Source organism: Mesorhizobium sp. WSM3868 (assembly GCF_002294785.1).
Taxonomy (GTDB): Bacteria; Pseudomonadota; Alphaproteobacteria; order Rhizobiales; family Rhizobiaceae; genus Mesorhizobium.
Genome location: NZ_NSGB01000001.1, coordinates 1 through 230,686 on the forward strand (window position 1 = coordinate 1; position 230,686 = coordinate 230,686).

The window sequence follows — 230,686 nt, forward strand, 5'->3', positions numbered from 1 at the left end:
CCGAATCAGAACCCTCGGAACGCAATGAATCAACGCCAAACCGCGTTGAGAATCCTGAATGTAGATTGGACCTAGTTAACTTCCCTGACGAAGAGAACTCCGGTCGCGCCAGCTGGCGCGGCCGGACAAAGCCAAATCTCCGGTAGTGCCCAGGGAGCGACCGGCCAGCAAAGGAAGCCGACCATCCATGTTGCGATTCCTGCTCATGCGCATAGCGTCGGCGCTTCCCGTGCTCGCCATCTTGAGCCTGGTCACCTTCGCCATCATCCAGGCGCCGCCGGGCGACTATGCCGACTATATCAAATCGCAGCTCATCAACCAGGGCGGCGCCTCCTATGCCGAGGCGGATGCACAGGCCCAGGCCTACCGGAAAGAACACGGCCTCGATAAGCCGCTGCCCGTTCAGTATCTCAACTGGATCGGCGGCATCGTCACGCGCGGCGATTTCGGCTACAGCCTCTACTACAACAGGCCGGTGGCGGACGTGGTCGGCGAGCGCCTGCCGCGCACGCTGCTCCTGGCGCTGGTCTGCCACCTGCTCGCCTCGGTGCTGGGCATAAGCTTCGGCATTTGGGCGGCGACCCGCCAGTATTCCTGGATCGACTCGACGCTCTCGGCCATCTCCTTCCTCGGCATGACGGTGCCGCGCTTCCTGATGGCGCTGATCATCGTCTACCTGCTGGTCTTCCAGTTCAACGTGTCGGAGATCGGCAGCTTCTTCTCGCCGCGATATGGCGGCGCGCCATGGTCGTGGGCAAAATTCCTCGACCTGGTCAAGCATGTCTGGCCGGTGGTGGCAATCGCGACCTTCGGCGGGCTCGCCTACAATATGCGCGTCATGCGCGGCAACCTGCTCGACACGCTCAACGCGCAATATGTCGAGACGGCCAAAGCCAAGGGCCTGACCGGCGGCGCCGTGGTGATGCGCCATGCCGTGCCCAACGCGCTGCATCCATTGGTCATGTATCAAGGCGTGGTGCTGCCCTACATGCTGACCGGCGAGATCGAGACGGCGATCATCTTCGCGCTGCCGACCGTCGGGCCGGCGATCGTGGGCTCGATGGCGGTGGGCGACGTCTATGTGACGGCAACCTTCATGATGGTTCTGTCGGCGACGCTGATCGTCGGCAACATCATCGCCGACATGCTGCTGGTCCTGCTCGACCCCCGCGTGCGCCAGTTCGGGGAGCACTAGATGCTGGCCCGCGATCCCTCACCCCCGCCACCCGCCGAAGGAGCCGCGATTCCGGCCGCGCATGGCAACGAGAGCTACATCGCGCTTGTCTGGCGCCGGCTGAAGCGCTCCTGGACCGGCATGGCCGGGCTATGCCTGGTCGTGCTGCTGCTTCTCATGACCCTGTTCGCGGAATTCCTCGCGCCTCTTGACCCGAAAGCGACCGATATCGCCTTCGCGCCGCCGCAGGTGGCTAGCTTTCACGACAAGGACGGCAACTTCGTCGCGCGGCCAAGAATTTACGCGCTGGCCGAATCGACCGACCTCGACCCGGTGACCTTCCAGCCGATCGTCGGCCCCGATTACGATCATCCACGACTGCTCGGCTTCTTCGTCGAGGGCGCGCCCTACAAACTCTTCGGCCTCATCCCGGCGAACCGGCATTTCTTCGGCTCGATGGACGGCCAGCCGGTGCATTTCCTCGGCACCGACAAGTTCGGCCGTGATGTGCTTTCGCGCGCCATCCATGGTTCGCGCGTCTCGCTGATGATCGCGCTGACGGTGGTCTTCATAATCACCGTGATCGGAACCAGTGTCGGCATGGTGTCCGGCTATTTCGGCGGCCGGTTCGATGTCTGGATGCAGCGCTTCGTCGAACTGGTGCTCGCCTTCCCGCAACTGCCGCTTTACCTGGCGCTGACGACGCTGATCCCGGTCACCGCGCCGACCAATGTCTTTCTCGCCTTCGTCATCATCGTCATGTCGGCGCTTGGCTGGGCGCAGATGTCGCGCGAAGTACGCGGCAAGACGCTGGCGCTGGCGCGCATCGACTATGTGCGCGCCGCCATGGCGGTGGGCGCCACCGATCGGCGCATCATCATCCAGCACATCTTTCCCAATGTGATGAGCCACGTGATCGTCGCCGTGACGCTGGCGATCCCAACGGTGGTGCTTCTGGAATCCTTCCTCGGCTTCCTCGGCTTCGCGGTGAAGCCGCCGCTGATCTCCTGGGGACTGATGCTGCAGGACACCGCGACCTATTCGGTCATCGGCACCTATCCCTGGATCCTGTCGCCGGTCGGCTTCGTGCTGGTCACCGTCTTTGCCTTCAACGCGCTGGGCGACGGCCTGCGCGATGCCGTCGATCCCTATTGAGGTGGCAGAAATGACGACGATCGCGCTTGCCCAATCCTTCGCACCCGCCGTCCGGCTCGACCATGACGGACGCCACGACCAGCCGGTCATCGACGCCCGCAACATCGAAGTCGCGTTCAAGGTCGAGCACGGCATCGTCGAGGCGGTTAAGGACGTATCGTTCCAGCTCTATCGCGGCGAGACGATCGCGATCGTCGGCGAATCCGGCTCCGGCAAATCGGTGACGGCGCGCACCGTCATGGGGCTTTTGTCGCGGCGGGCAACGGTATCGCCGAGGTCAAGCGTCGACTATCTCGGACAGAACATCCTGAAATTCGCCGAGAGCGCCCGGCGCAAGCTGCGCGGCAATCGCATCTCGATGATCTTCCAGGAGCCGATGAGCTCGCTCAACCCGATCTATTCGGTCGGCAGCCAGATCGTCGAAGCGATCAGGGTGCACCGCAAGGTGAGCCGCAAAGAGGCCTGGGCGCGAGCGCTCGAGCTTTTGCGGCATGTCCAGATTCCCGAACCCGAAGCACGCCTCAAGCAGTATCCGCACCAGCTCTCCGGCGGCCAGCGGCAGCGCGTCATGATCGCCATGGCTTTGGCCAACGAGCCCGATGTACTGATCGCCGACGAGCCGACCACCGCGCTCGACGTCACCGTCCAGGCGCAGATCCTCAACCTGATCCGCAATCTGCAGAAAGAAATGCGGATGGCGGTGGTTCTGATCACGCACGATCTCACCGTCGTGCGCAAGTTCTCCGACTATGTCTATGTCATGCAGCATGGCGAGATGCGCGAGCATAACGTCACCGAGCGGCTCTTCGCCGATCCGCAGCATCCCTACACAAAGCGGCTGCTCGCATCCGAACCACACGGCCGGCCGAAGCCGCTGCCCGATAAGTCCAGCACGATCCTCGAGGCGAACGGCGTGCGCGTCTGCTTCACGCTGCGACACGGCACGTTCCTTAAGCCGGACTGGCGCGAGCTGGTTGCGGTCGACGATCTCGACCTCAAACTTTGCCGTCACGAGACGCTGGGCCTGGTCGGCCAATCCGGTTCCGGCAAGACCACTTTCGGCCAGGCGCTGCTTCGGCTGCTCGACGCGAGGCGCGGCGAGATCCGCTTCGATGGCCAGCCGATCCAGGATCTCACGCGCGCCGAGATGCGGCCGCTGCGCTCGCGCATGCAGATCGTCTTCCAGGATCCGTTCTCCTCGCTCAACCCGCGCATGACGATCGGCCAGATCATCGAGGAAGGGCTGGTCGTCAACAGGATCGGGGCCACACGGCGCGAGCGGATCGAGCGGGTGCGTGAGGCGCTGGTCAGCGCCGGCATGCCCGGCGATATCCTGTCACGGTTTCCGCACGAATTTTCGGGCGGCCAGCGGCAGCGCATCGCGATCGCGCGGGCCATCGCGCTGGAGCCGGAATTCATCCTGCTCGACGAGCCGACATCGGCGCTCGATCTTTCCGTCCAGGCGCAAATCATCGACCTGCTGCGCAAGCTGCAGGACGAGCGCGGCTTGAGCTATCTCTTCATCTCACACGACCTAAAGGTGGTGCGGGCGCTCTGCCACCGCGTGATCGTCATGCAGCACGGCAAGATCGTCGAACAGGGGCCCGTAGACGAGGTCCTCACCAGTCCCAAGACCGCCTACACCGAACGGCTCGTCCGGGCCGCCTTCGATGTGGCGTGACCATATTCCGGAGGCTCACAGTGGCAAGAAATCCCAGGATCACCTTCATCGGCGCCGGCTCGACGGTGTTCATGAAGAACATTGTCGGCGACGTGCTGCAGCGCCCGGCGCTGTCGGGCGCGACGATCGCTTTGATGGACATCAACCCGCAGCGGCTGGAAGAGAGCGCGGTCGTCGTCAACAAGCTGATCGCGACCCTCGGCGTGAAGGCGAGGGCCGAGACCTATTCCGACCAACGCCAGGCGCTGTCCGGTGCCGATTTCGTCGTCGTCGCCTTCCAGATCGGCGGTTACGAGCCCTGCACCGTCACCGACTTCGAGGTGCCGAAGAAATATGGCCTGCGCCAGACGATCGCCGACACGCTCGGCGTCGGCGGCATCATGCGGGGCCTGAGGACGGTGCCGCATCTGTGGAGGATCTGCGAGGACATGCTCGCCGTCTGCCCCGACGCGATCATGCTGCAATATGTCAACCCAATGGCGATCAACACCTGGGCGATCGCCGCGAAATTCCCCGAGATCAAGCAGGTTGGGCTCTGCCATTCGGTGCAGGGCACGGCGATGGAGCTGGCGCACGACCTCGACCTTCCCTATGAGGAGATCCGCTACCGCGCAGCTGGCATCAACCACATGGCCTTTTACCTCAAGTTCGAGCATCGCCAGCCGGACGGCTCCTATCGCGACCTCTATCCCGACCTTGTCCGTGCCTATCGCGAGGGCCGCGCGCCGAAGCCCGGCTGGAACCCGCGCTGCCCCAACAAGGTGCGCTACGAGATGCTGACCCGGCTCGGCTATTTCGTCACCGAAAGCTCGGAGCATTTCGCCGAATACACGCCCTATTTCATCAAGGAAGGCCGCCCCGACCTGATCGAGAAATACGGCATCCCGCTTGACGAATATCCGAAGCGGTGCATCGAGCAGATCGAGCGCTGGAAGGGCCAGGCGGAGGCCTACCGCTCGGCCGACCGGATCGAGGTCGAGCAATCAAAGGAATATGCCTCCTCGATCATGAACTCGGTTTGGAGCGGCGAGCCGTCGGTCGTCTACGGCAATGTCCGCAACAATGGCTGCATCACCTCGCTGCCTTTCGATTGCGCGGCGGAAGTGCCGTGCCTGGTCGACGCGTCGGGCATCCAGCCCACTTACATTGGCGACCTGCCGCCGCAGCTGACGGCCCTGATCCGTACCAACATCAATGTCCAGGAGCTGACGGTGCGGGCGCTGATGAGCGAGAGCCGCGAGCACATCTACCACGCGGCGATGATGGACCCGCACACGGCGGCCGAGCTCGATCTCGATCAGATCTGGTCGCTGGTCGACGACCTGCTTGCAGCGCATGGCGACTGGTTGCCGGCCTGGGCGCGACCGGGCAAAAGCAAGGCTGCCTGATTAGAGCAATTTCAGAAAAAGTGTGAAGCGGTTTTCGTCGGAAACTGCGTCAAAACAAATAGACGGGAGATTTCGCCGTTTCCGTGAAACGGTGAGATGTCCTATTTGCCGGTCTGCTCGCGGTCGACGGCGCGCCAGCCGATGTCGTGGCGGCAGAAACCCTGCGGCCAGTCGATACGGTCGATCGCCGCGTAGGCCTTTTTTTGTGCCTCCCCGACGGTGGTGCCGGTTGCCGTGACGTTGAGCACGCGGCCGCCATTGGCGACGAGCGCGCCGCCGTTGATGGCGGTGCCGGCATGGAAGATTTCGGCGCCGTCGCTGGCGGCCTCGTCGAGACCGCGGATCACCGAGCCCTTTTCCGGCGTGCCGGGATAACCCCTCGCCGCCATCACCACGGTCAGTGCCGCGTCGTCGCTCCAGCGGGCAGACATATGCGCGAGCTGGCCGTCGACAGCAGCGTTGAGCAGGACGAGCAGGTCGTCCTTCAGCCGCATCATCAGCACCTGGCATTCGGGATCGCCGAAGCGGGTGTTGTACTCGATCAGCTTGGGGCCTTGGTCGGTGATCATCAAACCGGCGAAGAGGATGCCGGCGAAAGGCGCGCCGAGATTGGCCATGCCGCGCATCGTCGGCTCGATGATCTCGCGCATGGTGCGCTCGGTCATGTCGGGCGTCATCACCGGCGCCGGCGAATAGGCGCCCATGCCGCCGGTGTTCGGACCGGTATCGCCGTCGCCGACGCGCTTATGGTCCTGCGCGGTGCCGAAGCGCAGCGCGGTGGCGCCGTCGCATAGGCAGAAGAAGCTCGCCTCCTCGCCGGTCAGATATTCCTCGACGACCACCTCGGCGCCGGCGGAGCCAAAAGCGCCGTCGAAACAGGCGTCGAGCGCGGCAAGCGCCTCCTCCAGCGTCATGGCGATGGTGACGCCCTTGCCGGCGGCAAGCCCGTCAGCCTTGATGACGATCGGCGCGCCCGTCTTTTCGACATAGGCCTTGGCCGCGGCGAGATCGCCGAAGCGGCCATAGGCGGCGGTCGGGATGTTGAACTTGGCGCAAAGATCCTTGGTGAAGCCCTTCGAGCCTTCGAGCCGCGCCGCCGCCCTGGAGGGGCCGAAGACGCGGATGCCCCAGGCCCGCAAATCATCGGCAATGCCGGCCACCAGCGGCCCTTCCGGACCGACCACAACGAGGTCGATCTTCTTCTCCTGGCAGAAGGCGGCCACAGTGGAGTGGTCGGCGATGTCCAGCTTGACCAGTTCGGCGAAACGGCCGATGCCTGGATTGCCGGGCGAAGCATAGAGCTTCGTCAGCAGCGGCGACGCGGCGATCTTCCAGGCAAGCGCATGTTCGCGGCCGCCGGAGCCGAGAAGAAGAACGTTCATGGCCACCTCTTGCTGATCGTCTCCCCGAACCCGCTATTGGTCCAAGGGCGACGGGTCAAGGCGTCTTGGCGTTTCGGGGGGAGATTGCACACGGGAAGATTGCCCACATCAAGACGCAATGAAGCAATTGCCGGTGGGGAACCGATCTCGCCCGGCCCAATCCGAAGTCGACTCAGCTCCGGAAAACGATGGGGAACCAGTCCTCGCGCAACTTCTGGCCGGGCTTGATGTGCTTCCCATGCAGCGCATTGTTCTCGCCCACGACGCGCGCCTGCGCCTATCGAAGGCGGCACTCGCCTTCATCGAGACAGCGAAAGCATGGTTCGCCAGTCACGATGTTTTCACTGCCTGAGCGACAACGCGGCTGCTTGACGGCGCCCATCGCTGCTGCCACTCCAGCACGATGGAAACCATCCAGTCGAAAGCAGCCCAGGGCCGCGTCGCGGACGCGCCGAGCGGCCATTGGGTTTACCGGGTGCTGCCGCGCTGGCTGTGGCCCTATGCGCAGCTTGCGCGCTGGGACCGGCCGATCGGCTGGCAGCTGCTCTTGTGGCCCTGCTGGTGGTCGGCGGCTCTTGCGGCCAGCGCCTATCCGCGGCCGACGGATCCGCTGCTGACGCTGTTGCCCGCGCCCTGGTACCTGTTCCTGTTTTTCATCGGCGCCGTCGCCATGCGTGGCGCCGGCTGCACCTACAACGACATCGTCGACGAAGACATCGACAACCAGGTCGAGCGCACCCGCTCGCGGCCGCTGCCGGCCGGCAAGGTGAAGCGCCGCCAGGCCTGGGCGTTTCTGATCATCCAGGCGCTGGTCGGGCTCGCAGTGCTTTTGCAGTTCAACAGCTTCGCCATTCCGCTCGGCATCGCCTCGCTGGCGATTGTCGCGATCTACCCGTTCATGAAGCGCATCACCAACTGGCCGCAATTGGTGCTCGGGCTCGCCTTCTCCTGGGGCGCGCTGATGGGCTGGGCGGTCGAGTTCGGCGATCTCGATGGCCCCGCCATCATGCTTTATATCGGCTCGATCCTGTGGGTGATCGGCTACGACACGATCTACGCGCATCAGGACAAGGAAGACGACGCCATCGTCGGCGTGCGCTCCACGGCACGGCTTTTCGGCGACAACACCAAGACCTGGCTCACCGGGCTCTATGGCGGCACGCTCGCCTGCTTCGCCATCGCCTTTGCCTCGGCTCAAGTGCCGATGCCGGCGCTGGCCGGGCTGATCGCCGCCGGCGCGCATATGGCGCGCCAGATCATCCGGCTCGACATCAACGATCCCGATCAGTGCCTGAAGCTGTTCAAGTCGAACAACCAGGTCGGCTGGCTGATCTTTCTGGGGCTGATCGGCGGGGCGTTTTGGGTGGTGCTGAAGCCGCTGGTGTAGCGCCTCTCCTTCTCCCTTTGTCGTGGGAGAAGGTGGCTCGGCGCGCAGGGCCGAGACGGTTGACGGTGTTCCAGCGGAGTGAGAGCTCGGCGTTTCCTGGAAAACCCCTCATCCATCGCCTTCGGCGACACCTTCTCCCACAGGGGGGAAGGGAAGGATCGCGGCTATTCGCGCGCGATAATCTCCTCACCGCCGACGACGAGACGCAGGCCGAGATTGCCGGTCCTGCGGCGGGCGAGGAAGCGCGGGCGGCGCATGTTGGAGACACGGCCCTTGCGGCGGTCCTGCGGCGGCAGGGCCTTGATGGCGGCGCCGAGCGATTCCTCCAGCGTGCGGGCGACGCCGTCGGCCTCGATCAGAAGCATCGGCAGGCGATAGGCGTCGGCCCAGGCGCGCCAATCGGCGGCGACGTCGTCGAGATCGTCGGCGACCAAAAGCGGCACCGACAGCATCGGATCATTGTGCAGAAGTTCCAAAGTCACGGTGACATTGCCGTCCGGATCCTCCATGGCGCGGGCGGCGACACCACGGAAGGCATTGGCGGGCAGCGCGATGATCGCCGGCACGCCGCTCATCTCCAGCGTGCGGCGAATGACGGCGCCGCGCTGATCGATGGTGAAGGTTACATCGCCATAGTCGTCGCGCGTGGCATAGCTTACCATCTGCGGCAGGCGAAACGGGTCGAGACGCATGTTGCGCCCCGCCCAGACTGGCTTCAGTCCAGTGTTCATCGAATGCCTTCCTGTTTCTCCTGAGGGCCGTTTTCCGGTTCTCTCCGGGCCGGTTTTTCCGGCCTCGTTATGCGGGAAACATTAGCGCTCGCTTCTTACCGCCGCGCTTAAGAAAGTCAGTTAAATTTTGCTGATCGGAGCCGATGGTTATCGGAATGCGACCAGCCACAAGATGTTGGAAGAATTAGATAACCTTACCGGGATTCATGATGCCGGCCGGGTCGAAGGCCGCCTTCACCCGGCGCATCAGATCGATCGCCATTGGCGGCGCCGTGGCGATCAGCTCGTCGCGCTTCAATTGGCCGATGCCGTGCTCGGCCGAGATCGAGCCGTGGAAAGAGCGCACGACATCGTGCACGGCTTTGTTCATCGGGTGGTAGAGCTCAAGGAACGGCTCGTCCTGCCAATCCAGCGGGCGAGAGATGTTGTAGTGAAGATTGCCGTCGCCCATGTGGCCGAAGCAGACGACCCGGGCGCCGGGACAGACAGTCTGGACCACGCCTGCCGCCTTTTCGATGAACTCCGGGATCGAGGCGATCGGCACCGAGATGTCGTGCTTGATCGAGGCGCCCTCCGGCTTCTGGCATTCGGGCAGCGTCTCGCGGAAATTCCAGAAGGCGTCGCCCTGGGCAAGACTTGCCGACACCACCGCATCGCCGACGATGCCCTGCTCGAGGCCGGCCGAAAGAATCTCCTCGATCAGCGCCTTGCCATCTTCTTCCGAGCGACCTGAAGAGACCTGCATCAGGGCATACCACGGCCAGTCATCCGCCAGCGGTCGGGTGATCCCTTGCCCATGCTTAAGCGTGAAGTCGTAAGGCCGTTTGGCGATCAGCTCGAAAGCCGTGAGCGAAGCACCGGCGCGATCCATCGCCAAGCTGAACAGCGAGAGCGCTGCCTGGGGCGACGACAGGCCGGCGAAGGCAACCTCCCTGCCCTTCGGCTTCGGAAAGAGCTTCAGCACCGCGGCGGTGATGACGCCGAGGGTGCCCTCGGCGCCGACGAAGAGGTTTTTCAGATCGTAGCCGGTGTTGTCCTTCTTCAGCTTGCGCAGATCGTCGAACACTTCGCCGGTCGGCAGCACCACTTCGACGCCGAGGCAAAGCTCGCGCGCATTGCCATAGGCAAGCACGCCGGTGCCCCCGGCATTGGAAGAGAGATTGCCGCCGATCTGGCAGGAGCCTTGGGCTGCAAGCGACAGCGGGAACAGCCGGTCGGCAGCGTCGGCCGCTTCCTGGAGGGTTTGCAGGATGACGCCGGCCTCGGCGGTGATGGTGTTCGACAGGACATCGATTTCGCGGATGCGGTTCAGCCGCGACAGCGAGAGCACGATGTCGCGGCCGGACTTGTCCGGCACTTGGGCGCCGACCAGCCCGGTGTTGCCGCTCTGCGGCACGACCGGCGTGCCGGTCTCGGTCGCGAGCCGCATGATGCGGCTCACTTCCTCGACGCTGCCCGGCCTCAGCGCCAGCGGTGTCCGGCCATGCCAGAGGCCGCGCCGCTCGGTGACGTAGGGCGCGATGTCAGCCTGATCGCGCAGCGCGTATCTGTCGCCGACAATGGCAGCGAAGCGGTCGATGAGGGCAGGATCGAGGTCGAAGGGCTGGTCGTTCATGCGCCCAAGCCTAGAGCAATTCCAGGAAAAGTGTGAAGCGGTTTTCCGTCCGGAATTCCGTCAAAACAAAGAGATAGGCTCAGTCGATCTTGTCACGCGGGGCGGCGGCGCGCGCGAGCCGGTCGTTGATCGCCTCGCCCAAGCCGTCGGCCGGGATCGGCTCGACGGCGATCGTGGCCGCGCCGCTGCGGTCGAGCGCCTGCATATAGGCGAAAAGATTGGCGGCGGCCTCCCGCAGATCGCCCGCCTCGGAAAGATTGCGCAGCGCCACGGCATCCCGCCAGCCTTCAGCGCGAGCGCGGCCGAAGGCGAGCAGCGCCTCGCCGCTGGCGAGCTTGCCGACATTGAGCCGCATCGATGCGCCCGGCGCGTAATGCGAGGCGAGCATGCCGGGCGCCTGGATTCCGGCAGCGCCGCGGATCACCTCAACGTCGGCGACCGCTTCAATGTCCCGGGCAGCAATGCCGCCGGGTCGTAGCAGACGCAGCTTGCCGTCTTCGATCTTGACGATCGTCGATTCCAGGCCGACGGGCGTCGCGCCGCCGTCGACCACCAGCTTGATCTTCTCGCCGAGATCAGCCGCCACGGCCTCGGCCGTCGTGGCGCTGATCCTGCCGGAGGAATTGGCGCTGGGCGCCGCGAGCGGCCGGCCCAATCTCGCGATCAGCTCGCCGCCGAAGCCTCTCGGCATGCGCAGCGCGATCGTGTCAAGCCCGGCTGTGACGAGCGGATGGATGCCGTTTTCCGCGCGCTGCGGCAACACCAGCGTCAGCGGACCGGGCCAGAAAGCTTCCGCCAGCTTTGTTGACAATAGATCGAATGTAGCAATGCGGTTTGCCATGGCGAGGTCGGCGACATGGGCGATCAGCGGGTTGAAGCGCGGGCGACCCTTGACCTCGAAAATACGCGCCACGGCAGCCCCCTTCGTGGCGTCACCTGCCAGTCCGTAAACGGTCTCGGTCGGGATGGCGACAACATCGCCGCCTTCGAGCAGCGCCAGCGCCCTTTCCATCGCCTCGCCGACGCCAAGTATCTCAGCCAAATTCACCACCGATCCTGAACATGCCGGTCCCGTAATACGGCATGGCAGCAGGGGCAAGGGCGCGCATTGGCGATTTATCAATCCCTAAAATGTTAAGTTTCCGCGCAAGCCGACATCAATTCGCCGACGCTAGGGTGCGGATTTCCGGTTGGTGGGCGGAGAGTTGTCGTGATGCGTATGTCTTGCTTTGATGCAATTGCGGACGGAAAGCTGTTACGTCCCTTTCCTGGAATTGCTCTAGGAGCGGTCGGTATCGGTCTTCTGGCGACGAGCGGCTTGGCACAGGCTTCGTCCATCGTCGTGCTCGGCGCGGCGACCTCGACGCCATCCATTGTCAGGCTGGCCGCGATCGAGCCCGGCAAGGCTACACCGTCAGTTGTGGCGCTCGGCGAGCCGCTGCCAGCCGTCACCGATGAGAAAGTGGCCGCGATCCCGGAGAAATCCGGACAGAGGCAAGCACAGGCGCCGACGATCATTCGCGGCGGCATCGTCGGCGGCGCTTCGGCGGCGCCCGCGGCGACTGCCCCGGCCAAGGAGGCCGCGACACCGGCAAACGGCACCGCGCCCGCCGGCACGCCTCCCAACGGCACGGCTGCGGCCACGCCCCCCAACGGCACGGCTCAGGCTGCCGCCAACGGCGATACCAAAGCTTCCGAGAACAACCCCGCTACGACGGCAACGGCGTCTGACGGCGAGACCCAACCGGAAGTCCAACCGGAAGCTGCCCCGACGCCGCCGCGCTTCAGCAAGGCGATGTAGGCGCGACGGCCTCCCGCGCCTTACGGAGCATTCAGCTTCCGACCGGCATTCTGGCTGTCAGCCGACGATTTTTGAAAAATCGGCGACCTGGTCGGTGGCGGCGCGGATGCGGGCAAGCAGGGCCAGGCGGTTGGCGCGCACGGCCTGATCCTCATCATTCACGAGAACCCCTTCAAAGAATGAATCAACCGGTTCACGCAAGACGCTAAGCGTCAGCATGGCGGCGGAAAAATCTTCGTTTTGAATCGCTTGGCCGGCTGCCTTCTCGGCCTGATTCACCGCGGCCGACAGCTTCTTTTCCGCATCTTCGCGGAACAGCGCCGGCTCAACTATCTCGGCGACCCGTGTTTTCTTCTTCTCCTCGGCAGCCAGGATGTTGGCGGCGCGCTTGGTACCGGCGAGGAGGTTCTTGCCATCCTCCGTGTCGAGGAACTTGCCCAGCGCCTCGACGCGGCGAACGATCTGCAGAAGGTCGTCGGACTGCGGCGTGATGACGGCGTCGATCAGATCGTATCGTGCACCGCTTTCGCGGAGATATACCTTGAGGCGGTCATGGAAGAAGCCGAGGAGATCCGAAATTTGTGCGACATCGCCGGCGAAGCTCGCAAAGGCCTTGGCGAAGACCGATGTCAGTCCGAGGCGAATGCGGTTCTCGATCAGGATCCGGACCACGCCGAGTGCAGCTCTTCTGAGCGCGAACGGATCCTTGCTGCCTGTCGGCTTTTCATCAATCGCCCAGAAGCCGGTCAGCGTATCGAGCTTGTCGGCCAGCGCGACAGCAACCGACACCGGGTCGGTCGGCACCCGGTCGGACGGGCCTTGCGGCTTGTAGTGCTCCTCGGCGGCCGCGGCCACCGACGGATGCTCACCCTGGAGCAGCGCATATTTGCGGCCCATGGCGCCCTGCAATTCCGGGAACTCGCCTACCACCTCGGTCTGCAGGTCGGCCTTGGCGAGCACCGCGGCGCGGGCGACGAGCGCGGTAATCTCCCCCCTCGAGGGGGAGATGTCGCCAGAGGCGACAGAGGGGGTCGTCTCGCGTGGAGTGCCAACCTCTTCCCTCTTCGAAAGGCCAGAATGCGTCGCACCAGCCGAAGCAACCCCCTCTGCCCTGCCGGCCATCTCCCCCTCAAGGGGGGAGATCGACTTCGCCACCGTCGGCGCCAATTCTTCGGCCAAGCGCTTGATGCGCTCGACCCGGGCGCCCTGCGTGCCAAGCTTGGCATGGAAGGTCACATTGAGATGGTCAAGGCGCGCCATGCGCTGGTCGAGCGGCTTCTTTAGATCCAGCTCGAACTTCGCCGCCGACTCTTGCAGCGTGCCGAGGTCGGGCAGATCGCCCTGGTCGGTCTTCCAGAAATAGAGCGCGTCTGAGAGACGCGCCCGCACCACCTTGCCATTGCCGTAGGCGATCTCTTTGCCGCCGTCCTTCGCCTCGATATTGGCAACCAGGATGAAGCGGTTCGACAGATCTTCGCCCGCGCCCTGCGGCCGGGTGACGAAGCATTTCTGATTGGCGCGAATGGTTAGGCGAATGACCTCGGCCGGGATGGTGAGAAAATCCTGCTCGAACTCGCCCATCAGCACGACCGGCCACTCGACCAGGCCGGAGACCTCTTCCAGCAGGCCCTCGTCCTCGACGAGATCGAGGCCGTTGGCGAAGGCGACATTGCGGGCATCGGCCAGGATGATCTCCTTGCGCCGGTCGGCATCAAGCACGACCTTGGCCGCTTCGAGCTTCGCCACATAGTCGTCGAAGCGGCGCACGGTGATCGGGCCCGGTGCATGGAAGCGGTGGCCGTAGGTGACGTTGCCGGAGCGGATGCCGTCGATCTCGAAATCGACCACCACCGGCTCCTCGGTCTCCGGGCCGAAGGTGCAGACGATCGATTGCAGCGGCCGCACCCAGCGCAGCGAGCCGGGCTTGGCCGAGGCCGCGCCCCAGCGCATCGATTTCGGCCAGGGAAAGTTCTTGATGATGCCCGGCACCAGCTCGGCGATGATCTCTTCCGCCGCCCTGCCCGGCTTGGAGATGTGGGCGACGTAGAAGTCGCCCTTCTTGGGATCCGAATGGACATGCGCCTCGGCGATCGATGAAAGGCCGGCCTTGCGCAGAAAACCCTGCACCGCCTGCTCGGGCGCCGTGGTCGAGGGGCCCTTGATCTCCTCGAGAATGTCCTTAGAGCGCGCCGTCAGCCCGCGCACGTCCAGCGCCAGGCGTCGCGGCGTCCAGTATTCGCGCGCCGCCTCATAGGTCAGGCCCGCCTCGACCAAGCCGTCGGTCAGCATCTTGCGAAGATCGCCAGCCGCCTTGCGCTGCATGCGCGCGGGGATTTCTTCCGAGCGGAGTTCTAGGAGTAGGTCAGGCATAGGGTCAGCTCATGCTGGCGAAGGGTCCGGCGCGGCATAGCAACTCGGCTCGCGCCTGTCACCCTGCCTGCCGGTCGGCAGTTCGAGCTATTTCAGGAAATTTTCAGTTCTTTGTCGGGACGACACGAGCCCACCCGTCATAAGAACAGACACCCCATGAACCAAACACAGTGCTGAAGCGACCAACGCTCAGACGGAGAACTATTGGCTGAACGACCATGAAGACGGCATCGAGAATCCTGCAGGTCCTGGCACTGAGCGCCTGCTTCGCCGCCCAGATGCATGGCACATTCTCGATGCCGGGCGTGCGACAGGCACTGCGCACGATCGATGCCGCGACAGTCCAGATCACGTTGCCGATGGCAGCCGCCGCCGAGATCGCCAGCGTGACTTTGGGCTAAGTCGCCAGGCCGCCCGCGCGCGTCTGCAGGAACGCCTCTCCGCAAGCCTTGGCAAGGTTGCGCACGCGCAGAATGTAGCTCTGGCGCTCGGTCACGGAAATCACGCCGCGGGCGTCAAGCAGATTGAAGACGTGGCTGGCCTTGATGCACTGGTCATAGGCGGGGAAAACCAGACGGTGCATCGACGAATTGTCGTTCGACGCCGGCGCGCCGGCGGCGAGCAGCGCCTTGCACTCGGCTTCGGCGTCCTCGAAATGCCGAAGCAGCATCGCCGTGTTGGCGAATTCGAAGTTGTGGCGCGAATATTCCTGCTCGGCCTGCAGGAACACGTCGCCATAGGTGACCTTCTCAGGCCCCTCGCGGCCGTTGAAATTCAAGTCATAGACATTGTCGACGCCCTGCACATACATGGCGAGGCGCTCGAGCCCATAGGTGAGCTCGCCCGCCACCGGCGCGCATTCGATGCCGCAGACCTGCTGGAAATAGGTGAACTGCGACACTTCCATGCCGTCGCACCAGCACTCCCAGCCGAGGCCCCAGGCACCCAGCGTCGGGCTTTCCCAATCGTCCTCGACGAAGCGGATGTCATGCAGCAGCGGATCGACGCCGATGGCTTCCAGCGATCCGAGATAGAGCTCCTGCAGGTTCGGCGGGTTCGGCTTCAGGATCACCTGATATTGATAGTAATGCTGCAGCCGGTTCGGGTTCTCGCCGTAGCGGCCGTCCTTCGGCCGGCGCGACGGCTGCACGTAAGCCGCGTTCCAGCGCAACGGGCCGAGCGCGCGCAAAGTGGTGGCGGGGTGGAAGGTGCCGGCGCCGACTTCCATGTCGTAGGGCTGCAGGATGACGCAGCCGTAAGCTGCCCAGTAGTTGTGCAAGGTCAGGATCAGCCCCTGGAAGGAGCGGCTGGGATGCATGTGGGCAGGGATCTCGACGGTCACGGCGGCCTCGGAAAGCGCTGGGAGTGGGCTTTCCCTAGTTGCCGGGCCGGCAAGCGTCAAGGCACGGCGCCGCATTGAGGAGAGGTTGAACGCTTTGCCGGCGGCTGGCCCATTGAAGGCCGCTCACGCGGGCCGTTTGCTTCGGTGAGCCGCAACGACAAAGGTTCCCGCCATGCCTGGTCAACTCACTGTCCGCCCCGTCACCCAGCAGGACTACGAGCAGTGGCTGCCGCTCTGGGACGGCTACAACGAATTCTACGGCCGCTCGGGCGAGACCGCGCTTGCCGGCGAGATCACCCAGATGACCTGGTCGCGCTTCTTCGACGCTTACGAGCCGGTGCATGCTCTGGTGGCCGAGCGCGACGGCAAGCTTCTCGGCCTCGTCCATTATCTCTACCACCGCTCGACCACGGCGATCGCGCCGAACTGCTATCTGCAGGATCTCTTCACCTCACAAGCCGCGCGCGGCCAAGGCGTCGGCCGGGCGCTGATCGAAGGCGTTTACGAGCGCGCCAAAGCCGCGGGCTCGGGTCGCGTCTACTGGCTGACGCATGAGACCAACCACACCGCCATGCAGCTCTATGACAGGATCGGCGAGCGCTCGGGGTTCGTCGTCTACCGCAAGATGTTTTGAAAACGTTGCGGGGCCCAAAAGGGCCCCGCCAAACTGCAGAATTGTGCGCCTCAGCCCTTCGGCGCCGCGGGCGGGACCGGTTTCACCTTCGGCGTTTCCTGCGCCGTGTTGGACTCGATCGGCGGCAGGCCCTTCAGCAGCTTCTGCTGCAAGGTGGCGAGCACATCCGGGTCCGGCTTCAGGTCGCGTGCCTGGGTCCACTGGAAGGTCGCTTCCAGCTTGCGGCCGACGCGCCAATAGGCGTCGCCCAGATGGTCGTTGAGAACCGGATCCTCGGGCTTCAGCGATACGGCGCGCTCCATTTCGCGCACGGCGTCGTCGAAGCGGCCGAGGCGGTAATAGGCCCAGCCAAGCGAGTCGACGATGTAGCCGTCGCTTGGCCTGAGATCCACGGCCTTCTGGATCATCGCCAGGCCTTCCTTGAGGTTCATGTTCATGTCGACCCAGGAATAGCCGAGATAGTTCAGAACCTGCGGCTGGTCGGGCTGCAGCTCCAGAGCCTTGCGGAAATTGGGCTCGGCCTTCGGCCATTCCTTCAGCCGCTCATAGGCGATGCCGCGCTGGTAGAAGATGTTCCAGTTGGCGGCGGTCGGCGTCTTCAGCTGTTCGACCGCCTTGTCGTAGAGATTGGCAGCCGAACGGTAGTCCTCCTTCGAGGAGTAGACGCCGCCAAGCGCCAGGTAGCCGCGCATGTCGGTCGGATGCGCATCGACATAGCCCTTGAGATGCGCGATGGCTTCGTCGTGACGGTCGATGTCGGCAAGGTTCAGGCCAAGCTGCAGCTCAGAAAGCTCCTTCAATGGCGAGGAGGCCGGAATACGCCGATAGAGCGCGATCGCGCCTTCGCCGTCCTTCAGCTGCTCGGCGACGGCGGCGAGCTGCACGAGGGCGGCGTCGCTGTCCGGCTTCAGCGCCAGCGCATATTGCAGATAGAGCCTCACGAAAGGCTCGCCGCCGCCACGGTTGAGCGCGGTGGCGAGGTCGAGCAGGATTTCCGAGGCCCCGTCGGCCGGGGTAGCGACCAGGGGCTCGATCTTGTCGCCCTTGCTGATCCTGTCGCGCAGCGTGGTGATTTCGAGCTTGCCAGGCGCGAAGGCTTCGGCCTGGTTCAGCACCGCCATCGCCTTTGTCTTGTCGCCCTTGCGGGCGAGGAACGAGGCATAGGCCTGGGCATTGCGCATCCACGTCTCGGGCGCGGAGCCGCCGGCGGCGGTATCGGCCAGGGTGGCGGCGTAGATCTCATCGGCCTTGGGGGAAAGGCCGGCGGCGTCGGCGATGAGGGCGCGATGGAAGGACTTGAACAGGCCGAACCAGTCCGGACCCTTGAGCTTGTCGATCGAAGCCATCGCCTCCGAGGCATCGCCCGCGCCTTCCTTGGCCCAACCGTCCATGATGCCGGAGAGCAGCCGGTCGAGATCGGATTCGAGCGACAGCTTCAGCCAGTACTGAGCCTTGGCGTAGTCCTTCTTGTGGAAGGAATCGATGGCAAGCGCCAGACGTGAGAAGCGCTCGACATCGGGAACTTCCTTGAGCTTGTCGGCATAGACCAGCGATTCCTCGAAGCGGCCCTGGGCGACCAGCGCCAGCATGAGGCTCTGCTGCAGCTCGGTGTCATTGGGGGCAAAGGCCAGCGCCTGCTTGTAATAGGCGATGGCATTGTCGAGATCGTTGTCGCTTTCGGCAATATGGGCGGCAAGATAGGCGCCCGAAAAGGACGTGATCTGGACCGGTTGGGAGTTTTCCTTGGCATGGGCAGGCAGCACCGACAGCGCCACACCCGTTAAAAATGCCAGCCTCGTCAGCCAGCGCGCACGTCCTTGCCGCATTGTATCCCTTTCAGCCAGACGCGATCCCCCCTTGGCGGACCGCCCACAGAGTCGATGTTTTCCCGACAAAGCATGGCCTTTTTGGGGTCAGGCTTCAATCCGCAGCGAATCACAATGCAATCATCGGGCTTAAAAAATACGGCGTGCATCCAAAAAGTCCGGCGCGGGAAGCCGCAGACAGCGCCGCCTAAAGACGCGTATTTTGGAATCCGCTGAGGGCAACCGCGCTGCACAGGTCGGACCATTCGCAGCCCGAGCACGCCTGACGCGTCAGGCCGGCGGAAAACGCCTTGCGCATCGGCGCCAGGCTGGAGGCATCCAACACGAGCCGGTCGCCGGCCCGGACGGGCCGGCCGAGGAGAGCGCCGACGTCGCGCGCCGCGAGCCCGTCGCGCTCGGCGGCGCCTTCGCCCAGGCAGTGCGGCTCGGGCTCGACCAGCATCGGGGTGCAGATGTCGTCCGGCCCGGACACGATCAGGACCGCCTCGCCGTCGCCCAGCCGCTTCACCACCTTGTCGTAATTGGCGGTGAAAGCGGGCGAGTAGCCTTTGCCGACATAGGTCAGCAGGCAGAGCAGATGATGGGCGCGCAGCCTGACGGTCATTGCGTCTTTGACGAGCGGTCGCGCGGTTCGGCCCGATAGGTGGAAAAGAGCTTCAGCGTTGCGGCGCCCAGCGCCGACTTCAGGAGGCCGCCGACAATGAAGGGCAGGAAGCCGAAGGTGATGGCCTTCTCGGCGCCGATCATGGCGGCAAGCCAGGCCGTGCCGAGAACCAGGCACAGAAGATTGCCGATGAGCATGGCGGCGAAGGCAAGCATCACCCGATTGCCGTTCCAGCCGCGCTCGGCCAGCCAGCCGACGATCGCACCGACGATCGGGAAGGAGAAGAGATAGCCGCCGGTCGGGCCCATAAAATGCTGCACGCCGGCCGCACCGCCGGCCAGAACCGGGAAGCCGGCGGCACCCTCGACAAGCCAGGCCGTGATGGTCAGCGCGCCGAAGCGCCAGCCATAGAGCGCACCGACCAGCGTCACCGCGAAGGTCTGCATGGTCACCGGAACCGGCACCATCGGCACCTCGATGTAGGACGACAGCGCCAGGAACAGCGAGCCGAGGACGACGGCGCCGAACTGCCAGGCAACGGAGCGGCTGTGCAGTTGGAGCGGGCTGAAGGAAGACTGGCGGGTCGAAACGGCGATGTTTGTCACGGTGAGGTGGTCCCTGGTTGAGTTGAAATTATAGATAATTCCTGCAATCGATCTATTATCGAATCCATATTTTTGCGGAGATGGCAAGCGCTGCCTTGCGGAGGCAGATCGCAGGAGCAATGAGGCTCAGCCATTCACCGGGCATTGGGGCACCCAAACCGACATTTGACTGCCATTGAGCGCAGAAAGGCAGCTGTGTCTGGGTTCTCGCGTTAGCCGACAATGGCGAAGGCGTCGCGAGTCCTGCCGGAAGCGGTCTTGACCGGTTTTTGGCCGATCCATTGCACATGCCGGCCGAGCGTGGCGGCGGCCGATTCCGTGTTGCCTTGCCTCAGCGCGCTCAGGATCGCCCGGTGATCCTGATCGGTGCGGGTCTCCCATTCGGAGCGCCAGGCGGCGAACAGGAAACGCGCGCTTGCGGCATGCAGGTCGTCGATGGTGGAAAGCAGGCGCGGCATGTTGCAGGGCGTCAAGATCAAGCGGTGGAAGGTGCGATTGGCCTCCTCCCAGGAGCGGACATCGCGGGATTTGTCGCCCGCCTTGGTCGCCTCCTCGGCGCGGTCGAGGATCGCCGGCGTCAGATGCGGCGCGGCGTGGCGCAGCGCCAGCACTTCGAGCGCCGCGCGCATCTCGGCCACTTCCCTGACCTCGCCGAGGTCGAAAGCGGCCACACGCACGCCGCGGCGCGGCTCGCTGATCGCCAGACCTTGCGCCTCGAGGCGGCGGAAGGCCTCGCGCACCGGCACGTGGCTGGTGCCGAATTCCTCGGCGACATGGTCCTGGCGCAGCCGCGATCCGGGCTCGATAACGCCCGAAATGATGCGGTCCGCCAGTTCCTTGCTGATGCGGACGGCGATCGTGTCCTCTGTGGTGGCCATGTTTTATAGATAATTTGCTGAGCTGCCGTTTGTCGAGACGGCCAGAGCGGAATCACATGCGCCCGCCCGGCGGACGCCAGGCGATGCCAAGGAGAACCGACAGGCGCTCAGTTGACGCGGCTGATGCAGAAATCGATGACGTCGATCAGCGCCGATTTCTGCGGCGTCGCCTCCAGCGGCGCGAGCGCGTCGCGGGCGATCTCGCCGAAGTGACGGGCGCGACCGATCGTATCGGCGATGGCGCCATGGCGGGTCATCAGACCGATCGCCTTTTCGAGCCCGGCATCGTCGGCGGCATTTTCCTCGATGGCGCGCTTCCAGAAGGTGCGCTCGGCCTTGGTGCCCCGCCGATAGGCGAGGATCACCGGCAGCGTCACCTTGCCCTCGCGGAAATCGTCGCCGACATTCTTGCCGAGGTCCTTGCTGGAGCCGCCATAGTCCAGCGCGTCGTCTATGAGCTGGAAGGCAAGGCCGAGATTCATGCCATAGGAGCGCAGAGCCGCCCGGTCGGTGCGGGAAGCGAGCGCGATCACCGGACCGACCTCGGCGGCGGCCGAGAACAGGGCGGCGGTCTTGGCCTTGATGACGGCGAAGTGCTCGTCCTCGGTGGTCTCCAGATTCTTGGCAGCCGCAAGCTGCATCACCTCGCCCTCGGCGATGATGGAGGCGGCGCTCGACAGGATGTCGAGAGCCTCCAGCGAGCCGACTTCGACCATCATGCGAAAAGCCTGGCCGAGCAGGAAGTCGCCGACCAGCACGCTCGCCTGGTTGCCCCAGATCATGCGCGCCGTCTTCTTGCCGCGGCGAAGCGCGCTCTCGTCGACGACGTCATCGTGGAGCAGCGTCGCGGTGTGCATGAATTCGACTGCGGTGGCGAGCTTGACGTGCCCCTCGCCCGCATAGCCGAACATCTGGGCGGCGGCGAGCGTCAGCATCGGCCGCAGCCGCTTGCCGCCGGACGAGATCAGGTGGTTGGCGACCTCCGGGATCATCTCGACGTCGGAGCCGGCCTTCGACAGGATCAGCTCGTTGACCCGTCCCATGTCGGCTGCCGTCAGGTCGATGAGATCCTGGATGGAAGCAGGTTCCCGCTTGCCTTCGATATTCAGAACGACACCCACCACGATCACTCCCGTCTCATTGACGCGCCCGACAACACCCTGGTCCCGGTGGGACTCTAGGTCGGCACAACCGCGCACGGCAAGAGGCGAATTGGCGCGGTTTGGCTGGCGCTGGGCGGCCCCGGCGTTTACATGAGCGCCGCAACCTGCGATTTTCATTCCATGATCGAGCTTGTCCGCACCAACGACGCCGTCCTCATCTCCTTCGTCGAATCGCTCATGCGCGACGCCGGCATCGCCTGCTTCGTCGCCGACCAGAACATGAGCGTGCTCGACGGATCGATCGGCATCCTGCCCAGGCGCGTCATGGTCGATGCCGAGAAAGCCGATGCCGCACGGCGCATCCTGAAGGATGCCGGCATCGAGAACGAGATCCGCCGGCAATAATGGCAGCATCAACCGCCCTCGCCCCGGACACGCCGGCCCACACGGTCGACGCCTTCCATCGCGGGCGCTTCTGGCTGGTGCAGCCGCGACAAGGCCACCGTGCCGGCATGGACGCCATGATGCTGGCGGCTGCCGTCCCATCCGGCTTTTCCGGCCGGCTCGCCGATTTCGGCGCGGGCGCCGGTGCGGCGACGCTCGCTGTGCTGTCGCGCTGCCCTTTGGCACACGCGGTTCTGGTCGAGCGTTCCGCGGAGATGGCGGCCTTTGCCGCGGCCACGCTTGCCCACCCCGGGAACGCGCATCTCGGCGACCGCGCCTCGGTGCTTAAGGCCGACGTCACGCTTGCGGGACGGGCACGGCACGGAGCCGGACTTGCCGACAATTCGTTCGACTTCGTCGTCATGAACCCGCCCTTCAACGCGGCGCAAGACCGCGCCACGCCGGACGCGCTGCGCAGAGAAGCGCATGTCACGGAGGACGGCCTGTTCGAGCGCTGGATCAGAAGTGCGGCCGCGGTCGTCAAGCCGCGCGGCGGACTGGCCGCGATTGCGCGGCCGGAGCAGCTTGTCGCCATCCTGGATGCGATGGAAGGCCGCTTCGGCGATGCCGAGATGCTCTGCGTGCACCCGCGCCCAGACGCGGCGGCGATCCGCATCGTCGTCAGGGCGGTGCTCGGCGCGCGCGGAAAACTGTCGATCCGGCCTCCGCTCACCTTGCACGGCGCATCCGGCAACGAGCCGACGGAGCGGACCGAAATGATCAACAACGGGCTGGCGTCGCTGTTCGGCGATTGATCAGAGGCCGGCGATGCGGCATTGCCGTTGCGCGGCGAATTCCTACATGCCCGGGAGCAAGGATGAGGTCTGACCTTGCTCTAGCATCTCTTGTGGAGACAAGCTTTCGTGAAACGCTTCTTCAACCGCCTGCTGCCGAAATCCTGGCGCTCGACAGTCGTCACCATTCCGGTCATCCGGCTGCATGGCACGATCATGCCCGGCGGCGGCCAGTTCCGGCCAAGCCTGTCGCTCGCCTCGACGGCCGGGCTCATCGAGAAGGCGTTCGGCTTCGACGCGCCGGCGGTTGCGATTTCGATCAACTCGCCGGGCGGCTCGCCGGTGCAGTCGCGGCTGATCTTCAAGCGCATCCGCGACCTGGCGGCAGAGAAGGACAGACGAGTGCTCGTCTTCGTCGAGGATGTGGCGGCCTCCGGCGGCTACATGATCGCAATCGCCGGTGACGAGATATTCGCCGACCCTTCCTCGATCGTCGGCTCGATCGGCGTCGTCTCCGCCTCCTTCGGCTTCCCGGAGCTGATGAAGAAGATCGGCATCGAGCGGCGCGTCCACACCGCGGGCCAGAACAAGGCCGTACTCGACCCCTTCAAGCCGGAAAAGAGGGAAGACGTCGAGCGGCTGAAAGCCTTGCAGCTCGAAGTGCACGAGACCTTCATCGATCTCGTCAAGGAACGGCGCGGCACCAAGCTCAAGGACGACCCGGATCTGTTCACCGGACTGTTCTGGACCGCCAAAAAGGGTCTCGAGCTCGGCCTCGTCGATGCGCTGGGCGACATGCGCAGCGTGCTCAAGACCCGTTTCGGCGAAAAGACGCAGCTCAGGCTGATCACCGCGCCGCGCGGGCTTTTCGGCCGTTTCGGCTTGTTCGGATCGCGTTTTTCGGCGCCGGACATCGCCGCGGCCGCGGCCAGCGGCGTCATCGATGCGGCGGAAGAGCGCGCGCTGTGGGCGCGCTTCGGGCTTTGAAAAAGCCATGATTGCGTCTAGCATGGCCGCTTGACCGACCCATCCGGCCGGCCTTGCCGCGAGAACGCGGGAGGAGTTGTGAGATGCCGCAGATCATTTTCTTCGTTGTCGTCGGCGCCGCCGCCTATTTCGGTTATCGCGCTTTCGTACGCGAGGCCGAGCGCGTGACGGCCAAGATCCGGCGCACCGAGAAGCAGGCGGCCAACGGCACGATGGGAACGCTGGTCAAGGATCCGAAGACCGGCGAGTACCGTCTGGCTAAGGACTGAACACCATCTCGCCAGCAGCCGACATTCTGGAGGCCGAGGCCAAGTCCCGGACATGGCTTGCGCCTGCCAAGATCAACCTCGCGCTGCACGTCACCGGACGGCGCGCCGACGGTTATCACCTACTCGACAGCCTTGCCGTGTTCACGCGCTTTGGCGACCGGCTCGAGATCGAGCTGGCCCAAGACGATGCGTTTTCGGTGTCTGGCCCCTTCGCCGCCGGCGTGCCAATCGATGGCGACAATCTGGTACTCAAAGCGCGCGACGCGTTGCGGCGGGAAGCCGGCGCGCAACAGACGCCACCAGTCGCCATCCGGCTGGAGAAGAACCTGCCGGTCGCTTCCGGCGTCGGCGGCGGCTCGAGCGACGCGGCGGCGGCGCTCAACGGCCTTTCGCGCCTCTGGAAGCTCGACATCGGGGAGGCGGGGCTGGCGCGGATCGGGCTGACGCTCGGCGCCGATCTGCCGATGTGCCTCAAGGCAAGGCCGCTCATTGCGCGCGGCATTGGCGATGAAGTGTCGCCGCTGACGGAGTTTCCGGCGCTGGCGCTCATCCTGGTCAACCCGGGCGTGGCCGTTTCGACACCCGAAGTGTTCAAAGCGCTTTCCAAACCTGACAATGAGGCATTGCCGCCGCTGCCCGGCCGCCTCGATTTTCACGGCATGCGCAATTGGCTCGACACGACGCGGAACGATCTCGAACCTGCCGCTCGCGCCATCCAACCGGCGATCGGAGATGCGCTCAAGGCGCTGAAAAAAGCGGGAGCCGCCTTTGCCCGCATGTCGGGCTCCGGCGCTACCTGCTTCGGCCTGTTCGAGACCGGCAATGTCGCCAAGCGCGCGGCGATCGACATCCGCCGCCGCCATCCGGGCTGGTTCGTGGCCGCGACGCGCAGCATGGAGACCGACTGATGACCAACGAAAGCCGCCCCTTCATCCCGGTGCGCATCGCGGTGCTGACCGTTTCCGACACGCGCAGCCTAGCCGAGGACAAATCGGGGCAGATATTGGCCGACCGCATCGCAGAGGCTGGCCATGTATTGGCTACTCGCGACATCGTGACCGACGACCGCGAGAAGATCAGCGAAAAAGTGCTCGCCTGGTCGAAGGATGAAACGGTGGACGTCGTCATCACCACGGGCGGCACCGGCTTCACGGGGCGAGACGTCACGCCGGACGCGCTGGAGCCGATTTTCGAAAAGCGCATGGACGGCTTTTCGGAAGTCTTCCACCGGATTTCCTATGACAAGATCGGCACATCGACGATCCAGAGCCGGGCGACCGGCGGCGTCGTCAACGCCACCTTTATCTTCGTGCTGCCGGGCTCGCCCGGCGCGTGCAAGGATGCTTGGGACGGCATCATCAAGGCGCAGCTCGATTACCGGCACATGCCCTGCAACTTCGTCGAGATCATGCCGCGGCTGGACGAGCACCTCAGGCGCGGCGGCAAGCTGGAGTAGCGGCCCCGTCCGGCTCAGCGGATGACCGGCTCGCCGTGGAAGCGGCGGCGCGACGGCCGCGAGACGCCGAAGCCGATTTCCATCATCAGCCGCGGCGTATGCGTCGGCACCGTTCCCATATGGAAGCCGAACGGATCCTCGACGAAGCCGAGGCCCGCCTCGCCCGTCAGCGTCACAGGGCTTTCCGGACCGTAGACGTCCAGCACGTCTTCCGCGGGGTGGCCGACCAGAAGCGTGAGCTGGTGCTTGAGCGCGCGGCGCCTGTGGCTGCCGCGGACATAGACATGCGGGCCGGTGCCGGCGTCGACCGGCACCAGATAGAAGAAGAATTTCAGCATCCGCCAATCGTCGAGATCGAAATGGTATTTGCCGAGCGAGGCGAGATTCTTGTCGGCATCCGAGGCCTTGCCGGTCGGAAAGCTCCACCACACGCGCGTCGTGATCAGTTTCGCCTGGCCGCCGAGATAGTGCTGCGCGACCTCGAGGAGCAGCGGATCCCGCTGGATGGCAAGCGCCGCCGGGCAATCGAGAATGCGTTCGAAATAATGCCCGCTGAGCAGCGAGCGGCCGAAACGCTTCTCCGCCTCGGCATGGTCGCCCGGCATGAATTCGAGACGGCGGTCGAAATTGCCGAAACAGGGCGTGCGCTGCGCAAAAACGGCGATCTCCTCATGGATCGCCGACGGCAGCGTCAACCCCGAAAACAGTCCATCGGAGCGAAGCGCCGCGACCACCGCCTCGCGATCGACGCCGGCAAACATCGTCTCTCCCGCATTGTCGAGCGGGCGGACGCGTCTGGCGCCTAGCCAGTGCATGCGGCGCCCCGGCATGGTGCGCGCCAGCACGAACATCGGCAGCCAGGCCGGATTTTCGCGGAGATCTTTCAGATAGGTCGGGATGCGCACGGCGATGCGCCTGAACAGGCTGCCATTACGAGCGATCGCCTCCAGGCTGGCCGCGCCTGAATTGTCTGGAGTACCAAGGTTCATCGGGTTCCTCGTATGCATGGCGTCCGACGAAGCGCCAGCCGTCTGCCGCTTCATCGTCACCCAATCCCGATTGTCCCGCTTCAAGCAGATGCTAATCCACTGCAGGTTTTTGTGCAATGCACAATAGAATGGGCCGGCAAAGTTCGCGGCCTTTTCTCTCTTTTCGCCTTCTGGAGAGAAGGAGGGCATGCGCTCACTTCGGCGGCGCCACCCAGATTTCGGCATTCAGCCTTCTGGTGGCGAGGCCGCGCGCCAGGGCTTCGGCGCTGCGGGCGCTTTTCGCCAGCACCGTGGCCTGGCGCTTGCTGATGACAAGCCCTTCCTCCAGAGCCCGGTGGCCCGAAAAAACCCGGACCAGAAACGGCATGCGATTGCCGCGGGCGCGTGAAAAACGCGCCGGCATCGTCTGCCTCGCCGCGTGAGCGACGACGTCGTCGATCCAGCCTTCGGCGAGCCGGGCGCCGGGTTCCAGAAGCAGCAGCCAGTCGCCCTTGGCCTGGCCGATGCCCGTTGCGATGCCGCCGGCCACGAGGTGGCAGCCGGCATGCTCGGCGACGCGATGCGTCTGGTCGGTCGAGCCGGTGTCGCAGACGATGACGTCGCGCACCACGCCCTCGACCGCGCCGCCGATCAACGAGGCCAGCGTGCGGGCAAGGCCTTCTTCGTCGTTCCTGGTTTCGATGAGGACGCTGAGCATTTTAGCCGAATAGCGGAAAGCGCGGCGCTGCGCCAGTTGCGCTTTCTGAACGAGAAAGTTCTTGCTTTGTTCTCATTGGTAAAATAGGAATAGTTTCATGAACAGAGCGATTCGACAGCCTGCCGACAGTCCCTGGGAGAGGGCGAAAATGGAACAGATCGTGCGCGCCGACATTGCCGCTTTCGGAGCAGGCAGAGCCGAGATGGCAAATGCAATGATAGAACAGAGCGGCATGCGCGTGCGGCCGGACCGCAATCGCGGACGCTCCGCGGGCATCAATCCGTCCGGCCGCTTCGAGCCGGTCAGCCGGCATGTGTTCGACGATGGCTGGAACTCGCTGGAGGAACTGCCGCCGTTCAAGACGGAGGTGCAGGTCGAGAAGCCGCGCACCATCATCACGCGCAACGAGTCGCCGGACATTTCCTTCGATCGTTCGATCAATCCCTATCGCGGCTGCGAGCATGGCTGCGTCTACTGCTTTGCCAGGCCGACGCATTCCTTCATGGGCCTGTCGCCGGGGCTCGATTTCGAATCCAAGCTCTTCGCCAAGCCCGATGCGGCGCGTATGCTGGACAGGGAATTGTCGAAGCCCGGCTACCAGCCGCGCACCATCGCCATCGGCACCAACACCGATCCCTACCAGCCGATCGAAAAGCAATACCGGATCATGCGCGAGATCCTGGAGGTGCTGGAGGCGCGTGGCCATCCGGTCGGCATCGTCACCAAGTCGGCACTGGTGACGCGCGATATCGACATCCTGTCGCGCATGGCCGAACGCGGCCTCGCCAAGGTGGCGCTGTCGGTGACGACGCTCGACCGCATGCTGGCGAGAACCATGGAGCCGCGCGCCTCGACGCCGACAAAGCGGCTGGAAGCGATAAGGCAGCTTTCGGATGCCGGCGTCCCCGCCTCGGTGATGGTGGCGCCGATCATTCCCGGCCTCACCGATCCGGAGATGGAGCGCATCCTCGATTCGGCGCGCGCCGCCGGCGCCAGGGAGGCAGGCTATGTCGTGCTGCGTCTGCCGCTCGAGGTGGCGCCGATCTTCAAGGATTGGCTCTTGCGCCATTATCCGGATCGCTACCGGCATGTGATGTCGCTGATCCGCTCGATGCGCGACGGCAAGGACTACGATTCGGAATGGGGCAAGCGCATGAAGGGCGCCGGACCCTATGCCTGGCAGATCGGCCGGCGCTTCGAGATCGCCGCCAAGCGGCTCGGCCTCAATGCCGAGCGGCGGCAGCTTCGGACCGACCAATTCGTCGCAGGCTCCGGCGTCGGCGAGCAGTTGATGCTGCTGTGAAGACGATGCCGCCGCGAAGGCCGGCGCTAAGGCAACTCCGGAGGCAGACTTTTGCGCCCGGATTGCGATCCGCTAACCCTCTGTTTTGATGTAACTTCGTACGGAAGGCCCGCTACGCACTCTTCCTGGAATTGCTCAAGAATCCCGTCCGGCCCAGTCCCCGGCCGTGAGACGGTGCCCTCCCGGTCCGACGCCCCATCCGACCCGGAGGGACTTGCGGAGAATCGGAGCCGATGCGAACCTCGCCGCACCATGGCTCGCGCGCGTTCCGATTCTCCGCTTCTCTTCGAAATGGTCGAGAAGCCCGACTTCTCGATTGAAACGAAAGCGATGGCCGAGGGGCTGTGGCCGGTAGCGGGGATGGACGAGGCGGGCCGCGGGCCGCTTGCCGGTCCGGTGGTGGCCGCGGCCGTGGTGCTCAACCCGGCCAACATTCCCGAAGGGCTCGACGATTCCAAGCGCCTCACCCATCTGCAGCGCGAGGCGCTGTTCCTCAAAATCCTGGGCTCGGCGCTCAGCGTCTCGATGGCCTCGATCAGCGCCGAAGGCATCGACAACAGCAACATTCTGAAAGCCAGCCTGGAAGCGATGCGCCGCGCCGCCGCTGGCCTGTCGCTGCCGCCCAAACTGGCGCTGGCGGACGGTCGCGACGTGCCGCCAGGGCTCACCTGCGAGGGCCGCGCGCTGATCAAGGGCGACCAGCGCTCGCAGTCTATCGCCGCCGCCTCGATCATCGCCAAGGTGATGCGCGACCGCATGATGTGCGGCTGCGGCGGCCATCATGAGCATTACGGCTTCGAAATGCATATGGGCTACGCGACGGTCCGCCACCGGACCGCGATCGAGGCGCATGGCCCGGTGGCGCGACTGCACAGGGCGTCGTTCGCGCCGTTCCGGTTGGGCGGCGTCGAGGTGGCGGAAGCGGAAGAGAGCTTCGAGGGAATAGATTAATCTCCTCCTTGAGGGGGAAATGGCCGGCAGGCGGAGGGGGTCGTCGCGCGTGAAGCACCGACGCCCTCTTTTAGTCGCACAAGGGTCGAGCTCTACGCGCAACGACCCCCTCTGTCGCCTTCGGCGACATCTCCCCCTCAAGAGGGGAGATTATTCGCGCCCAAAACAAAAAAGCCGCCGGGTTGCCCAGGCGGCTTCATGTCAGCAACGGCAGAGCCGCTCAGTTCAGCTTGGCCTTCACGTCCTGCAGCGCCGACTTGAACAAATCGGCGCCGGCCTTGGCGTCGACCTTGGCGGCGAGCAGCGCACGGGCGGCCTCGACGGCGATGTCGACGGCGCTGGCACGCACCTCGCCGATCGCTTCGCGTTCGGCCTGGCTGATCTTCTGCTCGGCAAGCGCCGTGCGCCGGGCGACGTAGTCCTCGGTCTTCTTATGCGCCTCGGAAGCAAGGAGCTCGGCCTCGCGCTTGGCGGCGGCGACGATGTCGGCGGCCTCCTTCTCGGCTTCCTTGCGCTTCTGCTGGTATTGGCCGAGCAGCTGCTGGGCCTCTTCGCGCAGGCGGCGCGCTTCCTCGAGTTCGCTGCTGATCTTGGCCGCGCGGGAATCGAGCGACTTTGCGAGCATGCCCGGCACCTTCAGATAGATGACGGCGCCGAGGAAGATGATCAGGGCAATGGTGGCCCAGAGCGTGGCAAGTGATGTGGCGTCCATGATGGCCTCCTCACCGGGTCGCGGATTTGACCGCGGCCGAAATCTCGGCCTTGTCGGTCTTGCCGCCGACCAGCGCCTCGACGATGGCCGACGTGGTGTCCTCGGCTATCGTGCCGACTTCCTTCATCGCCTTGGCCTTGATCGAGGCGATGCTCGCCTCGGCTTCGCCGAGCTTCTTCTCGAGTTCCGCCTCGAGCTTCTTGCGCGTGCTTTCGGCTTCGCTCTTGGCGGCGTCGCTCGCCTGCTGGCCGATCTTGTTGGCGTTGGCCTTAGCTTCCGCCAATTCCTGCTCATAGGCGGCAACGGCAGCGTCCGCCTCGCCCTTCAGCCTGGCGGCGTGGTCGAGATCCTGGGTGATGCGATCGTTGCGGACATCGATGATACCGCCGATGCGCGGCATCACAACCCGCTTCAGGAACAAATAGAAGAGCCCGAAGGTGATGACGAGCCACAGGATCTGCGACGGGAAGGTCTCGGCATTGAACGGCGGGAACGTGCCATGCTCCTCGGCAGGCACGGCGGTGCCCGCATGCGTATCGCCCTCGGCCGTGGCCGGCGCGGATTCTTGCGCAAAGGCAGATGTCACGAACATCTCATTCCCCTGTCCATACGGCGGGGCCGCACCATGCGGCCCCTTTCGTCAGCGCGTGGTTCTTACCTGAAGACCAGCAGCAGCGCGATGAGGAGCGAGAAGATGCCCAGCGCTTCGGTCACGGCGAAGCCGAAGATCAGGCGGCCGAACTGGCCGTCAGCGGCCGACGGGTTGCGGAGCGCACCCGAGAGATAGCTGCCGAAGATGTTGCCGAGGCCGATGCCGGCGCCGCCCATGCCGATGCAGGCGATACCAGCGCCGATAGCAGCTGCTGCAGTTGCGTCCATTTCAAAACTCCTGTGGTTTTCGTAATCGTTGCGGTTGGTACGTTGGGTATGCTGGCGCCGGGGCGCCGGTGAAAATCGATCAGTGGCTCGGGTGCAGAGCGTCGTTCAAATACATGCAGGTCAGCACCGCGAAGACGTAGGCCTGCAGGAAGGCGACCAGCAGTTCCAGCGCCGTCAGGGCAACCGCCATGGCGAGCGGCAGGACCGAGCCGGCTATGCCGACCGCACCCAGCGCGCTGAGGCTGACGACGAAGCCCGAAAACACTTTCAGCGTGATGTGGCCGGCCAGCATGTTGGCGAAAAGACGAACCGAGAGGCTGACGGGACGCGAGACAAAGGAAATGACTTCGATCGCCACCACCAGCGGCATCAGATAGCCAGGCACGCCATGCGGCACGAACAGCTTGAGGAAGCCGAGGCCGTGCTTGGCGAAGCCGTAGACGATGACGGTGCCAATGACCAGGATCGCCAGCGTGAAGGTGACGATGATGTGGCTGGTGACGGTGAAGAAATAGGGGAACAGGCCGATCAGGTTGGCGACCAGCACGAACATGAACAGCGAGAACACCAGCGGGAAGAATTGCATGCCCTGCTTGCCCGCCGCATCGCGCAGCATGTTGCCGACAAACTCATAGGCCATTTCCGAGACCGACTGCAGGCGGCCAGGAATGAGGGCGCGGCTGGCGGTGCTCATGTAGAGGAAAGCGGAAGCGACGGCGATCGTCACGACCATGAACAAAGCGGAGTTGGTGAAAGAAATGTCGTAGCCGCCGATATGAAGCGGGATGATCGGATGGATCTGGAACTGGTGGATCGGATCGACCTGGTCAGCAGCAGCCACTTTAAATCCCCGTCAAAGCCACAACCGGCTTCTTAAGTTTCTTTCGCGCCTTGCGGCGCCTTACTTCAGTCCTTCGGTTCGGGCGGCTTGCCGCCCTGGCCGAATTCCGATGCAAGTCCCGACGAACGCAGGACATTGAGTATACCGGCGCCAAAACCCAGCAGCAGGCCGACGATCAGACCCCAGGGCGCGATTCCCGCCAAGCGGTCGATGATCCAGCCCAGGCCGACACCAACCACCACTCCGGCGATGAACTCGCTGGACAGTTTCAGGGCCTGACCGTAACCGGTCGCAGCTTTCGCTTCGTCTTTCCCCTCGAGCCGGTCCGTGCGTCTTGATGCAAGCGATGCTTCAAGCTCGCGCCGGCGGCGCTCAAGTTCGTCGTCGCGGATGGTGGCTTCTGGCTGCCTGCCGCGGCCGGTTTCTCCGGTTCCGTCTGGCCCGTTTTTGTCGGCCATCGCAACCCCCCTGCCCGGGCAGACGATCACCGTCCGTCCGCTTCTAAAGTCGCCGGCAACATAGTTAGCGGGTCCGCGCCCGTCAAGCCACGGGCCGAACTTCAAAGCGATGTATTTTCCCGTTTCAAATCAACGACTTATCCGGGTGCGACATCGTGCCCGTCACGCCTGTGCGAGGACTCGGCGCGAATCCGGGAGGCAAGCCGCTCCGATCGATGCGCGCAGCAAGCGAGAAAGAGCGTCGCCGCAGGGTGCCGATCAAGCGGCTCAGTTCGAGCCGCCTAAACGGCTCAGCTCCAGCCGCCGCCATAGGTGCGATAGAAGATATGCAGGCCGATCCTGGTCATGCGCTGCATGGCGCGCGCCCAGCCCGGATGGACGTAGTTGGCGTAGTAATGCGTCGAGGATCCGACCTCGGGGATGAAGATCTTGCCGGCGGTCACCGCCATGGCGACATCCTGGGCGGTCTTGTACGCGACCGCGTCGTTGATGCGCTTCTTCCTGCCGTCGCAGGCGAAGGAGAACTGGCAGCGGTTGAACCAGTTGTCGTTCTGGTAGACGACACCGCAGATCGTCTTCGGATAGGCAGGGTTGCGGACGCGGTTTAGGATCACCTGCGCCACCGCGGCCTGGCCGCGCACCGGTTCGCTGCGCGCCTCAAAATAGATGCCCTTGGCGAGGCATTCCTGTTCCGGCTTGGAGAAGACGGCCGCCGGCAGCGGATTCTGCATCCAGGCGTGATCCCCCTTGCCCATTGGCGGAATGAAGCGGCCGTCATTCGGATCGTCCTGCAGCAGAGCCTCAAAGGGCGAGGCCTTGGCATAGTCCGGCGCCGACTGGGCATAGGCGGTGGCGAGGATGTCCGGCTTGTCGTTGTTGACGAGAGCGATGAGAGCCGCCGGCAGATCCGGATCGGGCTTCTTGTCCTCGCGGATGTGGAAGGCCTGGGCGATCTGGATTTCCTTGCCCTTGATGCCGGGCTTAGCGAAAGTCAGCTTCAGGCCACTGTCCATCGCCGGACGGAGCAGCGAGGAGGTGCGCTCGAAGATGGAGCCGGCGCTGAAATTCTTCGGCGGCGCAACCGGCGACACCTGGACGAGGCGGCCCTTCTTGTCGGCGCGCACGACGCGGTCCTCATCGGGCGTAGCGCCGGCGACATTGCCCTTGCCGCGGAGCGCCACCGTGCCAACGCCAGGCAGGTCCACGCCGGAGCCGGAGATCGAGCCCGTGGCGGCCGAATCGACGAACGGCATCTCGGCGGCGTGCACCGAGCCGGCGACGGATTTTTCGACATAGGCATTCCAGCGATGGCTGGGCGACTCCAGCCCGGACACGAGGCTTGCCATATCCTGGTAAGCGACGACGGACGGAAAGCCGACCCAGAAGCCGAGCCCCAGAACCAAAGGAGGAAGGAAGGAACGTTTATTCGCAACGGCGGCGGCGACGAGCCGCGTAAGAACGCGTCGATGCACGGAACTCTCCAGAAACGCTACTGACCCCGGAGAGCCAAAATGAAGCATTAACCTTGATGGGGGGTTAACGGCACCGATCGTGTTTTTTTCATGTTGCAGATAAGCCGGCCTCCGCCAGCTGTGGAAAGCCGGCGAAAACGTCAGGCCGTGCGCAGAAAAATCGGCCATGCGATCGCCGCGCAGATCGCGGCCGCCAGCCACACGCCCGGCCATGCGAAGAGAAGCAGAAGCCAGGGAATGGCGATCGGCACCAGGCAGAAGCCGACAAAGACCAGAGTGTTGGCGAGGCTGAGCGCGGTGCCGACATGGCCGGCACCGGCAAGTGTCGCAAGCTCGGTATAGGCAACGCCATGCCAGGCCGATACGCAGATGCCGGCTACGATCACCATAAGGGGCAGGAGCAACAGCAGCGACGGCTGCCTGGCTGCAGCGATGGCCAGAACCCATAGCACCAGGAAGGCCAGCGCGCTCAGCGCGCTGCAGAACCTCAGGAACGGCCTTCGGTTGCGGTGGCGGTCGGTGAAGCGACCGCTCCAGACGCGCATCGCCATGGCGCCCGTCTGCACGGCGGCGAGGGTGGCGCTGGTTACCCATGTGCCCATGCCGGCAAAGTCGTGCAGGAAGACGGAGGCAAAGGTGAGCACCGCCACCTGCGGGAAGCAGAGCAGGCCGATAGCTGCCGAGATGCGCCAGACCTCGATGTTGCGCAGCGGCGCCGGGCCGCTCGTGACGGCGGCGGCATGCGCGTCGCCTTGCGTCGGCGGCTCGTGCAGCCAGCGCCAGGCAAAGAAAGCCGAGAGCGCGGAGAGAGCCGCCAGCAGGCCGAAGACGGCGGCGAAGCCGAAGCCCAAGGCTAGCCACGGCATGACGAGCGCGCCGAGCCCGCCGCCAAGCGGCACCGCCGTCTGCCTGATGCTCATGGCGAAGCCGCGCTCGCCTTCGCCGAACCAGCCCATGATGGCGCGGCCGCTGGAGCCGTTGACGCTGCCGCCGAGCAGGCCGGCAACGAGCAGGCTGGCCGAAAGCAGCACGACACTGGGAGCGGCTATTTTCGTAGGCACGACGAGGATTGCCATGGCAAAAAGCCACATGGCGGTCGCGCCGAGCCCGGTCAGCAGCACGCGGCGGTCGCCCCAGCGGTCGGTAAGCACGCCCCAGGGCAGTTCGCTGAGCGCCACGCCGAGGCCGAGCAGACCGAGCGCAGCGCCGAGCGAGGCATTGTCGAGATGGTAACCCTGGCGCATCACCACAGCCGTCGCCGGGATGCCGGAGAAGGTAGCGGAGAAGCCGGCATTGGCGGCGACGCCGATGCCGAGCACTTTCCATCGATGGGTGGGCCCGAAGGCGCGGCCAGCCGAAGCGGCGGCGCCTGCCGCGGGCCGCCGGCAATCGTTGCGAGTTACGATGGCGGACATGATCTCGTATTCCCTCTGCGCCGGTCCATCGGTCTTGACCGGTCGGATGTAGCGCCATAGCTTCATCCAGAAAATCAGCAAGTTTTTGATCGATTATCCTGAAAATAAGGACGATCTCATGCGACGTGTCACATTCGACCTCGACGTGCTCAGAACCTTCGTCACCGGCATGGAGCTTGGCAGTTTCGCCAAGGCGGCCGAGCGGCTCGGCCGCTCGACCTCTGCCGTCAGCGCGCAGCTGAAGAAGCTGGAAGAACAGGCGGCGACGTCGATGTTCCGCAAGGCGGGGCGCGGCCTGGCGCTTACCGAAGCTGGTGAAACGATGCTCGGCTATGCGCGGCGTCTCATCGAGCTCAATGACGAGGCGGCCTCAGCTATCCGCGACGTCGAGCTGGAAGGCTGGGTGCGGCTCGGCCTGCAGGAGGACTTCGGCGAGGCCGTGCTGCCGGAGGTGCTCGGCCGGTTTGCCCGTGCGCATCCCAAGGTCCGGATCGAAGCGCGGATCGGACGCAGCCATGAGCTCGCCGAGCGCGTCGTCTCAGGCAGCCTCGACATCGCGCTGGCCTGGCACGACGGCACGATCCTGCCCTACAGCCGGCATGTCGCCGAGGTGCAGGCGCGCTGGATCGGCCCGGCGAAACCGATGCAAGCCGGCCACAATGGTGAAGCGCTGCCGCTGGTGTTGTTCGAGGCGCCGTGCCTGCTGCGCACCGTGGCGACCGAGACGCTCGACCGCGCCGGCCTCACCTGGCGCATGGCGTTCTCGAGTCCCAGCCTCGGCGGCATCTGGGCGGCGGTCGCGGCGGGTCTCGGGCTGACGATCCGCACCGATATCGGCCTGCCGGCCACTGTCAGGGCGATCGCGCCGGGCGTGCTCGGCCTGCCGCCCCTGCCGATGATGGCGCTGCATCTGCACCAGAAGGATGCCGAGCTCGATCCGGTGGCGGCACGGCTGGCAGAGATATTGCTGGAGGCGGCGCTGGATACGCTGCCGGAGGGAGCGCGAATCGGTAAGGGGTTGCGAGCGGTCGCGTAGGTTCCAAGCCATTCTTCATCCTCGAGCGGAGCAAGGAGCGAAGCGACACGGCACAGACCCGTGGATGACGACGGGAGGGGGCGCTGCCCACCCTTTCCCACAAAGGGCTCAGCGCTTCTTCGCCCGACCCGCGAAAGGATTCTCCGACGTGCGCAACGCCATGCGGATCGGCACGCCGGGCATGTCGAAAGCCTCGCGCAGGCTGTTCGACAGGTAGCGGACATAGGATTGCGGCATCGCGTCCGGGCGCGAGCAGGAGACGACGAAACCCGGCGGCCGGGTTTTTGCCTGCGTGACATATTTGATCTTCAGCCGGCGGCCGGCGACGGCGGGCGGCGGATGATGCGCCAGAATGCCTTCCAGCCAGCGGTTGAGCTTGCCGGTCGAGACGCGGCTGTTCCAGACCTTGTGCGTCTTGATGACGGCGTCCATCAGCCGATCGAGGCCGCGCCCGGTCTCGGCAGAGACCGTCACCGCCTGAATGCCGCGCACTTGGGGAAGCAACCGCGCGGTCTTTTCGCGCAGCTCGGCCAGAAGCTCCTGCGGGTTGTCGATCAGGTCCCATTTGTTGAAGGCGATCACCGGCGCGCGCCCCTCGCGAATGATCAGGTCGGCGATTTGCAGGTCCTGCTTCTCGAAGGGGATGGTGGCGTCGAGCACGATGATGACGATCTCGGCGAAGCGGATGGCGCGCAGGCCGTCCTGCACCGAAAGCTTCTCGAGCTTTTCCTGGACTTTGGACTTGCGCCGCATGCCGGCGGTGTCGAACAGCTTTATCCGGCGGCCGCGCCAGTCCCAGTCGACCGAGATGGAATCGCGGGTGATGCCGGCCTCGGGTCCGGTCAGCAGCCGCTCCTCGCCGATCAGCGCATTGATCAGCGTCGACTTGCCGGCATTGGGGCGGCCGACCACGGCTATGCGCAGCGGCTTGGTCTCGTCATAGGCCGGCTCGGCGTCGGGGTCGGCGATATCCTCGCCGATAAGCACCTCGCTCACGGCGATCTCATCGCCCGGCTGTTGCGCGTCGCCGAAGGCGCGTTCCTCGCCGAGTGCCGCGATCACCGCATCGCGCAGATCGGGCATGCCTTGGCCATGCTCGGCCGAGACGGGGATCGGCTCGCCGAGGCCGAGCTCCCAGGCTTCCAGCATGCCGCCTTGCGCGCCTCGCGCTTCCGCCTTGTTGGCCACCAGCACCACCGGCTTGCCGGATTTGCGGACCACGTCGGCGAAGGTGCGGTCGTCGGGCATCAGGCCCGACTTGGCATCGACAGTGAAGAAGATCAGGTCGGCCTCGCGGATGGCGATCTCGGTCTGCTGGCGCATGCGGCCGGGCAGCGTCGAGGCCGCCGCATCCTCGAAGCCGGCGGTGTCGATGACGTCGAAGTGAAGATCGTAAAGCTTGGCGGCATGGACGCGACGATCGCGCGTCACGCCCGGCGTGTCATCGACAAGCGCCAGCTTCTTTCCCACCAGCCGATTGAAAAGAGTCGATTTGCCGACGTTAGGCCGGCCGATGATGGCGACTTTGAACGTCATCCGGGGTCACGAAGCGTTGCCCGACCCGCGGATCAGCTCGGACATCAACTGCGCCCGCTGGCGCGCATTGCGCGGGGCGCCGTCATCCGAAGCGATCTGGTCGAACAGTTTCAGCGCATCCGCCGACTTGCCTTCCTTCCAGGCGGCAAGGCCGAGCGCCTCGCGCGCCGAGCTGCGCAGCGGATTGGTGTCGGCGGTGAGCGCCTCGACACGGCTGGAGACATCGGCAAACGAGCCGTGGTCGACCAGCAGCAGCGCCGCTCTCAGCCTCGCCATGTCGCGGATGCCTGCGGGAATGGCGCTGTCGGCCGCGACCGCATCGAAATCCTTGACGGCGGCGTCGACGTCTCCCTTGTCGGCCTTGACGGTCGCCGCCCGCATGCGGGCGAGCAGCGGATAGGCGCCATAGCCATCCTTTTCCAGCTGATCGAGAGCGGCGATCGCCTCGTCGTTCTTGCCGTCATTGGCGAGCTTGAGCGCCTGCGAGAAGGCATCGCCCGACCGGTTGGCGCGGGTCTCGTCCCAGTAGCGGTAGCCGACGAAGGCGGCAGTCGCCACCACGATCAGGATCGCGGCACCGAGCAGGGCCGGACCAAAGCGGTCCCACAGCGCCTGCGCCTGCTCGCGACGAATCTCTTCGTTGACTTCGCGGATAAAACTGTCGTCCGACATCAATCAAAAACCATTGCGGCCCCGGAACGGAGCGCTTCTTGAGCCCCGCGTTTTAGCGAAATTTCGTCGGCATGGAAGGGGGATCGCCGGAAAATCGGCGGAGGCTCCCAGTGCCCCACAGGCCTTGCCGGAACGCATCGATGCTACATTTGGGCGATAGACGGCTTTCCTACAGCCCCAAGGTTGCCCAAAAGGTTGCCAGTGCCACGTTCGTTCCGCGTCCTTGCGTTCAGCCTCGCCTGGCTTGGCTCCGTTGGCACGGCGCTTGCCGATCCGCCGAAACCGATGGCGGCGAAACCAAAGCAGATCGTGCTTATCTCCTTCGACAGCGCACGCGAGATCTCGCAATGGGAGCGCAGCCGCGCGCTGGCAAAGCGCACCGGCGCGCATTTCACGTATTTTCTGTCCTGCGTCTTCCTGCTCTCGCCGAAAACGCGCGCCGAGTACGTCGCGCCCGGCAAGGGTGCCGGCAAATCGAATATCGGCTTCGCCGCCTCGGAGCAGGATGTCGCGGACCGGCTGCAACAGATCCGGCTCGCGGCCGCCGAAGGTCACGACATCGGCAGTCATGCCTGCGGACATTTCGACGGCAAGGGCTGGAGCAAGGCCGACTGGCTGGCCGAGTTCTCGGCGTTCGGCCGCGTCCTCGAAAACGCCTATGCGATCAACGGCATTTCGCCCGAGCCCTCTGGCTGGCGTGAATTCGCCCGCCATGCCGTGATCGGTTTTCGCGCGCCGTACCTCTCGACCGGCAAGGCGCTTTACGAAGCGCTGCCCGAGGCGGGCTTCCAATATGACGCAAGCGGTGTCTCGAACGGCCCTGCCCTGCCGCGCGCAAAGAACGGCACCACCCGCTTTGCATTGCCGCAGATTCCGGAAGGGCCGAAGTCGAAGCCGGTGGTAGCGATGGACTACAACCTCTATGTCCGCCATTCGGGCGGCTTCGAGAAGCCGTCGATGGCGGGCGAGTTCGCCGACCGCGCCTATCGGGCGTTCCGCGCAGCCTTCGATGCGCAATACAACGGCAAACGACTTCCGCTGGAGCTCGGCTTCCACTTCACGCAGATGAATGCCGGCGCCTACTGGAACGCGCTGGAGCGCTTTGCCGGGGAAGTCTGCGTCATGGAGCAGGTCGAATGCATCAGCTTCCGCGACTATATCGAGCGGCAGCGCGGCGGCCTGAGACAGGCGGCGGTAGGCGGCTGAGCCGCCCACCATCCGATCCAGTTCAGGCCGGATCCTCCGCGCTCTGCCGCGCGAGATAACGCTGGTCGATGTCCGGCAGCGGCTCGCCTTCCAGCGTCGCCTCGAAGGCGCGCAGGCGCTTGTGCACCGACTGCAGCTCGACGATGGTCGACCAGGAATTCAACAGGAACTGCAGCGAATTCGTCACCTTGCCGAAGGCGTTCGAAATCTGGTTCAGCGCACCGAAGGTGATCTTGTGCGCAACCAGCGAGGGCCCGAGGATCAGCAGCGAGAAGATGTTGTCGGCCTGCAGATAGGTGTACCGAACGACGTTGAAATAGATGTAGTGGAAATAGAGCCTGAAGTAGTTGCGGCGCACATTGTCGAACAGTTCCGTCGTCGTCGCCGGCTGCGCCCGGTCGGGATGGTCTTCGCCGTAGACGAGTTCCTTGCGATAGGCGGCCTCGACGCGCTGGTTGCGGAACTGGAGGCCCGGCAGCTTGATGCCGGCGAGCATCACCGAGGCCGTGCCGAATATGCACCATCCCAGCGCGGCAACGACCAGGGGCTGCGGCACCGCGCCCAGGATCGGCAACTCGGTGATGTGCGCTTGCAGCTGGATCATCACCGGCAGGAAGGCGATGAGGGTCATGATCGACTGGACGAAGCTCGAGCCCAGGTCCTCCATGATCTGCGAGAAGCGCATCGTATCTTCCTGGATGCGCTGCGAAGCGCCCTCGATGTGGCGCAGCCGGCCCCAGTTCGCCATGAAGTAGTCGTTCATCGCCGTGCGCCAGCGGAAGATCCAGTGGCTGACGATAAAGGCGTTGACCACCTGCACGTTCATGCCGACCAGCGCCAGCCAGGAGAAGTCGGCCAACCCCCTGTAGAACTCGATGTCAGTCGATGGCGTCGTTCCCGACATCAGCCCCTGGACATAATCGAAGAAAGGTCCGTACCAGTTGTTGACGGCGACGCTGACCTGCACGTTGAAATAGATGAAGAAGAGAATGACGGCGGTCATCAGGATCGACCAGTTCTGCCACGGATGCGGAGCATACCAGCTCCAGAACGCGTAGAAGATCGCCACACAGGCCACGAAGTACATGTAGAACCACAAGAACGGCTTCGACCATAGAACCGCGATGCCGATGATGGGCGGCGCACCCGCAGCCGCCGGCGGCATGCCGAGGATGGCGCCCAGCTGTTCGCCGCCGAAGAACCAGAACAGGATCGCCGCAAGGCTCCAGAGGGCGGCCGAGGTGAAGAAAAGCTTCGGCTGCGGGAAGAAGGATACGAACACTGTGGCGGGTTTCCTCGGTCTGACCGCAAATCAGCGGCGTTGCTGTTCGGCGGGCATAAGGTCACACATTACTGGGAAAGAAAATGCCCGGCCCGGCGCCCGGCACCGAACAAGACCACAAATCATGGCGATTTTGGTGCGGCCGACCAGGCAACGACGCCGGAGACCAGCAGAGCGGCAGCCGCCATTGTCGAGGCGAGCACATAATTGCCCGAGGCCTGGGCGAGCAAGCCGGCGGCAATCGGACCGATGATCTGGCCGAGGCCGAAGGCGGCGGTCATCACCGCGAAGATGCGGCGCGGCGCCTGCGGCGCAAGCTGCCTTGCCGCCTGCAGGCCGAACGCGGTGATGGCGATGAACGTGCCGCCGAGCAATATGGCAGCCAGAAGCGGCCCGCTGAAACCTTTGACGACGACGCTGGCGATGACACCGACCACTTCGACCAGGCAGCTCACGGCATAGGCCGTATAAAGCCCGATCCTGCCGGCGAGCTTTTGCCAAAACCAGGTCGAGGGGAAGCCGGCAAGACCGGCGATCATCCAGACCGAGGCCTCGAAGACACGTCCGCCGCCGTCCTGGCGAACGATGGCGACCAGAAAAGTGGCCGTCACCACATAGCCCAAGCCGAACAGCCCATAGGCAAGGATTATCTTCGTCAGCGATCTATCCTTCGGCAACGCCGGTTCAGGCCCATCGACGCCATTGGCGGGCGTGGCGGAGCCCGCGAGGATCGCGACGAGGAGCAGGCCGACAGCGGAAATTGCTCCCGACCATAGCCAGCCCGCGGGCCAGCCGGCATGGGCCGTGACGAGGATGGCCAGCAGCGCCGAGGACGCCGCAATGCCCAGGCCGACACCGCCGAAATGCAGCGCTTGCAGATCGCCGCGGCCTGCCTTTGCAAGATGGCTGAAGACGATCGACGACATGAAAACCATGACGAAGGCGCTGGCCAGGCCGGCGAGAAAACGAATGGCGAGGAAAGCGGCCATCGTCTCGTTCAGTCCCATCAGAGCTGCGAGCACGGCGCTCGCGGCAAGGCTTGCGAACATCAGCAGACGCTCGCGGCCATGCGCCCAGCCGCCGGCTGCGGCAAGCGCGCCAATGAGATAGCCTAGATAGTTGGCGGAAGCGATCCAGCCGGCGTCTGCCGGCGTCAGGTGCAACTCTTCCATCATGCCGGGCAGGATCGGCGTGTAGACGAAGCGGCCGATGCCCATGGCGACGGCGAGAGCCGTCATGCCGGCGAGGGCAAGGCGCAAGGGAGATGGCGAAGCGGCTTTCATTGCAGCGCAGCATAAATGTGTGCACGTGCGAAACAATGCGATTGCGTTGGGCCAGGCCGGCTTGGCCCGCCTTCAGCGGCAAGCCGTCTCGTACACCGTGCGGCCGGCCGTGAGCCGGAACGGCATATCGCCGAGCTCGCGCTCCGACATGGCGTCCAGCACCGGATGCGACAGAGGATCGACCGTCCAGCGGGCGATCTCGCCGTCCTCCTGCCAAGCCTGTCTTGGCTCAGCGCCGGAAAGCCCCTTCAGCAAAGAGAAAATCTTCATCGACCTGCCTCCAAAGCCCGGTTTGCCTCGCTAGAATCCGCTTTTCTTTGGCACGTTTCAATTGAGATTTGGAACCAGCCAGTTTAGAAAAACTGGATGACGATCCTGAACCGTGTCCACCTCAATGGCTTGCGTGCCGTCGAAACCGTTGTCCGCGTTGGATCGCTTGCCGCGGCGGCTGCCGAACTCAATGTCTCAGTCAGCGCCGTCAGCCAGCAGATCAAGCGCACAGAAAAACAGCTGGGGCAGGCGCTGTTCGAGCGGACGTCCGGCGGACTCGTGCCGACGGAATTCGGGGTCGTTTTCACGGCCCGGCTGAGCGCCGGCTTCCGCGAGCTTGCGCAAGCGGTGGCGTTGGCCGGCGAGGCAACGGAATGCACCCTGGTTGTGTCGGTGGCGCCCGCCTTCGCCTCGAAATGGCTGTTGCCCAGGCTGTCGCGGCATTTTGCCCGCCATCCCAACGTGCTCTTGCGCATAGACGCTTCAGGCAGGCTCGCCGATCTCGACCATTCCGATATCGACATTGCGATTCGGATGGGCGACGGCGCTTGGCCGGGAGTAAACGCGGAACTGCTTTTGGCGCAGGAAGTGTTTCCGGTCTGCGTACCAGCGATCGCGGCCAAGCTGAACTCGATCGAGGACCTGGCGCGGACCTGCGCCATCACCGACGAGCGGGCAATGATCAGCTGGGATAGCTGGTTCAAGGCGGCCGGCGTCGAGCCGGTCACTTTCCAAAAAGGCGCGCGCTTCACCGATCCGATGCTCTGCCTGGAATCTGCAATCGCCGGCCATGGCGTGATGCTCGCCTGGCAATTGCTGACCGCCGATGCGCTGGCCGATGGCCGGCTGGTCGCCCCCTTCGGGGTGCGAGCTGAAAGCGGGCTCGGCTACTGGATGGTGACCTCGGCCACCAAAAGCGAAAGCCGAAAGGTGCGCGACTTCAAGGCTTGGGTCCGCGAGGAGATCGAAGCGACCATGGCGCAGATCCGGGCGCTCGACAGCGCCGCCTGAGCTCGTTTGAGCATGATCTTGTCCGAACACCGCCATGCACTTTTCGCGATCATGCCTGGAGGCCCAGTTGATCGCGGTGGAAAGGCCAGGCGCAGCGGTCTATGTAAGGACCAGACCCCAAAAACATGGCAGGCAGGATCATGACCACACATTCGCGCGGCGTCTCGGCAACCATCGACCCGGTGAAGCTCGACAGGCTGGCCGAAGTCGCCGTCAAGGTCGGGCTGCAGCTGCAGCCGGGACAGGACCTGGTGCTGACGTCCTCGATCGCGGCGCTGCCGCTGACCCGGCGCATCGTCGAGCATGCCTATAAGGCCGGCGCCGGGCTGGTGACGCCGATCTTCAACGACGACGAGATCACGCTGGCGCGTTTCCGCTATGGCGCCGACGCCGGCTTCGACCGCGCCGCCGGCTGGCTTTACGAAGGCATGGCGAAAGCCTTCGCCAACAATGCGGCGCGGCTTGCGGTGCGCGGCGAGGATCCGTCTCTGCTGTCGGCGCAGGACCCGGCCAAGGTGGCGCGCGCCAACAAGGCGAATTCGATGGCGTACCAGCCGGCGCTCGAAAAAATCACCGGTTTCGACATAAACTGGAACATCGTGGCATATCCGGATGTTGCCTGGGCTCGCCAAGTGTTCCCGGGCGAGCCCGACGATGTTGCGGTGGTGAGGCTCGCCGACGCGATCTTCTCGGCCTCGCGCGTCGATGTCGAGGATCCGATCGGCAACTGGAAGGCGCACAACGCGGCCTTGGCCGAGCGCACGAAATGGCTGAACGAGCACAATTTTTACGCACTGCATTTCACCGGACCGGGCACCGACCTCACCGTCGGCCTGGCGGAAGGTCATGAATGGATGGGCGGCGCTTCGACGGCGAAGAACGGCATCACCTGCAATCCGAACATCCCGACCGAGGAAGTCTTCACCACGCCGCATGCGAGACGCGTCGAAGGCCATGTCTCCTCGACCAAGCCGCTCTCCTACCAGGGCACGCTGATCGACGAGATCTCGGTGCGCTTCGAGGGCGGTCGGATCGTCGAGGCCAAGGCCTCGAAGGGCGAGGACGTTCTGAAAAAGGTGCTGGACACCGACGAGGGCGCGCGCCGGCTCGGCGAAGTGGCGCTGGTGCCGCATTCCTCGCCGATCTCGAAGAGCGGCCTGCTGTTCTTCAACACGCTGTTCGACGAGAACGCCGCCTGCCACATCGCGCTCGGACAGTGCTATTCGAAGTGCTTCGTCAACGGCGCCTCACTCAGCCAGGACGAGATTGCCGAGCGCGGCGGCAACAAGAGTTTCATCCACATCGACTGGATGATCGGCTCGGACAAGATCGACATCGACGGCGTCGGCAAGGACGGCAGCCGCGTGCCGGTGATGCGCAAGGGCGAGTGGGCCTGAGAGACCGACGCGGAGACAGCCTTGGACGTGGCGGTAAAGCGCGTCTACGAAGCGCCGGAGAGGAGCGATGGCCAGCGTGTGCTGGTAGACCGCGTCTGGCCGCGCGGCGTCTCCAAGAAGGACGCCGCGCTGGACCTTTGGCTGAAGAAGATCGCGCCGAGCACCGAACTGCGCAAATGGTTCGGGCATGATCTCGAACGATGGCCGGAGTTCCAGAAGCGGTACTGCGCCGAGCTGGACGGCAACGAGGAGGCTGTGGCGCAGCTGCGAGAACTGCTGCGCCACGGCAAGGTGACGCTGCTCTTCGGCGCGCATGACGAGGCGCATAACAATGCGGTGGCGTTGATGGGGTATTTGCGGAGGGAGTAACCTCTCTCTCGTCGTCATCCTCGGGCTTGACCCGAGGATCCATGCCGTGACTGTCACCGAAGGACGCAACGGAGCAGAACTCTTAACCGCACAACGCTCTAGCGTCGCGGCATGGATCCTAGGGTCTGCGCGCGCCGCTTCGCTCCTTGCTCCGCCTAGGATGACGAGGGGACAGTGTGCCGCGCCTGCCGAATCCTACTTCACCGCCTCTTCATAAACATCCGGCTTGAAGCCAACCAGGATGCGGCCACCCACCTCCAGCACGGGGCGCTTGATCATGGTCGGCTTGGCCAGCATCAGCGCCTTGGCCTTCTTCTCGTCGAGCGCTTCCTTGTCCTTCTCCGGCAGTTCGCGAAAAGTCGTGCTGCCCTTGTTGAGCAGTCTTTCCCAGCCGACCTTATCGACCCAGCCATCCAGCCTTTCCGCCTCGATCCCTTCGGCGCGATAGTCATGGAAGCGGTAGGGAAGGTCGCGGCTCTCCAGCCAGACGCGCGCCTTCTTGATCGTGTCGCATGTGGTGATGCCGTACATGGTGATCGTCAATTCGGACCTCGGGCGAATGGATTGCGAATCTGGCCGAATCCTAGGCTTGCCCTGCCCGCTTTGCCAGCGTGACTACGTGAAGACGATTTGGCGCTCTCCATGGCGGCCGGAATATCATCTTGGCCGCCATGTCTGATTTTCAGATCCTGCAACGAAGATTCGGAATGCCAGACGCCGATCGGCTTCAATAGTAGAAGCGCTCTTCGCTGATCTTGCCGTTCTTGACCGTATAGAGGCCAACCTCATCCATTTTGACGCGTTCGCCGGTAGATTTGGGCGTCACGTCAAAGGTGAAGCGCAAGGCGAACTGGTCGCCATTGACGTAGGGGCCCTCGATCGAGCCGCCGTGAACCTCATGGTTCGCTTCCCACCATTCGCCCTTCTGCTTTACGGCGTCCCTGCCGCTGCAAACGGCCATGGGCCCTTCCATCGCCTCGTAGCTGACGATGTTGTCGGCATTGTATTTCGCGGCAGCGCCGCGGTTGTCGCCCTGCTTGAGGAGTTCGGTGAAATGCTTGGCGACTTCGGCAGTGGTCATGATTTCCTCCCGGTTTGGACAGACCCAGATAGGGAGCTCCCTCGTGACCTGCCATCGCCGAAGCGTCGGTAGCTGACAAATCGTGTCAGGATCGAATGCCGGTCTGCTAATAACACCCGCGCTCGATCGCCAGCCGGCGCACCAGCGCCAGCACGGTGTCGATGGCCGGCGTCGGCTGACCGGTGAGGCGGCCAAGCTCCTGCACTGCCGTGACCAGCGCGTCGACCTCCATCGGGCGGCCGCGTTCGAGGTCCTGCAACATCGAGGTCTTGTGCTCGCCGACATCGCCGGCGCCCTTGATGCGCCGGTCGACGGGGATCAGGAAGCGCACGCCGAGGCGCTCGCCAATCGCCTGCGCCTCCAGCATCATGGCGCGGGCGACGGCCCGCGTGCCTTCATCGGCGACGATCGCCGCGAGCGTGCTGCTGGTCAGCGCCGAGATCGGGTTGAACGAAAGATTGCCCCAAAGCTTCACCCAGATTTCCGAACGTATGTCCTCGCGAACCGGCGCCTGCAGCCCGGCGTTGACCATCTCGCGCGCCAGCACACTCACCCGCTCGCTCTTTTCGCCCGAAGGCTCGCCGAGCGAAAAGCGCGTGCCCTCGACATGGCGGATCCGCCCGGGCGCATCGACCTCGACGGCCGGATAGACGACGGAGCCGATGACGCGCCCAGGCCCGATGGTCTCCCAGATCCTTCCGCCGGAATCGACCGCATCAAGCCGCGTGCCTTCGAGCGCGCCGCCGGCCTTGTAGAAGTACCACCAAGGCACGCCGTTCTGCATGGTGACGACGGCTGTCCCCTCGCCCAGCAGCGGTGCAATCTCGCCCAGCGCCGGCGCCAGAGAATGCGCTTTCAGCGCCACCACCACGTAGTCCTGAACGCCGAGCTCTTCGGCCGTGGCCGCTGCCCTCACCCGCGCGATCGTCTCCTTGCCGTCCTCGATCAGGCGTAGGCCGTCGGCCTGGATCGCTTCGAGATGCCCGCCGCGCGCGACGATCGACAGATTCACGCGGCCGGCAATCGCCAGCTTGGCGGCGAGATAGCCGCCGATGGCGCCGGCGCCGAAGACTGTAATGCGCATCAGCTCAAACCGAGTTTTGCCGCGAGGCCTATGCGCTGCAATTTGCCGGTGGCACCCTTCGGGATCTCGTCCAGGATCACCACCTTGCGCGGCACCTTGAAATCGGCGAGCCGAGTCGCGGCAAAGCCGCGAATGTCGGCCTCGCTGGCGCTCTGGCCTTCCCGCAGCACGACAGCGGCAGCCACTTCCTCGCCGAGCTTGTCATGCGGCATGGCGAAGGTGACGACCTGCGCCACCGCCGGATGATCCATCAGCACGCCATCGACCTCGAGCGGAGAGATCTTTTCGCCGCCGCGATTGATGATCTCCTTCAGCCGGCCGGTAACGCGCAGATAATTGTCCTCGTCCAGCACGCCCTGGTCGCCGGTGTGGAACCAGCCATGCGCGAAGGCGCTGGCGTTGGCGTCCGGATTCTTCTCGTAGCCGGCGGTGACGTTCGGGCCGCGAATGACGATCTCGCCGATCTCGCCGGGCTCGAGCAGCCTTCCATCCGGCGCCATGACGGCCACTTCCGGTCCGGCCGAGGCTCCGACGCTGCCCGGCTTGCGCAGTCCGGGTGGCAGCCGGTTGGACGCCATCTGGTGCGCCGCCTCGGTCATGCCGTAGGCCTCGATCACCGGGCAGCCGAAAGTCGCCTCCAGCTCTGCCATGACCTGCGCCGGGAGTGAGGCCGACGACGAGCGGATGAAACGCAGCTTCGCTTCGGCCAGTTGCTCGGGATTGCGCGCGGCGCGCGGCAGGATCGCCTGGTGCATTGTCGGCACCGCGGTATACCAGGTTGGCTTCGCTTCGGAGAGCCATTGGAAAAAGCGCAGCGCGTTGAAGCCCGGCGTGCAGAAGACGCTGGCGCCGGCGGCGAGCGAGGACAGCACCGCCGCGATCAGCCCGTGGATGTGAAACAGCGGCATGATGTTGAGGCAGCGGTCGGCCGAAGTCAGGCCCAGCGTGGCGCCGATATGCGCGGCCGAGGCGGCGAGGTTGGCGTGGCTGAGCGGCACCAGCTTCGGCCGCGATGTAGTGCCGGAGGTATGCAGAAGGAGAGCGGTGTCGCTGTCTTCGGCCAAGCCGGAGGCAACCGGCGGCCCGACCGGGCCGCCCTCGATGGTGAAGATGCCGGCCGGCGCGCCTTCAGGCACCGCCAGCCGCAGCACCGCAATGCCGAGGCGTTCGGCAACTTCGACCGAGGGTCCTTGCTCGTCCTTGCCGACAAGGATCGCCTTGACGCCGATGTCGCTGAGATAGAAATCGAGCTCGTCGGCCCGGTAGGCTGGATTGAGCGGCGCGGTGGACGCGGCGGCGGCGACCGCGATGAAGGCCGTTGCCATCTCCGGGCCGTTCGGCAGCACGATGGCAACGCGGTCGCCACGGCCGATGCCGAGCGTGTTGAGCCGGGTCACGGTCTCTTGGATCAGACGGCGCAGCCCCCCATGCGAGAGGACTGTCCGGTCGGGCGCGGCGATGGCTGGCGCGTCTTCGGCGCCGGGCGCGAGGCGATGAGCAAGATCAAAGGGATTTTCGCTTGTTGTCATGGTTCCAGACTATGTTTCGAACGATCGGCCTATGTCCAGCAAAGGGCTGCTCAATATCCGAGCGCCAAGCCGTCCTTGCGCGGATCGGAGGCGCCGGTCAGCGTGCCTTTTTCCCAATCGATGAGCACCGCCTGCCCGCCGCCGAGCGGATGGTCTGGCTCGACAACACGATGGCCGCGGCGGCGCAGGCCTTCGATCGTATCGGGACGCACGCTTCGCTCGGCTTCCACGACGTCGTGATTGTAAAAGACGCGCGGCGCATCCAAGGCCTGCTGCGGATCCATGCCGAAGTCGATCATGTTGGTCAAAAGATGGACATGGCCGAAGGGCTGATAGCCGCCGCCCATGACGCCGAAGGGCATCACGGCACGGCCGTCCCTCACCATCATGCCCGGCATGATCGTGTGCATCGGCCGCTTGCCCGGCGCTATTGCGTTCGGATGCTTCGGATCGAGCCGGAACGAAGTGCCGCGGTTCTGCAGCACGACGCCGGTCTTCGGACCGACGACGCCGCTGCCGAAGGAATAATAGGTCGAGTTGATGAAGCTCACCGCATTCCGGTCGCGGTCGACGACGGTGATGTAGACCGTGTCGCTGCCCGGCAAATCGACGCGCGGCAAATGCGTCATGGCGCGTTCCCGGTCGATCTCGGCGCGCAGCCGGTCGGCATAGGCGATGGAGAGGAGTTCCTTCACCGGCACCGCAACGTGATCCTGATCCGCGAGCAGGTTGTCGCGGTCGCGATAGGCCAGCCGGCCGGCCTCGATCTCCAGATGCAGGCGCTCTGCGCCATTCGGTTCAAGCGCGCCGAGATCGAAGCCTGAGAGCACGTTCAGCATCAATAGCGCGGTCAGGCCCTGATTGTTCGGCGGCATCTGGTGGATGTCATGACCGCGATAGGAGGTGCTGACCGGCGTCTTGTAGTCGCCCTTCGTCGCGGCGAAATCGTCCAGCGTATGAAGGCCGCCGAGTTGGCGAAGCCGACCGACAATGTCTTCCGCAACAGCGCCTTGGTAGAAACCGGCGCGGCCGCGCTTAGCGATGATGCGCAGCGTTTGCGCCAGTTCCGGCTGGCGATGCACATCACCGGGCTTTGGCGGCTTGCCGCCCGGGAGGAAAATGCGCGCCGCCACTTCGTCGGCCGACAGGTCGGTTTCCGGATCCTCCCAGTCAAAGGCGACGCGGTCGTGCACGACATAGCCGTTTTCGGCATAGCGGATCGCTGGCGCCAGCGCGTCGGCGATGCCCTTGCGGCCATGGTCCTGCAGCAGCCTGCACCAGGCATCGACGGCGCCAGGGACGGTGACGGCGTGAGGACCCTGCTTCGGAAGCTCGCTGAAGCCGTTCTCCAGATACCAGTCGACGGTTGCTGCCTTGGGCGCACGGCCCGAGCCGTTGAAGGCGATCACATTGCCCTCGCCTTTCGGGCAATAGAGCACGAAGCAGTCGCCGCCGATACCGGTCGACTGCGGCTCGACCACGGCTTGCACGGCCGCGGCGCAGACGGCGGCGTCCATCGCATTGCCGCCGGACCGCAACATGTCGATGGCGGCAAGTGTGGCGAGCGGATGCGAGGTCGCGGCCATGGCTTCGGTGGCGCGGACCGGCGAGCGGCCTGGAAACTGGAAATCACGCATTCTGTTCGAGGTATCCCTGTATTCTCAACGTCCGCGGCCGAAAAGCTGGGCGGCGGACAACAAGACGATCGATAGCACGATCAGGCAAGTCGAAATGGCGGCAATCGTCGGATCGATCTGGTCGCGCAATGCATTGAACATGCGGCGCGTCAGCGTCGTGGTCTCACCGCCCGAGATGAAGAGCGACACCACCACCTCGTCGAAGGAGGTGATGAAGGCAAAGAGCGCGCCCGAGACGATCGAGAAGCGCAACTGCGGCATGGTCACCTGGAAGAAGGCCGCGAAGCGGCCGGCGCCAAGGCTGCGCGCCACCATCTCCTGGTTCATATCGTAAGAGCGCAGCCCCGACAGGACGGTGAGCACGACCAGCGGCAAAGCCTGGACGGTGTGGGCGATGACGAGGCCGGTCAGCGTGTTGTTGAGGCCGATGCGGGCATAGAGGAAGAAAGTGCCGATGCCGATCAGGATGACCGGAATGATCAGCGACGCGGTGAGCAGCGCATTGATGGCGCCGGTCAGCCTGAGCGTGCCGGCGTTGATGGCATAGGCAGCTGCGGTGCCGAGCGGCGTCGCCACGATCGCGGTCATCACCGCCACCTTCACCGAGACAATGGTTGCGTCGCGCCATTCGACGGAACCGAAATAGCTCTCATACCAGCGCAGCGACCATTGCTCGGGCGGGAACTGCAGCAGCGTCGAGCCGGAGAAGGACATGATGACGATAATCACCGAGGGCGCGATCAAAAACAGCATGACGAGGCCGCCGAGCAGATAGAGCCAGAGGCGTTGCCAATGCGTTATAGGCAGGCTGCTTTCCGCGCTCATCGCTGGCTCCAAACGCCGGTGGCGCGCGCGCCGAGCAGCCACTGGAACAAGCCGAGCAGCGCCAGCGTGACGGCAAGCAGCACGACGCCGAGCGCAGCACCCGCGCCCCAGTTCGAGTAGAGGCTGGTCGCCTGCTCCATGCGCATCGCCCACATGATGACCTTGCCGCCGCCCATCAGCGCCGGCGTGACGAAAAAGCCGAGGCAAAGCACGAAGACGATGACCACGCCAGAGGCGAGGCCCGGCAGCGATAGCGGGAAAAAGATCTGCCGGAAGGTGGCGGCGGGGCTGGCGCCGAGATTCATGCCGGCGCGCAGGCAGTCGACATCGATGGTCTTCATCGAAGCATAGAGCGGCAGCACCAGGAAGGGCAGCATGATGTGGGTCATGCCGATGACGACGCCGGCGAAATTGTTGGCGAGCGGCAGCGGCTGGCCGATCACGCCGAGATCGATCAGCCAATTGTTGATCAGCCCCTTGCGCTGCAAAATGACCAGCCAGGCATAGGTGCGCACCAGCACCGAGGTCCAGAACGGCAGGATGACGAAGATCAGGCAGATCGAGGCGGCGCGACGCGGCAGCTGTGACAGCATATAGGCCAGCGGGTAGCCGAACAGCACGCAGGCGCCGGTGACAACAAAGGCAACCTTGAAGGTGGTCGCGAAGGTCTTGATGTAGGACGCCTGCTCGAAGAAGCGCGCGTAATTGGCGAGGCTGAGCTGGCCGCTCTCGTCGAACAGCGACAGCCAGAACAGCCAGCCGATCGGCACAATAATGACGGCAAAGACTAAGAACAGCCCGGGCGACAGCAGTGCCAGCAGTCCCAGCGCCTGGCGCCTGGCATCCGAGCGCAACGCCCTGGCGTTGAGTTCCCCGTCCTGCCGGACGGCGTGACCAAGACTGGCGGACCCGATGCTCATTGATCCGTCACCAGCACGACGTCCTGGGCATCGATGCCGAGCGTGATCGGCTCGCCCGGCGCCGGCAGCTTCGCCAGCACGTCGCTGCGACAATAGTCGCGCAGCGTCACCTGGCGGCCGTCGCGAAGCGTCGCGTAGCAGATGAAGCTGTCGCCCTGATAGATGACATCGCCGACCGTTGCCGGCAGCGCGTTGACGGGACGTGCCTGATCCGCGTCGGCGAGCCGCAATTTCTCCGGCCGCACCACCATCAAGTGCCGACCGGCGGACGGCGCCGGGTCATTCATGCGCAGCTTCCGATCCTCATACCAGACGCTGCCGTTGCGGCATTCGACCGGGATGAAATTGGATTCGCCGATGAAGCCGGCGACGAACTTCGTCTTAGGCCGGGCGTAGAGCACCTCGGGCTGGTCGATCTGCTCGATGCGCCCGGCATTCATGACCGCAATGCGATCGGACATGGTGATCGCCTCGCGCTGGTCATGCGTGACGTAGACCGTCGTCATGCCGAGCCGCCGATGCAGGTTGCGCAGTTCGATCTGCATGTGCTCGCGTAAGCCTTTGTCGAGCGCCGACAGCGGCTCGTCCATCAGCACGATGCGCGGCTCGAAGACGATGGCACGGGCCAAAGCCACGCGCTGGCGCTGGCCGCCGGAAAGCTGGTCGACGCGGCGCTCGCCGAGACCTTTCAGCTGCACCAGGTCCAGCGCCCGCTCGACACGCTCGGCCGTTTCCGCCGCCGATACGCGCCGCTGCTTCAGCGGAAAGGCGATGTTGTGGAAGACGTTCATGTGGGGAAATAGCGCATAGTTCTGGAACACCATGCCGATGTTGCGCTTGTGTGGCGGCATGGTGATGATCTCCTCGCCGCCGACCTTGATCGAGCCGGCATTGGCTCGCACAAATCCGGCCAGGATCATCAGCAGCGTGGTCTTTCCCGACCCCGACGGACCGAGCAGCGTCAGGAATTCACCGGCCGCGACATCGAGGCTGAGATCGCTCAGGATGGAGAGCGCCCCGAAGCGCTTCTCGATACCATGGATGCCGATGGGGAGCGCTGACGGCGCAAGAGACAAGAGCATCTCCTTCAACTCCGGATCATTGATAACGGGGGAGCAGCGACTCGGCGCGCCGCTCCGCCCCGCAGTCGTTATTGCTGGATCAGGTTGTTGAACTTCTCGGTCGCCTCGACGAGGTTGTCGCGCCAGAACTCGGGATCCTGAAGCACCTGCTTCTTGACGTTATCGGGCGCGGAGTTGATGTCCTTGATGCGCTCCTGCGGGATCTTGCCGGTCTCGAAGGCCTTCTCGTTGGCCGGGCCGTTGTCGACATAGAGCGGCAGATTGGCCTGGAGGTCGGGGCTGACGAACTTGGCCAGCGCTTTCATCGCGAGGTCCTTGTTCTTCGAGCCCTTCGGGATGACCATGCAGTCGGCGGTAAGCACACCCTGGTCGAAGGAGAAGCTGACAGGTGCGCCTTCCTTCCTCAGGGTGCCGGCGCGGCCGTTCCAGATGCTCGCCATATCGACCTCACCGTCCTTGACGAGCTGCATGGCCTGCGCGCCCGAGGTCCACCAGGCGTCGATGTGACCCTTGACCTTGTCGACGGATTGCAGCGCGCCGTCGATGTCGACCGGATAGACCTTGTCGATCGGAGTGCCTTTGGCGAGCGCCGCGACGCTCAGTGTCTCCGTCGCCTGGCTGCCGGAGAGCGCCCGCCGGCCCGGGAACTTTTCCACGTCCCAGAAATCGGCCCAGGTCTTCGGTCCCTTGTCGCCGAAAACATCGGTCCGGTAGATCAGCACGACGGACGTGTAGGAGATGCCAACCCAGTCGTCATGGACGAGCTTCGGGTTGATGCCGCTCTTGTCGATGACGTTGTAGTCGAGCTTTTCGAACAGGCCCTCCTTGGAACCGCGCGCGCATTCGTCGGCGCCAAGCTCGGTGATGTCCCATTTCACCGCATTGCCGGTGACCTGCAGGCGCACGTCGTCGAGGCCGTTGGTGGTGTCCTGCTTGATGGTGATGCCGAGTTCCTTGGCCGTCGGATCGAAGAAGGCCTTGGTCTGTGCCTCCTGATAGGTGCCGCCCCATGAGGCGACGGTGATGGTGTCGGCGGCCGAGGCCGGAACGGCGGCCGAGGCCAGCAGGCCGGCTACGGCCAGACCGTGAATGCAAAGTCTCTTCGTCATTTTCGCTTCTCCAACCGGTGTTCCCATTATCGTTGATTTGGTATGCGAATTTGTATACAATTTTGAGTGTAATTCTCCGGAAGCCGATGTCAACATGTGCCGAGCGTTTTTTGGGCGGCGATGAGTTGAGGCTTTGGGGCGGGAGCGTTTGATACGGCCCTGTTTCAAGCAGGAGCCAAAAGGCACTAGACTGCGAATCCGTGACTGACCGTTGGAGGCGGGACGCTTGAGCAAGGAGAGAAAGAACACGCTGCGCGATTCGGTGTTCGAGAAGCTGAAGGCGTTGATCATCACCGGCCAGATCCCGCCAGGCGGCCGCGTGACCGAGAACGAGATCGCCGAGCGCCTGAAGGTGAGCCGCACGCCGGTGCGCGAAGCCTTCAACCGTCTCGAGCGCGACGGCCTGGTGATCGGACGTCCGCGCCAGGGCTATATTGTTGCCGAGTTCAACCTGACCATGTTCCGCGAGGCCTTCGACATTCGCGAGCTGCTCGACGGGCGCGCGACCGAGCTGGCAGCGGCGAACGCGACCGCCGCCGACAAGGCGCGGCTGCGCGACATGCTCGCCGAATGCGAACGGCTGGCGGCAATCCCCGACCGCAGCACACGAGAGAAATTCGAGGAGCTGCAGGTCGGCATCGATCTGCACCGGGTGATCGCCGAGATCAGCGGCAACGAGATGCTGCACGGCATGCTTTGCGGCATCCTCGACAAATGCCAGCAATATGTGTGGACCGAGCTTCTGTGGCTGGACGAGTGGAAGCTCACCCGCGAGGAGCATACGGGCATCGTCGACGCGATCTGCGCCGGTGATGTCGCTTTGGCCGGCGAGCGCGCTCGCGCGCATGTGCGCGGCTCGCGCGAGAACATCCTGCGCCTGCTGCAGGCCAAGTCCGATTATCAGGGCTTTTTCGCCAAGGCTTCGTGAGGCCGGCGATCAGTTCGAGAGCACAGGGCAGTTGGCGCCACGCCGCAGGCTGATGTGCGCTACGTCGCCGATGCTGAATCGAAAACCGTCGGCGCGGCGTGGGGCATCGATGACGATTGCAGTCCCCTGCCCCAGTTCGGCGTGAAGGCGCAGCGTGCGACCGTGGAAGACGATGCCACTCACCCGGGCCGGCGCGGTGCCTTCGGCGGCCTCGGTGGCCGCCACAAGATCCTCCGGACGAACGCCGATGGTTCGTGCGTCGCCGACAGCCGGTATCTCGCCGGTTTCCGGTATGGCCACCAGCGGCAGCTCGCCGGCGGTAAAGCGCAGCCGCTCGCCGTCGCGCCCGACAAAGCGTGACTGCAGGAGATTCATCGTGCCGATGAACGAGGCGACGAAGCGGGTCGCCGGACGGTCGTAAAGCGTCGCGGGCGGCGCGATCTGCTCGATACGGCCTTTGTTCATGACGACGATGCGGTCGGAAATCGACAGCGCCTCGGTCTGGTCGTGCGTGACCATGACGAAGGTGGTGCCGAGCCGGGACTGAAGCCGCTTGAGCTCGACCTGCATCTGCTCGCGCAGATGCGCGTCGAGGGCCGACACCGGCTCGTCGAGCAAGAGCACACGCGGCTCGCAGACGATGGCGCGGGCAAGCGCGACGCGCTGGCGCTGACCGCCCGACAGTTCGGAGATGCGGGCGCGCAGCTTGTCGGCTAGGCCGACCATGTCAAGCGCCTGACCGACGCGCTTGGCCTGCTCGGTACCGGACAGTTTGCGCAGCGAGAGGCCGAAGCCGACGTTCGCCGCGACGTCCATATGCGGGAACAGCGCATAGTCCTGAAAGACGGTGTTGACCGGACGGTCGAAGGGCCTCAGACCGGTGATGTCACCGCCTTCGAGCAGCACTTTGCCGCGGGTCGGGCTCTCGAAGCCGGCGATGACGCGCAGGCTCGTCGTCTTGCCGCAGCCTGAGGGGCCGAGCAGGGTCAGGAACTCGCCCGCCGCAATGTCGAGATCGACCGCATCGAGCCCGACCACGCCGCCCGGGAAGACCTTCGAGACGTTCTCTAGACGAACGAGCGCGTCAGGCGCCATCGCGCACCTCGGAAGGTTTTGTCGTGTTGACCCACAGGATCTGACAGCGCCCGGCGCCCGGATTGCGGAAGGCATGCAGCAGCGTGCTCTTGAAGCCAAAGCTGTCGCCGGCCTTCAGCACATAGGCCGTGGCGTCAACCACCAGCTCGACCTCGCCCGTCATCACGAAGCCGAATTCGTGGCCGGCATGGGCATAAGCTTCGGCGGTGCCGCCGCCGGCCTCGACCGTCACCAGCATTCCGGTGAGTGTGGCGGCGGGCGGCGACAGCAGCGCCTTGGCGATGCCCTCGGACTTGACCGGGATTGCGCGCCGCTTGTCGGCGCGCACGCAGTAGAGGTCGTTGACCGCTTCATCGCCGTCGGCGATCAGGGCCGAGGGCTCGATGTCGAGGGCGGCGGCCAGCGGCCAGATCACCTTGACGCGCAGCGAGGACATGCCGCGCTCGATCTGGCTGAGCGCGCCGATCGATATGCCGGCCTTGGCTGCGAGCTCGGCCAGCGACAGCTTGCGCTCGAGCCTTAGCGCCCGCACGCGCCGGCCGACACGCACGTCGGCATCGTCCTTCGGTTTTGCCTCGTCAACAATGTCCATCAAATAGTCCTTGTTGTCTTTCCACCGGTGCGGCGCAGCGCCGCCAGGCTCCCCCTTCTCCCCTTGTGGGAGAAGGTGTCGCCGAACGCGACGGATGAGGGGTGTTCCAGCGAAGTAAGACGTCGGCGTTCCCTGGATCACCCCTCATCCGTCTCGGCGCTGCGCGCCGATCCACCTTCTCCCACAAGGGGAGAAGGCAAGTGCGCTCAGCCGCCGGCTTTCACCTTCTCGAACATCTTGGCGACGTCGTCGTTCTGCTTCATCGGTCCGGTGAAGATCGTGCTCTTCAGCATCACGTCGGGATCCGCCGGCAGCTGCAGCTTGTCCAGCTCGTCTTTCGACACGCCGGCGAAGGCGGTCGAAAGCGAGCTGCCATAGCCGTAGGACTGGATGAGGTACTTGCCCGAATCGGCGTCGAGCCGGCTGTTGATGAAGTCATAGGCGAGATCGACGTTCTTGGCGTCCTTCAGCATGACGAAGCCGCAGGCCCAGGTGAGCATGCCTTCCTTCGGCTTCATGAACTCGACCGGCACGCCCTGCTTCTTCAGCGATGTGGCCGACGCGTTCCAGGTCATGGCGGCGACCAACTGGCCGCTGGCCAGCGCCTGCTCGACCGAGGTCATGTCGGTGGTGTAGCTCGACAGCAGTGGCCGCTGCTCGCGCAGTTTCGCCGCGACTTTTTCCATCTGCTCCGGCGTCATGTCGAAGGGGTTCACGCCTGCCAGAAGTGCCGCGACGATCGGCGTGTCATGCACGGCGTCGATGGTCGCCATGCGGCCGGCATATTGCTTGTCCCACAAAAGGTTCCAGCTCGCCTCGGGGTTCTTGACCAGATCGGTGCGGTATAGGATCGAGGTGTTGCCCCAGTCCCACGGCACCATCCAGACCTTGCCGTCGCCGGCCTGCAGGTCGGGCAGGTTCTTGAACACCGGGAAGATCGAATCCCAGTTCTTGATGCGCTTGGTGTCGATCGGCTGCAGCAGGCCTTCCTTGTTCCAGCGCGCCACCTTGTCGTAGCAGGGATGGGCGATGTCGGGCCGGAAGCCGGCCTTGACCTTGGTGAAGGCATCGTCGTCATCGCCGAAGATCGTGGCCTCGACGCCGTCCGGATGCGCGGTGAGGAAGCTCTTGTTGAAGTCGGGCAGCTCGTAGCCCGACCAGGTGAAATATTGCAGCTTGTCGGCAGCCAAAGCGACGGTCGACGACAGCGCCAGGGCGAGTGCGGCTAGGCCCGCGCGGGCTTTGTATCCCGTGATCGATTTCAGGTGGACTGTCATTTTCGTTCTCCTCTTTCTTGTTGTGGTTCAGGCTGGATTGCGGCGCGCGGCGCCGAGGCCGCGATGGCGCAGGATCTCGGCGAGGGTGGCGATGACGAAGGACACGGCCAGGATCACCGTTCCGAGCGCCATCACCGTCGGCAGCGAACGCGGGAAGCGCAGTTGGCTCCAGATGTAGAGCGGCAGCGTCGGCTCGGTGCCGGCGAGGAAGAAGACGACGATGAACTCGTCGAAGGAGGTCAGGAAGGCGAGCATGAAGGCCGACAGCACCGCCGGCAGGCTGAGCGGAAGCATGACGCGCCGGAACGTTGTCCAGTCCGACGCCCCAAGGTCGAGCGCCGCCTCGCGAATGGTCTTTGGGATCGCCGCGAATCGGCTGCGCATCACCACCACCGTCGTCGGCAGCGCCACCAGGATATGGCCGAGCACAATTGCGACGCGCGACGGGCCGAGGCCAATGAGATTGACCAGGATCAAGAGCGAGATGCCGACGATGACGCCGGGGATCAGGATCGGCAGCCGGGCTATGGCACTGATCGTAGCCGCGAGCGGCGAGCGGCCGTAGAGGTCCATATAGGAAACGGTGATGCCGCATAGCGTTGCCCCCGAGGCAGCAACGACACCGATGACGAGACTGTTGGCCAAAGCGCCGGAGAGCGCCGGATTGCCGTAGAGGGTCTCGTACCAACCGAGCGTGAAGCCCTGCAGCGGAAACGCCGCCTGGATGGAATCGTTGAAGGAAAACAGCGGGATCAAAAGGATAGGCAGATAGAGGAAGACGAGATAGGCAAGCACATAGAGGCCGAGCCAGCGGCCGCCCGCATTTGCCTCTTTGCGCGCCGCGCTCATGTGCGGCTGCCAAACCGGCGGTCGGCGCCGCGCGCGACCAGGACCACGCACAGGATGACCAGCATGACGCAGACCGAGAGGGCCGCGCCGAACGGCCAGTCATTGGCCTTGCCGAATTGCGACTGGATCAGCGTGCCGATCATGGTGCTGGCCGGGCCGCCGACCATAGCCGGCGTGACATAGTCGCCGACGGTCGGCACGAAGACGACGAGAGCCGCCGCCAGTACGCCCGGCATCGAATTGGGCAGCACGACGCGGCGGAACGACGTGAACGGGCGCGCGCCGAGATCGGAGGCGGCTTCGAGCAGCGATTTCGGGATGGTATCCAGCGCCACGTAGATGGGCAGGATGGCGAAAGGCGCGTAGGCGTGCGCAAGCGTCACCACCACCGCCGCCGGCGTGTTGAGGAAGGCGAGCGTCGGCTCCGACCAGAGACCGCTTTCGATGAAAGCCGAGTTCAGCACGCCGTTGTAGGCAAGCACGATCTTCCAGGCAAAGACGCGCAAAAGGTAGCTGGTCCAGAACGGCAGCGTGACCAGGAAGAGCAGCAGGTTGCGCCGGCGGCCGGCATGGAAGGCGAGGTAGTAGGCGACCGGATATGCAGTAGCGACGGTGGCGAGCGTCACCAGGCCGGCGATGACCAGCGAGCGCAGCGTCACCGTCCAGTAGAGCGGATCGGTGGCCACAGTTACGAAGTTTGCCGCCGTCAGGCCGGCGCCGAGCAGCGAGCCGTCGTTGCTCCTGAAGGCAAGGAAGAGCACCAGGCCGAGGGCAAAGAGGATGAGGAAGAAAGTGACCAGCCCGCCGGGCAACAGCATGGCAAAGCGGAAGACCGGCGAGATGCGGGTTTCCGGCGATGGCCGCGCTGCAACGATGGTGGACATCTGCTAGCTGCCCATCGGATTTTTGAAATCAGCTAATGATTTTTCATATTCATGAAACTGTCAAGCTAAATCGGTGATGCGCTGCCGCGTTCAACTTCAGCGCTCGAGGGCATCCAGCATCCGATACCAGGCGATGGTGGCGGCAACGCCGACCTGGCGGAAGGCGTGGAACGGGATCGGCCGGATCGGCGACAGCGGGAAAGGCAATTGACTGACGTCGCCGGTCGCGAGGTAACCCGCAATGCGCTTGCCCAGCGCGCTCATCAGCCCGACGCCCCTGCCCTGGCAACCGACCACGGCAAGCAGGTCCTTTTCCGGCTCATGCAGGTGCGGGAGATGATCCGGGGTCATCGCCACACGACCGAACCAGCGCTTTTCGATGGCGATGCCGGAAAGCGCCGGATAGAGGCGCAGCAGCGCGCGTTCGCAATGCGCCCAGTCGGCCGCGCTTGAAGGCAGGGCCATGCGGCCGCGTCCACCCAACACCATCCGGCCATCAGGGCTCTTGCGGTAATAGATCAAGATGCGGCGGGAATCGGAAACGGCTTGCCCGCCGGGCAGGATGCTTGCGGCAAGCTCCGCCGGCAGCGGTGCCGTGGCGATCTGGAAGGAATGCAGCGGCACGATTGTTTGCGCGAGGCCGGGCAGCAGGCCATCCGTATAGGCGTTGGTGGCGAGTACGACCCTCGTCGCGCGCAGTTCGGCGCCGCCTTGCGTGGAGACCCGCCAGACGCCGGCTTCCTTGGTGAGCCTCACCACCCGCTGCTGCTCGGCGATCCCGGCGCCGACGGCAGAGGCGACGCGGGCAAGCTCGAGCGTGTAGGACAGCGGATCGATGACGCCGGCGCGGCGGTCGAGCCAGCCACCGAGATAGCCCTTGGCGCCGGTCATCGCGGCGATCTCGGCCCGGTCGAGCAGCTTGACGTCGGCGCCGCGCGCCCGCCATTGCCGGTCGCGGCTGGCTACGGCCTTCAAGGCCGTTTCGGTATGCGCGGCCTGGATCCAGCCATTGCGCGTGAACGGCACCGCAAGCTTCTCGTCACGGATCACATCGAACACCGCGTCGGCCGTCGAAGCGGCGAAGTCGACCAGGGCCTCGCCGCGCTCCTTGCCAAAGTGCTCGAGCAGACATTCGGGATCATATTTGAGGCCGGGAATGACCTGGCCGCCGTTCAAGCCCGACGCGCCCTGCCCGATCGCACCGGCATCCAGCACCTGGACGGAAAGACCGGCCCGGGCCGCATGCAAGGCGGTCGACAGACCCATGATGCCGCCGCCGACGATCACCGCGTCGAGGGTGCCGTCGCTCGACAGCTCGGACTGGAACGCCGGAGCTGTTCGCGGCTTTTGCCAGACCGGATCGGAAAAGGTGGGCAATTGGTCACCTGAGGCGCTGGAGCTCGTGAAAATCCTATTGCTGATTTCATGAATTTGAAAGAGGACCCGATGGGCCAGTCCGCGCTTGGCTATGTGACAGCATGCCATTGACTCATAACCTCGCCATCGACGGGATAGACGTTTGCATTAAATCCGGGGAAAGTGCCGCGCGACAATCGAGAGGACAGAAGACCATGACCGATTTAACCCGCCTCCCTGGCGACGGCCTTTTCGTCGGCCGCGCCAGGACCAGCGAAGCCTCCCATCCGCTGGTGGTCACGGTGCGCGCAGGCGAGGTCATCGACATCACGTCGAACGCGGCGCCTACTGTGCGCGACCTCTGCGAGCTGAAGGACCCGGCCGACTACGTGCGCTCGGCCCGGGGCAAGGCGATCGGCACACTGGAAGACATCGCAGCCAACAGCTTCGAAGCTCAGCGCGATGCCAAGAAGCCGATCCTGCTCTCCCCAGTCGACCTGCAGGCGGTGAAGGCTTCCGGCGTCACCTTCGTCGTCAGCCTGCTCGAGCGCGTCATCGAGGAGCAGGCGCGCGGCTCGGCGGAAAAGGCCGACGCGATCCGCGCCGACATCGCCGGGCTGATCGGCCACGATCTCTCCAAGCTCAAGCCCGGCTCGCCGGAAGCGATGGAGATCAAGGCCAAGCTGATTTCGCGCGGCGCCTGGTCGCAATATCTGGAAGTGGGCATCGGCCCGGACGCCGAGATCTTCACCAAATGCCAGCCGATGGCCTCCGTCGGCTTCGGCGCCGATGTCGGGCTGCATCCGGTCTCCACCTGGAACAATCCGGAGCCGGAGATCGCCATGATCGCCGACAGCTTAGGCCGCATCGTCGGCGCCACGCTCGGCAATGACGTCAATCTGCGCGACGTCGAGGGGCGTTCGGCGCTGCTGCTCGGCAAGGCCAAGGACAACAATGCTTCCGCCTCGCTTGGACCTTTCATCCGGCTCTTCGACGAGACCTTTTCCATCGCCGACGTGAAGCGCGCCACGGTGCGGCTAAGCGTCGAGGGCGAGGACAGTTTTTCGCTGGAGGGCGCAAGCTCGATGGCCGAGATCAGCCGCTCGCCGGAAGAGCTGGTCAGAGCCGCGATGGGACCTCATCACCAGTACCCGGACGGGCTGGCGCTCTATCTCGGCACCATGTTCGTGCCGTCGAAGGATCGCGGTGAAAAGGGCAAGGGCTTCACCCACAAGGTCGGCGACACCGTCACCATCTCGTCGGAAAAGTTGGGCGCGCTGACCAACCGGGTGCGCCTGTCGCCCGACTGCCCGCCCTGGACCTACGGCGCCAGCCACCTGTTGCGCGACCTCGCCAGAGCCGGTCTGATCTAGCAGCGGATCAAACGGCATACGCTTGCTCATCACTGGCTGATGAGCGCAGCGGCGTTTGCCGGGAAAATATCACGGTAACTGATGCAATCTGATGGGATTGCTGATGGCGTGCGGAGCTGTGCCAACATCCATTGACGATCGAGGCTTGCCAGCGGCCGAAAAAGGGAATGCTCTAGAGGCGTCCGGTCGGCGCGGGCAGGAAGATGCGACCCTTGAGGACCGCATCGCGCCTGATGTGGAGGTGGTTTCAACATGGGAGGAAATCGATGCTTTCGAGGCTGAGACTGTTCGTGCTTGGCTTGATCGCGGCAATCGCCATTCCGGCGATCGCCGAGGCCAAGACCTTCTACTGGATTTCGCATGGCGGCCCGGCCGATCCGGTCTGGACCTACTTCCTGGCCGGTGCCAAGCAATGGGCGACCGACACCGGCAACAAGGTGAACACCTCGTTCCACAATGGCGACGTTGCCTCGCAGCAGGAGGCTGTTCGCGCCGCCATCTCGGCCAAGGCCGACGGCATCGTCACCACCAGCCCCGATCCGGGCAGCCTCGTCGAGATCGTCAAGGAGGCCCGTGCAGCCAACATTCCGATCATCAACTTCAACACGCCCGACCCGAAGGCCAACTTCAACGCCTATGTCGGCGGCGACAACGTCACCTTCGGCAAGCACTGGGCGCAGTATCTGGTCGACAAGGGCCTGGTGAAGAAGGGCGACTTCGTTTGGATGCCGGTCGAGGTGCCCGGCGCCACCTATGGCGTGCAGGAAGAGGAAGGCATCAAGAGCGTGTTCGAGCCGCTTGGCATCACCTATGAGGTGACCGAGGCGACGCTCGACCAGGCCGAAGTGATCAACCGCATGGTGGACTATCTCACCGCCCACAAGGGCAAGGTGAAGGCGATCATCGGCCTCGGCGACCTCGTCACAGGCTCGGTCAAACGCGTCTTCGACCAGGTCGGCGTCAAGCCGGGCGAGATCCCAGTTGTCGGCTGGGGCAACTCGCTCGACACCACCCAGGAAGTGCTGAACGGCTATGTCAACGCCGCGCAGTGGCAGGACCCGCAGGCGACCAGCTACATCGCGCTTTCGATGGCGGCGATGGCGTCTGCGGGCATTCCTCCGGGCTTCAACGTCATCACCGGCGCGCTCTATGAAAAGGATACCGCCGGCGTTTATGACAAGATCCTGTCCGGCAAGTAAGACCTGACATTAACGGTCGCGGCTTTCGGGCCGCGATCGCTTCCTGGACCATCGAGTCCTGACTGATCGCAGCGGGCTCGCCAATCGTTCACATCGCGGGCCCAATGGAAAACCGTTCCTTCATCCAAAGTTTCATCGCGCGGCCGGAATTCGGGCCGCTGGTGCTGCTGATCGTCGAACTCGTCATCTTCTGGGGCATCAATCCGGATTTCCTGTCGCCGCAGAACATCTCGAACATCCTCGCCTTCACCGTCGAGCTTGGGCTTATCGCGCTGGCGATGACCTTGCTGATGACGTCGGGCGAATTCGACCTCTCGGTCGGCTCGCTGTTCGGCTTCTCGCCGGTGCTGATGTGGACGCTGTTCAATGGCGGGGTCACCTCGCTGGAGATGGGCTTAGCCATCGCGCTGGTGGTCGCGGCCTTGATCGGGCTTGTCAATGGCTGGTTCGTCACCCAGCTCAAGATCCCGTCCTTCCTGGTCACGCTCGGCATGCTGCTCGTCGTGCGCGGCACCGCACTTTTCGTCACCGACGGCTTTCCGCAGCGCACCTGGAGCGCCGAAGGCAGCTGGCTGGCGGACATCCTGGTCGGCGACTTCTACATCGGCCCGTTCCGCATCTATGCCTCGCTGTTCTGGTTCATCGGCGCCGCGATCGCGCTCGGTTATGTGCTGACGCAAAGCCGGACCGGCAACTGGATCCAGGCGGCCGGCGGGAATCCCAACGCGGCGCGCGCCCGCGGCGTCAATGTCAGCCGGGTCAAGATCGGCCTGTTCATCCTGTCGGCGGTGATGGCCTCGCTCGCCGGCGTGATCTCGTCGCTGCGCACCTCGGCCGCCAATCCGAACAGCGGCACCGGCTACGAGCTCGAGGTCATCGCCATGGTGGTCATCGGCGGCACGGCGCTGACCGGCGGCCGCGGCACCATTATCGGCACGGTGCTCGGCATCCTGATCCTGCGCGTCATGCGCAACGGCATCGTGCTGATCGGCGTGCCGGGACTCGCCTACAACATCTTCATTGGCGCGATCATCCTCGGGATGATGGCGCTGCACTCATGGCTCGAACGCCGGCACCAGGCAGGGACTTGAAGACGATGGCCGAGCCTCTGATCCGCATGACGAACATCCGCAAGTCCTATGGGCGCGTACAGGCGCTGGTGGACGCCAACTTCCACGTCAACGAAAAGGAGATCGTCGGCCTGCTCGGCGACAACGGCGCCGGCAAATCGACGCTGATCAAGGTGCTGTCGGGCGCGGTGCCGCTGACCAGCGGCGACATTTTCGTGCGCGGCAAGAAGGTGAATATCCGCAGCACCAGCGACGCGATCGCTGAAGGTATCGAGACGATCTATCAGGACTCCGCGCTTGTCACGCAGCTGTCGATCGCCCGCAACCTGTTCCTGGGGCGCGAGCCGATCAAACCGCCGCGTTTCCTCAACCGCATGAACCAGGAGGCGATGAACACGGTGGCGCGCGACCTGCTCAAGCAGGTCGGCATCTCCAAAAACATCCCGCCGACGACGCCGATCGGCTCGCTATCAGGCGGCGAGCGGCAAGCAGTGGCGATCGCGCGCGCCATGCATTTCGACAGCGACCTCATCATCCTCGACGAGCCGACCAACAATCTCGGCGTTGCCGAGACGCAAGGGGTGTTGAGCTTCGTGCGCGGCGCCCGCGATTCCGGCCACTCCTGCATCTTCATCGCCCACAACATCCACCATGTCTTCCAGGTCGTCGACCGCATCGTGGTGATGCGCCGCGGCAAGGTGGTGGCCGATGATATCGATCCGAAGAAGACCACAGTGGCGGACGTCGAACGCGTCATCACCGGCATGTCGGACAAGGAGATCCGCGATGCGATTTCCGACGGCCCGCAGCCGCATGGCTGATTTGGCCTGACTTCGATTTGGCTGACAGGGGCTTGCATCCCACCCTATGACCGGACCCATGAAAGCGACCGTAGCCGACATCGCCAGAAGCTGCGGCCTGTCGACCGCGACGGTCGACCGAGTGCTCAACAACAGGCCGGGCGCAAGCGCGGCCAACCGGCAGCGCGTCTTGGAGGCGGCAAAGCAGCTCGGCTATCTGCCGACGCTCGATCAAGTCGTGCTGCCGTCGAAGCCGGCGCATCTCGAATTCTTCCTGCCGATCGGCAGCAACGCCTTCATGGCCGACCTTGCCCATCATATCGAGGACTATGCAGGGCGCCTGCCGCTGGTCGCCTCCTGCCGCATCCACAATCTCGCCGGCATCTCGCCGGGCGCGCTGCAGGGCGCGATCGAGAACCTCTCGCTCAAGGCCAATGGCGTCGGCGTCATCGCCGTCGACCATCCGCGCACGCGCAACATTTTGCGCGAGCTGGTCGAGGCCGGCATCCGGCTGGTGACGCTGGTTTCCGATGTGCCGGCGGCCCCTCGCTCGGCGTATGTCGGCATCGACAACCGGGTTGCCGGACGCACGGCGGCGCTGCTGATGGGCCGCTTCCTTGGCGGCCGGATCGGGCACCTCGCGATGGTCGTCGGCTCGCGCTCCTACCGCGGCCACGAGGAGCGCGAGATGGGTTTCCGCTCGGTGCTCGCAGAAGAGTTCCCCAATCTCACCGTCTCCAGCGCCGTCGAGATCAACGACGAGCCCGACGCCAGCTACAGCGCGACCATGAAGGCCTTGCACAACGAACCGGAACTGCTCGGCATTTATTGCGTGGGCGCCGGACGCTCCGGCGTGGCCAAGGCGTTGCTCGAGACCGGGCCGCGCAGAAAGCCCGTCTTCATCTGCCATGACCTGACCAGGGAAACGCGCCGCTACCTCGTCGACGATCTCGCCGACGTGGTCATCGACCAGAACGCGCGGCTGATTGCCGAGCAAGCAGTGATCCGCCTGCTCGGCTCGATCGCCTCGTCGGCGCCGTACCTGACCAAAAAATTCATCGAGCCCCGGCTGATCATGAAGGAAAACGTGCCGGTGCAGTAGGCGCGAATGGCATCATGCCGTCGCCTCACTGATTTGTCAGACGATTGATCCGGCAAATCTGCACACCAGCTATGCACGCTTCGCAGTTGCCGAATGGTTGGGCAAATCGTAACTATTGCGGTGTCGGATGTCTTCCTCCTCCCAGACACCGACGCTGAATGCGGTGCTCCTCCTCCCGCGCCGTATTCGAAATCGAAGCCCGCTGCCTCCTCCTCCCGGCAGCGGGCTTTTTCTTTGCCTGCACTTAGGCGGAGCGCCCCTCACCCGGATATTGCCTTGCAATTCGGGGAATTCGACTTCTCCCCGAGGGAGAGGAGATCGTTGGTGCCGCCCCAAACTTCTCCCCTCGGGGAGAAAGGTGGCCCAAAGGCCGGATGAGATGTGGTCAGCGTGCCCGGAACGAGGCGATCAGGCTTTCGGCCATGCGCACGAACTGCGCGCTCGGGCCCTCGGCGCCAACGCTCTGCATCGAGACGCGCGCGCCTTCGAGCAGCAGCGATAGCGTATCGGCGAGCAGCTCGGCCTGGCCGATGCCGGCATCGCGGCAGAGCGCAACCAGCTTCTCGCGCTGGGCTTCCTTCAGTTCCTTGATGACGCGCCGTGCCGGGTGATCGGTCTCGGTGAGCTCGACGGCGGCATTGGCCATGTCGCAGCCGCGACTGTCGGCGCTGAGCAGCTCCGAAGCCTTGCGGACCCAGGCATGCAACTGCGCGAGCTTGTCGCCGGGATGCTCGGCCTCGAACTCGTCCCATATCCTTGAAGCCTTCGCCGCTGTGGCGCGCAGGCATTCGATGATCAGATCGTCCTTGGATTCGAAGTGACGATAGAGCGTCATCTTATTGGTGCCGGCAGCCTCCGTGATGGCGTCGACGCCCACACCCTTGATTCCGTGCTTGTGGAACATGTCCTGCGCCGTTTCCAGGATCCGATCCCGGGGGCGGGAACGTTCCGCAACGCCGTCAGTCATCGTGCTCTCCTTTCGTCGTTTCCAAAAAAACCGAGGTCACCTCTTGACTAGGGTGTTACCGGTCTGTAACTTTCAAATGTTACTTACTGGTAACACCTATATTACTCCCCGTCAAACGACAAGGCCCACCGATAGAGCCCTGCCAGAGTGAGATAGGACAGAAAACCTGCCTGTCATGCGGCTTCGGCCGGTGAAAACGAGAAAAAAACGGTCCGTGATCATCCGATGCGGGCCGCAGCAAGGAGCCGCTCCTATGCAAAAGCGCAAAGACCTGACGATCGACGAAGCCATCCGGGATCCGATGATCCGGCTGGTGATGAAGGCTGATGGGGTCGATCCCAACGCCTTCGAACGGATGCTGCGCTCGCGCGCCGCGGAACAGGCGCCGGACGATGTCCTGCCATCCTTCCTGGAGGATTCCGGTTCCGTCCGGGCCCGGCGCATGCGCCATTTCGCAAAACCGTTCGGCGAGGCATCCGCGTCATGGTGAACTTCTTCATCCACCGCCCGATCTTCGCATCGGCGATCGCCATCATCATGGTGCTCGCCGGTGCGATCGCCTATTTCCTGCTGCCGGTCTCGCAATTTCCTGACATCACGCCCCCGCAGGTCGTGGTCAGCGCCCATTATCCAGGCGCCAGCGCGCAGGTGGTGGCCGATACGGTCACCACGCCGCTGGAGCAGCAGATCAACGGCGTGCAAGGCATGACCTATATGTCGTCGACGAGCTCGAATGACGGCTCCTCGACCATCACCATCACATTCGACGTCGGCTATCCGCTGAGCACGGCGGCCGTCGACGTCCAGAACCGCGTCTCGCAGGCCGCATCCTCCCTGCCGGCCATCGTCAACCAGGGCGGCGTCACGATCAAGAAGCAGAACCCGAACTTCGTTCTGATCGTCGACCTCACCTCGCCCGACGGCTCGGTCGATCCGGTGGCGCTGAGCAACCTCGCCTATCTCCAGGTCGTCGATCCGCTGAAGCGGCTGCCCGGCGTCGGCGACGTGCAGATTTTCGGCGAACGGCGCTATTCGATGCGCGTCTGGCTCGATCCGGACAAACTGGCCAATCTCGGCATCACCGCCGTCGATGTGCAGAACGCCATTTCCGAGCAGAACGTGCAGGTGGCGGCGGGCAAGATCGGCCAATCGCCGGCGCCGGCCGGCACCGCCTTCGAGATGCAGGTCAATGCGGTCGGCCGTTTGAGCGACCCGAAGGAATTCGGCGACATCGTCGTGCGCGCCAACTCGCAGAACGGCTCGCTCGTGCGTCTGCGCGACGTCGCCCGCATCGAGCTCGGGGCGCTGCAATATTCGTCATCGGCCTTCTTCGGCAAGGACCCGACCGTGGTGCTCGCCGTCTACCAGATGCCCGGCTCCAACGCGCTCGACCTGCAGCAGCGGGTCAAGGACAAGATGCAGGAATTGTCGGCGCGCTTCCCGAAGGGCGTCCACTACGCCATGCACTACGATACGACGCGCTTCGTCTCGGCCTCGATGCATGACGTGCTGATCACGCTCGGCGAAGCGCTGGTGCTGGTGGTGGCTGTCGTCTTCATCTTCCTGCAGAGCTGGCGCACCACCATCATCCCGACCATCGCCATCCCGGTGTCGTTGATCGCGACGCTGGCGGTGATGTACATGCTGGGCTTCTCGCTCAATATGCTCTCGCTGCTCGGCATGGTGCTGGCGATCGGCCTTGTCGTCGACGACGCCATCGTCGTGGTCGAGAATGTCGAGCGGCAGCTGGAAGCCGGCCTCAAGCCGCTCGCCGCGACGCGCGCGGCGATGGCCGAAGTGACGGGCCCAATCATCGCCACCACCGCGGTGCTGATGGCGGTGTTCATCCCGGTCGCCTTCATTCCCGGCGTTTCGGGACGGCTCTACAACCAGTTCGCGCTTACCGTTGCGATCTCGGTCGGCATCTCCGCCTTCAACTCGCTGACGCTGAGCCCGGCGCTGAGCGCCGCGTTCCTGCGCCATCGCGGCGGAACGCAGTTCGTGCTGTTCCGCTGGTTCAATGCCGGCTTCGACTGGCTGTCGCATGCCTATGCGCATGGCGTGCGCATTCTGATCCGGCTGCGCTGGGCCATGCTCGGCCTGTTCGCGGCGGGCCTGGTCGCCACCTATTTCGTCTGGCAGAAGCTGCCCTCGACCTTCCTTCCGGTGGAGGATCAGGGTTATTTCTTCGTCGTCATCCAGCTGCCGGACGGCGCTTCGCTGGAGCGCACCGACGCGGTGGCGCAGAAGGCGCGCGACATCCTGCAGAACACGCCCGGCGTCGACATCGTCGGCTCGATCAGCGGCCTGAACTTCCTCACCAGCGCCGCGCAATCGAACTCGGCGGTGGAGTTCGCCATCCTGAAGCCGTGGGACGAACGCGGGCCCGACCAGAACGCCTCGAAGCTGGTGGCCGAGGTGCGCAACAAGTTGCTGCAGATACCGGAGGCGTTTGCGCTCTCATTCGATCCACCCTCGATCCCGGGCCTCGGCACGACCGGCGGCTTCGAATTCCAGGTGGAAGACCTTTCGGGCCGCGGCAGCGCCGCGCTCAACGAGGTCACGCAGGCGCTGATCGCGGAAGCACGCAAGCAGCCGGAGCTCAATCCGCAGCAGCTGTTCTCGTCCTTCTCGACCTCGACGCCGCAGTTCAACTACGACCTCGACCGCAGCAAGGCGAAGCTGCTCGGCCTCAACCTGCCCGACGTGTTCAACACGCTGCAGATCTATCTCGGCTCCCTCTACGTCAACGACTTCAACCTTTTCGGCCGCACGTTCCGGGTGACGATCCAGGCCGACAAGGACGCGCGCGGAAACGCGAACGACATCTCGCGCCTCTACGTGCGCAATGCGTCCGGCGGGATGGTGCCGCTGAGCACACTGGGCAAGCTGGTGCCGATCGTCGGTCCCGAGACCGTGCCGCATTACAACAACAATGCATCCGCCCTCATCAACGGCGGCGCGGCGCCAGGCTTCTCGTCCGGACAAGCGGTCGCGGCCATGGAGCGGGCGGCGGCAAACGTGCTGCCGCGGGACTTCGGCTATGAATGGACCGGCATCACCTATCAGGAGCTCCAAGCCGGATCGATCGCCTCGATCGTGTTCGGCCTGGCGATCGTGTTCGTCTTCCTGATCCTGGCGGCGCAGTATGAAAGCTGGGCGATGCCCTTCATGGTGCTACTCGCCGTGCCGCTCGCTTTATTCGGCGCCTTCGTGGTGCTCTTGCTGCGCGGCATGCAGATCGACGTCTACTCGCAGATCGGTTTCGTCATGCTGATCGGCCTGGCGGCGAAGAACGCGATCCTGATCGTCGAGTTCGCCCGACGGCGCCGCGAGGAAGGCCTGACCATCGTCGAGGCGGCGATGGAAGCCGCGCGGCTGAGGCTGCGGCCGATCCTGATGACGGCCTTCGCCTTCATCCTCGGCGTGCTGCCGCTGATGTTCGCGACCGGCGCGGGCGCCGCCAGCCGGCAGTCGATCGGCACCACCGTCTTCGGCGGCATGGTGGCGGCGACGATCCTGTCGCTGGTCTTCGTGCCGGTCTTCTACGCGGTGATCGAGAAGCTGCGCGAGCGCGGCGGCGAGAGCGAACCTGCCGCGGGGCCTCAACATGCCCCGCACCAACAAGAGATTGAACCGACCGCCGAGCCCGTCCGGCTCGCCCAGGCGGCCGAATAGGATTGGAGACCAACATGCGTAAATGGAAAATCGCTTTGGGAACGGCGGTCGCGCTGGGCGCAATCTCGGTGGCAAGCGTGCACCTGCTCGACATGGGCAATCTCAGCCTCAGCGCCAGCACTGCGGGCGCGGCACCTGCGCCCAAGGCGTTCGTCATGCCGGTGCCGGTGGTGAACGTCGTCAAGAGGACGCTGCCGATCTATCTCGACTACGCCGCACGCGTCGAGCCGATCCGAAACATCACCCTGCAGGCGCGCGTGCCGGGCTATCTGCAGGAGCAGACGGCGCAGGACGGCAGCGACGTCAAGCAGGGCGACCTGCTTTACCGGATCGCGCCCGAGGACTACCAGGCAGCGCTCGACCAGGCCAAGGCGCAGGTGCAGCGCGACGCGGCAGCGCTCGATTACGCGCGGTCCAACCTCGGCCGTGGCACCGACCTTGCCAAGGCCGGGTACCTCGCCAAGGACAGCTTCGACCAGCGCACCAGCAACTTGCGCACGGCCGAAGCCGCCCTTGCGGTCGACCAGGCGGCGGTGCGGACGGCCGAGCTCAATCTCGGCTATGCCGAGATCAAGGCACCGTTCTCCGGACGGATCGGCCGCAACCAAGCCTCGGTGGGCACCCTGGTGAGCGTCGCCGGCACGGTTCTCAACACGCTGGTGCAGCTCGACCCGATCTACGTCACCTTCAATCCGAGCGAGACCGACCTCGTAGAGATCGAGCAGGCGAAGGCCAACGGTCCGATTGCGGTCGACGTGCTGTTGCCCGGTGAGACCGAGCCCAGCCAGAAGGGCGAGCTCACCTTCATCGACAACACGATCGATCATTCGACCGGCACGATCACCGCGCGGGCGACGATCGGCAACGCCAAGTTCACGCTGCTGCCCGGGCAGTATGTGCGCGTGCGGCTGCATGTGAAGGAGCAGCCCAATACGCTGATGGTGCCGCAGGTGGCGCTGGGTTCCAGCCAGCTCGGCAAATATCTGTACGTCCTCGGCAAAGACAACACTGTAGACCAGAAGCTGGTGTCGCTCGGCCCGACCGACGGCGATCTGATTTCCGTCACCTCAGGCATCTCCGAGAGCGACCAGGTGATCACCGGCAATTTGCAGAAGATCGGACCCGGAATGCCGGTTTCTCCCTTGCCGGAAACGAAACCGGCCAGCTGATAATCCCCCATCAGTCCCGGTCCGACGGCGCCCTCGACACCCACATCGAGGGCGCCGTTTTGTTTGCGCGCCTGCCATCCGCGAAAAAACGATAGCCACCCTCTTGTTGGATTGTCGACAATCTGCTTGTCTTGCAGTCGGTTCATCCGGAGTGGCCCACATGTCAAAGCTGGATTTCAGTCCGATCGCGGATACGACGCGCAGGGCCGAGATCGTCGCGCTGCTCAGGCGCGCCATTCTGACCGGCCAGCTGGAGCCTGGGCAGAAGCTCAACGAACTCCGCATCTCCGAGCAGATGCGGGTAAGCCGCGCGCCGCTGCGCGAGGCGATGCGCGAGCTGGTGCAGGAAGGCATCCTGACCAGCATTCCCTATGCCGGAACCTTCGTCGTCGACGTCACCGCCAAGGACATCGTCGACGCCTATTCCCTCAACAAGGTGCTCGACGACTTCGCCATCGAGCTCGCCTGGCCGCAGCGCGACCAGCGCTTCTTCGACGAGCTCGACCGCCGCCACGAAGCGGTGAAGCAGGCGACCCGGGCGCTCGACACCACGCGCCAGATCGAGACGGCGCTGCAGCTGCACGGGCTGGTCTACGAGTGGGCCGACAATTCGGTGCTGCTCGAAACCTGGCAGCGGCTGACCAGCCGGCTGCAAATGTATTTCGCCCTGCACCAGCGTGCGCGGAACGAGCCGGTACCGGCCGAGGACCTGCACGAAACCTATGTGGCGCTGCTCAAGGGCACGGACATGCGCGCCGCCCAGCGCCATGCCCGCGAGCATATCGACAACGATTTCGAAGCGCTTCTTGCCTATGCGCGCAGCCTCGAAAAGCGCGCATAGAAGGGCGCCTGACAAACCCGCGGACAAACGGATACAAACGTGAAGATCAAGAGCATAAAAGCCTACCATGTCGTGCAGCCCTTCGTGTACGGGCCCTACCGCATGTCCAAGGGCCGGATCGCCGACTGTTTCGATGCGGTGATCGTCGCCATCACTTCCGACACAGGGGTGACCGGCTGGGGCGAGATGGCGCCGCTCGGCAATTTCTATTCTGCCGCGTTTCCGGCGGGAACGCGCGCGGGCGTGCCGGAGATCGCGCCGCATCTCATCGGCCATGACCCGCGCGGGCTGGCCGGCATCGTCAGGTTGATGGACACGGTGTTCAAGGGCCATCCCTACGTCAAAGCCGCTCTTGACATGGCTTGCTGGGATCTCGCTGCCCGCGCGGCCGACGTGCCGCTGGTGACGATGCTCGGCGGCCGCGAGAGCGAGACGGCGGAACTGTACCGGGTCGTGACCCACGGCACGGTCGACCAGATGGCGGCGCTTGCCAAGCGCATCGTTGCCGAAGGCTACCATCGGCTGCAGGTCAAGGTCGGCGGCAATGTCCGCGACGATATCGAGCGAGTGAGCGCCGTCGCATCAGCCGTGCCGAAGGGCACGGTGATCTTCTGCGACGCCAATGCCGGCTGGACGCCCTACCAGGCGCGCCAGTTCGCCGATGCCACACGCGACATCGACTACACATTCGAGCAGCCCTGCACGACGATCGAGGAGAACATGTCGGTGCGCCGCATGCTCGACAAGCCGATGGTGCTCGACGAATCCGTCACCTCGCTGGGCGAGATGCTGGAAATCCATCGCCGTGGCGCAGCCGATGGGCTGACGCTGAAGATCTCGCGCCTCGGCGGCGTGACGCAGACGCGGCTGATCCGCGACGTCGCCGTCGATCTCGGTTTCATGATCACCGTCGAAGACACCGGCGGCGCGGAGATCGACACCGCCGCGATGGCGCATCTGTCGCTGTCGACGCCGGAAGAGCGCCGTCTGCATGCGATCGCCTTCCACGAATGGGTGACGGTGCGCACCGCCTCCAACAAGCCGCCGGTCGCGGGCAGCCGCATGGGCATTCCCGACGGCCCGGGGCTCGGCATCGACGTGGTACCGGACCTGCTCGGCAAGCCGTTCTTCGAGATCGGCTGAGATGAAGATCGGGAGCAGCGCGGCAACGCCGATCGGGCTAGCAGGCTTTTCGCTGACCTGAACTGGGAGATCGCCAAAAGGAAAGGAGACCGGCAAATACCGAATCGAGGCGGCCACGATTTCGATCGGGGCTGCAAGCCCGAGCTAGGCATGCATCAAGAAAATCTGACCTTTCCGCTTCAAGGAGCGGATGGACCAGACCAAACTGCATGTTACAGTTCGTTCGACCGAATTCTTGACGATGGCCGGGACCGGAGAACTCCACGGAACGTCGTCAACCGGAATGCACTCGCCAACCACAAGAACTGGGGAAAGGGTTTAGACCCATGAGCAAGAACTACCGCGTCCTCGATCTCATCCGGCGCAACCGCACGCCGCTTGAAAATCACCTCATCGACGGGCTCATCGACGGCCGCGTCAGCCGCCGCGATTTCGTGCGCCACGGCAGCCTACTCGGCCTGTCGCTGCCGCTTCTCGGCCGCATCGGCATGGCCGCCGGCTTCGGCGCCGCGCCCTCGCTTGCCCGCGCCCAGGGCGCGCCTGGCGCCACCATCCGCGTCGGCAGCAGCGTGCCGGCCGCCGCGATCGACCCGGTCACCATCGCCGACGCCGGCGGCCTGCTCGTCATGCAGCAGGTCGCCGAATTCCTCTGCGTCGACGGCCCCGACCTGGTGCTCAAGCCGGCACTGGCCGAAAGCTGGAAGCCGAATGCCGATGGCTCGGTGTGGACCTTCACGCTGCGCAAGGGCGTCAAGTTCCACTCAGGCGGCGAGATGAAGGCCGAGGACGTTGTGGCCAGCATCGACCGGCTTGCCGATCCCGCCAACTCCTCCAACGCGCTGTCGGTGTTCAGCGGCATCCTCTCGAAGGGAGCCAGCAAAAAGGTCGACGACTACACGGTGGAATTCCACCTCGACGCGCCGAACGGCAACTTCCCCTATATGCTGTCGTCCGACAACTACAACGCCGTCATCATCCCGGCAAGCTACAAGGGCGATTACGAAAAGAGCTTCGACGGCACCGGGCCGTTCAAGCTGGAGAAGTACACGCCCAAAGTCGGCGCCTCCTTCGTTCGCAATGAGAACTACTGGGGCGAAAAGGCCCTGCCGGAGCGCACCGAATTCACCTTCTTCACCGACATCCAGCCGCAGATCCTGGCGCTACAGGGCGGCCAGATCGACATCATCAATCAGATGCCGGTGCTGGCGGGCGTCGCCGTCCTCAACGACCCGAACGTGAACGTCATCAGCCTGAAATCGTCGGCGCATCAGCAACTGCATCTACGCTGCGACGACGGTCCGATGAAGGACCCGCGGGTACGCCGCGCCATCGCGCTCAGCATCGATCGCAAGAAGTTGGTCGCCGGCCTGATGAAAGGCCGCGCCCAGGAAGGCAATGACAGCCCGTTCGCCGGGGTCTATCCGTCGACGGACACCAGCGTGCCGCAGCGCGAGCAGGACATCGCGCAGGCCAAGCAGCTGATGGAAGCGGCCGGCGCCGGCAAGGGGTTCAAAATAACGCTGACCACCGAGCGCTATCTGGAAATCCCCGAATACGCGCAGCTGATCCAGAACTGGGTCAAGGAGATCGGTATCGAGCTCGAGCTCAACATCCTCGACCAGAGCGCGTATTACGGCGATGCGGTGTTCGGCAAATCGAACTGGCTGGATTCGGTGATGGGCATCACCGACTACGGCCACCGCGGCGTGCCGAACGTCTATCTCGCGGCGCCATTGAAGAGCGAAGGCACCTGGAATGCCGCGCATTTCAAGAACAAGGACTATGACCAGCTGGCGACCAGCTATATCGCGGCCCTCGACCTCGAGGCGCAGAAGGCTGCTGCCGGCAAGATCCAGAAGCTGCTGCTCGAGGAAACGCCGGTGATCTTCGGCTATTTCTACGACTACCTGACTGCGACGGCGAAAGGCGTGGCGGGCGTGCAGCCCACCGCCATGTCGCAGCTGTTCCTCGAAAAGGCTTCGAAAGCCTGACGCGAGGGAGCAAGCTTATCCCTAACAGCCGGCTCTCGACGGAGAGCCGGCTCCAATAGGAGTATTCGCCATCCTCGGCTTCCTCACCCGGCGCCTGGCTCTGTCGCTCGTGACGCTGTTCCTGCTCAGCGTCATGGTGTTCCTGGGCGGCCAGGTGCTGCCCGGCAATGTCGGGCGCGCGATATTGGGGCCGTTTGCCGACCAGCGCGCCGTCGACGCGCTCAATCACTCGCTCGGCGTCGACCGGCCGCTGCTCGTCCAGTACGGAAGCTGGATCTGGAACTTCGTTCATGGCGACATGGGCACGTCCTACATTTTCCGCGCGCCGGTGGCGCCCTTCGTCATCGACGCTTTGGGCAATTCGATGAAGCTGGCGCTCGTCGCCTTCGTGCTGGTGGTGCCGATCGGCATCCTCGGCGGTGTCATCGCCGCGCTCAACCTCAACCGGCCGCTCGACCGCATCATCAGCCTCGGCGGATTGTCGGTGACGGTGCTGCCCGAGTTCGTCACCGGCATCATCCTGATCCTGATCTTCGGCGTCTGGCTGCGCTGGCTGCCGATCGCGGCGGCCTGGCCGAAGGGTGCCGGCGTCTTCACCCAGCTCTATTATCTCATCCTGCCGTCGCTGCCGCTGTTTCTGGTGCTGTTCGGCTATATCGCTCGCATGGCGCGGTCGGGGATGATCGAGGCGCTCGATTCCGACTATACGCGCACCGCGGTGCTTAAAGGTCTGCCGTGGCGCACGGTGATCTGGCGGCATGTGCTGCGCAATGCGCTATTGCCGACCATCACCGTCATCGCAACCCAGACCGGCTACCTCATCGGCGGCCTTGTCGTGATCGAGACGCTGTTCCGCTACCAGGGCATCGGCTCGCTGATCTTCACCGCCGCCCGCGGCAAGGATTTTCCGATGCTCGAGGCCGGCATCCTTACCATCGGCATCGTCTATGCGGTGGCCACATTGATCGCCGATTTCCTCTATTCGGTGCTCAATCCGCGCATCCGGCTGGGAGCGGAGCAATGAGCGCGACAGACACACCCGCGAACCTGCCAACGCCGGACGCCGCGACACAGCGCAGCCCCTGGGGCGAGGTGCTGCATTTGTTGTTGCGATCGGGGACCTTCCTGACCGGGCTCGGCATCGTCCTGTTCTGGATCGTCTGCGCGCTGTTCGGCGAGCATTTCGTCCCTTACGATCCGCTTGCCGACGACATCATCAACGCGCTGGCTCCACCGTCGGCCGAGCACTGGTTCGGCACCGACCAGATCGGCCGCGATGTCTTCTCGCGGGTCATCGTCGGCTCGCGCGATATCCTGACGGTGGCACCTTTGGCCACGATTCTGGCGACCATTGCCGGCACCGCGCTCGGGCTCGTCATCGGCTATTTCCGCGGCATCGTCGACGATATCGTCAGCCGTATCCTCGAAGCCTTCATGGCAATCCCGGTGGTGATCATCGCACTGCTCGCCATCGTTGCGCTCGGCACCTCCAAGATCACCGTGATCGTCGTCATCGGCTTGAGCTTCGCACCGATCATCGCCCGCACGGTGCGCTCGGCGGTGCTGGCCGAACGCGAGCTCGATTATGTCGCGGCGGCAAAGCTTCGCCACGAAGGCGCGCTGCACACGATGTTCGTCGAGATCCTGCCCAACGTGATCCCGCCGATCCTGGTCGAGACGACGGTGCGTCTCGGCTATGCGATCTTCGCCGTCGCCACGCTCTCCTTCATGGGCTTCGGCATCCAGCCGCCCTCGCCCGACTGGGGACTCTCGATCTCCAGCAATTACGGCATGATCGGCGGCGGCTTCTGGTGGACGGTGCTGTTCGACGCGCTGGCGATCGCCTCGCTGGTGATCGGGGTCAACCTGGTGGCCGACGGCGTCCATGGAGCGTTCAATGACTGACAGGAACGCGCTCGAGCTCAACGATCTCTCGGTCGCCTATCGCGTCGGGCGCCGCAACCGGGCGGTGCTGCGCAATGTCAGCTTCAAGATCGGCCGCGGCGAGGCCTATGGGCTGGTCGGCGAATCCGGCTGCGGAAAGTCCACCGCGGCGCTGTCCGTGGTGCGATACCTGCCGCGCAACGGCTCGATCACCGGCGGCTCGATCGCACTCGACGGCCAGGATGTGATGAAGCTTGATGCCGAGGCGCTCAGACGCGCCCGTGCGGAAAGCGTCTCCATGGTCTATCAGGATCCCGGCAAGGCGCTGAATCCATCATTGCGCATCGGCCGCCAGCTCACCGAGATCTTCGAGCTTGCCGGCACGTCGGGACAGGCGGCGAGCGACAGGGCGATCGCGATGCTCAATCTTGTGCGCATCTCGGATCCGGCCAGCGTCATGCAGCGCTACCCGCACCAGCTTTCCGGCGGCATGCAGCAGCGCGTGGCGATCGCGATGGCCTTGGCCAACGACCCCTCGATGCTGATCCTCGACGAGCCGACGACGGGTCTCGACGCCACGGTCGAAGCCGAAGTGCTCGACCTCATCGCGCAACTGCGCCGCGAGCTTTCGGCCTCAATCTTGTTCATCAGCCACAACCTCGCCGTGGTCTCCAACATGTGCGACCGGGTCGGCGTGCTCTATGCCGGGATGCTGGTCGAGGAAGGCTCGACCAAGGACGTCTTCAACGATCCGCGCCATCCCTACACGGTCGCCTTGCTGCGCTGCCTGCCGCGCGGCGGCCAGCGCAAGGACCAGGGCCGGCTCGACACGATCCCCGGCTTCCTGCCCGGCATCGGCGCCACGATCGTCGGCTGTGCCTTCGCCGACCGCTGCGCGCTGGCGACGGAGCGCTGCCGCAGCGAGCCGCCGCCGCTCTATGAGCTTGGAGGCGGCCGGCTGTCGCGCTGCCACTATCACGACAAGGCGCAGTCGCTGCCGCGCGCGACACCCGCCGAAATTGCCGCTGTCGCGCCGAAGCAGGCGCCGCCCGTGCTGCAGGTCGAGGGACTGAACAAGACCTATGCCAGCCATGGCCGTGCATTGAGGGCGGTGAAGGACGTTTCAGTCAGCCTCCGGCCCGGCGAAACGCTCGGGTTGGTCGGGGAGTCCGGCAGCGGCAAGACCACCTTCGCCAGGCTGCTGCTCGGCCTCGTGCCGCCGGACGAGGGCGGCAGCATCGAACTGGAGGGCAAGCAGTTGGCGCCGCGGCTTGCCAGCCGCTCGGAGGAGCAGGTCAAGGCGGTGCAGATCGTCTTCCAGAATCCGGATTCGGCGCTCAACCGTTCGCATTCGATCCGGCATATCCTCAGCCGCGCTTTGAAGCGGCTGGGCGGGCTCACCGGCAAGTCGCTGGAAACGCGCCTCGAAGAGCTCGTCCGCTCGGTGCGGCTCACCGACCGGCATCTGGCCGTCAAGCCGCGGCAGCTTTCGGGCGGTCTGAAGCAGCGCGTGGCGATCGCCCGCGCCTTCGCCGGCGATCCGCGCATCGTCGTCTGCGATGAGCCGACCTCGGCGCTCGACGTGTCGGTGCAGGCGGCGATCCTCAACCTCTTGGCCGACCTGCAGTCGAAGCAGGATGTGAGCTACATTTTCATCTCGCACGACCTCGGCGTGGTGCGCTATCTGTCCGACAAGATCGCGGTGCTCTATCTCGGCCGCATCATGGAGTTCGGACCGTCGGAAGCGGTGTTTTCCGGCCCGCATCACCCTTACACGGAAGCTCTGTTGTCGGCCGTTCCGAAACTTGACCGGACGGAAAGCTCGCGCATCCGCCTCGACGGCGAAATCCCGAGCGCGGCCAACCCACCCACCGGTTGCGTCTTCCACACGAGATGTCCGCGCAAGATCGGCGCGATCTGCGAGACGCAGGAGCCGGAACTTTCCGAGGCAGAGCCCGGGCACACAATCCGCTGCCATATTCCTTTCGCGGAGTTGGCAAGGCTGCAGAAGCCGAGGGCCGTGGAGCCGGCATAGTCGCCGCCAGAAAGCGGCCGCGCCTGCTGGATTCGCTGCGCCGATGGCTGGCGCAGGGCGGCAAGCGCGCTGACACCATCGCGCTGCCCCGTTAGGGACGTCCACAACGTCCGGCCGGGCGGAACCTCGTTTCGAACGCCGCATAGGGCTCCCTCGCGCCTTCCCTCTATCCTGCCGGACATTCCCTCTCCCCGCATCGTCAGTCTCGTTTGAGCTCAATCCTAAGACACCGCCGAAATGTCGGTTGAAATATTTTTCAAACGGTCATAGGAATGTTCAAAGAGTGATTGCGGCGCGGGCGGCGCGCCAAGGACCGGAGGAAGCGACATGTCCCATCCGCAATTCGCAGCGGAACTCCTGCAGCGCGCTGAGAAACAAGGACCGATCACCATCGGTCTCGCCGGCGCCGGACAGATGGGAACGGATATCGTCGTTCAGGTCGCACTTATGCCGGGCATGCGCATCGGCGCCATTTCGGAGGTCAGGCCGCAGGCGGCGATCGATGCGGCGCTGCTTGCCGGCCATGACCGTTCCGATATCGTAGAGGCGCCCAATGCCCCGGCCATCGATCGCGCCATCGAGGCCGGAAAGATCGCGGTCACCGAGGACCTGCATGCGCTCGCCGCCGCCGGCCGCATCGACGTGATCATCGACGCAACCGGAAATCCCAACATCGGCACTCTGTTCGCGCTCGAGGTGATGAAGAACGGCAAGCATATCGTCATGCTCAATGTCGAGGCCGACATCACCATCGGCCGGTTCCTGAAGGAAGAGGCGCGCAAGGCCGGCGTCGTCTACACAGGTGCGGCCGGCGACGAGCCTGCCTGCACGCTCGAGATCATCGGCTTCGCCAGAAGCCTCGGCTTCAATATCGTTGCCGCCGGCAAGGGCAAGAACAATCCGCTGAAGTTCGACGCCGTGCCGGCCGACTACGAGAAGGAGGCGGCCGAGCGCAACATGAATGCGCGCATGCTGGTCGAGTTCGTCGACGGCTCGAAGACGGCAATCGAGATGGTGGCGATCGCCAACGCGACGGGACTGGTGCCCGACGTGCCAGGCATGCACGGCCCTACCGCGACGCTGGAAGAACTCGCCAGCGTGCTCTGCCCGCGCGAGGATGGCGGCGTGCTTCATCGCAAGGGCGTTGTCGACTATTCGATCGGCAAGGGCGTCGCGCCCGGCGTGTTCTGCATCATCGAAACCAAGCATCCGCGCGTGCTGGAGCGCATGATCGACCTCAAGGTCGGCAAGGGCCCCTATTTCACGATCTTCCGCCCTTATCACCTCACCAGCCTGGAAGTGCCGCTGTCGGCGGCGCGCGCTGTGGTCTACAAGCGCGCCGACATGGAACCGCTCGACCATCCCGTGGCCGAGGCGGTGGCGGTGGCCAAGACCAGTCTCGGCACCGGCCAGTCGCTCGGCATGATCGGCGAGAACGACTACCGCGGCTTCGCCATGACTTGGGAGGACGCGCGAGCCAAGGGCGCGCTGCCGCTCGGGCTTGCCGAACGCGCCAAGGTGGTGAAGCCGGTCAAGGCCGGCGACTTCCTGACCTATGAAAACTGTGTACCCGACGATTCGATGGTGATAACCCAGATCCGCCGTCGTCTCGACCAGTCGGACGGACGGTTCGTAACCAACGCGGCCTAAAGCGCGTCGCGCGGAAACGGATCCAGGCGACGCGCTTTAGGTCCTTTTTATGCATGTCGTTTTCGCAAAACCGCTGCACACTTTTGCGCGACATGCTCTAACCCTCCGGATCCCAGCCTGATGGACGATGTGGTAATCGGGATCGACGCCTCGACGACCGCCGTGAAGGCGATCGCTTTCGCGCGCGACGGCTCGGAGCTTTTCCAGGCGCGCGAGACCTATCCGCTGTCCAATCCGGCGCCCGGCCATTTCGAGCAGGACGCCGAGCATTGGTGGGCAGCGTTGCTGTCGGCGCTGCAACAAGTCGCCAAGGCGATCGATGCCTCACGCGTGAAAGCCATCTCAATCGCGCACCAGCGCGAGAGCTTCACGCTGATCGACAACGCCGGCAAGCCGCTCATCCCCGCCATATTGTGGCTCGACGAACGCGCCCGCCGCCAGGTGGCGCGGCTTTCGGAAGAACTCGGCCGCGAGGCGATCCGCGACTGGAGCGGCAAGCCGCCGGACCCGACGCCGGCGCTCTACGCTTTGGCCTGGCTGATGGAGCACCGGCCGCAGGCGCTGGCGGAAGCGGCCGCGCTGGTCGACGTGCACGCCTTCTCCGTCCACCGGCTCACGGGGCGACTGGTCACCAGCACGGCGAGCGCCGATCCGCTCGGCCTGCTGGACATCGCGCATGGCGTCTGGCACCCCCGACTCGTCGAGGCGGCGGGCCTGCGGCCGGAGCAACTGCCGATGTTGGTAGCCCCTGGGGAGGTCTGCGGCACGTTGTCGGAAAGCGTCGCGGCGGCGATCGGCCTGAAGGCCGGCACGCCGGTTATTGCGGGCGCCGGAGACGGCCAGGCGATGGGCCTCGGCATGGGAGTCTACGGGCCCGGCAAAAGCTATCTGTCGTTGGGCTCAGGCGTCGTCAGCGGAAATTATTCGGGCATGGTGATAACGTCGGATGCATTCCGCACGCTGGTCTCGCCGACCGGCTCCGGCTTCATGCTGGAGACGGTGCTGCGTTCCGGCATGCAGTTGGTCGACTGGATCGTGCGCACCACCGGCGCGCCTTCGGCCGTGGTGCTGGAGAGAGCTGCGAAGGAAGTCGCGCCAGGCAGCGACGGATTGCTCGTCATGCCCTATTGGGCCGGCGTCATGAGCCCTTACTGGGACGGCTCGGCGCGCGGCGCCATCGTCGGCCTGTCGCTCGATCACGAGCCAAAGCATCTCTTCCGCGCGGTGCTGGAGGGCATAGCGCTGGAGCAGGCGATCGCCACCGAGGCGATGGAGGAACAGACCGGCAAGGCCGACGCGATGATCGCGGCCGGCGGCGGCACCAATTGCGCACTGCTGATGGAAATCATGGCGAGCGTGCTCGAGCGCCCGCTCTTCGTCTCGCCGGTCAACGAAGCAGCGGCGCTGGGAGCCGCCATGCTCGCGGCCTCGGCAATCGGCTGGTTCGCGTCACCGGAAGAAGCGGCAAAGGCGATGGCGGCACAGCCCGCACGCCAGGTCGATCCTGTCGAAGCGCTGGTTCCGACCTACCGCGCGCGCAAAGAAGTCTACCGTGACCTTTATCACGCGACACGCGACATCCACACGCGGCTCGGCGCGATTACCGGAACTACCGGCTAAGCAGCCCCTTGGCCGCGTCTTCGTCGGTGATCAGCACCGAGACCTTCGTATTCGCAAGTGCGGCGCGCATGACGGCGATCTTCTCCCGCCCGCCCGACACCAGGATGGTGGTCGGAATGTCGGAGAGATCCTGCAGCGGGTAGGCGCAGACGCGGCGGTTGACCTCATGGTCAACGATGCGACCCTCGGCATCGATGAAGTGGCAGAGGATATCGCCGACCGCGCCCGCCGCCTGCAATTCCTCCAATTCGCTCGGCTTGATGAAACCGTAATTGGCGATCGGGCTGTCGTTGGAAAAGGAGCCGACGCTGAGCACGGCGATGTTGGCGCGCCGCGCCCTAAAGACCACATCCTGGACGCTGCGCTGGCTCATGAAGGCATCGCGCTGCTCCGGCCTGTCGGCATAGACGGGCACGGGCAGCAGATAGCATTCGGCGCCGATCTTCTCGGCGAATTCCCAGGCGCTCTCGGTCGGATTGAGCGGCTGCGCATGGGTGAGGCCGCCAAGCATCGAGACCACGGTGGTCCTGGCGATCGGCCGCCTAGGCAATTCGTTGATGGCGAATTTCAGCGTCCTGCCCCAACCCAGTGCGATAACGTCGCCCGGATTGACGTTGTCGGCGAGATAGGCGGCGGCGGCATGGCCGATCATCAGTGGCGCGTTGCTCCGGTCGGCGGCCGACGGCACAACCACCGCCTGGCTGAGGCCGAAGCGCTGCTTCAGTCTTTCCTCCAACTGCACGCATTCGACGACGCTGTCGCGAATGCGGAACTGGACCACGCCCTCCTCGCGCGCGGCCGACAGAATCCGGTGCACCTTGATACGGCCGACGCCGAGGATCTCCGAGATCCGCTCCTGCGTCAGCCCTTCGACATAATAGTGCCAGGCGGCTCGGGCCTTGAGCTCGGCATCCGGAAAACGCGAGACCTTGTCGTTCTCGATCACCGCCATGCTTTATGCCTCCGTATGCGCTCGACTTCCCTATGGCAAACTGTCGGTTCACGCAAACTGCCGCCGAATGGCTGCGCGGCACTTGACAATTTTCTGATGAACGTTTTAGCTGAACAAAATTGCAGATCAAAGATAAATTGTTCACAAGGGAGGATGCCTGGTGAACAAGAGCGGAAGGCAAGGCACGCCTGCCCGCTGACGGAGGAGACCAAGTGGCCGTGAGCAACGAGACGAGCGAGTTGAAGGCTGGCACCGGCGCCGCGCAGGCCGCTTCCGGTGCGAAGCTTTCGGCGCTGTTTGCCGGAACGATGGGACCACTGATCGGGCTGGTGCTGCTGTGCCTGGCGCTGGCGCTGACCACCGACACCTTCCTGACGGTACGCAATATCCTCAACGTGCTCGACCAGGTGACCGTCCTCGGCATCATGGCGATCGGCATGACGCTGGTCATCCTGATCGGCGGCATCGACCTTTCCGTCGGCTCGGTGCTGGCGCTGGCCTCGATGGTGATGGGCTATGTCGCCTATCCCGACTATCTCAATCTCGGCGTCCCGGCGGGCATCGCCGCGGCGCTCGTCGTCGCCGCCCTCTGCGGCCTGGTGTCGGGCCTGCTGGTGACGGTGACGAAACTGCCGCCCTTCATCGCGACGCTTGCCATGATGTCGGTGGCGCGCGGCCTCGCCAACATGATCACCGACGGCTCGCAGATCGTCGGCTTTCCCGACTGGTTCACCAACCTCTCGATCGTGCGCCACTTCGGCTTCCTGTCGGTCACCGTCGGGCTGATGATCGTGCTGGCGATCGTCTTCGCGATCTTCCTCAATTACCGCGCCACCGGCCGCAGCCTCTACGCGATCGGCGGCAGCGCCGAGGTTGCCCGCCTCTCCGGGATTCCGGTGAAGTCGCTGACCAACTGGGTCTACGCAATCTGCGCACTGCTGGCGGGACTGGCCGGCATCGTGCTCGCGGCCCGGCTCGATTCCGTGCAGCCGAGTTCGGGCGTCGGCTACGAGCTCGACACGATCGCCGCGGTGGTGATCGGCGGCGCCAGCCTTTCCGGCGGCATCGGCTCGATCGGCGGCACGGCGATCGGCGTTCTCATCATCGGCGTGCTGCGCAACGGCCTCAACCTGCTCGGCGTGTCACCCTTCATCCAGCAGGTGGTGATCGGAGTGGTGATCGCGCTGGCGGTTGCCACCGATACCTGGCGGCGGCGCCGCCAATAGGAATTCGCCCGGATGTCCGGGCGGAACGGATCGGTCGATCCGAGACTGGGACTGTCCGGCCGAGGGCGCCGCGATGCGCAGGCGGACAGATCGAACACCAACGGAGGAAAAACATGCTGACTAAACGTTCACTGCTGCTTGCGGCCGCGGCCATCGTCCCGCTGCTCGGCCTGTCCGATGCCGCCTCGGCCAAGGACGCCAAGAAGCTCGGCCTCGCCGTCGCCAATCTGCAGGCGGACTTCTTCAACCAGATCAAGCAGTCGGTCGAAGCCTATGCCAAGGAGAAGGGCATCGAGGTCATCACCGTCGACGCCAAGGGGGATTCGGCCACGCAGGTCAGCCAGGTGCAGGATCTCGTGACGCAGAACATCGACGCGCTGATCTATATCCCGGCCGGCGCCACCGCCGCGACGGTGCCGACCAAGACCGCGAAGGCCGCCGGCATCCCGGTGGTCAATGTCGACCGCAACGCCGACGGCGCGCCCGGCGACACCTTCATCGCCACCGACAGCGTCAACTCGGCCAAGAGCGTGTGCGACTACATCGCCAAGCAGGCCGGCGGCAAGGGCGAGATGGTGATCATCCATGGCCAGAAGGGCACGACGCCGGAAGTCGACCGCTCCAAGGGCTGCGGCGAGGCGCTCAAGGCCTATCCGGATATCAAGGTGGTCGGCGAGCTCTGGAGCGATCAGTGGCACCAGGACGAAGGCTTCAAGCTGGCGCAGGACCTGCTGCAGGCCCATCCGAACGTCTCGATCATCTTCGGCCAGGCCGACGCGCTGGCTCTGGGCGCCGCGCAGGCGGTCAAGGTCGCCAACCCCGACCACAAGGTCTGGATCGCCGGCTTCGACGGCGACGTTGCGGCGCTCAAGGCGCTGAAGGACGGCGTGTTTGACGTCACCGCGACCCAGCAGACGCAGGGCATGGGCCGGCTCGCCGTCGATTCGGCCATCAAGATCGTGGCGGGCGAGAAGCTGCCGGCCGAGCAACTGCAGGACGCGACGCTGACCACCAAGGACAATGTCGCGCAATTCATCGAGAAGCATCCGTAAGGCGGCAACGGTTGAGAGAGCGCCACGATGTCCACTGAACCTCGCCATAGCGAAGGCCCGCATAACGGGCTCTTCGTCAACGGCCTCTGCAAGAGCTACGGACCGGTGCAGGTCCTGGCCGATGCGAGCTTCGAGGTGCGGCCGGGCGAGGTCGTGGCGCTGCTCGGCGAGAACGGTGCCGGGAAGTCGACGGTGTCCAACATCATCGCCGGTTCGACCAAGCCTGATGCCGGCACCATCATCTGGCGGGGGAAGCCCTATTCCCCCGCCAATCCCGCCGCGGCCATCGAGGCCGGCGTCGGCATGATCCATCAGGAATTGAAGCTGCTGCCGGATCTCTCGGTGGCGGAGAATGTCTATGTCGGGCGGCTGCCGATGCGGGGCGGCCGCATCGACCGGGCAACCATGAACGCGAAGGCCTCGGCGCAATTGAAGCGCCTCGGCCTCGACGTCTCGCCCGAGCGCAAGGTGCGCACGCTGCGCGTCGCGGCACAGCAGCAGGTGGAGATCGCCAAGGCGCTGACGCTGAATGCCGAGCTTCTGATCCTCGACGAACCGACCGCCGCGCTCGGCGGCGAGGAGACGGAGCTCCTGTTCAAGCAAATCCGCAAGCTCAAGGCCGAAGGCATGTCCTTCATCTATATCAGCCACCGGCTGGACGAGATCGCTCAGATCGCCGACCGTGTGGTTGTAATGCGCGACGGCCGCATCGTCGCCCGGCACGAGCGCGCCGACATCCCCGTGCGCACGGTCGTCGAGCAGATGGTCGGACGCAGCGTCGAACGCATGTTCCCGAAGCTGTCGGCGCCGGGTACCGAGACAGTGCTCGAAGTCGAGAACCTGTCCTCGCCGGAGCGCAGCTTCAACAATGTTTCGTTCGCGGTGAAATCGGGCGAAATCCTGGGCATCGCCGGGCTGATCGGCGCCGGCCGCACCGAACTGGTCAGGGCGATCGCCGGCGCCGATCCGATCTCGTCCGGCGCGGTGCGGGTCGCGGGCCAGCCTGTTCATCTCAGCGGCCCCGCGGCGGCGATCAGGGCCGGCGTCGTGCTGGTGCCGGAGGACCGTAAGGAACAGGGCGTCGTATTGGAGCAGACGATCGGCGAGAACCTCGCCATCGGCAATTTCGATCATGTCGCACCGAAGGGCTGGGTGTTTCCCAAAGCGGTTCAGAGGTTCGCTGAGGCCGGCATTTCGAGGCTCGGCGTCAAGGGTCGGCCGAACCAGGCAGTCTCAAAACTTTCCGGCGGCAACCAGCAGAAGGTGATCATCGCCAAATGGGTGTCGCGGCCGCCCAAGGTGTTCATCCTCGATGAGCCGACGCGCGGCATCGACGTTGGCGCCCGCGCGGCGATCTACGACGTCATCGCCGACCTCGCCCGCTCGGGCATGGCCGTGGTGGTGGTGAGCTCGGACCTCGAGGAGGTGCTGGGGCTTTCGCACCGGGTTCTGGTGCTGAGCCGCGGCCGCCAGCGCGGCATCCTCGATCGCGACGAAGCAAGCAATGTCGCCGTGATGGAACTCGCCACGAGCTGAGGGTACGGCAGATGGGAATAAAGCGCAGCAGGTGATAGCCTCCCAAGCACCGGACCGCGCGGGGCGCCAGCAGGGCTGGCGCCCCTTCTTTCAGGGAGAGGGAGAAAGATGAAACTGTTCGATATTGATGGCGACGTGGCGCTGGTGACGGGCGCCGGCAGCGGCATCGGTCAAGCGATCGCCATCGGTCTGGCGGAAGCCGGCGCCGATGTCGCCTGCTTCGGCCACAGCTCGAAGGGCGGGCTGGAAGACACGGCCGACAAGATCAGGGCGCTCGGCCGCAAGGCGCTGGTGCTGACCGGAACTGTCACATCGCAGAGCGATCTCGCGGCAGCGGTCGAACGCATCGAAAAGGAACTCGGCGCGCTGACGATCGCGGTCAACAATGCCGGCGTCGCCGGTGCCGAACCCGCCGAGACGCTGCCGATGGAGAAGTGGCAGAAGCTCTACGACGTCAATGTCAGCGGCGTGTTCCTGTCCTGCCAGGCCGAGGCGCGCGTCATGCTGCCCCGGCGCAAAGGCTCGATCATCAACATCGCTTCGATGTCCGGCTCGATCGTCAACCGCGGCCTGACGCAGGCGCACTATAATTCGTCCAAGGCGGCGGTGATCCACATGTCGAAGAGCCTCGCCATGGAGTGGGCCGATCGCGGCCTGCGCGTCAATGTGGTGAGCCCCGGCTACACGCTGACGCCGATGAACAAGCGGCCGGAGGTCGCCGAGCAGGTCAAAATATTCGAGCGCGACACGCCGATGGGCCGCATGGCGAGGCCTGAGGAAATGGTCGGGCCGACCGTGTTCCTGGCGAGCCGGGCCGCGAGTTTCGTCACCGGCATCGACCTCATCGTCGATGGCGGCTTCGTCTGCTGGTAGGAGAAAGAAAAAGTGCAGAAGCGTTTCGAAGGAAAGACGGCAATCGTCACAGGCGCCAGCGGCGGCATCGGTGCGGCCATGGCGAAGCGTTTCGCGGCGGAAGGTGCGGCGGTCGTGATCAGCGCCATTGATCCGCGCGTCGACGAGGTCGCCGCCGGCCTGAAGGCTGCGGGCGCGAAGGTCGCCTCGATGCGCATGGACGTGACGAAGAAGGACGAGGTCGAAGCGCTTTACGATCTCGCCGAGAATGAATTCGGTCGGATCGACATTTCGGTGCAGAACGCCGGCGTCATCACCATCGCCAAAATCGAGGCGATGACGGAATCCGAGTGGGACAAGGTGATGGCGGTGAACACGAAAGGCGTGTTCCTGTGCTGCCAGGAAGCGATCGCGCGCATGCGCAAGCACGGCCAAGGCGGCCGGCTGATCAATACCGCGTCCGGCCAGGCGCGGCAGGGTTTCATCTACACGCCGCATTACGCCGCGTCGAAGTTCGGGGTTGTCGGCATCACGCAGAGCCTGGCCAAGGAAGTGGCCAAGGAAAAGATCACCGTCAACGCCATCTGCCCCGGCATCATCGACACCGACATGTGGGCCTATAACGACACCGCATGGGGCAAGCTGCTCGGCGACTACAAGCCGGGCGAGCTGATGGCGGAATGGGTGAAGAACATCCCGATGGGCCGCGCCGGCAGCGGCGAAGACGTCTCGGGCCTCGTCAGCTTTCTCGCCAGCGATGACGCGGCCTACATCACTGGACAGACCATCAATGTCGACGGCGGCCTGATCATGTCCTGAGAAGGCCTGCGATGCGTTGAGTGACCGCGGCGCCAGCCTCACTGCGACCCAGGCAGCCGGGTCGCGACAGCCGATTTCATCGCAGGTTCTGCAATGTAAGATGGCTTGCCGCCGTGATTGCGCTCCTGTATCGCCACCGAATAGTTCACCTCGAGTGAAATAAATCGGCGGAAAAGGTTGAGGGGCGCCATGGCGAAGAAGACGACCGACACCAAGCCTTCCGGCGCGAGCGACAAAGCCAAGCCGTTGCCGAAGAGCGTCTCGGCGGACGGGCGAACCGTGCGAACCATCCGCGCGCCGCTGACGCAGAATCCGCACGCGGTCCGCGACACGCGCGAGAAAGTGCTGGAGGTAGCGATCGGCCATGAGGTGCGCGCCTTCCGCAAGAAGCTCGGCATCACCGTCGCCGATCTCGCGGCCGCCACCGACATTTCGCTGGGCATGCTGTCGAAGATCGAGAACGGCATCACCTCGCCGTCGCTGACCACGCTGCAGGCGCTGTCGCGGGCGCTCGGCGTGCCGGTCACCGCCTTCTTCCGCCGCTTCGAGGAAGAGCGCGCCGCCGTCTTCGTCAGGGCCGGCGAAGGCGTCGACGTCGAGCGGCGCGGCACACGCGCCGGCCACCAGTACAATCTGCTTGGCCATATCGGCGCCAACACCAGCGGCGTGGTCGTCGAGCCCTATCTGATCACGCTGACCGAGGACTCCGACGTGTTCCCGACTTTCCAGCATGCAGGGATGGAGTTCCTCTATATGCTCGAGGGCGAGGTCGTATACCGGCACGGCAGCAATCTCTATCCGATGAAGCCAGGCGACAGCCTGTTCTTCGACGCCGATGCGCCGCATGGGCCGGAAGAACTGACACAGCTGCCGATGCGCTATCTCTCCATCATCTGCTATCCGCAGAACAGCACGACCTGACCAACCCGAACCCGGACATCGTTCGGTGACGCATTCGTCGAAGGTCCGACCTCGCGAAGCATTTCCATGGCATTTCCACCAGCTCGTGCCGGCGCTGTGCCGTCCGCGGTAGTTTTCCTGCAGGCAAATAGTTTTATCCACAGGCAATCCTGCGGCGGACCCCCAAACCGTTTACCGAACGTAAAACCGGCTTGACAACTTCGCGGTTCGGGCAGAACTTATGAAAAAAATTTCACTCTGTTGAAAGAGTGGACGCCCGGTCGATTACGGGGCCGGACGTCGAGAAAAGGGGAAAAACCGATGTCCGACCTCAAGCAGCGCATCGAAGCGCTGTACCGTTCCGATGTGCGCGGATCGGTGCTCCTGATCGTCTGCCTTTGGGCGACGATCCTCTTCGTCCTCCTGATGACCTGGGCCTACATCCCCGACAGCGGGATCAAGCTCGTGGTGGTGATCGCCGCGGCGGCGGTGCTGATCTTCAACACCGCCGCCATTCTGGCGATGCTCAACCACTACAAGGAAGACAAGGATTTCATCTACGGCCTCGACATCAAGAACGCCGACGCGTTCCGTAACCGCCAGTCCTGAAGGGAGAAAGCATGTCCCGCTACATTCCGCCGGAGCAGAGCAAGGCCGGTCAGGTCTTCGACATCGCCGTCGTCGTGGTCGCCATCTTCGTGGCGCTGTGGCTGCCGCTGAAACTCGGCCTCGCGGGTGCTGCGAAATCGATCGACGCGCTCGACGCCAAGACCTGGGAAGCGCTCGGCCAGAACGCGACCATGGCCTCGATCTGGGAAAAGCTCGGCTACACGCCGGAGACCGCCCACGACATCATCCAGAACCGCTTCCACTACATCATCGACTGGCCGACGCTGATCATCATGGCGGTGGTGCTGATCGCCTATTTCGTCTTCCTGTTCCGCGCCTCCGATCGCGAATATCGCGAGGTGATCAACGAGAAGTTCGACGGCAAGTAACCTGGGAACACGATCATGTGGATGACAGTCTCTTACGCATGTTGGGGCATCTCGATCCTGCTCGCGCTGTGGATGCTCTACGACTGGTTCAAGGTCGACACGACCTATTCCGAGGAGACGCTGACCTCCTCGCGCGAAGGCGAGCTTGAAGCCGTCTCCGAAAAGCACCGGATCTGAGTGGAGCCTCACCAATGACAGTCGCGGTTGAAACGAGAGAAACGGTGGTCCACGACGACCGGGTCTCGCTGCTACGCGTGCTCGGCCCCGCCCATGTCTGGGCGCTCGGCGTCGGCATCGTGCTGGTCGGCGAGTTCACCGGCTGGAATTTTGCCGCCGACAAGGGCGGCGCGCTCGCCGCGCTGATCGTCTGCTGGGTCGTCGGACTGCTCTACACCTCGGTCGCGATGATCGATTCGGAAGTGACGTCGACGGTCGCCGCCGCCGGCGGCCAGTACGCGCAGGCCAAGCACATCGTCGGGCCACTGATGGCTTTCAACGTCGCGCTGTTCCTGGTCTTTGCCTACACGATGCTCGAAGTCTCGGATGCGATCCTGCTCGGCGACACCATCGTTGCCAAAGCAGGTGTCGAGGGATTGACCCACAATTCCTTCATCGCCGCCACCATCGTCGTGCTGGCATGGCTCAACTATCGCGGCGTGCTGATGACGCTCAACGTCAACTTCGTCATCACGGCGATCGCCTATATCTCGATCGTCATCCTGTTCTTTTCGGTCAGTCCATGGACGCAAGGGGCGGTGCTGAAGCTCAACGAACTGGTCACTCCCGGCAACGCGCTGCCCTATGGCTGGATCGGCGTGATCGCCGCCTTCCAGTTCGGCATCTGGTACTATCTCGGCATCGAGGGCACCACGCAAGCGGCCGAGGAAGTGCGCTCGCCGGCGCGTTCCCTGCCCTATGGCACGATGGCCGGCATGATCACGCTTCTGATCGCCGCCGCCATGACTTGGTATGTCTGCGCCTCGCTGATGCCGTGGGAATATCTCGGCATCACCTATTATCCGCTCTGGGACGCCGGCAAGCTGACCGGCAGCCCGCTGCTCGAGAACCTGCTCTTCATCGCGACGCTGCTTGCAGCCCTTGCCTCGGCCAATGGCTGCATCAATGACGCCGCCCGCGCCTGGTTTTCGCTCGGCCGCGACCGCTACCTGCCGAGCTGGTTCTCGGCGGTGCATCCGAAGTATCGCACGCCCTATCGGTCGATCCTGTTCCTGCTGCCGATCGCGCTGGCCTTCGCCTTCATCGCCGATCTCAACCAGGCGATCACCTTCTCGATCCTGTCGGGCGTGCTGCAATACACCTTCATGAGCATCAACATCATGATGTTCCGCAAGAAGTGGCCGCTCGGCTCGATCCGCCGTGGCTACACGCATCCCTTCCATCCGCTGCCGGCGATCGTGCTGTTCTGCCTGTGCGTGGTGACCTTCTTCGCCATCTTCCTCGGCTTCGGCTCGCAGCTGATCGCGATGATCGCCTTCTACTTCCTGATCTCGCTGTGGTTCCACTTCTACCGCTACAAGTTCGTGCGCCGCGGCGACCAGTTCACCATGCCCTGGCCGAAGCCGCAGGGCTATTGAACGGAAAAAGACCCGCCGCCTGGCGGCGGGTCTTGGCGTGTCGAGATGTCTGAGTTGACGTCAGTCTTGTTTGCCGGGGCGATCGTATTTGCGGTCGTCCTTCACCTTGCCTGGCTTGCGCGCTCCAGCCGCAACAGGGCCAGGGCGGCGCTCGCCGACGACGAGGCCGCCATCCGCGCCGTTATTCGCGACGCGATCGACGTCTCCGACGGCACGGCCGGCGTCGCTACCTGGGCGGGTTCGCACAAGGGCGAGCGAGCGCAGGTGCGTACCATCGTTGACACGCTCGCGACCAGAAAGCTTCCCGCGCGCTGGCTCAGCGTGTCGATCACCGAGCCGGTGGCGGTGCCGGGCGTTTTCGACATGATGATGCGGCCGGGATCGCCGACGACCTTCTCCAATTTCGACCATCTCGAACACACCCTTCCGAAAACGGCGGCGTTCCCCGACGAGGCGGTGCTGCGGACAAACCGCAAAGGCGTCGTCTTCCCGCAGGAGGTGATCGCCGCGCATGCCGGGATCTTTGCCGAAGGCCACGCCAAGGAATTGCTGATCACGCCGAAGGGCGTGCGCATCGTGTGGCTGCTGGCCCAGGCCGATCGGGCGCGCTACGGTGTGTTCCGGCAAGCCGCTTTCGGCGACGCGAGGCTCGATCCGGCATTGATCGAAAAACTGCTCGGAGCCGCATCCTCGGTTCGCGACGCGATCAACCAGTGCGAGAGGCAGGCCGCATGAGCAACGCCACCGAACCCGCCGCCCGGCCTTCGAACCCTTATGTTGTGCTGGCCTCCGCGATCGCCCTGCCGGGCAGCGGACATGTCATGCTCGGCTTGCCGGCGCGCGGCCTGCAGTTCCTGTTCTTCATGGTGATCCTCGGGTGGGTCACGACCAAGGTGGCACCGGCGGATGCCAGCTTCATCGGTCGCCATGCCGGCGGGTTCCTGATCTATGCGCTGTCGATCCTCGATGCCTACAGGATAGCGCGCATTCGCCACGCGATATGGACCCACGGCCATCCGGACGGCGATAACGCTACAAGCGGCTCGAAGGCGGATATATAATCAGAGGAAAATTTCTTTCATACCATTGAATTCGCGGATTTGATTCGGTACACCATCTGGAAGCCACAAACGTCGGAGGCTGACATGTGCGGAATCGTCGGACTTTTCCTCAAGGACAAGACGCTGGAGCCGAAGCTCGGCGCGATGCTGTCGGAGATGCTGATCTCGCTCAGCGACCGCGGTCCGGACAGCGCCGGCATCGCCATCTATGGCGCGGCGACCGGCAACGAGGCCAAGATCACCGTGCAGTCGCCGAAACCCGAGCGCGATTTCCGCGGCCTCGACGTCGAGCTCGCCAAGGCGGTCGGCGCGCCGGTTAGCGTCGCGGTGAAGTCGACGCATGCGGTTATCCGCACCACGCCCGACAAGGTCGACGCCGCGCGTGAGGCGCTGCAGTCGCTTCGGCCCGATATACGCATCATGGGCGCTGGCGAAGCGGTCGAGATCTACAAGGAAGTCGGCCTGCCGGCGGCCGTCGTCGATCGCTTCGACGTGCGCTCGATGACCGGCACGCATGGTATCGGCCATACCCGCATGGCGACGGAATCGGCGGTCACTACGATGGGCGCGCATCCCTTCTCGACCGGCGCCGACCAGTGCCTGGTGCACAACGGTTCGCTCTCCAACCACAACAATGTCCGCCGCGAGCTGGTGCGCGAAGGCATGACCTTCGAGACGGAGAATGATACGGAAGTGGCGGCCGCCTATCTCTCCAACAGGATGGCGCATGGCAAGAATCTCGGCGAGGCGCTCGAAGGCACGCTCTCCGACCTTGACGGCTTTTTCACCTTCGTCGTCGGGACCAAGAACGGCTTCGGCGTTGTGCGCGATCCGATCGCCTGCAAGCCGGCCGTGATGGCCGAGACCGACCAGTATGTCGCGTTTGGCTCGGAATATCGCGCGCTCACCAAATTGCCCGGCATAGACAATGCGAGGGTCTGGGAGCCGGAGCCCGCAACGGTCTATTTCTGGGAGCATTGAGTTCATGCCTGCAACACCCATGCCGAAGGCACATCGCGAGCAAGGCCATGCGAGGGTCTTCGACCTCGCAGAACAGTCGCTGCGCGAGCTGAACCAGGCGCTTCATCAGGTGACCCCCGGGTCGAACGAAACTGCCTGGGACGTGCTCAACCCGAAAGGCAGCCATTCGGTCGCCGTCGGCGTCGACCAGCCGATCAGCATCGATGTGCGCGGCAGCGTCGGCTATTACTGCGCCGGCATGAACGATGGTGCCGCGATCACCGTCCATGGCTCGGCCGGCCCCGGTGTCGGCGAAAACATGATGTCCGGCTCGATCGTGGTCAAAGGCGATGCCAGCCAGTATGCCGGCGCCACCGGCCGCGGCGGCCTCTTGGTCATCGAGGGCAATGCTTCCTCGCGCTGCGGCATCTCGATGAAGGGCATCGATATCGTCGTGCACGGCAATATCGGCCACATGTCGGCCTTCATGGCTCAGTCCGGCAATCTGGTGGTGCTGGGCGATGCCGGCGATGCGCTGGGCGATTCCATCTATGAGGCGCGGCTCTTCGTGCGCGGCAAGGTCGAGAGCCTGGGTGCGGACTGCATCGCCAAGGAGATGCGGCCCGAGCACATCGAACTGCTGCAGGGCCTGCTCGACAAGGCGGGCGTCACCGACGTCAAGGCTTCGGAATTCAAGCGCTACGGCTCGGCCCGGAAGCTCTACAATTTCAATATCGACAACGCCGACGCGTATTGAGGCAAGATGACCTACCGCAACCCGCCAACGACGCCACGCAAGTCCGCGACCTTCGACGACTACACGCTTTCCGAGATTCGCCGCGCAGCAGCGACCGGCATCTACGATATCCGCGGCGCCGGCGCTAAGCGCAAGCTGCCGCATTTCGACGATCTCCTGTTCCTCGGCGCCTCGATCTCGCGCTATCCGCTCGAAGGCTATCGCGAGCGCTGCGACACTTCGGTGGTGCTGGGCTCGCGCCATGCCAAAAAGCCGATCGAGCTGAAGATCCCGATCACCATTGCCGGCATGAGCTTCGGCTCGCTCTCCGGTCCGGCCAAGGAAGCGCTCGGCCGAGGCGCGACGCTTTCCGGCACCTCGACCACTACCGGCGACGGCGGCATGACCGAGGAAGAGCGCGGCCATTCGAAGACGCTGGTCTACCAATACCTGCCTTCGCGCTACGGCATGAACCCGCGCGACCTACGCCGTGCCGATGCGATCGAAGTTGTCGTCGGACAGGGCGCCAAGCCCGGCGGCGGCGGCATGCTGCTGGGACAGAAGATCTCCGACCGCGTCGCCGAGATGCGCACGCTGCCCAAGGGCATCGACCAGCGCTCGGCCTCGCGCCATCCCGACTGGACCGGCCCCGACGATCTCGAGATCAAGATCCTGGAGCTTCGCGAGATCACCGACTGGGAGAAGCCGATCTACGTCAAGGTCGGGGGCGCCCGTCCTTATTACGACACCGCGCTTGCGGTGAAGGCCGGCGCCGACGTCGTCGTGGTCGACGGCATGCAGGGGGGCACCGCCGCGACCCAGGAAGTATTCATTGAGAATGTCGGTCAGCCGACGCTCGCCTGCATCAGGCCGGCGGTGCAGGCGCTGCAGGACCTCGGCATGCACCGCAAGGTGCAGTTGATCGTCTCCGGCGGCATCCGCAACGGCGCCGATGTCGCCAAGGCGCTGGCGCTCGGCGTCGACGCGGTGTCGATCGGCACCGCCGCACTCGTGGCGCTCGGCGACAACGACCCGCGCTGGGAGGGGGATTACAACGCGCTCGGCACCACGGCCGGCGCCTATGACGACTGGCACGAAGGCAAGGACCCGGCCGGCATCACCACGCAGGATCCCGAGTTGATGAAGCGCGTCGATCCGATCGCCGCGGGTCGGCGGCTCGCCAACTACTTGAAGGTGATGACGCTCGAGGCTCAAACCATTGCCCGCGCCTGCGGCAAGAACAGCCTGCACAATCTCGAGCCCGAGGACCTGGTCGCGCTCAGCATCGAAGCAGCCGCCATGGCCGGCGTGCCGCTTGCCGGCACCAACTGGATACCGGGGAAGAACGGCTTCTAGGACACACCATCCAGGATCACATAAGCGAGGAACTATAATGGGGAACGATCTCGCCGCATTCGCCAAGGAGAACGGCGTCAAATACTTCATGATCTCCTACACCGACCTGTTCGGCGGGCAGCGTGCCAAGCTGGTGCCGGCGCAGGCGATCGCCGACATGCAGAAGGACGGCGCCGGATTTGCCGGCTTCGCCACGTGGCTCGATCTCACGCCGGCGCACCCCGACATGCTGGCGGTGCCGGATCCGGATTCGGTGATCCAGCTGCCGTGGAAGCCGGAGGTAGCCTGGGTGGCGGCCACGTGCGTGATGGACGACAAGCTCGTCGACCAGGCGCCGCGCAACACGCTGAAGCGCCTGATCGAAGAGGCCGCCCGCGACGGCATGCATGTCAAGACCGGCATCGAGGCCGAGTTCTTCCTGATCTCGCCGGACGGCAGCGCTATCTCCGACCAGTACGACACAGCGTCGAAACCCTGCTACGACCAGCAAGCGGTGATGCGCCGCTACGACGTGATCGCCGAGATCTGCGACCATATGCTGGCGCTGGGCTGGGGTCCGTACCAGAACGACCATGAGGACGCCAACGGTCAGTTCGAGATGAACTGGACCTTCGATCACGCGCTGGCGACCGCCGACAAGCATTCTTTCTTCAAGTTCATGGTCAAGTCAGTTGCGGAAAAGCATGGGCTGCGCGCGACTTTCATGCCCAAGCCCTTTCAGGGCCTGACCGGCAATGGCTGCCATGCGCACATCTCGGTGTGGGACGAGACCGGCAAGACCAATGTCTTCGCCGACAATTCGGAGGAACTCGGCCTGTCCGCCAAGGGCAGGAACTTCCTCGGCGGCATCATGAAGCATGCTTCGGCACTTGCCGCGATCACCAACCCGACGGTCAATTCCTACAAGCGCATCAATGCGCCGCGCACCATTTCGGGCGCGACCTGGGCGCCGAACACCGTGACCTGGACCGGTAACAACCGTACCCACATGGTGCGCGTGCCGGGACCGGGCCGCTTCGAATTGCGCCTGCCGGACGGCGCCGCCAATCCCTATTTGCTGCAGGCAGTGATCATCGCCGCCGGCCTCGACGGCATCCGCTCGAAGGCCGACCCCGGCAAGCGCTACGACATCGACATGTACCAGTTCGGTCATACCGTGACGGATGCGCCGAAACTGCCGCTCAACCTGCTCGATGCGCTGCGTGAGTTCGACAAGGACAAATCGCTGAAGGCGGCGCTGGGTGAGGAATTTTCGTCGGCATATCTAAAGCTGAAGCAACAGGAATGGAATTCCTATGCTTCGCACTTCACGCAGTGGGAGCGCGACCACACGCTGGACATCTAAAGCCCGTCGGCCGTGCAATCCGATGCGATAGAGAAGAGTCGGCGTGGGCGAGCGGCCTCGGAATGATTTCATGAAATACTCGATCTTCTCGCTCGCCCGTGCCGCCCTCTCCGGCCACAAGACCTGGAAGCCGACCTGGCGGGATGCGGCTCCGAAGGATCGCTACGACGTGGTGATCATCGGCGGCGGCGGCCACGGGCTGGCGACCGCCTGGTTCCTCGCCAGTGAGTTTGGCATCCGCAACGTCGCCGTGCTGGAGAAGGGCTGGATCGGCTCCGGCAATGCCGGCCGCAACACCACCATCATCCGCTCCAACTACGGCCTGCCCGGCAACACCGGCTTCTATGAACTGTCGATGAAGCTGTGGGAGCGGATGGAGCAGGATTTGAACTACAACGCGATGGTCAGCCAGCGCGGCGTCATCAACCTCTACCATTCCGACGCGCAGCGCGACGCCTTTGCCCGACGCGGCAACACCATGCGCATCAACGGCATTGATGCCGAGCTGCTCGACCAGGCGGCGCTCAGGAAGATGATGCCGTTCCTGAACTTCGACAATGCGCGCTTCCCGGTGCAGGGCGGGCTGTTGCAGCGGCGCGGCGGCACGGCGCGTCACGATGCCGTGGTGTGGGGCTATGCGCACGCGGCGAGCGAGCTCGGCGTCGACATCATCCAGAACTGCGAAGTCACCGGCTTCCTGCGCGACACCAACGGCAAGGTCTCCGGCGTCGAGACCTCGCGCGGCCGGATCGGCGCCGGCAAGGTCGGCATGGCGGTCGCGGGCAGTTCCTCACGCGTCGCGGCGATGGCCGGACTGCGCCTGCCGATCGAGAGCCATGTACTGCAGGCCTTCGTCTCCGAAGCGATCAAGCCGCTCCTGCCCAACGTCATGACCTTCGGCGCCGGGCATTTCTATGTCAGCCAGTCGGACAAGGGCGGGCTGGTCTTCGGCGGCGACATCGACGGCTACAACTCCTGTGCCCAGCGCGGCAATCTGCCTGTCGTGGAGGATGTCTGCGAAGGCGGCATGGCGCTGATCCCGATGATCGGCCGCGTGCGGCTCCTGCGCCAATGGGGCGGCATCATGGACATGTCGATGGACGGCTCGCCGATCATCGACAAGAGCCCGGTCGACGGCCTCTATCTCAATGCCGGCTGGTGCTATGGCGGCTTCAAGGCGACGCCTGGCTCCGGCTTCGTCTTTGCTCATCTCATCGCCCGCGATCAATCGCACAAGGAAGCCGCCCGCTTCCGCCTCGACCGGTTCCAGCGCGGCGCCATGATTGACGAGAAGGGCCAGGGCGCCCAACCGAACCTCCATTGAAGACCCGACCATGCGCATAGTGTGTCCCTTCTGCGGCGAACGCGAACTCGGCGAGTTCACCTATCTCGGCGACGCCGAGCCGCAGCGCCCGCCTGCCGATGCCGGTGAAGACGCCGTCTACGATTACGTCTACCTGCGCGACAACATCGCCGGTGTGATGAGCGAGCATTGGTATCACGGCGGCGGCTGCCGGGCTTGGCTGAAGGTCAAGCGCAACACGCTGACGCATGAGATTTCGGCTGTCGAGCCGGCGGCGGGCGCCGGCTCCGCCAAGGTTGGTGCTTGATGCGCGGCAACCAGGCAAACCGTCTGTCCGCCGGTGGCCTCATCGACCGCTCGGCGCCGCTCAGCTTCCGCTTCGACGGTAAGACACTCTCCGGCTTCCAGGGCGATACGCTTGCCTCGGCGCTCGTCGCCAACGGCGTCAAGCTGGTCGGCCGCTCGTTCAAATATCACCGCCCGCGCGGCATCCTGACGGCGGGTTCGGAAGAGCCCAACGCGCTGGTCGAGCTGCGCAGTGGCGCAAGGCGCGAGCCGAACACCAAGGCAACGACCGCCGAGCTCTATGAAGGACTCGAGGCCGCCAGCCAGAACCGCTGGCCGTCGCTCAATTTCGACGTCATGGCGGTCAACCAGCTCTTCGCGCCGATTTTCGTCGCCGGCTTCTACTACAAGACCTTCATGTGGCCGGCGAAGTTCTGGGAAGCGATCTACGAACCGGCGATCCGCCGCGCCGCCGGCCTCGGCCGCGCGGCGGGCATTCCCGATCCCGATCGCTATGACAAAGCGTGGGCGCATTGCGACGTGGCGGTCGCCGGCTCCGGTCCGGCCGGCCTGGCGGCGGCGCTTGCCGCCGCGCGCTGCGGCGCGCGCGTCATCCTGTGCGAGGAGGATTTTGTCCTCGGCGGGCGCTTGCTGGGCGATGGCGGTACGATCGACGGGCTGCCGGCGGCCGAATGGATTGCCCGTACCCTGGACGAACTCGCGGCGATGCCGGATGTTCGCATCATGACGCGCACGACGCTGTTCGGCGTCTATGACGGCGGTACCTATGGCGCGATCGAGCGCGTCAACGACCATCTGCCGGTACCGCCGGAACATCAGGTGCGCCAGCGGCTTTGGCGTATCGTCGCCAAGCACTGCATCGTCGCGGCGGGCGCGATCGAACGTCCCATCGTCTTTGCCGGCAACGATACGCCTGGCGTGATGATGGCGTCGGCCATGCGCAGCTACATCAACCGCTACGCCGCTGCACCGGCGCGACGTATTGCGCTGTTCACCAACAATGAGGATGGCTGGCGCACCGTGGAGGCGGCGATCGCAGCCGGACTGCAGGTCGCTGCGGTGATCGATGGGCGGCCAGACGTTTCGCCGGCCCATCGCTCGCTGGCCGGCAAGGGCGGCTTCCCGGTGCTCAACGGCTCCGTCAGCGGCGTCGACGGCGGCAAGAACGGTGTGCGCAAGATTTCCGTGTCGCTCACCGGCGGCGCGCGCGCCGAAGTCGAGGCCGACGGGCTTGCCGTCTCCGGCGGCTGGAACCCGGCGGTCGGCCTCACCTCCCATCATCGCGGCCGGCCGAAATGGCGCGACGATATCGCCGCCTTCGTGCCGGACGGCGCGCCGCCCGGCATGGTGGCGGCAGGCGCGGCGAACGGCGCCTTCGGCCTTGGCGCCTGCCTGCGGGAAGGTTTCGAGGCAGGTGTTGCAGCGGCGCGCGATGCGGGACGGAGCGGCAGTCCCGGATCGGCGGCGATCGCCGACGACGAGGCCTTTTCGCTGACGCCGCTCTGGCATGTCGCGGGCAAGGGCAAGGCCTTCGTAGACCAGCAGCATGACGTGACGGCTTCCGATGTCGAGCTGGCGCAGCGCGAGGGTTTCGAGTCGGTCGAGCATCTGAAGCGCTACACGACGCTCGGCATGGCGACCGACCAGGGCAAGACCTCGAATGTCGCCGGCCTCGCCATCATGGCGGCGGTATCGGGTAAATCCATTCCCGAAACCGGAACGACGATCTACCGGCCGCCTTATGTGCCGGTCGCCATCGGCGCCTTCGCCGGTCCCCATCGCGACGAGAATTTCCATGCGACGCGGCTGACGCCGTCGCATCACTGGGCGGCCGAACAGGGCGCGGTGTTCGTCGACACCGGCCTGTGGAAGCGCGCGCAATGGTATCCGTTGCCCGGCGAAAAAGACTGGCTGGAATCGGTGACCCGCGAGGTCAAGGCGGTGCGAAGCGGCGTCGGCTTCTGCGATGTCTCGACGCTGGGCAAGATCGACGTGCACGGCCCGGATGCCGGCGCCTTCCTGGACCGCGTCTATATCAACGCGTTCTCCAGCCTCGCAGTTGGCAAAGCGCGTTATGGACTGATGCTGCGCGAGGACGGTGTCGTCTATGACGACGGCACCACCTCGCGCCTGGCCGAGGACCATTATTTCCTCACAACCACCACCGCCAAGGCTGGGCTGGTGATGCAGCATCTCGAATTCTGCCGCCAGGTCCTGTTCCCCGAACTCGACGTGCAGCTGACCTCGGTCTCCGACCAGTGGGCGCAATTCTCCATCGCCGGTCCGAAGACCCGCGATCTGCTGAAGGAGATCGTCGATCCGGCCGAGGACCTGTCGAACGAAGGCTTTCCGTTCATGGGCGCGCGCGAAGTCAAGCTGCGCGGCGACCTCAAGGCGAGGCTGTTCCGGATCTCCTTCTCCGGCGAGATGGCGTTCGAGATTTCGGTGCCGGCGCGCTACGGCGAGGCTCTGGTGCGCAACCTGCTGATCGCGGGAAAGCCGTTCGGCGTGACGCCTTACGGCACCGAGGCGCTCGGCGTGATGCGCATCGAAAAGGGCCATGTCGCCGGACCGGAGCTCAACGGCACCACAACCGCTGCCGATCTCGGTCTCGGCAAGATGATGTCGACCAAGAAGGATTTCATCGGCCGCGTCATGGCCGGCCGCGAAGCACTCGTCGCGCCGAACCGGCAGGTGGTCGTCGGCATCAAGCCGACCGACAAGGCGCGCCGCCTACGCTCCGGCGCGCACATCGTTCCCAAGGGCGAGACCCCCGGACCAGACAACGACCAGGGCTATGTAACCTCGGTCTGCTTCTCGCCGGTGCTCGACCAGTGGATCGGGCTCGGCCTCGTCGAGCGTGGCCGTGCGCGCATCGGCGAGATCGTGCGCGCGCATGATCCGCTGCGTGGCGAGGAGTACGATGTCGAGCTCTGCAATTCCGTCTTCTACGATCCGGATGGAGGGCGCCAGCGTGGCTGATTTTTCCTGGTACATCCGCAGCCCGCTCGAGCGCGCCCTGGTCGCCGGCCGTTATGGCGCGCCGGGCGAAGCCGGCGTGTCGCTGACCGAGATCTGCAATTTCGACCTCGTTCAGGTGATGGCGCGGCGCGGCAAGGCGGCCGAGACGGTCAATGCCGCGAAGGCTCGCTTCGGCGTCGGCGCGCCGGAAACACCCGAGGCGGTCGACACGACCGACGCGACGCTGATCTGGTCAGGACCGGACCAGTTTCTGGTGCTGTCGAGAGGCGGCGGGCAAAGGATGGAGACCCTTGCCCGCGTGTTTGCCGGTTTGGCCTCGCTTTCCGATCAATCACATGCGCGCGCGTTGATCAGCGTTTCCGGCGACAAGGCGCGCACGATGCTGGCCAAGGTGTCGTCGATCGACCTGCACCCCGAAATGTTCCCGGTCGGCACGGCAGCCGCCACCTCGATCGACCATACCAGCGTGACGCTCTGGCGCGGGAAGAACCGACAAGACGGCCAGGCCGTGTTCAACCTCTTGGTATTCGCAACCTTCGCCGAAAGCCTGTGGCACACGATGCTCGACTCGGCCGCGGAGTATGGCGTGACGATCGCGCATTCCGAGGAATTGGCGTAGGCGCCTCGCCGAGCGCGCCGCGGCGGCGAGAGGCGTTCTTTCGATGCGCATCATCCGCCACCGGCTTTCGCCGATGGCGGATGATTCGAGGTTGCCACCTTCTTATTCCGCAGCCAGCGCCAGTTGCGGTCTTTCGATGCCTTCGACCTGTTCCGGCTCCTGCGCCTGCTCGTCGGTCTTGGCCTTCTTGGGCTCGCGGCCGAAGAACAGGGCATAGCCCGCCGGCAGCACCAGGATGGTGAGCACGGTGGCGACGAGGATGCCGCCCATCATTGCGTAGGCCAGTGGCCCCCAGAACACGGCGCGCGAGATCGGGATCAGCGCAAGCACCGCGGTCAGCGCCGTCAGCATGATCGGGCGGAAGCGGCGCACCGCAGCGCCGACGATCGCTTCCGATCGATCCATGCCGGCGACGATATCCTGGTCGATCTGGTCGACCAGGATGATCGAGTTTCGCATGATGATGCCGAGCAGCGCGATGACGCCGAGGATGGCGACAAAGCCGAACGGCGCGCCGCTGATCAGCAGGGCTGCCGCGGCGCCGATGATGCCCAGCGGGCCGGTGGCCAGCACCAGCATCGACTTGCCGAAATGCTGCAGCTGGACCATCAGCAAGATGACGATGACAGCCAGCATGATCGGTGCCTTGGCGGCGATCGAGGCCTGGCTTTCGGCCGAGTCCTCCGCGCCGCCCTGGATCTCGATCTTGTAGCCGGGGGCAAGGCCGGCGCGCAGGTCCTTCATGTCGTTGTACATCTTGGTGACGACGTCGTTCGACTGCACGCCATCCGGCAACGTGGCGCGCACGCTGATGGTCGGCAGACGGTCGCGCCGCCACTCTATGCCCTGCTCCATCACGGGCACCACTTTCGCCACCTGGGACAGGGGCACGGAACCGCCGAAGTCGGTCGGGATGTAGACGGAGTCGACCGAGGACAGCAGATGACGGGTCGCCTCCGGCTCGCGGGCGACGATCGAGACCGTCTCTTCGCCGTCGCGGAAATCGTCGAGCGGCGCACCGGACATGGTTGCCTGCAGCATCTGGCGAATGCGCTGCGATGTGACGCCTAGTGCCCGGGCTCGGTCCTGGTCGATCACCAGCTTCATCGCCGGCACCGGCTCCAGCCAGTCGTCATGGACGGCGCCGAGCAGCGGGTTTGCTTCGAACCTTGCCTTCACCTCGTCGGCGATGCGGCGCACCTCCTGGCGATCCGGCCCCATGATGCGCATTTGCACCGGCCAGCCGGTCGGCGGCCCGAGGAACAAACGATCGACCTTGGCGCGGATCGACGGGAAGTCCTTGGCGAGGATGCCTCGCATCTTGACGATCAGCCGCTCGCGCGCCGGCTCATCCTTGGCCATCACCAGAAGCTGGGCGAAGTTCGGATTGCGAAGCTGCTGGTCCAGCGGCAGGAAGAAGCGCGGGGCGCCCTCGCCGATATAGGTGGCGATGAAGCGCTTGTCCTGGTCGTCCATCATCTTCGCTTCGAGCGCCTTGGCTTGGTTCTCGACCTCCTTGATCGAGGTACCTTCCGGCAGCCAGAGATCGACCAGGATTTCCGGACGTGACGACTGCGGGAAGAAGTTCTGCGGGATGAACTGGAAGGCCCAGAGGCTGGTGCCGAAAGTGACCAGCGTCATCGCCAGCACGATGATGCGGTGGCGCACGGCCCAGGTGACCGTAGCACGCAGCCGCCGGTAGAAGCCGGTGTCGAAAACGTCGTGGTGGGTGCCGGCGTGCTTGCGCTGCTTCAGGATCATGTAGCCCAGCCACGGCGTGAAATAGACCGCGACGAACCACGACACGACCAGTGCGATGCCGACGACATAGAACAGCGTGCGCACATATTCGCCCGCGGTGGAGGCCGCGAAGCCGACCGGGATGAAGCCCGCGGTGGTGATCAGCGTGCCGGTCAGCATCGGGAAGGCGGTCGAGGAATAGGCGAAGCTCGCCGCCTCGATCTTGACCAGCCCCTCCTCCAGCTTGCGCTCCATCATCTCGACGACGATCATGGCGTCGTCGACCAGCAGACCGAGCGCGATGATCAGCGCGCCGAGCGAGATGCGCTGCAGGTCGATGCCGATCTCGTACATGATGGCGAAGGTGGCGGCTAAAACCAGCGGGATGGCGATCGCGATCACCAGGCCGGAGCGCCAGCCGATCGACAGGAACGAGACGACGAGAACGATCAGCAACGCTTCGCCGAGCGCCTCCATGAATTCGTTGACGGCATCCTTGACCACCTCCGGCTGGTCGGAGATCTGGTCGACCGCAACGCCATAGGGCAGACCTTCCTCGAAGCGCTTGTAGGTCGCCTCGACATCCTTACCGACGTCCCTGACATTGAAGCCCTTGGCCATGACGACGCCGACCTGGACGCTTTCGTGGCCGTTGAAGCGGTACTTGCGCTCATAAGGGTCCTCGAGGCCGGAAGAGACCGTGGCGATGTCGCCAAGACGCGTCACCTGATTGCCGGCGCGCAGCCTCAGCTCGCGGATATCGGCGGCCTTGGTGACGTCGCCCTCGACCGAGATGCGAACCGAGCGCAGGCCGGTATCGACCGAGCCCGCCGGATCGACGGCGTTCTGCCCTTTCACGGCATTCTGCAGGTCAAGCACCGTCAGGCCGCGCTCGGCGAGCGCCTTGGAGGACACATCGATATAGATCTTCTCGGGCTGGTCGCCGATGATGACGGCCTTTTCGACGCCCGGCGTCGCCAGCAGCATGTCGCGCGCCTGAACGGCGAATTTCTTCAGCTCGGGATAGGTGAAGCCGTCGCCGCTGATCGAATGCAGCGTGATGAAGGTGTCGCCGAACTCGTCGTTGAAATAGGGGCCGAGCAGGCCCTGCGGCAGTTCGTTGGCGATATCGCCGACCTTCTTGCGCACCTGGTAGAAGGCATCCTTCACCTCCTCGGCGTTGGTGTCGCCCTTTACCTGGAGCGTGATGATGGCGCTGCCGGCGCGGGTGTAGGAGCGGACAAAGTCGAGATGCGGCGTCTCCTGCAGCTTGCGCTCGATCTTGTTGACGACCTGGTCTTCCATGTCCTGGATCGAGGCGCCCGGCCAGACTGCCTGCACGACCATGACGCGGAAGGTGAAGTCCGGGTCTTCCTTCTGGCCCATGCGCATCAGGCCGAGCGCGCCGGCCAGGATGATGAGGCCGAACAGGAAGCGCGCGATGCTCGGATGCCCGATCGCCCAGCGCGAGAGATTGAAGGGACGCTTTTCAGTGCTGCTGTCCGTGGTCATGGCGCAGGTCCAGTCCAATTGGCGGCAAGGCAGCATGCCTTGCGGCTCATGAGTTCTCGGTGGGCTTCCGGGCGGCGAGCACCTCAAGCGGAGAGAGACTCGCAATCGCGCTCGACGCGGCCGTGGTGCGGGGGATACCAATGCAGCGTCTCGTCGATCGGGCGATTTCGCCGCCCGGAACCCATGCCCTGCCCGGCTCGCGGCTCGCGCAGCGAGGTCGGGAAAGGCGTTCTTTCGCCTGGTTAGCGCAGGCTGCTGGTGGCGGCGACGTCATCCTCCGCCGAGGCGGACTGCTGGGCGTCATCGCCGGAAGGCTTCACTTTCAGATTGTCGGTCATGAACTGTGTGCCGGCGGCCACCACCACGTCGCCCTGCTTCAGGCCTTCGGCAACGGCAACGCCGTCGGCGGTGAAGTTCGCCACCTTGATCGGGCGCGGATGCACCGTGTCGGACGCGCGGTCGACCGTCCAGACGATGTGCTTGCCGTCCTTCTCAGCCATGGCGGTCAGCGGGATAGACACCAGCTGCGCCTTGCTGCCAACGATCGCCGCGACATTGGCGGTCATGCCGAGCAGCACCCGCGGATCGTTGGGCAGCGACACCCGGACCGCGAAGGTGCGCGACTGCGGGTCGGCGCTGCCGGCCACCTCGCGGACCTTGCCGTCAAGGGTCAGCGCCTCGTCGGACCAGAAGCTCGCCTTGACCTCCTTGCCCGGGCGGAAGCCGGCGATGTCCATTTCCGGCACCGCGATCAGCACTTCCTTCTCACCGTCGACGGCAACCGTCATGACCGGCGTGCCGGCGCCGACCACCTGACCGATATCGGCAGAGATGGCGGTGACGATGCCGGCCTTGCTGGCCTTGAGATCGGTGTAATGGACCTGGTTCTGCGCCTGGGCCAGGGTCGAACGGGCGGCATCGCGCGTCGCCACGGCCTGATCATAGCTCAGAACGGCCTGATCGAGCTGCGACTTAGGCGCGAAGTTCTTGGCATAGAGCTGCTCGGCGCGCTTCCTGGCGAGATCGACGGTCTCGACCTGCCGCTCGGCGGCGTCGAGGCTCGCCTCGGCGCTCTTCACCGACAGCTCGTAGTCAGAGGGGTCGACGCGGGCAAGCACGTCGCCCTCGTTCACATGCTGGCCGATGTCGACGAGACGCTCGGTGACCTTGCCGGCGATGCGGAAGCCGAGATTCATCTCGGTGCGGGCGCGCACCGAACCGGAATAGTCGAGCTGGCGCGTGGTCTCGGCCTCGCCGATCTCGACGACCTTCACCGGCCGTATGACTTCCTGGGTTTCCGCTTTCTTCTCTTGGCTGCAGCCGGTAAGCCCGAGCGCCGCGACAACGACGCCGACGACTGGGAGGCCGGCGGCCGGCAGCCTGCGGAGGATGGAACTGGACAAAGACACCTTAGCACTCCCGAACTGGAGATAAACGTCGACCGGCACCCGGCGGGGCAGCGGCTATTTCAAGGCTCTGATTGCGTAGTCGATGAGGTCGTCCGGCATTGCCCGGTTGGTCTTGGCAAGGCACTGAGCGACCATCTGCGGATGGCACAGGATGACGGTGGAGGCGCCGAAACAGCGCGAGGCGATCACCGGATCCTGCTTCCTGAACTCGCCGGCCTCTATGCCGTCGCGGATGACGTCGGCGAGCAGGTCGTGAATGCGGTCGACATGCTTGTCGATGACGCCCCAGTCGCGCTCGAGCGCGACGATCACCATCTCATGCACCTTCTGGTCGTCGAGCATGACTTCCAGCGTCATCTTGTACTGGGCGTGAACGTAACGACGCAGCCGCTCCTCCGCGCTGATCGGCAGGCGCGAAATCTCGTAGGCCATTGCGTAGCTGGCGCCGAGCATGCGGCCGCAGACGGCCTGGTGGATTTCGACCTTGGAGGCGAAGAAGCGGTAGATGTTGGCCGGCGACATGCCGAGCTCGCGGGCAATGTCGGCAACGTTGGTCTTGCCGTAGCCGTAATGCCGGAACAGGCGCTCGGCACAGTCGAGAATGCGCGTCACATTCTCCTGTCTGGCGGGGTCGGCCACGATGTTGGCGGCTTCTGACATGGTGCTTTCGATTTACGAGTGACGAATTTCAATTTTCGTCACTCGTAAATCGAAAGCAGCGAAGAGTCAACGCGGAATCGATATACGCGTACAAAATGGTGACAGATGGTGACAGTTGCGGGGGGCCAATGAGCGACGTTGGCGGTTGGCCAATGACACCTATGCCGTCTTCATCCTAGGGCGAAGCAAGGAGCGAATCGACGCGCACAGACGTCGCGGCTGCTGGCGTAAACTGTCGACCTCAAGGCCATGTTGGAGGGAGCGAACTACGCCCCCTTCGCCATTTCCCTCAACCTGAACTTCTGGATCTTCCCCGTAGACGTCTTCGGAATGTCGGCGAACACCACCGCCTTCGGGACCTTGAAGCGGGCGAGCAACCCACGGCAATGCTCGATGATCTCGGCCTCGGTCGCAACCTTGCCGGGCTTCAGCTCGACATAGGCGACAGGCACCTCGCCCCATTTCTCGTCTGCGCGGGCAACCACTCCGCAAGAGGCGACGGACGGGTGCTTGTAGAGCGCGTCCTCGACCTCGATGGACGAGATGTTCTCGCCGCCCGAGATGATGATGTCCTTGGAGCGGTCCTTGAGCTGGATGTAGCCGTCCGGGTGCATGACACCGAGATCGCCGGAGTGGAACCAGCCGCCGGCAAAAGCCTCGTCGGACGCCTTGCGGTTCTTCAGATAGCCTTTCATAACGATATTGCCGCGGAACATGACCTCGCCGATGGTCTGGCCGTCGGCCGGCGTCTCGACCATCGTCTCGGGGTTCATCACGGTCAACCCTTCCAGCGCGGCGTAGCGCACGCCCTGGCGCGCCTTCTTCGCCGTCCTCGGGCCCTTCTCCAACTCGTCCCACTCATTGTGCCATTCGTTGACGACGGCCGGCCCATAGGTCTCGGTCAGGCCGTAGAGATGGGTGACGGCGAAGCCGGCATCGGCCATGCCGGAAAGCACCGCCTCGGGCGGCGGCGCGGCGGCCGTGTTGAAGGTGACGGTCTGGGCAAACTGGCGCTTGTCCTCGTCTTTCGCGTTGATCAGCACCGACATGACGATCGGCGCGCCGCAAAGATGGGTAACGCGATGGTCGGCGATGGCGTCATAGATCGGCTTTGCTCGTACCCAGCGGAGGCAGACATGGGTGCCGGCCTGCACGGCGAGCGTCCAGGGAAAGCACCAGCCGTTGCAGTGGAACATCGGCAGCGTCCAAAGATAAACGGCGTGCTTGGCCATGCCCGCATGGATGGTGTTGGTGTAGGCCATCAGGGCGGCGCCGCGATGGTGGTAGACGACGCCCTTTGGATTGCCGGTCGTGCCGGAGGTGTAGTTGAGCGAGATGGCGTCCCATTCGTCGTCGGGCATCGACCATGCAAAAGCCTCGTCGCCGCCGGCGACGAAATCCTCATAGTCGAGCGTGCCGATCCGCTCGCCCTTCGGATAGGGCGCATCGGCGGCGTAGTCGGGATCGTCATAGTCGATGACCAATGGCTTGGCCTTGGCCGATGCCAGCGCCTCCCTGACCACGCACGAGAACTCGCGGTCGACGATCAGCACCTTGGTGTCGGCATGGTCGAGCTGAAAGGCAATGACCGCGGCATCGAGGCGGGTGTTCAGCGAATGCAGCACCGCCTTCACCATCGGCACGCCGAAATGCGCCTCCAGCATCGGCGGCGTGTTCGACAGCATCACCGTTACCGTATCCCCCTTGCCGATGCCGTGCTTCGACAGCGCCGAGGCGAGCTTCAGCGACCGCCGCCAGAAATCGCGATAAGAGATGCGCTGGCTGCCGTGGATGATGGCGACATGGTCGGGATAGGTCTTGGCCGCCCGCTCAAGGTAGGTGAGCGGCGTCAGCGGCTGGTGGTTGGCGGCGTTCCGTTCGAGATCCTGTTCGTAGGGATTGGCCATCCCATCCTCCCCAAAAGTCTTTTCGAGCTTTCTAACCGCAGGCCCGCGATCATGCCATCCCCTGAACGACCGGGAAATGCTATGACATGAGTGCTCGGTAGAATGGCAGTCCCGAACATGCCGGCGCCGGAGGACGAACAACCCAGCCGGCTGGATTTGACTTTTGTCGAGAGCCGTGACTAATGTCAGCCGAGGAGGCGGCATGGCGATCCGACCGGCAGAACAGCTCATCCACAAGGCCGCCTGGCTTTACTATGCGCATGGCCTTCGCCAGGACGAGGTGGCGAACCAGCTCAAGATTTCGCGCGCATCGGTCGCCATGTATCTTCGCAAGGCGCGCGAGACCGGCATCGTCAACATCTCGACCTCGACGCAGCTTTTCACCGACGATGTCGTGGCGCGCAGGCTGGAGGACGCCTTCAAGCTCGACGCCGTCTGGATCGCGCCGGAAAACGCCTATGTCACCGACCCGTCGACCGACATCGCCGTCCTGGCGGCGAGCGTCTTCCTGGAACTGGTGAGTAAGGGCGACCGCATCGGCGTCGCCTGGGGCCGCACGGTCTACACCATCGCCGACATCATGTCCTATGCCGATCTGCAGGACGTCACCGTGGTGCAGCTCTGCGGCAATCTCGGCGCGCCCTATTCCTACCGACCCGATCAGTGCACGATGGAGATCGCGCGGCGGCTGAACGCCAAGGGCCTGAATTTTTACTCGCCGCTGGTGCTGTCCACGGAAGAATTGGCAGAGGGCCTGCGCGCCGAGCCGGTGATCCGCGACCAGCTTGCCGGCATCAGCGATTGCGATCTCGCGCTCTATTCCGTCGGCGCCGTGGACGCCGACAGCCATCTGGTCAAATGCGGCGCGCTGACGCCGGCCGAAATGGCGGCGCTGCGCAAGGAAGGCGCGGCCGGCGTCATCGCCGGACAAATCATCGATGCAAGCGGCGAGGCGCTCGACTGCAGCTACAACCGGCGGGTCATTTCCGCCGAGCTCGCCTCGCTGCGCGCCATCGGGAAGCGGCTGATGGTGGTGCAGGAGGACAGCAAGTTCGAGCCGCTGCTGGCCGCAATCAGCGGCGGACTCTGCACGCATCTGGTGGTCGGCGCGCATATGGCGGGGCGCCTTCTCGATCACGCTGGCGCGGTCAACAAAAAGGCCTCGTAGGAACCACCCTCGCCGCTTCTGTCATCAAGACGTCGCGGTTTCCTGTTCATGAGCAGACAAAATACGGAATCGGACGGAACGACATGAAGAACCTTTGGAACGACGCCGACGCGGAAAAGATGGTTGCCGACTACGCGAGGAAGGGCTTCCGCCGCGACCTTGCGCTGCGCGTCTATACGACCCGCCTGCTCGGCGGCGAGCCGCGGCTGGTGCTGCATGGCGGCGGCAATACCTCCTGCAAGACCAAGGCCACCGATCTGGTCGGTGACGAATGGGACGTCCTCTGCGTCAAGGGCAGCGGCTGGGACATGGCCGTCATCGAGCCGCAAGGCTTGCCGGCGGTGAAGATGGGCGCGCTGCTCAAGGCGCGCGCCCTGGACACGCTCTCCGACGAGGACATGGTGGCGCTGCAGCGTTCCAATCTCATCGACCCCGCCTCGCCGAATCCATCGGTCGAGACACTCCTGCACGCCTTTCTGCCGCTTAAATTCGTCGACCATACGCATTCGACCGCGATCCTTGCCATCGTCGACCAGGAGAACAGCAAGGCGCTGGTGAAGACGGTGTTCGGCGACAAAATGGGCTACGTGCCCTACATCAAGCCGGGCTTCGAGCTCGCCAAGGTCGCGGCGGACGTTTTTGACGCCGACCCCAGCGTCGAAGGCCTGATCCTCGACAAGCACGGCATCTTCACCTTCGGCGACGATGCCAGGCAGGCCTATGACCGCATGATCCACTATGTGACCATCGCCGAGGACTATATCGCCAAGAACGGCAAGCCGCAGGCGACCAAGGCGGCGCTGCCGGCTAAGCTCGCCAAGGCGAGCGACATCGCGCCGACGCTGCGCGGCGCTGTCGCAGTGGCGCGCGGCGAAGGCCGCTTCGACCGCATGATCAGCGATTTCCGGACCTCGGATGCGATCGTCGATTTCATCAATTCGGCCAGGATCGCCGAGCTGGCCGGACGCGGCGTGTCGACGCCCGATCTTTCGATCCGCATCAAGACCGGGCCGATGGCGGTCCCGGCTCCCGACGCCGACAAGCTCGGCGACTACAAGGTCGCCGTCCGTAGCCATGTCGAGGCTTTCGCCAAGGACTACCGCGCCTATTTCGAGACCAACGACGCGCTGGATGACGTCAAGCGCACCATGCTCGACCCGATGCCGCGGCTGACGCTGGTGCCGGGTCTCGGCATGTTCGGCCACGGCCGCACGCTGAAGGACGCGAAAATCGCCTCCGATGTCGGCGAGATGTGGATCGAGGCGGTGCGCGGCGCGGAAGCCATCGGCAATTTCCAGCCGCTCTCCAAGGCCGACCTCTTCCCGCTCGAATACTGGTCGCTGGAGCAGGCCAAGCTCGCCTCGAGCAAGCCGAAGCCGCTGACCGGCCAGGTGGCGTTGATCACCGGCGGCGCCGGGGCGATCGGCGCCGCGACGGCGAAGCTGTTCGCCGCAAACGGTGCGCATGCGGTCATCGTCGATCTGGATCCGGCCAAGGCCGCGGAAGCGGCAAAGGCGGCGGGTAACAATTCGATCGGGGTCGGCGCCGACATCACCAGCCCGGCCGAGGTGCGCGCCGCCTTCGACAAGGCGGTCGCGGTCTACGGCGGCGTCGACATCCTGGTCTCGAATGCAGGCGCGGCCTGGGAAGGCCGGATCGGCGAAATCGACGACGCGCTGCTGCGCAAGAGCTTCGAGCTCAACTTCTTCGCCCACCAGTCGGCGGCGCAGAACGCGGTGCGCATCATGCTCGAACAGGGCACGGGCGGCGTGCTTCTGTTCAACACCTCCAAGCAGGCCATCAATCCCGGGCCGAAATTCGGCGCCTACGGCCTGCCCAAGGCGGCGACGCTGTTCCTGTCGCGCCAGTATGCCCTGGACTACGGCGCCTACGGCATCCGCTCGAACGCGGTCAACGCCGACCGCATCCGGTCCGGGCTTTTGACCGACGCCATGATTGCCAGCCGCTCGGGCGCGCGCGGTGTCTCGGAAAAGGAATACATGTCCGGCAATCTGCTCGGCCAGGAAGTGACGGCCGACGACGTGGCGCAGGCCTTCCTGCATCAGGCGCTGGCCGAACGCACCACCGCCGACGTGACGACGGTGGACGGCGGCAATATCGCCGCGGCGCTGCGCTGAAGAAACAGGAGATCTCTCTGAGCGGCCCGTCGCTTTCCCAGAACGACGGGCCGCTCTCTCCGTGTCGCGACCCAGGTCAGGACTGAAGCCCATTTCACGTCTGCTGGAAAACTGCTCCAACCGGTCAAAATCCGCGCAAATCTTTTGCTTATTGCTCGAACAGCTTTAAGGGGTGCCTTGCGCCTCGCTTGCGGGACACAAGGCTGGAGCCGCTATGCAATCCAGGGAAGTGCCTTATTTCAGCCAGTGGGAATCGCCCGGCATGACTTTGCCGCTGTTGGCGGAGGGACCATCGGCTCTGCACCGCGACCCGATGTGGCGCAATTCCGGCGCCGAGACGATTGAGGATTATGCACGCTGGGCCGTGAATGCCTGCGGCATGGCCTGCCTGAAGATGATCCTTGCCGCGCGCGGCGAAATTCATCCGACGCTTGAGCTCGCCCGCGCCTGTACGGCCTATGGCGGCTATGTCGTCAATGAAGGAGAGGGTACGATCAAGGGACTGATCTACGAGCCCTTCGTCCGGTTCGTGCGCGAACGTTTCGGCCTGTTCGCCGAGACGGTGACGAATGTCGATGCGGGCACGGTGCCCGGTCTTCTTTGCAAGTGGCGCTATTTCATCGCCTCGGTTCACCCAGGCATCCGCTGGCCCGAGCGCGAGCCGCCGTCGAAAGGCGGGCATCTGGTGCTGGTGACGGCCGCCTCGCCAGGCGAAATCCGCTTCCACAACCCTTCCGGACACGACAGGCAGAGCCAGGCGGACGTCACGCTGCCGCTCGCCAGTTTCGACCGCTTTTTCGCCCGGCGCGGCATCGCCGTCGGTTTCTGATCCTCGAGCATTGTGGAGATGTGGATGGCCGAAAAAAGACTGCGTATTGGTGTGCTCTTTGGCGGGCGGTCCGCCGAGCACGACGTGTCGGTGCTTTCGGCGAACAATGTCATGGGCGCGCTGGAGCCGGGGAAGTATGATGCCGTTCCGATCTTCGTCACCCGCGAAGGGCAATGGCTGCTCAGCCGATTCGAGGACGGCGCGCTGGCGACACCGTCGAACGGAGCGGAGGTCTGTCTGGTGCCCGGCGGGCATGGACGAATGCTGGCCGTTCCGGCCGAAGGGCCGCCTTACGAGTTGCCCGCGATCGACATTCTGTTTCCCGTCCTGCACGGTCTGCATGGCGAGGACGGCGCCGCGCAAGGACTGGCGGAGGTGGCGCGCGTGCCGCTTGCCGGCTGCGGCATTCTCGGTTCGGCCACGGCGCTCGACAAGGATATCGCCAAGCGGTTGCTGAAGGCGGCCGGCCTGCCCACGGCACGGTCCATCACCATCCTGCCCGCGGCCGCGCCTGGCTTCGCGGAGATCGAGCAGGCGCTCGGACTCCCGGTCTTCATCAAGCCGGCCCGCCAGGGCTCTTCCGTCGGCGTCAGCAAGGTCTCCGACGAAACGGACTATCAGGCGGCGCTCGCCGAAGGCTTCAGGCACGACGGCAAGCTGCTGGCGGAGGAATTCATCCGCGGCCGCGAGATCGAATGCAGCGTGCTTGAGGACACGGAAGGTGGCCTCTTCGTCTCCCGTCCCGGCGAGATCGTGCCGGCCGAAAGCCACGGCTTCTACAGCTATGACGCCAAATATATCGATAAGGATGGAGCAGCACTCAAGGTGCCCGCCGAATTGCCCGAGACGATCGAAGGCGAGATCCGCGAGACGGCGGCGAAGGCGTTCCGCGCGCTGGGCTGCGACGCGATGGCGCGCGTCGACTTCTTCGTGAGACCGGACATGACGTTCCTGATCAACGAGCTCAATACCATCCCGGGCTTCACCGACATCAGCATGTACGCCAAGGCAATGGCGGCAAGCGGCATCAGCTACCCGGAAGTCATCGACCGGCTGGTGGCGCATGGGCTGGCGCGTGCCGCCCGATCTACCTGAGCGACTCCGGCAATAAGAAGAGCGGCCCGGGAGCCGCTCTTCTGCCTTCAGGCGCGTGGCCTACTTCGCGTTGGGGCTCGGCATCCAGGCCGGCATGGCGACATCGGCATGGGCGAACTGCGGCAGCTTGGCCGACAGGTCTTCCATGTTCTTGATGTCCTTGTCGATAAGTTCCTTCTGGGTGATCAGCGTCGGCGGCACGATGACGTTGTGGCCGGGATCCTCGCCGGCGAGCAGCTGCGCCAGCGCGCGCACCGAGACCTGGCCGACGACTGCCGGGTTGGTGGCGGCGGTGGCGGCCCAGGCGCTGTCCGGCTCGCGCATCGCGGCGATGTCGGACGTCGAGATGTCGGCCGAGTAGATCTTGATGCCCTTGTTGAGGCCGGCCTCGTCGACGGCGATCTTCACGCCCTTGGCGAACTCGTCGTAAGGCGCGAACATCACCTTGATATCGGGATGCGCCTGCAGCACCGAGCGCGCCTGGTTGGCGACGGAATTGGCGATCGGATTGTCGAGCGTGCCGAACATGGCGACCTCGCTGATGCCGGAATGTTTCTTCTTCACGTCGACCCAGGTTTCGTTGCGGCGGTCGAGCGGGGCGATGCCGGCGACATAGACATAGCCGGCCTTCCAGGCGTCGCCATTGTCCTTGACCGCCTGTTCGAGCGCGAGGCGCGCGAGATCGCGGTCGGACTGCTCGATCTGCGGGATCTTCGGGTTCTCGACATTGACGTCGAAGGCGACGACCTTGATGCCGGCGTCGACGGCGCGCTGGGCGGCGTCCTTCATCGATTCCGTCAGGCCGTGCTGGATGATGATGCCCTGCACGCCGAGCGCGATCGCCTGGTCGACCATGTCGGCCTGGAGCGCTGCGTCCTGGCGGCTGTCCAGCACGCGTAGATCGACGCCGAGCGCCTTGGCCTGCGCCTCTACGCCGGAGAGATAGGCCTGGAAGAAGTCACCGGTGGAGAGATAGCGCACCAGCGCGATCTTGACGCCCGGCTTGTCGAATGGCGCCGGACGGTCCGCCGCCAATGCTGTGCCCTGCATGAGCAGCGCCGCGCCCGCGAGGCCGAGTGCGGCCTTCCCCAAAAGTCTTCTTGTGATGCTCACTTCGTCTTCCTCCGTTTTGTTCTCAATGCCCCGGTCGAAACTATCTCTTGCCCCTGCCGGAAAGGGCGAAGGTGAAGACAAGGGCGACGACGAGAACCGCGCCCTTGACGAAATCCTGCGTGTAGTAAGGGGCGTTCATCATCGTCAGGCCCTGCAGCAGGACGCCGACGAACACCGCGCCGACGGCCGTGCCGAAAGCGTTGGGCTTGGCGGCGCCGAGCACCGCGTAGCCGATAAGCGCCGCCGCTACTGCGTCGAGCAGCAGATTATTACCCGAGGCGATATCGCCGCGTCCAAGCCGGGCAGCGAGCAAAATCCCGCCGATCGAGGCAAAAACTCCCGAAATGACATAGGCCCAGATCTTGTATGCCTTGACAGGCGCGCCGGCCAGTTCGGCGGCGCGTTCGTTGCTGCCGACGGCATACATCATGCGGCCGAAGCGGGTGTATTCGAGGAAGAACCAGATGAGCGCGGCGAGCACGACCAGCACCACCACCGAGACCGGGATCAGGTTCGGAATGAAGAAGTCGATGCGGTGGCGGCCGAGCGCCAGGAAGGCTTCCGAGAACTTGCCGTTGGCGACCGAGCCGTCGGGCATCGTCATGCCGGTGGCGATCGAGCGGCCTTCGGTCGGAATGCGTTGCAGGCCGAGCAGCAGGAACATCATGCCGAGCGTCGCGAGCAGATCCGGCACGCGCATGTAGACGATGAGCCAGCCATTGATGAGGCCGACGACCGCGCCGATCACGAGGCAGGCGATGACGGCGACGACGGCGTTCTGCTCCAGCACAACCATGGCATAGGAAGCCGCCATCATGGCGCTGGTGGCGACCGAGCCGATCGACAGATCGAAGCCGCCGACGACAAGTGTCGCGGTGACGCCGAGTGCCAGCACGCCGGTGATCGCGACCGACTGGAAGATGAAGACGGCGCTTTGCGGCGAGGCGAAGCCGTCGGCGGCGATCGCGAAATAGGCGATCAGCCCGATCAGCAGGATGATGAAACCATAGCGGATGGCATAGTCGCGCAATGTTATCGAACGCCCCCGCGCTGCTGCCCTCTCCGCCAAACTGGAACTCATGCCTGCACTCCAAGTCTCGTCATCCATACGATCTCACGCCGCGCTGGTGAGCGGCCCGCCGGCCACCTCAGCCAGCAGCCGATCGAGATCGATGTCATCGTTCCTGTGCTCGCCGACGATCGCGTGCTCCGACATCACCAGGATGCGGTCGGCGGTCTCCAGGGCCTCGTCGATCTCGGTGACGAAGAGCAGTGTGGCGCGGCCGTCGGGGCTCGCCCTGAGCTTGGTTGCGATGTCGCGCCGAGCCGAGATATCGACGCCCTGGAACGGCTCGTCGAGGATGAACAGGCGCGAGGCCTGCGACATCCAGCGCGCCACCATCACCTTCTGCTGGTTGCCGCCCGAAAGCGCGGAAAGCTCGTCCTTCTCGGAGCGGCAGACGATGCCGAGCTCGCCGATCTGGCGGCGTGCGGCAGCCCGCTCTGCCCGCTTCTTCATGACGCCGAAGCCGGACATGCGCTTGAGAAACGGCAGGCTGATGTTGCGTTCGATGTTGAAGCCGCCGACGATGCCGCTCATCGCGCGGTCCTTGGCCACAAGGAAGACGCCGGCAGCGATCGCGTCGCGCGCGGATCCCGGTGCGTAGGGCTTGCCGTCCATATGCATGGTGCCGGCGAGCGGCCTGCGCACGCCGAACAAAGTTTCGGCGAGCGCCGTCTTGCCGACGCCGACCAGGCCGGTGATCGCCACCACCTCCCCAGCGCCGAGCGTCATCGAGATCGGTCTGGCGCCGGGCGCCAGCTGCAGGCCTTGAGCGGTGAAGACCGCGCGCGCCGAGCTTCTGGCAATGACGCGGTCGAGCAGGATCTTGCGGCCGAGCATGGCATTGACCGCGCCCTCATAGTCGAGCGGCTTCCGGTCGAACACGCCGGAGACGACGCCGTCACGCATCGAGACGATGCGGTCTGCCAAGCGCCTGATGTCGGACATGCGATGCGAGATATAGAGGATCGCGACACCCTGCCCGCGCAGCCTGTCGATCAGCGCAAACAGCCGGTCGGCCTCGGCGCTCGACAGCGAGGAGGTCGGCTCGTCGAGGATCAGCACTTTCGGCTGGTGCGCCATGGCGCGGGCAATCGCGACCATCTGACGATCGGCGAGTGAGAGGTCCGCGACGCGTGCCTTAAGATCGAGCGTAAGCCCCATGCGGTCGGCGACGGCCCTGGCTTCGACGCGGACATTGGCGGGCTTGAACAGCAGCGATGCGCCCTTGCCGCTCAGCCGGTCGAGCGTCAGGTTGGTGGCGACGTCGAGATCTGCGACAACGCCGTCATTGATGTTCTGATGAACGGTGACGACACCGGCGCGGATCGCTTCTGCCGGCGAGCCGGGATCGAAGGCCTGGCCGGCGAGCCGCATCGTGCCGCCGCCGCGCGCGTAGACGCCGCTGACGATCTTGACCAGGGTGGATTTGCCGGCGCCGTTGGCGCCCATCAGCACGGTGACCTCGCCCGCATAGAGATCCAGCGCGATGCCGCCAAGCACCTCGTTCTGGCCGAAGGATTTCCTCAGGCCGTCCACACGGAACACGGCATCTGCGCCCATTCGTTCCTCCCTGATCCATGACGCTATGGACTCACTCGGCAATTGTCAACACGATTGACAATTGCCAGAGCGCTCCCTAGCTTGGCCCGGCCGCCGTGGCGCCGTTATCGTGGGACACCACGCGCAGGAGGGAGAGGATGACCGGGAAGTTCGAAGCATTGTCGGTGGAGACGCTGCCGAAGCGCCTCGGCGAGACCACAGCGCTTACCGAGCGCATTGGCAAGGACGCCGGCCACTGGAAAGTACGCGAGGTCGGCGACGGCAATCTGAACCTCGTTTTCATCGTCGAGGGCGACCAGGGCGCGGCGGTGGTCAAGCAGGCGCTGCCCTATGTGCGCCTGGTCGGCGACAGCTGGCCGCTGCCTTTGAAGCGCTCTTTCTTCGAGTATCACGCGCTGACGAGGCAACAGCGCCGAGCGCAAGGCTCGGTGCCCGCGATCTATTATTTCGACGAGGACCAGGCGCTAATTGTCATGGAGTATCTGGCGCCGCCCTACATCATCCTGCGTCGCGCGCTGATCGACGGCCGCGAGCTGCCGAACATTGCGCGCGACATCGGCCTGTTCATGGCCCGCACGCTGTTCCGCGGCTCGGACCTCTCAATGCCGACAAAAGAGCGCAAGGCCGATCTCGCGCTGTTCGCCGACAATGTCGAGCTCTGCGACATCACCGAGAACCTGGTGTTCTCCGATCCCTATTTCGACGCCGAGATGAACCGGCACACCAGCCCGCAGCTCGACCGCCTGGTGGCCGAATTGCGCGCCGACCGCGACCTCAAGGTCGAGGCGCAGCGGCTGAAGCACCTCTTCGCCGCCAATGCCGAAACACTGCTGCATGGCGACCTGCATTCCGGTTCGATCATGGTGACCGATACCGAGACCCGGATGATCGATCCGGAATTCGCCTTCTACGGCCCGATCGCCTTCGACGTCGGCATGCTGCTCGCCAATTTCTGGATGGCCTTCTTCTCGCAGCGGGGCCATGAGCAGAAAGGTAGCCGGGATTCGATGCGCGCCTACCTGCTTAAGGTCACGGCCGAGAGCTGGGCGGTGTTCCGCGCCGAGTTTTCGCATTTGTGGCGAACCGAGCGCACCGGCATCCTCTACCAGAAGAGCCTGTTCGAGGATCAGGGCGACCTGCTCGGTTCCGAACAGGCGCTCGACCACATGCTTTCCGGCATCTGGACCGACCTGCTCGGCTTCGCCGGCATCGAGGTGCACCGGCGTATCCTCGGTCTCGCCCACAATGCCGATTTCGAGACCATTGCCGACGCAGACCTTCGCGCCAAATGTGAAGCAAAGGCGCTGCGCTTCGGCCGCCACATCGCCGTGAACCGGCGTGAGATCCACAGCATCGACGAGGTCAACGCATTGGCCGCGCTGGTCGAACAGGAGAAGAGCCTTTGAAAGTCGGCGAACGCCACTATCGTACAATTTGGCTCAGCGACGACAAACGCTCGGTCGAGATCATCGACCAGCGCTGGCTGCCGCATGAGTTTCGCGTCGAGACGATCGGAACCGTTCCCAGCATCGCTACCGCGGTCCGCGACATGTGGGTGCGCGGCGCGCCGCTGATCGGCGTCACCGCCGCCTACGGCGTCGCCATCCAGATGACCGACGATCCCTCGGACGAAGCGCTCGACGCGGCGTGGGAGACGCTGCACAAAACGCGACCGACGGCGATCAACCTGCGCTGGGCGCTGGACGAGATGCGGCGTTTTCTCAAGCCGCTGGCGCCGGGAGAGCGCGCCGAGGCCGCCTACCGGCGCGCCGCCGAGATCGCAGACGAGGATGTCGGGCTCAATCGCGCCATCGGCGAGAACGGGCTTGCCATCATCAAGGAGATCGCGGCGAAAAAGAAGCCTGGCGAGGCGGTCAACATTCTCACCCATTGCAATGCCGGTTGGCTGGCGACGGTCGACTACGGCACCGCCACGGCGCCAATCTATCTGGCGACGGAAGCCGGCATTCCGGTCCACGTCTATGTCGACGAGACCAGGCCGCGCAACCAGGGCGCCCAGCTGACCGCCTGGGAAATGGCCGGCCACGGCGTGCCGCACACGCTGATCGTCGATAACGCCGGCGGGCATCTGATGCAGCATGGCGACATCGACATGGTGATCGTCGGCACCGACCGCACGACGGCCAATGGCGACGTCTGCAACAAGATCGGCACCTATCTCAAGGCTTTAGCCGCCGCCGACAACGACGTCCCTTTCTATGTCGCGCTCCCCTCGCCCACCATCGACTGGACGGTCGCCGACGGGCTTGCGGAAATCCCGATCGAGGAGCGCGCGAGTGACGAGGTTTCGCTGGTGTGGGGTAGGACGGCCGACGGCAAGGTCGCGCAGGTGCGCGTCTCGCCCGACGCGACGCCGGCGGCAAATCCCGCCTTCGACGTGACGCCGGCTCGGCTGGTGACAGGGCTGATCACCGAGCGCGGCGTGGCGAAGGCTTCACGCGAGGGGCTGAAGGCGATGTTTCCCGAGCGCAGTTAATCTTCCCCGGTGCTCTCTGCCGTGCTCACGCCGCACAACTACCATGAAAGCGCCGAGCACCGCCGCTTCTTCCACGAGCATTTTTTTTGGTGAAGGGCAAGGAAGCGGCGAAGGCCTGCGTTGAAATCCTTGCCGCGCGCGAGCGGATCGCCGCTTAGGCTCGACTCGGGCCGGATTTCAGCCCTGCAACAAGAATTGCGGCCGAAAAGGCTTCAAAAGGTTGCGGTAGGTTAGAAATCCGGCCAGAAGCAACGGGGCCGCCCGCCCGGGCGGCCTTTTCAAACACGGGCTCGAACCAGATACGGGAGACTATTCGTTGGCTCGCATCACACTGAGACAATTGCTCGACCATGCCGCCGAACAAGGCTATGGCGTGCCTGCCTTCAACATGAACAACATGGAACAGGGCCTCGCCATCATGGAGGCGGCCGAGGAGACCAAGTCGCCGGTCATCCTCCAGGCGAGCCGCGGGGCGCGCGCCTACGCCAATGATGTGGTGCTGGCCAAGCTGATCGACGCGCTGGTCGAGATCCACCCCGACATTCCGGTCTGCATGCATCTCGACCACGGCAACAACGAAGCGACCTGCGTCACCGCGATCCAGTACGGCTTCACCTCGGTCATGATGGACGGTTCGCTGAAGGAAGACGGCAAGTCGCCGGCCGACTACGCCTATAATTCAGGCATCACGCGCCGCGTCGTCGATATGGCGCATTGGGGCGGTGTCTCGGTGGAAGGCGAGATCGGCGTGCTCGGCTCGCTGGAGAGCGGCGGCGGCGAGCAGGAGGATGGCCACGGCGTCGAAGGCGCCATCAGCCACGATCAGTTGCTTACAGACCCGGTGCAGGCCGAGCAGTTCGTGCGCGACACCCATGTCGATGCGCTGGCGGTGGCCATGGGCACCAGCCACGGCGCCTACAAATTCTCGCGCAAGCCGGATGGCGCAGTGCTGGCGATGAACGTGATCGAGGAGATCCATCGCCGCCTGCCCAACATGCATCTGGTCATGCACGGCTCGTCATCGGTGCCGGAGGAGCTGCAGGAGATCATCAACAAATATGGCGGCCAGATGAAGCCGACCTGGGGTGTGCCGGTGGAAGAGATCCAGCGCGGCATCAAGCACGGCGTGCGCAAGATCAACATCGACACCGACAACCGCATGGCGCTGACCGGCGCGATCCGCAAGGTGCTGACCGAGAACCCGTCCGAGTTCGATCCGCGCAAATATCTGACGCCGGCCATGGCGGCGATGAAGAAGCTCTGCAAGGAACGTTTCGAGCAGTTCGGCACAGCCGGCAACGCGCCGAAGATCAAGCCGATCCCGTTGTCGGAAATGGCCAAGCGTTACAAGTCCGGCAGCCTCGACCCGAAGTTCGGCTGAGCCACCTCCTCCCGCGACCGCGTTCCAGCTGGTCGCGGGAGCACGCCCGCCCTCCCACAGCACCAATTCCGCGGAACCTCACGTCATCGGCATTGGCCAAGGAACCATCCATAGCCGAGCTTAGTTGAACTGTCCTGACGCAATGGAGGGTGCGCCGACCGGCGTCGCCGACGGGAAATGCTCGAGCCGCTCTGCTGCGACATGCCGCTTCATCCAACCTGGCCGGATCTCGTTGCGCGGCTGTTGCTGACGCTGGTCGCGGGCTTCCTCATCGGCTTGAATCGCGAGGCGCGCGGCCATTCCGCCGGCCTGCGGACGACCATCCTGGTCGGCCTCGCGGCGTGCGTGGCCATGGTCCAGGCCAACATGCTGCTCGACGTTGCCGGCAAGGGACCGGACTCATTCGTGCGCATGGATGTGCTGCGCTTTGCGCTCGGCGTGCTCACCGGCGTCGGCTTCATCGGCGGCGGCGCCATCCTCAGGCGCGGCGATCTCGTCACCGGAGTGACCACCGCCGCCACCATGTGGATCATGACGATGATCGGGCTGGCCTTCGGCGGCGGCCAGTTCGGCCTCGGCGCGATTGCTACAGCATTGACCCTGGTGACGCTGCAGGCCCTGAAGTGGGTCGATCTCAAGATCCCGCGCGACCACAAGGCGATCCTTGCGGTCTCATGGCCGAAGACAGCCCCGCCCGACCTCCAGGAGATCGTACGGCCGCTCGGATATGATGCCCGCTTCGTTGGCATGGAGCACGATGCCGACCGCGACCGCTTCGTGTTTTCCTTCCAAGTCAAATGGCGGCAGCCAGATGCAGTCGAGCCGTCAACTGAGGTGCTGGCGCTGGTCGGCCAACACTGTGAGATCGAGCGGTTTGAATTGATCAGCGAGAAAGCGCCCTGATCAGCGTCGGAAGGGTGGCGAAGCTATTCGGCTGCGCTTGGCGTTTCCGAATCCGGGCGAATAAGCTTGATGTCCGCTCCCGCCGCCCAAGCGCCGATGTCCTCCCGGCGCAGCGCCGCCGCCATCATGTCGGGAAAATGGTCCGGCGTGCAGGCGAAGACCGGGACGCCCAATGCCGCGACCGAGCCGGCCATGGAAGAGTCGTAGCCGGGACGGCCCTGGTCGGTGAGCGCCAGGAGCACAACGACATTGACGCCCGACCGCACCAGCGCAGCCAGCCGACGAAGCAGTTCCTGACCGTTGCCGCCTTCGTAGAGGTCGGTGATGAGGACGAAATGGGCCTTGGTCGGCCGCTCGATGCGCTCGGCGCAATAAGCGACCGCCTGGTTGATGTCGGTTCCGCCGCCAAGCTGGACGCCGAACAGCACCTCGACCGGATCGCTGAGCTCTTCGGTCAGATCGACGATCGCGGTGTCAAAGCAGACCAGCTTGGTGCGCACGACCGGCAAGGAGGCCATCACGGCCGCGAAGATCGAGGCGTAGATGACCGAACTTGCCATCGAGCCGGACTGATCGACGCAGAGCGTCACTTCGTCGAGGTCGACCAGCCGACGCTGGCGGCGCATGAAGCCGACGAGCTTTTCCGGCACCACGGTCTTGTGGTCTGGCTGGTAGTGGCGAAGGTTCGCCGCGATCGTGCGCGGCCAGTCGATGTCGCGCTGCCGCGGCCGGTTGGTGCGCCTGGAACGGTCGAGCGCGCCGCGGATCGCCTCGGCGGTCTTCTGCTCGAGACGCTGCATCAGCTTGGCGACGATGTCGGAAATGATCGAGCGTGCAATGTCCCTGGTCTTTTCCGGCATCGCCGAGCGCAACGAGACCAGATCGGCAACGAGATTGACGTCGGCCTCGATCGCCTTGAGGAATTCCGGCTCCATCAGCATTTGCTTCAGCTTCAGCCGCTCGAAGGCGTCCTTCTGCACGACCTGGACCACCTGCTCCGGGAAGAAAGAGCGGATATCGCCCATCCATTGCGCGACGCGCGGCGCCGAGCGGCCGAGGCCGCCGCGCCGCTTGCGCGGATCGCCGGCGTCGCCGCTGCCGTCGCCGTAGAGCGCATCGAGGGCTGCCGAAAGCCGCCGGTCCTCCTCCGACAGCGCCGAGGAAGACTCATCGTCGGCGCCGATCGCCAGGCGCCAACGGCGCTCCCGCGTCCCTTCGATCGGATGAAGATCGGGTCCGACCGTTTCATCATCCATGGTTGGGCTCCCCCGTAAGCAGCTTGCCGAGGAGACCAAAATGCCGGCGCCAGGCGTCGCCGCCATCGGGTGCCGGCGTCAGTCCGGCGGGCAGGCTCGCCCTGCGGCCGAGCACGGCCTCGATCAGGCGGCGGCGCTCCATGCTGTCGAGATTGGAAAATACGCGGCGCAGCAAAGGCAGATGCGCAACGAAGGCGTCCTCGTCGAGCGATGCCAGCCAGGAATCGACAGCGCCGCGCAGCCCCTCGTCATAGATCAGCCTCTGGCCGGCGCCGCTGAAGAAGCCTTCGAAAAAGGCGGCGGCATCGATGACCGGCGTTCCGGGCGACAGCCGCTTTGCCAAAAGGCCGGCCGTGGCCTCGGCCGAGAGGTGCCCGGCCTCGTAGAGCAGATGTGCGGCGCAGCCAGCAACGAGCGCCGTCGAGCGCGATGAATCGAGCACGGCCGCAAGGCCGTTCCGCCAGGCATCCAGGACATGCCCGTCCGGCTCGACCAGCCTGATCGCCTCGTCGGCCTTCCGCAGCGCCGCCATCAGCGCTGCGGCGGCCTGCGCGTCGAGATCGCGCGCGGCGTAAGGCAGCGCGATCGCGCCTTCGATGACCAACCGCTCCAAGAGGCCGGCAAGGCGCTGCGTCTCGGTTTTGCGCGCTTCGCCATAGCGGATGATGTCGGCAAGCGGGGGCACCGACGGAAGGAGCTCCAGGCATTCGCTGCTATGCGCCGCCTTCTCCTCGAGCGCGGCGAGGCCGGCCGCGGACGCCTCGCTCAAGGCGGCGGTGATCGCGCTTTGCACCAGCGTGGCCAGAGCATCGAGCGTCGAAGCGGCGCCGATCATCTGGACAAGCCGGCCGTTGGCGGCCTTCTCGATGGTCGGTCCGTAAATCAGGTTTTCGACCAGGCGCACGGCGTATTCCGGCTGCCAGGCCAGCAGCCAGCGCTCGCGGAACGTGCCGCGGCTGCGGCCGACATCCGTCAGCCTGCCCCAGTTCACGCCGAGCACGTTCAGCCGGTGCAGAAGCGTCGACCGAAAGAGACCGCTCTCGCTGCGCAGGTCGATGGAGAGCTCGCGCTCCAGTGCTTCAGGCTTGAGCCGCGCGGCCTTCTGGTTGCGCTGCAAATCATCGATCAGCGGCGCGAGCGGCGTGTCGGATGGAATCTCGCCGACATCGGCGCCGAGCAGCAGCTCGGCCTCGACCATCTTCCACAGCAGGGCCTCGCCGTTGAAGAGCGCCGCGATCGAGGCCTCGCGCAGTTCCTCGAAACCCGGTTTCGGGCGCTCGCGTATGGCGGCAAGCGCCCGCGCCAGACGCTCCGCCTCGATCAGCGAGGCGGTCGAAATCATATGGCCCTTGGCCCTGAGAACCGAAGCGATCCGCGCGAGCCACAGCACCGAAGCGTCGTCCTGCCCGCGCGTCTGCCACAGGTGCTTGCTCCAGCCCGGCGCGACGACACCGGCGCCATAGCCATAGCCCAGCGCCAGCCGCGGTCCGGTCCATGGCGCGAAGGTCATCGTGGTCTTCCGCCGGCCGATGCCCTTGAGCAGTGCCTGGTCGATCTTTTGCGGATGCGGAGCTTGCAGGGCGGGCACATGCCACGCGCCGCAGACGACGGCCAGCGGCCCGTCGATTTCTTTGCGCGCAGCGCCGATCTCCAGCCGCATATGCGCCTCGCGCATGGCCTCGAATTTGCCAATGGACGTCTCGCCGTCGCGCAGCGTCGTCATCGCGTCGGCGATGGCCGCGAAGATCGGCCCGGGTGCGGGATTCTGCTCGATGATATCGGACCACCAGCTTTCGCCGTCCTCATAGCCGGCGGCGCGCGCCAAGGTGCCAATCGGATCAAGGATCCGCGAGCTTGCTTCGCTCTGCTGTTCGGTGGCCTCCGGTTCGTCCGCATCGGCGTCGGTCGAACCCTCGGGCCCTTGCTCGGCAAGCCGCGCGGCGGAGGGCAGGTCGATGAAACGCAGCGCCGCCTTGTTGACGACGGCCCAAAGCGCCGCCTGATATTCGGGAGAGAATTCGGCGAAGGGCCAGAAGCGCGTCGCGGCGGGATCGTCCTCGGGGTAGCAAAGCAGCGCCACCGGCGGCTTCATGTCCGGGCTGGCAACCAGGGGCAGCAAGGGCGAGGCATCCACCGGCCCCTCGATCAGCACGGCGGCCGGCTGCAATTCCTGCAACGCTCTAACCAGGCTCGCGGCGGAGCCCGGCCCATGATGGCGAATGCCGAAATAGCTGATGCCGCCTTGCGTCATGGCTCAGATGGCCGCGTTGAGCGCCGCGTAATAACCGGCGTAGTCCGGCCGCTTCTTCAGCACCGTCTCCAGATATTCCTCCAGCACGACCTTGTCCTGGACCGGATCCTTGACGATGGCGCCGACCAGGCTTGGCGCCAGGCCTTCGGCGTGGAGCTTGCCGCCGTCGAACCAGGCCGCCTGGCTGAGGCCGCTGATCATCGTGGCGATCGCCTCGGCGGTGGAGAGCGAGCCCGACGGCGTCTTCAGCGTCACCTTGCCGTCCGAGGTCGCGCCGGAGCGCAGCTCGCGGAAGATGGTCAGCACGCGCGCGATCTCCTCGCCGACATTTTTCGGCACCGGCAGGTCCAGTCCGCCGGCCATCTCGCCGACGCGCCGAGACACGATCGAGACCTCTTCCGCCATGTCCTCCGGCAGCGGCAGCACCACGACATTGAAACGGCGCTTCAGCGCCGAGGAGAGTTCGTTGACGCCCTTGTCGCGATTGTTCGCGGTGGCGATGATGTTGAAGCCGCGCTGCGCGTAGATCGAGGTGTTCAGCTCCGGCACCGGCATCATCTTTTCGGACAGCACGGTGATCAGCGTGTCCTGCACGTCGGAGCCCATGCGCGTCAGCTCTTCCAAGCGGCAGAGCTTGCCTTCCTGCATGGCGCGGTAGAGCGGCGTCGGCACCAGCGCCTCCTGGCTCGGCCCCTTCGCCAAGAGCTGCGCATAGTTCCAGCCGTAGCGGATCTGATTCTCGTCGGTGCCGGCCGTGCATTGCACGATCAGCGTCGAGTTTCCCATGATGGCGCCGGCGAGATGTTCCGAGACCCAGGATTTTGCCGTTCCCGGCACGCCGAGCAGGAGCAGCGCCCGGTCGGTCGCGAGCGTCGCCACCGCGGTTTCCATCAATTGCCGACGTCCGACATATTTCGGGGTGATAAGCGTGCCGTCGCCCGCCTTGCCGCCCATCAGGTAAGTGAGGACAGCCTTGGGCGACAGGCTCCAGCCGGCAGGCTTCTGGCGGTCGTCGTCGCGCGCGAGCGCCTGCAGTTCGGAGGCATAGACCTGCTCGGCCGGAAGGCGGATGGCTGCGTTCATGCGATCTTCTCCGGGTTGATCATCTGTCGGATTGCGAAGGGTTTCCGGCCAGCGCCGCATTGAGCCGCAGCAGGCCGAGGGATGGGGAAGCGGGCGACAGGCCGGCGGCGATCACCTCGTCGATCAATTTTTCCGCCGCCTCCGGATTGGCCAGAAAGCCTAGGGTCTCGAGATACTGCTCGGCGCTTCGTTTCATGACGTCGTTGTCACCCGAGACGGCGGAACGCAGCGCTGGAAGCGTCTTGCTCCTTGCGAGGTCGCTCCATTCCAGCCAGCCTGCTTCCGCGCCTTCGACCAGGTTGAGCGCGGCCAGATTTTGCCCATCATCCAGGATCTGCCTGATCAGGACACGCTTCCTGCCGTTGTCCAAGCGCGACATGAGCTGGAGGACGAGAAGCGCCAGCCTGCCGCCGGCGGCGACAAGCAAATCCGCCAAACAGGCGACCGCCGCATCGCTGCCGGACACCGCGATCATTCGAACGAGAAAGAGATCGGCACCCTCATCGACGCCGAACTGCCATGCGCCAATGAAATCGGGCTCAGTCTTGCCGAATTGGGCGATGAGATCGCCGAAGTAACAGGACGCGAACAGGTCGGCGCGACGCGACTGTTGCGCAGGCGACTTGGGTTTTATCGGCGTGTAGGTGGTGCGGCGGCGGATGAAGCCGGATTTGCCTTCCTCAATGAAAGCGGCGAGCTCGGCTATCGGATCTTTCGACGCGCCATCCGCTGGATCGCTACGTTCACCCAACCTTGCCAGGAGCCGGCCGGCCGTTTCGCGCACCTTGCCTGAGCGATCGGCGGACAGGCTCTTTAGAAATGGAATGTCATCGGCACTCAAGCCGAAGCGCATCAGCTCCACGAGCGCAAGCCTGACCTCCGCCGGCTCGCTCGCTCCCTTGGTCTCAATCAACGTCCGCGCCAAGACAGGCATGGTGCGCCGTAATTCGACCAAAGCTGTACGGCGCGCGGCAGGATAAAAATCATCCCAGGTTTCAGCGGTGAGTTGTCGTCGTCGAGACTGCCTGTCGCCATCCGCGCCTGCTTGCCAGTCGACCCAGGGAGCATAGATATCTGGGCTTTCCTGATCCGACGCAGCAGGCATCCAATCCATCGGATGCAGCACGAAGCCTCGGCTGGCGACGAGTGTGGCCACGCGGGTCTTGAGCCTCGCATCAGCGGCGTATTTCAATGCGGCACGCAGCAACGGTCGCAGCCAATCAGGAAGCATCGGCAGCGCGAGCATCGGCAGCGGCGGACGGCGTTTCAAGGTTTTGGGCGCCGCCGGCCGAAGCGCGACATCCAGCGCCTGCGCGGCGATCGCCAAGAGCCGACGTTCCTGCTCGTCCGAGCTGGAGGCAGCCGCGAACTCCTTCCATTCGGCGGGCGCCAATTCGAAAGCGGCGCCGCCCGAAATCCAGTTGTCGCGAAGCCTCGCCAGCCCTGCCTGCTCGAGCTCGTTCATGAGAGATTGAGCCTCCCGACGCTGCTTTGTGAGGCCAGAAGCTCGAGCCTGGCGCCGTTCCACAGCGCTGCCGTGACTGTCAGATCGAGGCCAAGCAAGGTCTGGTTGACGGAGCCGGCGACAGGCAGGGCGATGCCATGCGAATCGTTCGCCGCCTGCCACCAGGCGCCATCCTTCTCGTCCAGCGCGATCGCGCCCGCCGGCAGGAGGATCGGACAGTCGGACAGCCACGGCGCGCCGTCCTGGAAAGCTGCATAGGCGGCCAGCGGATCGCCGGCAGCGTTCGGAGCAAAATCGGGCCAATTGCCGGACGACGCATCGCCCAGGCGTTCTGCGACCAGTGCGCGAAGCGGAATTCGGGATGGATAGAACACCAGCCTCGCCTTGAAGCGATCCCCCGGCGCGAAGGCGCCGGAGCGGCGCCCGGCCGAGGCCGGGAAGAAGTCCAGGAGGACGGCAAATCGTGGGATTGGGCTTTTCAGATCGAGCAGCCAGGTCGCGTGGCTGACCAGGCCGTCGCGACGGGCCTCGATCTTCTCTCCCAGCACCTCCCAGTCGCTCTCGACCTGGACGGCATCCGGATTGGCAAGGATCTGGTCGCGTGTTTCGGATGTCGAGACCAGGCGCTTCAGCTCGGGATCGTCGGGCGCGGCACGCCAGGCCTTGGCGAGCAGCACCAGCTTACCGAGCTCGCGGATCGCGGCATCCGGCCGCTCTTCGTTGCGCAGCGCCATCAGTTTCGCGGGCAGCTCGTCGATACGCCCGGCCAAAGCGGTCGCCTTGAGGTCGACAAGCCGCGCCGCGATGCGGCGGCAGCGTTCGCTGCTGGCGTCGACAAATCCGGCAAGGCCGAGCCGAAGCTGGTCGGCGATCCATTGATCGAGCTCATCGAGCGCGGCCGAAACGGCGCTTCGCGTATCCTCGGCCCGCTTGCGCTGCGCCGCCTCGCGGCGTTCGGCGGCCGCGGCGTCTTCTACAGGAGCGCTTTGCTCGGGCCGCAACGCCTCGTCGATGCTTTTGCTTTCCGCGCTTGCCGGCGCCGGCGTCGGCGACTGGCCCGGCTTGCGGCGCCGGCCGAGCCAGTCATTGACCCATTCCGGCGTCTGGTCGACCCGATCGAAGCTGGCGGGCGCGGTGGCGCCGATCCACATCAGCCCCAGTATGTGCTTGCACGGAAATTTTCGCGATGGACAGGTGCATTTGTAGCCGTGGTCGCGGGCATCGAATGCGACGCGGTAGGGATTCGCTCCCGAGCCCTGGCATTCGCCCCAGATGAGGCCCAGCTGTTCGTTTGTCTCGAGGCGGGGCCAGTTCGACCGCTTGGTCAGCTTGGCGGCGGCGCCGAGCGAGGCCTGGTCGGGCGCGAGCGCCTCGATTGTTGTCAAATCCAGCTGCAAGCCGCTCCCTCATGGCCCCCGAAGCATGATGTCGCGACGATAGATACCTGTTTGCGGCGCGCTGGTGTAGCTCCAGCCGCTGAAAAGTTGGTGCCTTGTCTAACGTTGCGTTGCCCTGTTCATCGTCAGGCGCGCGAACCCACCAGGACGGCGTGCACAGCATAGGCGCGGCGATCCTCGGCGCCGACGGGCAGCCGATCGGCACGCTGTCGATCGCCTCCCCTGTCTCGCGCGTCGACGATGCGGTCGCGGCCGCCCAGGGCGAGGCGGCGATCAGGGCGGCGAGGCTCATCTCGGCGCGGCTGACCGGCGAGGCATGACTCATCTTCCCCGTTGCGGCGAAGATGGTTAGGTGCTGCCGACGCCGTCCCGATGGCAGCTGGCGTCGTGCCCCAGCTTCTCCAAGCCTGATGTCATCATCTGCCTACTCAACCGGTTGCTTCGCGTTCCGCAACCGGCGGATTTCGCGGCCGAATTCCTCGCCGTCAAACACCGTCCTGGTAAAATTCGATCGGGAGTCCATCGGGATCGGCGATGAAGGTAAACAATCGTCCCGTGTATGGATCTGTTCGGATGGGCTCCACCTCGACGTCTCGCGACCGAAGCAGGTCGGCTGTTGCCTCGACCGAGGCGACCGAGAATGCAATATGCCTTAATCCACAGGCCTCGGGCCTGCTGGGCCGGCTTGGCGGATCAGGGAAACTGAACAGTTCGATCTGGATGGGACCGTGACGCAAATCGCACTTCCAAGACTGCCTTTCGGGGCGCCAGTTTTCGGCCAGAACGACGAAACCGAGCTTGTTCGTGTAGAACTGCTTGGAGGTCTCATAGTCACTGCAGATGATTGCGACATGATGGACAGCCAGGAGCATCAGATTGGCCTCGCGTAAGCGTCGATAACGGCGACCCAGCACAGTCGCATCGGGTATACCTTGGCGCAACCAGGCGCCGACACCGGCCGTGCCGGCTTGGGCGAGCATCTCCACAAAGTCCGGCCACCCTCCCCTCGAGGGGAGCTTATCCGAGCGCTATTCACGCCGTCCTGAGGTCGGTGTACTTCTCGATCGCGTGCTGCGACTTGTCTCTGCCGAAGCCGGACTGCTTGAAGCCGCCGAGCGGTACCGTGATGTCGGCGCCGCCATAGGTGTTGACGTGGACCGCGCCGGCATTGATGGCGCGCACCATGCGATGCGCGGTCGAACGCTTCGAGGTGCACACGGCAGAAGCAAGACCATAGACGGTGGCGTTGGCAAGGCGCACCGCCTCTTCCTGGCTTTCGAAGCGCATGACACCGAGCGCCGGCACGCACAATGTGATGTTCGGGCGCGTCGTCGACATCCGCCACGGCAGCGACGAGGCGGCGCTGCTCCGTGTCGGGCGCAACTACATGCAGCCCAGCGCGCTGGGGAGTTTCGGTGGCTAGTCGGGTCAGTCCGGCGCTGACTCCGACTCGATCAGGCTTTCCAGCATGTCCAGCAGGCGTTCGTGCTGCTCGGCGCCGTAACGCTTCTCGATGGCGTCGTGGATGGCGGTGCGCTCGGGCGCCAGCTCCTCGATCAGCGCCACGCCGGCCGGGCTGATGGCGAGCAGTGCGCGGCGGCCGTCATCCTTGACCTTGTTGCGGGTGATGAATTCGCGCTCGTCCAGTGCTTTGATGATGCGGGTGAGGCTGGGCGGCAGGATCGAGGCGCGGTTGGCGAGCTCGGTCGCTTCCAGCGGACCGGTCTCGGCAAGCACGCGCAGCACGCGCCATTGCTGCTCGGTGATGTCGTGGCGAGCAAGCATCGGACGAAAATGCGCCATGATCACTTCACGAGCGCGAAGCAGAGCCATGGGCAGGGAACGGCGGGTGCTGGGCGGCAGCAGAGTCAACTCTCCGAAAAGTTCCAGTCCAGTACGACTCGCAACAGAAATTAACGCTCGGATCGCAGCTATATCCGCGATTTCTCCGAGAGCGGCAATCCCGTCCCCGACGACCCCGTCGACATGGGAACGAGCGCTTGACATTCGGTCGCCAAGCCCTTGCCCCACATGGCGATCGAATATTCGGCGAATCTCGACGCGAGGTCGAGATGAGCGAGCTTTGCGCGCCCGTTTCACGCATCATCCTCGAGACCGGCCTGTTCGAGCCCGGCGCCGTGCGGGTGCGCGCCTTCCGTGCAGATGCCTATGCGATCGCGGACCGGCTCCCCGAGAACGGCTTCATCGACATGAATTTCCGCATCGGCAGGGGCCGCAGCGCGGAGGAGAAGAAGCGGACCGGCGAGGCGATCTTCAAGGGGTCATCGCGCGCGTTCTATGTCACACGCTCGGCCTGCAGGTGAGCGACGAGACCAGCGACGCGATCTATCTGCGCGCGCTGGAGGAGCGCGGCCACCCCAGCCCGCGCGAGGCAGACCTGCGCTGGATCGGCGCCATCGTGTCGCGCAACGGCGAGGTGGAGGAGACGGGGCTCGGCGCCGGCGTGCTCGATCATCCGGCCAAGGGCATTGTGTGGCTCGCCAACCGGCTTCACCAATACCGCATGCAAATCGAGGCCGGACAGGTGGTGCTGTCGGGCTCCTTCATCCGGCCGGTCGAATGCCGGCATGGCGATCGGACCGTCTCGGATTTCGGGCCCCTTGGTGCGATCCGCATCGCTTTCGCCTGACCGGCAATCCTCGCTCCGCGAATTTGCAAGCTGCGCGCTGCCCCAAAGAAAAAGGCCGGGCGCGAAAGCGGCCCGGCCAAGAAATGAAGGTCATAACCTTCAGAGGGGAACATCGCCCGGCGCAATGGGAGGAAAACACCGAGCGATGGCCTCTATTTGGGGCGGTTGCGGTATATTTTCCACGAACTGAATTCCAAAAACTGGCCGAAAGGCGAAAAAATATCGCGCGGGCAGCGGCAAAGCTCAGCCGGCCGCCGCTGCCTTTTCCAGAAGATCGGCATAGTGCTGCCGGGCCACGTCGGGATGCGACCTCAGACGGCTCTTCAGCACATTGGTTCCGACGTTTCGGAAGAGCGGGTTGTCGGGATCGCTGGCCGGCCCGCGCGCCTCAGCCGCCAGTTCCTGCGGAAGGTCGAGCAGCGGGATGGTCGCGTCGAGCCGGGCGCTGAAGAAGAACGGCACCGAAATCCGCTCGACGCCTTGCGGCGGTGTGACGACGCGGTGCACGGTTGCTCTCAGATACCCGTTCGAAGCGAGTTCGAGCAGTTCGCCGATGTTGACCACGAGCGTTTGCGGAATCGGATCCACATTCACCCAGCTGCCATCATATTCGACCTGCAGCCCCTTGTTCTCGTCCTGCAGCAGAAGGGTGAGGAAACCGCCATCCTTATGCGCGCCGACGCCCTGGTCGTCACCGGTGGCGTCGCGGCCTGGGTAGCGCACGATCTTCATGCGGTGGTTGGGCTCGCTGCCATAGATCGGGTCGAAGGCGTCCTCCGGCTGATCGAGTGACAGCGCGAAGGCCTTGAGCAGCCGGATGGCTACCTCCGTCGCCTTGGTCTGCCAGGCAAGCAGCGCCGGCTTCAGTTCGGGCAACGCAGCCGGCCACTGGTTCGGACCTTGCAGCCGGGTCCAGGCCGGCACGCTCGGCCCTTGCGAAATGGTCGCGCGCTCGACGCCGATGTCGAGCTGCTCGCGCCAGTCGGCCTTGCCCCTGGTCAGCTCGCCGCCGGCACGCGTGTAGCCGCGAAATTGCGGCGACTTCACCATCTCGATGGCCAGCTTGTCGGCCTCCGACAAGGCAAAGAAGCGCCGCGCGGCATCGAGCACCGCGTCGATGTCCGGCTGCGTTATGCCGTGGCCGCTGAGATAGAAGAAGCCGACATCGCGAGCGGCGGTGCGCAGATCAAACAAGAAGGTCCGCAGTTCCGACTCGCCCTGCTCCAGTCGGTCGAGATCGAGCACCGGGATTATTCTGGCCATGGACAGCTTCCTCTTGGCGGCAACTCTCTGTTTTTCGCAAGTCCGGACGGAAAACCGATGCGCACTTTTCCTGGAATTGCTCGAGCAACCCCGCCGCACGATGACATGCGCGTCATTGCAGGTGAAGAAACGCGCCAACCAATCTCGTTGCAAATGGAGCAAGCCGCCGCTCAATTCCCGGGTTTTCGCGGCAAATTGCGTTCATTCGACTTCCGCTTCTCGCGTTTCGCCTATCCGCGATGATCCAGCCACGCGACCAGCCGGTCACACCACTGGATGCCGCAGACCAGCACGATCAGCACCACCACCGCCGCAACCATGACGCCGGTCTCGCATCGCGGCGCGTTATTGCACGGTTCGTGGAATGGATCGTCAGAACGTCTCGACCCAGGGCCTCATCTCGACCTCGAAGCTCCAGGCGCTGCGATGCTGGCGGTGGACTGCGAGATAGGTCTCGGCGATCGCGTCCGGCGAGAGGCGGCGATCCGGCCGGTCTGGCTCGGCCGCCTGCCCGGGCGGCTCGATCTGGCCGTCGATGATGAAATGCGCGACATGGATGTTCTTCGGACCTAGCTCGCGCGCCATCGACTGCGCCAGCCCGCGCAGCCCGAATTTCGGCATGGCGAAGCCGGCCGAGCCGGAGAAGCCCTTGAGACTCGCAGTGGCGCCGGTGAACAGGATCGAGCCGGAGCCGCGCGCAACAAGCCGGCGCGCCGCCTGCTGGCCGACGAGGAAGCCGCCATAGGCGCCGACGAGCAGGGCCTGCTTGACCGCCTCCGGATCGAGCTCGGCGATCGGGCCGCGCGTGCGGCCGCTGGCGTTGAAGACGGCAATTTCGAGGGAGCCGGCCTTGTCGGCCGCCTCGAACAGCCGCGCGACGGAGGCGGCATCCGACACGTCCGTCTCCACCGCCCGCGCACCCGTCTCCTGAACCAGCGCGGAGAGCTTGTCGACATTGCGGGCGGCCAGCACGACGCGAAAACCTTGCTTGCCGAGGAGCCGCGCCAGCGAAGCGCTGAGGCCAGCTCCAGCGCCTGCGATCACTGCGACATTGGCGGCCATGTCGTTCCTCCTGCGAGTACGCGTTGTTCAAGTTGAGGTCGATAATCGCACAAGCTCGCTCCTTCGGCGGCAAGAGGCAAGGACCAGGTTGCTCCGTTTTGGCAGTTCGACGCAAAGGCGGTGCGCGGTGAGAAGTCCCGGCGCAGCCGAAAGACTTGCCTGTCGCGTCGATCCGTCCGACACGTGGTTCAGCGGCGATTCGAGGAACGACCATGGAACCAATCTGGGCCGTCGGCTTGATGACCGGTACGGTGCTTGACGGCAATATCGACGTGGCGCTGATTAAAACCGACGGCGAGCGCATCGCCGACGCCGGTACATACACATTGGCCCCCTACCCGCAATCGATCCGCGCCCTGCTCGAAGAAACGCTGCGCCAAGCACGCGTCTGGAATTTCGAGGGGCCGGAGCCGGCGATTTTTCGCGAGGCGGAGGAGGCGCTGACGCGCGCGCAGTCGGCGGCGGTCAGGGATTTGGTCGAAAGCCAGGGCATGACGATGGCCGATATCGGCGTCGTCGGCTTCCACGGCCAGACGGTGCTGCATCGCGCCCCGCAGGCGGGACGGATCGGTCGCACGCGCCAGCTCGGCGACGGCGAGCTGATGGCCGCCCTGCTTGGCACCAAAGTCGCCTATGACTTCCGCACGGCCGATGTGGCGGCCGGCGGACAAGGCGCGCCGCTCGCTGCCGCGTATCATGCGGCGCTGCTCAAAGAGGCCGACGCCAGCGGCGACACCGCGGTGCTCAATCTGGGCGGCGTCGGCAACATCACCTGGTGGGACGGCAAAGACAACATCGTCGCCTTCGACACCGGGCCGGCCAATGCGCCGGTCAATGATTTCATCAAGGCGAAGGGCCTCGGCGAGATGGATCGCGACGGCAGACTGGCTGCCGCGGGTACGGTCGACGAGGCAAGGCTAGAGCGGCTGCTGCAGCATCCGTATCTGACGAAGCCTTACCCAAAATCGCTTGACCGCTTCGACTTCACCGCGGCCATGGCCGACGGGCTCGGCGCGGAGGACGGCGCGGCGACGCTGACGGCTTTCACCGTCTCGGCGGTCGGCAAGGCGCTCGATCTGTTGCCGCGCCGGCCAAGACGACTGGCGGTCAGCGGCGGCGGCCGCCGCAACCCGACCATGATGGCGATGCTCGGCCAGCGCGCCGGCGTCGAAGTGGTGCAAGCCGAGACGCTCGGCTGGAAGGGCGACGCGGTCGAAGCGGAATGCTTCGCGTTCCTCGCGGTGCGCGTGCTGCGCGGCCTGCCGATCAGCTTTCCGAGCACCACCGGGGTGCCGCAGCCGATGCGCGGTGGAAAGCTCGCGGGTTAAGACAACTTCTTCTGCATGAAGATGCGGCTGCGACCGACCGGAAAATCGGCGAGCGTGCCGAACGGCTGGTAGCCCTGGCGCTGATAGACCTTGGCTGCGGTCGGATTGAAAGTGTCGATCCACGCGGCCTGGCAGCCGCGCGCCAGCGCTTCCCGTTCGGCTGCGTCCAGCATGCTCGCGGCGATGTGCCGGCCACGCCAGGTTTCGTCGACCCAGAGCCATTGCACATAGAGCCAGCCCCAGGCGGTGTAACCGGAGATGCCGGCGACGATCGCGCCGGCGTCGTCGCGAACGAAGACGGCGAGCGTCTTCCGGCCCGAGGCACCGACATCGCTGTCGTTGAAGGCGGTCAAGCCCTCGCCGACACGGGCGAGATCCTGCGGCAAGGGCTCGGCGGTGATCTCGAGCGTCATCTTCACGGTGGCTCCGGTGCGGTTCGGAAGCCAGCCTTAGCCAAGGAGCGAAGCGACACGCAAGCCTATTGCCGGGCAGAGCGCCACGCTGCGGCCGATGCCGCCACCAGCATCAGCAAGGCGGCGACCAGGGCGCAGTTGGCGAAGCCGAGGGCGGTGTAGAGCGGGCCGAAACCGGCGGTGCCGACGGTTACGGCGAAATAGGTGACTGCGCTGTTCAGGCCCATGATCGTGCCGCGCCGCGCGGCGTCGAGCGCGGTGAGCCGCATCACCAGAACGTTCAGCCCGAAATGGTTGGCAAGGCCCCAGACGGCGATCGTCGCCATCAGCAGGCCGAAGGTGCCGCTGGCCGAGGCGATCGCCACATAGACGGCGGCGACCAGCAGATAGGCGAAGGGCATGACACGGCGGGCGCCGAGACGGTCGATGACGCCGTCAAGCAGCGCCGCCGCGCCGAAGCCGAGCCCGTAAGCGATCGCCGCCAGCCCGTTGGCGCTGACCGGCTCGCCGAGACCTTCATGGAGATGATCGCCGAGATAGCCGTAGACGCCATAGAAGGCGGTCATGAAGGCGCCGCAGGCGATCAGCAGCGGCAGGATTCCGGGCACAGCCAGCGCGCCGAGCGGCGACGGTGCCGGACCGCTTTTCCTGGTGTCGCGCAGCGAGCTGACCGACAGGCCGGCGACGGCGGCTCCGGCGAGAAGCGCGACAGCGGCGAAGACGGCCCGCCAATGGATCAGATCGGCAAGCACCGCCGACAGCGACACTCCGGCGACCATGGACAGCGTCCAGCCGGTCAGCACGACGCCGATCGTTCCGCTCTCGCGGCCGGGCGGCGCGATCGCTGCGGAGCTGGCGTAGATCGCCGGCATGGCGACGCCAGCAGCGATGCCGGCAACGAGCTGGGCCGCGACCAGCGCCGCCACCGTCGGCGCGAGCGCGCTGCCCACCAGCGCCAGCGCAAGCAACAGCAATGCGCCCTGCAGCATGCGGCGGGCGCCGATCCGGTCGATATAGCGGGCAAGAAAAAGCGCGCTGGCCGAGGTGCCGAGGCCGAAGGCAGCGGCGGCCGTCATCACCGCCGGCACGCTTGCCGCGAAGGATGCCGCGACGGCGGGCGCTATCGGCCCGAGAACCAGTGAGTTGGAGCCGATGACGGCGATGCAGCCGGTGAGCAGGTAGGCTGCGGCCGGGATCGGTGCACGGGACGCCGCAGCCAGAATCGCTGATTGATCACTGTTCGACATATCTCCATAATGGCCGAATTGAATTCAGCATCAATGGAGAATTTCCAAATGGACTCAGAAACAGATGACGTTCAGCGGAACAAGCAGCCAACCCGTGAGGTCGACCCGATCGACCGAAAAATATTAGGCGTTCTGGTCGATGATGCGACCATCAGTTATGCCGAGCTCGGCGATCGCGTCGGCCTGTCGCCACCGGCGGCGCATGAGCGGGTGAAGCGGCTCAGGCGCAGCGGCGCCATCCGCGCCACCTCGGCGATCATCGATCCGAAGGCGGTGAAGAAGCCGCTGCTCGCCTTCGTGCACATCGATACCAGGGGCTGGGGCAAGACGCCGGAATTGATGGCGATCTCGGAATGCCCGGAAGTGGAAGAGATCCATTCGGTCGCCGGCGACACCTGCATGCTGCTCAAGGTACGCACCGAGGATACAAGGGCGCTGGAAGGCCTGCTGTCGCGTATCTACGAGACGCCGGGCGTGGTCTCGACGCGCAGCTATGTGGTGCTTTCAACCTATCTCGAACGGCCGGTCCAGCCAGAGATCACGGCCGAATGGCCGGCACCCAAACATATGGCGACGCCTGTCTACTAATCCACCGGCTTAGGGGGTCGTGGCGCTGCGATAGATATCGAGGACGCGCGTGACGCTGGCAATCAGAAGCTCATGCGCGGTCGGCGTGATCCGACCGGCGCCGAGCTCGGCATCGAGATGGCCGAGATACTGGCTAATCAGGGGGCGTGGAATTTCACGCTTGCCGAGTGCCGCCAGCAGCGCTTCGGTCGCATGCTGTGCGTCGGGCAATGGCCAGTAGTAGCGGATGCGGTCGCTGAAGGAGAAATGCCGCTGCAGGCGCTGCTCGTCAGGCGTTCCCGGATAATATTTCTGCCAATTGCCGGGCGAGGCCAGCATGATGCGTTCCATCGCGGCCGGCAGGCTTTCGCGCGAGGGATCGGGCGCGAGCGCGTCGGCGATGTGGCTCAGGCCATAGAGCGCCTCGCGCAATGCGAAGGTGAGCCAGGGGCCGACCTTGAGGATGGCGAAGCCGTCGCGCACGAGCGCGGCCAAAGCTTCCGCGGGCTGATAGTCGGTCGAATGCGCCTCGAAGACGAATTGCGGCTGGCTTTCCAGGGCAGCGACCAGCTTCGTCGCCCTCTCGGGCGCATAGGCGATGATGTCGGCATTGCCGAATTCGACGCCGGGCTGAACGACGACACCGACGGCCCGGGCAAAAGCGGCATCGAGGCCGAGACGGGAGAAGGCCTGGCGATGGAGCTCGACCGTGCGGAGCGCATCGGCCGGCTCGGTCACATGCATATGGTCGAGCGCTTCCAGCGCGCCGCCCGGAACCGGCACTTCGGTGCCGATGATGTAGACGGGTTTTTCACCGCCCGAGCGGGCGACCGCCGCCTCGGCAACCGCCGCAAGCTCCGCCGCGCGCGCGGCAATCGTCTCGTCGGCGAGTGCCACGGAATCGTCGGCACAAGCCATGCTGGTGTCGAGATGCAGCTTGGTGAAGCCGGCGGAGGCATAGGCGTCGATCATCGCCGCCGCCTTGTTCATCGCTTCCGCCGCGGGCAGATGCTTCCACGGATTCGGGCCGAGGTGATCGCCGCCGAGGATCAGCCGGTCGAACGGAAAGCCGGTCCTGCCTGCTTGCGTCTCGACGAAGGCTCGAAAGGCGGCCGGGGTCATGCCGGTATAGCCGCCCTCGTGATTGACCTGGTTGCAGGTCGCCTCGATCAGCACATCGGCGCCATTCCTCGCGCCGTGGCGGAGCGTCGCTTCGATCACCAGCGGGTGCGCCGAACAGATCGAGGCGATGCCGCCCTTCGCGCCTGCCGCGCGGCGAGCGGCGATGCCAGCGAATCTTGTCGTGGCGCCGGTCATGCGCGTGCGGTCGCTTTTGCGATGAAGGCCTCGACGTCGGCGAGCCGGTGAATGCCTTCCATCGGCCCCTTGCGGGTAACGGCGAGCGCGCCGCAGGCATTGGCGATGCGCAGTGCATCGGCGGGCGAGGCACCGCGCAGCCAGAAGGAAACGAAGGCGGCGCCGAAGCAATCGCCGGCGCCGGTCGGATCGACTTCCTCGACCACAAAGCCGGGCATGGCGAGCGTGCCCTTGCGGTCGTGATAAGTGGCGCCATCGGCGCCTTTCTTCAGCACGATGCAGGAGATGCCTCGCCCCAGCAATTCGCGGACCGCGGCCTGTTCGTCGCTGGCGGACGAGAAAAGGAACAGTTCGTTGCCGCTCGGCAGGAAGACATCTGTCTGCGCGAGCACATGATCGAGCGCCTGACGCGTGCCGGACGCCTGCATGATCTCGCGACGGATGTTCGGATCGAAGGACACCGTGCCGCTCTTGGCCTTCACGGCCGCGATCGCGGCGAGTGCGACGTCGGTGGCGCGATCGGAAAAAAGCGAAGAGCCCATGACATGGACATGATCGGCTCCGGCCAAGAGCCGCTTCGCGGCATCGTCCATTTCCAAAAGGCCGGCGGCGCTGTTCCGGATATTGAAAACAAAATGCCTGGATGCATCGGTCCGGTAGGCGACGAAGGCGGTGCCGGTTGCATGGCCTTCACGGACGGCGATTGCCGAAACGTCGGCGCCGAGCGCGCTGAGCCGGTCGATGTTCAACTGGCCGAAATCGTCCCCGCCGACGGCGCCGATGAGACCCGCAGGCTGGCCGAGCGCCGCCGCTTGGCCGATGAAGATCGCCGGGGCGCCGGACGGAAAGGGGCCGGCGAGCGGACCGGGCTCGAGGAAGCTCTGGCCGATTGATTCCGCCATGATCTCGACGAGGATCTCGCCGGCTGAGACCAGCTTCTTCATCACGTCCTCCCAGCATTCGCCATGCATGGCTTTACGGCTTGGAATACGGCCCCCTCTTTTTCACGTCAATTAATAAATTTACGCATGGAATAATTTCTCCGGACGCGTTGAAACTTGCGGAGCTTCCTGTAAAGTTTCAACTTGCAGGCGCACGCCGATGCGCCGTATGAGCGCCGGAGCAGCCCATGGGAGCGAGGTCCCATGCCGCGAGGGTTTGGATGCCGATGACTCACAAGACGATGGAGGAGTTCGCCCGTTCCTGCGGCGTCTCCAGGCCGACCTTGTCGAAATTCTTCGACGATCCGACCAGCGTCAAGCCGGCGACGCGAAAACGCATCGAGGATGCGCTGCGCTCGTCCGACTATCAGCCCAATCTGTTCGCGCGAAACCTCAACCGCAAGCGCACCCGCAGCATCGGCATCGTCGTGCCGACGGTGACCGACCCGTTCTATTCCGAGATGGTCAGCCGCATCGAACTCAGGCTGCGCGACGAAGGCTATTGGCCGATCGTCATTTCCTCGCATGGATCGAGCGAACTGGAAGCCGAGGCGACGCGGACGATCCTGTCGTTGAAGGTCTCCGGCGCGCTGATCGCACCGCTCGGCCGGCGCTCGGACCAGCGGGCGATCGAGAAGCTGACGCAGGCGATCCCGATTGTCTATTTCGACACCTATCTCGAAGGCGGCACGCCTTTCGTCGGCAACAACAATGTGCAGAGCATGTCGACCATCGTCGACTATCTCTGCCGCTCGGGCGATGCCCCCGTCTATTTCGATATTCCGCACGTCAATCATAATTCGCGCGAGCGGGTGGAGAGTTATGTCGATGCCATGAAGCGGCTCGGGCAGGAGCCGCTCGTCTTCGGCAATACCGACGACTACACATGGGAGTTCGAACGGATCGGCTACGAACAGACGGAAAAGCTGCTCGGCAATGGCGGCCTGCCGGGCAAGACCATATTGTGCGCCAACGATCGTCTCGCCTTCGGCGTGATGGCGGCCGCCTTCTCGAAAGGGCTGAAGGTGGGCCGCAAGGCGGATTGCGACCTGCGGGTGGCTGCGCATGACGACCATCCGCTCAGCCGCTACACCTGCCCGGCGCTCACCACCATGGCGCAGGATTTCGCGGCGATGGCCGGAAGCAGCGTCGAGACGCTGCTTACCCTGCTCGACGAGGACGGCGCGCCCGTCGCGCCGAAGGTCAGTCTCGACGCGACGCTGGTGATGCGCCAGTCGGCCTAGGGATACCGAACTCCCGCTGGGCGATCACGGCGCCTCAGGCAAGCAGGCTCGCCGCCTCGTCTTCGCCGAGCAGCGGCGGCTGGTCGACCGAGCCGACGACGGCGACGGAGTTCCGGCTTTCGCCGGAGGCGAGGATCGCTTCCATGACCTCGAGCACGTGCAGCGCCAGTTCGCCGGACGCGCGGGGTCTGCGCCCTTCCGACAGCGACCTCGCCAGGTCGGCGACGCCGAGCATGCGATAGTTGGCGCGGTCCGGTCCGGCATAGGGCCAGTTGCGCGCGCCGTAGAACTCGCCTTCGCTCTCGAAATCCCTCCAGTCGGCGCCGTGCGCCGACAATGAGACCGTGCCGCCAAACGTGTCGGGATCGGGTAGCCTGAGCGAGCCTTCCGTCCCGTGTAGCTCGATCGGATGGTTGGAATGCTTGAAGACGTCCCAAGAGGCGCCGAAGGTGACGGTGGCGCCGTAGTGGAATTCGAGCAGCGACAGGATGTTGGTCGGCGTGCCGACCCTGAAGCTGGTGTTTTTGTAAGGGCCTTCGGCGGTGATCAGGCGCTCGTCCTGACCGCGCGTCGTCATCGCCATGACGCGGGCGACCGGGCCGAGCAGGTTGACCAGCATCGTCAGGTAGTATGGCCCCATGTCGAACACCGGACCGCCGCCCGGCTGATAGTAGAATTGCGGATTGGGATGCCAATGCTCCATGCCGCGCCCCATCATGAAGGCGGTGCCGGTCACGGCGCGGCCGATCGCGCCCTCGTCCATTAGGCGGCGGGCACGCCGCCCGGCTGCGCCGAGGAAGGTCTCTGGAGCCGAGCCCAGCAGCAGATCGCGCTTCGCCGCCTCCGCGACCAGCCGGCGGCCCTCGCCGGCCGAGGTCGCCAGAGGCTTTTCCGTGAAGACGTGCTTGCCCGCGGAAAGCGCCGAATGGGTGATGTCGAAATGCGCCGACGGAACGGTGAGGTTGAGGACGAGATCGACCTCGGGATCGGCCAGCAGCGCATCGACCGGCAGCGCGCGGATACCGTATTCCCTGGCCCGTAGCGCGGCCATGTCGGCGGAAATATCGGCGCAGGCGCGCAGTTCCACGCCGGCGAAAAGTGCTGCGTTGCGCAAATAGGTCATCGATATGTTGCCGCAACCGATAACGCCGATACCGAGCTTCGCTCCTGACTTTGCTTGCATTTTCCTTCCGACCTCCCGGTGCGGCACCGCCGCAGACAACCCGCTGCAACGGCGGCGGACCATGTTCGTGACTCGCTATAGCGCATTTTAAATCTTGACGCGCGTAAAATTTTTATAGAGCATGTGAAAATGCTGGCTCGACATCGGGGGCCGCCAGCTCAAAACGATTGAGGAATTTTGCACTCATGAGCCTAGGAACCAAGGTGCGCCTTGCGCGCCTCTTCTCGCATCCGTCCGGGAAGCTTTTTGGCGGCGCGGTCGACCACTTTGTCGGCTATGGCGACGTGCGCAAAGGCGGGCTTGCCGATCTGCCCGGTGCGCTCGCGCGCGTCATGATGGGCAAACCCGACTACGTCAGCATCCAGCCCGGCACCGCGCGCCATCTGTGGCCGCAATATGCGGGCAAAGCGTCTCTGGTGATCCAGGCGGGCTGCTTCACCCCAGACGATCGCATCAGCGAGCTGATTGCAACGCCGGAGGATGCGGTGCGCGCCGGGGCCGATGCGTTGGCCGTGGCCATTCCGGTGCGCGGCGCGACCGAGGGTAAGTACATACGCTGGCTGACCGACTCGGTGAATGCGGCGGCACGCTACGGCATGCCGGTGGTGGCGCATATCTACCCGCGCGATTTCACCGACGGAGCAAAAATCGTCTTCACCCCCGACGAGATCGCCTATGCGGCGCGCATCGGCTACGAGTCCGGCGTCGACGTGATCAAGATAGGCTACACGGGCGATTTCGAGTCGTTCCGAGAGACCGTCCGGACCTGCCCGGTGCCGGTTGTGATCGCGGGTGGTCCGAAAACCGAGACGCTGCTCGGCGCCCTTCAGCAGACGGCGGACGCCATACGTGCCGGCGCGCGCGGTGCCGTGGTCGGTCGCAATCTCTGGGGGCACGGCGATCCGCAAAAGGCGGCACTTGCCTTTCGGAGCGTCATCCATGACGGCCTTTCGGCAGAAGACGCCCTGGCGAAGGCGGGTGCCTGAACGATGCCCACCGTCCCTTCAATCCTCGGCTTCGGCGCTATTGCGATCGACGACATCGTCTATGTCGATCAGCCGTTGTCGGCGGGCAAGGGGAAGGTTCTGCAAACTGCCCGAACTTTCGGCGGAAATGTCGCGACGGCCCTTGCCGCCGTCGCGCGGCTCGGCGGAACCGCCGGGTTCGTCGGATGGCTGGCCAGTGCCGCTGACGACGCCGTGCTGTGCGATCTCGTTGCGAGCGGAGTTGAAACCGCATTCGCGCCGCGCCACCCGCACGCACGCCCGGTGCGCTCGCGGATCACCGTCGGCTCGGATGGGGAGAGGTTCATCGCGTATGACGACGAAGCGATGCTGGGCACCGCGCCAGACTTTCCGGACGAGGTCCTCAGCCGCGCGGCCGTCCTGATCGTCGATAGTTACGCGATCCGGTCGATGGATGTCGTGGCTCGGGCTCGCGATCTCGGCCTTGCAATCCTCGGCGATATCGAATGGAGCAGCGGCCCAGCCACCGAGAGGCTGATCGGGCTCTGCGACCATCTTATTCTTCCCCTCGGCTTCGCGCGGACTGCCACGGGCGGCCGATCGCCCGCCGAGATGCTCGACGCATTGTGGATGCCGTCGCGGTCCACCGTGGTTCTGACTGACGGCGGCAGGGGCGTCTATTATCGCGGACGCGACGAGGCAGGGCTCTGGCACCTGCCTCCGCACCGGGTTGCCGTCGTTGACTCGACTGGCGCCGGTGACTGCTTTCACGGTGCCTATGCCCATGCATTGACGCGCGGAGCCGAGACCGCAGGCCGGGTCGCATTCGCGGCCGCGGCCGCGGCTCTGTCGATAACGGGGCGTGGCGGGCGCGAGGCGCTGCCGACCGAGGGCCAGGTCACGGAACTCTTGGCATCGACGAACGCCCCGTCGGCAGTCGAACTGAAATCGCAGCTCGATACCGGAACATAGTTGAAACTATCCGAGGAACATTCGCAGGCGAACATAGGCCGATAATAATCATAATAACGAGCGGCTTAGCCTTGTGGAGGGAGGAAGATGGCAGAAGTCATTCTTGAGAATATCTGCAAGACCTATGGGAACAACTTTCACGCAATCGACCAATTGAACCTGTCGGTCGAGGATGGCGAATTCTTGATTCTCGTCGGGCCGTCCGGCTGCGGCAAATCCACCGCGCTGCGGATGATCGCGGGGCTGGAGGACGTGACAAGCGGCAGCCTTCGGATCGGCGGAGTCGACGTCGTCGACATGCCGCCCAAGGACCGCGACATCGCGATGGTCTTCCAGAGCTACGCGCTCTACCCGCATATGACGGTGTTCGAAAACATCGCCTTTTCGATGCGGCTGGCAGGCAAGCCGAAGGCCGAGCGCAAGAAGCGGGTGGACGAGATTGCCAAAACCCTTCAGCTGACATCTCTGCTCGACAGCAAACCCGCGAACCTTTCAGGCGGACAGCGTCAACGGGTTGCCATGGGCCGCGCCATGGTGCGCGAGCCGGCCGCCTTCCTCATGGACGAACCCCTTTCCAATCTGGACGCGAAGCTGCGTGTTCAAATGCGCGCCGAAATCACCAGCCTGCAAAAGCAGCTCGGCGTCACGACCATATACGTGACCCACGACCAAACCGAGGCGATGACGATGGGGGACAGGGTCGCGGTGTTGAAGGGCGGCGTGCTGCAGCAGGTCGACACACCGAAGCGGCTCTACGAGTCGCCCGTGAACGCCTTCGTTGCCGGCTTCATCGGCTCTCCTTCGATGAACCTGTTCGAGGCGACGCTGACGGGCGACGAACTGATGTCCGGCACCTTCGCCATCCGGCTGCAGGACGCAGCTTTCGCGCGCAGGCCGACCTTGAGGTCGTATGCTGGGCGCAAGGTCGTGTTCGGGATCCGACCGGAGGATCTCTATGACAGCAGTCTCGAATCCGGCCGCAAGTATCAGACGATCCCTGCAAAGGTGACCTCGATCGAAGAACTCGGGTCCGAACACATCGTTCATCTCAGCATCGACGCGGTGCGGGTGGACTCCGGAGATCCGGACGCGGTGCAGGATTTCGGCATGACCTCGAACGCGGTGGCGAAATTCGAACCGGTCAGCACAGTCCGCCCCGGTTCGGAGATCCGCTTGGCCGTGGACGACGCCAAGCTCCATTTCTTCGATCCCGAGACGCATCTGGCGATCTGAAGATTTGTTGCAGAGCCCGCAGGCGGGAGCGATGCGCCTGCGAAAGTACTCGTAAGAAGACTTCTGAATGAAGCAGACGATCGTCCGCATTGTGCGGTCGATCTTAAGAAGGAGGAGAAAATGACGTTTCGGATACGACCCGCGATGCTGAAAATGGCCGCGGCCGCATGGCTGCTCGGCGCAACCGGCGCCATGGCGGACACGACGCTGGAATTCACGCAGTGGTGGGAGCCAGAGCTGCCCGCAGGCTCCTTGCGCAAAATCATGGACGAGTTCGAGGCTGCAAACCCCGGGATCAAGGTCACGCTGGTCAGCGGCCCCTATGCGACCACGCGAGACCAGATCTCGGTCGGTGCTGCGACCGGAACGCTTAGCGACGTCGTCGGTCTCGATGGCGCTTGGGTGAACAATCTGAACGCACAAAATGCGCTGGCCGACATGAACCCGATGATGGATGCGAGCGGCTTCGATAAGAGCCAGGTCGCCGATATCATCAAGGTGGACGGCAAGGCGGTGATGTTTCCCGTGGCTTCGTTCGTCTATCCGGTCTTCGTCAATATGGACCTCGCCGCCAAGGCAGGTGTGAGCAAGCTCCCGTCGACCCGCGCGGAGTTTCTCGAAGCCGCCAAGAAGATGACCCATGCCGACAAGAACCAGTATGGCTGGGTGCTGCCCCTGTCGCTGCAAACACCGTCCGGCGTTCAGAACGACATGATGTCGTGGGTTTGGGCTTCGGGCCAGTCGATGATGGCGAATGGCAAGCCCGACCTCGAGGGCAAACCGGTGGTGGATATGCTCAGCTTCGTGAAATCGCTCAACGACGCCGGCACCATCTCGCCCGGCATCGCCACCAAGACGGAACAGGAGAAGGTCGAGGAATTCGTCAACGACCGGGTCGGGATGATGATCGACTCGCTCGCGCATGTGAACCTCATCCGCAAACGCAATCCCAAGCTGAACTTCGACCTCATCCCGGTCCCGGTCGTGGAGAACTACAACGGCAAGCGCGGCCTTCCCTATGCCTCCTGGGGCATCGGTATCTCTGCCGGCTCGAAGCACCAGGAGGAGGCCTGGAAGCTCGTCCAATATCTGATGAGTGAAAAGGTGAACGCCAAGCTCGTGTCGCTTGCAAACGCCTTCCCGGGCAACGTCAACGCCAAGCCCGATTTCGTGACGTCCGACAAGGCATTCGCAAAGGCTTTCGAAATCTTCAAGACCGGTTATCTCGCCAACGAGTTCACGGGTCTCCCGGTGGCGGAAGACCTGATGACCCAGTTCGACGTGGAAGCCCAGAAGATGCTTGCCGGCGAGCAGTCTCCGGAACAAGCCGCAGCCAACGCTCAAAAGGGCTGGATGGCGAAATTCTGATCGGCCTGTTCCCCGTTCACTTTCTCGACCGGGTGGCCTGACTTCGGGCAGGCCACCCGGCCACAACGGATCGGTGGACCCGTGTTCCGAAGCTCACCTTCTCTTGAAGGCGTATTTCAAGGTTGGCACATGACCCCGCAGAAGCGCTCCCATCACAGACTGAAACGAGCGGTCGCACCCTATCTCTATCTGTCGCCCTCGCTCCTCATAATCGGTCTTCTGATGCTGCTGCCGATGGTGACGGTGATTGCCTATTCGTTCCAGAACAGCGCGGTGCTGCGCCGTGACCCATCCTTTGCCGGACTGAAACACTACCAGGCGATCTTTGCCGATCCGGTGTTTTGGGCTTCGCTGTGGCACACGCTCTACTTCACTTGCATGAGTGTCGTTTTCCACATGACCATCGGCATGGTCTTCGCACTCATGCTGAACAGCGACCGCATCAATCCGACGCTGCGCAATATTCTGCGCGTGCTCTATATACTGCCTTGGCTGTTCACTGCGGTGATTATCGCTGTGATCTGGCGCCTCCTGCTTGAGCCGAACGGGGTCGTGAACAGCATTCTCATGCAGATGGGCATCATCGGTTCCAAGGTCGAGTGGTTTTCCTCGCCCGAGACCGCGCTGCACGCCGTCACCTTCGCCAATATCTGGGCGGGGTACCCGCTTTTCATGGTCAGCCTGCTCGCAGGCCTGCAGGGCATTCCCAAGGATTTCTACGAGGCCGCCGATATCGACGGCGCCAAGGCCTACCAGAAGCTGATCTTCATCACCATCCCGCAGTTGATGCCGATCATCATCAGCATCTCGTTGCTCGACTTCATCTGGACCATGCAGGTCTTCCCATTGATCTGGATAACGACGGGCGGTGGTCCGATCTACTCGACCGAGGTCCTCAGCACCTACACCTACAAGCTGGCGTTTTCGAGCTACAACCTGTCTCAGGCGTCGGCGAGCGCTGTGGTCATCCTGCTGATCTCGCTTGGCCTGACGCTGTTCTACATCCGTTATCAGAAGGCTCGGTAGTCACCATGACGAAAAGGCACACACCGAAAGACAGGCTGATCACCGTCGCGCTCCATGTAGCGCTTGTCGCGGGACTCTTTTTCGCGGCCTTCCCGATCTACTGGATGCTCAGCAGCTCGTTCAAATCGAATACCGAAATCTTTGCCCTGCCACCAACCATCCTGCCGAAGGCCTTCACGCTGGAAGCGTACGCAGCCATCGTTGGCGACCCGGTAAAGCTGCGCTTCTTCTTCAACAGCTACTTCGTGGCGGCAGCGGTGACCGTGCTGACGGTGCTGATCGCCTTGCTGGCGGCCTACGGGTTCAGCCGCTTCAACTTCCGTGGCAAGGGCAGCCTGAACACACTCATCATCAGCACGCAGACGATTCCGCCGATCACGGTTCTGATCCCCTTCTTCGGGCTTGTCGTCTCATATGGCATCTTTGACACCTACATCGCGCTGATCCTGACTTACCTGGTGTTTACGCTGCCCTACGCGATCCTGCTGATGACGGGATATCTCAACACCTTGCCCCGCGATCTCGATGAAGCGGTGGCTGTCGACGGCGGCACCAGTTGGACAGCGCTTTGGCGGGTGATCGTCCCGATCTCGCTGCCTGGTATCGTGGCGACGTCGGTCTACACCTTCCTGTTATGCTGGAACGAATTTCTCTTTGCGCTGACGCTGACCAAGTCGACGTCCATGCGCACCGTGCCGATCGGCATCCAGCTGTTGATGGGGCAGCACGCCTTCGAATGGAACCAGATGATGGCGATGAGCGTGCTCGGCTCGCTACCGCTTTTGCTCATCTACCTCCTTGCCCAGAGATTCTTCCTCGCAGGCATGACCGCGGGCTCGGTCAAGTAGGATGTCCATGCCATGAAGACGCAGAGCGACATCAAAGGAATGGGCGGTATCAAGGAATGAAAGAATGAAGGTGAAAGAGCTCAAAGTCGGCTGCCAGACTTTTACCTGGGAGATGCTCGGCGACCGTTTTGGCGGCGGCCCGGACGATCTCATCAAAGCGATTTCCGACGGCGGCTATGCCGGCATCGAGATCACCGACACGATGATCGGTCGCTATGCCGGCAAGCCTGCGGAATTCGCCGCCGCGTTGAAGGCATCCGGCCTCATGCTGGTCTCGTTCGCCTTCGGCTCGAAGAGCGGCTTCACCCTCAAGGAGAAAATCGGCGAGGACCTCGAAACCGCCGGTCGCTGGATCGACTTCGCCGCCGCCTTTCCGGGAGCGCTGGTGTCGATGGGCTCGGCAACCGTCGTCTCCGACGGCCCGCGCGACCACAAATTCGCCATCGCCGCCGAGGTCTACAACAAGGCCGGCGAACTTGGGCGCAAGGCCGGCCTGCAGGTGGCTGTGCATCCGAGCTCGCATCACAACACGCTGCTCTTCGACCGCGCCGATTATGACCGCATCTTCTCCCTGATTGACCCATCGCTGGTCGGCTGGGTGCCGGACACCGGACACATCTTGCGCGGCCGTCAGGACATGGCCGATACGCTCACCACCTATCGCGACCGCATTCGCTATGTGCATCTGAAAGACGTCGATGCAAACGGCAGTTGGGCGATGCTCGGCCAGGGTGTCTGCGACACGGCTAAGGTGATCGAGATCGCCAGCGCCGCGCCCAACTTCAACGGCTGGCTGGTGCTGGAGGAGGAATCCGAAACCGCCGCCGCCGATCCGGCTGGCGCGGTGAAGACCAATCGCCAGACGATGCGCGGCTACGGGGCTTGAGGCGATGATCCGCAAACAAGACCGTCGTCTTCGTGTCGGTGTGCTCGGCTGCGGGCCGATCGCGCAGTTCGCGCATCTGGAATCCTGCGTGAAGGCAGCCAATGCCGACCTCTACGCGATCTGCGACGCGGCGCCCGACCTGCTTGCGCGCATGAGCGCCACCTACGAGCCGCAAAAAATGTATAGCGACTATGACGAGATGCTCGCCGACCCCAAGTTGGAGGCGGTGATCGTCGCGACGTCCGACGCCTACCACGTGCCGATGTCGATCAGGGCGCTCAAAGCCGGCAAGCACGTGCTTTGCGAAAAGCCGATCGGCATTTCCGTCGAAGAAGGCGAGAGGCTGGCGGAAGCGGTCAAGCGCTCCGGCAGGGTGCTTCAGGTCGGGCATATGAAGCGCTTCGACCCGGCGCTGGAGGCGGCGCGCGATTTCGTGCGCGACGAGATGGGCGAGATCCTGGCGCTGAAGGCCTGGTATTGCGATTCCACCCATCGCTACACCAATACCGACGCCGTGCAGCCGCTGCCCGTCACCAGCAAGCTGGCGAGGAAGCCGGCCGGCAATCCGAAGGCGGACCTGAGACAGTATTTCATGCTGGCGCATGGCTCGCATCTGGTCGACACGGCGCGCTTCCTGTGCGGCGACATCACCGCCGTGCGCGCGCGGCTCAACGAACGCTTCGGCGCTTATTGCTGGTTCGTCGAGACGGAGTTCGCCAATGGCGCGCTCGGCCATCTCGACCTGACCGTTGCGGTGCGCATGGACTGGCACGAGGGCTTCCAGCTCTATGGCGAGAACGGCTCGGTGATCGCGAAGACCTTCAATCCCTGGTATTTCCGCGCCAGCGAGGTCGACATTTTTCATGAGAAGGACGCGACGTCGCGCAAGCCGCTCGGCGCCGACGGCCACTTCTTCCGCCGCCAACTGGAAGGCCTCGCCGACACGGTGCTCAACGGCGCGCCGCAGCGCGGCGCTACCGTGGAGGACGGGCTCGCTTCGATCCGCGCCATGGTGGCGATCGCCCGCTCGGTCGAAAGCGGCCAGCGCGTTGAGCTCGCCGGCGTCACCGGAGCGATCTGATGCAGGTCGGGGTGCTCGCCAAGACTTTTCCAGGCGGCGAGCCGGCCGGCGTGCTCGCCGCCGTTCGCGAAGCGGGCTTCGCAGTCACCCAGTTCAACCTTGCCTGCGCCGGCCTGCCGTCGATGCCGGACGATGTTCCCGACGACACGATCCGTACGATCGATGCCGCCGCTAAGGCTAGTGGCGTCGGTCTCGTCGCGCTGTCGGGAACCTACAACATGGCGCATCCGGACAGCCGGGTGCGTGATGACGGGCTGCGGCGGCTCGGGGTGGTCATTGAGGCAGCCGCCAGGCTTTCGATCCCGCTGGTGACACTGTGCACCGGAACGCGCAACGCCGAGGACCAATGGGCGCACCACCCCGACAATGCCGATCCCTCGGCTTGGGCCGACATGGCGCGGGAAATGGAGAAGGCGCTTCAGCTCGCCGAGCGCCACGGCGTCGATCTCGGCATCGAGCCGGAGCAAGCCAACATCGTGACCTCCGCCGATGACGCCGTGCAGCTGATTTCCGAGATAGGCTCGGAGCGGCTGCGCATCGTGCTCGACCCTGCCAATCTGTTCGAGCGAGCGAATGCCGACGAGGCACGCGGCATCGTTGCCGAAGCGGTCGAGCGCTCGGCGGGTAATGTCGCGCTTGCGCACGCCAAGGACCGTTTCGCCGATGGGCGCTTCGCCACGGCCGGACGAGGCGTGGTCGACTTCGACGACTTCGTCGCTCGCCTGAGGGCCACAGGCTTCGACGGGCCGCTGGTGACGCACGGGCTTTCGGCCGAGGAAGCGCCGGGCGTCGCCCGCTTCCTCAAGGGGCTCATGTGATGGGCACGCTGCTGCGCGACGGTGCCGCGCTGCATATGACCGACACCGGCGAAGGCCTGGCGGTCGTCTTTCAGCATGGGCTCGGCGGCGGCGAGGCGCAGGTCGCGCAGACTTTCCCCGCAGGCTTCCGGCGCATCACGCTGGAATGCCGCGGGCATGGCGGCTCTGGGCTTGGCAAGCGGCGGCCGTTCTCGTTCGAAATCTTCGCTGACGATGTGCTTGCCGCCGCCGATCGTGCCGGCCTCGACCGCTTCGTTGCCGGCGGCGTCTCGATGGGCGCCGCGATCGCGCTTCGCCTCGCCTGCCGTCATCCGCGGCGCGTCGCCGCCCTGGTCCTGGTGCGGCCGGCATGGACGTTTTCGCCGGCACCGCAGAACATGCAGCCGATCACCGAGGCCGCCGAGCTCATCCTGGAACACGGGACCGACAAAGGACGGACGATCTTCGCACGATCGGACACGGCCACGCGGCTCTACCGCGAGGCGCCCGACAATCTGTCCTCGCTGCTCGGCTATTTCGACCGGCCCGACGCCAAGGAGTTCGCGCAAGTGCTCGCCGACATCGCCAGCGACGGTCCAGGCGTTTGCGACCGCGACGTCGCGGCGCTCGAAATTCCTGGGCTGGTCGTCGGCAACGCGATGGACGCGGTGCATCCGCTGTCGAGCGCCTACACGCTTGCCGCCGCGATGCCGCACGCGGTCTTCGCCGAAATCACGCCGAAGGCGCGCAACAGCGCCAGACATTTCATCGAACTGCACGAGCAGATCAGTTCCTTCCTCCAGTCCAACTCGAATGCCCGGAGCCTCATTCCGTCATGACCGCCAAACCCGTCTCCGGACCCGCGGCAATAGCCGCACTGCCGCGCAACCGGCTTATCGGCGAATTCTCGCTGTGGTCGGCGGATCTCGCCAATATGGAGCGCGACCTGAATCGCATCGAACCCCATGCCGATCTGCACCACATCGACGTGGCGGACGCCCGCTTCACCCCCGGCTTCTTGTTCTTCCCCGACATGGTGGCGCGCATCGCCAGGCTGACGGCGAAGCCGATCCACGTTCATCTGATGGTCGAGGCCGAGATCGTCGAGGCTCAGACGCGCCAGTTCATCGAGGCTGGTGCCGATCTCGTCACCATCCATGCCGAGAACGGCGCGGCAGGCTTGCGCGCCGTGAAGCTGGCGCGCGAGCTCGGCGCAGAGGCCGGCGTGGTGCTGCGGCTGGAGACGCCGGTTGAAGCGATCGAGCCGTTCCTGCCACGCGTGGCCTTCGTGACGCTGCTCGGCACCTCGATCGGGGTCAAGGGACAGAGCCTGTCCGAGGAGGCCTGCCCAAGGCTGATCGAGGCTCGCGCGCTGATGAGGAAGGCCGGCCGCGAGGCCGACATCCGGCTCGCCGCCGATGGCGGCATCCGCCATGAGACGGTGCCGCTGCTGCGCGCCGCCGGCGCCGACACGGTGGTGCTGGGCTCGCTCGCTTTCGGCGATCCCGATCTCGCCCAGCGCATGGCCTGGCTGCATGGACTGAAGGCCGCCGCCTGATGAGCACGATCGCCCTTGCCTTCGATCTCGGCGGCACGGAGCTGCGCGGCGCGCTGGTCGAGCGCAGTGGCGAGGTTGTCAAGCGCGTCTCGGCGCCGACGCTCGCCGGCGCCGGATCGGAAGCGGTCATCGGCCAGATCATCGCGCTGGCGGACAGGCTGCTTAAAGAACACCCGCAGGCAAAGGTCAGCGGCATCGGCATGTGCGCGCCGGGGCCACTCGACCCCAAGGCAGGCATCGTCATCGGGCCGCCGACGCTCGCCGGCTGGCACAACGTGCCGCTGATCGACATCCTCAGCCGCCAGTTCGGCTTGCCGGTACGGCTGGAGAACGACGCCAATGCCGCGGCGCTCGGCGAGTGGCGTTTCGGCGCCGGCCGCGGCGCGGGCTCGCTGGTCTTCGTCACCGTCTCGACCGGCATCGGCGGCGGCGTGGTCGCTGATGGCCACATCTACCATGGAAGGCGCGGGCTCGCGGCCGAGATCGGCCACATGACCATCACCGGCGAAGGCGACCGCTGTTTTTGCGGCAACGTCGGCTGCTTCGAGGCCGTTGCTTCCGGCACCGCGCTCGGGCGCCGGGCGACCCGCCTCACCAAGCCAGGGGACGGCTCGGTGCTCAGACGTCTTTCCGACGACGGCGACGTCTCGGCCCGGCATGTCGTGAATGCCGCGCGCGCCGGCGACGCGGCCGCCTGCGAACTGGTCGAGACCGAGGCGAAATGGCTGGGCATCGGCTTCACCAATCTCCTGCATCTCTATTCGCCGGACCTGATCGTCATGGGGGGCGGCCTCGCAAACGGGTTCGATCTGCTGGCGCCGGGCATCAGGGCGACGGTCGAGGAACGCGCCATGCAAGCCTATCGCAACGTGCCGATCGTGCCGGCCGAGCTCGGCGATCGCGCCGGGCTGGTCGGCGCGGCAAGCCTGATCCTGTGGGAGGGCGAGCCGGGAACGTCGCTGGCGATGGTGCAGAATGAGCAAACGAAGCTCGGCGAAACGACCGGCGCTTCGGCCCGATCGATCATCGAACGGATGAAGGAGAGCGAAGGGAACTGAGACCGCCCGCCTTCCTATTGTCCGCGCCCGGCTCGGTCTTGGGCTGAGGTCGCGCCAGAAGATAAAGGGCGGCCACGTGCGTAATCATCAGCAGGGGCACATAGATGATCGGGATCGCGTATGCGGCGCCCAGCTGCCCGGCCTGCTCGGGCAGATGAAGCACGGTGCCGTGATAGTAGTCGCCGACGAGGTCGACTATTCCCACCAGATTGAAGGCCGCGACGGACGGCCAGAAGATCGAGGACCGCTTCACGCCAAGCAGCGCCAGCATGGCCAGCAGCCCGGTCGCGAAATCGCCATAGGCGGCAAAGACCGCGAAGTCCGCCGGGAGGTTCGGGCCAACCACGCCCGGAACCAGGAAGACCAGCCCGAAGAAGCGGAAGCTGTGCAGCGTCGCGATAGCGCGCTGCGCCTCGACGCGGTCCATGAGCCTGAGCCTCGGCCAGATATAGGCGCCGAAGCAGAGCAGCCACGGGACGTAGCCCAGGACGAGATGGATGTTGAAGATCGTCGCCGGCGTCATACTTGCCTCCCGTTAGAGATTGGCTGGAACGGCTTCGAATACCGCCTTCAGGATACCGAGACGGCCTTCCAACAGAGATTTAGCGAAGGCGGCGGCCCCGACGCCCGCAACCGCACGCGATCCAAATCGTCCGTCATTGCCACTTCCCTCCAGCCTTCCAATCGACAACACAGATACGACCGCTTTGTGCCGGGAACTATCCGCGATAATCTCAATGGGTCATGAAGCAAAACTTCACAGTCCGGCATGGCGCCCTCGACGGCGTCGAGGCGTTCCTGAGCGTCGCCAGGCATCGCAATTTCCGCAAGGCGGCGGCGGAGCTCGGCGTCACGCCATCGGCGATCAGCCAGGCGGTGCGGACATTGGAAGCGCGCATCGGCGCCGCGCTGTTCGTCCGCACGACACGCAGCGTCGGCCTGACCGAAGCCGGCGAGCGTTTTTTCTCGCGTGCCCGGCCAGCCTTCGAGGAATTGGTAGCAGCAAGCGAGGTCGCGCGCGAAGTCGGCCAGCGGCCGGCTGGGCTTTTGCGCCTGTCGGTACCGCCTGCGGTGGTGCCGACGCTGCTGGAGCCGATGATCGCGTCCTTCTGCCAGGCCTATCTCGAGATCGAGCTGGAGATCGTCGCTAGCGGCGAGCTGGCGGACCTCGCAGCCGAGGGATTCGACGCCGGTATCCGGCTCGGCGACCTCATCGCGGCCGACATGGTCGCGGTTCGACTGGCGCCGTCCTTCCCGATGGTGGTCGTCGGCAGTCCCGACTATCTACGCCAGCGAACAACGCCGGAGCGCATCGAGGATCTGCGCCACCATGCCTGCCTGCGCCTGCGCCGATCGAACGGTTCGGTCGCGCCGTGGCGCTTCGCCAAAGGCAACAAGGCGGTCGAGGCAATCGTTTCCGGGCCGTTCATTGCACACGACTATCCCACGCTGCTTGGCGCTGCGATCCAGGGCGCCGGGCTTGCCCAGGTGCCAAGCCCGATTGCCGCCGCGGCGCTCGCGGACGGGCGCCTCGAAACGCTGCTTTCGGCCTTCGCCGCGACATCGCCGGGTGTCTTCCTCTACTACCCGGAAAAACATCAGGTCCTGCCCAAACTGCGCGCATTCATCGATCACATCAGGCATCGAGGCGGCGCCGAGACCTCCCGAAAACGGCCGCGGGAACGGCAGGCTCAGGTCTAGCGCATCAGGCCGATCGGGCAGCGATCCACGACTGGATGGGGTGGCGATAGCGCAGGCCGGCGTCAAAGTATCGGTAGTGCCGCTTCCGCAGGTGCATGACACGGTGAAGCAAGGCCTGATCTCGCCGCTGGTGGCGCTGACCCGCGCCAAGGGCATGTCAGCCTATCTCGGCCTAACGGGGCACACGCCTCCTTCAGGCGCGGAGCAGATCAGCGAGGCTGTCGGACTTCTCGACCTTGTCGGTGAGATCGAGCCCCGAGAGCAGATCGACCAGATGGCTGTTCATCAGCGCCGCGGCGTCGGCGCTGTCGCCGGCTTCAATGGCGTCGACCAGCGCGTGATGGGCATGTTTCTCGCAGGTCGCGTCGCGGCGTTTCCAGTAGAGCGCGATGATCAGCGAGGAATGCGAGACGAGGTCGCGCACGAAGTTGGTGAAGACCGAATGCGCCGCGATTTCGGCGATGCCAACATGGAAGCGCGCCGACAGCATGATGGCGTCGCTGTCGCGACCGGCATGCAGCGCCTCATGCTCCTTCTCCAGGTGCATTCGCAATTGCGCGATGTCGGAGGGCACCGCAGCCTTTGCGGCGAGCGCCGCCACCTTGGGTTCGATCAGTGCCCTCGCCTCGAACACTTCGCGCGCCTCGATCTTCGAGGGCTGTGCGACGAAGGCACCGCGGTTGGGCTCCAGCCGCGCCAGCCGGTCATGCGCAAGGGCCTGCAAGGCGGCGCGGACGACGGTGCGACTCACCGAATAGATCGACGCCAGCTCGTCCTCCGGCAGCTTGGTGCCCGGGGCGAGACGATGGCTGACGATTGCGTCTCTCAGCCCATAGTAGATCGGCGACCAGCGCGCTGCCGGCTTGTCGTCGCGATCGTCTTCTCTGAGTACCGTCAACATGCTTTCAATGCGCAGGCCCGACGCGGCCCGCTCTGCCCCCAAATCGCCAGCGGCCGGTCCAATCTAATGGCGCTCGCGCCCCGGTCAATCCCGCGGGACCGATCTCCCGGGGCCACGTTTACCCAGGCGAACCGGCGCGCGGGGGAGACGCCGAAGCGAAGATACCCGCGAAACGCTTGCCTCGCGGGGCAGCATAGCCGCCGATCTTCGATGTCTTCAAGCCGACCTTGAACAGGCTCTCGGCCAGGGTGACGGCGCAGACGACGCCGTCAAGCACCGGAACGCCATGCTCTTCCGACAGGCTGTGCGCAAGGTCGGCCATGCCGGCGCAGCCCAGCACGATCGCCTCGGCGTGATCCTCGCGAATGGCGCGCGCGATCTCGTCCGAGATCCGATGCCTGGCGTTCGAGCCTGGCCGTTCAAGCTCGAGCACGGCGACTTCCGACGAGCGCACTTTGGCGCAGCGCGAGGAAAGACCGTATTTCGCAAGGTTGTGCTCGATGGCGGGGACTGAGCGGGCGAGTGTGGTGACGACGCTGAACTTGCCGGCGACAAGGCTGGCGAGATGGAAGGCCGCCTCGCCGATGCCGATGACCGGCGCTTCGGTCGCGCAGCGCGCGGCGTCGAGCCCGGTATCGTCGAAGCAGGCGATCACATAGGCGTCCGCCGCCGGCGCCTTGCTCATCTCGGCGATGATGCCCGGTACGGCGAACACCTCGTCGAAATAGCCCTCGATGCTCGGCGGACCATCGGCCGGATTGACAGCGACGATTTCGGTTCCTGATGAGGCGACGCTTGTCGCCGCCTTGCCGATCTTGCCGGTCATCGACGCGGTCGTGTTGGGGTTGATGACGAGTATGCGCATTAAAATCAGCCTCAGATCTCGCCGCCGAGATAAAGACGTTTGACCCGGTCGTCGCTCAGCAATTCGGCGGAGTTGCCGCTCAGGGCGACGCTGCCGGTGGTCAGCGCATAGGCGCGCTGCGAAATGCGAAGCGCCATGCGGGAATTCTGCTCGACCAACAGAACGCTGACCTTCTCGTCGCGGTTGATGGCAACAATCGAGCGGGCGATGTCCTGGACAAGTTTTGGCGCGACTCCGAGCGACGGCTCGTCGAGCAGCAAAAGCTTCGGCTTGGCCATCAGCGCGCGGCCGATGACCAGCATTTGCTGTTCGCCGCCGCTCATCGTGCCGGCGGCTTGGGAGAAGCGCTCCTTCAGCCGGGGAAAGCGCCCCAGCACCATCTCCAACGTCGCCGTGATCTCGGCCTTGCTCGAGCGTGTGAAGGCGCCCATCAAAAGGTTGTCCCTGACCGTCATATAGGGAAAGACGCGGCGCCCTTCCGGCACCATGGCGATGCCCATCTTGACGATCTCGTCTGGAGCGGCACCGTCGATGCGCTTGCCGCTGTAGTGGATCTCGCCGGACCTTATCCGGTTGAGCCCGGTGATGGCGCGCAGGATCGACGACTTGCCGGCGCCGTTGGCGCCGATCAGCGCGACGGTCTCACCCTCATTGACCTCGAGCGAGACGCCCTTCAGCGCATAGACGTGATCGTAATAGAGTTCGACGCCGGCGAAGTTCAGGATCTGGTTCATAGCCCGATCGCCTCGTCTTCGCTGCCGAGATAGGCTTCGATGACCTTCTCGTTGGCCTGGATTTCCGACGGTGTTCCCTCGGCGATCTTCTGCCCGAAATTGAGCACCACGATGCGGTCCGAGATCTTCATCACGGCCGGCATGTCGTGCTCGACGAGCAGGATGGTAAGGCCGAGATCGCGCAGGCGCCGCACCATCGCCACCATGCGCATCGTCTCCTCGTGATTCATGCCGGCAAAGGGCTCGTCGAGCAGCAGGATCGAGGGATCGGTGGCAAGGCCGATGGCGATGCCCAGCGCCCGCAAATGGCCATGTGGCAGGTTGCGGGCGATCTCGCTGGCAAGCGAAGCCAGGCCGAGCAGCGCCAGGATCTCGTCGGCGGACTGGCCGAAAGCCGCTTCGTCTGCCTTGGCCGTGCCGGTGCCGAGAAAGAAACCGACGAGGCTCGCCTTCGAGCGCAGATGATGCGCGATGATGACGTTGTCGCGCACGCTCATGTTCTTGAAGATCGTCGTTTCCTGGAAGGTGCGCACGACGCCCTTGCGCGCGGCAATATGCGGCGCCATGCCGGAGATGCGTTCACCCTTCAGGCGGACCTCGCCGGACGTTGGCCTGAGGAACGACGAGATCAGCTTGAACAGCGTCGATTTGCCGGCGCCGTTCGGACCGATGACCGAGAGAATCTCCTTCTCGCGCACCGAGAAGGAGACGTTGTTGACCGCGACGAGACCGCCGAAGCGCTTGGTGATGCCGGAAACTTCGAGCATTTCGGCCATGGCTCAAGCCTTCTTCCGGGTCGGAACCGTGAGGCTGAGCAGGCCGTTTGGCAGCACCAGCATCAATACGATCATCAGGCCGGAATATATCAGGAGCTGGAACTGGCCGGTCTGGAACAAGAGGTCCCAGCCGAAATAGAGCACCAGCGTGCCGAGCATCGGACCGAACACGTAGCCGAGGCCGCCGAGGAAGCAGTTCAGCATGAAGTTGACGGAATCGGTGACCGTGAAGCTCGACGGATAGATCGACTGCGAGATGGCGGCGAAGATGGCGCCGGCGAGACCGCCGAAGAAGGAGGACACCGCATAGGCGATGACGCGCAGATAGGCGATGTTGACGCCGATCGAGGAAGCGAGTTCCTCGTTCTGCTGCAGCGACTGGCAGAGCTTGCCGATGCGCGAGTTGACCAGCCGATACATCACGGCGAAGCAGCCCACCATCAGCGTGACCGCCAGCAGGTAGAAAGCGAGCCGCGAATTCTGCAGCGTGGCGAAGTCCGGGATGATGGTCAGCCCGAAGACCGAGAGCGCGCCGGGCAGCGGGATGCTGACGATGCCCTTGGCGCCGTTGGTGATCGGCAGCGCCAGCGCCAAGAGCCGCACGACCTCGGTCAGAACCAGCGTCACCATGGCGAAATAGACGCCGCGCAGCCGCAGGATCGGCAGACCGATCAGCACGCTCGCGCCGGCGCAGAAGAGACCGGCGACAGGCAGCGTCAGCCAGAACGACCAGCCGTGGTTCATCACCAGTATGGCCGAGACATAGCCGCCCATCAGTGCATAGGCGCCCTGGCCGATATTGATGCGGCCGATGTAGAAGGTGAGCCACACGCCGGCGCTGGCAATGCTGAGCAGCGCCACCGAGGTCAGCGTGTAGTAGAGGTCGATGCGGCCGCTTGCCGAGATCGCGGCCGGCACGGCGATGAAGACGATCGCCAGGAAGGCTGCGACCGAAGCGATCTTCATGTTGCGATTGCGGGTCATGGCGCGATCAACCCCACGGCTTGCCCATCAGCCCGTTGGGGCGGATCGACAGAAACACCATCAGGGCGGCGAAGATGACGAGGTAGGTGACGTCGCCATATTCTCGCAGCGCGGTGAGGCCGACCGATTCCATCATGCCGAGGATGAAGCCGCCGGCGATCGCGCCGCCGACGACGCCGGCGCCGCCGATCATCACCATCAGGAAGGCCTTGATCGAGATCGGGCCGCCAATGCCGGAATTGACGCCGGTGATGGTGACCAGCAGGCCGCCGACAACGCCGGCCAGCATGGCGCCTAGCGCGAAGCCGATCATCGAATAGCGGTCGACCCTGACACCCATCAGCTGGGCCGCGACACGGTCCTGAGCGAGCGCGCGCATGGCGCGGCCGACCCGGCTGTACTGCATGTAAAGGACAAAGGCGGCGATGAAGACGATGGCCAGAGCGCCGACAACCAGGCGGTCATAAGGCATGATGATGCCGGCCTCGTTGAAGACGCCTTTAACGATCTTGGGAACGCCGCGCTGCTTCTCACCGAACATGAGCAGGATGACGGCGTCGAAGAAGAAGGCCGTCGCGGCGGCGAGCAGCATGGTGCTCTCCTCGCGGTGACTGCGGCGGATAACCGTTCGAAAGAGGAATCTCTCCATCAGCGCGCCGATGACGGCGAGCGTCACGCCGGAGGCCAGCAGCGCCACCACGAAAGGCAGGCCGAGTTGGCCGTAGACGGTATAGGTGATGAACCCGCCCAGAACGTACATCTGCCCGTGGGCGAAATTCAGCACGTTCATCAGGGCGAAGATCAGGGTTAGCCCGAGCGCGATCAGCGCGTACTGGGCGCCGAGATACAATCCGTTGGCGATGACCTGTTCCATGGATCCTTCGATCTTCCGCGGGGTCCGAGCATCGCCCGGACCCCCGGCATTCGGGAGGAAGTAACCTTAGGAACCCAAACCTAGTCGACGGAGCCGACGAACAGGGTCTGGAAAGCGCCGTCCTTGTATTCGTTGACCACCATCGGCACGGCTAGCTGACGCTTCTGGCCGAAGGAGGTCGCGCCGACATAGCTCAGCTTGGCGTCGCCCTTGAGAAAGGGGTTGGGCGCCGAGAAGGTGTCCATGGTCTTCTTGAATTCGTCGACATTGTTGATGGCGGCCGGATTGGCCTTCATCGTCTCGATGATGTACTCCAACGCGTAAACCTTGGTATTGGACTCGTCGTTATACTCGCCGAACATCTTGGTGTAGCGCGCGACGAACTCCTTCATCTCGTCGGACGCGATCTCCGGCGTCGAGGCACCGCCGACGGAAATGAAGCCGTTGGCGTATTCGCCGGCGCCCTCCTCCAGAACCTTGGCGTCCTGCGCCGTCTCGGTCGAGATCAAGCCCTCGAAGCCGAGCTCGCGGGCGGCGCGGATGAGCAGCGGCGCGTTGGCCGGCGCCACGCCGGACAGCACCAGCAGATCGGGCTTCAGCGCGACGATCGGGGTCAGCACCGGCGTGAAGTCGCGGGTGTCGTTCTGGTACGTGTCGTTCTGCGCGACGACGTCGAGCCCGAGCGCCTTGGCCGCCTCGACGCCGCTGTCACGCTGGCTGAGCGGGTCGGATTCGTTCGCGGCGACAAAGGCGATCGTCTTCACGCCCTTGTTTTCCTTGAGGTATTTATAGATCGCCGGGCCCGACTGGTAGTTGGCGATCATGCCGAGCACGGCGTTCGAGGCCGGCTTCTGGTAGAGCGCCTTCGGGAAGGCGTAGGGGAAATAGATGATGCCGTTGGCCTCGGCTACAGGGCGCACCGCAGCAGCGCCGTCATCGACATTGGGTCCGACGACATAGTGGATGCCCTCCTGCGCCATCTTCTCCATGCCGGCGATGGCGCGCTTGGGATCTTTCTGGTCGTCGAAGGTGACGATGTTGATGTTGTAGGTGTCGTCGCCGATCTTGACGCCGCCTTTTTCGTTGAGCCAGGCGGCGCGCGTCTGCATCGAGCGCACATTGGACGTGCCCCAGGCGGCGGCGGGACCGCTGGTGACACCAACAAAGCCGATCTTCAGTTCCTTGTTTTCAGCCTGCGCGGACGGGATGCCTATGGCGGCCATGGCCAGGGTCGAGGCGGCGCCAAGCACCAGCGATTTCAAAGTCGAGCGTCGGTTGATCATATCGGTTCCCTTCTGGTTATCGCGCTTTTGTTTTGCTCATCGGCTGCGCGGATAGCCTATGGGAAGCCGCCTGCGAAAGATTGTCAACAGATTTCTTTGTTATTGTATACAATGTTTCGGTTGAATGTGTGCGACGGCAGAGCGGCCCAACCGCGGGGCAGGCTGAGGCCGGGCTGCCCGAACGGCCAGCCACCTCGGCGAACGATCAGTTCGCGGCATGATCAATGGAGGCGGTCGCGGCTTGCCGACGGCTGGCTCGTACGAATGGCGCGGGGCAGACCTTATTTTCCGCAGTGATGGTCGTTGATTTTGTTCAGCGCGTTCGCGTCCGGCCCCGTCCGGTGGTACGAACATGCGCCCGCCGCCGAAGTGACCAGCATGGCGTCATAGTAGCGCGGTCCGCCGAACAGGATGTCGATGAGGTCGCCTTCGGCCGGAACGTAGCGCTCCTGCTCGACCGGGCGCTTAAGCTGCCGGTCGCCGGCGAACGCCGCGCCGGACACGCCAATGGCCGTGGCCAGAACGAGAGCGGAGATCGCAAGGTTTTTCGTCATCGGCGGCACCTTTCCGGCCATTTCGGGTCAGCAGCATATCCAAAATCGCCAGCGGAGCAAAAGTTCCCAGTCTCTATCTTCAAAATAGCTTGGCCCGATTGGGCGCTACACTCCTTCCCCGGAGTTGCTGCGGCTACTCGAAGGAGTAGGTAAAACCTTCCTTGGACGCGCCGACGGTGACCTTCGTCATCTTCGCGCCCTCCAGCGAGCGGTTGAGCACGCCGCGGCTGAGCTCCGGCAGCAGCGTGTTGGTGAGGATGGCGTCGATCATGCGGCCGCCGGACTCGATCTCGGTGCAGCGCGCCTTGACCAGATCCATGACGCCGTCGCCGATGACCAGTTCGGCATCGTTGGTTGCTTTAAGCCGCCGCGCGATCTTGCCGAACTGATGGCGGGCGATCGCCTCGATCATCGAATCCGACAGTGGATAATAGGGTATGGTGACCACCCGACCGAGGAAGGCGGCCGGGAAAACTTTCAGCAGCGGAGTGCGCAGGGCCGCGTCGAGATCGTCGATGCCGGTCCGCACGGTGCCGTTCTTGGTGCGGTCCATGATGACGTCGGAGCCGACATTCGAGGTGAGCAGGATCAGCGTGTTCTTGAAATCGATGCGCCGGCCCTCGCTGTCGTCCATCATGCCCTTGTCGAAGACCTGGAAGAAGATTTCGTGGACGTCCGGGTGCGCCTTCTCGACCTCGTCGAGCAGGATCACCGAATAGGGTTTTCTGCGCACCGCCTCGGTCAGGATGCCGCCCTTGCCGTAACCGACATAGCCGGGCGGCGCGCCCTTGAGCGTCGAGACGGTATGCGCTTCCTGGAACTCAGACATATTGATCGAGATCAGGTTCTGCTCGCCGCCATAGAGTGTCTCGGCGAGCGCCAGCGCGGTCTCGGTCTTGCCGACGCCGGAGGGGCCGCAGAGCAGGAATACGCCGACCGGCTTTTCCGGCGCGCCAAGGCCGGCGCGGCTGGTCTGGACACGTTTGGCGATCATCTCCATCGCGTGATCCTGGCCGACCACGCGTTCCGAAAGGGTCGCGGCCAGCCTGAGCGCTTTCTCGGTCTGGCTGGACAGCATCCGTCCGGTCGGGATGCCGGTCCAATCCTGCACCACGGCCGCGACCGCATTGCGATCGACCGAAGGCAGGATCAGCGGCGTCTCGCCCTGCGCCGCGGCAAGCTCCGCCATCAGCTCGCGCAGCCGCGCGAGATCGGCAGACGAACCGGCCGATCCCTCGGCGATCGTCTCGGCAACGGCCGCCTCTTCGACCGCCTCGCCTTTCGCCGCCTTGGCTTTCGAGCCCTTGGATTTCGCGGGCTTGGTTTCAGCCGCCTTGCTCTCGGGCGCCTTTGCTTCGGGAGTTTCGGACGCAGCCGGCTCAGCCGCTACGGTTTCCTCCCCGGCCTCCCCGGCCGCCGCATCGAGCGGCACGCCTTCACCGCGCAGTTTGGCGCGCAGGTCGAGGATCTGGCTCACGAGCGCTTTTTCCCGATCCCAGCGCGCTTGGGCGGCGGCTAAAGTCGTCTCGGTTTCCGCCAGCCCGGCATCGACGCGAGCCTGCCGGTCGGCGACCTCGATGCCGATCGCCGCCTCGCGGCCGATGATGCCGCTCTCGACCTCCAGAGCCTGGCGGCGGCGCAGAATGTCTTCGACCTCGGCCGGCGTCGCATGCTGCGAGACCGCAACGCGCGCGCAAGCCGTGTCGAGCAGGCTGACGGCCTTGTCCGGCAGTTGCCTGGCCGGAATGTAGCGGTGCGAGAGCGCGACCGCCGCCTCGATCGCCTCGTCCAGTATCTGGACCTTGTGGTGCTGCTCCAGGACGCCGGCGACGCCGCGCAGCATCAGCACGGCCACAGCTTCCGACGGCTCCTCGATCTTGACCACCTGGAAGCGGCGCGTCAGCGCCGGGTCCTTCTCGATATGCTGCTTGTATTCGGCCCAGGTCGTGGCGGCTATGGTGCGCAGCTCGCCGCGCGCCAGCGCCGGCTTCAAAAGATTGGCGGCGTCGCCGGTGCCCGCGGCACCGCCGGCGCCGATCAGCGTATGCGCCTCGTCGATGAACAGGATGACCGGCACCTCGGAGGCCTGAACCTCGTCGATGACCGCCTTCAGCCGCTTCTCGAACTCGCCCTTGACGCTGGCGCCCGCCTGCATCAGCCCGACATCGAGCATGCGCACGCTGACATTCTCAAGCGTCGGCGGCACGTCGCCCTGGGCGATGCGGAGCGCAAATCCTTCGACCACCGCCGTCTTGCCGACGCCGGCCTCGCCGGTCAGGATCGGGTTGTTTTGGCGGCGACGCATGAGGATGTCGACGATCTGCCGGATTTCCGGGTCGCGGCCGACGACCGGATCGATCTTGCCGTCGCGGGCGCGCAGCGTGAGGTCGGTCGCGTATTTGGCCAGCGCCGAATCTCCGCCCGGACCGCGCTTCATCGGCTGTTCGGCGGCGGCAGAGGCGGCAGGTGTGCCGGCTTCGAGCGAGCCTTCGGTCACGTCGGCGAAACGGGAAACGACGCCGTCGGCATCGATCTTGTCGAATTCGGCGCTGATTTTCGAGACCAGGCCTTCCAGCACCGGCGTCCTCAGGCAGGCCAGCAGGATATGGGCGCTGCGCACCTCCTCCACGCCGAACTCCAGCGTCGCCAGGTTCCAGCCTTCCTGGATGGCGTGGAAGATGTGATCGGAGAATTCCTCGACGGAGGTCGCGCCGTAAGGCAGCTTGTCGATGGCTCGGGTCATGTCAGCCGTCAGCCGGCTGACGTCCAACCCGGCATCGGCGATGATCATCTGCACGTCCGAGCGCTCGGACAGCACCAGTTGCTGGATGAAGTGGACGAGCTCCACATAAGGATTGCCGCGCAGCTTGGCCGTATCGGCCGCGGCCTTGAAGGCGCGCACCCCCGTGGCGTTGAGCTTGGCGACCAGTTCCTTACGCTTGAAGCTCTGCGATGACCGGCGCTGTTCCATTCGAACTTGCTCCCGCAATCTGCCAACCGTACCCTGCCATATAAGCGGCGGCTTGACAAAGCCGCGTGACGGATAAGACGTTTGGATCTATCCGGGCGGCACTGCCCGGTTACACAAGCTCTGCAATGTCGTGCAAGAAACACCGAATTGCGGTCCGGGCTATGCGAGCCATTTCACATACCCGGCCCGGTAATCGCGCAATGGGTTTTGCTGAAAGAAACGGTCGCGTTTAGCATCCGTTAGTTTTTGAGCAGCTGCTCAATTGTCGTGACGCGAGGCCGGTGGTAACGTTGCGTCACATAGGGTCTCAGGGCCGCTGGCTGGGGGTTAGTGTGATTGATCTCGCACTCTGGCTGAATCCTCTGAACGGTGAAAATCCGTCGGGAGAGGACTTGCGTAACGACCCGGCCTTTCATGAGCTGGAGCGCCTGACCGAACAGCAGAAAAAGGTCGAATACGAAGGAAACAACAAATCGGAAGTCGATGTTCCGGTCGACTGGTCCGTCGTACTCACCAAGGCGGAGGAGTTGCGGTCGCACGGGCGGGACCTGCGCCTTCTCGTCCTGGTTGTGCGTGCCCTTGCCAACGAAGAACAGCTGGGCGGGCTCGCCGAAGGCCTGACACTGATCGCCCAAACCTTCGACAGGCATTGGGAAACGATGCATCCGGCACTGCGCTCTGGCGCCACGGCGCGCGAGGCTGCCTTGCGGCGCATCAATGCGCTGATCGACCTGCAAAACAGCCAGGACGGGCTGCTCAAGGATCTGCGCGGCATGGTCTTCTTTGCGCCGCGCACGGTCGGCCCGATCAAGGGAGAGGACCTGGAGAAGGGCAGCCTCGACGAACACGTCATGCTGCAGGAGGCTGCTTCGGGACTGGGCGCGGCGGAAAAGGCGGCGCTGGTAAGCGGCCACAACCAGCTGGTGAACCGGGTGCGCACCGGGTGCAAGGCGCACGTCGATCAGGCCGGCGAGGCGATGACCTCGCTGCTCGCCGACGCCCGCGCGGTGATCGCCGCTCTCGACGAGGTCGACGCCGCCCTCAACAAGCGCATCGACGGCAATGGCCCCGCCATTCCGGAATTGAGACGCTTCCTGCAGCGTTTGCTGACGACGCTGGAGCGGAATTCCGCCGCCGGTGCCGGGGCGAACGGCGCCGCAAAGCCAATCCCGCAGCCGGCGGAACCGGCAGCGCCCGGCCCAAACGGCCATGGTGGCGAAAGAATGGGCGCCGAAGCGAGGGGAGCCGAATCGATGGCAAGTGTCGCAAGCTATGCGGAACCGGGCGCCGGGCTGCCCGACCGGATCACCTCGCGCGACGACGTCGTCAAATGCCTGGATCTCGTCGTCGCCTTTTATGACCGGACCGAGCCGTCGAGCCCGATCCCGCATCTCGCCCGCCGCGTGCGCCGCATGGTGCACATGGATTTCGTGGAACTGATGGAAGATCTCGCCCCGTCGGGGCTGAAGGAGTTCCGGCTGCTTGCCGGTGTCCCCGATCCGAAGAAGCCGGCCCAGAAGGATGAAAGGTAACAAGCATGCCAGCAGAGAGCAAAGCGAAGGTCATCGAAAGAAACCGCGCCCCGCGCGTGCAGATCGCCTATGACGTCGAGACCTACGGCAGCCCGACAACGATCGAACTGCCGTTCGTCATGGCCGTGATGGCCGATCTTTCCGGCGCTTCACAGACCAAGGAAGCGGTGAAGTCGGTGCTCGACCGCAACTTCGTCGAAACCGACGCCAACCGCTTCCCGAAGTTCATGGAGGCCATGGGGCCGCGGGTGAAGGCGCGGGTAAAGAACACACTCCCGCAAGCCGAGGGCGCCGAGCGGGACGAAGAGCTCGCGATCGATCTCACCTTCTCCAAGATGGGCGATTTCGCGCCCGACAAGATCGCCGAGCAGGTCCCGCAACTGGCCGAGATTCTCAAGATGCGCCGGCAGCTCGAAGAGTTGCTCGGCTTCATGGATGGCCGCGTCGACGCCGAAAAGCGCATCGCGCAGCTTCTGAACAACGAACCGCTGCTGAGCAAGATCGCCGGCCAGGCGATTTCTGAGGGCAAGGGCGAGGAGTAAGTCATGGCTGAACAGCAAAAAACCGCAGCCGCCACCGCCGAGGCGGAAGCGATTGACCTCGGCGAATTCAGCGGCCTCCTGGAAAAGGATTTCAAGGTCAAGAAGGACGACAGCGAAAAGCTGCAGCAGCTGGTGCGCAACCTGGCGCTGGCGGCGCAGTCGCGCTCCGAAACCACCACCATCTCGTCCAATGCGATCAAGTCGATCAAGTCGCTGATCGCCGGCATCGACAAGATGCTGACGACGCAGGTCAACGAGATCCTGCACGCGCCGGAAGTGCGCGAGATGGAAGGCACCTGGCGCGGCCTCTGGTATCTCGTCAACAACACCGAGACGGATACGAAGCTCAAGATCCGGGTGATGAACATCTCCAAGGAACAGCTGGCCGACACGCTGGAAGACTATGAAGGCCAGATGTGGGACCAGAGCCCGATCTTCAAGAAGGTCTATACGGACGAGTATTCGATGCTGGGCGGCGAGCCGATCGGCTGCATTCTCGGCGCCTACGAATTCTCGAACCATCCGCGCGACGTCGGCCTGCTGCGCAACATCTCCGGCGTCTGCGCCTCGGCGCACACGCCCTTCATCGCAGCGGCCTCGCCGCGCCTGTTCCGCATGGACAGCTGGCAGGAACTGCCCAACCCGCAGGACCTGCAGATGATCGTCAACAACCCGGCCTATGCCTCGTGGCAGTCGCTGCGCGAGAGCGAGGACGCCCGCTATATCGGCCTCACCATGCCGCGGGTGCTGGCGCGCCTGCCCTACGGCTCGGAGACCGTTCCGGTGAAGGGTTTCACCTTCGAGGAAGAGGTGGGAGGCGACCACAACAAATATGTCTGGATGAACGCCGCCTTTCCGATGGGCGTCAACATCAACCGCAGCCACAAGCTTTTTGGCTGGGGCACACAGATCCGCGGCGTCGAAAACGGCGGCACGGTGCTCAACCTGCCGGTGCACGCGTTTCCGACCGACGACGGATCGATCGCGATGAAATGCCCGACGGAAGTCGCCATCGACGACCGGCGCGAAGCGGAGCTCGCCAAGCTCGGTCTGATGCCGATCCTGCACCGGAAGAACACCGACCTTGCGGCCTTCATCGGCGCCCATTCGCTGCAGGACGACGAGACGCGAGCCGGGCGTCTGGTCGATCCCGACGCGCAGGCCAACGAGCGGCTCAGCGCCAACCTGCCCTACCTATTCCCGGTCTCGCGCTTCGCCCACTACCTCAAGGCGATCGCGCGCGACAAGATCGGCTCGTTCAAGGAACGCACCGACATGCAGATCTGGTTGACCGAATGGATCAACCGGTACGTGCTGGCCAATCCAGCCTTTGCCGACGACAAGGCGCGCGCCAAGCGCCCGCTCGCCGCGGCCGAGGTCCAGGTCGACAGTGTCGAAGGCCGGCCCGGTTACTACAACGCCCGTTTCTATCTGCGTCCGCACTACCAGCTGGAAGGCATCAATGCCTCGCTCCGGCTGGTGTCCGAACTGCCGTCAGTGAAGGGGTGAAATAGCAAGCATAGTCATCATGTTTGGTTTGAGAGCGGTGGAGAAAGACAATGCCTTCAATGAAGATCGATGGTTTTCTGAAAGTTCCGGACATCAAGGGTCCCAGTGTGCGCGACGGCCACGAAGATGAGATCGAAGTCCATGGCGTCGACTACAAGATGATCGCGCCTTACGATCCCAATTCGCTCTCGCGCCGCGGGCGCGTATCCTTGGGGATGATCAAGTTCACCAAGCATTACGACAAGGCGTCGCCTTACCTGAAGAAGGCGCTGTTCGACAACAAGGCGCTCGACGAAGTGGTGTTTTCGGCGCGCCGCACCATCGACGGCGAGACCAGCGATTATCTGGTGGTGACGCTCACCGACGCTTCGATCATGGAATACGACATGAAGCAGGCCGATGACGAGGCCGACCTGATCGAGGAAGAAGTGAGCTTCGCCTACAAGAAGATCAAATTCGTCTACGACAAGGACGACGAGATCGAAATGGATGTCTATGTCGGCAAGTGAGGCCAAAAGGCCCGGCGCAAGGGCGCAGCTCGCCGGCAGTTCGCGAGCAAAGCGCGAGGCGGTCCAGCCCTCCCTCTGGGACCGCCTCATCAACGACCTGCCCGGGCTGACGTCGGAGATCGAGGGGCTGCGTCGCCTGCTGGAAGAAGAACTCGGCGCCGAGCGCGTCGAGGCTCTTCTTGCCGGCAGCGCACGCACCATCGATGCCGATGTGGAACTCACCCCCGACCAAAAGCGGCGCCTGCACCGTCTGGTGTTCCAGGCCGAACATCGGGCCGAGATCGAAAGCCGCGGCGTGGTGGTGTCGGCGCGGGTGCTCAGGGAAGCCGTCCGGCGCGACATCGAAGCCTTGTTCAACACCGAGCGCTTCGAGTCCGTTCCGATGCTTTCCGATGCCGAGCACGAACAGCCCCTGGACGAGCTGCCGTCGCTTGCCGACTTTCCGGAGGTGCGCCGCAGCGTCGTGAACTACGGCGTGCCGTCCTTCTCCGGCCGCTCCTCGCGGGACTTCGACCGCGATACCCTGGCGCGCGAGATCCGCGCGGTGCTCGCCACCTTCGAGCCGCGGCTCAAGGAAAGCGCCACGACGGTCAATGTCACGCTCGGCGACAAGAGCGTCGGCCTGAAGATCGAGATCGACGCCGTGCTGATCATGACGCCGACGCCGGAACGCATGCGGCTGCGCACCACGATCAATCTCGACAACGGCCTGGCGCGAACCGAATTCCGGGAGACCTGAGATGGATCGGGTCTTCGTCGAATATTACGAAGAAGAACTGACCCATATCCGGGCGCTCGCGGCCGAGTTCGCCGATATGCATCCGGCAGTCGCCCGCAATCTTTCCCTCGACACCGTCCCCTGCCCGGACCCCTATGTCGAACGGCTGCTCGACGGCGTGGCCTTCCTTGCCGCGCGCACGCGGCTGAAGGTCGACGCCGAGCGCTCGCGCTTCTCTCGCGCCGTGCTCGACGTGCTTTACCCGGACCTGGTCACGCCGGCGCCGGCAACGGCGATGGCGGTGCTGAAACCCGGCCAGCAGGTGCAGTCGATGATCGCCGGCCATACCGTCGCGCGCGGCACACGACTGGTCTCCAGCCTGCATCCGGGACTGTCGACGCGGTCAACCTTCAGCACCGCGCAAGAGATCACGCTATGGCCGATAGCGATCACCTCTGTCAGCTATTTCCAGGATCGCAGCGCGCTGGCTGCCGCCGGCATCGGCCCAGTCGGCGGCGCGCGCGGCGAGGCAGCGCTGCGCGTCGCGCTTGCGCGCACCGGAAAGGGCAAGCTCAGCGAGCTGTCGCTCGACCGTCTCGATCTCTATTTCGCCGGTCGCACCAAGGCGCCGCTCCTGTTCGACGCGATCTTCGGGGCCTGCTCGGCCGTCGGCGCGCGGGCGGAAGGAAAGACCAATCCGCTATCGGCGCTGCCCGAGCCCGAAATGGTCGGCATCCGCGACGACGAGGCGCTGATGCCGCGCACCCGCCCGACCTTCGAGGGCTACCGGCTGCTGCGCGAATATTTCATGATCCCCGAACGCTTCCACTATGTGCGGGTCGCCGGCCTGCAGCCGGTGGTGCGCAGATGCGAGGCGGGGATGGAGATCATCTTCCTGTTCCGCCGCCCGGTGCCCGAGCTCGCCGACGTTGCGCCGGCCGATTTCGAGCTCTTCGTGACGCCGCTGATCAATCTCTTCGAGCGCGAATGCAACGTCATCGAGATCGATCCGCGCAGGACACGGCAAGTGCTGCATGCCGATCGAACCAGAGCGCGCGATTTCGAGATCTTCCGCGTCACCCGAGTGGAGGATGCCGACGCGGAGGGCAGCGAGGCCGAGATTCCCGAGCTTTTCAGCCTGGGGCAGAACCGCGGCAGCGGCTGGGTGTATTCGACCGAGCGGCGCCCTCGTAGGGCCACCGAAGATGAGCGTCGCGACGGCCTGACCCGCACCTCCTACACGGGAGACGATGTTTTCCTCTCGGTGTCGCGCCCGGCCGGCAGCCCGGCCAACCGGCCGCTCAAGCGCCTCGACGTCATTGCGCTTTGCACCAATCGCGACCTGCCGATCCTCGACGACACACCGACACTGACGCTGGAGACGGCGGACCCCGTGGAGGCCGTCAGGCTGCTCGGCGCGCTGCGGCCGCCCCAGCCTTCGATCCCGGCGTCGCTGCCGGCGGGCGCCGAAGGCGAATCCCGCGCCGACAATCTCGCCTGGCGGCTGGTGGCGCAGCTCTCGCTCAACTTCTTGAGTCTCGCCAAGGAAGGCCGCGGCGTCGATCCGCTGCACGCGCTGCTCGATCTCTATGCCGACCGCGGCGACCCGAGCCTCGCCCGCAACGTGCATTCGATCACCCGCATCGACTCGCGCCCAGTGATAGAGCGGCTCAAGATCGACGGGCCGATGTGCTTCGGGCGGGGCACGGAAGTGACGCTGCATGTCGACCAGTCGGTGCTGGCGGGGCAAAGCACGCTTTTGCTTTCGGCCCTGCTGGCGCGGCTGTTTGCCCGCCATGCCGGGATAAACGGGTTCGTGCGGACACGCACGCGGCTGCTGCAGAAGCAGGAGGATGTGCCATGGCCGATGACGCCCGGCAATCGCTACCTGATCTAGCACGGCCCGCCCCGAGCCAAGCCGCCCCAGACGGAATCGGGGCGTTGTCGGAAAGCTTCGACTTCTTCGAGCTGCTGCGCCGGCTGGAGCAGAGGGGCGGGCTGTTCGGCTATTCCGGCCAGGCCAATCGCGAGCCGGCGCGGCTCGGCCAGCATGTGCGCCTGAGCTTCTCGGCCAGGGACGTGATGAAATTCCAGGAGGCGGGCGAAAAGGCTCCGGCGCGGGTGACCGTCGCCAATCTGGGACTGCTCGGGCCCGAAGGGCCGATGCCGCTGCATCTGACGCGCTGGGTGCTCGACCGGCTGTCGCAGCGCTGGTTCACCGGCACGCAAGCGGAGCAGACCAGCGACACAACCTTCGTCGACTTCGTCAACATCCTGCAGCACCGGATGATCGCGCTTTACTACCGCGCCTGGGCCGACGCACATCCGGCGGTGCAGGTCGAGCGCTCGATCGGCGGACGCGTCCGCGCCATGCTGGAAGCGATGTCGGGGATCGGCCTTCCCGGCACCCAGGATGCCGAACTCGACGCTGTGCGGCTGCGCCAGGCCGGATCGCTGGCCAGCCAGGTCGACGGTCCGGAACGGCTGACCTTGTTTCTTGCCACGGCCTTCAAGGTGCCGGTCGAGATCAAGGAATTCGTCACTTCCTGGATCACCATACCGGCGGCACTGCAGAGCCGCGTCGGCAAGGCCTATGCGGCGCTCGGGCGCGGCGCGACGATCGGCCCGCGCGTCTTCAGCCGCCAGAGCCGGATCGAGTTGCGCGTCGGCCCGCTCGATCTCGACGCCTTCAAGTCGTTCCTGCCCGGAGAGCGGCGCCTCGCCCTCTTCAAGAAAGCGGTGCGCGACATGATCGGCGAAGCGCTGGACATCGATTTGCGCATCGTGCTTGCGCGCGACGCCGTGCCGCCGCCGAAGATCGGAACCGTCCAGCTCGGCCGAACCTCCTGGCTTGCGCGCCCCGCCGAGAAGGGAGACGCCGACGATCTCAAGCTGCGCACGATCGTCGGCTGGCGGCCCGAAATGGCGGAGGCGGCCGCATGAGCCTGCTGCTGACGCTGGAACAAGGCCCGCGCTCCCAGGTGGTCAGGCAGACGAGGCTGGACGAAGGCGAGCTGGTGATCGGGCGCAGCGCCGATGCCGGCTGGCAGATCGACGATCCGGACATGTTCGTGTCGCGCGCCCATTGCAAGATCAGCGGCGGCCGCGACGGCTACTTCGTCACCGATACGTCGAGCAGCGGGCTGTTCATCGACGATTCCGACAGCCCGCTCGGCACCGGGAGGTCGGCACGGCTGCAAAGCGGCATGCGTTTGAAACTGGGCGACTACGTGCTCTATGTCGAGGTCCAGCCAAGCGCGAGCCAGACTTCGGTCGGTGAGGTCGCCAACCATTCCGCCGCCGCCTGGTCGGCACCTCAGCCGCGATCTTCGCCCAGCATCGGCGGCGACGATTTCTTTTCGGCCAAGGTCGAGGAGGAGCCGCGGCGGCCGCGGCCGGCCGATCTGCCGGACCCGTTCGAGCAGCCTGTGCCCGGCGCGTATGACCGCGCCTCGAACCAGCGCAGTTCGCCCGCCTTCGACGACCCATTCAGCCTCGACCCGGTGGCGACACCGGCCTCGGACGACGACTCGGCAACTGGCCGGTCCGATCCGTTCGGCTTCGGCGACATGCCCTCGCGCGGCGATACGGCGCAGCCGGCGCCGAAACCGGCCGGCTTCGACGACTTCGGCTTCGGCCCAGCCGCGACGCCTGCCTCTGCCAATGGCGCCCATCCGGCTGGTCGCGCCGAGCAGCAGGCCGACAAGCCGCAGGTCGCTCCTCCGCGGGACTTGCCGGCGCGCACGCCCGAGCCGCCTCCTCCGCCGCGTCCGGCTCCCGCGCCCAGGCCGTCCCGTGCAGCTCAGCCTGTGCCCGGCGATATGGCGCTGCGCGCCGCCTTCCTGCGCGGCATGGGGGTCGAGGAGGCCGATTTTCTCGGGCGCGACGCGATCGCCGAGATGGAAAAATTCGGGCGCGAGTACCGGCTGATGCTGGACGGCCTGATGCAGCTTCTGCGCAAGCGCGCCGAGGAAAAGGGCAGCGCGCGCGTTGCCCAGACGGTGGTCGGCGCCTCCGAGGTCAACCCGCTCAAATTCCTGCCGACGGTCGAGGATGTCATCGTCACCATAATCTCGGAGCGCAGCCCCGGCTTCCTCTCCGGCGAGGCGGCGATCGGCGATGCGGTGAAGGATCTCGCGCAGCACCACGTGCGCGCCTGGCGCGGCGTTCAGGCAGCGCTGCGGCGCATGATCGACCGGTTCGATCCGGCGACGATCGAGGAAGAGCTGAAATCCAATTCCGCGATCGGCAACCTGCTTGCGGGCGGCCGCAACGCCAAGCTGTGGGAGCTTTACCAGAAACGCCATCGCGACATCGCCCAAAGCGCGGAATCGAGTTTCCTGGGCGAGATCGGCGCAGACTTCAGGGATGCATACGAAGAGGAGTAGGACATGATCGATCGACGCGAATTCATCGTTGCCCTCGGCGCGACGGGGCTGCTTGCGGCTTGCCAGAGCGGCCCGCCGAAACCATCGGTTATCTCGGTCAACGTGACCGGTGGCGCCGGCATGAATCCGGGACCCGGCGGCGGCGATCGACCGGTGACTGTGCTGGTGATGCGGCTTGCCAGCACCGGCAAGTTCAATTCGGCCGATTATTTTGCGCTGCAGGGCGATGCGGGGTCCGCACTTGGAGCCGACCTTATCGGATCCGATTCGATCTCCGTCGCACCGGGCAAGACGGCGGCCAAGACCATCACGGTCGAACCGAACGCGACGGCGCTCGGCTTCGTCGCGCTGATCCGCGAACCCGGCGGACGCAACTGGCGCACGACCAAGTCGGTGTCGGCGGGATCGAAATTCACCATCAACGTCACGCTAGGCGGCGGCGGTATTTCCGCCTGACGGCGAGACAGAAGTTGGCAGTGCAGAGAGCAGCGGCATGAGCGACGCAAACAGGGTGCTATGGTCCGAGGGGCTCTTCCTGAGAACCCAGCATTTCCAGCAGCAGGACCGGTTCTTCGAGGCGATGGTGCGGGGCGCGCTGCAGGCCGGTCAGCTCCATACGTTCGGCTTCCAGCAGCTGACGCTCGATCAATCGCTGCTCGATGCAGGCCAGGTTTCTATCGTGTCCGCCCGGGGTATTTTCCCCGACGGCACGCCCTTCTCCATCCCGGAAATGATGGACGCGCCGAAACCTCTGCCGGTCACGGCCGATACCGGCGCCGGGCCGGTGCTGGTCGCGCTGCCGCTCGAGCCGCCCGGCGGCGTCGGTTTCGACCCGGCGCATGCCGCGTCGACCGGAGCGCGCTATCACGGCAGGATCGTGTCGGTGCGTGATTCCGTGCAGGGCGGCGCCGACCCGGAAGAGATCGAGATCGCCCGCCCGCAGGCGATGCTGCTTGCGCCCGGCAAATCGGTCGGCGGCTACACCGCGCTGCCGGTCGCCGACATCAAGGGCGTGCGGGCCGACGGCGGCGTCTCGCTCGACGAGAGCTTCCTGCCGCCGACGCTGATCACAGGCGCGGTCGCCTGGTACCGGCAATTGCTGCAGGAGGTCGTCACCGGTCTCGACCAGATCGCCGAAGCGCATGGCAAGATGGTGATGGGAGGGCCCGGCCGCAGCGTCGAGGACCTGCTGATGCTTCATCTTGCCAATGCGGCCAAGCCGCGGCTCGCCCACATGCTGGCGCAAGATGTCTTCCATCCGGCCGAGCTCTACCTCGAGCTCGCCGGCCTCGCCGGCGAAATGGCGACTTATGGCTCCAGCTCGCGCCGGCTCGGCGAGCTGCCGGCCTATGACCACATGGCGCCCGGCCCTGCCTATATGGCCCTGGCGGACGCCTTGCGCTCGCTGATCCTCAGCCTGCGGTATATCGAGCCGAAATCGCGCGCGCTGCCGGTCATGCGGCATGCCACCAATGTCTGGAAGGTGCGCATCGACAACCCGAAGCTTCTGGTGGCCAGCCGCATCGTCATCCGCGTCGGCTCCGAACTGTCGGAAGACGCGCTGCGCAAGATCTTCGTCAACCAGGCCACCGTCGGGTCCGCCGACCAGTTCGAGGGGCTGTGGAAGTCGCGCCTGCCCGGCATTCCGCTGAAGCCGCTGCATTCGCAGCCGCGCGAGATTCCCTATGACGGCGACCGGCTGTGCCTGGAGCTGGACCAGAAGAGCGAGCATTGGGCCTCGCTGCTCGACGCCCCCGGTTTCGTCATCGGCGTTTCCGGCGTGCTGCCAAGCGAGCCGCAGGTCGACTGCTATTCGGTGAACAGGTGAGGCCATGAGCCGGGATGATCCTTTCGGACTGTCGGAGGATCGCGAACGCACGCGCATCAGGCTGACGGGCGCTTCGCCCCGGCCGATGGCGCCGCTGGCGCCGGGCGCGCCGGTGAAGCGCGCGCGCGCCCATCCCAATGTGCTGATCAATAGCTTCGCGCCGCTGCTCGAATTCGCGCCGGAGTTGGAAAGCGCGCTGGCGCCGGAGAACCCGGAAGTGCTGCGCACGCGCCTGCTCGAGGAGCTCGTGCGCGCACGCGATGCCGCGATGGCCGCGGGCTCGTCGCTGGAGCGGGCCGATCAGGCCGCCTGGGCGGTGGCGGCCCTGCTCGACGACCTCGCGCTCAACACGCCTTGGGGCGGCGCCAGCGCCTGGCCACGCCAGCCGCTGGTGGTGATGCTGCGCGGCGACGTCGATGCCGGCACGCAGTTCTTCTCGCGGCTCGACGAACTGGAGAGGCATCCGAACCGCGACCGCGAAATGCTGGAGTTGCAATATTATTGCCTGGCGCTCGGCTTCCGTGGCAAATATCGCGTGCCTGGCCGCGCCGGCGACCGTTCGCTCAATGCCGTTCGCGTGGCGGCGGCGCGCTTCCTGCGCAATGCCGACGCCGAAGATGCGCCGCTGTCGCCGAACTGGAAGGGCGTGATCGCCTCGGACGAGCCGCAGCGCTTCATCGTACCGATCTGGGTGATGGCGCTGGCGGCCGTGGTCATCGCCGCCGCTGCTTATGTCGGCCTGTCGATGGGGCTGAGCAGCCAGGCGGTCGAGCTCTCCGCCCTGGTCCGCGCTTTGCCGCCGCCCTCGCGGGGCGACGTCACCCGCGCCGCGCCCAAGGTCGACGCGCCCGAACCCGAGGCGCCGCAGCCGGAACCGGTCGATTTTGCGCTGCTGCCTGAATTCAAGGCCGAGGCACCGGATGGTCTCAAGCCGGCGCTGAGCGGCACCGAGAGCGTGTCGCTGGCCAAGCTCGTCATCCAATCTTCCAATCCCGAACTGTTCCAGTCGGCGCGGCCGACACTCACACGGGGCTATGAGCCGCTGATCGAATCGATCGCCAAGGTGATCCTCGCCAATCAGGAACTGATCGGGAACGTCACGGTTGTCGGCCACACCGACAATGTGCGCCTGCAGAAATCCAACCCGCTTTCGTCGAACCAGCGGCTGTCGGAAGCGCGCGCCGAGACCATAGCCAACCTTCTGGTGCAGGCCGGCGTGCCGCAGGAGCGCATTCATTCGGAAGGCCGCGCCGAGACCGATCCGGTGGCCGACAACTCGACGCGCGAGGGCCGCGCGCTCAACCGCCGCGTCGAGGTCCTGGTCGAGAAGAGGCTCTGATGTTCATCCTGCGCTTCCTCTGGGCGGTTCTCACCTCGCGCTTCCTTTGGACGCTGATCGGCATCGCGCTGCTTTCGCTGCTGATCTGGGTGTTCGGCCCGATCGTCCAGGTCGGCCCGTATGCGCCGTTCGATTCCGACAATGTGCGCATCGCCATCATCGCCGGGCTGATCATCCTGTGGCTGATCTGGCTGATCATCGCGCAGCGCCGCGCGATCCGCGCCAACCGCATGTTCGTCGCCGAGATCGCCGCGCCCGTGGCGGAAAAGCAGCTCACTCCTGGCGAGGAAAGCGTTGCCGCGGTCGGCGCCAAATTCGGCGAGGTGATGGCGGAGCTCAAGCGACGCAAGCTCGGCGGCCGCAAATTCCTGCGCGAGATGCCTTGGTATGTCATCGTCGGACCGCCGGCCACGGGCAAGACCACGGCGCTGCGACAGTCAGGCCTCAACTTCCCGATCGATCTCACCGACGATCTGCAGGGCGTCGGCGGCACGCGCAATTGCGACTGGTTCTTCTCGGAGAACGCGGTGCTGATCGACACCGCCGGCCGTTACGTCCAGCAGGAAAGCCAGCCGGATGTCGACGCGACGGAATGGCTGGGTTTCCTCGATCTTCTCAAGAAGCATCGCGGCCGCCGCGCGCTCAACGGCGTCATCGTCGCGCTGTCGATCGATGTGCTTTCGGAAGGCGACGAAGCCATCAAGGCGCATGGCCGCAAGATCCGCCGCCGGCTGGCGGAGCTGAACGACCGCCTCGAAATCCGCCTTCCCGTCTATCTGATGCTGACCAAGGCCGACCTGATCAAGGGCTTCGAGGCCTTCTTCGGCGGTCTCTCGACCGCCGCCCGCGAGCAGGTATGGGGGACGACCTTTCCGCTCGATGCCCGCATCGACGCCAAGACCGTCGAAAGAGAGCTTGCCGCGCTTGCCACGGAGCTGGAGCGGCGGCTGGTGCCGCGCCTGGAGGACGAGGACAAGCTCGGATCGCGCGCGGAAATCTTCCGTTTCCCGGCCCAGCTCGCCAGCCTCTCCGAGCCGATCCAGGTGCTGATCGAGGCGATGTTCGGCGAAAGCCGCTACGAGGAAGCCGCCTGGCTGCGCGGCCTCTATCTGACCTCGGCGACACAGGAAGGCGCGCCGATCGACCGGCTGACGGCGGCGCTGTCCTCCACCTTCGGGCTGCCGCCGCGCCGCGCGATGCTCGCGCCGCGCGTCGAGAAGCGCAGCTTCTTCCTGCGCAATCTCCTGACCGAGGTCATCTTCAAGGAAGCGGGTCTCGGCACGTTCGATCCGCTGGCGCAGCGCCGCCGCGCCTGGATCTGGCGCGGCGCGGCCGCGGCTTGCGCGCTTGCCGCCCTGCTGTTGGGCGGGCTGTTCACCTGGTCCTATCTCGACAACCGCAATGCGATCACCGAGCAGGCCGGCCAGTTCGAGGCGCTGCAGGCGCCGCTGACCGACGTCTCCGCCACGCCGGCTTCGGTGGAGCAGCCGACGATGGACGGGGCGCTGGCCGCGATGGACGCGGTGGCGACGGCGCGCACCGCACCGCCGGATGCTGTCCACAATTTGCTCGGCCCGACCGCTTCGGCCGAGCTCGTGCGCGCCCAGACCGACACTTACGACCACGCGCTGCGCAACGTGCTCGAGCCGCATATGGTGGCGCTGCTCGAAGCCACGATGTGGCGGCAGATCCGCGATCCGGATTTCATGCTCGGCGCGCTGAAGACCTATCGCATGATGACCGGCCTGTCGCAGATGGACACCGACTTCGTGCAGAACTGGTGGGTGAACAGTCTGCCGGAATTCGCGCCCGCGCCGCCCTTCCCGACCGCCGACGCCGAACAGCACCAGCTCGCCGCGATCCGCCGAATGGCGGTTGACGACAGCTACATCGCCCCGGACAAGGAGCTGGTGGCCGAGGCGCTGAAGACGGTGTGTACCATCTCGCTGCCGGAGCGCGCCTACAAGCAGTTGCTTGCGGATCCGGAAGTAGCAGCCGTCAAGGAATGGGTGCCGGCCAATTTCGCCGGCCCGAACGGCGCCAAAGTGTTCGCGCGCCGCTCCGCCAAGACGCTGCGCGTCGGCGTTCCCGGCGCCTACACATATGCCGGCTTCCACGACGCCGTTCTCGATCGCGTCGAGGATGTGGCGGCGCAGGCGGCGCTCGATCGCGCGGTATTTGCCGGCGGCTGCTCGGAGAATGCCGAGACCTCGGTGTCGGCGCTGTCCGAAGACATTCTGAAGCTCTACTACGACGACTACATTTCGCAGTGGGACAGCTTCCTGCGCGACATGCGGCTGGCGCCGCTGACCGACCTCAACGTCGCCAGCGAAAATCTCAAGGACCTTTCGAGCGCCGATTCCGCGTTGAAACGCCTCCTCACCGCGGTCGTGCAGGAACTCGATCTCACCCGTTCCGACATGGCGCCGGCTGATGACAAGAACGGCGCCGCCGCCAAGAGCGGCTCGAAGCTGCTCTCCAAGCTCGGCAAACTCGGCAAGGTCGTGAAGACGGGAGCGAAATTACTACCACGCGCGGGCTCGGCCGAGCAGGTCGACATGACCGGCAGCCTGGTGGCCGAACATTTCAAGCCGCTCAAGGGCACGATCGCCGAGGTGGACGGCCAGCCGCCGGCGCTCGACGCAGCCGTGGTGGCGCTGACGGCGCTGTCCAATGTGCTGCAGACTGTGTCGGCCAACCCCGACCCGCAAGACGCCATCAAGAAGCAGGGCGGCCTGGCCGAGCTGACGGGGGCGGTCGCAAGACAGGCGCAGATCCTGCCTTCGCCGATCAACGACTGGCTGGGCGGGATTGCCGGCGACACCAGCGGCCTGTCGCAGAAGGCGGTCACCAACGAGCTCAATGCCATCTGGCGCGCCGATATCCTGCCCTTCTGCCAGGCGGCGCTCAACAACCGCTATCCGTTCAGCCCTGAGAGCGCGGTCGACGTCAATGTGCGCGACTTCCAGCGCCTCTTCGGCCCCGCCGGCCTGATCGACGCCTTCATCAACGACCATCTGATCAACTATGTCGACACCGCCAGCCAGCCGTGGAAATGGCGCGCCGATTTCGGCCTCGACGCGGCCGCGCTGGCGGCGTTCGAGCAAGCGCGGCACATCCGCGACGACCTGTTTCCCGGCGGCACCGGCCCGGTGATGAACTTCACGCTGGAGCCAAAGGACCTGTCGCCCAACGTGGCGCGGGTGACGCTCAACCTCGATGGCCAGAACCTCGTCTACTACAACAACGCGACCCGGCCGCAGCCGATGACGTGGCCCGGCAAGGACGGCACCGGCGTGATCTCGCTCGCCTTCCAGCCGGTCGACGGCTCGCCCGAGGTGATGCTCAACGAGACTGGCAGCTGGGCGTGGCTGAGGATGCTGCGCGGCGGCAAGTTCGCCGGAACCAACCTTTCCGACGTCTATAGCCTGCGCCTCGGCACGAAAGGCATGTATGCCGATTTCGAGCTCAAGGCGGCCAGCGTCGAGAACCCCTACACACTCGAGATGTTCAAGAAGTTCACATGTCCGCCGCAGATATGAGCACCGGCTTCTACGGCAAGATGCCTGCCACCGGCGATTTCGTGACGCGGCGGCTGCCGGGCGATTTCGTGCGCATCTGGGACCGCTGGCTGGCGCAGCAGATCGTCCCGCTGTTTGGCCACGATGCGTGGCAGACGGACACTGCCTTGCGCTTTCTCGCCGGCCCCGCCTCGTTCGGCGCCTCGGCCGGCGTCATCGTGCAGAGCGCCGACAAGGTCGGCCGACAGTTCCCGCTCAGCGTCGTCGCACGGCTTGCCGAGGCGCCGCTCAGGCTGGCCTATTCGGATGCCTGGTTCGACCGCATCGAGGAAGCGGCCTTCGCCGCGCAACGGGGCGAGCTGACGCCCGACGAACTGGATGCCGCGCTGGGCGCCCTGCCTGCCCCGGCGGTCGATGAGGATGGCGATGTTGTCGACGACCTCGTCATGTGGACCGCGCGCACGGATATCTTCGACGTCGACCCGCAGGCGCCGCAAAAGACGGTGGAGCGGATCTTCGCCGCTAGCTGGGAGACCAGCTGATGCAGATCTGGAACCAGCTGGGTTTTCCGCATCAGTTCACCATGGGCATGGACAAGGCCGGCCATGAGTGGATCGTGGTCGTGGTGAAGGGCACGTTCGATTTTCCGGAGAAGCCCGGCGGCCTCGTGCAGAAGTCGGCGGAGCAAGTTCCGCTGGTCATGGCTGACACGCATACCGGCGCGCCGGGTTACTCAGCGACGCTGTGGGAGACCGACTTCGCCTTCCGTAAGCCGCGCTGCGACGTGATTGCCAATGGCTGCGCCTATGCACCGGGTGGACGCCCGGCGGAACGGGTGCCAGTCGGCATCAAGGTCGGCAACTGGTCGAAGCTCTTCGAAGTGGTCGGCCACCGGGAGTGGCGGGCCATAGGTCCGGTCTTCACCGCAACTGCACCGCAGCCCTTCCTGAAACTACCGATCTCCTACGATTTCGCTTGGGGCGGCGTCGACCGGTTGGACCCCGAGGATCAGCTTCCCGCCAGCTACAAATACAACCCGGTCGGCACCGGCTGGTCTCGAGCCAAGAACCAGCGTTTCATTCCAGGCCTGCGGCTGCCCAATACGCAGGCGGTCAATGAAGAAATCCGCTCGCCCTTCGGCGACTACCAGCCGATGAGCTTTGGGCCGATGGGGCGAGGCTGGCCCGGCCGCATCGAATATGGCGGCACTTATGACGACCACTGGGCGAAGAACATTTTTCCGTTCCTGCCGCCAGACTTCGACGAACGCTATTTCCAGATGGCGCCTGAGGACCAGCAGATCGACCATCCGCGCGGTGGCGAAGAGGTGGTGTTGGTGAACCTGACGCCGGAAGGGCGCGTAAGCTTCCGGCTGCCCTCGACTGCGCTGCCGATGACACTGTTCAAGGGCAGGCAGAAAGCATACGAGGCCGATGTTTTCCCCGACACCATTCTCCTCGAGCCTGAGAAGCGCCGCTTTTCGCTGGTCTGGCGCGTCTCGCAACGCATCCAGCGGACTATCCTCGATTTCTCAGAATGCTGGGTCGGGCCGCCGACGCCGGCGATGTTGAGGGCCCGTGCAACGGGCCGCACCTATATTCGCGCCAACGGTACCGCGCCGGAGGAGGAAGAAGCATGACCTCGCCGATCGAGATCGTTTCGGTCGGCATGGTCACCGCAGTTGGCCTCGATGCACCTTCGGCCTGCGCCGCGATGCGCGCTCGGCTCGATGGGTTCCAGGAGACCCGTTTCGTAGGCTCGCCTGCGGGATGGCTTACCGGTGCACCCGTGCCGTTGCCACGTAGTTGGATCGGAGAAAGGCGAATGGCCCATTTCGCAGCCGGGGCGATAGCGGAGGCTTTCGAAATGCACCCAGAGGCGCGAAGTCAGACAGCTCTCATCCTTTGCCTGCCGGAGGATGATCGACCCGGTCGCCCAGTGAGGGACAATCTAGCTCTACTCCGCCGGATCAGCGAGATCGTCGAGATCGAACCCCATCTGCGTTCTCGCATTGTGGCTTATGGTCGTCCTTCCGGACATATGGCGTTCGATCAGGCCCGCAGACTCCTTGCATCGGATGAGGCTCCCTATGTCATGATCGCGGGCGTCGACAGCTATCTCACGGGAGCAACGATTTCCTACTATCTCAGCAAAGGCCGATTGATGACGGCGGACAACTCTGACGGCTTCATTCCAGGCGAAGCTGCAGCCGCGGTGCTGTGCGCGCGTCCGCAGCACAATGGCTTCAGGCTCTTCGGGCTCGGTCTTTCGCGCGAAGCGGCCTCGATCTACAACGACCGGGATTTGCCGATGCGGGCGGACGGCATGACAGCTGCCTACGATGCGGCCTTCCAAGAGACTGGAATCGATATGAACCGGCTCGGCTATCGTATCGCCGACCTGATCGGGGAGCAGTACTGGTTCAAGCAGACCGCGCTCACCTCAATCCGCCTTTTGAGAGGACGCCACGAATTTCAGGATTTGTGGTCGCCCGCGGAGTCTCTAGGCAATGTTGGCGCCGCAGCCGTTCCAATTATGGTCGGGATGGCTTGGACAGCAGCCCGGAAAGGGTATGCCGCCGGCAATCCGGTTCTCATCGAGGCATCATCCGACGCAGGCGCCTGCGGTGCTGCCGTGTTCGCCTACGGGAGAGCGGCATGACCGTGTATGCGAATGGCCTTGAGATCGCGTGCAAGGCGCAGGCCAACCAGGTCATCGCGGCTTTTCCCTACGTCTGCTTTACCCCGCCACAGACTCCGGCGACCCCACCCGGAGTTCCGGTTCCCTATCCAACGTTTGGAATGGACAGCGACACGGACAACGGAACCGGCACCGTCAAGATTGGCGGAAAGACCGTCACGCAGAAAAATAAGTCCTACTATACGAAATGCACCGGTAACGAAGCCGGTTGCGCGCCCAAGAAGAACATCATCACCTCGGTGAACACGGGCAAGGAATACGCCCACGCCTGGTCCGGTAACGTAAAAATGGACGGCGAACCGATCAGCCGTTTCTCCGACATTTCGTCGAACGATCATGCCTCGCCTACCGCCGGCGGACCTCCGATGCCCAAGGTGGCTTCGGCCACGGTGGCGACCTTCAAATGCTCCGATCTCGAAATCAAGCCGTACAAGGAATTGGAATGCCCTGAAGGCTACGAAAAGGAGCACACAGTTGAAGTTCAGTTCTTCACGGCCGAAGGTGTGCGAGATCTAACTTTGGACTGCTGCAAGGATTACGATGACAAGGAAGCGCCTTGTATCTGCATGAAGGCGAAATGGATGGCGGGCGAAGCCGCTAAGGCGAAGGCGGCAGGCGCGCCGGGCAAAAAGGTGGTCGGCAAGAAGCGCAAGACCCCGCATAACCTCAAGTCGGCGGATGCCCGCAATTGGATGAGCAGCAATCCGTCCGGAAAGCTCGGTGACTTTACCGACACTTGCGTGAACAGCACAGTGAAGAATTTGGACGATCCGAAAATTCCGGCTGCCGTGCACGCTGCCGCTACCGAATGCCTGAAAACTGCCAACATGGAATACATGAAGAAGGCCATGAATAAGTCCGAGAAGGAGGTGAAGGACAAGAAAGCCTGCCATGCGACATGCCCCAAAGCAAAGGATCAGGCCCGTCTTGTACAGGTAGCCAAGAAGCGCCTGAGGAAGGCAGCGGGCGGAGAGCCCGTTGTCGTCACCGCGGCTGATGTCGCGCCTTCGAAAGTCTCCTGCTAGCACGAGTGCTTTCTCCGTTACGACCGCAACGAAATCTCTGTGGAGGATAAACCATCATGAGGATGGACAAAGAAGACCTCGAGGGATTTGCGACCGATCCTGATACCGACATCGAATGCCTGCAGGTCGCACCGTTGAGTGATGGCAAGACCGCGATCCTGTTTTTGCTCAGCGATGCCGACTACGTCACAACGGTTTCGGCAATTTTCATCGTCGAGAACTTCGATCCCAGGAAGGCGCGGGGCTTCCTTATAACCAGCGAATGGCTGATGGCGCTGTCGGCGTCGCCTTCGGGAGAATTGTTCGCGTTGGAGGCTACCACCTGGATCTGGCGGTACGCTGGGGCCAACTGGACTCGAGACAAGGTCAGCCAGCAGAGCCTCAGGCAGGTCTGGGCCGAGGACACTGGCGGTCCTATAACCGTTGGTACGGATGGGGTCGCCTACCGGCTGGCAGGCCAGCAATGGCAGGCTATCACCCCACTTGCATCGAATGAGTATCTGGACGTTCACGGGCATCCCAAGCATGGCATATACGCCTGCGGCGAAATGGGCACCATTCATCAACTTGTGGGTACCGGCTGGCGCCCGCTCGAACTGCATCGGCACGACCGGCTGCGCGGCATCGACGTCGCACCCGACGGCAAGATACGCGTGGCGGGTGACGATGGTGTCTGTCTGCGAATTGCGAACGATGAGATGATAGAGATCGCCGCTGCCGCGGACATGACATATCTTTCAGTGCGGAGCTTCAAAGGCGAGGCCTATTGGGGCGACGAGGCAGGTCTCAACATCGAGACGGCCAACGCGCTTCAACATTTCAAGGACACCGGCATCGCATCCGACCTTCGTACCGATGGAGACTTCCTTTACGTTGCAGGCATCGATACGGCCTGGCGTTTTGATGGTCGAAAATGGAAGACGCTGACGCTCGTCTATGACGACGGCCTTCGCCTGATCTGACGCTGAGGGCCGGCTCGGCTGGCTGCCATTACCGTGCTCCGCGAGGCTGTCGCTCGTTAATAGTGTCCGTTCGTTGACAGATATGACCGCACTTTGGCGAGATCCAGTTCGGCAACTCGCTTGGGCGCGCCGTTCACCAACATCCGCAAGACGAACAGTTCGCCAGATTCCGGGTATTCGGCATAGAGCGCTTCAGCGATCTCACGTCCCACTTCGCCAGCCACCCGAAGGCCATCGAGATGAGCATCGAGCCGCTCCACAAGTCTGGCGAGCCGCTCTCCGTCCATATCGGGGTTCTCATGGGGGTGCAGCAGGTGGCGATCGTAGACTGTCCAGAGAAACGCCGCCATTTCGGCGTGCTGTCGGACTATCTCGCGCAGAACGACCTTGGCCATTAGTTGAGATTCACGGATCCCCCACGAATGCGGTTCGTGGCGCTGGCATGGCTCGTTACATAGGTGCCGCGGATGGTGATACGACCGTCTTTTTCCATGATGATTGTTGCCTTGCCGCAGCGAAGCTCGATGCGCTCGTCCGCCGTGATGCGCATATGTTCTCCGTCGCGAATGACGTGTGGCGCATTCGGTTTGGTCGCTGAATCAACTATCCGGCCCACAATCAGCGGTCGACCTGGGTCGCCATCCTGAAACAGCAACGCTACCTCAGCGCCGATCATGTCGGAAGTCAGTTCCGCAAGGCTTCTCGCCGATACGGCAGTCTCCTTCGGATTGCCTGGAAACACCACGAGAGGTGAATCCTCGCCGAAACCCAAGAAGAGGCCTATCACCACGCCTTCAATCCGTTCTTTTGTCGCCGCCATGGTGCACCCTCAGTTTTGCTTTATCTCGGAACCCTTCATTGTAATGTTGCCCGAGGCCTTCACATTGATCTTGCCGGACCCTTTGATAGTTATGTCATTGCCCTCGATGGTGATGGTACCGTCCTTCTTCATCGTAATCGCTGCAGATCCGCATTTGAGCGCAATCGAATCGCCGGCCTCGAGCAAAAACGTCTTGCCGACATTGATTTTCCCGTCGTCGCCGATTTGAACCATGCTCGCTTTCGCGATCCGCAACTCGTGGGCGCCTCCCACCTTGGTCCCGTCATCAGTGGCGATTTCGGTACGCCTTCCCTTGCCGATCTTCGACTTCTGATCGCCGGCGATGTTAACAGTTTGGCTGCCGCCGATCGTCACGTCCTGATTTGAAGCGACATTCCAGCTGTCGTCGGCACCGATCTGATGACTCTGTGCCGTTCCCACAGTGACAGATCGCGACGCGCCGATCGTGTTCGTCTGCGAAGCGCCCACGGTCCTCGCCTCAGCCGCCCCAACTGTATCCATACGCGCGGCTCCCACCGTCACCGTCTGCACCAGCCCCACCGTCTGCGAGTGGTTGGCGTCGATATTCTCCGTCGAATTCTCAACAATGTGGATGGTCTCATTCGCATGCACCGTCAGCGACCGGTTGGCGCCCACCGTTTCGGTGTCGTTCGACCCGATATTCGTCGTCTGGTCGACGCCGATCTTGACCGTCTTGTTATTGCCGACGTCCTCGTCGAGGTTGTGGCCGACGGAGTGCTTGGCGTCGTGGTCGATGCGGTCGGACTGGTCGTGCTGCACCAGCTTGTTGCGGTCGTGCTTGATCAGCAGGTGGTGGTCTTTCTGCGCCTGGAAATTGACCAGTTCGGAGCCCGCCTTGTCCTCGAACATCAGCTCGTTGTAACCGCCGCCGCCTTTCGAGGAGTTCGACTTCCAGCCCGACTGCGTCGCATTGCCCGGCAGCCCGTACGGCGGCATCTGCGAGGCGTTGTATACCCGGCCGGTGATGATGGGCAGATCCGGATCGCCTTCGATGAAGTCGACGATCACCTCCTGGCCGATGCGCGGAATCTGGATAAAACCCCAGCCGCTGCCGGCCCAGGTTTGCGACACGCGCACGAAGCAGGAAGAGTTCTGGTCCTTCTTGCCGAGGCGGTCCCAGTGGAACTGCACCTTCACGCGCGCATATTTGTCGGTGAAGATTTCTTCGCCCGAAGGGCCGACCACCGTCGCCGTCTGCGGACCGCGCATGATCGGCCGCGGCGTGATGCGCGGCGGCCGGTAGGGCAATTTGGTGGGCGCCACGCCGAGCACCACCTTGAAATTCTCGCTATGGGCCTCGTTCTGGGTCCGGTAGCCCGGGTCGAACAGCCGGTATTCGGCGCTGATCACCAGATAGTCCTGGTTCTGGTCGTCGCGCGAAAAGCTTTCCAGCTTGAACTTGCAGCCGGAGAAAAGGCCCCGCACGGTGCCCACCGCCGTGCTGCGCTGGTGCACCGCCTGGAGTTCCTCGCGGCGAATTCCCGCAATCGTGTCGCCTCGCCCGACGTCGAGATGCGCGCCGGGCTGACGGTAGTTCTCGCCCGCGGCCTCCTTGTGGCTGAACGGCTGGGCGGACTTCGCCATCAAATCCGCGCCGGGCTTCTCGAAATCAAAGTCGGTGTGGGCATAGGCCCCCGGCCGCACCGCGCTGCCGGGAATCCATTCGGTGATGTATTCGACGTCGCGTCGCGAGCCCTGGCCCTCGAAATTGTAGAGCACCTTCTCATAGCCGGGCGCTGCCTTCAGCTTGCTCATCGCGTCGCAGAGCACCAGGGTATGCTTGCCCTCGTCATGCTCGAAGAAATAGAAGATGCCCTCGTGCTCGAGCAGCCGTTGCACGAAATCCAGATCGCTCTCGTCATACTGGACGCAATATTCGCGCTGCGGATAAGACCCTTGCAGCCGCTTCTCGAATTTCGCGATGCCGTATTTCGAGAAGATTTTCTCGACGATCTCGACCGCCGTCATATTCTGAAAGATGCGGCAATCGGTGGTGTTGCCGAGGAACCAGAGCCATGGCCTGACCATCGCCTCGTAAAAGGCGAGCCTGTCCTCGATGCGGATGAGCTTGAATTCCGACACAAGGCCGCTGAACCAGCGTTTCGGATCGGATTCGCCCTCGACCGAAACGACGCCGCCCAGCATCTTCAGCGGATCGACGTCCTGGCTCTTGGAGACGAAACCGACCGTATAGGCGAAACAACGGCTGATCTCGTCGCGCCCGACGAGATGGGTGAAGGTCAGCACATCGCCGCCGACGGGTGTCTGCACAACCGTGGCGCGTTCGTTCGGCATGGGTCGTGCCCCTCCTGGACGCGGCCGCCAGTATGATGGATTGAAGCCCCCGCTATGTTAACCGCATCACGTTCGGGAACTTTTCGCACCCACCGCACTGGACCTTTTTCAGCCTAGCACATGTTTGGTGGCGGCCAAACAACAGCTGTGGCTAAACCCGCCAAGCGCCGGTGTGAAACGCTCCTGTCCCGCCGCGCTCGCAAGCTGCTAGAATGCCAGGGCAATTCCCGGAACACCGCATAGCGATTTTCCGTTCGGAGTTGCGTGAAGAATAAGCATTTGTTGACCAAGTTCGGCGACGCTTCCGGATGTTCATCTCGCTCCAGATCAGCAATGTCGACAGGCTGCCATCCGGCGCCGCCGCGAGCTACGCCGCCCGCGACCGCAGTTTCGAGATCGGGCGCGAGAATTGCGACTGGACGCTTTCCGATCCGGACAAGATCATCTCGGGCCGGCATTGCGAAGTCCGCTTCCAGGCGGGCGGCTTCTGGCTCTACGACATCTCGCGCAACGGCACTTTCGTCAACGGCTCCAGTCAGCGCATGGCCGGTCCGCATCGGCTGGCGCATGGCGATCGGATGCTGATCGGCCGCTATGTCGTTGCGGTATCAATTGACGAGGAAGGCGCCGCCGCCGGCCACCCGCGAACCCGGCCAGCGTCGACGCAACGCGAACTGCCGCCATCGACGGGCAGACCGCTGGAGCTCGGCAAAGAGCCCTTCTTCAGTCGGACGGAACAGCGGCCCGGGACGGGAGCGGCATCGACATCTTCGGCGCTGCGGCCGCCCCCAGCGCCGGCGAAGCCGGGTAGCCAGCCGGCGGGAACCGATATGCTGCTGCAGGATATCGCAAGGGCGGCCGGCATTTCGCCCGACCTGTTTCAATCGCGCGATCCGCATGAGGTGGCCGCCGAGATCGGTACCGTGCTCAGAACCACGGTCGAGCAACTGTCGCTGCTGCTTAAGGCGCGCGCGGCGGCCAAGGTGCTGGCCAAGAGCGCCAACCGCACGATGATCAGCGCCGAAAACAACAACCCGCTGAAATTCGTTCCCGGCACCGACGACATACTGGAGATCATGTTCGCCAAACGCCGGACCGGCTATCTCGACGCCGCGCACAGCGTCGAGGACGCCTTCCGGGACCTCAAGACGCATGAATTGGCAACTTACGCCGCCATGCAGGCAGCGCTTTCCAGGCTGCTCGACGACCTGTCGCCGGAAGCCATCGCCAGGAAGCTCCCGCCGGCCTCCTTCTCATCCAAGAAGAGCCAGGCGTGGGATGCCCTCGTCGCCACCTGGCGGACGATGGAGGAGAAGCATGAAAACGGCATGCTCGACGTCTTCCTGGTCTATTTCAGCGAAGCCTATGCCAAGGCCAGCAAGCAGAAGTAGGTGGACCCGGGCTATGTGACGGGTCTCACAGAAGAAAGCGCTGCTTCGAGCATCCTGCTTTCCGATTTCAATCAGCTGCCTGTACGGTTAGGATAGCGTACGGAAGCTTGCCTGGCGGGCAAAGCGGCGTGGCTTGGGGCGTGTGCAGCAATGTCATGTTTCGGCGAGATGAGCCTTTCCATCCGGCCCGCCCCCAAAGCTCGGCTTGAAAAGCCGCAAGCCGACCTCATTTCCCGTCAAGGAAATGTTCGCCGCGCCGCGACGGTGGATCGCCGATGAGTTCGAAGGACGATCCCTCCCGGCCGGCGGACAAGACCGTCATCCGAGCGCCACGGCCAAGACAACGCTCGCCCGCGGCTCCCGCGAGTTCTTCTTCGGCTGGCGCTGAGCCCGCTGCGCCACCCGCCAGGGAATCGACGGTTTTCGACGCCGGTGTCGGCAGGCGGATGCCGACAGGCTGGTCCTCCGGAACCGTGGTCGTTCAAAACGCGGTTCCAGGGGCTGCAGCGGCGGCACCCGCATTGCAACAGGAAATCCTGCTCAGCGCCGCGGATGGCGTGAAATACGCCGCGGCAAATCCAGTCCTCGCTGCGGCGGCGCCCTTGCTGGTGCTGTTCAGCCAGCTGCGGCTGATGCCGGTCGAGCGGCAGGCGGCCCCTTTGGCAGAGCACATCACCGAAGCGATCGAGACTTTCGAGCGGGAGATGGCGAAAGCCGGCATCGCCGAGGAAGACGCCCGGATTGCTAAATTTGCTGTATGCGAAACCGCCGACGATTTGGTCGCCAACCTGCCCTGGCCGAAGGACGACGGCTGGAGCGCGCACAGCCTGGTGGCTCGGTTCTTCCACACCAAGCCCACCGGCGCCGGTTTCTACGAGGCGCTGAACAAGATCCTGGGCCGGCCGGAGGGTCATAACGACCTGCTCGAACTGATGCATGCCTGCCTGTCGCTCGGGTTCGAGGGGCAGTATCGTGGGAGGGTCGGCGAACGGGACGCGCTCGAACGCGTCCGGCGCGACGTCTACGACACGATCCGCTATTTTCAACCGCGCGCCGGGGACGACATCTCGCCCCATTGGCAAGGCATGGCGGCGGCGTTGTCAAAGCCCCAGGCGCGGCTGCCGCTATGGGCGGTCGCGGCCGCCGCCGCGACCCTGGTCACGGCGGCCTTCTTCGGACTACGGATCCTGATCACCGACGAGGGCGACGCAACAGCCGGCGAATTGCTGGCGCTCAATCCCTCGACGCCGGTCACCATCGAGCGCGCGAGCGTCGCTCCTGTTGCCGAGCCGGCGGTACCCGCCCCGCCGGAAGCCACCCCGTCGCCGCCTGCCCTTCCCACCGTCACCCAGATCGACGTTCCCACCATCACCCAGATCGACCGCATCCGCGCCGCGCTCGCCAACGAAATCGCCGGCGGCGGGCTGACGGTCGGCACAAAGGGCAACTTCATCGTGGTCGAAATCAGCAACCAGCTCTTGTTCGCGCCCGGGCAAGCCGAGCTGAAGCCGGAGTTCCAGCCCATTGCGGCGGACATCGCCACGGCTCTCAATGCCGAGCCCGGACCGATATGGATCGTCGGCCACACCGACAATGTGAAGCCGAAAAAGTCGAGCCAGTTCAAATCGAACTTCGATCTTTCCGTCGCGCGCGCCAAAGCCGTCCAGGCGATGGTGGCGAACGAGCTCAAGGACCCGTCGCGGGTCGCGGTCGACGGCAAGGGCGAGGACGAACCGATCGCCGACAATGCGACGGCTGATGGCCGCGCCAGAAACCGCCGCATCGACGTGATGATCCCGAAGGAGGAGACGTTGTGAGCGCGCGCGGCGTGGAGCGGCACTGATGCGCTGGGTGCTGCGGCTGTTCAGCCTGCTCGCGCTTGCCGGCTTCTCGGCTGCGGTCTGGTATGCCGGGCCGCTGATCCGGTATGCCGATACACGTCCGCTCGGACCGGTCTGGCTCCGGACAACGATCATCGGCGTGGCCGTCGCGCTGCTCGCGCTCTTCTACGGCATCCGCTTCTGGCAAGCGCGCAAGGCGCAGAAGGCGATTGAGACGGGCATCGTTCGCAGCGGCGACCGCAACGACGATTCAGGGGTGCTCGAAGCGCGTATGAGCGAGGCCATCGCGACCCTGAAGCAGTCGAGCGGCAGGCGCAACTTCCTCTATGAGATCCCCTGGTACATCATCATCGGCCCGCCGGGCGCCGGCAAAACGACGGCGCTGGTCAATTCGGGGCTGAAATTTCCGCTTGCCGGCTCCGGCAATGCCCAGCCGCTGGCCGGAGTCGGCGGCACGCGGTCCTGCGACTGGTGGTTCACCGAGGATGCCGTGCTGATCGATACGGCCGGCCGCTACACGACGCAGGATTCGGATGCCGAGCGCGACAAGGCGAGCTGGCTCGGCTTCCTTGGACTGCTCAAGAAGTACCGCACCCGGCAGCCGATCAACGGCGTGATCCTCGCCATCAGCGTCGCCGATCTGATCGGCTTCGACGACCAGCAGCTCGATGCGCATGTCACCGAGATACGAAGCCGGCTGCGGGAGCTGCACGAGACGCTGAAGATCCAGTTCCCGGTCTACCTGCTCTTCACCAAGGCGGACCTCGTTGCCGGCTTCATGGACTATTTCGGCGATTTCGACGAGGCACGGCGGCGCAAGGTCTGGGGTGCGACGTTCCAGACCACCGACCGCAACAGGAACATGGTCAGCGAAACCTCGGCCGAGTTCGACGCGCTGGCCAGGCAGCTTGCGGACGAGATCGCCGACCGCCTGCAGGACGAGACCGATCCGGTGGCGCGCATCGCGATCTTCGGCTTCCCGGCCCAATTCGCCGCGCTGCGAACCCGCGTCGTGCGGTTCGTCACCAGCCTTTTCGATGCCTCGCGGGCCCACGTGAATGTCAGCCTGCGCGGCCTCTATTTCTCGTCGGGCACGCAGGAAGGAACACCGATCGACCAAGTGCTGGGCGCGATCGGCCGCAATTTCGGCAGTGCTTCGCAGGCGCATTTTTCCGGTACCGGCAAGAGCTTTTTCCTGCATGATCTTCTGGCGAAGGTGATCTTCCCCGAGGCCGGCTGGGTCTCGTTCGACAGGACAGCGGAGCGGCGCGCCAGGCTCGCCAGGTTTGGCAGCCTCGCCGCAATCGCATTGGCAGCTTTTGCAGCGCTCGGCGTGCTGGGCCTCAGCTACTTTGCCAACAAGTCGCTGATCGGCTCCACGAGACAGGCGATGGCGCAGTATCGCGACAGCGCGGATTCGCTGCTCAGGAGCACGACAGTTACCGATGTCGACCTCGAGAACGTCATCGGCCCGCTCGATCAACTGCGCAACCTGCCGGCGGGATATGAGACCGCCGGCCAAACGAAGCCGATCGAGGAGAGTTTCGGGCTCAGCCAGCGGGAGAGGCTTCTGTCGGCGTCCAAATCCGCCTATCGGCAGGCGCTGGAGCGTAGCTTCCGCTCGCGTCTGCTGGTTCAGGCGGAGCGCACGATCCAGGCCAAGATGGCCGACCCGATCGCGCTCTACGAACCGTTGAAGATCTATCTGATGCTGGGCGGCAAGGCGCCCAAGGTCGACGACGAGTTGATCGTCTCCTGGATGAAGCAGGATTGGGTGGAAAACCGCTACCCCGGCGAGAACAACCGCGAAGGCCGCGCGCAGCTCGAAAAGCATCTGCGCGCCATGCTGGCGCTCGACGATGCCTACGAGCCGGTGTTCGAGCTCAACCAGCCGCTGGTCGAGGCCGCGCAACGCTCGCTCGGACGCATGAGCCTTGCCGACCGCGCGTCGGCGCTGATCAGATCGGCGGTCTATGCGGCAAGGCTCCAGGATTTTTCCGTTGCCGCCAAAGCCGGTCCGGAGGCGCAGCTGCTGTTCGAACGCATGGACGGCGCAGAGCTCGCCGACCTTGGCGTTCCCGGCCTCTACACCAAGGCGGGGTTCAACGGTTTCTACCTGCCGCAGCTCTCGCGCATCGCGCAAATGCTGGTCGATGACCAGTGGGTTCTCGGCGGCGGCGGCGAGCAGGGCGGCATCGATCAGGACCTGCCCAGGCTCGGCCCCGAACTCATCGATCGCTACGGCAAGGAGTTCGCCTCCGCCTGGAACGGCGCGCTCGACCAATTGAAATTCAAGGCGATGCTGAAGGACAAGCCGCAATATATCACGCTCTCGGCCGCCGCCTCGCCGGGCTCGCCGCTGGACCGGCTGTTCACGGCCATTGCCGATGAAACCGCCCTGACAAAAGACGGCGCCGCCTTCGCAGGCGACACCGGAACGGCGCAGCAGGACCCGGTCGTTATGGCCAAGGGTCTCGCCCGCATCGGTCTGCAGATCGCCGGCGGCAAGTCGCAGAGCCGCGCCGGGGCAAGCTCGTCCGCCACGCAGAATGCCGGCGCCACCGTCGAGGCGCAGTTCAGGCCGTTCCAAGCGCTGGTGAGCGGCTCCAGCGGTCGCCGCCCGCTCGATGCGCTGACGCAAAACTTCCACGACATCTACCAGAGCTTGAAGCTGGCAGCGGATGTCCCCGCGCAGACGGAGCGCGTCAACGCGAACCTGAAGCTGCAGATTTCGACGATGCGCGCCAATGCCTCGCGCCTGCCCAAGCAGCTCGCGCGCATGGTCGACGCGACGGCGGACGAGTTCGAAGGCAATGTCGCCGAGACTTCGGTAGCCAACCTCAACCAGATGCTCGACGAGACGGTCACGCGCCCCTGCGAGGAAGCCGTCAACGGCCACTATCCCTTTGCCGGCGACGGCAGCGAGGAAATCTCTCTTGCCGATTTCGCCAAGCTGTTCGCACCGGGCGGCCTGATGGACCGGTTCTTTGCGCAGAACCTGGCGCCGCTGATCGACATGACAGGCCAGGACTGGACCTGGAAGCAGGAGGCCCGCTCCAGCCGCGACCTCGCCAAATCGACCTTGAAGGCGTTCCAGGCGGCGGCGGAAATCCGCAGCGCCTTCTTCCCCTCCGGCGGTTCGGCGCCGTCGGTCTCGATCACCTTCACGCCCTCCTCTCTGAACAGCGAGGTCGACAGCGCGGTGCTCAACGTAGATGGGCAGACGGTGCAAAGCACGCAGGCCGGCAATGCGCCGAGCACGGTGACATGGCCGGGCGGCGGCGCTTCCGGATCCGCGAGCCTCAGCCTGACGCCGGAGATGCCCGGCCGCGAGTCCGCCCTCAAATTCGAAGGGCCATGGGCTCTGAAGCGCCTGCTGGACAAGGCGAGCGTCACCAGCAACGGCGCCGGCGCCGAGGCGCGCTTCGTGATCGGCGGACGCGATGTCGCCTACAAGATGGAGAGCGGCTCTGGCGCCAATCCCTTCCTGCTCCCGGCGCTGTCCGGGTTCAGCTGTCCGAAGGCATTCTGAGATGGCGCCGTCATGGTCGATCGGATCGTTCCCGAGCAGCACCGTCTCTCGCCTTCATTTTGATACTCTAAAGTATGCGCTTGTGGCAAACTGGCCTGGGCACGCGGCCCATCGTTCGTCACAGAGGACGCTCGCGAAGCGCTTGGTGGCAAATTGAGCACTGTCGCCCTTTCCATTGAGAGTTTCGGCGTCAGCCACAAAGGCTGTGTGCGCGACCACAACGAAGACAACTATCTGGTCGAGCAACAAGCCGGCCTTTGGGTGGTGGCCGACGGAATGGGCGGCCATGAGGCCGGCGAGGTCGCTTCGGCCAGCATCGTCGACCACCTGGCGACGATCGGCATTGCGAGCTCGGCGCCGGACCTTCGCGCCCGTTTCGAGGACCGGCTGAGCCGCGCCAATGCCGAGATCCGCAACATATCGCGTTCGCGCGGCATCACCATCGGCTCCACCTTCGCCGCCCTGCTGGCCATGGAGGGGCGGTTCGCGGGCCTGTGGGCCGGCGACAGCCGCATCTATCTGGTACGCGGCGGCGCTATCTCGCAGATTTCCAGGGATCATACCGAAGTCCAGGAGCTGCTAGACCGGGGCATGATCAGCGCGGAGGAAGCGCTCACCTGGCCGCGCCGCAATGTGATCACCCACGCCGTCGGGGTCAGCGACGAACTCGAGATCGATTTTCAGCAAGGCGAGCTGATGCCGGGGGATATCTTCGTATTGAGCACCGACGGGCTCACCGCGCATGTCGGCGACGCGGAGATCGAAGCGGCGGTGAAGTCCGCGCCGCCGCAAGCCGCGTGCGAGAAGCTGCTGGAGACGGTGCTGGCGCGCGGCGGAACGGACAATGTCACCATCGTGCTGGTCAGGATCGGCGACGGACGCAACGGACCGCTCGATACGGATCGGTCCAGGGGCTGAGACAGATGAGCGACGACGACAGGACGCGGATTTCGCCGAACCTCGCAAATACCGGCGTCGGCACGCAGCTCAGCGGCATTTACGAGCTTGACGAGCGCATCGCATCCGGCGGCATGGGCGAAGTCTATCGCGGCCACAATATCCAGACCGGCGACCATGTCGCGATCAAGATCGTGCTGCCCGAGTTCGCGCGCGACCAAACCATCCTGTCGCTGTTCCGCAAGGAAGCCTCGATCCTCAACCATTTGTCGCATGACGCGGTGGTGCGATACCACGTCTTCACCATCGATCCGGGCATCGGCCGCCCCTACCTGGCGATGGAGTTCGTCGACGGCCAGTCGCTGTTCGATGTCATGCGGCGCGGCCCGATGGCGCCACCGGACGTGCGTCGGCTTTGCCATCGTCTCGCCTCGGGCCTGAGCGCCGTCCATCAGGCCGGCGCGGTCCACCGCGACCTTTCGCCCGACAACATCATCCTGCCGGGCGGCCGGGTCGAGCGGGCCAAGATCATCGACTTCGGCATCGCGCGCTCGGCGAATGTCGGCGGCGAGACGCTGATCGGCGGGAAATTCGCCGGCAAATACAATTACGTCTCTCCCGAACAGCTCGGCCTCTATGGCGGCGAGGTCAGCGAGCAATCCGATATCTACAGCCTCGGCCTGGTGCTGGCCGCCGCGCTGCGCGGGAAGCCGCTCGACATGAGCGGCTCGCAATATGAGGTCATCGAGAAGCGCCGCACCGTGCCGGACTTGTCGGACATCGATCCCGATTTCCGCGAGCTCATCGAAGCGATGTTGCAGCCGGATCCTCAAGACCGGCCCGCCAGCATGGCCGAGATCGCCAGGGCAACGCGCGACGACGACCTCGACGCGACCTTGCCGCCGCCCGGATCGTTTGCTCCGCGCGAACGATCCGGCTTGCCACGCGCCGGCTGGACGGCGTTGCCAAACTCCAGTCCCCCGGCTTCTGCTGCCTCCGACGAACCGCGTTTCGTTCCGCATGTGCGGCCTGCGCACCTGTCGCAACCGAGGCCGGCGGCGGCTCCGGCCAGTGCCTCAAACCGACCTGCGGAGCGAAAGCCCTCGCGGATCCCGGCTATAGCGGGCGGCGTCGCGGTTCTGGCAGTCCTGGCGGCGGCCGGCGTCTATTTGAGCGGCGCGTTGGTCACTCCGCCTGCCGTTGAAAAGCCTGGGCCTCTTACGCCGAAGCCGGCAGCAAAACCCGTCGCGGAAGCGCCCAAGCCGGTAGTGGAGGCATCGACGCCTCAGCCAGAGGCACCGCAACCTCGGCCGCAAGCGCCGGCCGAACCGCAGCCGGAAGCACCGAAGGCGGACAGCTCAGCCGCCGTTGAGCCGGCAAAGCCTGCCGCTCCGGCTCTGCCGCAACCGCAAGACACGACACAACCCGTCCAGAAGCAGGCCGAGACTGAGCAGAAGCCGACACAGCCTGCCCTATCGGCTGCGCCGCAACCGCAGGACAAGACCGCCCAGAAACAGGCGCAAGTAGAGCTCGGACAGAAATCCGAGCCGACACCGCCTGCCCTTTCAGAGAGCCTGGCCAAAAACAACCAGGCGAAAGCCTCGCAGCCGGCGGAGGCCGAACCGGCTCAGCCGTCGGTCGAGAACTTGCCGGCACCCCTGCCGAAAGCAGCGGAAAACCAAAAGCCGTCGAGCCCGACAGCGGAAGCTGCTGCGGCGCCGGAAGCAAAACCGCCGGCGACGAAACCGAGCGCATCCGACCTCGTCGACGCTCTGTCCAAATTGTCGAAGTCGAAGACGCCGGCGCCGCAAGTTAAGGAAAACCAAAATCAGGCGCCGGCTTCGACTGCGCGCCAGCCGGCAGCGCCCGAAGCGGCTACTCAGCCGGCAAGGCCGAAAGTCTCGACCACACAACCGGCACCACTGCCGCAGCCACCGCCGGCCAACAAGCCATCTCAAAATACCGACGTCGCAATCAATCTGCCAAAGCCCCAGGTTCCGCCGCCGGCAAACAAAACCGACGCGTTGGCTCAGCGCGCCTCCTGGGTGCGCGACTTCAGCGGCGGCAATTGCTTCTACGCGACCCTGACATCGGCAACGGGCACATCCGCGGCCATCGAGGGATTCGGAACCGCCGTGCAGCCTTTCGAGCAACTGCTTGGTGCGTTCCAGTCCAGGTTCAACGTGGAGCCGGACATCAGCGTGCGCCTGATTACCCCATCACAATGCGGCGTACCCACCTTCCTGCACCTTCTCGACCGAAGCGAGGCTGAACGACCGCAGCTCATGCTCGACCGGACATCGGTGCCTGACGGATCACCTATCAGCGGCACGCTGGTGACGCGCGGGGGGCTCATCTCCAGCGTGTTGCTGATCAACCACAATGGCACCGCCTTCAACCTCGACAGCCGCATGGTCGCGCAGCCGGACAGGGCGACCTTCAAGATCGCCATCGATCTCGCCGCTGACGACAAGGCGGCCGGCAAGGCTTTGCCTCAGGTCATCCTGGTGATCACCGGGCCACGGGACGTCCAGGCCGCGATGTTCGCGGGCCCGACCCCCGCCTCGGAAGTGCTGCCCCGGATCCTTAAGGAGATCCAGGCGGACGATTCCGGATTTTCGGCCACCGCCAAGTATTTCCGGCTTGGCGGATAGCGCGGACGCCGATGGTTCTCTGCCGCCTGCTCTCTTCCACCCTGTCCCAGTCACGCAAGGAGCGCGGACCGATCCGGCCTGTTGCTGATCGCATCGGCCGCATGAAGCTTGCTGCGCTTGCCGGCACGGCGTTGCTCTCCGTGCTATCCGTCAACAAGGCACATGCCGAATTCACCGTCTGCAACCAGACGCTCGACGTCGTCAACCTCGCCGTCGGACAGAAGGTCGACGATGCCGACCAGACCGACGGTTGGTGGACGATCGGCGCCAACCAGTGCGTCAACGTCATCCGCGAGGAGCTGACCAACCGCTACATCTACATCTACGCCACGGACGTCTTCGGCCATGCGATCCTCACCGGATCGATCGAGATGTGCATCGACCGGCGCCGCTTCTCGATCCGCGGCATCGACGAATGCTGGCAGCGCGGCCATATCGCGGCGCGCTTTGTCGAGGTCGACACGCAGGAGCAGGTGCGCTGGACCTATTTCCTGAGCGGGAACGGCCCGTGACGCACAGCATCGACACGAGCTTCAAACTGAAGAAGCAGGCGCGCCTGGCCGAGCGCCGCCGCAAGCTGTGGCGCTGGGTGCTTTCCGGCGTTGCGGCACTCGTCCTCGTCTCTGCAGCCACGGGTTTCTACCTCACACGCGATTACTGGTCCTTCGGCGACGAGGACGAGGAACTGCATCCGGTCGAGGGGATGGAAGACGTGCCGCCCGACGCTTCGGTCTATGTGCCGGCGATCATCGACCTCGCCGGCAATCCGATGTGGATCACGCTCGCGCCCGATGCCGACACGGCCAAGGGCAAGACCGTCGCGCGCCCGGCCGAGCTCGACAGTTCCGGCGCCTCGCCGCAGATCGAAATCCTGTCCGATGTGATGTTGAGCGCCAGCGAAAAATTCATGACGACGATCCCCTCGACGCAGGAGGATTTCGCCTTCTTCCAGGCGCAGCGGCAGACCGCGCCGAAATCTCCTGCAACGGCGCCGCAGGATCGGCAAGCCGCCCCCCTCACTCCGGGCGCAGCCGACGACCAGCAAGGCGATCTTGAGAACGACCTTCAGGCCGCACCCGACGAGAGCGAAGCTCCTGCCAGTTCAGCGCCCAAGGCGGATGCCGATGATCCGGAAGCGGGCTGGGGCGAGACCGTCGACCAGGGCGAGGCCGCCCTTCCCGCTTTCAAGAAGACCCAGATCGAGAACAACACGACCGTTGCGACCGTCAGCAGCGAATACCAGCGCTTCGAGGCGACCGAGGACACATTCGTAAAAATCCTCAACGACCGCAGCCTGGACAGCGTCGTCGCCGATGCGCATTTCTCCGCCGACGACGCGAAGCTGGCGGGCGAAGCGCTGAAGACGCTGTTCAACCGTGACGGGCTGGGGGCGGGCTTTGTCGTGGCGATGCGCGGATTCAGGCCGAACCGCGAGACCACCACCATGTCGCTTATGCAGGTCTCGATCTACGCCAGGAATGTCTATGTCGGCACGCTGACGCGCAATGCTGCGGGCGCGTTCGTGTCGGGCGTCGACCCGTGGGTGCGGGAGGACCTTTTCAACTATTCAGGCGCATCCGACGAAGGCGGGCCCAAGCGCCAATATCGCCTGCTCGATGCGATATATTCGACGGCCGCGCGCAACAAGGTTCCGACCAGCGTGATCGGAGAGGCCATCATGTATCTGTCGCGAGGACAGGATCTCGACGCCTTCGCCAGCGAGGACCAGCGGCTGGTGCTGATCTACTCGCAGACGCCGCGCGGCCAGGGCGAAATCTCAGGACGGGTCCTCTATGTCGGCGTTCAGGGCACGGAGAAGACGCTCGACTGTTTCGTCTTCCAGCAGAGCGACGGCCAGTATGCGTGCGTGACGGGCAATGACGAGGTTCGCTCGCTCAACGTCACCAACGGCATGGTCACGCCGGTGAGCGGGGTGATGACCTCGACGTTCGGCCCGCGCAAACACCCGATCCTGGGCACCGTTCGCATTCATAAAGGCGTCGACTGGGCCGCTCCGGTCGGCACGCCGATCATGGCCGCCTTCGACGGCGAAATCACCTTCCAGGGCGATGGCGGCAGCTATGGCAATCTGGTGAAGATTACGCATGCCAACGGGCGCGAGACGCGCTACGCGCATATGCAGAAATTCGCCATCGCGAGCGGCGTCGGCACCAAGGTGAAGGCCGGCGACGTCATCGGCTATATCGGCACCACCGGACTTTCGACCGGCCCGCACCTGCATTTCGAGCTCTACCAGGGCGGCCAGGCGATCGATCCGCTGGGTACGGTCACCACGGTCGCCACCTATGCGTCCGGCGGCGCCGGCGGCGGCTACGGCGATGCTGCCGTCGAGACGCTGACCGACCGCATCGTCCATGTCGAAAGCGGCGGCAAAGCGCGAGCCAAGAACCCGCTCTCCTCGGCGACCGGTGCCGGTCAGTTCATCACCAAGACCTGGATCCGGATGATGAACACCTATCGGCCCGATCTCGCCCGCTCGCTGTCGACCGCCGACCTGCTCGCGCTCCGCTACGATGCCACGCTGTCGCGCGAGATGGTGCGCAATCTGGCGCGCGAGGGCGAAGCTTATCTTCGCGCCCGCGGCCACCAGATCACCGCCGGGCGGCTCTATCTCTGCCATTTCCTGGGCATGGAGGGTGCTGCCCAGGTGCTGGCGGCGCCCGGCTCGGCGCAATTGAGCGCAGTGCTCGGCTCCGCCGTGATCCAGGCCAACCCTTTCCTTACCGGCAAGACCACCAGCTACGTCGTCGACTGGGCCGAGCGGAAAATGGGTCAGAAGGTGACCCGCTTGGCGTCGTCCGATCAGAACCAGCAGACGACCAGAACCCAGGTCCGACAGACATCGCCGGAGTTCGAGAAATACAAGCAGGCCGTCACGGCCCTGATAAGCTCGATCCAGGCGACCCTCTGAGGCCCTGTCGCGCTACCGCCGATCGCTGTTCGCAGCGTGAGTGATTCGTGCGGCTTATTCCGTCCTGATCCGCATCTCGACCCGGCGGTTGACCGGATCGTAGGGATTGGCGACGCGCGGGTGCGACTTGCCGAGACCAATAGCTTCGAGCCGGGTGGCCTGTACGCCGTTCGCGGTCAGGAATGCGGCAACCGATTTCGCCCTGCGCTGCGACAGCTCCTGATTGTAGCGATCCGAACCCGAAGCATCGGTGTGGCCTTCGACAACGAAGCTGAACGAACTCAACCGGTTGTCTTTCAGCGCCTTGGCGAACTCGTCGAGCTCGGTGCGCGCGGTCTGGTCGAGCTGGGCCGAATCCAGCGCGAAATTGATCATCATGTCGAGCCCGGTTTTGGTCGGGGCCGCGGTCTGTTCGTTCTTGCTCTTGCACTCTTCTTCAGTGCCGACGCAAATCCCGCGCGTCGCGCCGAGATTGCTCGCGCCGGTGAAGAACTTCACGATGTCTTCGGATTTCTGAAGCGGATCAGCGGAAACGTGCGTCGAAAAAAGCACGGCCGCCAATGCAAAGGCTGAACTGGCCCACCGCATGATCGTTACTCCCTGTTTGAGCGGATCTCGCTGCGGCGGACGATAGCAAATCTCGCGCCGGTTGTCTGTGAACAAACACACGCTACGAGCGCTCGTCATTTGCTAAGCTAATGCTTGACCAGCGCCTCCGCCGGGGCTTCAGTATCTCTATTCCTAATAAGGGCGTGGCAGCCATGGCGAGGGGGCTCCGGTTCAGGACGGCGCGGGATCTCTTCAACGCTTGCCCGGCCATTGCCCGGGACATGAAAGCGGTCCCGACAGACCAGCCCTCGATCGAGTTTTGCCGGGCGCTGCTCGCCGGGCGCGTGCCGGAGGAAGCAATCACCTTCTGCGCCTATCTGCTGCCCGAGCGGCCCGCGATCTGGTGGGCGCATGAGTGCCTAAGCAACCTTGCCGAGCTCCTCGGCGACACGGACCTCGAATTGCTTGCGCTCGTCGGCGACTGGGTCGGCGAACCCGGCAATCCCGACCATCGCGAGGCGGTGGCCCAGGCCGTTGAGGTGCCGCCCGCGACGCCGGTTTCCTGGATCGCTTTGGCAGCAGGCTGGCGCGACGGCGACTCGGGCATCGATCAGGCGACAGCCGAATTTCCGACCGCCCATGCCGTCGGCGCGGGGATACTGGCAGGCCTTGCGCGGGTATCGCTCGCGGACCGGTTTACCGTGCTTTCAGCCTTCGTCGAGATGGGCATCGAGATGGCGGAGATGGAGGCGCAGCAGCAATCGGCCGATGCTTACTAGCCAAGCCTGCTCAAACTAGCCAAGCCTGCTCGAATGTCGGCGATCACGTATAGCCGCCTTGCGCCCCTTGGGGTCAACCTCCCCAGCCGCCGCCACCACCACTATTGCCGCCGCTACCGCCTCCGCCCATCGCTGGAATAACTGGAGGCGGAGCTTCAGTTGTTACCTCCGCCGGTTCGATCGGCTTCTTCGCGGTGACCTTCTTCTGCTTGATCACCTTTGGCGTGGTCGTTGTCCGAACGACTTTTTGCTTCGTCGTCGGCTCCGGTTCGACCTGGGGCGTCACGGCGGTGCACCCCGCGACAGCCAGAACTCCAGTTAGGAATGTTGCGATGATTGCCAGTTTCGATGCCCTGCCCACCATTGCCTCCTTGTTGATCAGAACAAGTCCCGACGCGGATTGGCTTGCTCCCAGACCGCTCTGGCCGTCTTGACCAGTTGAACGTCTAACGAGCCTTCCGCCGAAATCTTTGATTTGAGTTCCCCACGCAGCTGTTTCAGGGCCGCCGTTTTCGCTTTAGCTCCGAACTTCGCCAGCGTGGCCTTGGCATCTGGAATTTCGTTGCGAACATCGAGCGCCGCCGCGAAAGCAAGGTAACGTACGGCGAGAGGCTGGTCCGCCTTGTCGCCCCGCTGCAGTTCCAGAGCCGCGCGATCATATGCGGCCGACTGATCACCGCGGTCGGTCGCTACCTCGAAAAGGCGTTGCGCCTCAGCAAGGTCCTGCTGCACACCGACACCGTCCCTGTACATACGCGCCAAGCTGCCGGGAGCGTAGGGTTGGCCGAGATCCATGGATTTCTGGAAGAGTTCGAGCGCGCTCTTGGGATCCTTCTCAACCCCAGTGCCGGCGAGATAATTTCGGCCGAGCAGGTTCATCGAATACATGTCCTGCCGTTCGACGCCCGCTTTGAGGAAGGCCACGGCGCGAGCCGGATCGGCAGGTACGCCGTTACGACCTTCCGTAAAAATCGCGGCGAGGTCGTTCATGGCATAGGTGTGCCCCATCGCCGCCGCTTTGAGCAGCAGGTCCAGGCCCTTGGTGGCATCACGATCGACGCCATAGCCGTTGAACAGGGCGCGACCCCACGAGGTCATCCCATAGGGATCGCCCTTGTCGGACGCTGCGGCATAGAAGGTGTTGGCCTGCTTGCGATTGACGGGCATTCCCGTTCCCGTGGCGTTGAGATACCCAAGCTCGAACACCGCCCGGACATGCCCCCTGTCGGCAGCTTCCTGGATGGCCTTCTTGGCCTCCTCGACCTTGCCGATAACAAGCAGCGCACGCCCGAGCTGGTAACGGAAGCGGGCGACGTCGGGATAGGCTTTCACCGCTGCCCGGCAGACATCCACGGCGTTGCTGCTGATTTCGTTCGGCAGCAGGCCGGGGACGACGCCCTGCAGGTCGAGAGGCTCGCCGGCCTCCCTGTCACAGGCGTCGACGCTTGGCGACAGCTTCATCGTCGCCGGCTTTGACGGCGTGTTGTCGGCCCTTATTTCGAAGCCGACGCTCAGCGGCTTGACGGCGCCGATCTGGGGCTCGTAGCGCAAGTGGTCGACTTCATCGGCCATCAGGCTTGAATCCGGAGACAAGGTCCGGTCCGGCAGCGACAGCGTTCCCGTTGCCGGATAGCTTGCAAGCTTCACGCTGACGGCGGGATCCTTGGTCGGGAAAATGAGCTTCAGCGGCACCGGGCCGACACCGACCGGGACGCTTACGTCACGGTTCTCGATCGCCTCGGCGGCGCCGGTGATGTGAATGCCGCGCTCCAGCACCTGCTGCTCCTGCTCGGCCTCGAGCGAAGCCATGAGCTGCTGCCCTTCGGCGGCGTTCCCGTTCTTGACCCGAAACACCAGGATACCTTGGGATTGACCGCCCCAATTGTCATGCGTGGCATAGGCCAGCATGTCGACCTCTTCCTGCGCGCCGGATCCTTTCGGCACGTCCATCTTAAGGCGCGGCAGATCATTGCCCGCAATCGGCTGGCCGATAGCGACAGGCTTGCCGTCCAGCGTCAGGCGTCCAAGCGCCGGCGGCCTTTCGATGCTGACGGTGACCGCGCCGCCGTCGACATCGACCGGCTCCGGCAGGTCAAGCGCCACCGGTCCGACGCCCGACGGCACGACCTTTTCCAGCACCGGCGGCAGTGCCGGTCGACTGGCGCGGCGCATCAGCACCACCTCGTCGATCAGCGACGAATTCTCCCAAGGAACCTGCTTGCCATCCGTGGCTTTGACCACGTCGCGGCGAACCGCCGCCATCACCGTGCGGATCTCCTGGTTGGGCGCCAGCGCCCGGCGCGAGAAGGCGGACGAGAAGGGACTGAGATCGCTCGCTCCGTCATAGGCGACGGCTCCCGGCTCGGTGGCGAAGGCAATCAGCGTGTTCAGCGAGCTCTTCACCTGCGCAAGTCCGGTGCCGCCCGCGGCAATCAGCTGGTCCCGCAACCAATAGTCCTTGCGCGGGAACGGATTGTTGCGGCAGGCATCGAGGATGATCACCTGGATTTTCGATTTCGCCCGCAGCTGTTCCAGCACGTCGTCGAGCTTGATCGCCTGGACCTCGATGTCGGCCGCGGCCTTGAGCGAGGCATCGACCGGGATGAGGAAATTCTCGCCGCCGATCTGAAAACCGTGGCCCGAATAGTAGACGACGGCGAGATCGGCACCGTCCGCCGCGGCGAGATAGTTGCGGAACTGCTCCTCGAACCGAAGCTTGGTGAGATCCTTGGCGACGAACACGTCGAATCCGGCAAGGCGGAATGTGTTCGACACATCCTCGGCATCCTTGTCCGGGTTCTTGAGAGCCGGGATGTCGCGGTATTCGGAATTGCCGATCACAAAGGCGACCCTGCGCTCCGCATGAGCTTCGAAGGCCGTGAAGCTCACGAGAACCAGGGCTGCAAGGAACGCGCAGCATCGCAGCATGGCAAATCCTTAACTGCTATGACCTGTCGGCCACAGGAACGCAGCTTGCGGCGCCGAGGTCTGTTAAAGAGTTCACAATCTGCCGGGACCAGAGCAGACCGCATGCATAACGCTAGCGGGCATGCGTCTCATCCAACCAAGTACTAAATTACTCCAGAGACCTATTCACCGCAATGAGAAGACGCGTTGGATCGCCGGATTGCGTCGCGGCCATCCAACTTCCGGTTCAGGGCTGCCGGGCGTTTGCGCTGCCTATGCCAGCCGCGCCGCATGCCACTTCAAATGGTCGTCAATGAAGGTCGAGATGAAATTGTAGGAATGATCGTAGCCTTCCTGCATGCGCATCGTCAGCGCGATGTCGGCCTTTTTGCACGCCTCTTCGAGCAGCCAGGGACGAAGACCATCCTGGAGGAAGCCGTCGGCGCTGCCCTGGTCGACGAGCAGTTCGCCGTAACGATGGCCGTCCTCGATGAGCAGCGTGGCGTCATGGGCGCGCCAGCTCTTTTCGTCTGATCCCAGGTATTTTTCCAGTGCCGGCCGCGACCAGCCCGCCGTCGTCGGCTGCACGATCGGCGCGAACGCCGAGCAGCTGCGGAAGCGCCCCGGGTTCTTCAGTGCGATGGTCAGCGCGCCGTGCCCGCCCATCGAATGGCCGAAGATCGACTGGCGCGAAATATCGACCGGGAATTTGGCCTCAATAAGCGCCGGCAACTCCTCGGTGACGTAGGAGTACATGCGATAGTTCTTCGCGTAGGGCGCTTGCGTGGCATCGACATAGAAGCCGGCGCCGCAACCGAACTGCCAATTGTCCTTCTCATCGGGAACGTCCGGACCGCGCGGGCTGGTGTCGGGGCAGACGACGACGAGTCCAAGCTCGGCCGCCAGGCGCCGGTATTCGCCCTTGTCCATGACGTTGGCATGGGTGCAGGTGAGCCCCGATAGATACCACAAAACTGGCAAAGGCCCGTCCTTCGCCTGGGGCGGCACGAAGACGGCAAAGGTCATGTCGCAAGCGCAGACTTCCGACGCGTGCGAATAGACGCCCTGGATGCCGCCGTGCGATTTGGACGTGGAATGGACGTTCATCGGTTCTGCCTTCTCGCCGGGAATGTCCGGCCCCACATAGCTGCCAGACTCCGCGCTCGCAACCTTGCACCTCGCCAAAATGACGCAGACGCGCGATCGAGCCACAGAAGGGCGGACATTTCGAGCCGCTCTCGTTATGCGTCGCCTCCCAGGCGAGCCTTCGCGTGTTCTAGGGTCGGCAAGAGAGCATCCGGGCCGGATCGCAAAAAGAAGTCTTTTTCTGTCCTTTGCTTCGCCGAAACCGAAGCGGGGCGCTCGCTGGCAAGCGGGCAGGGAAAATTCGACGGATTATGGTCGGAAGCTATCCGCCGTTGCAACGCGGGGGTGTGCTCGCATTGCACGGGCGGCTCGGCAATCAGCGGATTGATGAGCAGATCGCGGCGCGCTGCCGCTCGCCCGTATCGTCAAGCGATAAGCTGGTCGATCCTGATCAGCAGATCGCGGATGCGCTTGCCCGTCGCGTGGTAGACCGCGCTGGCAACGGCGGCGGCGGTGCCGACATTGCCGAGTTCGCCCAAGCCTTTGACGCCGGCCGGATTGACGGCGTGGTCTACCTCCGGGACCAGGATCACCTGCAGGTCCCTGATGTCGGCGTTGACCGGCACGAGGTAATCCTGCAGGTCGCGGTTGACGTAGCGGGCATAGCGCCTGTCGACCTCGGTCGCTTCATGCAGCGCCTGGCCGATGCCCCAGATCATGCCGCCCATCAGCTGGCTGCGCGCGGTGCGCGTGTTCATGATGCGGCCGGCCGCGAAAGCGCCGACGATGCGCGGCACACGGATTTCCCGAGTATAGCTGTTGATGCGAACTTCGACGAACTCCGCGCCGAAGGCGTATTTCACCGAGTCCTCGTCCTGATCGCCGCCATGGAATTCCGACTGACCGGCATAGAGTTTCTTCACTGCCTCAGGCGTCGCACCTTTCGGGGCAAACTCGGCATATTCCTCGATCGCGCCAATTTGCATCGCCTTGAAGACGTCCTCGATCTTCGCGGACGCTCCGCCCCTGGCCGCAAGCTTGCCGCCGTCAAGGTCCAGTTCCTCGTTATGTGAGCCGGCAAGCGGGCCGCCTTCGGCCGTGGCTCCGGCGGAGAGCTTCGCCCGGATGGCATCGCAAGCCTTCAGAACCGCCGAGCAGACGCTTGCGGTGGAAATCGAACCACCTGAGACCGGGGCCGGAGGCAGGCTGCTGTCGCCCATTTCGACGGTCACCTTGTCGATCGAAACGCCAAGACGTTCCGAGGCCATCTGGGCGGCCACTGTCCGGACGCCGGTGCCGATCTCATGCGAGCCGCATTGCACCCGCACATCGCCATCCGACGTCAGGCGCACGCGCGCCGCGCATGGTGCCACCGCGGTGGGGTAGATGGCGGTGGCGCAGCCCATGCCGATCAGCCAGTCGCCGTCGCGCATCGCGCCGACCTTGGGGTCCCGCTTCGCCCAGCCGAAGGCATTGGCCGCCTGTTCATAGCATTGGATCAGCGAGCGGCTGGAGAAGGGCTTCTTGCCGATCGGTTCCGCCTTCGGCTCATTGATGCGGCGGAACTCGACCGGGTCCATGCCAAGCGCCACCGCCATCTCGTCCATCGCGTTTTCCAGCGCGTAGACGTAAGGTGTCTCGGGCGGCGAACGCATGTAGCCCGGCGTGTTGCGATCTGCCTGGACCAGCGACACATGCGTCAACACCGAGCCGTAGTCGTACATGCGGCCGGTCGCCGAGGTGCCGCCGACAACATAGGGATCAGGGCGCGATGTCACCTCCCATCCTTCGTGCGCGAAAGCGGTGATGCGGCCGTCCTTGCCGGCGCCGATCCGGATGCGGTGGCGGGTTTCGGCCCGGTAAGTCTGTGTGCCGAAAGCCTGCATGCGGCTCGTCACGCAGCGCACGGGACGCCCGAGACGCTTTGCGGCTACTGCGACGATGGCGGTGCGCGGCGTCATCGGTCCTTTTGAGCCGAAGGCGCCGCCGATGAAGGGACTGACGATGCGCACATTGGCCGGATCGATTTTCAATTCTCTCGCAAGTTCGGCCTTCCAGCCGGTGACGTTCTGAGACGGCTCGTGGACGATGAGCTGATCGCCCTGCCAAAATGCCGTCGTGGAGAACAGCTCGATCGGGTTGTGGTGCTGGGTGGGCGTTGAATAACGGGCGTCGATCTTGACCGCGGCGGCTGCGTAGGCGGCGTCGAAATCGCCTGCTTTCACATCCTCCTTGAACAGTGGACTCTTGCCGGCGGCGGGAATGGTTTTGGTGCCGGGACTATCGAAACTCGCGGTCGGCTTCTCTTCCTCATAATCGGCGCGGATCAACTCGGCCGCCTCCTCCGCCGCCTCGAATGTCTCGGCAACGGCCAAGGCGATGATCTGGCCGTCGTGGAAAATCGTCCTGTCATGCAGCGGTCCGATCGAGGTCGCGCCGGCGTTGCCGAATTTCGGCTTCTCTACCTTGTCCATGTCGCCATAAGTGACGATGTCGAGAAGGCCGGGCACGGCACGGGCATCGTCCAGGTGAAGCTTCGTCACCCTGCCCTTGGCGATGCTGCTGGTGGCGAGCGCGCCATAGGCTAGGTTTGCCGTCGGCAGGTCTGCCGGATAGTGGGCTTGCCCGGTGACTTTCAGCCGCGCATCGACGCGAGGCAGCGGTTCGCCCATGTTCTCCTTGGGCTTCGGAGCGGCTGGGTCCATGGTCACACCTTCATGTCTCGCGTTTCGAGCAGCGCGCGCACCAGCGTCCGCTTGCCGAGCTCGACCTTGAACGCATTGTGCTGGCGCGGTTCGGCATCGGCAAAGGCAGCGTCCGCCGCCGCACCTGCCGATGCCTCGTCGAGCTTCTTGCCCTGCAGGGCCGCTTCGGCCTCGCCGGCGCGCCACGGCACCGTCGCCAGCCCGCCGAGCGCAATCCTTGCCTCGCGGACGCTGTCGCCGTCGAGGTCGAGCGCAACGGCCGCCGAGGCCAGCGCAAAAGCATAAGACTCGCGGTCGCGGATCTTCAGGTAATGCGAGCGCCGGGCCCACGGTAAGGCAGGCACCTCGATGGCGGTGATGATCTCGTCCGCCGCCAGATCCGTCTCGATATGCGGCGTGTCGCGGGGCAGCCGATGCAGCCTGGCAAAGGGAATTTCGCGCGCTCCGCGAGACCCCTCGGCTCGAATAACGGCATCGAGCGCAATCAAAGCCTGGGCAAAGTCGCCGTGATAGGTGGCAATGCAGGCATCGCTGGCGCCCAGCACCGCGTGCTGGCGGTTGAAGCCTTCCATCGCCGCGCAACCCGAACCCGGCACCCGCTTGTTGCAGGCCCAGGAGGGCTCGCGGAAATATTCGCAGCGCGTTCGCTGCAGCATGTTGCCGGCCAGGCTCGCCATGTTGCGGATCTGACCGCTTGCCGCCAGCCGCAAACTATCGGCAATGACGGGATAGCGGCGTTTGACTTCGCCGTGGTCGGCAGCCTCGCCCATCCGCACCAGGGCGCCGAAGCGCACGCCGTCGTCGGTAACCCTGATCTGCCTCAGCCCTGGCTCTTCGAGCCGGTTGAGGTCCAGCAACCGGTTGGGCGCCGCCACCCCAAGTTTCATATAGTCGGCAAGATTGGTGCCGCCGGCGATGAACTGCGCGTTCGCCCGCGTCGGCTGGTCGTCCTCGGCCGTAAAGCGGGACGCGATGGCGACCGCGGCGGAGACGTCCGTCGGCCGTTCATAGATGAAGGGGCGCATCGTCAGGTTCCTCTCGCCTGATCGCGCGCCTGGACGAGCGCGGCGACGATGTTCGGATAGGCCGCACAGCGGCAGATATTGCCGCTCATATATTCGCGGATGTCGTCCTCGGAGTTGGCGTGGCCTTCGTTGACGCAGCCGATGGCCGACATGATCTGACCCGGCGTGCAGTAGCCGCACTGGAACGCGTCGTGGTCGATGAAGGCCTGCTGCATCGGATGCAGCTTGCCGTCGCTCGAGGCAAGCCCTTCGACGGTCGTCACCTCCTTGCCGTCGTTCATCACGGCGAAGCTCAAGCAGGAGAGCACGCGCTTTCCGTCCACCAGAACGGTGCAGGCGCCGCACTGCCCGTGGTCGCAACCTTTTTTCGTGCCGGTAAGGCCGACATGGTCCCGCAGGGCGTCAAGCAGGCTGGTCCTGGCATCCAGCGAAAGCTCGTAAGGCTGCTTGTTGATGCGCAACGATACCGCGACCGTTTCCCTCAAGCCGGAACGGGTCGCGGCCGGTTTTTCCGCTCTCGTTGGGGAGCTGAGCAAGGGCGCCGCCGCGGCGGCTGAGACAGTAGCTGTCATGAAGCTTCGCCGGCTGAGGCCGGTCGTGCTTGGCGCGGAAATTCGGGACATGGCTCGCTCCCAGGCTGGCTGTCATCGGGGCTGGCTATGGGGCGCTAACCTCTCAACGGGGGCATTGTTCCGAATTTTGCAGGCGAAGGCCCGGAAGCTCACGAGACTGTGACAGCATCGAACCGAAGTCGGAGGCAGAGCACGCCGGGACAGCAGAGGAACGTTCCGCGCAAGTGAGGTTGACTGCCACTCGGCGGTGCGCACCGGCGCTGCGCAAGCTCGCACCAACCGATCGAAAGTCACACCGGTAGATACCAATTCTCCAGTTCGAACCGTAGCTCAGCAATAAGGCTAACAGGCCCTGCCCAACGACAGGAGGGGTGGTTTCGAGCAGGGCATGGGAGCGGGCTTTGGTTCAATGCCGCGGTCCGTGCGCGACCAGATGGAAGCTGTATCGGTCGCGCAGGAACTCGTTGAAGAACCGGCCCTTGGACCGAGCAGCCTTGAATGCCGCGTAGGTCTCGGCCTCAACCTGCTCATAGTCATAGCGGTCGCCGCTCGGGACGAACCATACCGAAAGGATCTTCGTCGCCGGGTCGTAATAGATGTTCCGGATGGCGGTGGAAGGCATGACGAGCGCCCCGTTGGCCAATGCGTAATTCCCGTAGCTGTCAATGGGTTCCGTCGCACCGGCTGCCGACGGATCAGGGCCTTGCGAGACCCGCCGAATTGCCTATCTGAGGTTCATGCCGTCAACGAAATCGAGCGCCACGGCGCAAGTCCGCCAAGGAGATCTTTTCGGTATCCCGAACAGCCTGCCGGAAGGATTCCGCTACCGGCCGGAGCTGATCACGCGTAACGAAGAAAGCGCGTTGGTCCGCTGCATCGAAGGCCTGCCGTTCAAGCCCTTCGACTTCCATGGCCATCTTGCCAACAGGCAGGTTATCGGCTTCGGGCTGCGTTACGACTACGACCGCCGCGAGGTCGTGGAAGCACCGGCCATACCCGACTTCCTGCTGCCGCTTCGCGACAAGGTCGCCGTCTTCGCCGGTCGGCCCGCGTCGGAATTCTCGCAGGTGCTGATCAACGAATACCGGCCTGGCGCGGGCATCGGCTGGCATCGCGACAAGCCCCATTTCGAGCTCGTCGCAGGCGTCTCCCTGCTGGCATCCTGCAGTTTCCGGCTGCGCCGCAGGAACGGCGCGACATGGGACCGGCAGGTGATCGAGGTCGAGCCGAGATCCGCCTATCTCATGGCCGGTCCGGCGCGCAACGAATGGGAGCACAGCATTCCGCCGCTCGCAGAACACCGCTACTCGGTCACATTTCGGACCTTGCGACCCAAGCTGTAAGTCCGACGTTCTGCCAGGCCCGATATTCCAAGTCGCCTAATCAGGGGTCGAGCCATGGCGTGGTGTCCTCCACAGCCGTGCCGGCCTTTGCCGGATCGGAGGGACGGCGCGCGACGAAGCCGCCGAAACCAGCTTGCGCCTGCAGCTTTTCGCCCGCGATCAGCGGCTCACCACGCAGCAGCACGGTGATCGGCTTGCCCGTCACCGCCATGCCTTCGTAAGGCGAAAAGTCGACGCGCGAGTGCAGCATTTCGTGGCTGATGGTCCACTTGCGTGCCGGGTCCCAGAGCGCGAGATCCGCGTCTAGGCCGGGGGCGATGCGACCCTTGCGGTGGCCGAGACCGTAGATCGCAGCGGCATTGCGCGAGGTCAGATCCAGATATCGCTGCAGCGAAAGGCGCCCCGTCAGCAGCCCTTCGGAAAACAGCAGCGGCAGCCTGGTTTCCAGGCCCGGAATACCGCTCAATGTCGTGGTGAACCCTGGCTCCGGCGCCTTGCCGATCTTGTCGGCGAAATAATAGGGCGAATGATCGGACGACCAGAGGTCGAGGCCACCCTCCGCCAGCAGCCGCCAGAGATGCTCGCGGCTATGCGGCGTGCGCGGCGGCGGCGAAAAGACGAAGCGGGCAGCGTCCCTGCCTGGGCGGTCGAGGTCCGCGGCACCGAGGAAGAGGTATTGCGGGCAGGTTTCGGCCGCGACGTCGACGCCGCGCTGACGCGCCCGCGCGACCTCCTCGGCGGACTGTTGCGACGACACGTGGACGATGGTCATGCGGGCGCCGGTCATCTCCGCCAGCGCCAGAGCCCTATGGGTCGCCTCGCGCTCCATGATCTCGCTGTGCGCCACGGCGTGATAGCGCATCTCGGTGCGGCCAAGCTCGATCAGCCGCTGCCGCGTGCGCCGAATGGCGGCATCGTTCTCGGCATGAACCATGACGATCCAGCCGAGCTTCCTCGCCGTATCGAGCACGGTGAAGAACAGGTCGTCGTCGACCGCGAAGCCCTGGTAGGTCATGAAAAGCTTGACCGAAGCAATGCCTTGCCCGGCCAATTGGCTAAGTTGTGCCTCAACGTTGGCGCCGGTCCCCATCGTCACCACCGCATGGAGGCCGTAGTCGATGATGGAACGGCCGGCCGCGCAGCCCATCGCCCGTTCGAGCGCATCCACCGTGGTCATATTTGGACCCGGCATGCCGAAGGGCACGATGCAGGTCGTACCGCCGAATGCGGCCGAGATGGAGCCCGATTCAAAATCGTCGGCGTTACCGGCCCCGCCCCAAACAGGCTGGTCGAGATGGCAGTGGGCATCGATGCCGCCAGGCATCACCCACAGGCCCGCGGCGTCAATGGTTTGCCCACCTTGCAGGCCTGAATCGATCGCGGCAATGCGGCCGTCATCGATGCCGACGTCGCAATCCCGCCAACCGTCATCCAAAGCGACCCTACCGCCTTTTACGACCAGCTGATGCGAGCGCCGCGCCATTCGTGCCGCTCACGCCGCTGTGCTGTTGCGGGTCACCGGGCAGGCAAGCACCGGTCAGGCCCTCAGCCGCTTGCCATCGGGATCGAAGGGCGGCCTGTCGAGCAACACGGCATTATGCGGCCGGCCGAGGATCGCGACGGTGACGGCATCGCCCGATTTCACCGAGCCGGCCTTCACATAGCCGAGCGCCAGCGACATGCCGACATGATAGCCGTAGGCGCCAGACGTGACCTGGCCGACCGGCGTGCCATCGGGAAGGAAGATCGGCTCGCCGCCGGTGGCGTCGGCATCCTTCGCCTCGATCGAGATCATGATCAGCTCGTCGCGGGCCGGCTGCGATGCCAGCGCGGCATAGGCGTCGCGGTTGAGGAAGTCGCCCTTATCCATCTTGATCAGGCGGTCGAACTTGACCTCCTGCGGCCAGTATTCGGGCGAGTATTCGCGGCCCCAGCTGCCATAGCCCTTCTCGACCCTTAGCGACATCAGCGCGCGCGAGCCGACCGGCCCGCCGCCTTCCTGACGCGCCGCGTCGAGCAGGGCGTTGTAAAGAGCGGTCTGGTCCTTCTCCTCGCAATAGAGCTCCCAGCCGAGATCGCCGGTGAAGGAGACGCGCAGCGCAATGACATCGAGGCCGGCAACGGTGATGCGGCGCGAGGCCATGAAGGGGAACGACGCCGTCGTCAAATCGTCATTTGTCAAGCGTTGCAGCACCGCGCGCGACTTCGGCCCGGCGACGTTGAAGCCGCACATGTTCTCGGTGAGCGAACGGAACGTCGTGCCCTCCGGCAAGGGCAGCATCTTGAAGAAACGCTGATGATAGCGCTCCGCCATGCCGGAGCCGAAGACGCGATACTCGTCCTCCGCCAGCTTGGTGACGGTGAAGTCGCCGGCGATGCCGCCGCGCCTGCCGATCAGCGGCGTCAGGCAGGATCGTCCGACCCGCGACGGAATCTTGTTGGCGAAAAGCGCGTTCAGCCAGGCCTCGGCGCCCGGCCCCTTCACCTCGTATTTGGCGAAGTTGGAGATGTCGATGATGCCGACATGGTCGCGCAGCATGCGCGCCTCGCGGCCGACGGGGTGCCACCAGTTCTGCCTGGTGAAGCCGATCGTCTCCTCGCGCGGCTCACCGTCGATCGAGAACCACAGCGGATGCTCCCAGCCGAAGTTCAGGCCGAACACCGCGCCGTTTTCCTTCTGCATGGAATAGGCCGGCCGTGTGCGCACAGGCCGGCCCGCAGCGCGCTCCTCGTTCGGGAAATGGATCTTGAAGCGGTGGCTGTACTGGTCCTGCACGCGCGCCTTGATGAATGCCTTGCCCGCCCAGTGGCCGAAGCGGGCGAGATCCCAGCCGAACATGTCGAGCGTCGGCTCGCCCTCGATCATCCACTCGGCCGCTAGGCGCCCGAGGCCGCCGGATTGCGAAAAGCCCGGAATGATGCCGGCGCAGCAGAAATAGTTGCGCAGCTCCGGAACCGGGCCGAACAGCGCGGCGCTGTCCGGCGACCAGATCATCGGTCCGTTGATCACCCTCTTGACGCCGGCTGCGCCGACCGCCGGCACGCGGGCGATGGCGCGCATCATGTTCTCCTCGATGCGTTCCAGATCGTCCGGGAACAGCTCGTGGCCGAAATCCTGGGGCGTGCCGTCCTCGGCCCAGAATTTCATCGCCCGCTCATAGGCGCCGATCAACAGGCCGAGGCCCTCCTGGCGCAGGTAATATTCGCCATCGCGGTCGGCGACCGAAGGCAGGCGCCGGCCCATCGAGGCGATCTCTGGGATGGTCTCGGTGACGAAATACTGGTGCTCGGTCGGGATGAGCGGCAGGGCCAATCCGGCCATGGCGCCGACCTCACGCGCCCACAGACCGGCGGCGTTCACCACCCATTGCGTGCGGACGTCGCCCTTGGTGGTGCGCACGATCCAGCTGCCGTCCGGCTGCTGCTCCGTTCCGGTCACCGCGGTGAAGCGGTGGATCTCGGCGCCGCGCTGGCGCGCGCCGGCCGCGTAGGCGGCCGTCACGCCCGAAGGATCGACATTGCCGCCTTCGGGTTCGTACATGATGCAGCGTATACCGTCGAAATCGACGAGCGGGTGCAGCCGCTCGGCCTCCAACCGGTCGACCTCGTAGAAGTTCATCTTGTAGCGGCGCGCCTTGGCTTCCTGCAGCCGGAGCTGATGTTCACGCGCCTCGGTCTGGGCGAGATAAAGCGATCCCGGCTGGAAAATGCCGCAGCCCTGACCGGTCTCCTTCTCGAGCTCCTTGTAGAGCGCCATGGTGTAATGCTGCAGGCGGCTGATATTGGTCGAGTCGTGCAAGCCGTGAATGTTGGCCGCAGCATGCCAGGTCGAGCCCGAGGTGAGCTCGTCGCGCTCGAACAGCACGACATCGCTCCAGCCGTGCTTGGTCAGATGATAGAGGATCGAGCATCCGATCAGGCCGCCGCCGATCACAACAGCCTGGGCATGGGTCCGCATTTACGTGTTCCTTGTGGCTGTGTGCCGGAGCCGGACGGCCGGGCGACGGGCCGGATAACAACAGGGGTTCGTGCTGGCTCTTGTGCCGACAACATGACCCCACTTTTTCGAACGCCGGCAATGTAGAAAGCTCGGGAAACGACTGTAAAGCCTGCTATTGGGGCTGGCTGCTGCTTTTCGGGGCAGTTAAGAGCAAAAAAAACGAGGTCATAGCCACATCAATCTTCGTTTGTAGGCATAGAGGCCGGGTGTAGCTTTTGGCGGGGAATTGAGCAGCCGCGACCAGCGGCGCCACCAATGGGAGCCACCCGCCATGGACCTGCATTCCGAGCGCGGAGACAGACCGGTCAGACCGGCATGCCTCTCGTCGTCCATGCGTCTTGACGGTCCGGCGGCGCGGTCGCGCCGCGGCCTTCAAAACCGGTTCCGCACCAGTCGAAAAGACAGCGCCGAAGCGCCCTGTCCGGCACGCGCATCGCGACAACTCGGAGGTTGAGACCTTGGACAAGAGATCGCATCCCTATATTCCGACACTGCTCGATCAGCTTAACGAGGGCGAGATCAGCCGCAGGGACTTCTTGCGCAAGTCGACGCTGCTCGGGCTTTCGGCCGGCGCGGCCTATGCCATGGCCGGCATCATCGACCCGGCGACGCAAGCGCGTGCCGGCGACCTGCCGAAAGGCGGCAATTTGCGCATCGGCATGCGCTGCATGGAGATCAAGGATCCGCATCTGGCCGACTTCGCCGAAAAATCCAACGTCATCCGCCAGGTCTGCGAATATTTGACCTTTACCGACCGCAACAACATCACTCACCCCTATCTCTTGGAGAAGTGGGACGTCAGCGATGACCTGAAGACCTGGACGCTGCACATCCGCAAGGATGTGAAATGGCGTGACGGCAGGGCGCTTAATGCCGACGACGTGGTCTGGAACCTGAAGCGTGTCAGCGATCCCAAAGTCGGCTCCTCGGTGCTCGGCCTGTTCACCGGCTATCTCGTCGAGGAGTACGATACCGGCGAAAAGGACGACAAGGGCAATCCGAAGAAGTCGAGCCGGCTCTGGTCCGACAAGGCGATCGAGAAGGTCGACGACAGCACGGTGCGGCTGAACCTGTTCTCGCCGCAGATCGCGGTCGCCGAACATCTCTTCCACTATCCGATGTTCATCCTCGATCCGAAGGACAACGGCGCCTTCGGCCCGAGCGCCAACGGCACCGGTCCGTTCGAGATGGTCGAATACACGGTCGGCAAGGGCGCGAAGTACAAGGCGCGGGCCGATTATTGGGGCGGTGCTGCGCATCTCGACACGTTCGAATTCGTCGACCTCGGCGACAATCCCGGCGCCGGCATCGCGGCGATGGCGTCCAAGCAGGTCGATGGCCTGTCGGAAGCCGACGCGGTGCAGATCAATTCGATGAAGGCCTTCCCGCATGTCTCGGTCCACAAGGTCGAGACGACGCAAACCATCGTCATGCGCATGCATCCCGATGTCGAGCAGTTCAAGGACAAGCGCGTGCGCCAGGCCATGCGCCATGCGCTCGACCGCGACAAGATCATCCAGACCGTCCTGCTCGGCGCCGGCACTCCGGCCGAGGACCACCATGTGGCGCCGTCGCACCCCGAATATGCCGCGCTGCCCAAATGGCCGCGCGACGTCGAGAAGGCGAAGAAGCTGATGGCCGACGCCGGCCATGCCGACGGTTTCGAATTGGATTTGGTGACACGACCCGACCCGATCTGGGAGCTCAACACGACACAGGCGATGGCCGAACAGCTGAAGGACATCGGCATCAAGGCCAACATCAAGTCGCTGCCGAGCGCGCAGTACTGGGAAGTGTGGACCAGCGCGCCCTTCAGCCTGACCGCCTGGGGCCACCGCCCGCTCGCCATCATGACGCTCGGCCTCGCCTACCGCTCCAATGCCGCCTGGAATGAATCGCATTTCTCGAACGCCGAATTCGACAAGCTGCTGACCCAAGCCGAGGGCATTCTCGACCCGAAGGAGCGCAGCAAGGTGATGGAGAAGATCGAGCTGATCATGCAGGACGAGGGCCCGATCGTGCAGCCGTTCTGGCGCATCTTCTCGACCGTCATGGACAAGAAGGTGCAGGGCTTCGAACTGCATCCATCACAGTACATCCTCGCCAAGGATTATGCGGTCGCCTCCGCCTAGACCACGCTGCGCCCGGCCGGCGACAGAACGGCCGGGCGTTCCTTTCCACTCGCACCCAGAACGGAAACGTCCGGCTGATGGCAATATTCGTGGCGAAACGGCTGGCGATGATGCTGCTCACCATGGTCGCGGCGTCGTTTCTGGTATTCGCCGTCTGCGAGTTCACCCCGGGCAGCGTCGCGCGCAAATCGCTCGGGCCGTTCGCGACGCAAGAGCAGGTCGATTTCCTGACCAAGAAGCTGAGGGCCGACGATCCGCTGCTGGTGCGCTACGGGCGCTGGGCGGGCGTGCTGCTCGGCATCATTCCGGATCCGCTCCAGGACCCGAGCACCGGGCTCAATTTCAAGGATCCGCGCGGCGCGCAGTATTTCGGCAATTTCGGCTATTCGACGCTGAACAAGCTGCCCGTCAACGACGTCATCTGGAACCGGCTCGGCAATACGGCGATCCTGGCCGGGCTGGCCTTTCTGCTGATCGTGCCGCTGTCGATCGTCTTCGGCATCCTATCCGGCCTGAAGGAAGGCGGCGTGCTCGACCGGCTCCTGTCGGTGATCTGCATAACCTTCACCTCGATCCCGGAATTCGCGTCGGGCGTGTTTCTGGTCACCCTATTCGTCATTCTCTGGCCGGTGCTGCCGGGCACCAGCCCGCTCGATACAGAGGGCGGCTGGTCCGTTCCCTCGCAGCTCGTGCTGCCGGTGGCGGTGCTCGTCATCTATGATTTCGGCTATGTCGCGCGCATGATCCGCGTGTCCATGATCGGGGTGATGGAAAAGCCCTTCATCCGCACCGCGGTACTGAAGGGAATGAGCACACGCCAGGTCGTCATCGGCCATGCCCTGCGAAACGCGATGATCGCCCCGTTCACGGTGCTGCTCCTGCAGATCAACTTCCTGATCAGCGGCGTGGTGGTGACCGAACTCGTTTTCGCCTATCCCGGCTTCGGTCGGCTGCTGCTCGATGCCAGCCTCTTCGGCGATATCGCGACCATCGAGGCGGCCACGCTGATCACCGTCGCCATCGCGGTCACGACGCAATTCGTCGGCGATCTCGGTTACATGCTGCTCGATCCACGCATAAGATTGCGATGAGCGCACTGGTCGAGCAGAGAGCTATGGAGGCGACAGCCGTCAAGGCAACGGGCAGGGCACGCCTGAAATGGGCGCGCATCCTGCGCTCGCCTACCGCACTGGTCGGGCTGTTCCTGGTCGGCTTCTGGGTGCTTGCGGCGATCCTCGCACCGGTGCTGCCGCTCTATTCTCCGACCGAGCAGGATGTGATGGCGCTAGCCGACCCGACGCCATCGGCGGCGCATTGGCTCGGCGTCGACATTCTCGGCCGCGATGAGCTGTCTCGCCTGATCTTCGGCGCTCGCACCGTGCTGGTCGTCGCGCCGCTTTCGGTCGCGGTCGCCATGATCGTCGGCATCACGCTCGGCATGATCGCCGGCTATTACGGCGGCTGGATCGATACCGTGATCAGCCGCCTTTCCGACATCATCCTCGCCTTCCCGGTGCTGGTCCTCTACGTCATCCTGATCGCCAATATCGGGCCATCGATAATCAACATCGTCATCGCCACGACGATCGCCTCGGCGCCAGGAATCGGGCGAATAACGCGCGGGCTGGTACTCGGCCTGAAGGAGCAGGAATACATCGCCGCCGCAAGGCTGCGCGCCGAAAGTACTTTATACATCATGCTTGTCGAGCTGTTGCCCAACTGCCGCGGCATGCTGATCGTCGATGCCTGTCTGCGCATCGGCTACACCATCATCACCATCGGCATTCTCGGCTTCCTTGGCCTTGGCCTGCCGCCGCCCAACCCGGACTGGGGCGGCATGGTCAAGGAAAGCACGACGGTGCTCAACGTCTGGCCGTTGATGTCGGTGCTGCCCTCAATCGCCATCGTCAGCCTGGTTCTGGGTTTCAACCTGTTGGCCGACGGCCTGCGGGAGGCCTGGAAGCCATGACGATGGTCGCCGAGCCAATTTCGACGCAAGGCGAGCGTGCGTCCGAGACGCCGCTCCTCGCTGTCCGAGATCTGCGCATCGAGTTTCGCGGGAAGGCCGAGACAATCGTTGCGGTGCCGAAGCTGTCTTTCGAGGTGAAGCCCGGCGAAAGCTTCGGGCTGGTCGGCGAATCCGGCTGCGGCAAGAGCACCACGGCGATGGCGATCATGGGCTATCTCGGTGCGACAGGCGTCGTCGCCGGCGGCAGCATCCGCTTCGAAGGCGAGGAACTGGTCAACGCACCGGCGCATAAGTTGCGCGCCATACGCGGACGGCGCATCGCCATGGTCTACCAGGACCCGATGAGCGCGCTCAATCCGGTCAAAACGATCGGCGCGCAGCTTGCCGAGGTGCCGATGCTTCATCTCGGCGCAAGTCGCGTCGAGGCGCTCGACATGGCAGCCGCCATGCTGAAAGACGTGCGCCTGCCCGATGCCGGCGACATGCTGAAGCGCTATCCGCACCAGCTGTCGGGCGGCCAGCAGCAGCGCGTCGTCATCGCCATGGCGCTGCTCGGGCGGCCGTCGCTGCTCCTGCTCGACGAGCCGACCACCGGTCTCGACGTGACGGTGGAGTCGGCGGTGATCGATCTGATCGGCGAGCTGCGCCGTCGCTATGGAACCAGCCTGCTGTTCATCTCGCACAATCTCGGTCTGATCGCCGAAAGCTGCGACCGGGTCGGCATCATGTATTCCGGCGAGCTGGTAGAGGAGGCGCCGACGCGCGAGCTGTTCGGCCGGCCACGCCATCCCTACACGCAAGGGCTGATCGACTGCATTCCCGATATCGGGCAGGGCAAGCACAGCCGCACGCTTGCCGCCATTCCGGGCAATATCCCGCTGCCGTCGGAGCGGCCGCGCGGCTGCCTGTTTGGTCCGCGCTGCGCCGGTTTCCGCGCCGGCCTGTGCGACCGGGCTGGCATGACGTTGGAACCGGTCGGCGAGCGGCATGTTGTGCGCTGCGTGCGCTGGCCCGAACTCGAGGTGGCTCATCGGGAGCTTCCGCCGCTATCCGGCGAGAGTGCGGCACCGGCAGCCGAGATCACTTTCTCCGACATCACCAAGTTCTATCACCTCGGCTACCACAAGACACTGAAGGCCAATGAGGCCGTATCCTTCGAGGCCGGCAAGGCCGAGATCGTCGCGCTGGTCGGCGAATCCGGCTGCGGCAAGTCGACCCTGGCGCGTATCGTCACCGGCCTCGACCGCGCCACTTCGGGCGAAATCCGCATGGCTGGCGAAAACATCGCCGCGATCGAAGCGAGCGCGCGGCCGAAGCCCCTGCTGCAATCGATCCAGATGGTGTTCCAGAATCCGGATTCGACGCTCAATCCGTCGCACAGCGCCGGCTTCTCGATCCGTCGCTCGCTGAAGAAGTTCGGCATCCGCAAGGGCAAGGCGGCCATCGACCAGCGCATGCGCGAGCTGCTGGAGATGGTCCGGCTTTCGCCGGACTTCGCCGCCCGCCGGCCGAGCCAGTTGTCCGGCGGGCAGAAGCAGCGCATCGCCATCGCCCGCGCCTTCGCCTCCGATCCGTCGCTGATCGTCGCCGACGAGCCTGTGTCGGCGCTGGATGTCTCCGTGCAGGCGGCCGTGGTGACGCTGCTGCTCGACATCCAGAAGACCCGGCATGCGACGATGCTGTTCATCAGCCATGACCTGGCGCTGGTGCGCCACGTCGCCGACAAGGTCGTGGTGATGTATCTCGGCAAGGTGATGGAAAAAGGCACCGTCGAGGAGATCTTCGGCGGCGCGACCCATCCGTACACCGAGGCGCTGATCTCGGCGATCCGCAGCACCAAACCGGAAGGGGCAGAGCGCAACCGCATCACGCTGACCGGCGACACGCCGAGCCCCGTCGATGTCCCGCGCGGCTGCCGCTTTGCCAGCCGCTGCCATCGCAAGCTGGGTTCGATCTGCGACAGGGAACCGCCACCGATCCGCAGGATGTCCGCCACGCACGAGATCGCTTGCCACATTCCGGCGGAAGCGCTGGAGAGTCCCAGGCTTGCGGACGAGGCGAGCGACCGTTCATGACGAGGCCAGCTTCACTGGGCCGCCTCTGGCGTCAGGCCGAACGGTCGCGCGCCATCCTGTCGATCATGGCGCGCATCTGCCTGGCCGGCACCGGCAGCGCCATGCTGACCACCGCGGTCTCGCTTGCATTGAGCGCGCCGGGAATCGACCCCTCCGAAGTGCAATTGGTGCTGACCGCTTACCCGGTCGGATTTCTCATCGGCTGCCTCGTCGCGCGTCCGCTGGTGTCGCGCGTCGGCCATGAGCGCGCCTTCTTCGCCATAACCGTGCTTGCAAGCCTCGCCGCCGCGGGGTTCGCGCTCACCGATTCCATGCCGGCATGGCTCTGCTTCCGACTGCTCGGCGGCCTTGCCATGGCGGCGATGTTCGTTGTCTGCGAAAGCTGGATCAACCTCTATGCCGACCAGCACAATCGCGGCAGGCTGTTTTCCATCTACATGCTGACGACGGCGGTCGCGGTGCTGTTCGGACAGCTGCTGCTGGAGATCGTCGGCGCGCATTCGCCGCATTTGTTCGCCGTCAGCGCGGCGACGGTGCTCTTGTCGGCGCTTGCACGGTTTGTCTCCAGGCCTTGGCCTGCCCTGCCCGCCGAGCAAACCGAGCCGTCCCTGGCCGATATCCCGGCGCATGACGAACGCTACGGCGTCATCCAGTTGCTGCGTCTCGCTCCGGTAACGGTGGTCAGCATCTTCCAGGCAGGCATCACCAACATGAACATCTTCGTGCTGACGCCAATCTACGGCGCCAAGATCGGACTGTCCGCCGCCGCCACTGTCGGCCTGGTGACGACCGTCAGCATTGCCGGCATGCTGGCGCAGACGCCTATCGGATGGCTGTCCGACCGGTTCGACAGGCGCATCATGCTGCTTGTCCAGGGACTGCTTTCCGTGTCGCTATGCGCCTCTATCGCCTGGCTGGGCAGCGGACCGCTGCCGCTGCTCTTCCTGCTGTTCTTCCTCTATGGAGCAACCGCGCTCACGGTCTATCCTGTGGCCATCGCCTTCGCCAATTCGCGCATGCACAGCCGGCACATGGTGGCCGCTTCGGGGACGCTGCTTCTGCTCTATTCGGTCGGCAACATCCTGACGCCGGGTCTCGCCGCCGGACTGATGGAGCGTACCGCGCCGCAGGCCATGCTGTTCGTGCTCGGCACAGGCGGCATTCTGGTGGCGGTTGCGGCTCGCATCAATCTGCGGCGGCGCCCGGTCGGTGTCGCGGTTGCGCAGCCGTGCGGAGGCGAGCCGTGAACAGCGCCCTTCCCCACCGTCTGGATGGCAAGTTCGTTCTGATCACCGGCGCCGCGAGCGGCATCGGCGCGGCGATCGCGCGCCGCTGCGCCGACGAGGGAGCCCGTGTCGCCTGCGCGGATCGGGACACGGCAGCGACGAAGGCGCTTGCCGCCAGCCTTGGGCCAGGTGCTCTGGCTATCGACTGTAATGTCACCGATCAGGACTCGGTCCAAGATGCTGTCGACGCGACAGCTCAAGCATTCGGCCGGCTGGACGGTCTAGTCCACAACGCCGCGGCTCCCTCGACCGACGGCACCGTCGCCGACCTTGCAGTGGACAAGTGGCGGCTGGAACTCGACGTCAGCCTGACCGGCGCGTTCCTGATCTCCAAATTCGCGGTGCCGCTGATGGCATCGAGCGGCGGCGGGTCGATCGTCTTCATCGGCTCGCAATTCGCGCGCGTCGCCGTCGGCAAGGCGGTGGCCTATTGCGCGGCGAAGGCGGGGCTTGTGCATCTGGCGAAGGCCATGGCCGTCGACCATGCGGATCAGAACATCCGGGTGAACAGCCTGTCACCGGGAGCGGTCGCGACCGCGCGCCTGCTGCAGCGCTGGCCCAGTCTGGAGGCGGCCGACAAGGGTCTAGGGCCTGCGCATCTGCTCGGACGAATTGCCGAGCCCGAAGAGATCGCAGCCGCCTGCGCCTTTCTGCTTTCGTCCGACGCTTCCTTCGTCACCGGCACCGACCTCCTGGTGGATGGCGGCTATGCGGTGCGTTGAATCCATTTCCAGCATAGGAGGCTTCAAGACATGACCCTTCTCGTCACAGGCGGCACCGGCTTCGTCATGAGTGTGGTGGCGCGTGCCTGGCTGGACCGCGACCCTGGCGCGCGCGCCGTCATCCTGGATCGCGCCGGCCTCGACGCCGCGGCCGAAAGGCATTTCGCTCCGGTGCGCGACCGGCTCAAAGTGATCAGCGCGGATATCCTCGACCCGACGGGGTGGTCCGGCGCGCTCGACAACGAGCACGTCACCGCGATCGTACATGGCGCGACCATCACACCGATTTCGCGCGGCAGCGCCTTGGAGGCCAAGCGCCAGCCGGAGGCCGAGGACCCGGCTCGCATCGTCGATGTCAATCTCATGGGCACCGTGCGCATGCTCGAATGGGCACGCGCGCGGGCCAACGTCAAGCGCTTCGTCTATGTCAGTTCGGGAGCCATCTATCGGCACAATGGCCCCGACTGGAGCGGCGAGCCGCTGCCGGAGGACGGCTACGTCGCGCCCTTGACGCTTTACGGCATCTCCAAATTCGCCTCCGAGATGGTGACCAACCGCTATGCCGACCTCTTCGGCCTGTCGGCGGTTTCGGTCCGGCTTGCTTCCGTCTACGGCCCGATGGATCGCGCGACCGAGAGCCGCAACTTCCGCCATGTCCCCAACCGTGTTGCGCACATGGCCCTGGCCGGCGAAACGATCCGGCCGAACAGTCTGGAGCCGGTGGGCGACTATCTTGCCTCGACCGATGTCGCTGCCGCGATCCTCG

206 protein-coding genes and 6 pseudogenes (1 of these 212 cut by a window edge) are annotated in these 230,686 nt (G+C 64.5%); 124 read left to right on the top strand and 88 right to left on the bottom strand.

All coding sequences use genetic code 11. From position 1 onward, the window contains the following. Window positions 1–187 precede the first annotated feature (187 nt). From CK221_RS00005 to CK221_RS00020, 4 genes are read left to right on the top strand one after another with little or no spacing between them, the layout of a single operon-like run. Window positions 188–1,195, top strand: coding sequence for an ABC transporter permease (locus CK221_RS00005; protein ID WP_066998120.1), 1,008 nt, complete (start codon window positions 188–190; stop codon window positions 1,193–1,195). Next, the gene (locus CK221_RS00010) at window positions 1,196–2,329 is read left to right on the top strand and encodes an ABC transporter permease (RefSeq protein WP_095776204.1); all 1,134 of its coding nucleotides are present in this window, start codon (window positions 1,196–1,198) and stop codon (window positions 2,327–2,329) included. It abuts the gene before it with no gap. A gap of 10 nt (window positions 2,330–2,339) precedes the next feature. Then, on the top strand, window positions 2,340–4,010 hold the full coding sequence (locus tag CK221_RS00015) for an ABC transporter ATP-binding protein (protein WP_095776205.1): 1,671 nt from the start codon (window positions 2,340–2,342) through the stop codon (window positions 4,008–4,010). Window positions 4,011–4,030: 20 nt separating this feature from the next. Beyond that, window positions 4,031–5,398 (top strand): alpha-glucosidase/alpha-galactosidase, encoded by a 1,368-nt coding sequence (locus CK221_RS00020; protein ID WP_095776206.1) that lies wholly within the window; start codon window positions 4,031–4,033, stop codon window positions 5,396–5,398. Between the two features lie 101 nt (window positions 5,399–5,499). Here the strand turns inward: CK221_RS00020 and purD are convergent, their stop codons facing one another. After that, window positions 5,500–6,780, bottom strand: coding sequence for a phosphoribosylamine--glycine ligase (gene purD, locus CK221_RS00025; RefSeq protein ID WP_095776207.1), 1,281 nt, complete (start codon window positions 6,778–6,780; stop codon window positions 5,500–5,502). Window positions 6,781–6,898: 118 nt separating this feature from the next. Between purD and CK221_RS00030 the strand changes: the two genes are divergently transcribed. Together CK221_RS00030 and ubiA are read left to right on the top strand one after the other, a co-directional pair. Beyond that, the gene (locus CK221_RS00030) at window positions 6,899–7,132 is read left to right on the top strand and encodes a hypothetical protein (RefSeq protein ID WP_179295050.1); all 234 of its coding nucleotides are present in this window, start codon (window positions 6,899–6,901) and stop codon (window positions 7,130–7,132) included. Window positions 7,133–7,183: 51 nt separating this feature from the next. Then, window positions 7,184–8,167, top strand: coding sequence for a 4-hydroxybenzoate octaprenyltransferase (ubiA, locus tag CK221_RS00035; RefSeq protein ID WP_095776208.1), 984 nt, complete (start codon window positions 7,184–7,186; stop codon window positions 8,165–8,167). A 164-nt stretch (window positions 8,168–8,331) separates the two neighbouring features. Here ubiA and CK221_RS00040 read toward each other — a convergent pair whose 3' ends face one another. The 3 genes from CK221_RS00040 to CK221_RS00050 all read right to left on the bottom strand — a co-directional run bounded on the left by CK221_RS00040 (window position 8,332) and on the right by CK221_RS00050 (window position 11,555). After that, window positions 8,332–8,898: a DUF6101 family protein gene (locus CK221_RS00040; protein ID WP_095776209.1), complete on the bottom strand. Its 567-nt coding sequence runs from the start codon at window positions 8,896–8,898 to the stop codon at window positions 8,332–8,334. A 184-nt stretch (window positions 8,899–9,082) separates the two neighbouring features. Further along, on the bottom strand, window positions 9,083–10,513 hold the full coding sequence (locus CK221_RS00045; protein ID WP_095776210.1) for an FAD-binding oxidoreductase: 1,431 nt from the start codon (window positions 10,511–10,513) through the stop codon (window positions 9,083–9,085). 79 nt (window positions 10,514–10,592) lie between these two features. After that, window positions 10,593–11,555 carry an L-threonylcarbamoyladenylate synthase gene (locus CK221_RS00050; RefSeq protein WP_179295051.1) on the bottom strand — a complete coding sequence of 321 codons (963 nt, stop codon included), beginning with the start codon at window positions 11,553–11,555 and terminating at the stop codon, window positions 10,593–10,595. Between the two features lie 276 nt (window positions 11,556–11,831). Here CK221_RS00050 and CK221_RS00055 point away from each other — a divergent pair, with 276 nt between their 5' ends. After that, complete coding sequence (locus CK221_RS00055) at window positions 11,832–12,314, top strand: hypothetical protein (protein ID WP_095776212.1); 483 nt, start codon at window positions 11,832–11,834, stop codon at window positions 12,312–12,314. Between the two features lie 57 nt (window positions 12,315–12,371). On the opposite strand, the gene glyS is transcribed toward CK221_RS00055, so the two are convergent. After that, a complete protein-coding gene (gene glyS, locus CK221_RS00060; RefSeq protein WP_095776213.1) occupies window positions 12,372–14,684 on the bottom strand; it encodes a glycine--tRNA ligase subunit beta in 2,313 nt (770 codons plus the stop codon). Window positions 14,685–14,902: 218 nt separating this feature from the next. Between glyS and CK221_RS00065 the strand changes: the two genes are divergently transcribed. Next, window positions 14,903–15,085, top strand: coding sequence for a hypothetical protein (locus CK221_RS00065; protein WP_095776214.1), 183 nt, complete (start codon window positions 14,903–14,905; stop codon window positions 15,083–15,085). Here CK221_RS00065 and CK221_RS00070 read toward each other — a convergent pair. Continuing rightward, window positions 15,082–16,026, bottom strand: coding sequence for a glycine--tRNA ligase subunit alpha (locus CK221_RS00070; RefSeq protein WP_082954005.1), 945 nt, complete (start codon window positions 16,024–16,026; stop codon window positions 15,082–15,084). The two genes, CK221_RS00065 and CK221_RS00070, sit on opposite strands and share 4 nt — an antisense overlap. Window positions 16,027–16,198: 172 nt before the next feature. On the opposite strand from CK221_RS00070, the gene CK221_RS00075 reads away from it, so the two are divergent. Beyond that, a complete protein-coding gene (locus CK221_RS00075) occupies window positions 16,199–16,660 on the top strand; it encodes a GNAT family N-acetyltransferase (RefSeq protein ID WP_066998995.1) in 462 nt (153 codons plus the stop codon). A 50-nt stretch (window positions 16,661–16,710) separates the two neighbouring features. On the opposite strand, the gene CK221_RS00080 is transcribed toward CK221_RS00075, so the two are convergent. The 5 genes from CK221_RS00080 to CK221_RS00100 all read right to left on the bottom strand — a co-directional run bounded on the left by CK221_RS00080 (window position 16,711) and on the right by CK221_RS00100 (window position 21,694). Continuing rightward, window positions 16,711–18,486 carry a tetratricopeptide repeat protein gene (locus CK221_RS00080; protein ID WP_095776215.1) on the bottom strand — a complete coding sequence of 592 codons (1,776 nt, stop codon included), beginning with the start codon at window positions 18,484–18,486 and terminating at the stop codon, window positions 16,711–16,713. Between the two features lie 187 nt (window positions 18,487–18,673). Continuing rightward, window positions 18,674–19,090: a DUF1284 domain-containing protein gene (locus CK221_RS00085; protein WP_095776216.1), complete on the bottom strand. Its 417-nt coding sequence runs from the start codon at window positions 19,088–19,090 to the stop codon at window positions 18,674–18,676. Continuing rightward, window positions 19,087–19,695 (bottom strand): biotin transporter BioY, encoded by a 609-nt coding sequence (locus tag CK221_RS00090; RefSeq protein ID WP_095776217.1) that lies wholly within the window; start codon window positions 19,693–19,695, stop codon window positions 19,087–19,089. The genes CK221_RS00085 and CK221_RS00090 overlap by 4 nt, the downstream gene beginning before the upstream one ends. Window positions 19,696–19,907: 212 nt before the next feature. Beyond that, window positions 19,908–20,573 (bottom strand): GntR family transcriptional regulator, encoded by a 666-nt coding sequence (locus tag CK221_RS00095; RefSeq protein ID WP_066999005.1) that lies wholly within the window; start codon window positions 20,571–20,573, stop codon window positions 19,908–19,910. Between the two features lie 107 nt (window positions 20,574–20,680). Beyond that, window positions 20,681–21,694: a polyprenyl synthetase family protein gene (locus CK221_RS00100; RefSeq protein WP_066999009.1), complete on the bottom strand. Its 1,014-nt coding sequence runs from the start codon at window positions 21,692–21,694 to the stop codon at window positions 20,681–20,683. Between the two features lie 162 nt (window positions 21,695–21,856). Here CK221_RS00100 and CK221_RS00105 point away from each other — a divergent pair, with 162 nt between their 5' ends. From CK221_RS00105 to moaB, 6 genes are all read left to right on the top strand, one after another. After that, entirely contained in the window at window positions 21,857–22,081 is a 225-nt protein-coding gene (locus CK221_RS00105; RefSeq protein WP_066999078.1) for a DUF2007 domain-containing protein, read from the top strand. Beyond that, entirely contained in the window at window positions 22,081–22,875 is a 795-nt protein-coding gene (locus tag CK221_RS00110; protein ID WP_179294428.1) for a methyltransferase, read from the top strand. Before CK221_RS00105 ends, CK221_RS00110 begins: the two co-directional genes overlap by 1 nt. 108 nt (window positions 22,876–22,983) lie before the next feature. Further along, the gene (locus tag CK221_RS00115) at window positions 22,984–23,841 is read left to right on the top strand and encodes a S49 family peptidase (RefSeq protein WP_066999014.1); all 858 of its coding nucleotides are present in this window, start codon (window positions 22,984–22,986) and stop codon (window positions 23,839–23,841) included. Between the two features lie 83 nt (window positions 23,842–23,924). Beyond that, window positions 23,925–24,110 carry a hypothetical protein gene (locus tag CK221_RS00120; protein WP_066999017.1) on the top strand — a complete coding sequence of 62 codons (186 nt, stop codon included), beginning with the start codon at window positions 23,925–23,927 and terminating at the stop codon, window positions 24,108–24,110. A 26-nt stretch (window positions 24,111–24,136) separates the two neighbouring features. Continuing rightward, entirely contained in the window at window positions 24,137–25,018 is an 882-nt protein-coding gene (locus CK221_RS00125) for a 4-(cytidine 5'-diphospho)-2-C-methyl-D-erythritol kinase (RefSeq protein ID WP_095776218.1), read from the top strand. Further along, on the top strand, window positions 25,018–25,566 hold the full coding sequence (gene moaB, locus CK221_RS00130; protein WP_095776219.1) for a molybdenum cofactor biosynthesis protein B: 549 nt from the start codon (window positions 25,018–25,020) through the stop codon (window positions 25,564–25,566). Before CK221_RS00125 ends, moaB begins: the two co-directional genes overlap by 1 nt. A 14-nt stretch (window positions 25,567–25,580) precedes the next feature. Here the strand turns inward: moaB and CK221_RS00135 are convergent, their stop codons facing one another. Together CK221_RS00135 and CK221_RS00140 are read right to left on the bottom strand one after the other, a co-directional pair. Next, window positions 25,581–26,555 (bottom strand): hypothetical protein, encoded by a 975-nt coding sequence (locus tag CK221_RS00135; protein ID WP_095776649.1) that lies wholly within the window; start codon window positions 26,553–26,555, stop codon window positions 25,581–25,583. A 193-nt stretch (window positions 26,556–26,748) separates the two neighbouring features. Next, complete coding sequence (locus CK221_RS00140; protein WP_095776220.1) at window positions 26,749–27,252, bottom strand: glycosyltransferase; 504 nt, start codon at window positions 27,250–27,252, stop codon at window positions 26,749–26,751. A gap of 148 nt (window positions 27,253–27,400) precedes the next feature. On the opposite strand from CK221_RS00140, the gene CK221_RS00145 reads away from it, so the two are divergent. Together CK221_RS00145 and CK221_RS00150 are read left to right on the top strand one after the other, a co-directional pair. Beyond that, on the top strand, window positions 27,401–28,555 hold the full coding sequence (locus CK221_RS00145; protein ID WP_127241487.1) for a PA0069 family radical SAM protein: 1,155 nt from the start codon (window positions 27,401–27,403) through the stop codon (window positions 28,553–28,555). Between the two features lie 252 nt (window positions 28,556–28,807). Then, window positions 28,808–29,506: a ribonuclease HII gene (locus tag CK221_RS00150; RefSeq protein ID WP_095776222.1), complete on the top strand. Its 699-nt coding sequence runs from the start codon at window positions 28,808–28,810 to the stop codon at window positions 29,504–29,506. Window positions 29,507–29,726: 220 nt separating this feature from the next. Here the strand turns inward: CK221_RS00150 and CK221_RS00155 are convergent, their stop codons facing one another. The 7 genes from CK221_RS00155 to CK221_RS00185 all read right to left on the bottom strand — a co-directional run bounded on the left by CK221_RS00155 (window position 29,727) and on the right by CK221_RS00185 (window position 35,349). Then, window positions 29,727–30,218: a F0F1 ATP synthase subunit B gene (locus CK221_RS00155; protein WP_066999035.1), complete on the bottom strand. Its 492-nt coding sequence runs from the start codon at window positions 30,216–30,218 to the stop codon at window positions 29,727–29,729. 10 nt (window positions 30,219–30,228) lie between these two features. After that, entirely contained in the window at window positions 30,229–30,810 is a 582-nt protein-coding gene (locus tag CK221_RS00160; RefSeq protein ID WP_066999038.1) for a F0F1 ATP synthase subunit B, read from the bottom strand. 62 nt (window positions 30,811–30,872) lie between these two features. Further along, window positions 30,873–31,097 carry a F0F1 ATP synthase subunit C gene (locus CK221_RS00165; protein WP_066999040.1) on the bottom strand — a complete coding sequence of 75 codons (225 nt, stop codon included), beginning with the start codon at window positions 31,095–31,097 and terminating at the stop codon, window positions 30,873–30,875. A 79-nt stretch (window positions 31,098–31,176) separates the two neighbouring features. Next, window positions 31,177–31,938 (bottom strand): F0F1 ATP synthase subunit A, encoded by a 762-nt coding sequence (locus CK221_RS00170; protein ID WP_066999043.1) that lies wholly within the window; start codon window positions 31,936–31,938, stop codon window positions 31,177–31,179. 65 nt (window positions 31,939–32,003) lie between these two features. Beyond that, window positions 32,004–32,396, bottom strand: a complete 393-nt coding sequence (locus tag CK221_RS00175) for an AtpZ/AtpI family protein (protein ID WP_066999046.1) — start codon at window positions 32,394–32,396, stop codon at window positions 32,004–32,006. Between the two features lie 290 nt (window positions 32,397–32,686). Continuing rightward, the gene (locus CK221_RS00180; RefSeq protein WP_066999048.1) at window positions 32,687–33,868 is read right to left on the bottom strand and encodes a cell wall hydrolase; all 1,182 of its coding nucleotides are present in this window, start codon (window positions 33,866–33,868) and stop codon (window positions 32,687–32,689) included. A 140-nt stretch (window positions 33,869–34,008) separates the two neighbouring features. After that, window positions 34,009–35,349: an MFS transporter gene (locus CK221_RS00185; protein ID WP_245430548.1), complete on the bottom strand. Its 1,341-nt coding sequence runs from the start codon at window positions 35,347–35,349 to the stop codon at window positions 34,009–34,011. A gap of 52 nt (window positions 35,350–35,401) precedes the next feature. Between CK221_RS00185 and CK221_RS00190 the strand changes: the two genes are divergently transcribed. Further along, window positions 35,402–36,319, top strand: a complete 918-nt coding sequence (locus CK221_RS00190; RefSeq protein ID WP_095776651.1) for a LysR substrate-binding domain-containing protein — start codon at window positions 35,402–35,404, stop codon at window positions 36,317–36,319. Between the two features lie 108 nt (window positions 36,320–36,427). On the opposite strand, the gene der is transcribed toward CK221_RS00190, so the two are convergent. Beyond that, window positions 36,428–37,855 carry a ribosome biogenesis GTPase Der gene (gene der, locus CK221_RS00195; RefSeq protein WP_095776223.1) on the bottom strand — a complete coding sequence of 476 codons (1,428 nt, stop codon included), beginning with the start codon at window positions 37,853–37,855 and terminating at the stop codon, window positions 36,428–36,430. A gap of 6 nt (window positions 37,856–37,861) precedes the next feature. Next, a complete protein-coding gene (locus CK221_RS00200) occupies window positions 37,862–38,527 on the bottom strand; it encodes a tetratricopeptide repeat protein (RefSeq protein WP_066999055.1) in 666 nt (221 codons plus the stop codon). A gap of 201 nt (window positions 38,528–38,728) precedes the next feature. Between CK221_RS00200 and CK221_RS00205 the strand changes: the two genes are divergently transcribed. Continuing rightward, window positions 38,729–39,733 (top strand): polysaccharide deacetylase, encoded by a 1,005-nt coding sequence (locus CK221_RS00205; RefSeq protein WP_095776224.1) that lies wholly within the window; start codon window positions 38,729–38,731, stop codon window positions 39,731–39,733. Window positions 39,734–39,755: 22 nt separating this feature from the next. On the opposite strand, the gene sbmA is transcribed toward CK221_RS00205, so the two are convergent. The 3 genes from sbmA to CK221_RS00220 all read right to left on the bottom strand — a co-directional run bounded on the left by sbmA (window position 39,756) and on the right by CK221_RS00220 (window position 42,568). After that, window positions 39,756–41,015, bottom strand: coding sequence for a peptide antibiotic transporter SbmA (sbmA, locus tag CK221_RS00210; protein WP_066999060.1), 1,260 nt, complete (start codon window positions 41,013–41,015; stop codon window positions 39,756–39,758). A 122-nt stretch (window positions 41,016–41,137) separates the two neighbouring features. Then, complete coding sequence (locus CK221_RS00215; protein ID WP_095776225.1) at window positions 41,138–42,298, bottom strand: YbfB/YjiJ family MFS transporter; 1,161 nt, start codon at window positions 42,296–42,298, stop codon at window positions 41,138–41,140. Between the two features lie 72 nt (window positions 42,299–42,370). After that, window positions 42,371–42,568, bottom strand: coding sequence for a hypothetical protein (locus tag CK221_RS00220; protein WP_066999065.1), 198 nt, complete (start codon window positions 42,566–42,568; stop codon window positions 42,371–42,373). Window positions 42,569–42,664: 96 nt separating this feature from the next. Between CK221_RS00220 and CK221_RS00225 the strand changes: the two genes are divergently transcribed. The 3 genes from CK221_RS00225 (at window position 42,665) to CK221_RS00235 (ending at window position 45,345) form a co-directional block, all read left to right on the top strand. Next, window positions 42,665–43,579: a LysR substrate-binding domain-containing protein gene (locus CK221_RS00225; RefSeq protein ID WP_095776226.1), complete on the top strand. Its 915-nt coding sequence runs from the start codon at window positions 42,665–42,667 to the stop codon at window positions 43,577–43,579. A 140-nt stretch (window positions 43,580–43,719) separates the two neighbouring features. Further along, entirely contained in the window at window positions 43,720–44,976 is a 1,257-nt protein-coding gene (locus CK221_RS00230; protein ID WP_095776652.1) for an aminopeptidase, read from the top strand. A gap of 21 nt (window positions 44,977–44,997) precedes the next feature. Further along, window positions 44,998–45,345 (top strand): DUF488 domain-containing protein, encoded by a 348-nt coding sequence (locus CK221_RS00235; protein ID WP_067327797.1) that lies wholly within the window; start codon window positions 44,998–45,000, stop codon window positions 45,343–45,345. A gap of 195 nt (window positions 45,346–45,540) precedes the next feature. On the opposite strand, the gene CK221_RS00240 is transcribed toward CK221_RS00235, so the two are convergent. From CK221_RS00240 to CK221_RS00280, 9 genes are all read right to left on the bottom strand, one after another. After that, on the bottom strand, window positions 45,541–45,888 hold the full coding sequence (locus tag CK221_RS00240) for an ArsC family reductase (RefSeq protein WP_095776227.1): 348 nt from the start codon (window positions 45,886–45,888) through the stop codon (window positions 45,541–45,543). Between the two features lie 184 nt (window positions 45,889–46,072). Further along, complete coding sequence (locus tag CK221_RS00245; RefSeq protein ID WP_066988871.1) at window positions 46,073–46,426, bottom strand: nuclear transport factor 2 family protein; 354 nt, start codon at window positions 46,424–46,426, stop codon at window positions 46,073–46,075. Window positions 46,427–46,532: 106 nt separating this feature from the next. Continuing rightward, window positions 46,533–47,510 carry a 2-dehydropantoate 2-reductase gene (locus CK221_RS00250; RefSeq protein WP_095776228.1) on the bottom strand — a complete coding sequence of 326 codons (978 nt, stop codon included), beginning with the start codon at window positions 47,508–47,510 and terminating at the stop codon, window positions 46,533–46,535. Next, window positions 47,510–49,039, bottom strand: a complete 1,530-nt coding sequence (locus CK221_RS00255) for an acyl--CoA ligase (RefSeq protein WP_095776229.1) — start codon at window positions 49,037–49,039, stop codon at window positions 47,510–47,512. The genes CK221_RS00250 and CK221_RS00255 overlap by 1 nt, the downstream gene beginning before the upstream one ends. 50 nt (window positions 49,040–49,089) lie before the next feature. Continuing rightward, complete coding sequence (ggt, locus tag CK221_RS00260; RefSeq protein ID WP_095776230.1) at window positions 49,090–50,676, bottom strand: gamma-glutamyltransferase; 1,587 nt, start codon at window positions 50,674–50,676, stop codon at window positions 49,090–49,092. Between the two features lie 24 nt (window positions 50,677–50,700). Further along, window positions 50,701–51,501: an ABC transporter permease gene (locus CK221_RS00265; RefSeq protein WP_067327792.1), complete on the bottom strand. Its 801-nt coding sequence runs from the start codon at window positions 51,499–51,501 to the stop codon at window positions 50,701–50,703. Beyond that, window positions 51,498–52,421, bottom strand: coding sequence for an ABC transporter permease (locus CK221_RS00270; protein ID WP_095776231.1), 924 nt, complete (start codon window positions 52,419–52,421; stop codon window positions 51,498–51,500). The genes CK221_RS00265 and CK221_RS00270 overlap by 4 nt, the downstream gene beginning before the upstream one ends. Continuing rightward, window positions 52,418–53,497 (bottom strand): ABC transporter ATP-binding protein, encoded by a 1,080-nt coding sequence (locus CK221_RS00275; RefSeq protein ID WP_095776653.1) that lies wholly within the window; start codon window positions 53,495–53,497, stop codon window positions 52,418–52,420. The genes CK221_RS00270 and CK221_RS00275 overlap by 4 nt, the downstream gene beginning before the upstream one ends. Before the next feature lie 74 nt (window positions 53,498–53,571). Further along, window positions 53,572–54,612, bottom strand: coding sequence for an ABC transporter substrate-binding protein (locus CK221_RS00280; protein ID WP_067327790.1), 1,041 nt, complete (start codon window positions 54,610–54,612; stop codon window positions 53,572–53,574). Window positions 54,613–54,838: 226 nt separating this feature from the next. Between CK221_RS00280 and CK221_RS00285 the strand changes: the two genes are divergently transcribed. Next, a complete protein-coding gene (locus CK221_RS00285) occupies window positions 54,839–55,540 on the top strand; it encodes a GntR family transcriptional regulator (protein ID WP_066988885.1) in 702 nt (233 codons plus the stop codon). Window positions 55,541–55,549: 9 nt separating this feature from the next. Here the strand turns inward: CK221_RS00285 and CK221_RS00290 are convergent, their stop codons facing one another. From CK221_RS00290 to CK221_RS00315, 6 genes are all read right to left on the bottom strand, one after another. Continuing rightward, window positions 55,550–56,635: an ABC transporter ATP-binding protein gene (locus CK221_RS00290; RefSeq protein WP_095776232.1), complete on the bottom strand. Its 1,086-nt coding sequence runs from the start codon at window positions 56,633–56,635 to the stop codon at window positions 55,550–55,552. After that, on the bottom strand, window positions 56,625–57,227 hold the full coding sequence (locus CK221_RS00295) for a cupin domain-containing protein (protein WP_095776233.1): 603 nt from the start codon (window positions 57,225–57,227) through the stop codon (window positions 56,625–56,627). The genes CK221_RS00290 and CK221_RS00295 overlap by 11 nt, the downstream gene beginning before the upstream one ends. A gap of 206 nt (window positions 57,228–57,433) precedes the next feature. Beyond that, on the bottom strand, window positions 57,434–58,504 hold the full coding sequence (locus CK221_RS00300; protein WP_066988891.1) for an ABC transporter substrate-binding protein: 1,071 nt from the start codon (window positions 58,502–58,504) through the stop codon (window positions 57,434–57,436). A gap of 27 nt (window positions 58,505–58,531) precedes the next feature. Next, complete coding sequence (locus CK221_RS00305; RefSeq protein WP_067327787.1) at window positions 58,532–59,353, bottom strand: ABC transporter permease; 822 nt, start codon at window positions 59,351–59,353, stop codon at window positions 58,532–58,534. After that, window positions 59,350–60,237, bottom strand: a complete 888-nt coding sequence (locus CK221_RS00310) for an ABC transporter permease (protein WP_095776234.1) — start codon at window positions 60,235–60,237, stop codon at window positions 59,350–59,352. Before CK221_RS00310 ends, CK221_RS00305 begins: the two co-directional genes overlap by 4 nt. A gap of 96 nt (window positions 60,238–60,333) precedes the next feature. Then, a complete protein-coding gene (locus CK221_RS00315; RefSeq protein ID WP_245418624.1) occupies window positions 60,334–61,614 on the bottom strand; it encodes an FAD-dependent oxidoreductase in 1,281 nt (426 codons plus the stop codon). Between the two features lie 194 nt (window positions 61,615–61,808). Between CK221_RS00315 and CK221_RS00320 the strand changes: the two genes are divergently transcribed. The 5 genes from CK221_RS00320 to CK221_RS00340 all read left to right on the top strand — a co-directional run bounded on the left by CK221_RS00320 (window position 61,809) and on the right by CK221_RS00340 (window position 67,137). Beyond that, window positions 61,809–62,966 (top strand): fumarylacetoacetate hydrolase family protein, encoded by a 1,158-nt coding sequence (locus CK221_RS00320; protein ID WP_095776236.1) that lies wholly within the window; start codon window positions 61,809–61,811, stop codon window positions 62,964–62,966. A 266-nt stretch (window positions 62,967–63,232) separates the two neighbouring features. After that, on the top strand, window positions 63,233–64,165 hold the full coding sequence (locus tag CK221_RS00325) for a substrate-binding domain-containing protein (protein WP_067327783.1): 933 nt from the start codon (window positions 63,233–63,235) through the stop codon (window positions 64,163–64,165). Between the two features lie 104 nt (window positions 64,166–64,269). Beyond that, complete coding sequence (locus CK221_RS00330) at window positions 64,270–65,256, top strand: ABC transporter permease (RefSeq protein WP_095776237.1); 987 nt, start codon at window positions 64,270–64,272, stop codon at window positions 65,254–65,256. 5 nt (window positions 65,257–65,261) lie between these two features. Continuing rightward, window positions 65,262–66,056 (top strand): ATP-binding cassette domain-containing protein, encoded by a 795-nt coding sequence (locus tag CK221_RS00335; protein WP_095776654.1) that lies wholly within the window; start codon window positions 65,262–65,264, stop codon window positions 66,054–66,056. A gap of 58 nt (window positions 66,057–66,114) precedes the next feature. Beyond that, window positions 66,115–67,137, top strand: a complete 1,023-nt coding sequence (locus CK221_RS00340) for a LacI family DNA-binding transcriptional regulator (protein ID WP_095776655.1) — start codon at window positions 66,115–66,117, stop codon at window positions 67,135–67,137. Between the two features lie 385 nt (window positions 67,138–67,522). Here CK221_RS00340 and CK221_RS00345 read toward each other — a convergent pair whose 3' ends face one another. Next, complete coding sequence (locus CK221_RS00345; protein ID WP_066989382.1) at window positions 67,523–68,104, bottom strand: TetR/AcrR family transcriptional regulator; 582 nt, start codon at window positions 68,102–68,104, stop codon at window positions 67,523–67,525. A 253-nt stretch (window positions 68,105–68,357) separates the two neighbouring features. Between CK221_RS00345 and CK221_RS00350 the strand changes: the two genes are divergently transcribed. The 11 genes from CK221_RS00350 (at window position 68,358) to CK221_RS00400 (ending at window position 84,115) form a co-directional block, all read left to right on the top strand. After that, entirely contained in the window at window positions 68,358–68,594 is a 237-nt protein-coding gene (locus CK221_RS00350; RefSeq protein ID WP_095776238.1) for a hypothetical protein, read from the top strand. Then, window positions 68,588–71,782, top strand: coding sequence for a multidrug efflux RND transporter permease subunit (locus CK221_RS00355; protein ID WP_095776239.1), 3,195 nt, complete (start codon window positions 68,588–68,590; stop codon window positions 71,780–71,782). Before CK221_RS00350 ends, CK221_RS00355 begins: the two co-directional genes overlap by 7 nt. A gap of 14 nt (window positions 71,783–71,796) precedes the next feature. Next, complete coding sequence (locus CK221_RS00360) at window positions 71,797–72,951, top strand: efflux RND transporter periplasmic adaptor subunit (RefSeq protein WP_095776656.1); 1,155 nt, start codon at window positions 71,797–71,799, stop codon at window positions 72,949–72,951. 160 nt (window positions 72,952–73,111) lie between these two features. Beyond that, window positions 73,112–73,792, top strand: a complete 681-nt coding sequence (locus tag CK221_RS00365) for a GntR family transcriptional regulator (RefSeq protein WP_095776240.1) — start codon at window positions 73,112–73,114, stop codon at window positions 73,790–73,792. A gap of 39 nt (window positions 73,793–73,831) precedes the next feature. After that, window positions 73,832–74,935 (top strand): mandelate racemase/muconate lactonizing enzyme family protein, encoded by a 1,104-nt coding sequence (locus CK221_RS00370; RefSeq protein WP_095776241.1) that lies wholly within the window; start codon window positions 73,832–73,834, stop codon window positions 74,933–74,935. 326 nt (window positions 74,936–75,261) lie between these two features. Next, window positions 75,262–76,926, top strand: coding sequence for an ABC transporter substrate-binding protein (locus tag CK221_RS00375; RefSeq protein WP_066988912.1), 1,665 nt, complete (start codon window positions 75,262–75,264; stop codon window positions 76,924–76,926). Window positions 76,927–76,996: 70 nt separating this feature from the next. Beyond that, window positions 76,997–77,950 carry an ABC transporter permease gene (locus tag CK221_RS00380; RefSeq protein ID WP_095776242.1) on the top strand — a complete coding sequence of 318 codons (954 nt, stop codon included), beginning with the start codon at window positions 76,997–76,999 and terminating at the stop codon, window positions 77,948–77,950. Continuing rightward, window positions 77,947–78,831 (top strand): ABC transporter permease, encoded by an 885-nt coding sequence (locus CK221_RS00385; protein ID WP_095776657.1) that lies wholly within the window; start codon window positions 77,947–77,949, stop codon window positions 78,829–78,831. The genes CK221_RS00380 and CK221_RS00385 overlap by 4 nt, the downstream gene beginning before the upstream one ends. Beyond that, window positions 78,824–80,845, top strand: a complete 2,022-nt coding sequence (locus CK221_RS00390) for an ABC transporter ATP-binding protein (RefSeq protein ID WP_245418625.1) — start codon at window positions 78,824–78,826, stop codon at window positions 80,843–80,845. Before CK221_RS00385 ends, CK221_RS00390 begins: the two co-directional genes overlap by 8 nt. 327 nt (window positions 80,846–81,172) lie before the next feature. Beyond that, a complete protein-coding gene (locus CK221_RS00395) occupies window positions 81,173–82,495 on the top strand; it encodes a homoserine dehydrogenase (RefSeq protein WP_095776244.1) in 1,323 nt (440 codons plus the stop codon). A gap of 120 nt (window positions 82,496–82,615) precedes the next feature. Next, window positions 82,616–84,115 (top strand): FGGY family carbohydrate kinase, encoded by a 1,500-nt coding sequence (locus CK221_RS00400; RefSeq protein WP_095776245.1) that lies wholly within the window; start codon window positions 82,616–82,618, stop codon window positions 84,113–84,115. Here the strand turns inward: CK221_RS00400 and CK221_RS00405 are convergent. Further along, entirely contained in the window at window positions 84,105–85,067 is a 963-nt protein-coding gene (locus tag CK221_RS00405; protein WP_095776246.1) for a sugar-binding transcriptional regulator, read from the bottom strand. The two genes, CK221_RS00400 and CK221_RS00405, sit on opposite strands and share 11 nt — an antisense overlap. A 239-nt stretch (window positions 85,068–85,306) precedes the next feature. Here CK221_RS00405 and CK221_RS00410 point away from each other — a divergent pair, with 239 nt between their 5' ends. The 20 genes from CK221_RS00410 to CK221_RS00505 all read left to right on the top strand — a co-directional run bounded on the left by CK221_RS00410 (window position 85,307) and on the right by CK221_RS00505 (window position 104,713). After that, entirely contained in the window at window positions 85,307–86,293 is a 987-nt protein-coding gene (locus CK221_RS00410) for an ABC transporter permease (RefSeq protein WP_066989390.1), read from the top strand. Window positions 86,294–86,406: 113 nt separating this feature from the next. Continuing rightward, complete coding sequence (locus tag CK221_RS00415) at window positions 86,407–87,345, top strand: sugar ABC transporter substrate-binding protein (protein ID WP_066988923.1); 939 nt, start codon at window positions 86,407–86,409, stop codon at window positions 87,343–87,345. A 27-nt stretch (window positions 87,346–87,372) separates the two neighbouring features. Continuing rightward, window positions 87,373–88,881 (top strand): sugar ABC transporter ATP-binding protein, encoded by a 1,509-nt coding sequence (locus CK221_RS00420; RefSeq protein WP_095776247.1) that lies wholly within the window; start codon window positions 87,373–87,375, stop codon window positions 88,879–88,881. A 108-nt stretch (window positions 88,882–88,989) separates the two neighbouring features. Further along, window positions 88,990–89,754 carry an SDR family oxidoreductase gene (locus CK221_RS00425; RefSeq protein WP_095776248.1) on the top strand — a complete coding sequence of 255 codons (765 nt, stop codon included), beginning with the start codon at window positions 88,990–88,992 and terminating at the stop codon, window positions 89,752–89,754. A 12-nt stretch (window positions 89,755–89,766) separates the two neighbouring features. Continuing rightward, window positions 89,767–90,552: a glucose 1-dehydrogenase gene (locus CK221_RS00430; protein ID WP_095776249.1), complete on the top strand. Its 786-nt coding sequence runs from the start codon at window positions 89,767–89,769 to the stop codon at window positions 90,550–90,552. Window positions 90,553–90,741: 189 nt separating this feature from the next. After that, window positions 90,742–91,473 (top strand): XRE family transcriptional regulator, encoded by a 732-nt coding sequence (locus tag CK221_RS00435; protein ID WP_095776250.1) that lies wholly within the window; start codon window positions 90,742–90,744, stop codon window positions 91,471–91,473. A 300-nt stretch (window positions 91,474–91,773) separates the two neighbouring features. Beyond that, a complete protein-coding gene (locus tag CK221_RS00440) occupies window positions 91,774–92,061 on the top strand; it encodes a hypothetical protein (RefSeq protein ID WP_066988933.1) in 288 nt (95 codons plus the stop codon). Between the two features lie 11 nt (window positions 92,062–92,072). Then, window positions 92,073–92,450 carry a hypothetical protein gene (locus tag CK221_RS00445; RefSeq protein ID WP_066988935.1) on the top strand — a complete coding sequence of 126 codons (378 nt, stop codon included), beginning with the start codon at window positions 92,073–92,075 and terminating at the stop codon, window positions 92,448–92,450. A gap of 15 nt (window positions 92,451–92,465) precedes the next feature. After that, on the top strand, window positions 92,466–92,627 hold the full coding sequence (locus CK221_RS00450; RefSeq protein WP_082953998.1) for a hypothetical protein: 162 nt from the start codon (window positions 92,466–92,468) through the stop codon (window positions 92,625–92,627). Between the two features lie 14 nt (window positions 92,628–92,641). Continuing rightward, on the top strand, window positions 92,642–94,045 hold the full coding sequence (locus CK221_RS00455; protein ID WP_095776251.1) for an APC family permease: 1,404 nt from the start codon (window positions 92,642–92,644) through the stop codon (window positions 94,043–94,045). 45 nt (window positions 94,046–94,090) lie between these two features. Continuing rightward, window positions 94,091–94,780 carry a hypothetical protein gene (locus CK221_RS00460; RefSeq protein ID WP_095776252.1) on the top strand — a complete coding sequence of 230 codons (690 nt, stop codon included), beginning with the start codon at window positions 94,091–94,093 and terminating at the stop codon, window positions 94,778–94,780. Beyond that, on the top strand, window positions 94,777–95,106 hold the full coding sequence (locus CK221_RS00465; RefSeq protein ID WP_095776253.1) for a hypothetical protein: 330 nt from the start codon (window positions 94,777–94,779) through the stop codon (window positions 95,104–95,106). The genes CK221_RS00460 and CK221_RS00465 overlap by 4 nt, the downstream gene beginning before the upstream one ends. A gap of 84 nt (window positions 95,107–95,190) precedes the next feature. Then, window positions 95,191–96,087, top strand: a complete 897-nt coding sequence (locus CK221_RS00470) for a glutamine amidotransferase family protein (protein WP_095776254.1) — start codon at window positions 95,191–95,193, stop codon at window positions 96,085–96,087. A 4-nt stretch (window positions 96,088–96,091) separates the two neighbouring features. Further along, complete coding sequence (locus CK221_RS00475) at window positions 96,092–96,823, top strand: GXGXG domain-containing protein (RefSeq protein ID WP_095776255.1); 732 nt, start codon at window positions 96,092–96,094, stop codon at window positions 96,821–96,823. Between the two features lie 6 nt (window positions 96,824–96,829). Then, window positions 96,830–98,158 (top strand): FMN-binding glutamate synthase family protein, encoded by a 1,329-nt coding sequence (locus tag CK221_RS00480; protein WP_095776256.1) that lies wholly within the window; start codon window positions 96,830–96,832, stop codon window positions 98,156–98,158. Window positions 98,159–98,195: 37 nt separating this feature from the next. Further along, on the top strand, window positions 98,196–99,503 hold the full coding sequence (gene glnT / locus CK221_RS00485) for a type III glutamate--ammonia ligase (protein WP_066988949.1): 1,308 nt from the start codon (window positions 98,196–98,198) through the stop codon (window positions 99,501–99,503). Window positions 99,504–99,573: 70 nt separating this feature from the next. Next, window positions 99,574–100,827, top strand: coding sequence for a sarcosine oxidase subunit beta family protein (locus tag CK221_RS00490; RefSeq protein ID WP_095776658.1), 1,254 nt, complete (start codon window positions 99,574–99,576; stop codon window positions 100,825–100,827). Window positions 100,828–100,837: 10 nt separating this feature from the next. Then, a complete protein-coding gene (locus tag CK221_RS00495; RefSeq protein WP_095776257.1) occupies window positions 100,838–101,113 on the top strand; it encodes a sarcosine oxidase subunit delta in 276 nt (91 codons plus the stop codon). Beyond that, window positions 101,113–104,094: a sarcosine oxidase subunit alpha gene (locus CK221_RS00500; RefSeq protein ID WP_095776258.1), complete on the top strand. Its 2,982-nt coding sequence runs from the start codon at window positions 101,113–101,115 to the stop codon at window positions 104,092–104,094. Before CK221_RS00495 ends, CK221_RS00500 begins: the two co-directional genes overlap by 1 nt. Further along, entirely contained in the window at window positions 104,087–104,713 is a 627-nt protein-coding gene (locus tag CK221_RS00505; RefSeq protein ID WP_095776659.1) for a sarcosine oxidase subunit gamma family protein, read from the top strand. Before CK221_RS00500 ends, CK221_RS00505 begins: the two co-directional genes overlap by 8 nt. 102 nt (window positions 104,714–104,815) lie before the next feature. Here the strand turns inward: CK221_RS00505 and CK221_RS00510 are convergent, their stop codons facing one another. The 4 genes from CK221_RS00510 to CK221_RS00525 form a co-directional block, all read right to left on the bottom strand. Next, window positions 104,816–107,965, bottom strand: coding sequence for an efflux RND transporter permease subunit (locus CK221_RS00510; protein ID WP_095776259.1), 3,150 nt, complete (start codon window positions 107,963–107,965; stop codon window positions 104,816–104,818). Window positions 107,966–108,207: 242 nt separating this feature from the next. After that, complete coding sequence (locus tag CK221_RS00515) at window positions 108,208–109,374, bottom strand: efflux RND transporter periplasmic adaptor subunit (RefSeq protein ID WP_095776260.1); 1,167 nt, start codon at window positions 109,372–109,374, stop codon at window positions 108,208–108,210. Window positions 109,375–109,428: 54 nt separating this feature from the next. Further along, window positions 109,429–110,034, bottom strand: a complete 606-nt coding sequence (locus CK221_RS00520; protein ID WP_066988962.1) for a TetR family transcriptional regulator — start codon at window positions 110,032–110,034, stop codon at window positions 109,429–109,431. A 266-nt stretch (window positions 110,035–110,300) separates the two neighbouring features. Then, window positions 110,301–111,941 carry an acyl-CoA synthetase gene (locus tag CK221_RS00525; RefSeq protein WP_095776261.1) on the bottom strand — a complete coding sequence of 547 codons (1,641 nt, stop codon included), beginning with the start codon at window positions 111,939–111,941 and terminating at the stop codon, window positions 110,301–110,303. Between the two features lie 202 nt (window positions 111,942–112,143). On the opposite strand from CK221_RS00525, the gene CK221_RS00530 reads away from it, so the two are divergent. The 4 genes from CK221_RS00530 (at window position 112,144) to CK221_RS00545 (ending at window position 117,171) form a co-directional block, all read left to right on the top strand. Continuing rightward, a complete protein-coding gene (locus CK221_RS00530) occupies window positions 112,144–113,109 on the top strand; it encodes a sugar-binding transcriptional regulator (RefSeq protein ID WP_095776262.1) in 966 nt (321 codons plus the stop codon). An 83-nt stretch (window positions 113,110–113,192) separates the two neighbouring features. Beyond that, entirely contained in the window at window positions 113,193–115,247 is a 2,055-nt protein-coding gene (locus CK221_RS00535) for a bifunctional aldolase/short-chain dehydrogenase (RefSeq protein ID WP_095776263.1), read from the top strand. Between the two features lie 214 nt (window positions 115,248–115,461). After that, window positions 115,462–116,076, top strand: coding sequence for a hypothetical protein (locus tag CK221_RS00540; RefSeq protein WP_095776264.1), 615 nt, complete (start codon window positions 115,462–115,464; stop codon window positions 116,074–116,076). Window positions 116,077–116,094: 18 nt separating this feature from the next. Then, a complete protein-coding gene (locus CK221_RS00545) occupies window positions 116,095–117,171 on the top strand; it encodes a D-alanine--D-alanine ligase family protein (protein WP_095776265.1) in 1,077 nt (358 codons plus the stop codon). A gap of 60 nt (window positions 117,172–117,231) precedes the next feature. Here the strand turns inward: CK221_RS00545 and CK221_RS00550 are convergent, their stop codons facing one another. The 3 genes from CK221_RS00550 to CK221_RS00560 all read right to left on the bottom strand — a co-directional run bounded on the left by CK221_RS00550 (window position 117,232) and on the right by CK221_RS00560 (window position 120,910). Continuing rightward, a complete protein-coding gene (locus CK221_RS00550; protein WP_095776266.1) occupies window positions 117,232–118,284 on the bottom strand; it encodes a substrate-binding domain-containing protein in 1,053 nt (350 codons plus the stop codon). A gap of 40 nt (window positions 118,285–118,324) precedes the next feature. After that, window positions 118,325–119,320 (bottom strand): ABC transporter permease, encoded by a 996-nt coding sequence (locus tag CK221_RS00555; protein WP_095776660.1) that lies wholly within the window; start codon window positions 119,318–119,320, stop codon window positions 118,325–118,327. A gap of 78 nt (window positions 119,321–119,398) precedes the next feature. After that, window positions 119,399–120,910: a sugar ABC transporter ATP-binding protein gene (locus CK221_RS00560; protein ID WP_095776267.1), complete on the bottom strand. Its 1,512-nt coding sequence runs from the start codon at window positions 120,908–120,910 to the stop codon at window positions 119,399–119,401. A 137-nt stretch (window positions 120,911–121,047) separates the two neighbouring features. On the opposite strand from CK221_RS00560, the gene mtnK reads away from it, so the two are divergent. From mtnK to CK221_RS00585, 5 genes and pseudogenes are all read left to right on the top strand, one after another. Next, window positions 121,048–122,316: an S-methyl-5-thioribose kinase gene (mtnK, locus tag CK221_RS00565; RefSeq protein ID WP_095776268.1), complete on the top strand. Its 1,269-nt coding sequence runs from the start codon at window positions 121,048–121,050 to the stop codon at window positions 122,314–122,316. Beyond that, on the top strand, window positions 122,313–123,407 hold the full coding sequence (mtnA, locus tag CK221_RS00570; protein WP_095776269.1) for an S-methyl-5-thioribose-1-phosphate isomerase: 1,095 nt from the start codon (window positions 122,313–122,315) through the stop codon (window positions 123,405–123,407). The genes mtnK and mtnA overlap by 4 nt, the downstream gene beginning before the upstream one ends. A gap of 6 nt (window positions 123,408–123,413) precedes the next feature. Continuing rightward, a pseudogene (locus CK221_RS30610) lies at window positions 123,414–123,565 on the top strand (6,7-dimethyl-8-ribityllumazine synthase); the annotation flags it as partial. Window positions 123,566–123,723: 158 nt separating this feature from the next. Beyond that, window positions 123,724–124,788, top strand: a complete 1,065-nt coding sequence (fba, locus tag CK221_RS00580; RefSeq protein ID WP_066988983.1) for a class II fructose-bisphosphate aldolase — start codon at window positions 123,724–123,726, stop codon at window positions 124,786–124,788. A 177-nt stretch (window positions 124,789–124,965) separates the two neighbouring features. Continuing rightward, the gene (locus CK221_RS00585; RefSeq protein ID WP_095776270.1) at window positions 124,966–125,691 is read left to right on the top strand and encodes an MgtC/SapB family protein; all 726 of its coding nucleotides are present in this window, start codon (window positions 124,966–124,968) and stop codon (window positions 125,689–125,691) included. Window positions 125,692–125,714: 23 nt separating this feature from the next. Here the strand turns inward: CK221_RS00585 and CK221_RS00590 are convergent, their stop codons facing one another. The 5 genes from CK221_RS00590 to CK221_RS00610 are packed head-to-tail and all read right to left on the bottom strand — an operon-like array spanning window position 125,715 to window position 133,143. Then, window positions 125,715–126,947 (bottom strand): VWA domain-containing protein, encoded by a 1,233-nt coding sequence (locus CK221_RS00590; protein ID WP_095776271.1) that lies wholly within the window; start codon window positions 126,945–126,947, stop codon window positions 125,715–125,717. Beyond that, entirely contained in the window at window positions 126,940–129,198 is a 2,259-nt protein-coding gene (locus CK221_RS00595) for a DUF5682 family protein (RefSeq protein WP_095776272.1), read from the bottom strand. The genes CK221_RS00590 and CK221_RS00595 overlap by 8 nt, the downstream gene beginning before the upstream one ends. Before the next feature lie 3 nt (window positions 129,199–129,201). Next, window positions 129,202–130,281, bottom strand: a complete 1,080-nt coding sequence (locus CK221_RS00600; protein WP_095776273.1) for an AAA family ATPase — start codon at window positions 130,279–130,281, stop codon at window positions 129,202–129,204. Between the two features lie 19 nt (window positions 130,282–130,300). Then, window positions 130,301–131,746 carry a DUF5691 domain-containing protein gene (locus tag CK221_RS00605; protein ID WP_095776274.1) on the bottom strand — a complete coding sequence of 482 codons (1,446 nt, stop codon included), beginning with the start codon at window positions 131,744–131,746 and terminating at the stop codon, window positions 130,301–130,303. Beyond that, a complete protein-coding gene (locus tag CK221_RS00610) occupies window positions 131,743–133,143 on the bottom strand; it encodes an SWIM zinc finger family protein (protein WP_095776275.1) in 1,401 nt (466 codons plus the stop codon). The genes CK221_RS00605 and CK221_RS00610 overlap by 4 nt, the downstream gene beginning before the upstream one ends. A 152-nt stretch (window positions 133,144–133,295) precedes the next feature. Between CK221_RS00610 and CK221_RS00615 the strand changes: the two genes are divergently transcribed. After that, the gene (locus CK221_RS00615; protein WP_170950242.1) at window positions 133,296–133,463 is read left to right on the top strand and encodes an IclR family transcriptional regulator C-terminal domain-containing protein; all 168 of its coding nucleotides are present in this window, start codon (window positions 133,296–133,298) and stop codon (window positions 133,461–133,463) included. Window positions 133,464–133,628: 165 nt separating this feature from the next. On the opposite strand, the gene CK221_RS00620 is transcribed toward CK221_RS00615, so the two are convergent. Both CK221_RS00620 and CK221_RS00625 read right to left on the bottom strand, forming a co-directional pair. Then, window positions 133,629–134,123 (bottom strand): VOC family protein, encoded by a 495-nt coding sequence (locus tag CK221_RS00620; RefSeq protein WP_245430549.1) that lies wholly within the window; start codon window positions 134,121–134,123, stop codon window positions 133,629–133,631. A gap of 52 nt (window positions 134,124–134,175) precedes the next feature. Next, window positions 134,176–134,445 (bottom strand): annotated as a pseudogene (locus CK221_RS00625) (aldehyde dehydrogenase family protein); the annotation flags it as partial. Here CK221_RS00625 and CK221_RS00630 point away from each other — a divergent pair. Next, entirely contained in the window at window positions 134,429–134,566 is a 138-nt protein-coding gene (locus tag CK221_RS00630; protein WP_245430570.1) for a hypothetical protein, read from the top strand. The pseudogene CK221_RS00625 and the gene CK221_RS00630 overlap by 17 nt on opposite strands. A gap of 5 nt (window positions 134,567–134,571) precedes the next feature. Here the strand turns inward: CK221_RS00630 and hpaR are convergent, their stop codons facing one another. After that, window positions 134,572–134,976 (bottom strand): homoprotocatechuate degradation operon regulator HpaR, encoded by a 405-nt coding sequence (gene hpaR / locus CK221_RS00635; protein ID WP_245322302.1) that lies wholly within the window; start codon window positions 134,974–134,976, stop codon window positions 134,572–134,574. Window positions 134,977–135,165: 189 nt separating this feature from the next. Here hpaR and CK221_RS00640 point away from each other — a divergent pair. Further along, window positions 135,166–135,419 (top strand): annotated as a pseudogene (locus CK221_RS00640) (5-carboxymethyl-2-hydroxymuconate isomerase); the annotation flags it as partial. A gap of 107 nt (window positions 135,420–135,526) precedes the next feature. Next, window positions 135,527–135,793: pseudogene (locus CK221_RS00645) on the top strand (2-oxo-hepta-3-ene-1,7-dioic acid hydratase); the annotation flags it as partial. Between the two features lie 243 nt (window positions 135,794–136,036). On the opposite strand, the gene CK221_RS00650 reads toward CK221_RS00645, so the two are convergent. Continuing rightward, window positions 136,037–137,056, bottom strand: a complete 1,020-nt coding sequence (locus CK221_RS00650; protein ID WP_095776663.1) for an isopenicillin N synthase family oxygenase — start codon at window positions 137,054–137,056, stop codon at window positions 136,037–136,039. 57 nt (window positions 137,057–137,113) lie between these two features. Between CK221_RS00650 and CK221_RS29530 the strand changes: the two genes are divergently transcribed. Beyond that, window positions 137,114–137,299, top strand: a complete 186-nt coding sequence (locus CK221_RS29530) for a hypothetical protein (protein ID WP_141245810.1) — start codon at window positions 137,114–137,116, stop codon at window positions 137,297–137,299. Here the strand turns inward: CK221_RS29530 and CK221_RS00655 are convergent. Further along, a pseudogene (locus CK221_RS00655) lies at window positions 137,287–137,394 on the bottom strand (ABC transporter permease); the annotation flags it as partial. The gene CK221_RS29530 and the pseudogene CK221_RS00655 overlap by 13 nt on opposite strands. Window positions 137,395–137,428: 34 nt before the next feature. Further along, complete coding sequence (locus CK221_RS00660) at window positions 137,429–138,118, bottom strand: SDR family NAD(P)-dependent oxidoreductase (RefSeq protein WP_095776277.1); 690 nt, start codon at window positions 138,116–138,118, stop codon at window positions 137,429–137,431. Window positions 138,119–138,330: 212 nt separating this feature from the next. On the opposite strand from CK221_RS00660, the gene CK221_RS00665 reads away from it, so the two are divergent. After that, window positions 138,331–139,446, top strand: coding sequence for an anhydro-N-acetylmuramic acid kinase (locus CK221_RS00665; RefSeq protein ID WP_095776278.1), 1,116 nt, complete (start codon window positions 138,331–138,333; stop codon window positions 139,444–139,446). Here CK221_RS00665 and CK221_RS00670 read toward each other — a convergent pair. Further along, window positions 139,443–139,865: a GNAT family N-acetyltransferase gene (locus CK221_RS00670; protein WP_095776279.1), complete on the bottom strand. Its 423-nt coding sequence runs from the start codon at window positions 139,863–139,865 to the stop codon at window positions 139,443–139,445. The two genes, CK221_RS00665 and CK221_RS00670, sit on opposite strands and share 4 nt — an antisense overlap. 59 nt (window positions 139,866–139,924) lie before the next feature. Next, window positions 139,925–141,106 carry an MFS transporter gene (locus CK221_RS00675; protein ID WP_095776280.1) on the bottom strand — a complete coding sequence of 394 codons (1,182 nt, stop codon included), beginning with the start codon at window positions 141,104–141,106 and terminating at the stop codon, window positions 139,925–139,927. A 48-nt stretch (window positions 141,107–141,154) separates the two neighbouring features. On the opposite strand from CK221_RS00675, the gene CK221_RS00680 reads away from it, so the two are divergent. Further along, the gene (locus CK221_RS00680; protein ID WP_095776664.1) at window positions 141,155–141,694 is read left to right on the top strand and encodes an Lrp/AsnC family transcriptional regulator; all 540 of its coding nucleotides are present in this window, start codon (window positions 141,155–141,157) and stop codon (window positions 141,692–141,694) included. 9 nt (window positions 141,695–141,703) lie between these two features. On the opposite strand, the gene CK221_RS00685 is transcribed toward CK221_RS00680, so the two are convergent. Beyond that, on the bottom strand, window positions 141,704–142,990 hold the full coding sequence (locus CK221_RS00685; RefSeq protein WP_095776281.1) for a D-tagatose-bisphosphate aldolase, class II, non-catalytic subunit: 1,287 nt from the start codon (window positions 142,988–142,990) through the stop codon (window positions 141,704–141,706). After that, window positions 142,987–143,934, bottom strand: coding sequence for a sugar kinase (locus CK221_RS00690; protein WP_095776665.1), 948 nt, complete (start codon window positions 143,932–143,934; stop codon window positions 142,987–142,989). Before CK221_RS00690 ends, CK221_RS00685 begins: the two co-directional genes overlap by 4 nt. 218 nt (window positions 143,935–144,152) lie before the next feature. Between CK221_RS00690 and CK221_RS00695 the strand changes: the two genes are divergently transcribed. Beyond that, a complete protein-coding gene (locus CK221_RS00695) occupies window positions 144,153–145,175 on the top strand; it encodes a LacI family DNA-binding transcriptional regulator (RefSeq protein WP_095776282.1) in 1,023 nt (340 codons plus the stop codon). 34 nt (window positions 145,176–145,209) lie between these two features. On the opposite strand, the gene CK221_RS00700 is transcribed toward CK221_RS00695, so the two are convergent. Next, a complete protein-coding gene (locus CK221_RS00700) occupies window positions 145,210–146,358 on the bottom strand; it encodes a Gfo/Idh/MocA family oxidoreductase (protein WP_095776283.1) in 1,149 nt (382 codons plus the stop codon). A gap of 185 nt (window positions 146,359–146,543) precedes the next feature. Here CK221_RS00700 and CK221_RS00705 point away from each other — a divergent pair, with 185 nt between their 5' ends. The 12 genes from CK221_RS00705 to CK221_RS00760 all read left to right on the top strand — a co-directional run bounded on the left by CK221_RS00705 (window position 146,544) and on the right by CK221_RS00760 (window position 158,150). Continuing rightward, a complete protein-coding gene (locus CK221_RS00705; RefSeq protein ID WP_066989013.1) occupies window positions 146,544–147,344 on the top strand; it encodes a class I fructose-bisphosphate aldolase in 801 nt (266 codons plus the stop codon). Window positions 147,345–147,347: 3 nt separating this feature from the next. Next, window positions 147,348–148,295 carry a PfkB family carbohydrate kinase gene (locus tag CK221_RS00710; RefSeq protein WP_095776284.1) on the top strand — a complete coding sequence of 316 codons (948 nt, stop codon included), beginning with the start codon at window positions 147,348–147,350 and terminating at the stop codon, window positions 148,293–148,295. Window positions 148,296–148,382: 87 nt separating this feature from the next. Further along, window positions 148,383–149,528, top strand: coding sequence for an ABC transporter ATP-binding protein (locus CK221_RS00715; protein ID WP_095776285.1), 1,146 nt, complete (start codon window positions 148,383–148,385; stop codon window positions 149,526–149,528). Window positions 149,529–149,648: 120 nt separating this feature from the next. Further along, a complete protein-coding gene (locus CK221_RS00720; protein WP_066989019.1) occupies window positions 149,649–150,896 on the top strand; it encodes a sugar ABC transporter substrate-binding protein in 1,248 nt (415 codons plus the stop codon). 129 nt (window positions 150,897–151,025) lie between these two features. Continuing rightward, window positions 151,026–151,922 carry a sugar ABC transporter permease gene (locus tag CK221_RS00725; protein ID WP_095776286.1) on the top strand — a complete coding sequence of 299 codons (897 nt, stop codon included), beginning with the start codon at window positions 151,026–151,028 and terminating at the stop codon, window positions 151,920–151,922. A gap of 5 nt (window positions 151,923–151,927) precedes the next feature. Beyond that, a complete protein-coding gene (locus CK221_RS00730; protein WP_095776287.1) occupies window positions 151,928–152,770 on the top strand; it encodes a carbohydrate ABC transporter permease in 843 nt (280 codons plus the stop codon). A gap of 64 nt (window positions 152,771–152,834) precedes the next feature. Next, a complete protein-coding gene (locus tag CK221_RS00735; RefSeq protein ID WP_095776288.1) occupies window positions 152,835–153,656 on the top strand; it encodes a sugar phosphate isomerase/epimerase in 822 nt (273 codons plus the stop codon). A 4-nt stretch (window positions 153,657–153,660) separates the two neighbouring features. Beyond that, complete coding sequence (locus CK221_RS00740; protein WP_095776289.1) at window positions 153,661–154,737, top strand: Gfo/Idh/MocA family oxidoreductase; 1,077 nt, start codon at window positions 153,661–153,663, stop codon at window positions 154,735–154,737. Further along, complete coding sequence (locus tag CK221_RS00745; RefSeq protein WP_095776290.1) at window positions 154,737–155,555, top strand: sugar phosphate isomerase/epimerase family protein; 819 nt, start codon at window positions 154,737–154,739, stop codon at window positions 155,553–155,555. The genes CK221_RS00740 and CK221_RS00745 overlap by 1 nt, the downstream gene beginning before the upstream one ends. Further along, window positions 155,555–156,373 carry an alpha/beta hydrolase gene (locus tag CK221_RS00750; RefSeq protein WP_095776291.1) on the top strand — a complete coding sequence of 273 codons (819 nt, stop codon included), beginning with the start codon at window positions 155,555–155,557 and terminating at the stop codon, window positions 156,371–156,373. Before CK221_RS00745 ends, CK221_RS00750 begins: the two co-directional genes overlap by 1 nt. Further along, complete coding sequence (locus tag CK221_RS00755) at window positions 156,370–157,092, top strand: ribulose-phosphate 3-epimerase (RefSeq protein ID WP_066989035.1); 723 nt, start codon at window positions 156,370–156,372, stop codon at window positions 157,090–157,092. Before CK221_RS00750 ends, CK221_RS00755 begins: the two co-directional genes overlap by 4 nt. After that, window positions 157,092–158,150 carry an ROK family protein gene (locus tag CK221_RS00760; RefSeq protein WP_245430550.1) on the top strand — a complete coding sequence of 353 codons (1,059 nt, stop codon included), beginning with the start codon at window positions 157,092–157,094 and terminating at the stop codon, window positions 158,148–158,150. Before CK221_RS00755 ends, CK221_RS00760 begins: the two co-directional genes overlap by 1 nt. On the opposite strand, the gene CK221_RS00765 is transcribed toward CK221_RS00760, so the two are convergent. Next, window positions 158,116–158,673 (bottom strand): hypothetical protein, encoded by a 558-nt coding sequence (locus tag CK221_RS00765; protein WP_245307625.1) that lies wholly within the window; start codon window positions 158,671–158,673, stop codon window positions 158,116–158,118. The genes CK221_RS00760 and CK221_RS00765 overlap by 35 nt on opposite strands. Window positions 158,674–158,894: 221 nt before the next feature. Here CK221_RS00765 and CK221_RS00770 point away from each other — a divergent pair, with 221 nt between their 5' ends. Together CK221_RS00770 and CK221_RS30615 are read left to right on the top strand one after the other, a co-directional pair. Then, window positions 158,895–159,851, top strand: coding sequence for a LysR family transcriptional regulator (locus CK221_RS00770; protein ID WP_095776292.1), 957 nt, complete (start codon window positions 158,895–158,897; stop codon window positions 159,849–159,851). A gap of 55 nt (window positions 159,852–159,906) precedes the next feature. Further along, a pseudogene (locus CK221_RS30615) lies at window positions 159,907–160,023 on the top strand (NAD-dependent dehydratase); the annotation flags it as partial. A gap of 21 nt (window positions 160,024–160,044) precedes the next feature. Here CK221_RS30615 and CK221_RS00780 read toward each other — a convergent pair. From CK221_RS00780 to tssH, 9 genes are all read right to left on the bottom strand, one after another. After that, complete coding sequence (locus tag CK221_RS00780) at window positions 160,045–160,752, bottom strand: GntR family transcriptional regulator (RefSeq protein ID WP_066989406.1); 708 nt, start codon at window positions 160,750–160,752, stop codon at window positions 160,045–160,047. 118 nt (window positions 160,753–160,870) lie between these two features. Next, complete coding sequence (locus CK221_RS00785; RefSeq protein WP_095776293.1) at window positions 160,871–161,617, bottom strand: aspartate/glutamate racemase family protein; 747 nt, start codon at window positions 161,615–161,617, stop codon at window positions 160,871–160,873. Window positions 161,618–161,628: 11 nt separating this feature from the next. Continuing rightward, entirely contained in the window at window positions 161,629–162,351 is a 723-nt protein-coding gene (locus CK221_RS00790) for an ABC transporter ATP-binding protein (protein ID WP_095776294.1), read from the bottom strand. Beyond that, window positions 162,348–163,127, bottom strand: a complete 780-nt coding sequence (locus tag CK221_RS00795; protein ID WP_095776295.1) for an ABC transporter ATP-binding protein — start codon at window positions 163,125–163,127, stop codon at window positions 162,348–162,350. Before CK221_RS00795 ends, CK221_RS00790 begins: the two co-directional genes overlap by 4 nt. A gap of 3 nt (window positions 163,128–163,130) precedes the next feature. After that, window positions 163,131–164,111, bottom strand: a complete 981-nt coding sequence (locus tag CK221_RS00800) for a branched-chain amino acid ABC transporter permease (protein ID WP_095776296.1) — start codon at window positions 164,109–164,111, stop codon at window positions 163,131–163,133. A 7-nt stretch (window positions 164,112–164,118) separates the two neighbouring features. Next, entirely contained in the window at window positions 164,119–164,985 is an 867-nt protein-coding gene (locus CK221_RS00805) for a branched-chain amino acid ABC transporter permease (protein WP_066989049.1), read from the bottom strand. A gap of 80 nt (window positions 164,986–165,065) precedes the next feature. Continuing rightward, window positions 165,066–166,268: an ABC transporter substrate-binding protein gene (locus CK221_RS00810; RefSeq protein ID WP_066989051.1), complete on the bottom strand. Its 1,203-nt coding sequence runs from the start codon at window positions 166,266–166,268 to the stop codon at window positions 165,066–165,068. 281 nt (window positions 166,269–166,549) lie between these two features. After that, window positions 166,550–166,843: a hypothetical protein gene (locus tag CK221_RS00815; protein WP_245430551.1), complete on the bottom strand. Its 294-nt coding sequence runs from the start codon at window positions 166,841–166,843 to the stop codon at window positions 166,550–166,552. Between the two features lie 112 nt (window positions 166,844–166,955). Next, window positions 166,956–169,793 carry a type VI secretion system ATPase TssH gene (gene tssH, locus CK221_RS00820; protein ID WP_095776297.1) on the bottom strand — a complete coding sequence of 946 codons (2,838 nt, stop codon included), beginning with the start codon at window positions 169,791–169,793 and terminating at the stop codon, window positions 166,956–166,958. Between the two features lie 332 nt (window positions 169,794–170,125). Between tssH and tssA the strand changes: the two genes are divergently transcribed. From tssA to CK221_RS00905, 17 genes are all read left to right on the top strand, one after another. Beyond that, window positions 170,126–171,325 carry a type VI secretion system protein TssA gene (gene tssA / locus CK221_RS00825; protein ID WP_095776298.1) on the top strand — a complete coding sequence of 400 codons (1,200 nt, stop codon included), beginning with the start codon at window positions 170,126–170,128 and terminating at the stop codon, window positions 171,323–171,325. Between the two features lie 5 nt (window positions 171,326–171,330). Continuing rightward, window positions 171,331–171,867, top strand: coding sequence for a type VI secretion system contractile sheath small subunit (gene tssB / locus CK221_RS00830; RefSeq protein ID WP_066989057.1), 537 nt, complete (start codon window positions 171,331–171,333; stop codon window positions 171,865–171,867). Between the two features lie 3 nt (window positions 171,868–171,870). Then, on the top strand, window positions 171,871–173,376 hold the full coding sequence (tssC, locus tag CK221_RS00835; RefSeq protein WP_066989059.1) for a type VI secretion system contractile sheath large subunit: 1,506 nt from the start codon (window positions 171,871–171,873) through the stop codon (window positions 173,374–173,376). Window positions 173,377–173,435: 59 nt separating this feature from the next. Then, the gene (locus CK221_RS00840) at window positions 173,436–173,885 is read left to right on the top strand and encodes an Hcp family type VI secretion system effector (RefSeq protein ID WP_170950255.1); all 450 of its coding nucleotides are present in this window, start codon (window positions 173,436–173,438) and stop codon (window positions 173,883–173,885) included. Beyond that, window positions 173,872–174,624, top strand: coding sequence for a type VI secretion system baseplate subunit TssE (gene tssE / locus CK221_RS00845; protein WP_095776299.1), 753 nt, complete (start codon window positions 173,872–173,874; stop codon window positions 174,622–174,624). Before CK221_RS00840 ends, tssE begins: the two co-directional genes overlap by 14 nt. A 1-nt stretch (window position 174,625) precedes the next feature. Continuing rightward, window positions 174,626–176,500, top strand: coding sequence for a type VI secretion system baseplate subunit TssF (gene tssF, locus CK221_RS00850; protein WP_095776300.1), 1,875 nt, complete (start codon window positions 174,626–174,628; stop codon window positions 176,498–176,500). Continuing rightward, window positions 176,464–177,546, top strand: coding sequence for a type VI secretion system baseplate subunit TssG (tssG, locus tag CK221_RS00855; protein WP_095776301.1), 1,083 nt, complete (start codon window positions 176,464–176,466; stop codon window positions 177,544–177,546). Before tssF ends, tssG begins: the two co-directional genes overlap by 37 nt. Next, window positions 177,543–178,991 carry a type VI secretion system-associated FHA domain protein TagH gene (tagH, locus tag CK221_RS00860; RefSeq protein WP_095776302.1) on the top strand — a complete coding sequence of 483 codons (1,449 nt, stop codon included), beginning with the start codon at window positions 177,543–177,545 and terminating at the stop codon, window positions 178,989–178,991. The genes tssG and tagH (CK221_RS00860) overlap by 4 nt, the downstream gene beginning before the upstream one ends. Window positions 178,992–178,994: 3 nt before the next feature. Next, window positions 178,995–179,447 (top strand): type VI secretion system lipoprotein TssJ, encoded by a 453-nt coding sequence (tssJ, locus tag CK221_RS00865; protein WP_066989071.1) that lies wholly within the window; start codon window positions 178,995–178,997, stop codon window positions 179,445–179,447. A gap of 37 nt (window positions 179,448–179,484) precedes the next feature. Then, window positions 179,485–180,819: a type VI secretion system baseplate subunit TssK gene (gene tssK / locus CK221_RS00870; protein ID WP_066989073.1), complete on the top strand. Its 1,335-nt coding sequence runs from the start codon at window positions 179,485–179,487 to the stop codon at window positions 180,817–180,819. Window positions 180,820–180,823: 4 nt separating this feature from the next. Further along, window positions 180,824–182,158: a type VI secretion system protein TssL, long form gene (gene tssL, locus CK221_RS00875; RefSeq protein WP_095776303.1), complete on the top strand. Its 1,335-nt coding sequence runs from the start codon at window positions 180,824–180,826 to the stop codon at window positions 182,156–182,158. Further along, window positions 182,158–185,700 (top strand): type VI secretion system membrane subunit TssM, encoded by a 3,543-nt coding sequence (gene tssM, locus CK221_RS00880; protein WP_095776304.1) that lies wholly within the window; start codon window positions 182,158–182,160, stop codon window positions 185,698–185,700. Before tssL (CK221_RS00875) ends, tssM (CK221_RS00880) begins: the two co-directional genes overlap by 1 nt. Further along, window positions 185,682–186,221: a type VI secretion system-associated protein TagF gene (tagF, locus tag CK221_RS00885; RefSeq protein WP_095776305.1), complete on the top strand. Its 540-nt coding sequence runs from the start codon at window positions 185,682–185,684 to the stop codon at window positions 186,219–186,221. The genes tssM (CK221_RS00880) and tagF overlap by 19 nt, the downstream gene beginning before the upstream one ends. Beyond that, a complete protein-coding gene (locus tag CK221_RS00890) occupies window positions 186,221–187,318 on the top strand; it encodes a DUF2169 domain-containing protein (RefSeq protein WP_095776306.1) in 1,098 nt (365 codons plus the stop codon). The genes tagF and CK221_RS00890 overlap by 1 nt, the downstream gene beginning before the upstream one ends. Beyond that, window positions 187,315–188,340: a 3-oxoacyl-ACP synthase gene (locus tag CK221_RS00895; RefSeq protein WP_095776307.1), complete on the top strand. Its 1,026-nt coding sequence runs from the start codon at window positions 187,315–187,317 to the stop codon at window positions 188,338–188,340. The genes CK221_RS00890 and CK221_RS00895 overlap by 4 nt, the downstream gene beginning before the upstream one ends. Then, window positions 188,337–189,404: a PAAR-like domain-containing protein gene (locus CK221_RS30620; RefSeq protein WP_245430552.1), complete on the top strand. Its 1,068-nt coding sequence runs from the start codon at window positions 188,337–188,339 to the stop codon at window positions 189,402–189,404. The genes CK221_RS00895 and CK221_RS30620 overlap by 4 nt, the downstream gene beginning before the upstream one ends. A gap of 62 nt (window positions 189,405–189,466) precedes the next feature. Then, complete coding sequence (locus CK221_RS00905; protein ID WP_095776308.1) at window positions 189,467–190,366, top strand: hypothetical protein; 900 nt, start codon at window positions 189,467–189,469, stop codon at window positions 190,364–190,366. 56 nt (window positions 190,367–190,422) lie between these two features. Here CK221_RS00905 and CK221_RS00910 read toward each other — a convergent pair whose 3' ends face one another. The 3 genes from CK221_RS00910 to tssI are packed head-to-tail and all read right to left on the bottom strand — an operon-like array spanning window position 190,423 to window position 193,523. Then, window positions 190,423–190,761 (bottom strand): hypothetical protein, encoded by a 339-nt coding sequence (locus CK221_RS00910; RefSeq protein ID WP_095776309.1) that lies wholly within the window; start codon window positions 190,759–190,761, stop codon window positions 190,423–190,425. Continuing rightward, window positions 190,761–191,186, bottom strand: a complete 426-nt coding sequence (locus CK221_RS00915; protein WP_095776310.1) for a DUF6484 domain-containing protein — start codon at window positions 191,184–191,186, stop codon at window positions 190,761–190,763. Before CK221_RS00915 ends, CK221_RS00910 begins: the two co-directional genes overlap by 1 nt. Window positions 191,187–191,195: 9 nt before the next feature. After that, complete coding sequence (tssI, locus tag CK221_RS00920; RefSeq protein ID WP_095776311.1) at window positions 191,196–193,523, bottom strand: type VI secretion system tip protein VgrG; 2,328 nt, start codon at window positions 193,521–193,523, stop codon at window positions 191,196–191,198. A gap of 308 nt (window positions 193,524–193,831) precedes the next feature. Here tssI and tagH (CK221_RS00925) point away from each other — a divergent pair, with 308 nt between their 5' ends. The 8 genes from tagH (CK221_RS00925) (at window position 193,832) to CK221_RS00955 (ending at window position 206,770) form a co-directional block, all read left to right on the top strand. Continuing rightward, complete coding sequence (gene tagH / locus CK221_RS00925; RefSeq protein WP_095776312.1) at window positions 193,832–194,914, top strand: type VI secretion system-associated FHA domain protein TagH; 1,083 nt, start codon at window positions 193,832–193,834, stop codon at window positions 194,912–194,914. Window positions 194,915–195,119: 205 nt separating this feature from the next. Continuing rightward, entirely contained in the window at window positions 195,120–195,302 is a 183-nt protein-coding gene (locus tag CK221_RS30625; protein ID WP_245418631.1) for a hypothetical protein, read from the top strand. 133 nt (window positions 195,303–195,435) lie between these two features. After that, window positions 195,436–196,731, top strand: coding sequence for a type VI secretion system protein TssL, long form (gene tssL, locus CK221_RS00930; protein WP_245430553.1), 1,296 nt, complete (start codon window positions 195,436–195,438; stop codon window positions 196,729–196,731). 25 nt (window positions 196,732–196,756) lie between these two features. Next, window positions 196,757–200,287: a type VI secretion system membrane subunit TssM gene (gene tssM, locus CK221_RS00935; protein WP_179295052.1), complete on the top strand. Its 3,531-nt coding sequence runs from the start codon at window positions 196,757–196,759 to the stop codon at window positions 200,285–200,287. 153 nt (window positions 200,288–200,440) lie between these two features. Further along, window positions 200,441–201,205, top strand: a complete 765-nt coding sequence (locus CK221_RS00940) for a protein phosphatase 2C domain-containing protein (protein ID WP_095776315.1) — start codon at window positions 200,441–200,443, stop codon at window positions 201,203–201,205. Between the two features lie 5 nt (window positions 201,206–201,210). Continuing rightward, window positions 201,211–203,838: a serine/threonine-protein kinase gene (locus tag CK221_RS00945; protein WP_095776316.1), complete on the top strand. Its 2,628-nt coding sequence runs from the start codon at window positions 201,211–201,213 to the stop codon at window positions 203,836–203,838. 101 nt (window positions 203,839–203,939) lie between these two features. Then, window positions 203,940–204,350, top strand: coding sequence for a DUF1036 domain-containing protein (locus CK221_RS00950; protein WP_066989410.1), 411 nt, complete (start codon window positions 203,940–203,942; stop codon window positions 204,348–204,350). Further along, the gene (locus CK221_RS00955; protein ID WP_095776317.1) at window positions 204,347–206,770 is read left to right on the top strand and encodes a M23 family metallopeptidase; all 2,424 of its coding nucleotides are present in this window, start codon (window positions 204,347–204,349) and stop codon (window positions 206,768–206,770) included. Before CK221_RS00950 ends, CK221_RS00955 begins: the two co-directional genes overlap by 4 nt. A gap of 54 nt (window positions 206,771–206,824) precedes the next feature. Here CK221_RS00955 and CK221_RS00960 read toward each other — a convergent pair whose 3' ends face one another. After that, window positions 206,825–207,358, bottom strand: coding sequence for an OmpA family protein (locus CK221_RS00960; protein WP_066989109.1), 534 nt, complete (start codon window positions 207,356–207,358; stop codon window positions 206,825–206,827). Window positions 207,359–207,600: 242 nt separating this feature from the next. Here CK221_RS00960 and CK221_RS00965 point away from each other — a divergent pair, with 242 nt between their 5' ends. Further along, window positions 207,601–208,098: a hypothetical protein gene (locus CK221_RS00965; RefSeq protein WP_245430554.1), complete on the top strand. Its 498-nt coding sequence runs from the start codon at window positions 207,601–207,603 to the stop codon at window positions 208,096–208,098. A gap of 73 nt (window positions 208,099–208,171) precedes the next feature. Here CK221_RS00965 and CK221_RS00970 read toward each other — a convergent pair whose 3' ends face one another. From CK221_RS00970 to CK221_RS01000, 7 genes are all read right to left on the bottom strand, one after another. Further along, the gene (locus CK221_RS00970) at window positions 208,172–208,462 is read right to left on the bottom strand and encodes a hypothetical protein (protein WP_095776319.1); all 291 of its coding nucleotides are present in this window, start codon (window positions 208,460–208,462) and stop codon (window positions 208,172–208,174) included. 14 nt (window positions 208,463–208,476) lie between these two features. Continuing rightward, entirely contained in the window at window positions 208,477–211,026 is a 2,550-nt protein-coding gene (locus tag CK221_RS00975) for a caspase family protein (RefSeq protein ID WP_095776320.1), read from the bottom strand. A 252-nt stretch (window positions 211,027–211,278) separates the two neighbouring features. Continuing rightward, window positions 211,279–212,112 (bottom strand): S-formylglutathione hydrolase, encoded by an 834-nt coding sequence (fghA, locus tag CK221_RS00980; protein WP_095776321.1) that lies wholly within the window; start codon window positions 212,110–212,112, stop codon window positions 211,279–211,281. Window positions 212,113–212,516: 404 nt separating this feature from the next. After that, window positions 212,517–214,796, bottom strand: coding sequence for a xanthine dehydrogenase family protein molybdopterin-binding subunit (locus tag CK221_RS00985; RefSeq protein WP_095776322.1), 2,280 nt, complete (start codon window positions 214,794–214,796; stop codon window positions 212,517–212,519). A 2-nt stretch (window positions 214,797–214,798) separates the two neighbouring features. After that, the gene (locus tag CK221_RS00990) at window positions 214,799–215,821 is read right to left on the bottom strand and encodes a xanthine dehydrogenase family protein subunit M (protein WP_095776323.1); all 1,023 of its coding nucleotides are present in this window, start codon (window positions 215,819–215,821) and stop codon (window positions 214,799–214,801) included. A gap of 2 nt (window positions 215,822–215,823) precedes the next feature. Then, window positions 215,824–216,444: a (2Fe-2S)-binding protein gene (locus CK221_RS00995; RefSeq protein WP_066989119.1), complete on the bottom strand. Its 621-nt coding sequence runs from the start codon at window positions 216,442–216,444 to the stop codon at window positions 215,824–215,826. Window positions 216,445–216,799: 355 nt separating this feature from the next. Then, window positions 216,800–217,015 (bottom strand): KTSC domain-containing protein, encoded by a 216-nt coding sequence (locus CK221_RS01000; protein WP_066989414.1) that lies wholly within the window; start codon window positions 217,013–217,015, stop codon window positions 216,800–216,802. Between the two features lie 115 nt (window positions 217,016–217,130). Here CK221_RS01000 and CK221_RS01005 point away from each other — a divergent pair, with 115 nt between their 5' ends. Continuing rightward, window positions 217,131–217,736 carry an alpha-ketoglutarate-dependent dioxygenase AlkB gene (locus CK221_RS01005; protein ID WP_095776324.1) on the top strand — a complete coding sequence of 202 codons (606 nt, stop codon included), beginning with the start codon at window positions 217,131–217,133 and terminating at the stop codon, window positions 217,734–217,736. 40 nt (window positions 217,737–217,776) lie between these two features. Here CK221_RS01005 and hydA read toward each other — a convergent pair whose 3' ends face one another. Further along, window positions 217,777–219,219, bottom strand: coding sequence for a dihydropyrimidinase (gene hydA / locus CK221_RS01010; protein WP_095776325.1), 1,443 nt, complete (start codon window positions 219,217–219,219; stop codon window positions 217,777–217,779). A gap of 54 nt (window positions 219,220–219,273) precedes the next feature. After that, on the bottom strand, window positions 219,274–221,694 hold the full coding sequence (locus CK221_RS01015) for an FAD-dependent oxidoreductase (protein ID WP_095776326.1): 2,421 nt from the start codon (window positions 221,692–221,694) through the stop codon (window positions 219,274–219,276). Between the two features lie 500 nt (window positions 221,695–222,194). Here CK221_RS01015 and CK221_RS01020 point away from each other — a divergent pair, with 500 nt between their 5' ends. The 7 genes from CK221_RS01020 to CK221_RS01050 form a co-directional block, all read left to right on the top strand. After that, window positions 222,195–223,868, top strand: a complete 1,674-nt coding sequence (locus CK221_RS01020) for an ABC transporter substrate-binding protein (RefSeq protein WP_095776667.1) — start codon at window positions 222,195–222,197, stop codon at window positions 223,866–223,868. Window positions 223,869–223,945: 77 nt separating this feature from the next. Continuing rightward, the gene (locus tag CK221_RS01025; RefSeq protein WP_066989127.1) at window positions 223,946–224,959 is read left to right on the top strand and encodes an ABC transporter permease; all 1,014 of its coding nucleotides are present in this window, start codon (window positions 223,946–223,948) and stop codon (window positions 224,957–224,959) included. Next, window positions 224,956–225,837 (top strand): ABC transporter permease, encoded by an 882-nt coding sequence (locus CK221_RS01030; protein WP_245430555.1) that lies wholly within the window; start codon window positions 224,956–224,958, stop codon window positions 225,835–225,837. Before CK221_RS01025 ends, CK221_RS01030 begins: the two co-directional genes overlap by 4 nt. Next, on the top strand, window positions 225,834–227,912 hold the full coding sequence (locus tag CK221_RS01035) for an ABC transporter ATP-binding protein (RefSeq protein WP_095776328.1): 2,079 nt from the start codon (window positions 225,834–225,836) through the stop codon (window positions 227,910–227,912). Before CK221_RS01030 ends, CK221_RS01035 begins: the two co-directional genes overlap by 4 nt. Then, the gene (locus CK221_RS01040) at window positions 227,909–229,159 is read left to right on the top strand and encodes an MFS transporter (RefSeq protein WP_095776329.1); all 1,251 of its coding nucleotides are present in this window, start codon (window positions 227,909–227,911) and stop codon (window positions 229,157–229,159) included. The genes CK221_RS01035 and CK221_RS01040 overlap by 4 nt, the downstream gene beginning before the upstream one ends. Further along, window positions 229,156–229,920, top strand: a complete 765-nt coding sequence (locus tag CK221_RS01045; protein WP_095776668.1) for an SDR family oxidoreductase — start codon at window positions 229,156–229,158, stop codon at window positions 229,918–229,920. Before CK221_RS01040 ends, CK221_RS01045 begins: the two co-directional genes overlap by 4 nt. A gap of 30 nt (window positions 229,921–229,950) precedes the next feature. Continuing rightward, on the top strand, window positions 229,951–230,686 hold the 5' portion of the coding sequence (locus tag CK221_RS01050; RefSeq protein WP_095776330.1) for an NAD(P)-dependent oxidoreductase. 290 nt of this gene lie beyond the right edge of the window; 736 of the gene's 1,026 nt are visible here — the first part of the coding sequence; its start codon is at window positions 229,951–229,953; its stop codon lies beyond the right edge, outside the window.

Coding starts and splice junctions, on each gene's coding strand:
- CK221_RS00105 (WP_066999078.1), top strand. CDS start 21,857: ATGATCGAGCTTGTCCGCACCAACGACGCCGTCCTCATCTCCTTCGTC.
- CK221_RS00425 (WP_095776248.1), top strand. CDS start 88,990: ATGAAACTGTTCGATATTGATGGCGACGTGGCGCTGGTGACGGGCGCC.
- tssF (WP_095776300.1), top strand. CDS start 174,626: ATGGATCGGGTCTTCGTCGAATATTACGAAGAAGAACTGACCCATATC.
- CK221_RS00220 (WP_066999065.1), bottom strand. CDS start 42,568: ATGAAGATTTTCTCTTTGCTGAAGGGGCTTTCCGGCGCTGAGCCAAGA.
- CK221_RS00790 (WP_095776294.1), bottom strand. CDS start 162,351: ATGAACCAGATCCTGAACTTCGCCGGCGTCGAACTCTATTACGATCAC.
- CK221_RS00405 (WP_095776246.1), bottom strand. CDS start 85,067: ATGGCGGTGATCGAGAACGACAAGGTCTCGCGTTTTCCGGATGCCGAG.
- CK221_RS00310 (WP_095776234.1), bottom strand. CDS start 60,237: ATGTCCACCATCGTTGCAGCGCGGCCATCGCCGGAAACCCGCATCTCG.
- CK221_RS00075 (WP_066998995.1), top strand. CDS start 16,199: ATGCCTGGTCAACTCACTGTCCGCCCCGTCACCCAGCAGGACTACGAG.
- CK221_RS00530 (WP_095776262.1), top strand. CDS start 112,144: ATGGCGATCCGACCGGCAGAACAGCTCATCCACAAGGCCGCCTGGCTT.
- CK221_RS00995 (WP_066989119.1), bottom strand. CDS start 216,444: ATGTCCCGAATTTCCGCGCCAAGCACGACCGGCCTCAGCCGGCGAAGC.
- tssJ (WP_066989071.1), top strand. CDS start 178,995: ATGATCGATCGACGCGAATTCATCGTTGCCCTCGGCGCGACGGGGCTG.
- CK221_RS00190 (WP_095776651.1), top strand. CDS start 35,402: ATGCGACGTGTCACATTCGACCTCGACGTGCTCAGAACCTTCGTCACC.
- CK221_RS00330 (WP_095776237.1), top strand. CDS start 64,270: ATGGAAAACCGTTCCTTCATCCAAAGTTTCATCGCGCGGCCGGAATTC.
- tagH (WP_095776312.1), top strand. CDS start 193,832: ATGTTCATCTCGCTCCAGATCAGCAATGTCGACAGGCTGCCATCCGGC.
- CK221_RS00010 (WP_095776204.1), top strand. CDS start 1,196: ATGCTGGCCCGCGATCCCTCACCCCCGCCACCCGCCGAAGGAGCCGCG.
- CK221_RS00690 (WP_095776665.1), bottom strand. CDS start 143,934: ATGAAGAAGCTGGTCTCAGCCGGCGAGATCCTCGTCGAGATCATGGCG.
- CK221_RS00710 (WP_095776284.1), top strand. CDS start 147,348: ATGCCCACCGTCCCTTCAATCCTCGGCTTCGGCGCTATTGCGATCGAC.
- CK221_RS00355 (WP_095776239.1), top strand. CDS start 68,588: ATGGTGAACTTCTTCATCCACCGCCCGATCTTCGCATCGGCGATCGCC.
- hpaR (WP_245322302.1), bottom strand. CDS start 134,976: ATGGCTCTGCTTCGCGCTCGTGAAGTGATCATGGCGCATTTTCGTCCG.
- CK221_RS01030 (WP_245430555.1), top strand. CDS start 224,956: ATGAGCGCACTGGTCGAGCAGAGAGCTATGGAGGCGACAGCCGTCAAG.
- CK221_RS00245 (WP_066988871.1), bottom strand. CDS start 46,426: ATGACCACTGCCGAAGTCGCCAAGCATTTCACCGAACTCCTCAAGCAG.
- CK221_RS00695 (WP_095776282.1), top strand. CDS start 144,153: ATGCCGATGACTCACAAGACGATGGAGGAGTTCGCCCGTTCCTGCGGC.
- CK221_RS00225 (WP_095776226.1), top strand. CDS start 42,665: ATGACGATCCTGAACCGTGTCCACCTCAATGGCTTGCGTGCCGTCGAA.
- CK221_RS00895 (WP_095776307.1), top strand. CDS start 187,315: ATGACCTCGCCGATCGAGATCGTTTCGGTCGGCATGGTCACCGCAGTT.
- CK221_RS00360 (WP_095776656.1), top strand. CDS start 71,797: ATGCGTAAATGGAAAATCGCTTTGGGAACGGCGGTCGCGCTGGGCGCA.
- glnT (WP_066988949.1), top strand. CDS start 98,196: ATGGGGAACGATCTCGCCGCATTCGCCAAGGAGAACGGCGTCAAATAC.
- CK221_RS00970 (WP_095776319.1), bottom strand. CDS start 208,462: ATGGTGGGCAGGGCATCGAAACTGGCAATCATCGCAACATTCCTAACT.
- tssB (WP_066989057.1), top strand. CDS start 171,331: ATGCCAGCAGAGAGCAAAGCGAAGGTCATCGAAAGAAACCGCGCCCCG.
- CK221_RS00290 (WP_095776232.1), bottom strand. CDS start 56,635: ATGGCGCCTGACGCGCTCGTTCGTCTAGAGAACGTCTCGAAGGTCTTC.
- CK221_RS00910 (WP_095776309.1), bottom strand. CDS start 190,761: ATGGCCAAGGTCGTTCTGCGCGAGATAGTCCGACAGCACGCCGAAATG.
- CK221_RS29530 (WP_141245810.1), top strand. CDS start 137,114: ATGCGCACTTTTCCTGGAATTGCTCGAGCAACCCCGCCGCACGATGAC.
- glyS (WP_095776213.1), bottom strand. CDS start 14,684: ATGCCTGACCTACTCCTAGAACTCCGCTCGGAAGAAATCCCCGCGCGC.
- tssE (WP_095776299.1), top strand. CDS start 173,872: ATGTCGGCAAGTGAGGCCAAAAGGCCCGGCGCAAGGGCGCAGCTCGCC.
- CK221_RS00080 (WP_095776215.1), bottom strand. CDS start 18,486: ATGCGGCAAGGACGTGCGCGCTGGCTGACGAGGCTGGCATTTTTAACG.
- CK221_RS00770 (WP_095776292.1), top strand. CDS start 158,895: ATGAAGCAAAACTTCACAGTCCGGCATGGCGCCCTCGACGGCGTCGAG.
- CK221_RS00095 (WP_066999005.1), bottom strand. CDS start 20,573: ATGGCCACCACAGAGGACACGATCGCCGTCCGCATCAGCAAGGAACTG.
- tssH (WP_095776297.1), bottom strand. CDS start 169,793: ATGGAACAGCGCCGGTCATCGCAGAGCTTCAAGCGTAAGGAACTGGTC.
- CK221_RS00650 (WP_095776663.1), bottom strand. CDS start 137,056: ATGGCCAGAATAATCCCGGTGCTCGATCTCGACCGACTGGAGCAGGGC.
- CK221_RS00350 (WP_095776238.1), top strand. CDS start 68,358: ATGCAAAAGCGCAAAGACCTGACGATCGACGAAGCCATCCGGGATCCG.
- der (WP_095776223.1), bottom strand. CDS start 37,855: ATGACGTTCAAAGTCGCCATCATCGGCCGGCCTAACGTCGGCAAATCG.
- CK221_RS00110 (WP_179294428.1), top strand. CDS start 22,081: ATGGCAGCATCAACCGCCCTCGCCCCGGACACGCCGGCCCACACGGTC.
- CK221_RS00750 (WP_095776291.1), top strand. CDS start 155,555: ATGGGCACGCTGCTGCGCGACGGTGCCGCGCTGCATATGACCGACACC.
- CK221_RS00065 (WP_095776214.1), top strand. CDS start 14,903: ATGAAGACGGCATCGAGAATCCTGCAGGTCCTGGCACTGAGCGCCTGC.
- CK221_RS00185 (WP_245430548.1), bottom strand. CDS start 35,349: ATGAAGCTATGGCGCTACATCCGACCGGTCAAGACCGATGGACCGGCG.
- CK221_RS00810 (WP_066989051.1), bottom strand. CDS start 166,268: ATGATCAACCGACGCTCGACTTTGAAATCGCTGGTGCTTGGCGCCGCC.
- CK221_RS00465 (WP_095776253.1), top strand. CDS start 94,777: ATGAGCAACGCCACCGAACCCGCCGCCCGGCCTTCGAACCCTTATGTT.
- CK221_RS00200 (WP_066999055.1), bottom strand. CDS start 38,527: ATGTCGGACGACAGTTTTATCCGCGAAGTCAACGAAGAGATTCGTCGC.
- CK221_RS00560 (WP_095776267.1), bottom strand. CDS start 120,910: ATGGGCGCAGATGCCGTGTTCCGTGTGGACGGCCTGAGGAAATCCTTC.
- CK221_RS00760 (WP_245430550.1), top strand. CDS start 157,092: ATGAGCACGATCGCCCTTGCCTTCGATCTCGGCGGCACGGAGCTGCGC.
- CK221_RS00540 (WP_095776264.1), top strand. CDS start 115,462: ATGCAATCCAGGGAAGTGCCTTATTTCAGCCAGTGGGAATCGCCCGGC.
- CK221_RS01000 (WP_066989414.1), bottom strand. CDS start 217,015: ATGCCTTCCACCGCCATCCGGAACATCTATTACGACCCGGCGACGAAG.
- CK221_RS00335 (WP_095776654.1), top strand. CDS start 65,262: ATGGCCGAGCCTCTGATCCGCATGACGAACATCCGCAAGTCCTATGGG.
- CK221_RS00960 (WP_066989109.1), bottom strand. CDS start 207,358: ATGCGGTGGGCCAGTTCAGCCTTTGCATTGGCGGCCGTGCTTTTTTCG.
- CK221_RS00340 (WP_095776655.1), top strand. CDS start 66,115: ATGAAAGCGACCGTAGCCGACATCGCCAGAAGCTGCGGCCTGTCGACC.
- mtnK (WP_095776268.1), top strand. CDS start 121,048: ATGACCGGGAAGTTCGAAGCATTGTCGGTGGAGACGCTGCCGAAGCGC.
- tssI (WP_095776311.1), bottom strand. CDS start 193,523: ATGCCGAACGAACGCGCCACGGTTGTGCAGACACCCGTCGGCGGCGAT.
- CK221_RS00600 (WP_095776273.1), bottom strand. CDS start 130,281: ATGAACGCAGCCATCCGCCTTCCGGCCGAGCAGGTCTATGCCTCCGAA.
- CK221_RS00385 (WP_095776657.1), top strand. CDS start 77,947: ATGAGCGCGACAGACACACCCGCGAACCTGCCAACGCCGGACGCCGCG.
- CK221_RS00150 (WP_095776222.1), top strand. CDS start 28,808: ATGGCTCGCGCGCGTTCCGATTCTCCGCTTCTCTTCGAAATGGTCGAG.
- CK221_RS00805 (WP_066989049.1), bottom strand. CDS start 164,985: ATGGAACAGGTCATCGCCAACGGATTGTATCTCGGCGCCCAGTACGCG.
- CK221_RS00140 (WP_095776220.1), bottom strand. CDS start 27,252: ATGCTCAGCGTCCTCATCGAAACCAGGAACGACGAAGAAGGCCTTGCC.
- CK221_RS01035 (WP_095776328.1), top strand. CDS start 225,834: ATGACGATGGTCGCCGAGCCAATTTCGACGCAAGGCGAGCGTGCGTCC.
- CK221_RS00400 (WP_095776245.1), top strand. CDS start 82,616: ATGGACGATGTGGTAATCGGGATCGACGCCTCGACGACCGCCGTGAAG.
- CK221_RS00445 (WP_066988935.1), top strand. CDS start 92,073: ATGTCCCGCTACATTCCGCCGGAGCAGAGCAAGGCCGGTCAGGTCTTC.
- moaB (WP_095776219.1), top strand. CDS start 25,018: ATGACCAACGAAAGCCGCCCCTTCATCCCGGTGCGCATCGCGGTGCTG.
- purD (WP_095776207.1), bottom strand. CDS start 6,780: ATGAACGTTCTTCTTCTCGGCTCCGGCGGCCGCGAACATGCGCTTGCC.
- tssC (WP_066989059.1), top strand. CDS start 171,871: ATGGCTGAACAGCAAAAAACCGCAGCCGCCACCGCCGAGGCGGAAGCG.
- CK221_RS00455 (WP_095776251.1), top strand. CDS start 92,642: ATGACAGTCGCGGTTGAAACGAGAGAAACGGTGGTCCACGACGACCGG.
- CK221_RS00030 (WP_179295050.1), top strand. CDS start 6,899: ATGAAGCAATTGCCGGTGGGGAACCGATCTCGCCCGGCCCAATCCGAA.
- CK221_RS00255 (WP_095776229.1), bottom strand. CDS start 49,039: ATGACAACAAGCGAAAATCCCTTTGATCTTGCTCATCGCCTCGCGCCC.
- CK221_RS01015 (WP_095776326.1), bottom strand. CDS start 221,694: ATGCGGACCCATGCCCAGGCTGTTGTGATCGGCGGCGGCCTGATCGGA.
- CK221_RS00545 (WP_095776265.1), top strand. CDS start 116,095: ATGTGGATGGCCGAAAAAAGACTGCGTATTGGTGTGCTCTTTGGCGGG.
- CK221_RS00280 (WP_067327790.1), bottom strand. CDS start 54,612: ATGACGAAGAGACTTTGCATTCACGGTCTGGCCGTAGCCGGCCTGCTG.
- CK221_RS00730 (WP_095776287.1), top strand. CDS start 151,928: ATGACGAAAAGGCACACACCGAAAGACAGGCTGATCACCGTCGCGCTC.
- CK221_RS00495 (WP_095776257.1), top strand. CDS start 100,838: ATGCGCATAGTGTGTCCCTTCTGCGGCGAACGCGAACTCGGCGAGTTC.
- CK221_RS00395 (WP_095776244.1), top strand. CDS start 81,173: ATGTCCCATCCGCAATTCGCAGCGGAACTCCTGCAGCGCGCTGAGAAA.
- CK221_RS00795 (WP_095776295.1), bottom strand. CDS start 163,127: ATGGCCGAAATGCTCGAAGTTTCCGGCATCACCAAGCGCTTCGGCGGT.
- CK221_RS30620 (WP_245430552.1), top strand. CDS start 188,337: ATGACCGTGTATGCGAATGGCCTTGAGATCGCGTGCAAGGCGCAGGCC.
- CK221_RS00680 (WP_095776664.1), top strand. CDS start 141,155: ATGGACTCAGAAACAGATGACGTTCAGCGGAACAAGCAGCCAACCCGT.
- CK221_RS00500 (WP_095776258.1), top strand. CDS start 101,113: ATGCGCGGCAACCAGGCAAACCGTCTGTCCGCCGGTGGCCTCATCGAC.
- CK221_RS00620 (WP_245430549.1), bottom strand. CDS start 134,123: ATGCTCGCCCAAGCCGGCACGGCCGGTGTCGGCGCCTGGTTGCGCCAA.
- CK221_RS00740 (WP_095776289.1), top strand. CDS start 153,661: ATGATCCGCAAACAAGACCGTCGTCTTCGTGTCGGTGTGCTCGGCTGC.
- ggt (WP_095776230.1), bottom strand. CDS start 50,676: ATGCGTGATTTCCAGTTTCCAGGCCGCTCGCCGGTCCGCGCCACCGAA.
- CK221_RS00040 (WP_095776209.1), bottom strand. CDS start 8,898: ATGAACACTGGACTGAAGCCAGTCTGGGCGGGGCGCAACATGCGTCTC.
- CK221_RS00470 (WP_095776254.1), top strand. CDS start 95,191: ATGTGCGGAATCGTCGGACTTTTCCTCAAGGACAAGACGCTGGAGCCG.
- CK221_RS01025 (WP_066989127.1), top strand. CDS start 223,946: ATGGCAATATTCGTGGCGAAACGGCTGGCGATGATGCTGCTCACCATG.
- CK221_RS00300 (WP_066988891.1), bottom strand. CDS start 58,504: ATGACAGTCCACCTGAAATCGATCACGGGATACAAAGCCCGCGCGGGC.
- CK221_RS00165 (WP_066999040.1), bottom strand. CDS start 31,097: ATGGACGCAACTGCAGCAGCTGCTATCGGCGCTGGTATCGCCTGCATC.
- CK221_RS00230 (WP_095776652.1), top strand. CDS start 43,720: ATGACCACACATTCGCGCGGCGTCTCGGCAACCATCGACCCGGTGAAG.
- tssM (WP_179295052.1), top strand. CDS start 196,757: ATGCGCTGGGTGCTGCGGCTGTTCAGCCTGCTCGCGCTTGCCGGCTTC.
- CK221_RS00480 (WP_095776256.1), top strand. CDS start 96,830: ATGACCTACCGCAACCCGCCAACGACGCCACGCAAGTCCGCGACCTTC.
- CK221_RS00800 (WP_095776296.1), bottom strand. CDS start 164,111: ATGACCCGCAATCGCAACATGAAGATCGCTTCGGTCGCAGCCTTCCTG.
- CK221_RS00905 (WP_095776308.1), top strand. CDS start 189,467: ATGGACAAAGAAGACCTCGAGGGATTTGCGACCGATCCTGATACCGAC.
- CK221_RS00890 (WP_095776306.1), top strand. CDS start 186,221: ATGCAGATCTGGAACCAGCTGGGTTTTCCGCATCAGTTCACCATGGGC.
- CK221_RS00665 (WP_095776278.1), top strand. CDS start 138,331: ATGGAACCAATCTGGGCCGTCGGCTTGATGACCGGTACGGTGCTTGAC.
- CK221_RS00780 (WP_066989406.1), bottom strand. CDS start 160,752: ATGTTGACGGTACTCAGAGAAGACGATCGCGACGACAAGCCGGCAGCG.
- CK221_RS00215 (WP_095776225.1), bottom strand. CDS start 42,298: ATGAAAGCCGCTTCGCCATCTCCCTTGCGCCTTGCCCTCGCCGGCATG.
- CK221_RS00135 (WP_095776649.1), bottom strand. CDS start 26,555: ATGAACCTTGGTACTCCAGACAATTCAGGCGCGGCCAGCCTGGAGGCG.
- CK221_RS00045 (WP_095776210.1), bottom strand. CDS start 10,513: ATGAACGACCAGCCCTTCGACCTCGATCCTGCCCTCATCGACCGCTTC.
- CK221_RS00720 (WP_066989019.1), top strand. CDS start 149,649: ATGACGTTTCGGATACGACCCGCGATGCTGAAAATGGCCGCGGCCGCA.
- CK221_RS00990 (WP_095776323.1), bottom strand. CDS start 215,821: ATGCGCCCCTTCATCTATGAACGGCCGACGGACGTCTCCGCCGCGGTC.
- CK221_RS00475 (WP_095776255.1), top strand. CDS start 96,092: ATGCCTGCAACACCCATGCCGAAGGCACATCGCGAGCAAGGCCATGCG.
- CK221_RS00375 (WP_066988912.1), top strand. CDS start 75,262: ATGAGCAAGAACTACCGCGTCCTCGATCTCATCCGGCGCAACCGCACG.
- tssL (WP_095776303.1), top strand. CDS start 180,824: ATGAGCCGGGATGATCCTTTCGGACTGTCGGAGGATCGCGAACGCACG.
- tssM (WP_095776304.1), top strand. CDS start 182,158: ATGTTCATCCTGCGCTTCCTCTGGGCGGTTCTCACCTCGCGCTTCCTT.
- CK221_RS00675 (WP_095776280.1), bottom strand. CDS start 141,106: ATGTCGAACAGTGATCAATCAGCGATTCTGGCTGCGGCGTCCCGTGCA.
- CK221_RS00325 (WP_067327783.1), top strand. CDS start 63,233: ATGCTTTCGAGGCTGAGACTGTTCGTGCTTGGCTTGATCGCGGCAATC.
- CK221_RS00250 (WP_095776228.1), bottom strand. CDS start 47,510: ATGCGCATTACAGTCTTCGGCGCCGGCGCCATCGGCGGCTATCTCGCC.
- CK221_RS00175 (WP_066999046.1), bottom strand. CDS start 32,396: ATGGCCGACAAAAACGGGCCAGACGGAACCGGAGAAACCGGCCGCGGC.
- CK221_RS00755 (WP_066989035.1), top strand. CDS start 156,370: ATGACCGCCAAACCCGTCTCCGGACCCGCGGCAATAGCCGCACTGCCG.
- CK221_RS00985 (WP_095776322.1), bottom strand. CDS start 214,796: ATGGACCCAGCCGCTCCGAAGCCCAAGGAGAACATGGGCGAACCGCTG.
- CK221_RS00155 (WP_066999035.1), bottom strand. CDS start 30,218: ATGGACGCCACATCACTTGCCACGCTCTGGGCCACCATTGCCCTGATC.
- tagH (WP_095776302.1), top strand. CDS start 177,543: ATGAGCCTGCTGCTGACGCTGGAACAAGGCCCGCGCTCCCAGGTGGTC.
- CK221_RS00525 (WP_095776261.1), bottom strand. CDS start 111,941: ATGGCCAATCCCTACGAACAGGATCTCGAACGGAACGCCGCCAACCAC.
- CK221_RS00685 (WP_095776281.1), bottom strand. CDS start 142,990: ATGACCGGCGCCACGACAAGATTCGCTGGCATCGCCGCTCGCCGCGCG.
- CK221_RS00305 (WP_067327787.1), bottom strand. CDS start 59,353: ATGAGCGCGGCGCGCAAAGAGGCAAATGCGGGCGGCCGCTGGCTCGGC.
- CK221_RS00490 (WP_095776658.1), top strand. CDS start 99,574: ATGAAATACTCGATCTTCTCGCTCGCCCGTGCCGCCCTCTCCGGCCAC.
- fghA (WP_095776321.1), bottom strand. CDS start 212,112: ATGAACGTCCATTCCACGTCCAAATCGCACGGCGGCATCCAGGGCGTC.
- CK221_RS00965 (WP_245430554.1), top strand. CDS start 207,601: ATGAAAGCGGTCCCGACAGACCAGCCCTCGATCGAGTTTTGCCGGGCG.
- CK221_RS00585 (WP_095776270.1), top strand. CDS start 124,966: ATGCTCGAGCCGCTCTGCTGCGACATGCCGCTTCATCCAACCTGGCCG.
- CK221_RS00975 (WP_095776320.1), bottom strand. CDS start 211,026: ATGCTGCGATGCTGCGCGTTCCTTGCAGCCCTGGTTCTCGTGAGCTTC.
- CK221_RS00365 (WP_095776240.1), top strand. CDS start 73,112: ATGTCAAAGCTGGATTTCAGTCCGATCGCGGATACGACGCGCAGGGCC.
- CK221_RS00840 (WP_170950255.1), top strand. CDS start 173,436: ATGAAGATCGATGGTTTTCTGAAAGTTCCGGACATCAAGGGTCCCAGT.
- tssK (WP_066989073.1), top strand. CDS start 179,485: ATGAGCGACGCAAACAGGGTGCTATGGTCCGAGGGGCTCTTCCTGAGA.
- CK221_RS00510 (WP_095776259.1), bottom strand. CDS start 107,965: ATGACCACGGACAGCAGCACTGAAAAGCGTCCCTTCAATCTCTCGCGC.
- CK221_RS00950 (WP_066989410.1), top strand. CDS start 203,940: ATGAAGCTTGCTGCGCTTGCCGGCACGGCGTTGCTCTCCGTGCTATCC.
- CK221_RS00815 (WP_245430551.1), bottom strand. CDS start 166,843: ATGGCCGGAAAGGTGCCGCCGATGACGAAAAACCTTGCGATCTCCGCT.
- tagF (WP_095776305.1), top strand. CDS start 185,682: ATGTCCGCCGCAGATATGAGCACCGGCTTCTACGGCAAGATGCCTGCC.
- CK221_RS00535 (WP_095776263.1), top strand. CDS start 113,193: ATGAAGAACCTTTGGAACGACGCCGACGCGGAAAAGATGGTTGCCGAC.
- CK221_RS00145 (WP_127241487.1), top strand. CDS start 27,401: ATGGAACAGATCGTGCGCGCCGACATTGCCGCTTTCGGAGCAGGCAGA.
- CK221_RS00345 (WP_066989382.1), bottom strand. CDS start 68,104: ATGACTGACGGCGTTGCGGAACGTTCCCGCCCCCGGGATCGGATCCTG.
- CK221_RS00435 (WP_095776250.1), top strand. CDS start 90,742: ATGGCGAAGAAGACGACCGACACCAAGCCTTCCGGCGCGAGCGACAAA.
- CK221_RS00735 (WP_095776288.1), top strand. CDS start 152,835: ATGAAGGTGAAAGAGCTCAAAGTCGGCTGCCAGACTTTTACCTGGGAG.
- CK221_RS00915 (WP_095776310.1), bottom strand. CDS start 191,186: ATGGCGGCGACAAAAGAACGGATTGAAGGCGTGGTGATAGGCCTCTTC.
- CK221_RS00715 (WP_095776285.1), top strand. CDS start 148,383: ATGGCAGAAGTCATTCTTGAGAATATCTGCAAGACCTATGGGAACAAC.
- CK221_RS01005 (WP_095776324.1), top strand. CDS start 217,131: ATGCCGTCAACGAAATCGAGCGCCACGGCGCAAGTCCGCCAAGGAGAT.
- CK221_RS00085 (WP_095776216.1), bottom strand. CDS start 19,090: ATGACCGTCAGGCTGCGCGCCCATCATCTGCTCTGCCTGCTGACCTAT.
- CK221_RS01040 (WP_095776329.1), top strand. CDS start 227,909: ATGACGAGGCCAGCTTCACTGGGCCGCCTCTGGCGTCAGGCCGAACGG.
- CK221_RS00630 (WP_245430570.1), top strand. CDS start 134,429: ATGACACCGAGCGCCGGCACGCACAATGTGATGTTCGGGCGCGTCGTC.
- CK221_RS00765 (WP_245307625.1), bottom strand. CDS start 158,673: ATGACGCCGGCGACGATCTTCAACATCCATCTCGTCCTGGGCTACGTC.
- CK221_RS00945 (WP_095776316.1), top strand. CDS start 201,211: ATGAGCGACGACGACAGGACGCGGATTTCGCCGAACCTCGCAAATACC.
- CK221_RS00440 (WP_066988933.1), top strand. CDS start 91,774: ATGTCCGACCTCAAGCAGCGCATCGAAGCGCTGTACCGTTCCGATGTG.
- CK221_RS00295 (WP_095776233.1), bottom strand. CDS start 57,227: ATGGACATTGTTGACGAGGCAAAACCGAAGGACGATGCCGACGTGCGT.
- CK221_RS00785 (WP_095776293.1), bottom strand. CDS start 161,617: ATGCGCATACTCGTCATCAACCCCAACACGACCGCGTCGATGACCGGC.
- CK221_RS00420 (WP_095776247.1), top strand. CDS start 87,373: ATGTCCACTGAACCTCGCCATAGCGAAGGCCCGCATAACGGGCTCTTC.
- CK221_RS00745 (WP_095776290.1), top strand. CDS start 154,737: ATGCAGGTCGGGGTGCTCGCCAAGACTTTTCCAGGCGGCGAGCCGGCC.
- CK221_RS00725 (WP_095776286.1), top strand. CDS start 151,026: ATGACCCCGCAGAAGCGCTCCCATCACAGACTGAAACGAGCGGTCGCA.
- CK221_RS00590 (WP_095776271.1), bottom strand. CDS start 126,947: ATGGATGATGAAACGGTCGGACCCGATCTTCATCCGATCGAAGGGACG.
- CK221_RS00460 (WP_095776252.1), top strand. CDS start 94,091: ATGTCTGAGTTGACGTCAGTCTTGTTTGCCGGGGCGATCGTATTTGCG.
- CK221_RS00660 (WP_095776277.1), bottom strand. CDS start 138,118: ATGGCCGCCAATGTCGCAGTGATCGCAGGCGCTGGAGCTGGCCTCAGC.
- CK221_RS00605 (WP_095776274.1), bottom strand. CDS start 131,746: ATGAACGAGCTCGAGCAGGCAGGGCTGGCGAGGCTTCGCGACAACTGG.
- CK221_RS00415 (WP_066988923.1), top strand. CDS start 86,407: ATGCTGACTAAACGTTCACTGCTGCTTGCGGCCGCGGCCATCGTCCCG.
- CK221_RS00160 (WP_066999038.1), bottom strand. CDS start 30,810: ATGTTCGTGACATCTGCCTTTGCGCAAGAATCCGCGCCGGCCACGGCC.
- tssG (WP_095776301.1), top strand. CDS start 176,464: ATGGCCGATGACGCCCGGCAATCGCTACCTGATCTAGCACGGCCCGCC.
- CK221_RS00390 (WP_245418625.1), top strand. CDS start 78,824: ATGACTGACAGGAACGCGCTCGAGCTCAACGATCTCTCGGTCGCCTAT.
- CK221_RS00265 (WP_067327792.1), bottom strand. CDS start 51,501: ATGAGCGCGGAAAGCAGCCTGCCTATAACGCATTGGCAACGCCTCTGG.
- CK221_RS00270 (WP_095776231.1), bottom strand. CDS start 52,421: ATGAGCATCGGGTCCGCCAGTCTTGGTCACGCCGTCCGGCAGGACGGG.
- CK221_RS00005 (WP_066998120.1), top strand. CDS start 188: ATGTTGCGATTCCTGCTCATGCGCATAGCGTCGGCGCTTCCCGTGCTC.
- ubiA (WP_095776208.1), top strand. CDS start 7,184: ATGGAAACCATCCAGTCGAAAGCAGCCCAGGGCCGCGTCGCGGACGCG.
- CK221_RS00520 (WP_066988962.1), bottom strand. CDS start 110,034: ATGTCAGAAGCCGCCAACATCGTGGCCGACCCCGCCAGACAGGAGAAT.
- CK221_RS00700 (WP_095776283.1), bottom strand. CDS start 146,358: ATGCAAGCAAAGTCAGGAGCGAAGCTCGGTATCGGCGTTATCGGTTGC.
- CK221_RS00120 (WP_066999017.1), top strand. CDS start 23,925: ATGCCGCAGATCATTTTCTTCGTTGTCGTCGGCGCCGCCGCCTATTTC.
- CK221_RS00705 (WP_066989013.1), top strand. CDS start 146,544: ATGAGCCTAGGAACCAAGGTGCGCCTTGCGCGCCTCTTCTCGCATCCG.
- CK221_RS00320 (WP_095776236.1), top strand. CDS start 61,809: ATGACCGATTTAACCCGCCTCCCTGGCGACGGCCTTTTCGTCGGCCGC.
- CK221_RS00450 (WP_082953998.1), top strand. CDS start 92,466: ATGTGGATGACAGTCTCTTACGCATGTTGGGGCATCTCGATCCTGCTC.
- hydA (WP_095776325.1), bottom strand. CDS start 219,219: ATGGCGCGGCGCTCGCATCAGCTGGTCGTAAAAGGCGGTAGGGTCGCT.
- CK221_RS00595 (WP_095776272.1), bottom strand. CDS start 129,198: ATGACGCAAGGCGGCATCAGCTATTTCGGCATTCGCCATCATGGGCCG.
- CK221_RS00015 (WP_095776205.1), top strand. CDS start 2,340: ATGACGACGATCGCGCTTGCCCAATCCTTCGCACCCGCCGTCCGGCTC.